We start from the raw sequence: 215,994 nt of genomic DNA on the forward strand, positions 1-215,994 counted from the left end.
TACGCCATCAGCAAGATGCTCGGCGAGGCGGCCGTGCTGCACACCGCCAGGGCCAAGGGCTTCACCGCGGTCATCGGGCGCTTCCACAACATCTACGGCCCCCGGATGGGCGCCGATCACGTCATCCCCGAGCTCGCGCTGCGGGCCGTACGGGGAGAGGATCCGTTCGCGCTGTACGGGTCGGAGCAGAGCAGGGCGTTCTGCTACGTCGACGACGCGGTCGAGGCGATGGTCCGGCTGATGGAGACGCCCGCCGCGGCGGGGCAGATCGTGCACATCGGCAACGACCGCGAGGAGACCAACATCGGCGACCTGGCAAAGCTCGTGCTCCGGGTGGCCGGGGTGAGCCCGGAGATCCGGCGGCTGCCCGCGCCGGCCGGGTCGGTGGCGCGGCGCTGCCCCGACCTGACGCGGCTGCGCGAGCTGACCGGCTTCGAGCCGCGCGTCGGGCTGGAGGAAGGGGTCCGCGCGACGTTCGAATGGTACCGGGAGTCGTGGTGAGCCAGCCGATCTGCTTCTACTACGGCGCGGGCTCGGTCGACCGGCTGGCGCGCTTCGACAAGGTGGTGCTGCAGGCGGACTTCTACACCCCGCTCGAGCTGGCCGCGCTGCGCCACCAGAGCGTCCAGACGCTCGGCTACCTCTCGCTGTCGGAGGACGTGGGCCCGACCGCCCCGTGGCACCGCGCGGAACGCAACCCCGACTGGGGCGGCGCGTTCGTGCACGTGGACCATCCCGGTTGGGTGGCGCACGTGGTGGGGCAGGCCGAGCGGGCGATCGAGGCCGGGTTCAGCGGGCTGTTCCTGGACACCCTCAACCTGGAGCAGACCTACCCGGAGGACCTGCCGCACCTGCTCACGCTCATCGCCGCGATCAGGGAGGAGGCGCGGCCCGCCTACCTGCTGGCCAACCGCGGGTTCGGGCTGCTGCCCGAGCTGGCGGGGCTGGTGGACGGGGTGCTGTTCGAGTCGTTCTCGGCCCGCTGGGTGGACACCGAGCGGTACGCCCCCTGGCCGGACGACGTGCTCGAGGTGCACGCGGGGGTGGCCGAGCGGCTGCTCGGCTACGACGTGGACCTGTTCGCGCTGGACTACGCCGACAGCGACGAGCTGACGGCCTTCGCGATCCGGCGGGCGCGGGAGTTCGGGATGCCGTGTTTCGTCAGCGACCGGGTGCTGTCGCGGATATGAAACCGCCACCCCGCTTCCTCGGGGTGGCGGTCATTTCGCCATATGTCAGCTGATGCGCCAGGTGTCGCCGCCCATGAGCAGCTCGCTCAGGTCCCCCTCGCCCTGGCGGCTCCTGGCCTCCTCGAGCTGCTCGGCCATGAGCACGTCGTAGGCCGGGCGGGCGATCTGGCGGAAGATGCCGATCGGCACGTGCTCGAAGGACGGCTCGTCGAGCCTGCTGAGCGCGAAGGCCACCGAAGGGTCAGGGTTGTGCGCGTCGTGGATGAGGATCTGGTCCTCGGCCACACTCGCCCTGTCGACCACCTCGATGCCGCCACCGGCTGCCCTGACGACGGCCTTGGTGTTGCTCACGATCGGCTGGTCGTGCTCGAGCCGCAGCGTGATGTCGTCGCGGATCTCGGGGTCCTTCAGCGGCTCGAAGGCGTTGTCGTTGAAGATGTTGCAGTTCTGGTAGATCTCCACCAGCGAGGTGCCGCGGTGTGCCGTGGCCTCGCGCAGCACCGACTGCAGGTGCTTGCGGTCGGAGTCGATCGTGCGCGCCACGAACGACGCCTCGGCGCCGAGCGCCAGCGAGATCGGGTTGAACGGCTTGTCCAGCGACCCCATCGGCGTCGACTTGGTGATCTTGCCGACCTCGGAGGTGGGCGAGTACTGGCCCTTGGTCAGCCCGTAGATCCTGTTGTTGAACAGCAGGATGTTCAGGTTGACGTTACGGCGCAGCGCGTGGATCAGGTGGTTGCCGCCGATCGACAGCGCGTCGCCGTCACCGGTGATCACCCACACGCTCAGGTCGGGCCTGCTGGCCGCGAGCCCGGTGGCGATCGCCGGCGCCCGCCCGTGGATGGAGTGGAAGCCGTAGGTGTTCAGGTAGTACGGGAAGCGGCTTGAGCACCCGATGCCGGAGACGAACACGATGTTCTCGCGCTTGAGCCCCAGCTCGGGCAGGAAGCTCTGCACCGCGGCGAGGATGGCGTAGTCACCGCAGCCCGGGCACCAGCGGACCTCCTGGTCGGACTTGAAGTCCTTGAGCGTCTGCTTGGCGTCGGTCTTCGGGACCAGCGCCAGACCCTTGCCGTTGACGAGTTCAGTCACTGTCGATCACGTCCTGGATGACTCCGGCCAGCTCCTCGGCCTTGAACGGCAGGCCGCGCACCCGGTTGTAGCCGATGATGTCGACGAGGAATTTCGCCCGCAGGAGCATGGCGAGCTGGCCGAGGTTGATCTCCGGCAACAGCACCTTGTCGTACTTTTTCAGTATCTCGCCGGTGTTGGCGGGCAGCGGGTTCAGGTGCCGCAGGTGCACCTGCGCCACCTTGCCGCCGGACTTCCTGATCCGGCGTACGGCTGCCGCGATCGGACCGTAGGTCGAGCCCCAGCCCACGACCAGGACCTCGGCGTCGCCGTCGGGGTCGTCGACCTCCAGGTCCGGCACGTCGACCCCGGCGATCTTGGCGGCCCGCAGGCGCACCATCAGATCGTGGTTGTTCGGGTCGTAGGAGATGTTGCCCGTGCCGTCGGCCTTCTCGATGCCGCCGATGCGGTGCTCCAGGCCCGCCGTACCGGGAATGGCCCAGGGGCGGGCCAGGGTGTCGGGGTCGCGCTTGTAGGGCAGGAACTCCTCGCCCTCGCCCTCGCTGGGCTGCTGGGCGAACTCGGTGGAGATGTCCGGCAGGTCCGACAGTTCGGGCAGGCGCCAGGGCTCGGAGCCGTTGGCCAGGTAGCCGTCGGACAGCAGGTAGACCGGCGTGCGGTACTTGACGGCGATGCGCGCGGCCTCGATGGCCGCGTCGAAGCAGTCGCTCGGCGTCGACGGCGCGATGATCGGCACCGGCGACTCGCCGTTGCGGCCGAACATGGCCATCAGCAGGTCGGTCTGCTCGGTCTTGGTCGGCATGCCGGTGCTCGGGCCCGCCCGCTGCACGTCCACCAGGATCAGCGGCAGTTCGGTCATCACCGCCAGGCCGATGGTCTCGCCCTTCAGCACCACGCCGGGGCCGGAGGTGGTGGTCACGCCGAGCGCGCCGCCGAAGGCCGCGCCGAGCGCCGCGCCCACGCCCGCGATCTCGTCCTCCGCCTGGAAGGTGCGGATGCCGAAGCGCTTGTGCTTGGACAGCTCGTGCAGGATGTCGCTGGCCGGGGTGATCGGGTAGGACCCCAGGAACAGCGGCAGCTTGGACTGCACGCTGGCGGCGACGAGGCCGTAGGCCAGCGCCTGGTTGCCGGAGATGTTGCGGTAGAGACCCGGCGCCAGCTTGGCGGGCTTGACCTCGTAGGAGACCGAGAACGACTCGGTGGTCTCGCCGTAGTTCCAGCCGGCCTGGAAGGCCGCGATGTTGGCCTTGGCGATCTCCGGCTTCTTGGCGAACTTGGCCTCGAGGAACTTGATCGTGTGCTCGGTCGGGCGGTGGTAGAGCCAGCTCAGCAGCCCGAGCGCGAACATGTTCTTGGAGCGCTCCGCGTCCTTCTTGGACAGGTCGAAGCCCTCGAGCGCCTTGACCGTCAGCGAGGTCAGCTGCACCGCGTGCACCCGCCACTCCGCCAGCGAGTCGTCCTCGACCGGGTTGGTCTCGTAACCGACCTTCTGCAGGTTGCGCTTGGTGAACTCGTCGGTGTTGACGATGATGTCCGCGCCCCGGGGAAGATCGCCCAGGTTGGCCTTGAGCGCGGCGGGATTCATCGCGACGAGCACGTTGGGAGCGTCACCCGGGGTCAGGATGTCGTGGTCGGCGAAGTGCAGCTGGAAACTCGACACGCCGGGCAGCGTGCCTGCGGGAGCGCGGATCTCGGCGGGGAAGTTGGGCAGCGTCGACAGGTCGTTGCCGAACTCGGCGGTGCCCGCGGTGAAGCGGTCGCCGGTCAACTGCATGCCGTCGCCGGAGTCGCCGGCGAATCTGATGATCACGCGATCGAGTTGCTGAACCTGCTTCGTCACAGCTCAGTCCTCCTCGAAGCGCCCGTGCGCGGTCGCGTCAGGCGCGTTCTCTGTTTCCATGCTAGATCCTCGGGAGGTCACGCGTTTCCATACGTAACAAAGTGGGTAAACGCGGTCGGATTCAGGGTGAGGCGGGAGAACAGTAAAGGTGACACAGACCGCTCGCGAGCCTGCAGAGGTCTACATGCAGGCGAGCGAAGAGGACGGTTCGGGTCACGAGCGCCAACTATACGTCCCCCCGTCAGGTATGCGGCGTCAGGGGGCGCTTACGGCCCCCGACGTGTAGACGTTCCCGGGCCGCATGCCGGCGGCCCCATACAACTCTGGAACGGTCACGAGCGCGTAACCCTTCCCCTTGAGCCTGTTGAGGATGTCCGGAACAGCGTCAACGGTCGTCCGCTCGATGTCGTGCAGCAGGATGATCGCGCCGTCGTGCGCGCCGCGGACCGCTCGCTGCGCGACCAGCCGGGGGTCCCTGTCGCGCAGGTCCAGCGTGTCGACGTCCCAGTTGACCAGCGATACGCCGAGCCTGCGGGCCACCGTACGGACGTCGATGTTGACCGCGCCGTAGGGCGGGCGGACCAGGGTGGGGGTCTGGCCGATCGCGCCGGCGATGGTGTCCTGGGTACGGCCGAGCGTGTCGGCGATCTTGCTGGACGACAGTTTCGCCAGGTCCCTGTGCGCCCAGCTGTGGTTGGCGACCAGGTGCCCCTCCTTGCTCATGCGCCGCAGGATCGCGGGGTCGGCGGAGGCGTTGGCGCCCAAGGTGAAGAACGTGGCCCTGGCGTCGGCCTGCTGGAGGAGGTCCAGTAGCCGCGCGGTGTAGGGGCCGGGGCCGTCGTCGAAGGTCAGCGCCACGCACTTGCGGACCTTGCAGTCGACGGAGCCCGCGTTCTGGCTGACCGCGTCAGGGCTGCGCGACACCATCACCTTGGGCGTGACCAGCGGCGCGACCATGGCCGTCTCGCGCACCAGGTCCTGCGCGCGCCGCCCTGCCGGAGACAGCAGCGGCTCGACCTGCCGCGCCGGTACGGCTACCGCCACCCTGCCCAGCGAGCACGGCCCGACCTGGCAGTCGTCGAACTCGGCCACGAGGTCGCCCGCGCGGTTGAAGGCCAGCGAGTCGAACAGGTTCGCCGAGGCCGTCACCTCGTTCTGGTCAATCTCGGGACCGCGCTTGACCAGCTGGTTCTTGACCAGCTCGGCCACGCCGTGCAGGCCACTGTCGCCGTCGAGCAGGCCGGGGGAGGTGAAGGCCTGGTCGCTCTGCTTGTCGTACCAGAGCGTGGTGGTGGAGTTGCCCCAGTTCGCGCCCAGGAACTCGCCCGTCCTCAGCCGCACCCCGATGAGGTCGTCGGTGGCGGCGTCGAGCGCCCAGTCCATGTTCAGCTCGGGGCGCGGCTCGAGGCCGCCGACCCTGGTGGAGCGGACGAAGTCGTGCAGGCGGCGTTCAGCCTCCTTGCTGACGGCCTCGTTGAGCTTGGGGGCGGCATCGAACTCGGGGTAGGAGACGTGCACCTGCCTGCCACCCGAGTCGCCTTCGGTCAGGGTCCTGGTGGCCAGTCCGCCGACCTTCGAGGGGTCGACGAAGTCGATCATCGTGGGGTCTGCGGGGACGGTGACGTCCCGCTCGGGGGAAGCGGTGGCCACGCCGCAGGCGGCGAGGGAAAAAGCCAACGTCGCGATTCCTCCGAAGAATCGCCGTTTGCGCATGAATGTCAGAGTATGTGAGCGATCTTGCACTTTGCCCCGATTTGGGGTTATGGGGGAGGATCTTTGACCGGGGTCTCCTGGGTTACCATCGCCACATGGACGGCTACTTCGGGTCCTACCTGCTCGTCGCCGCGCTCCTCGCGCTCGGCGTCGCGATCGTGGCCGGAGCCCTGCTCGCCAACCGCCTCCTGCGGCCGACCAGGCCCACCGCCGACAAGCTGACCACCTACGAGTGCGGCGTCGACCCCGTCGGTGAGGGGTGGGCCCAGTCGCAGGTCCGTTACTACGTCTTCACGTACCTGTACGTGGTGTTCGCGGTCGACGCCGTCTTTCTCTTCCCGTGGGCCACGGTCTTCGCCGCGCCGGGGTTCGGGATGACCACGCTGGTGGAGATGTTCGTCTTCCTGGGCTTCATCGCGCTGGGCATCCTGTACGCCTGGCGCAAACGGGTCCTGACGTGGACGTGACCCAGCTAGCCTGACGGGCCATGTCCGTCTTATGTCCGGAGTGCTCGGCCCCCCTCGACGCGGACGAGCGCTTCGTCGCCTGGTGCGCGTCCTGCGACTGGAATCTCCTGCCGCCGCCCGCCCCACCGCGACGGCTGATCCTGCCCCGCCTGCAGGAACGGCTCGTCCGCAACCTGCACGAAGGCGGCATCGACCGCTTCAGCCTGGCTCGCATGGCCTCCTACGCGCTTGCCCTCCTCGTCCACCTGCTGACGCTGGCCATCCTGATCACCGGGGTCTGGCTGGTGGTCGCTTTCACGTTCGTCAGCGTTCCGGTCGGGGTGGTACTGATCGGGCTCGCCTGGCTGATGCGCCCCCGCTTCGGCCGGCTGCCCGACGACGCCGAGGTACTGACCCGGCAGGACGCGCCGCGGCTCTACCAGCTCGTGGACGAGATCGGGGCACGCGCCGGTGCGCCCAGGACCGACGTCGTGGTGCTCAGCGGCGACATCAACGCCAGCTACGGGACGTACGGCTTGCGCCGCCGCCGGGTGCTGACGCTCGGTTACCCCCTGTGGCTGGTGCTCACGCCGCAGGAGCGGATCGCGCTGCTCGGCCACGAGCTGGCGCACTCCAGCAACGGCGACAGCAGGCACGGGGTCGTGGTGGGCACCGCGTTCGGGGCGCTGGCCGAGCTCCGCTCCGCCGCCAGGTCCGACAGGGAGGCGGTGCCTGAGCACGGGCTGTTCGTGCTGGTGGGCCACTGGGCCTCGCAGGTCGTCCTCTGGCTGCTCCGGCTGACCGTCGGCGGCTTCGACACCGTGCTCGAGCTGGTGAACCTGCGGTCGTCGCAGCGTGCCGAGTACCGGGCGGACGCGATGTCGGTCGAGATCGCCGGGACCGTGGCCGCCGCCTCCGCGCTGGACGCCCATGACACCCGGTGCGGCCTCGCCGCGTCGTTCCTGGAGACACGGACCATGGCCATCCCCCGCAATGAGGGTCTGTGGGAGGCGTTGCAGGCCTATATGTCGGGCATTCCGGAATCGGAGTTCGAGCGGCGGCGGCGCGGAGCACGGCTCGTCGCGTTGCGGGTGGACCGTACGCATCCGCCCTCCTACCTGCGCCACGAGCACGTCCTTGGCCTGCCGTACAGGGAACCGGCGGTGACAGCGGCAGGGATGGGGGAGATCGACCGGGAACTCGCGGTGCGGGCCGGGCGGGTGGAGCGGGAGTTGCGGGACAGCATCCGCGCCACGCTCTATCAATGACCCGCGCCTCTACACCTGGGGGCGATCACGCGTGAGAATGGAGCTATGGCAGCGACGGATCTCCCGATGCCCACAGTGGGGCCGATCTCCCGGTTGGCGCCCAAACCCATGCGGTTCGTGCTCAACTGGGGGCGGCGATATTCGCTGTGGGTGTTCAACTTCGGGCTGGCGTGCTGCGCGATCGAGTTCATCGCTACGTCGATGAGCAGGCACGACTTCATCCGCTTCGGCGTGATCCCGTTCGCCAACGGCCCGCGGCAGGCCGACCTGATGATCGTCTCCGGCACCGTGACCGACAAGATGGCTCCCGCCGTCAAGCGGCTCTACGAGCAGATGCCCGATCCGAAGTACGTGATCTCGTTCGGCGCCTGCTCCAACTCCGGCGGGCCCTACTGGGACTCCTACTGCGTGACCAACGGCGTCGACCAGATCGTCCCCGTCGATATCTACGTCCCCGGCTGCCCGCCGCGGCCCGAGGCGCTGCTTTACGGGATCATGAAGCTGCAGGAGAAGATCGCGGGGGAGAAGCTCAGCGATCGGTACGTCTGGTCACGCTCGCACGGGGAGGACGCGTGAGCATCGGTCTCGGCGAAACCTCCACCTTCCTGGGGGAGACCACCGTCTACGTGCAGCCGGGCGAGTGGATCGAGGCGCTGACCCGGGCCCGCGACTCCGGCTACGCCTTCTTCGACTGGCTGACCGCCGTCGACGACATGCCCGACGGCTTCTTCGTCGTGGTCCACCTGTACGACCCGACGGCCTGCGCCCGCATCCTGATCCGCACCCACATCCCGGCCGACGACCCTCGCCTGCCGTCGGCCGTGGGCGTCTTCCGCGGGGCGAACTGGCACGAGCGCGAGACGTTCGAGATGTTCGGCATCACCTTCGACGGCCATCCCTACCTGGTGCCGCTGCTGCTGCCCGACGGGTTCGAGGGTCACCCGCTGCGCAAGGACTTCGTGCTGGCCGCGCGCGTGGCCAAGCCCTGGCCGGGCGCCAAGGAGCCGGGCGAGTCGCACGCCGCGCCGAGCCGCCGCAAGACGCTCCCGCCCGGGGTGCCGGCCGACTGGGGCACCCAGACCGAGGACGACTGATCCGCCTGGAGGTGGCCGGATGCTGGACGTGGTGCTGCGGTTCGTCGTCATCCTGGCGGTGTTCCTCCTGCTGCCCCTGATCGTCGGGCAGACCGAGCACAAGGTCATGGCGCACATGCAGTCGCGCCTCGGCCCGATGTACGCAGGCCGCTTCCACGGCTGGGCCCAGCTGATCGCCGACGGCGTGAAGTTCGCCCAGAAGGAGGACGTCATCCCGGCCGCCGCCGACCGCCGCATCTTCATGATCGCGCCCGGCGTGGCCCTCGTCCCGTACCTCGTCGTGATGATCGCCATCCCCCTCGACCGCGGCGGCGCCGTCGGCGTCGACCTGGACCTGGGCCTGTTCTTCGTGCTGGCCGTCATGGGCGTCGGCGTGCTCGGCGCGATCATCGCCGGGTGGGCCTCGGCCAACAAGTACTCCGTCCTGGGCGGCATGCGCGCCGCCGCCCAGCTCATGTCGTACGAGCTGCCGCTCGTGCTGGCCGCCTCCTCCGTCGCGATGGCCGCGGGCACGCTGTCGATCCCCGGGATCCTGGAGGAGTGGCAGTGGTGGTGGCTGCCGTGGCAGGCCGTCGGCGCCGTCGTGTTCTTCGTGGCCGGGCTCGCCGAGCTGCGCCGACCGCCGTTCGACATGCCCGTCGCCGAGTCAGAGATCATCATGGGTCCGATGACCGAGTACACCGGCATGCGCTTCGCCCTGTTCATGCTCGCCGAGTACGTGGGCATCGTCGTGCTGTCCTTCCTGACCACGGTCCTGTTCCTCGGGGGCTGGCACGGGCCCTTCCTGCCAGGCTGGATCTGGACGCTGATCAAGGCGTTCGCGCTCGCCTTCGTCGTCATCTGGCTGCGGGTCAGCTATCCCCGGCTGCGCGAGGACCAGTTGCAGCGCCTGGCCTGGGTCGCCCTCGTTCCCCTGGCTCTGCTCCAGCTCGCGCTCACGGGTGTGGTGAAGGTCCTGCTGTGACCTTCCCGACAGCCCGGCTGGTCCCGCGCGGCGGCGCCACGATCGGCTCCGACGCCCCTGCCACCGCCCTGACCTGGGACGGCCGCACCCTCACCGCCACCGACCTCGCGACCGAGGAGTCCGTACGGCTGGCGCCCGCACGCCTGTACCACTACGGCTACGAACGCAAGCTCTACGAGGCCAACGGCAAGGAGCGCGTCGAACCCGTCTGGGGGCTGGCCGCGCTCGACGAGGACGGACTCGTCCTGGCGGACATCCCGGGTAACTGGTACGACGCCGACCTCGACCTCTTCGCCCGGCAGGCCGGGCTGCCGATCATCGACGGCCGCAGGCAGCCGACGGCCGTCGTCCGCGCGGTGCTCGCGGGCCGCGCACCGGGCTGGCGGCGCATTCGCGGGGAGCCTCCACGGCGGCCCGCCCGCTGGCACAAGCCGGTGGGGATCGGTGCCGGGGTGGTGGGCGGCGGGATCATGGTCTACCTCGTGGCCAATGGCATGGGTTCGGCTTGGCGGGGTCTGTCGATGTTCGGGCGGTTCATCGCGGACATCGCGGAGGTCAAGTGGCTGCTGCTGGCCTCCAGCCCGCTGGCTCTGGTGCTACGCCCGTTGACCGGGCGGTTCCACCGCCGTCGCGTCAAGAGCGGGGTCGTGCTCGGCTCGCCGGGCGGGACACAGCTCGTCGTCAAGAACCGCAGCCTGTGGGGGATCCGGGGGAAGGAGGCCGTGCTCCCGGTCGTCATCGGGCGGAGCCATGGGCTGGGCGCCCGGTTACTGCTGTACAGCTATGGCGATTTATCGGGACTTTTCGTGTTGGACGCCTCTGGGTGTCCTTTATTGCATTTGCCGGGGGTGTGGTCGCCTGAGTACGCGCACCGGTTCGCGGAGCGGTACGGGCTCGAGCTGGCCGTGCATCGGCTCTCCAAGCAGGAGTATCTCGGGCTTGTCAGAGGGACGTCGCAGGCAATGCCGTGACCCTGTGGGCGTGTGGGTTTCCTGTGGTTTTCGGACGCTCCGTTCCGCAGGGGCTTTGCTGTACGCCCGCAGCGGGGTTTGGACGCTCCATTGTGGCGGGTTTCTTACCCGAGGCAGTGGGTTTGGGCGCTCCGTTACGGTGGGGCGCCACCTTCGCCCGAGTGGCGTTGAGACGACAGAGCCCGGCCAAGGTCGGCGGGGAGCGGGTGGGGTGGTTTGCCGTACACGAGGGTTCGTTACGGCGAGATGCTGTCGCTGCGGCGAGAGGCGTCAGTGGACGATGGCGAGCATGACGTCGGAGGCCGTGGGGCGGTTTTCCGCGCGTTTGTTGAGGCAGGCGCCGACGATGGCGCGCATGCCGGGCGGCATGGGGGATAAGTCGGGGTGGAAGGTGAGCACCCTGTGGAAGACGGCGGGGACCGTGTCCTCGCCGAACGCGGGGCGGCCCGTGGCGGCGAACATCATCGTGACCGCCCAGCTGAAGACGTCGGAAGCCGGCCCGATCGGCTCGCCCGACAGCTGCTCCGGCGACATGTACGGCGGCGTGCCGACCATCTTGCCGCTGGTCATCGTGACCTGGTCGAGCGCGCGGGCGATGCCGAAGTCGATGACGCGCGGCCCGTCGGGGCCGATCAGGACGTTGCTCGGCTTGAAGTCGCGGTGGACCACGCCCGCCTTGTGGATGGCAGCCAGCGCACCGGCTGTGGACAACGCCAGGCGGGTCAGGCCGTCCTCGTCGCGCGGCCCGTGCTTGCGCACCAGCTGCTCGAGCGACGGACCAGCCACGTATTCGCTGACGATGTAGGCCAGGTGGCCAGAGGTGTTGACGTCGAGCAGCCTGGCCGTGGAGAACGTCGCCACCCTGCGGGCCGCGTCGACCTCCCTGGCGAACCTGGCGCGCGCGACGTCGTCGACCAGGTCGTTGAGCACCTTGACCGCGACCCGCACGCCGTCAGGGGCGACCGCCAGATACACCGAGCCCTGCCCGCCGCGCCCGAGTGACTCGAGCACCCGGTAGTGGCCGATCCATTCGGGCTCTCCCGCGCGGCGCATCGCGGTCGGCGTGGTCGTCCGCTGGTGGACGTTCGGCGGCGGTGGCGGCGGCGGGGCGTACGTCGGGTGCTGCCGCAGGACCGCCGACCTGGGCCTGGCCATGGCGGGCACCAGGAAGAGCGAGTGGATGAGGCCGCCGACCCAGCTGGCCACGAGAGCGATCGAGACCAGGGTGGACAGCGGCTCGGGGATGTCCTCGAAGGTGTCGTAGTACAGCACGGGGATGAGGAACGCGACCATGCACAGCGCGTAGACCGTGGCGGCGGCCGCCTGCCAGATGCTGGACAGCCGGTAGGCCGCGAACCCGATGGAGAACGGCGTCGCGAACCCGCACGTCATGAGCGGCAGGAGCGCCCACCCGACGGCGGCGGCCCACCTCCCGCTGCTGGGGCGGTTCGGCTGGCTGTGCAACATGGCACGAAGACTATCCATCGCGTACGGGACATTTTGCTTGTGGAGCAATGTTGTGGATAACCCTGTGCGGACCTGTGGATGGCTGTGGAAAACATGGGGACAACTGGGCCCGGATCATTCACCTCGGCGGCCAAGTGCGCCATGATGATGAATCATGGCAGGGATACCGGGAGTCGGACTCGCAAAGGGGCTTTCCATCACCCTTCGCCACATGCTGCGCAGATCCGTCACGCAGCAGTATCCCGAGGTCAGGCCCGCCCTCCCGCCCCGCAGCCGCGGCGTCATTGCCCTGGTCGAGGAGAACTGCACCTCCTGCATGCTGTGCGCCCGGGAATGCCCCGACTGGTGCATCTACATCGACTCGCACAAGGAGACGATCCCCGCCCCCGAGGGCGGCCGGGCCCGCCAACGCAACGTTCTCGATAGGTTCGCGATCGATTTCTCGTTGTGCATGTACTGCGGCATCTGCATAGAGGTGTGCCCGTTCGACGCGCTGTTCTGGTCTCCAGAGTTCGAGTACGCCGAGGGCGACATCCGCAACCTCCTGCACGAGAAGGACCAGCTCGCGGCCTGGGTGCCGACCGTGCCGCCGCCGCCCGCGCACGATCCGGGCGCCGAGCCGCCCAAGGAGCGCGCGGCTGCGGCCGCCCCCGCACGGCCGCCCAGGGATGTGCGGGGAATCCGGCCCCCTGGCGGGCTTCCGTCAGGCGCGGGCGAGACTCCGGCCCCGGCTTCATCCACAGGCGAGGCCGGGAGCGCGGAGTTGTCCACAGGTTCGGGCGCGCCGCCGCAAGAAGGCGAGGCGCAGGAGCAAGCTTCTGGCGCGAGCACGCGCAGGCGCAGGATGACCGATCCCCGGTCCATCCGGCCGCCTGGGCGGCTCGGTCCTGACGAGCCGAGGGAGTCCGAGGAGGAGTCGTGACCGAGGCGGTGCCCTCCTACCTGTCACCCACCGGGCAAGAGGTCGTGTTCTTGCTGCTGGGTGCGGTGGCGGTCGGATCGGCGCTGCTCGTCGTCACGACCAGGCAGCTGGTGCACGCCGCGCTGTGGCTGGTGGTCTCGTTCGGCGCGCTCGCGGGCGGCTATCTGGTGCTGACCGCCGAGTTCGTCGCCTGGGTGCAGGTCCTCATCTACGTCGGCGCCGTCGTCGTGCTGCTGCTGTTCGGCATCATGCTCACCCGCGCGCCGATCGGCCGCTCGCCCGACCTCGACAGCGGCAACCGGGTCGTCGCCGTGATCGTCGCGGTGGCCACGGCTGCGGTCCTGGTCACCGTCGTCATCGACGCCTTCCGCGCCGCCTACACCCCGCTGAGACCCGGGCCCGGCTCGGCCAAGCAGCTGGGCGCCAGCGTGTTCAGCACCTGGGTGCTGCCCTTCGAGGCGCTGTCCGTCCTGCTGCTCGCCGCGCTGATCGGCGCCATTGTCCTGTCCAGGACTGACATCCCTGGGGGCAAGCCACCCGAGCCAGAAGAGACCGGGGGTAAGTAGTGCACATCGTCTACCCGGTGGTTGTTTCCGCGCTGCTGTTCTCCATCGGCGTCTACGGCGTGCTGGCGCGCCGTAACACGATCCTGGTGCTGATGTCGGTCGAGCTGATGCTCAACGCGGTCAACCTCAACCTGGTCGCGTTCGACGTCTGGCTCGGCGACCGCCTTCACAGCGGGCAGGTGCTCACGCTGTTCGTCATCGTGATCGCCGCGGCAGAGGTGGGCCTGGGTCTGGCCATCGTGCTCGCGCTCTTCCGCAACCGCCGCACCGTCGACCTCGACACCCTGCGCGACCTGGCCGAGCCCGCGCCCGGCGAGGGCGGCGGCGCCGGGCCGACGGGCGCCGTCGAGTCGGGAGGCACGGGCAACGGCGGGCCCGTCCCCGGCGAGGCCGCCGGCCTGCGCGCGCCGATCCAGCGAGGGGGCAAGCGATGAACTCCTTCCCGCTGGTGGCCGTGCTGCTGCCCTTCGTCGCCGCGTTCGCGGGGCTGCTGCTGTCGCGCTGGCCGCACCGCCGTCCTGCCCACGACCTCGCGCAGGCCTCCGGCGAGCCGCCCGCCGACCGCTCCGCCGACCTGGCGGCCAACCGGCGGGCCGCCTGGATCGCGGTCCTGCCGACCGCGGCCTCCACGGTGCTGGCGATCTGGTTGGCGTGGAGCCAGGGGTTCGCGTTCTTCGGCAGGCTCGAGGGCGCGGCGCCGGCAGGGGCGGTCGGCCAGACCTACGGGTCCATCGGCACCGGATCGATCCCGATCTCCCTGACGCTCCAGGCCGACGACCTGTCGGCCATCGTCGGCGTGCTGGTCACGGTGGTGGCGCTGGCCGTACAGGTCTACTCGGTCGGCTATCTCAAGGGCGACCCGCGCTACCCCTCCTACAGCGCGTTCATCAGCCTGTTCACCAGCGCGATGCTGCTGGTCGTCTACGCGGGCGACCTCCTGGTCCTCTACGTGGGCTGGGAGATCATGGGCCTGTGCTCCTACCTGCTGATCGGGCACTGGTGGGAAGACCGGGCCAACTCGCGGGCCGCGGTCAAGGCCTTCCTCGTCACCCGGCTGGGCGACGTCGGGTTCCTGTTCGGCATCTTCGTGCTGGGGATGTCGGCGGGCAGCTTCCAGATCTCCACGGTGCTGGCCAAGGTGCCCCAGCTGCCCACGGGCACGCTGGTGGCGGCCACGATGCTGTTGCTGGCCGGGGTGGCGGGCAAGAGCGCCCAGGTCCCGCTGCACACCTGGCTGCCGGACGCGATGGCGGGCCCGACGCCGATCAGCGCCCTGATCCACGCCGCCACCATGGTCGCCGCGGGCATCTTCATCGTGGCCCGGCTCTACCCCGCCTTCCTGGCCGCGCGGCCCACGCTCGACGTGCTGGCAGTGATCGCCGCGCTCGGCATGCTGGGCGCCGCCCTGGCCGCCCTGGCGCAGGACGACCTCAAACGGGTCCTGGCCTACTCCACCGTCAGCCAGCTCGCCTACATGGCGGGCGCGCTCGCGGCGGGTTCCGACACGGCCGCCATCTTCCACCTGCTCACCCACGGGGCGTTCAAGGCGCTGCTGTTCCTGTGCGCGGGCGCGGTGATCCACCACGTGGGCGCCAACCTGATGAGCCAGATGGGCGGGCTGCGCAGGGAGCTTCCCGTCACGTTCGTGACGATGACGATCGGGTTCGCCGCGCTCATGGGCCTGCCGCCCACCAGCGGCTTCTTCAGCAAGGACGCCGTGCTGGCCGCCATGGACCGCGCCCTGTCCGGCAGCCTCACCGACGCGGCCGCGCTCCTGCTGTACGGCTGCGCGCTGGCGACCGTGGCCGTCACCGGGGCCTACGCGACCCGGGCGTGGCTGCGCACCTTCTTCGGCGAGACGCGGGCCGTGGCGCTGCCCGAGCCCGAGCCGGGCACCGCCCACGTGGTCGACACCCGTGAGGCGCCGCCCAGCATGCTCGTCCCCATCGTGGTGCTGTCGGTGCCGGCGCTGCTGCTCGGTTTCGCCGGCGGAGCCCACGTCGACTGGTCGATCGCGGCGATCAGCGTGCTCCTCGCGCTGCTCGGGGCCGGGGTGGTCTACGCGTACTGGCGCAGCGACCCCGTGGCCGATCCCGCGCGGCTGCTCGGGCCGTTCCGCGTGCCCTGCGAGCGGGCGTTCTACGTGGACACCGTCTACTCCGTGCTGTTCGTCCGGCCTGTCCTGGCGCTGTCCAGGCTCGTCGTCCAGACCGACGACGCGGTCGTCGACGGGGCGGTGCGCGGGTCCGGCCGTTCGGCGCGCGGGCTGTCGGGGCTGCTGCGGCTCGCCCAGAACGGCAACGTGCAGCTCTACGTGAGCGGCGTGCTGGCCGGTGTCCTCTTGATCGCGGTGGGGGCGGTGGTGTTCACATGATGGGCTGGGTCTCCGTCGCCCTACTGGCTGTGCCGCTGCTCGGGGCGCTCGGCCTGCTGGCCGCCCCGCGCGCGCTCCGGCCCGTCCTGCACGTGTACGGCCTGGTGGTGTCCGGGGTCACGCTGCTGCTGGCCGTACTGATGCTGGTGAGGTTCGACTACGGAGATTCCCGGCGGGCGCAGTTCGTGGTCGACGTGCCGTGGATCCGCGGGCTCGACCTTCGCTTCCACCTGGGGGTCGACGGGATCTCGCTACCGCTGGTCGCGCTGACCGCGCTGCTGACGTTCCTGTGCTTCGTCTACCTCGGCGCGGGCGGCGGGCGCGGGCCCGGGCAGCTCATGCGGCCGAAGAGCGGCGGCGGGCGGCCACGGGCGATGGTGTTCACGCTGCTCGTGCTCGAGGTGGGCATGATCGGCACGTTCCTGGCCCTCGACCTGCTGCTGTTCTTCGTGTTCTTCGAGGTCGTGCTGGTCCCGATGTACTTCCTGATCGCCATCTGGGGCGGCGCGGGCCGGCGCGCCGCGGCGGTCAAGTTCATCCTCTACACGGTGCTCGGCTCCGTCGTGATGCTGCTCGGCCTGCTGCTCGTCTGGGCGCAGACCGGCACGCTCGACGTCCTGGCCCTGGAGGCCGCACACGGGCGCGGGATGACCGCGGGCGTGCAGACGCTGGCGTTCGTCGCGATCGGGCTCGGGCTCGCGGTCAAGACACCGATGTGGCCGCTGCACACCTGGCTGCCCGACGCCCACACCGAAGCCCCCACCGTCGGCTCGGTGCTGCTGGCCGGGGTGCTGCTGAAGATGGGCACGTACGGCTTCGCCAGGATCGCGATCCCCGTCCTCCCGCACGGCGCCGCCACGGTGGCGCCGTGGCTCGGCGCGTTCGCCGTCGTCGGCATCGTCTACGGAGCCCTGGCCTGCCTGGCCCAGCGCGACCTGAAACGCATGATCGCCTACTCCTCCATCGGCCACATGGGCTTCGTGCTGCTCGGCTTCGCCACGCTCACCACCGTCGGCATCAACGGGGCGCTGTTCGCCAACGTCGCCCACGGGCTGATCACCGGCCTGCTGTTCTTCCTCGCCGGGGCGGTCAAGGAGCGGTACGGCACGGCCGACATGCCCTCGCTCGGCGGCGGGATGCTGGCCACGATGCCGCGCCTGGGCTCCGTGCTGACCTTCGCGGCCATCGCCTCCCTGGGGCTGCCGGGGCTCGCCGGGTTCTGGGGGGAGATGCTGGCCCTGTTCGGCGCCTACCAGCCGGCGGCCGGGCTGCCCCGCGGGCTGTTCCTGACATTCATGGTGATCGGCGGGCTCGGGGCGGTGCTCACGGCGGCCTACTTCCTGGTCATGCTGTCCCGGGTCACGCACGGGCCGCCCGCCGCTCCCGTCTCCGTCGTCCGGCTGGCGCCCGCCGGGGTGGCCGCGCTGGGGCGGACGGGGGATGCGCAGGGCGCCGACGGCGGATCTGCTCCGCCGCGCCGGGCGGGCCTCAGGCCGCGTGACATCCGGGGATACGAGCTGGCCTCCTGGGTTCCGCTGATCGTGCTGATCCTGCTGTTCGGGCTGTGGCCGAAGCTGTTGCTGTCGTTGACCACGCCCGCCGTACAGCTGCTGTTGGGGGTGGCGTCGTGATCCAGCAGATCGACTACGTCGCGATCGCCGCGCCCCTGCTTCTCGCCGTGGTGGCGGGGCTGGTGCTGCTGCTCGACGCGTTCCTGCCGCGGGCAGGGGCCGTGCCGGGGCTGGTGACGCTGGCCGGGGTTCTGGGCGCGCTCGCGATCGTGGTGTGGCAGGCCGCGAGCGGCGGGCCGCCCCGCTCGACGTTCTGCGTGCCGGGGGCCGGAGGGCTGTGCTCGTTCGTGGTCGACCGGTTCACGCTGGTGTTCGCCGGGGTCGTGCTGGTCGCGGGCGTGGTGGTCGTGCTGCTGTCGATGACCGAGCTGGCCGGCGGCGGGATCCCGGTGGGCGAGTGGTACTTCCTGCTGCTCTGCACGCTGGTGGGGGCCGTGACGCTGCCCGCCTCGCGGGATCTGATCATGCTGGTGGTGGCGCTCGAGCTGGTCTCGCTGCCGGTCTTCGCGCTGACGGCGCTTCGGCGGTACGACGGGCGGGGCTCCGAGGCCGCGGTCAAGCTGTTCCTGGTGTCGGTGGTGTCGACTGCCGTGATGCTGTTCGGGGTGTCCCTGCTGTACGGCGTGGGCGGGTCGGTCCACCTGGCCCGGCTGGCCGGGGTGTTGAGCGGGGCCGTGCCCGCGCCCGGGCTCGTCGGCGCTTCCGGGTCCGGGATGCCGGCCGTGGTCACGGTCGCGGTGGTGCTGGTCGTGGCCGGGTTCGGGTTCAAGATCGCGGCTGTGCCGTTCCATGCCTGGGCGGCCGACGTCTACCAGGGGGCGCCGATCCCGGTGGCGGCGCTGCTGTCCGTGATCTCCAAGGCCGCCGGGTTCGCCGGGCTGATCCTCATCCTGGTGACCGCGCTCGGCGGGCAGGCCTTCACCTGGTCCCCGGTGATCGCGATCGTGTCCGCGCTCACCATGAGCGTGGGCAACCTGCTGGCCATGCGGCAACGCTCCGCCGTACGGCTGCTCGCGTGGTCGTCGGTGGCCCAGTCGGGTTACATCCTGGCGCCGCTGGCACTCGGCGGACGTGCCGTGGGCGCCTCGGTGACGTATCTGGTGATCTACGCCGCGATGAACCTCGGGGCCTTCGCGGTGGTCATGCTGGTGTCCCGGTCGGCGCCGCGAAACGAGCTCGACGACTATCGCGGGCTCGCCTTCCGCGCTCCCGCGCAGGGACTGGCACTGGCGTTCTGCCTGGTCTGCCTGGCCGGTCTGCCACCAGGCCTGGCCGGTCTCTTCGCCAAGGTGGTCGTCTTCCGCATCCTGGTCGAGGGCGGCCTCGGCTGGCTGGCGGTCATCATGGCGATCAACACCGTGATCGGCCTCTACTACTACGCCACCTGGACCGCCCGCCTCTTCGCCCCCGCCCCCGCTATCGTCGCCCACCGCCCCTTCCCCGCCACCACTCTCGCCATGGCCCTCTCCCTGATCGCCGCCATCCTCTTCTCCGCCGCTCCCCAACTGGCCCTGACCATGGCCGGCCTGACCACCTGACCCCCCACCCCGCCTGCCCGGAGCCGCGGTAGCGGGGAGTGTTCTGTGGATCCAGCCTCCCGCCCGCCCCGACAGAAACCGCACGGCCTGCAGCAACCGGTCCCTGGTAGCGCACTTGACCGGGAGCGAAGGGTGTGGGCTTGTGCCGCCCGCGTCTCGCAAGGCCACGTGGGAGCATGAGGTCGTGTCAATCGACGATGGGTCCTTCGACGCAGCCAGTGCCGTCGCGTCGCGTGAGGATCTCGCTCGGTTCGTTGAAGCGCTACACGGCGAGCTGGTCAACGGCGCCGATTGGGAGAACGATCGGCTGGATCTGTTTCTGGAAGCGCTGGCTGCGTGGATCCGGGACTCTCCTGGGCTCCACGCCGGAAACCCCGCACCCGAGACCGCGAGGTGGTTCCTTCTTCGCCCAGGCGTTGGGGGCGGCGACGGTCTATGAGTGAGTCGGTGGGAGAGAAATCCGTCGACACGCTGACGTCCGGCGCTGATCCAACGGGTTCGCGAGGCCGAATGATCGTTCTCCTATGAGGCTCCCGGCGGAACCACATGGCTACCTGGTCTCGCTTCGAGGGGATCTTCTCCGCGGGCAGCTAGTCGGACGTGCCGAAGACGCGGGATGGATCGCTTGCGATCTGATCGGAGCCGGAATCGACACGCCCGGCATGCTCGAACTGGCCGGGCACGCCCTCTCCATCGGCTCGCTGTCGGAGATCGAGCCGCTGATCCGTCAGGTGCTCTCGGAATGCGGCATGCCACCGATCGACACCCAGCAGGAGCCATGGGACGTCGCGCTCGACATCTCGCTGGCCATCCAGGACGGCACACTGCCGATCTCAGCCGGTGCCGACTTCTTGATCATCCAGCTCGCGCCGAGGTGTGGTCACCCGCCAGAGATCATGCAGCTCATGATCCTCATCGACGACTGGGAGGCCATCCGGACCACACCGCCGACCGACGCCGAGCTCCGTACTCACGCAGGAAGGATCGCGAAAGCGGCGGAGAGGCACAGCACGTACATGCCCACCTCAGATTGAGGGTCCTATTGCTGGCCGTGGAGCAGCCACAGCATGTAGGCGGCGACGGAGGACGAATCGGCGACCGATCCCTCGCTGATCATCTGCTCGAATTCGGCCCGGCGCACCCAGCGCTGCCGCATGTCCTGCTCAGTGTGCTCGCGGCTGGCCGTACCCTCTGCGAGCCCGGTGGCCAGGAACACGTGAACGGCCTGATTGGTCATCCCGTGAGCGTTGTCCAAGCACCCCAGATGCCGCAGACGCGCAGCTCGGAGGCCGGTCTCCTCCGCGAGTTCCCTCCTGGCCTCGTCTTCCCGAGTGTCGGCCTCGGCGCTGCCCTGGGGGAAACTCCACGAGCGACGGCCGATCGGATAGCGGTACTCCTCCACCAGGTGGAACCCGCCGTCTTCTTCCGGCACGACCAGCACGAAGTCGGGTTTGACGACATATCCGTACAGGCCAGGCGAGCCGTCAGGACGCTCGATCGCGTCCTCGCGCACGGTCATCCACGGGTTGCGATAGACCTCCCGCGAGGAGACCTGCCGGATCACAGGCTGCACGTCAACCATGACATCGCATCGTATCCAGCCATCGGCAGGGCATCGGGGATCGCCACGTCGGCGCCTCCGGCCAGATCTCCCAGATCGCCATGTCGGAGCGTCCGGCCAGATCTCCCAGATCGGGCCGGGCGAGCGCACTCAGGCACAGGCCGACCTGGCTTGCTCGCGACCCGACGCTCCTTGCAGACGGTCACCCACACGGGCCTCGTGCACCCAGAACGGGCCGCGTCACGGTCTCCGTTGCATGATCTGGCTCAAATCTGGATCGGGCTGCTCGGCTATGTGGCGAAAGGGCGCGTCTGGCGGAAGGACGCGTCTATATGGCGCACAACGCGCCGGACGAACTGGCCGCGTCTATATAGCTGCGCACCGCGCTGGACGAACTGGCCGCGTTGCGCGGCCAACAACTCCTCGAGTGGCCCGAAACAGGGGACAGTGGCCATGTCCCGCGCGTGTACTCAATCGCCTGCGCCGTCCCGAGGGCTCACGAAGATCCAGTAACGCCGCGCCGGGCCGAGTCTGGTCTCGCGGATACCCTCGAGGACGCCGCCGTGCCGTTCGATGGTCTTCACCGAGGCGACGTTCTCGGCCGTGCAGACAAGCAGCACCCGGTCCATGCCGAGCTCCCGAGCCTTGTCGAGCATCCGACCCAACGCCCACGTAGCCACCCCGCGCTGACGCGCGGACGGCCGAATGCCATAACCGATATGTCCGGCCCACTGCACGAACTCGCCGAACCCGTGCCGCAACGCGATCCCGCCGAGCACCCGGCCACCATCCACGATCCACCGGTACGTGCACGCACCCGACTCGCCGTCCAGCCGCGCCACCCAGGCCACAAACCCGCCCGGCGAGTCGACCTCATCGATCGGCAGCAACCCGAACCCGTCCTCATGAAAACCGGGCCCCCACTCAGCATGCGCCTCAAGCCAAGCGGAGTGCAGACGCGCACTAGGCACGACCAGTTCAGGCATACCGCGACCCTACCCATCCAGACCCCGAGCGGGACGTCGACCGCCCTTCCAGATTCGCCCTACCCCGCGCCTCCTTCAGGCGGGCGCTCGGTCTGCCCGATCCACGCACAGAGCAAAGCCGTCAGCACGAAGCCCACCACAACAGGGGCCCCAAGAACGAACGTGAGGCCCTCGTCGGGCACCCAGGAGTCATATGCCGGCTGAAGGCAGAAAATCGCCAGCATGGCAAAGGGCGCCACCAGCCCAACAAGCGGCCAGTGCGGCAGGCGGGCAAGCAGCGCACCCAGCGCGCTGAGCGGGAAGGGCGCCAGCATCAACGCCATCACCAGGTCCAGCTCGCTATCCGAGTCGTGAGTCGGCCAGCGGAGGAGGAGCAACAGCGAGACTGCCACCGCAGCCCCCGCCAGAGCCGACCTGAAGAGGAGACGCACGGGATGATTGTCGCGAATCAAGAGGAACAGGTCGACGTTCAGAAGACCATCCCGACGATCAGACCCATGACCAGGCCAGGCCGATGGTTGACGGCCATGGGCTACACCTCGTGGGAGGGTGGCGCTATGTCGACCTCCCGAAAGGGTCATGCCGCGTAGCGCGTCCGCGCAGGTCCGCGCTGACACCCTGCACCGAAACCCGGCCACCGGTGAACCCGTTCGACTGATCCCCGGCTTGTCTCCGCAGGGTCGCGCTGCGGTCGCCCGTCTGGAGCGAACGCGCTTGTGGCCCAGTGCCGCCGCCGATGCCCTGCAGGCGTGGTCGCTGTTTCTTCGAGGTCCCGCGCACCGCTTGTTCGATCCGAAGCACGGCTGTGTGGAGACGATGTGTTGTCCCGATCCGCTGGAGCTGCGCGCCGTCCTCGCCATCCTGCCGCCCGAGGACGCCCGCAAGTTGCGTCGAAGTGTCGATGAGATCGACGAGCAGTGGTAGCAGGGACAGCGCTTGACGATCGTGAACCCCGCGCTACCGGGGCGAATGGAAAGAACCGCCATACTTCGGCTCCGGGCCCGCGACATCATCGCCTGTGCGAAGGTCAGGTGCTCTCATCGAGATAGGCGAAATACACCGTGATGCTTGGCCGCGAGCCCTCGGTCGTGATCTCGGTGTGCATGATCAGATCGTGCACCTCGACATCGCCCAGGGCCTCAATGCTGTCAGCCACTCTGCGGAGAAGTGACGGTACGTCGCCCTGGCCTGACCCTTCGGGATTCGCCTGGGCGAAGTGGCGCATGGTCCAATCGATCTTCTCGGGCAAGTTCTTGGCCTCCTTGATTGCCTGCTGTGTCGACCATGGACAGCTCTTTCTGATGATCATGACACTGCCTCAGTCGCCTACGCATCCCGGTGCCGGAGGTCTCGGGGCTGGGAAACTTGATCACTTCGTTTGGAGGTGGCTAGGTTCACGCTGTGGCTGAGGTGCTTCCCGAGTCAACGGCTCCATCTTCAGGGCCATGGCAGGCGGCCCCGTGGATTGTGGTGGCCGGGGTCCTCGCGTGCTTGGCCTGGTTGGGCACGGTTCCCGCCTTCGTCATAGGGCTTTGGGGAGGGAGTTGAAAGAGTGCGGCCTTGATCCGTACACGGAGTACGAATCTCCTGCCTGCGCCCCGGTGAGCCTGTGGGCGGTCATCACTGTGTGTATGTGGTTTGCCTCTCCCGTGATCGGCGTCCTCGCAGGAACCATTGCCGGACTGGCGCCGCGACAGTTCGTCCGGGTCAGGAAGACAGCTGTGTGGCTGATACCGGCCCTACCTGCTTTCGCCTTCTTCGTAAACGCGGTGACCATCGTGATCTACGGAGATGACTACTTATGAAGGGTGGCGTGATCGAGATCGACGGCCCCTTCTATCGTGTCAGCGAGCCCGGCTTCGAGATGCTGATCCCTCGCTGGCAAGGGCGGGAACCAGAGACCATTGGAGTTCGCGCCCCTTGACGCGCCCTGTTGGCATTTCAACGAGGCGGATGCAGGGCGGGTTCGATGGCGGCGAGCAGTTCGAGATTGGGCTCGTGTGGCTGCCTGGCGAAAGCTGCCTCCACAGCTGCGGCGGCGGGTCCGCCTGTGAGCCAGGTATGGACCTGCTGGTAGGCAGGGCTTTGGCGGTTCCAGAAGGCGTTGGTCATGCGGTTGCCCGACATGCCGGTCAGGACGAAGTCGTGCAGGTGCTGGATTGCCGGATCGGTGTCGAGATTGCTCCACGTGCTGAGGCAGGTTGCCAGATCCATGCCTGTGGCGGCCAGGGCGCACAGCACTGTGTCGATCGGCGGGCGGGCCGGGTAGTTGCGTAGGGTCTCGTGCCACCATTCGCGCAGGAACCCGGCTATGGCATCGCGCTCGTCAATCGGCCAGGTCTGCCAGTCGCCGGAGGCGAGCTTGCCGAAAACGATCTCGGGATCCGGATAGGTGAAGGCGTCTTCTGCCGCGCATTCGAGCAGGCGCGGCAGAAAGTAGCGGAACTCGGTGACACCACCCCACGTGGTCAGTGCCTTGGCGGCGTAGCGGGCCAGCGACTCAGCTTCCACGGACCTGACCGGCCCCGCCAGGATGCACAGCTCCTCGCCTGGATCGACGCAGTGCGGACAGCCGATCACGCGCTCAGGCCGGGCGACGTGTCCGAATGCCTCGTACAGTCGCCGCTTGGCCGCATCCCACCCCGACATCGATCCATTATCGGGCGCGGCACCCTCGCGGCATGATCCAAGCAAGCCCAATGCGGGACTGACGGTGCTCAAACGCTGAGGTGAATCAGCCGTCGGTTCAAGTGTCCCGTGATCAACCGTTCAGGAATCGGCGGCAGCCTGTAGAAGGTCGGTAGCCGGGGTGCAGCAGGTCGAGTCGGGTTCCTTGGTGAGGGTGTCGGCGTCGGACTTGACCACGTAGACCTCCCACGGTTCGGCTCCGGGGCCGTGTACCCAGACCTTGTCCTGGACGGCGTAGCAGCAGGTGGTGTTCTCCTCCACCTCGGTTTCCAGGCCCTGGCCCGCGAGGCGGGTGGTGGCCGCGGTGACCTCGTCGGTGGAGGCGACCTCGACGCCGAGGTGGTCCAGGCGGGTGTCGGCGCCTTCCTCGCCTTCGATGAGTACAAGCTTGAGCGGCGGCTCGGCGATGGCGAAGTTGGCGTATCCCGGGCGGAGCTTGGCCGGCTGGGTGCCGAAGAGCTTGGTGTAGAAGTCGATGGAGGCTTGCAGGTCGGCCACGCGAAGAGCGAGTTGGACGCGAGACATGGCGAGTCCTTGCTTCGATGGATATCTAAACAGTGTCGAGTTTGCGCTCTTGCTTAGAGGTCTGTCAAATTAGAGATATGTCGAAACGCTGCCGATCCTCGCCTCCGACTGCTGCACGCCGTTGGTCGCTGAGCCGATCGTCCAGGCGGAGGCGGGGGAGCTGGCGCGGGTGTTCAAGGCGCTGGGCGACCCGATCCGGTTGCGGCTGCTGTCGCTGATCGGCGCGCACGAAGGTGGCCGGCGGGTCGGCGAAGGGGTGTGCGTATGCGAGCTGACCGGCGCCTTCGACGTGACCGCGCCCACGATCTCGCACCACCTGAAGGTCCTGCGCGAGGCCGGCCTGGTCGACTCCGAGCGGCGCGGGACCTGGGTCTACTACTGGATCCTCCCGGCCACGCTCAAGCGGCTCACGGATGTCCTCGCGCTGCCCGAGCCGCAGGTCACGGACGCGCGATGAATCTCGTACGGCGGGCGCTGGCGGAATTCGTCGGCACGGGGGCGCTGGTGGCCGTGGTGGTCGGCTCCGGCATCATGGCGGCCGGTCTGTCGCGGGATGTCGGAGTGCAGTTGCTGGCCAACAGCCTGGCCACGGCTGCCGGGCTGGCCGTACTGATCCTGGTGCTCGGGCCTGTGTCCGGCGCCCACTTCAACCCGGTCGTCACCCTGGCGGCCTGGATGCTGGGTCGCGGGTCCGGCATCTCCGGCCGGGACCTGCTGGTCTACCTGCCCGCCCAGTTCTCCGGCGGCATCGCCGGAGCGATGCTGGCCAACCTCATGTTCGCGCTGCCTGCCGTACAGGAGTCCGCACATGACCGGTCGGGGATCAATCTGCTGCTCGGGGAGGTCGTGGCCACCGCCGGCCTCATCGTGGTCATCTTCGCCTTGACCCGCCAGGGCCGCGCGGCCCTGGCGCCAGTGGCGGTGGGCGGCTACATCGGTGCCGCTTACTGGTTCACCAGCAGTACGAGCTTCGCCAATCCGGCCGTCACCGTGGCGCGGGCCTTCACCGACACATTCGCCGGCATCTCGCCCGCCTCGGTGCCGGGCTTCATCGCCGCTCAACTGGTTGGGGCCTTCCTCGGCGCCCTGCTCCTGATCTCGCTCTACGGGCGCACGACCGATGGGGTGCCGGCTCATGATCCTGTACGGCAGGCAGCAGCCGCCGACCGGCCTCGATAGGGGGATTCCAGGTGCCTTCCGTGCTGTTCGTCTGTGTCCACAACGCCGGACGTTCCCAGATGGCCGCCGCGTTCCTGACCCACCTCGCGGGTGGGCGCATCGCCGTGCGCTCGGCGGGGTCCGCGCCGGCCGACGCCGTGAATCCTGCGGTGGTCGAGGCGATGCGTGAGGTGGGCATCGACATTTCCGCCGAGATCCCCAAGGTCCTCACCACGGACGCCGTGCAGACCAGCGACGTCGTCATCACGATGGGCTGCGGCGATGCCTGCCCGATCTTCCCGGGTAAGCGGTATGAGGATTGGGTGCTTGACGACCCTGCCGGACAAGGCGTGCAGGCCGTACGTCCCATCCGGGATGCGATCGAGGCCCGCGTCCGCGACCTGATCGCCGACCTCATGTGACCAGCCGCAGCGTGTACCGCCGCACGAAGGCGCGACGTGGTGATGATCGAAAGTCGGAGCCCCCTGATCACGTGACTTCCCTCGCGTCGATTCATCGTCTATCGTCGATTAACGATGAATGTTGAGAAGGGGCCGCTCGAACGGCCGGCCGCCGTCGAATACGCCTCGTGGTTCAAAGCGCTGGCCGATGCGACCCGAGTCCAGATCGTCTCGCTCCTGGCCCGTCGCGGCGTTCCGATGAGCGTGGGCGAGATCGTCGAGGCGGTCGACGTCGGCCAATCAACCGTCTCGGCCCATCTCAAGATCCTGTCCGAGGTGGGGTTCGTGCTCGTCGAGCGTCAGGGCACGTCCGCCTTGTACCGGATCAACGACGCCTGCGTGGAGTGCTTCCCCAGCGCTGCCGACCTGGTCATGGGTCGCCCAGCACCCGCCCCGCCTGCCTGCACGCCGACGCGAGGAGAACGTCGATGACCGAGCCCACGATCCGGCGCTACTCCGGGCTGGCCCGCCTCGCCCTGGCCGGGGGAACTCCGCTGGACTGCGAGGCCGATGGCTGCTTCGGCGCTGCCGCCTACACCGAAAACGACGTCCCCGAGGGCGCGTTGCGCGCCAGCCTGGGCTGCGGCAACCCCTTGGCCGTCGCCGACCTGCGCCAAGGCGAAACCGTGCTCGACCTCGGTTCCGGCGGCGGTCTGGACGTCCTGCTCTCGGCGCGCCGCGTGGGGCCTTCGGGCCACGCCTACGGCCTGGACGCCAGCCCCGACATGCTCGCCCTGGCCCGCGCCAACGCCGAGCAGGCGGGCGTGACCAACGTCGACTTCCTACAAGGCCGCATCGAAGACATCCCGCTCCCTTCGGACGCCGTGGACGTCGTGATCTCCAACTGCGTGATCAACCTTTCCCTCGACAAGCCCGCCGCCCTGGCGGAGGCATTCCGCGTACTGAAGCCAGGCGGCCGGTTCGGCATCAGCGACGTCATCGCCGATGACGGGATCGAGCCTGAGGCTCGCGCGGCCGCCGAACTGCGGGTCGGCTGCGCCAACGGGACCCTTACGGCCGGCGAGTACAGGCAGTCGCTGACCGGCATCGGATTCGTGGACGTCCAGATCACTCCGACCGCTGACGCGGGCAGTGGCCTGCACTCCGCCATCATCGAGGCTGCCAAGCCGGGAAGCCGCCGTACGGTCACCAGCAGGACACTCAGCTAGAGCTCAAGGTTCCCTGGTGGAAGTAGAGGCGCCAACCCCTGTCAGTGCGCCGCCACACCGAGCTCCGGCGCGCCCGCCGCCCACCGTCGTCGCTGACATAGGTCAGGTGGACCACGCCAGGAGCAAGCAGCACGCCCACCATGTCGCTCGCCTTGATCGGCTCGTCGGAGGCTCGGGAACGCTCGACGAGACTGGCGATGATCTCCGATCGGCTCCAGAGGCGCCCGGACGCGCCGATCTCCCTGAACTCCGGATCCAACAATTCATCCATGAGGTCCGCCGACGACCTCACCTCCGGATCGAGAAGCCGAAGCTCCCCAGCCACGGCAACTTCCACCTCGTCACCCATACCCAGGACCTTAGACGCCGCGAAGCAAGCGAGCCGCAGCACCGAAGTCCTGCTCCGCGTCCACGCCAAGCACACCGATGGACAGAGCCCCAGGCCGCTGGGCGGCCCAGGGCGCGGGGTGTCAGGTGAGTTGGACGATGGCGCGGGCCTTGGAGAGGACGCGGGCGTCGGCTGACTTTGCGGTCAGACCGATGACGACGCGTTTGTCCTCGAGTTTTTCCTCGATCAGCCCGGTGACCGTGATGGTGGCGCCCTGGTCGTCGTCCGGGACCACCACCATGGAGGAGAAGCGGACTCCGTAGTCCACGACGGCACCGGGGTCGCCTGCCCAGTCGGTGACGAAGCGGCCCGCCTGGGCCATCGTGTACATGCCGTGCGCGATGACGTCCGGCAGCCCGACCATCCTGGCGAAGCGCTCGTTCCAGTGGATCTGGTTGAAGTCGCCGGACGCCCCGGCGTACATCACCAGGTTGAGCCGCCGCACGCCGTACTCGACGGCCGGGATCTCCTGCCCGACGGTCACCTCGTCGTACTTCACCGTCGCCGCCATCAGGCCGCCCCTCCACGCTCGACGATCGTGTTGTACGTGGTGCACACCGGCTCGCCGGCGGCCGTGGTGATCTCGCTGCGGACCGTCAGCAGCTCGTTGCGGCCGGCGCTGCGGATGTCGGTGATGGTCGCGGTGGTGATCAGCTCGTCGCCGGCGTAGATCGGGCGGGTGTACTCGAAGCGCTGCTCGCCGTGGACGACCATGGCGATGTTGAGCCCGAGCTCCGGGTCGGTCAGCGCCTCGCCGCCGCTCTGCAGGCTGAACACGATCGGGAAGGTCGGTGGTGCGATCACGTCGGGATGCCCGGCCGCCTGGGCGGCCTCCTTGTCGCGGTAGATCGGATTGCCGTCGCCGATCGCGGTCGCGAACTCCCTGATCTTCACCCGGCTGACCTCGTAGGGGGCCGAGGACGGGTAGGTCCTGCCCACGAAATCACGGTTCAAGGCCATCAGTGCCCCTTCACGCGTCCCAGTCGTCTGAGCCGACGTTAACAGAACAAGGTTCGGCTGTCCCCTGTCGATCAGCCGCTGGACTCGGGACAGTACCCGGATGGGGCGGGCTCCGAAGGCCGATGGGGATTGCTTGACGAACGCCGACCAGCCCGACAGGCACCCAAGCGGGTTACGGCGAAGAGCCACGGCCGGGACCGCGGTGCCCGGGTCACGGAGCGCCGTTGCGGCGGGTGACTGTCACCGACTCGCCGGAAGCGCCGCTCGCGGGCCCTCGGCCCAGTACGGCGGGCGGCGGGTGGCGGCGGCTTGCCGTACCGGAAGGCCCAGAAAGCACGACAAACCGGCGCCCTGAGCAGGACGCCGGTTGTGGCTCTGTTGGCCCCTAGCGGGTTTCGCGGTGCGCGCGGTGCGTGCGGCAGTTGGGGCAGTACTTGTTCAGCTCAAGCCGATCCGGGTCGTTGCGCCGGTTCTTCCGCGTGATGTAGTTGCGGTGCTTGCACTCCTGGCAGGCCAGCGTGATCTTCGGCCTAACGTCGGTGGCAGCCACGTGGGAGTGCCTTTCTACGTTTGGGACTGGGACACGCCCATACCCAGGCCGATCGACCTGGGTGGGGGCAGTAGCGGAGGCCGGACTTGAACCGGCGACACAACGATTATGAGCCGTTTGCTCTGCCTGACTGAGCTACTCCGCCTTGCGGCCGGACGAAACACCCGGCCTGTAGAGGATACCCGACATGGAGAGCGCCTTCGCACTTCACCTGATCGGGTAGGTGACCCCTAGTATGCCTCAGGATCACCCGACATCTGAAATCCAACAGAAAAGCTCCATCCGCAGGGATGGAGCTCAGGTCTAGCTGGAGCCCCCAAACGGAATCGAACCGTTGACCTTCTCCTTACCATGGAGACGCTCTGCCGACTGAGCTATAGGGGCCTGTCCGTCGTCGCGGACAGGTGTAACCATACACGGCGCCCAGCCATGACGCGAACTCGTTCCGGGCAGTGTGATGATCTCGCACAGGTCGGCCAGGTCGACGTGTCGGGCCACGTCGGACACCGAAACGCAGTCGGCGACCAGCCACCCGTGCCGCCGCACCCGAAGGACCTGCCGACCGGCGCGAGTCGCGGGCACGACCTCGTAACCGCCGGTGCCGACCCATCGCCTGTCCATAGCGGCTCAGAGTAGACCTCGGGTCTCTCAATTTCCGGGACATGACACGCGTTACAGCCATAGCAAGTCGGTTCCAAGAAGGACCGAAGTCGCGCGTCGCACTCTGGGGACATCTCTCGAAAGGAGCCCTCAGATGTCCCCGAACCTCCTCGGAATACGCATCATGCACCGCGCCATGCGCGCCGACGCCCGCCGCCTGGCCCTGCTCGTGGAGGAGCTCGCCGCCGGCCGCCAGCAGGCCGACCAGGAGCGGCTGCGCGCCATCGCGGAGTTCGCCACCCGGCTCTGCGCGGGCATCCACCATCACCACCGCGCCGAGGATGAGGCGCTCTGGCCGGTGCTCGCCCGTTCCGCCGGCCCCGAGGTCGATCTGGACGGCCTGACGGAGGACCACGAGGCCCTCGACCCGCTGCTCGAGGAGATCACCGACGTCGCGGCCCGGCTGCAGTCCGACACGGGCGCGCCGGCGTCGCTGGCCAAGTCGTGCGCCGCGCTGGCGGACCTGCTCGACGAGCACATCGAGGAGGAGGAGCGGCTGCTCTTCCCGGTGATCCTGCGTTACGTGTCGGAGAGCGACTGGCAGCAGGTGGAGAACGCGGCGCGCAAGGGCGGCGACATCCGCTTCGACCTGCCCCGCATCGCCCAGTACGCGCACGAGGACGAGCTGGCCGAGCTGCGCCGCGCCGCGGGCCCCGTGCTGATGCTCCTGCTCCGCCTGCTGAACCGCGGCCACCTCCGCCGCCAGCGCCTCATCTTCGGCCAGGCCTGAAGCCCATCTCAGTAGCGGAAGAACCCGACGAGGTCCTTGCGTGGAGCGATGCCGTCGACGCGCACCTTGGCGCCCGTCTCAGGCGCGTTCATCATCATCCCGTTCCCGAGATAGATGCCCACGTGGTGCGTCCTGCCCGGCTTGCCGAAGAACACCAGATCCCCCGGCCTGGCCGGGCTCACCCGTCGCAGCCGCCGCAGGTGGTCGTCGGTGTTGCCGGGCCCGAGCACGTCGTTGCCGAGCGCCAGCGCGTACACCCACCGTGTGAACCCGGAGCAGTCGAGGCCGCGCGTGCGGGTGGCCGGGCAGGGCTTGATCTTGCCCTGGTAGCCGCGGCAGGTGCCGGTGGAGGGTCCGGGGCTGCCGGCGTGGCCGCCGCCCCAGGAGTAGTCCACGCCGCGCTGCTCGACCTGGTAGGCGGCCGCGATGATGCGTGACGGCAGATAGGACACCAAGGGCATGGAAGCGGTCGCAGTCAGAAGTAGCGCCCCGATCGCCACCCATGCCCCACGTCCGCGCAACACGGACCCATCCTGCCTCAACGGGCGGACAGCGTGAGCTCCACCGAGCCGACCGTGAAGCGCATCCCGACGGGACCCTTGGGCTTGGCCTTGGTGGTGAACGTGAACGTGGCCTTGCGGCCGCGGGCGAGCTCGGGGATGGTGCACCGCACCGCGGTGCCGCTGAAGGTGCATCCCGGTGCCCGGGTCACGTGCTGCCCGCCGTACGCCCGGCCGGAGATCTTGACGTTGGTGACGGGGTACGGGCCGGTGTTGGTCACGGTGACCGTGTAGTGGCGCCTGTCGCGGGCGGCGCCGGAGACGGTGACCTCGGCGGGCGGGTTGGCCAGCGTGCCGAGCTCGGCGTCCGTGCCGTTGAACGAGTCCTGTCCGCCGGCCAGCGGGCCCTTCTCGGCCGACTGCCAGAAGGTGTGCTGCTGCCAGCTCTTGGGCAGTTCGCCGGGTTCGTTGCCCCAGTGGGCCAGCCAGAGCGGGTTGGCCGCGAATTTGGCGGAGTCGCCGGTGCAGGTGCGCCACCAGCTGGTGGTCGTGTAGATGATGGTGCGGACGCCGGTGACCTGGCGGTACTTCGTGGTGAAGTCCTTGATCCAGGTGACCATGTCCTTGGGCGACAGGTCGTAGCAGGTGTTCTTGCCGTTCTTGTCGCGGTAGGGGTTGTCCTCCAGGTCCAGTACGCCAGGGAGGGTCTGCCCGCCTCCGGTCCAGCTGCCGCCGTTCTGGAGGAAGAAGTCGGCCTGGGTGGCTCCGTCGGATTCGTGCGGCTGCGCGAGATGGTAGGCGCCGCGGAGGAGCCCGGCGTTCGCGGCTCCGCCGTACTGGGCGTCGAAGCTGGGGTTGCGGTAGTTCGTCCCTTCGGTCGCCTGGACGAAGGCGAACTTCGCGCCGCCGGAGGAGACCGAGTCCCAGTCGACCTCGCCGGTCCAGTTGCTGACGTCGACGCCGGCGAGGCCGTCGGCCGCCTGCGCGCTCCCGGATAAGCCCACCAAAGCGGTCACTGCCGCTGCTAATAGACGTTTCACGCGCAGATCGTACGCGAATTTCTTCGACGATCAGCTAGAAACCGCAGGTCAAGGGGCTGAAATTCGCTGCCTCGCGGCGCCTGGCACGACGTCGTTTTCGCAGGTCAGAGGGGATATGTGAACGCGCCGTTCGCGTTTGCCAAAGACGATTCCTCCGACCCAGACTTGAGTCGATCCTCGAAAACGAGCCCCGACCAGGGGTTTCTTCGCCATGCCCGGAGGCGTCCACCATGATTCACGCCCGCGGACTGACCCGAGATTTCACCGTCAAACGACAGACCGTCGAAGCCGTGCGCGGCATCGACCTCGACGTCGAGAGGGGCCAGCTGGTCGCCTTCCTCGGCCCGAACGGAGCGGGCAAGTCGACCACACTTCGCATGCTCACCACCCTGCTCCCGCCCACGTCCGGCACCGCCATGGTCGCCGGTCACGACGTCGCCCGCGACCCGGCGGGCGTCCGCGCCCGCATCGGCTACGTCGGCCAGAAGAACAGCGCCGGAGAGAACTTCCTGGTCCGCGACGAGCTGGTCACCCAGGGCCGCTGTTACGGCCTGACCTCCGCCGACGCGGCCAGGCGCGCCGACGAGCTGCTCGACCTGCTCGAGCTGAAGAGCCTGGCCAAGCGCAAGCCGGGGACGCTGTCCGGCGGCCAGCGTCGTCGCCTGGACATCGCGCTCGGCCTCATCCACCGGCCCGACCTGCTCTTCCTCGACGAGCCCTCGACCGGCCTCGACCCCAAGAGCCGCGCCGACATCTGGGCGCACATCCTGCGCCTGCGCGAGGCCTACGGCACGACCCTGTTCCTGACCACGCACTACCTCGAAGAGGCCGACAGCATGGCCGAACGCGTGGTGATCATCGACAACGGCCGCATCATCGCCGACGGTACGGCCGGCGGCCTCAAGAACGACCTGGCCGGCGACCGCATCACGATCACCACCGAGACCGGGCAGGAGGCGGCGCGAGCCGTACAACTGCTGGGAGAGGCCACCGCGAACGGGACCGGCGCCGAGTTCCGGGTGCCGAACGCGGCCGCCGCCCTGCCCGAGTACCTGCGCGCGCTGGAGGCCGCGGGCATCAAGGTGACCGCCGCGGAGACCGCCCGTCCGACCCTCGACGACGTGTTCCTCAGCCTTACCGGGAGAAGCCTCACCGATGACGACGTTCTTTCGTGACACCCGTACCGTGTTCGTCCGCGAGTTCACGCCGGCGCTGCGCGAGCCGATGGGCCTGCTGTTCTCGATGGTGCAGCCGCTGCTGTTCCTGTTCCTGTTCGGGTCGCTGCTGGGCGGGGCCGTGCGGACCTCGTCCTGGCAGTGGTTCGTGCCCGGGATCCTGATCATGATGTGCCTGTCGGGGCCGCTGATGGCCGGGTACACGCTGCTGCTCGAGTTGGTCGGCGGCTCGCTGGAGCGGATGCTGGTCTCGCCGCTCAACCGCAGCGCGATGCTGGTCGGGCGGACCATGAAGGAGATGATGGTGCTGCTCTGCCAGGCGGTGCTGATCATCCTGCTGGCGCTTCCGCTCGGGTTCCGCCTCCATCCGGCCGGAGTGCTTGGCGGGCTGGCGCTGCTGACCGTGTTCGGGATCGGGCTGGGGACGCTGTCGTTCGTGCTCGCGATCAAGTCCGCGCCCAGCGGCACGCTCTTCTACGTGATCTCCCAGGCGGTCCTGTTCCCGCTGATGCTCCTGTCGGGCGTGCTGCTACCGATCGAGTCCGCGCCGGGATGGATGCGGGTGATCGCGGCCTTCAACCCGGTCTCCTACATCGTCGACGCCCAGCGCGCCCTCTTCTCCGGCCACCTCACCGACCCCTCCGTCCTGTACGGCACGGCCGCCTCGCTGGCCGTCGCCGCAATCGGCCTCCACCTCGGCAACCGGGCCCTGCGCCGCGGCATTTAGCCCTGGTAGAGGAAGACGCGGTTCCCGCTCGGATCCGCGACCACCGATCGGCGCGGCATCCCGGGATACAGGGTCGGCGGCTCGATCTCACGCGCCCCGGCCTCGACGGCTCGACGGTGGACGACCTCCAGGTCGTCCACCAGGTAGCCGGTTCCCTCGCCGGAGGTCGTCACCAGGAAGAACGATTCTGTGCCGTACGTGCCGAACTGGAAGCTGGAGATGCTCTCGTCGTACTTGACGCCGAACACCCGCTCGTAGAAGGCGGGATCCGCGGCCTGCAGCTTGACCTGCACCGGACGGCACCCCTTCAGCGCGGGCATCGGGAGCCCCTTCTCGAGGTACTCCTCGAGATCGGCGGTCATCCTGGCCACGGCCGCCGCCCGGTCGTCCAGGCGCCGCCTGTGCCTCTCCAGCGCCTGGTGGAGGAAGCGGTCGTCGTCGGCCTCCAGGACGTCGCGGATCTCGTCGACCGGTAGGTCGACCGCGCGCAGCGCGCAGATGAGCTTGGCCTGCCGTACCTGATCGGCCCGGTAGCGGCGGTAGCCGGTCGCCGGGTCGACGGCGGCCGGCTTGAGCACGTCCACGTCGTCGTAGTGGCGCAGCGCGGCGACCGTCAGGCTGGTCTCGAGCGCGAACGCGCCGATGGTCATCAAGTTGTCCATGCCGACCATCGTCGAGTCTTCGGTTACCCGAGGGTCAAGGGGTCACGGGCTGATGGCCAGGAACAGGAAGCCGGCGAAGATCACCAGGTGCACGCCGCTCTGCAGCAGCGTGGCGCGGCCGGGGACCACGGTGAGCGTCGAGACGACGAAGGTCAGGCCGAGCAGGACCAGATGCGTGGGGCCCAGCCCGAGCAGGAGCGGGCCGGTGAACCAGATCGACGCGACCGCGATCACCGGGATCGTCAGGCCGATGCTGGCCATCGCCGACCCGAGCGCCAGGTTGAGGCTGATCTGGAACTGGCCCCGCCTGGCCGCGCGGACCGCGGCGATCGTCTCGGGCAGCAGGACGAGCAGCGCGATGACCACGCCCACCACGGCCTGCGGCAGCCCGGCGAGGGCCACGGCGGCCTCGATGACCGGCGACTCGACCTTGGCCAGCCCGACCACCGCCACCAGGGCCACCAGCAGCAGCACCAGGCTGAGCAGCGTGGCCCTGCTCGAGGGGCGCGGCGCGTGCTCCTCCTGGCCCACACGTTCGACGGGCAGGAAGTAGTCGCGGTGCCGGACCGTCTGCGTCAGGACGAACAGCCCGTAGAGCGCGATCGACGCGACGGCCGCGAACCCCAGCTGGGCGGGCGTGAACGCCGCGCCCTCCTGGCTCGTGGTGAACGTCGGCAGCACCAGGCTGAGCGTCGAGAGCGTGGCCACCGTCGCCAGCGCGCCGCCGGTGCCCTCGGCGTTGAACACCGCCACGCGCCTGCGCAACGTGCTGCTGAGCAGCGACAACCCGACGATCCCGTTGCACGTGATCATCACGGCCGCGAACACCGTGTCACGTGCCAGCGACGCGGTCTTCTCCCCGCCGCTGATCATCAGGCTGACGATCAGCGCCACCTCGATGACCGTCACCGCCACGGCCAGCACCAGCGACCCGAACGGCTCGCCGACGCGATGCGCGATCACCTCAGCGTGATGCACGGCGGCGAGTACGGCTCCCGCCAGCAGCAGGGCCACCAGGAACACGACCACCGTGGGCAGTTCCCGTCCCCAGGACAGCACCAGGGCCACCAGCGCGAGCAGGGGAAGCGCGAAAGTCCACGATCTCATGTCTCGGTTATGCCCGATGATGGCCTGGTGTCCATTTCTCTCATCGCGACCACGACCGTGCCGTGGATCCCCGCGGCGCACACGCTGGAGCTGGCGCTCACCCGGCAGGCCCCCTCGTCCGGGCAGGTCACGTCGGCGTTCGCCTTCGTCCTCGACGCGTCGGACCGGATGCTGCTGACGTGCGTGGACCGCCCCGGCAGAGGCTGGGACATCCCGGGCGGCCACCTCGAACCCGGCGAGTCCCCCACACAGGCGGCGGCCCGCGAATTGGCGGAGGAAACGGGCTTCGCCCTGGACCCGTCCTCGCTCGAGCTCTTCGGCTGGCACCGCATCGAGATCACCGGGCCGGTGCCCTCGAACTACCCGTACGCCCTGCTGACCTACATGCTCAGCTTTACGGCCCGCCTGGCGATCCCCGGCCCGCCCACCGCCCCGCCCGCGGGCACGGAGAGCACCCATGCGGAGTGGCTGACCCGTGCCGAGATCGAATCCCGCTGCGCGCACCGCACCTGGCTCCCCCTCTACCAGGCGTTGGTCGCCTAGTAGTTGAGGTAGTCGTGGCGGGGGTCGGCCCGGGCGATGTGCAGGCGGCCGTCCCTGACCTGCCACTCCTGCTGGCCGTCGATCTCGTGGAAGGCGAGGAACAGGCCCGTGACGTGGTCGCCGTCCTCGTCCGGAGGCGGGAGGGCGGCGATCCTGCCGATCGTGTGCCGGATCTCGTCCAGCTCGGACTCCCTGACCGCGCGGGCGTAGCAGGCCGCCGTCAGCCAGCCGCCCTCGGGGAAGGTCCAGCCCGGCGCGTCGGCGAGCTCCGTCACCTCGGCTCGCTGGCTGTCCTGAAATTCCAGCCATCCGCGGATGTAAACCCATACGCCCATGCCCTCCATGATGGAGGGCATGACGATGATCCCCCTGCGCCGGTTCACGGCTCGCGCGCTGCCCATTGACGATCACGGGAGGGTGCTGCTGCTCCACGGGTTCGATCCGGCGCGCCCCGACAGGTCGTACTGGTTCACCGTCGGCGGCGCCGCCGAGGACGGCGAGACGCTGCAGCAGGCGGCCGCGCGCGAGCTGTATGAGGAGGTGGGGATCGCGGCCTCCGCCGACGACTTCACCGGCCCGTACGGCACCGGGACGATCGAGTTCACGTTCGCCGAATACGCGATCACGCAGGATCAGACGTTCTTCGCGATCCAGGTGGGGGACGCAGATGTCTCCTTCGACCACATGGACGAGATCGAGAAGGCCACCACGACCGAATACCGATGGTGGAGCGCGGAGGAACTCGACGACACCGAGGAAGCTGTCTTCCCGGAGGACCTGGCCGACATCGTGCGCAAGATAACCGCGGGCTAGCGGCGGTAGCCGGCCATGCGCTCGAGCCGCGCGACGCGCTCCGAGGTGGGCGGATGCGTGGAGAAGAGTCGGCCGAACCCGGACCCGGCGAACGGGTTCGCGATCATCATGTGCGAGGCGGACGTCAGGCGGCTGTTCTCCGGCAGCGGAAGCCGTCTGGCTCCCATCTCGATCTTGCGGAGCGCGGAGGCCAGCGCCAGCGGGTCACCGGTGAGCCGGGCGCCCGACTCGTCCGCCTGGAACTCCCTGGTGCGGGAGATCGCCATCTGCACCATGCCGGCCGCCACCGGGCCGAGCACCATCATGAGCAGCGCGCCGAGGAACCCCGGGCCCTCGTCGTCGTCGGACCCGCCGAAGAACACCGCGACGTAGCTGAGCCAGGTGATCATCGTGGCCAGCGCGCCGGCCACCGACGAGACGAGGATGTCGCGGTTGTAGACGTGTGACAGCTCGTGCCCGATCACGCCGCGGAGCTCCCGCTCGTCCAGGAGCTTGGTCAGGCCGTACGTCACGCAGACCGCGGCCTGGCGCGGGCTGCGGCCCGTGGCGAAGGCGTTCGGCTGGACCGTGGGCGACAGGTACAGGCGCGGCATCGGCTGGCGCGCCTGTGTCGACAGCTCACGGACGATCCGGTAGAGCGCGGGCTGCTCGACCTCGCTGACCGGCCGGGCGCGCATCGCCGACAGCGCGATCCGGTCGGAGAAGAAGTACGCGACAGCGTTGGTCACCAGGGCGAGCACGAACGCGATCTGCAGGCCGGTGCCGCCGCCCAACCACGCGCCCACCACGAGGATCGCCGCAGACAGGCTCCCGAGCAGGATGGCGGTCCGCAGACCGTTGTGGTGCAAGGTTCCCCCCTTCGTGCTTGGGTTCACCTGGTCCAACGTCCACGCCCCGCCTCAGCGTTCCCTTCGGGCGGCGGTAGCCGTACACCTACCGGTAATTGACGAACTGCAGAGCGATGTCGAGATCCTTGCCCTTCAGCAGGGTGATGACGTCCTGGAGGTCGTCCTTCTTCTTCGAGCTGACCCTCAGTTCCTCACCCTGGATCTGGGCCTTCACACCCTTCGGGCCCTCGTCGCGGATCAACTTGGAGATCTTCTTGGCGTTCTCCTGGTCGATCCCCTCCTTGAGGCTGACGACCATCCGGTACTCCTTGCCGGACAGCTTGGGCTCGCCGGCGTCCAGGATCTTCAGTGAGAGACCGCGCTTGACCACCTTCTCCTTGAACACGTCAAGCGCGGCCCCGGCACGCTCCTCGCTGTTCGCCTTGATCTCGATGTTGTCCTGCCCTGACCAGCTGATGGCGGCTCCGGTGCCCTTGAAATCGAAGCGGTGCCCGATCTCCTTCACCGTCTGGTTCAGCGCGTTGTCGACCTCCTGGCGGTCGATCTTGCTCACGATGTCGAACGATGAATCGGCCAAAACGCACTCCCTCTCGCAACTGCACTTACCCCAGCCCACGAGCCTATCCAGCATCGTCCGGCATTGCAGTGTTGCCATCTAGCGGACCCCGACAGACCATGGCGCTATTCGCAGTTGTCGATGGGATAAGTAGGGATTATGCGAGTAATCGGCGCAGGCTTCGGTCGTACCGGCACGCTGTCGATGAAGGTCGCGCTCGAGCAGCTCGGGTTCGGGCCGTGCCACCACATGATGGAGGTCGTCGAACAGCCCGGCCAGATCCGCCGCTGGCTCTCCCTCGCCGAGGGCGGCCCCGCGGACTGGTCCAAGCTGCTCGGCGGGTACGAATCCTGCGTCGACTGGCCGGCCGCGGCCTACTGGCGGGAACTCGCCGAGCACTTCCCCTCGGCTCCCGTCGTGCTCACGGTCCGCGACCCGTCACGGTGGCTGGCCAGCATGGAGTCCACGATCCTCAAGCAGCGCTCGTCCCTGGTCGCGAAGGTGGTCGGCGGGCTGTCGTCCCTCCTGGACACGGACCTCGCGGCCTTCGCCAAGATGAACACGCTCACGGTGTCGTCACGGGTCTTCGACGGCCGCCTCTCGGACCGGGAACACCTACTGAAGGCGTTCACCCGGCACGTCGAGGAGGTCAAGGCGACGATCCCGGCCTCACGGCTGCTCGTCTTCGAGGTCAGCCAGGGGTGGGAGCCGCTGTGCTCGTTCCTCGGAGTACCGGTGCCTTCCGAGCCGTTTCCCCGGGTCAACGACTCCGACCACTTCACCCGGTTTGCCCGCTCACGCGTCATGCCCCTGGCCTTCCGGCGCACCCTCCCGACGTGATCCCGCCGGAGCTCCAGGCGTTGATCCAGCCGGGACAAACCGGTGTCACGTGCACGCCGGAAGTCCGCTATTCTTCTGTCTGTCGCCGCGAGAGCGGATGACACGGCAGGTTGCCCGAGTGGCCAAAGGGAGCGGTCTGTAAAACCGTCGGCTCAGCCTACGCAAGTTCGAACCTTGCACCTGCCACACCAGCAGAAAGAGGCCCTTCACCAGCGGAAACGCGGTGAGGGGCCTCTCTCGTTGTGTCCGGCTGTTCATGGTCATCGACGGCGGGCTACGGCCATCCGCGGCTAATACGCGGCCAAGTTTTGAGGATGCTGCAGCGTCCCACACCTTGGGGTGTGTCACAGCGCGAACCATCCCCGCGTGCGCGGGGAGCACGTCTGCAACGCGGTGCGGGTGGTCCGGACGTAGGACCATCCCCGCGTGCGCGGGGAGCACTGGACGGGAGCATCCGCTTCCTGTGCCTCCCGGGGACCATCCCCGCGCGGGGATGGTCCAACATCGCGCCCAGCCGTACCGCGACCTCGGTCGTGCTCCCCGCGCACGCGGGGATGATCCCAAGGCCAGCAGGACCATGAACACGAGCGCGCTGCTCACTACATCTGCGGAGATGGTGCGGCAGGTTCGCGCCGACGGGAAAAGCAGTCGTCCAGCAGTCTCCACGGCCAATACGCGGCCAAATATGGGACGCGATCGAAGCTTCTGCAGGTCAGCGCGAGATTGCGACGGGTCTGTAAAACCGTCGGCTCAGCCTACGCAAGTTCGAACCTTGCACCTGCCACCCAGCAGAGATGCAGCTCAGAGGCCCTTTCGGGGGCCTCTTTGCATTTCCGGGGTATGCAGCCGTTTGCCACCCTGAGCGGCCGTTTGTCGGTGGTCCACCAATATATGTGCAATGATCTTGGCCGCGTTTCCGCAGGTGGGCTAGCCGTTCTGAACGTAGAAAGGCCCCGGAGAGCGTCCAGGGCCGTGGGTTGGTTGGATCACGCGGCGAGGGCATCGCCGATCCTGCGGTTGGCGATCTCTTCCTGTCCGTCCAAGCACTTGGCGTAGACGCGGAGCAGGACGTCAACGCTGTGCCCCGCTCGTTCCGCTACGTCGGGGGCCGAGACACCGGCGTTGAGCCAGAGAGACACAGCCGCGTGCCGGAGGTCGTAGGGTCTCTTCGCCAGCGGTGAGGCGACCTGGGCGGGCGTGAAGGCGAGGAGCCGGGCGGCTTGCCAGACCTCCGTGTACACCGTCGATTGCACGATGCCGTCCCGTTCGCTGCGGAAGAGGCGGCCGTCCTTGGCGGTGCCGTCCTCCTGGATGTGTTGCCGAAGGATCTTGACCAGTTCGGGAGGGACGGGCACGGGCCTGACGTCGTCGCGGCCTCTGTGCTTGAGCCCTCGGGCCTCGTGGGTCTCGCCGGAGTCCGTCCAGTGTGCGTTCACCTCTGGTCTGGATACGTCGATGGTCAGGCGCCCCCAGCCCTGCTTGGGGGGACGCAGTCATCGATGCGGAGGCCGACAGCTTCGGCCGGGCGCAGCGCCGCGTAGTGCATGCAGGCGAACAGCGCCATGAGTCGCCGTCCACGGCCCCGCCGGCCTACGTAGGTGACCGCTGTGAGCAGGTCCCGAGCCTGCCGAGGATTCACGGCCACACGCAGGTCTACGGTCTCTGTGACCTTCGGCGGCTTCCACTTGACCTTGTGCAGCGGATTTGCCGGAAGCTCCTCTAGCTCGACCGCGTACTCCAGTAGAGCGTGAAAGACGGCCCGCTTTCGAGCGATTGTGTTGGGTGCCGCCGCCTTGCCGTTGGGGCAGAGCGACAGTGCATCAAGAGGCGGCGGCGCTGCGCGCCGTCGCCCGGCCCTGCGCGCGCCGGGGGTGCGGCCTGGAGGCCGGTCCCGGCACGCGCGCAGGACTCCGGGCCGTCGCCGCACGCGCGCCACGCCGTACCTACGCCATCCGCTGACCTCTGGTCGCGCCGCCGCTCCCATGCAGCACGACGATCGCCACGGGTGGTCGATGTTTGTCCGTGGTCGGGGGCGATCGAAGATCCAGGGTTCGTTCCTCACCCTGGCTCACTGGGAAACGTGGCTGATCACTTCGCCGCCCGCTCTGGCATGCGTCGATTCACCGAGTCTGTAGGTCTAACGGCAGGGATCAGGCCGCACAATTACGCGTTGCGCCGGTGTTGCCGCATCGCGGCTGAGTCCTAGAACTCTTCGGTGCGGGTGCCATCTGGGTTGATTCGGTAGTAGTGGAGACGGCGTTCATCGGAGTGCTTGGCTTGTTCCTCGAGGTAGGAGGAGGTCAGACGCCGCCATACCGGAATCTCGGTTACCGCGGTGCGTCGCAACCAGTCAGTGAAGTGCTCATGGTTCGTGCTGGGAACATTCCCTGCACTAACGCCCTCGCAAAACGACCAAACTTCGGGATCGTCTCCCAGGCCACGCAGAAAATCAAACTGGTACCCCTGGTGCATGGAGATCACCCGATCAGTCTCCCGAAGACGAAACGGTGACGCATTCTCCTCCAGGAGCTCCTGCGCCGCGGACCGCAGGCCAAGGATGCGCGGATAGTAGACATCGGTTCCCCGCATGAAGCGGCCGGCACCGCCGCCGAGCAATAGAAGAAAACACCGATATGCTTCAGGCAACGGCGCCGACTGGTCTCGTTCTATCTCGTAGACCTGCTCAGTTGTCAGGCCTCGAACCTGATCAGCCGCAGCCGTAGTTCCCTCTGTAAGAGCTGCGACAACCGCATGCACTCGGTCTGCTGACGAGAGCGATGACCAACCGTCGGGCCAACGGCTCTGCCGGACTGACTGCCGATCGTCTCGCATAGCTCAAGGTCTCCTCGCGACGCCTCGCCGCACGGTATCAGGCGAAGATCGGCCCCTGGCCGGTACTGCGTGCGCGTCCATACAGGTCATGCGCCCGCTCAGGTTGCAGTCCACCGCCGTCCGCCTCCTGCGGCCGTGTGCGCTACCGTTCGCGCGCGCGGCGCGCGCCGTACTCGGCCCGCCGCCTGGGCGTGCGGCCTGGGGACCGGTCCCGGGCGGCGGCAGCTTGGGCCGCACCGCCGATCGCCCTAGCCGCCGTACCCAGCGAACCCGTCGGCCTCTGCGCCACGCCACCGAGCCGTGACATGCTGACCGCCATGGATGACCTCGAATTGCTCCGCAGGGAGTTTGATGCAGAGGACGGATCTTTCCTCATCCAACTGCGCTGCGATTTCCACTGGGACCGGGACGGGTTCAGTCGTCTGGAACAGGCCATGCGCCGGATCTGCGCTGCCCATGAAACCACGGAACAGCTCGATCGCTGGCTGGTCGAAGGCTACTGGTATCTAGCCGACTTCGTCCCAAGCCATACCAGCCATCCAAACTTCCCTCGCCCGGAGCCAGCCGACTACTACGGGGCCGCTCTCGAACGGCTCCACGACCTTCAGAACTGGTTCGTCACCGGCCGCTCCCCGTATCTCCCCACCTACATCTGGCCAGACCTCTAAGCGTCGACCAGCAAACCCAAGCCTCCGGCGGAGGGCTCGGGCTCCAGGATGATCAGGTAAGGCGCTGGGCCTACGCTTTCGAGTATGAATCTTCCTGATCTGCCCCCTGAGATAGCGCGAGTCCAGGACATTACAGGCTTCGCAGCGTTCCTTGAGTTCATGGCCCGTGACTTTGCCGAAGATCAGGCCGAATGCGAGCGCGAACGGGATGCAGGGAACAAGTACTACGAGGGCCGATGGAGCTCCACATATATCGGTGACTTCCTGGAGGCATGGGCAGCATGGCTGCGAGACGGATGCATCCGTGACGGAGCTCCGTTCAGGGGCGATGTTGAGCCGTTGACGTGGCAGGGCCTTGCGCTCCAGATCCGCGCTGGCAGCATGTACGAGTAACACGGCGGGCGATGTGAGCCGGGCGGCCAAAACAAGATCGTGCAATATACGCGCAATGATCTTGGTGGAATGCTTTGAGGGCAGCGTCGTCAGGGCAGGTCAGCCGCGTCATCGCCGCTCAATCGGCGATGCCCCGTAAAACCATCACTGTGGCGGTAGTTTGCGATCCCATGCCCCGTCCATACTGGCCTTCCGGCAGGCCTGGCCCACTACCTCACACCGCCGTTGGAGTATCCGCGGGCGCAGGCGAACCACAGGGGCTTCGGTCGAGCAACCGCGCGACGGCTTCGGTGTCTCTCCGCGGCTCCGAGCCGCCCGCCGATCAAGCTCCCACTCGTTGGTGAGCCCGGGCTCATCTGCGCGTGTCCAGCCATGCTCATGGATCGGTCGACGACAGCCTGAGGATCTTCATCATCTGACCACAATCACCACTGGCACCACGCTCCCCGCCACTGACTATCCCGGTGTCGGCCGCGATCATCCCGAAGCGAGGCCTCCGCCGGAGGCTCGCTTGAAGGGCAAGCCTCATAGGCAAGGAAGGGCGAGGAGGTGGAGCGGCTTGGTGCATAGAGACTGGCCTGGATAGGTGGCGGCGCGGTGCTTGGTCGGCGGGGGGGCGCTCCCACGCGCGAGAACGGCCCCGAGGCTGCACGCGCAGCGCGGGAGGGGCGGCGCGACCAGGACGTTCTTGGGCATGTGTCCGGACACGATCTCTCTGCGACAACTAGTCAAGATTTCTTGGAAGAATCGCATGTTTGCGGGCAAACAAGGGTGTGATCACTGCTCCTGACGTCTTCGAGGTCGTCTTCGAAGCCCATTACGAGGAGATCCGGCGCTACATCGGACGCAGGCTCGACCCCGACGTGGCCGAGGATCTCGCCGCGGAGACGTTCCTCATCGCCTTCAGGCAACGTGAACGCTTCGACTCGGCCGTGGGCGGGGTCAGGCCATGGCTGTACGGCATCGCGACCAACCTCATCGGCCGCCACCGGCGCGCCGAGGTGCGCAAGTACCGCGCCATGGCCAGGACGGGGCCGCCACCTGACGACGAAGGACACGACCAGCGGATCGTGGACAGGCTCAGCGCGAGCGTGACGGTCGACCGGCTGGCCGGGGCGCTGGCGCGGCTGTCAAAGGGAGAGCGCGACGTGGTGCTCCTCATCGCGTACGGCGGGCTGGGCTACGACGAGGTGGCGGCGGCGCTCAGGATCGCCTCGGGGACGGTCGCGTCCCGGTTGAGCAGGGCCAGGACCAAGCTGCGTGAGGTGTTGGGATGAACGAGTTCCAGGTCATCGACTCGGTGATGCCCGATGTGCCGCCCTCGTCGGCCGACCAACTGGCGACGGCGCGGGAGCGGGTATTCGCAGCTAGACAGGTATTCCCTGTGTCCATGGTGCGGGCGGGCAGAAGGTCGTGGACGGGGATGGCGCTCGTCGCGGCAGCCGTCGTGCTCATCGTCGGCGTGGTGGTGGCCCTCGTACCTCGACCTGCGGTGGAGCCGGTCGCGGTCACGCCCATGCAGAAACTGGAAGCTGCGGCCGCCAACCTGGCAGCGACACCGGAGGCGAAGGGCCGCTTCTGGCGACGAGACACCGAGCACGTCATGCGGACAAAGAACGGCTATAGCTACAAGGTCGAGGAACGGGCCATGGAGGTCCTCGCCTTCGGGCCCAACCGCGAGGTCTACGGCTGGCAGGAGCCGATATCGTCGAAGCCGTACACAGCCGAGGGCCTGAAAGCGTGGCGACGGGACGGCTCCCCCAAGCTGTGCCCCGCGCGGGGGTGCGACAAGAACATGCCCGCACACTCCTCCGCGGATCTGGATGTGGGGCTGGAACTCGCCGATGGGCTGAAGCCGACGCTGACGGAGCTGCGGAGCCTCCCTAAGGAGCCAGCGGCGCTCAGGGCACGGCTGCTGGAAAGTTACAACCCTCAAGTGGCCGCCGAGCGCGAGCCCTGGCTCGCGGAGGCCGCCTCGCAGCTCATCAACTCACCAGCGACGCCTGGCACCAGGGCTGCCGCCTACCTTCTCCTGGCGAATGCGCCGGGCACCAAGGTGGTCGACGACATTCCCGGGACGTTCGGGCTCGACGGGCTGGCCCTCCAATACAAGGCGGGGCAGATCGTAGGGCAGATCGTGATCGACCGCAGGACTGGCCAATTCCTCGGGAGGCAATGGCTGACTCCCAACGGCGTTGCCTGGAGCGCCGAGATCGTCAGGAAGGTGGGCTGGAGCGATGTGCGGCCGGTGCCGCCTGCCAAATGTGTCCGCTGTACGGCCCGGCTCTAGAACACGCGCACTGGATTGCGGCCCGGCAAGCATGGAAAGCGCGTCCGGGCCGTACTTCTGGGAGGCCGCCCTCGTAGGTGATCGAGCACGATGGGAGGGAAACTGGCCGACCCGAGGAAACCGAACGCTGGAACCGCTTGGTTCCTCGTTGATCACGGGCCGTCAAGAACGGTGACGACGCCGCAAGATCCGGGATATGCGTGGGATGATCTACGGCCGAGACGCAGTGCCACAGGAGTATGGCCCGGTCAAGGGCAGAGTTTCCGAGAATCCGTGATCCCCTGTAAAACCGTCGGCTCAGCCTACGCAAGTTCGAGCCTTGCACCTGCCACACCAGCGGATTGAGGCCCCTGACCAGCGTGAACGCGGTCAGGGGCCTCTCTCGTGCGACCACCGTGAAACCCCGCGGTTCCTTCAATCTCCGGCGGCATCTGGCACGCGATCAAGCTCTTGGGGCCGCGTGAACGCGCGCTACTTCGTTGCCTGAGACCGTGACCAGCTGACGCTTGTCGCGATCATCTCGGAGCCTGAGGCCCCCGCCGGTCGCCATGGAGTCCGAGGGCGTGTCTGACGCGAACCGCATATGGCGGTGAGCCTCACCTGGATAGGCATGCCTCCTGTGGCTGGGATAAGGCTTGCGTGTGAGCGTGCGAGCGAGGTGTCCGGGATCATGAGGGCGTACGTACCTGCGCAGCGGAGGGCAGGATGGGTTTCGTCAGTATTCTCGCGTGTGGTGGCTGAACTCGGGGTTGGCGAATGGAACTGGTGGCGTGCCTGCTGATCTTCGTTGTGCTCCTTGAGCGCCTGTGGAAGTGGGCGGCTGGGGTGAAGCGATCCGGCCGCGCGGTGACGGCGCCCGGGGTCGAGGAGTTGGCAGCCGCTTTCCAGGGCTCGAAACGGATCGAGCTGGAGCAGCGCGAGACTGAGTTGATGCTGCGCGACGATGAAACCGACGGCGCACCTCCGACCACCCGGATCGACCTCACCAGCGGAAGGGCTGTTATCCAGGTGAAGAGGAAGTAGCTGGCTTCACGGTGCTGGGGAGCGCCTGCGTGAGTGGAACGGCCGGCACCAATGCGATGCATCCGTAGGACCGCGTAGCGGTTGGGGCCGGGGTGGGTGACCGTGGTCAAGCCGGCCGGCAGGCGCTGTGCGATCGCGCCTCCGGCGGGGGCCTCAGGCTCCGAGATGATCGGGACAGGCGCCACGTAGTCACGGGCTGGTGAAGGTCGTTCTTCCAGTGGGTTGGATTCCCTCACCCTCGGAGGCCCGAAGCGTTCATTTCTCCTCGCCATCGTCAATAGGGTCGAGCGGGCCGCATGCTTCCTCGATGTCTCCAGACGAGATCAGATCACGAATCGCGGCCGCCATACCCTCGAACCCGGCGTCTCGAACGATGATCAAGTCCGACCACCAGAAGTACTTGCCGCCGAGGCACTCGCCGGTGCGTGCATCCTTGTCCATGTTGCGCTGGACCGCGTCCAGGGTCATGAAGGTCGCATATCGGCGTGAGCCATCGCGGAAAGTGATCGTCGCGTCTGCCTCGTAGGCAGTGTTCGGCTCGTATCCCTCCCATGCCGGGATCGTCATCTCGAACTCCGGATCCGTGATGCGATAGAAGGTCCCGTCGAAAGTGATCAGTTGTTGTCCCTTCTGTGGTCGACGGCGCTGTCTCGGTGGCGATGGTGGCGATCACTTGGGTACCTACTGATCACAAGGCTCATGCAGGGGTCAGCAGCCACCGGGCGAAACAGCCCTCTTCGTCTAGCTGGGTGTACCAGCGCACCTTGAACGCGAACGCTGTGTACGTCGTCGATATCAGAAGGCCTGGATCGTTCTCATGCGATGGTCGTCCGTGCACCGGCGGCACCGGTCCTGGTCGGGCAGGCACCAGGGGTTGCGAGTGTGGTCCGGTGCCGTCGCAGGCGGCGCTGAACAAGGCGATCTCGCCGCTGTGCACGATGAGCGGGGCGCCGTCTTCATCATCGGTGTCCGGGTAACGGAGGGCCTCAGTCAGCACACGCGGGTAGTCGGGACCGGATGCCTGCACGACGGCGATGCCGCCGTCTTCTGCTTGGAAGACCTCCATCCAGCTGTCATCGCGGACGACTCCGTCCGCGCCGACGAGGGCTGCCCGGCCGGCTCCGACCGGGATGCTGGTGTCCTCCGGGCCAAGATCCACAATGTCGTCGTATTGGTTGTCGCTGAACCCATGCCACGCGCCGCGCAGTGAAGCGTCGACAGCTAGAAACGGATCGCCGTTCGTCCAGAGTCGGCCAGCATGCACCCAGGGTCCTCGCACTGGTCCATTGTGGATGAAACCTCGGCGAAGGCCGCACGAGGATAACGCGGAGGGGCCGAGGGCTCGTGCGGGCGGCACCTGTCGCCTCAAGGGGTGCTGTTGTCGGTCATGCAAGCTCACTGTGGGGTAGAGCGGAGGCGTCGGCTGATCAGGACGATCAGTGCTATTTGGATGATGAGCACCGCCAGGGCGATCAGTCCTGATACCGCGGACATTTCTTCCTCTGAGAGGCCGCCGCCGCATTGCGTTATGTTGCCGCCGCCATGTAGTACGACGCAGTCGCGTCCTAGGATCGCGACGACGGTGAACCAGTTGGCGAGCAGAAGGGGGATCGCGCCGAGGACAAGGATCGGCGTGATGTACGGCGCCTTGCTGCCCGCCGGGTTCGTCTGCATCAGGACAGGTTCGGGACGCCCGGCCATATCCGAATCGGGGCTCACCCGGAATACGTAAGCATGGGCTAGTGATCACGACAAGGTCGGCGCCGTTGATCGTGGTGGTGACGGGCGATGCGCTTTTGATCCGGAGGTTCGTTCTCCTGGCTGGCTGAGTGTTCCGAGGTGCGGCCGCTGTCGCGTGCCCGTTGGAAGGGTGATCGCAGGGAGTCGCAGTCGCTCGGCTCGCTTCCTTGCAAGCCGGCGCTTCGCCGGTTCGGTGGCCAAGATCTTGATGGGCTTCCCAGGGTGACAGTCCGGTTCGTCGGCTTGGGGCGTTGGAGATGTTGAGATTGCGGTTCTTGATCATCTCGAGGGGGCTTGTGCGGCATGATGACGGCGATATCTCCCCCTATCGGAGGCCTCGATGGTACGAGACACCCATATCCAAACCCCTTGGGGCGTGAGTGCCTACGGCGCTGCCAGTGTGAAGGCGGCGCCCGATCTTGTGCGCGTTCGGCTGGTTGTGGAGCGGATCGAGCCCTCTCCTAAGGAGGCCTTCGAAGCCGGTCAGGCTAATGTGGCCGGGCTGCGGAGCGTGTTGCGTCGTCACGACATCGCGGACGCTGCTGTCTCGGCCTCGCGGTTGCGGTTGAGCAGCGCGTGGGAGGGTTACGGCAAGGAGCGGGAATTCCTCGGCTACAAGTGTGAGGCTTCGTTCACCATCGAGTCCGGGAACCTTGATGGTTTTCAGCAGTTGCTGATCGATGTGGTGGATGCTGGGGTCAACCGCGTCGATGAAGTCGACTTCGATGTTCGCGCCAAGGGTGAGCTGCGGGCGCAGGCTCGGCGGGCGGCTGTGCAGGCTGCTCGGGCCAAGGCGCTCCTGTACGCCGAGGCAGCCGGTGTCCAGCTGGGGGCGGTGCTGCATATCCAGGATGTCGATCCGGAATCGCTGGGTAACGAGCGCTACCGGGGCCACGGGACAGGTGGCGCCACCGCTGAAGAAGATCTCGCTCCTGGTCACGTGGTCGTCTCTGCCGCTGTGGTGCTCGGGTTCGCGCTCGCCGCTCAGTGAGGTTTCCCTGATCCGGACGCGCGCCATGGGTGGGCGCCGGGTCGGTGGGATCTGGCGCGGTGAAGTTGCGGCGGCCAAGCCGGGGCTCTGGGCGGTGGCTGGGGTCTGGGCGGTGGGGGAGTTGGGGCCGGGGGACGTGGGTTCCTGGGGGCGTGGCGGCGGGTGAGGGGGGTCGACTCGCCGGGAGCGCCGGGCGCGGGTCCTTGGCCGGAGTACGGCTGGCGGCCGGAGGCGGTGGCTTGCCGTGCAAGAGCAGGAGGCTTGTCGTGCAAGGGCAGGAGGCTTGTCGTGCATGGGCAAGGGGGCCGTCGTGCGAGGGCTTGAAGCCTTCACGGGCGAGGGCTTGGAGCTTTGCCGTTCGTGAGCAGGTGGCTTGTTGTGCGAGAGCTAAGAGGGCTGGCGTGCGCGGGGCGGAGATGGGGCCGCGTAGAAAGGGACGTGGGGGACATAAGCTTGGGGCCCATGGAGATGCTCGGGGCGTATACGACGCTGGGGTTGGGCGGGCCCGCACGGGAGTTCGTGGAGGCGCGGACGGCCGAGCAGCTGGTCTCGCTGGTGGCCGATGCCGACAGGAAGGCCATCCCGACGTTGATCCTGGGCGGTGGCAGCAACCTGGTCGTGGCCGATGAGGGCTTCGACGGGCTGGTGATCCGGGTCGCCACGCGCGGTGTGATGATCAAGCGCGACGGCGCGCAGGCGCTGGTGACCGTCCAGGCGGGCGAGGACTGGGATCCACTGGTGGCCAGGGCGGTCGAGGAGGGCTGGTCGGGCATCGAGTGCCTGTCGGGCATTCCCGGCCTGGTGGGTTCCACCCCGATCCAGAACGTCGGCGCGTACGGTCAGGACGTCTCCGAGACGATCCGGTGCGTGCGGGCCTACGACCGCAGGACCCGGCAGGTCGTCGACCTGGAGGCCCGCCAGTGCGGCTTCTCCTACCGCGACAGTGCGTTCAAGCGCGACCTGTCCAGGCACGTGGTCCTCGCCGTCACCTACGCGCTGGACCTATCCGAAATGTCGGGAACGGTTGCTTACAAGGAGCTCGCAGGCAGGCTCGGCGTCGAGCTCGGCGAGAGCGTCCCGGCCCAGCGGGCCCGTGAGGCCGTGCTGGAGCTGCGCAGGGGCAAGGGCATGGTGCTCGACCCGAGCGACCCCGACACCCGCAGCGCGGGCTCGTTCTTCACCAACCCGGTCCTGCAGCCCGAGGCGGCGGCCGAGCTGGAGGCCCGCGCCCCCGGCCACCCGCGCTGGGAGATGCCCGGCGGCGCGATCAAGGTGCCCGCCGCGTGGCTCATCGAGCAGGCCGGATTCCCCAAGGGCTACCAGCGCGGCCCCGTGCGCATCTCCTCCAAGCACACGCTCGCCCTGACCAACCCCGACGGCGCGGGCACCACCGCCGACCTGCTGGCTCTGGCCAGGGAAGTACGCGACGGGGTGCGCGAGAAGTTCGGCGTCACCCTGGTCAACGAGCCGGTTCTGGTCGGAATAGACCTTCCGTAACCGCTGTTAGAGTTGGCTGGAAACACCGAAGGGGAGTAGTCCCAATCGCGTGGTCGACACACTGGCGCCTCGTGCGCCCGGTCACGCGGGCCTCTGACGAGGCGGACGAGACCTTCGGCCTGGCAGTCATGGACACACGTCGCTGCCGGGCCGAAGCGCTGCTCCCCGGCGAGAGGCGAGACGGACCCGGCCGTAGGGAAGGGCACCGTTGGAAGCGTTCTGGATAAGCCTCGCCGTCATCTTCGTGGCCGAGCTCGGCGACAAGAGCCAGCTCATGGCGATGACCTTCGCCACCCGATTCAAGCCGTGGCCTGTGCTGGCCGGCATCACCATCGCGACCACCGCCGTCCATCTGGTCAGCGTGGCCGTGGGCGGGCTGATCGGTGACGCGCTGCCCACCACGGCGATCTCCATCGCGGCCGGGATCGCCTTCCTCGCCTTCGCCCTGTGGACTTTGCGCGGCGACGAGCTCACCGAGGAGGAGGCGGACAAGGCCCGCCGTACCACCCGCAACGCCCTGGTCGCGGTGACCGTGGCGTTCTTCCTCAGCGAGCTGGGGGACAAGACCATGCTGGCCACGATCACGCTGGCCACGCAGCACGGCTGGCTCGGCACCTGGCTCGGTTCGACCGTCGGCATGGTCGCCGCCGACGCCCTGGCGATCGTGGTCGGGCGCATGCTCGGCAAGCACCTGCCGGAGAAGGTCATCAAGTACGGCGCGGCCGCGGCGTTCGCCCTCTTCGGCGTGATCCTGCTCGTCCAGCCCCTGTTCGCCTGAGCCTGAGAGGTCAGGCGTCCAGGAGGGAGCGGCGATGGGCGGCGGCGGCCGCCTCGCCGCGGCTGGTGACGCCGAGCTTGGACAGGATGTTGGAGACGTGGACGCTGACTGTCTTGACCGAGATGAACAGCTCCGCCGCGATGTCCCGGTTGCTGCGCCCGAGCGCCACGAGCCGCAGCACCTCGAGCTCCCGCGGCGTGAGCAGCTCCGACGTCGTCTCCTGCGGCGAGCCGGCCCCGACGCGCCGCGACAGCGTCTCGATCTCCTCGATGAGCGGCGTGGCCCGCAGCGCCCGTGCCAGCGGGAGCGCGGTGCGCAGCCGGCCGCCCGCTCCCTCGCGGTCACCGGAGCGCGCGGCTACCGAGGCGGCCCGCATCAGCGCCTTGGCCTGGTTGTGCGGGCGGTTGATGCGCTCCCACGCGGCGGCCGCGGCGTCGAAGTCGCCCGAGTACGACAGCCGGTAGGCCTCCGCGACCGGCCCCTTGGCCTGCAGACCGGCGGCCACGGCCACGGCGTGCTCGCGCACGGCCCTGGCACGGTCGGGCTCCACGGCGTCGGCCGCGTCGCACACGGTGCGCAGCAGCGCCAGCAGGCGCCAGCCGAGCATGGCCTTGCTCGACTGAGAAGGCCGGCCCATGTAGCGCTCGGCGACGGCCAGCGCGCTGTCGGGCTCGCCCTTGAGCAGGTGCCAGCCGATGTGCAGCCGGGTGCTGTTGGTGATGTCCTGCAGGTAGTCCTCGGGGCGCTCCTTGAGCACGCCGAGTTCGGACAGAATGCCCTCGACCAGGTCGAACTCGCCCCTGGCCAGGGCGATGTCGGCGCGCGTGCGCAGCATGTGGTGCCGGGTGCGCAGCACGGGGCCGTAGCTGGCGGCCACGTCCAGGATCTCGATGGCCTCGTCCCAGCGGCCGATGGCCTCGAGCACCTCGGCCTTGTTGTTGAGGATGAACAGCCCGCTGGCACGCAGCCGGCCGTACTTCTTGGCGGCGCGCCAGCCCTCGTCGGCCAGCGCGAGCGCCTCTTCCCAGCGGCCCATGTCGGTGAGGGCGTCGATGTTGTTGCCGATCGCCCGGGTGATGAGCCGGCCCGAGTTCTCCAGCTTGCCGAGCTCCAGGGCACGCATGTTGGTGGCCAGCGTGGCCTCGTAGTCGCCGTCGATGGAGTGGCCGAGCGCCAGGTTCAGCAGCAGGTCGCCTTCCAGGCAGCGGTCGCCCAGCTCGCCCGCCAGGCGTAGGCCCTCCTCGATGAGCTGGGTGCCCTCGGCCACCTCGCCGCGCAGCATGAGGTCCTGGCTCAGCGGTGTGACCACGTCCGCTCGCTCCTGGCCAGGGGCGGGCACCAGCCGCAGGGCGTCACGTAGGTCCTCGACCACGCCCATCTTGCCCTTGGAGATCTTGAAGCTGGCCCAGCGCACCATGAGCTTGGCGACGCGGCCGGGATCCCGGTTCTCGTCCAGCTCGGAAAGCGCCGCCTTGATGAACTTCACGCCCCTGTCGACGTCGCCGCCCGCCCGCGCGGCCTCGGAGGCGCGCTCCAGCACGGCGGTGTGGTCGGCGTCGATCAGCTCCTCCGCGCCCGACACCCGGTCCCAGAGCATGAGGACGCGTTCGAGCAGCGGGATGGCCTCGGTGTAGGCGAACGCCCTGAACGACTTCTGCGCCGCCTCCCAGGCGGCCACCAGCGCCGCCTTGTCGTTGCGCGCGCCGTACCAGTGGTGCGCGAGCTCGACGGCGGCGCGGCCGGGCGGGACGAGCTTGCGGTCGAGGGAGATCTCCTCGGCGAAGCGGGCGTGCAGGCGCTGGTGCTCGCCGGGCAGCAGCTCGTCGTGTACGGCTTCGCGGATGAGCGCGTGGCGGAAGACGTAGGCGCGGTTGTCGGCGATCTGCAGCACGTTGCCGGCGATGGCCGGGCGCAGCGCGGCCTCGAGTTCCAGGTCGGACAGGCTGCTGACGGCGGCCAGCAGCGAGTGGCCGACGCGGATGCCACCGGCCGCGGCGATGCGCAGCACCCGCTGGGTCTCCTCGGGCAGGCGCTCGACGGAGCCGAGGATCAGGTCGGTCATCGACTCGGGGAACGAGCAGTCCTCGCCGCCGTCCAGCATCGCCTCGACGAACAGCGGGATGCCCTCGCTGCGCTCGTAGACCTTCTCGACCTTGGCGTAGTCGGGGGTGCTGCCGAGGATCCCGGCCATCTGCTGCGCCACCTCGTCGCGAGAGAGGCGGGGGAGGTCCAGGCGGAGCACGCCGTTGACGCGGCCGAGCTCGGCAAGCACGGGGCGGAGGGGGTGCTGGCGGTGCAGGTCGTCCGATCGGTACGTCATCACGATCAGGACCTGCGGGGCACGCAGGTTACGGCTGAGGAAGGCGATCAGGTCGCGGCTCGAGCGGTCCGCCCAGTGGATGTCCTCGATGATCAGGATCGTGGGCCGGCTGTCGGCCAGCCGTTCGAGCAGGGTGAGGAACTGTTCGAAGAGCCTGGCTCGGCCCGTCTCCGTCTCGCCGTCGCCGCTCGGCTCGCCGAACTCCGGCAGCAGCCTGGCCAGGTCGCGCCCGGCCCCTTCGGGCAGCAGCGCGGCGATCTGCGCGGTGCCCTGCTCCCTGACGAGCTGGCGCAGCGCGGCCGTGAACGGCGCGTAGGCCAGGCCCTCGGTGGAGAGCTCGACGCAGCCGCCGAACAGCACCCGGGCACCCACCTGGCGGGACTGATCGGCGAAGCGCTGGACGAGGCGTGTCTTGCCCACTCCCGCCTCACCGCCCAGAAGGACGGCGGTGGCATCTCCTTTTCTGGCCTCTTCAAAGGCCTCGGTGAGCGTGGCGAGCTCAGGCGCCCGCCCCACGAAGACGGGACTTACGGAACGTCCCAGCATGTCGTCCAGCATGTCACGCCTTATAGATAGCTATCGACGGGTTTAGGGCGGCTCTGAGGCCCGGCCGCGAGGGAGGTTGCGGCCGGGCTCTCGTGGCGTGATCATGACGAACGGCGCTTGCCGAAGACCGAGCGGCGCTCGGACTTGTTGGCCCGCTGGGCTTCACGTACCTGGCGGTGCCTGGCAGCCTCCTCACGGAGCTCGTTGGCGTGGTTCTTCATGAGCTGGAACTCGATCTCGGGATGCATGTCCGCTCCTTGGATTTGTTGTCTTTCTGACACCTTCAAGAGTCGTGCTAAGGCCCCGGGTGGGGCATCGGGTGGATGCCTTATCTCTGCCGAAGCTTCGGCTTACCCCTACCTAGGGCAGGGCCTCAGAGGGTCTTAGGGACGCCACGATGAGGGGTCGTGAGGAACCTAGTGATCGTCTTCTTCGTCGTGTCCGCCCTGGTCGCGGCGTGTTCCGAGAGTGCCTACGGCGAGCCGCCCGGATGGCGGGTGGCGGTGGAGCGCGCGGGCGGGTCGCTCGGCGGGTTCCGGGACGTGGGGGCCACGGGACCGGGCGACGCCTGGGTGGTCAGGGACGGCAGGCCGCTGCTGCGGTGGGACGGCCGCGGGTGGCGGGGCCAGGGTGGGGCGGCCGTGCCGTACCTGGTGACGGCGGCGGGGCCGCGTGAGGCGTGGCAGTTCGTCGAGCACGGCCGGCGACTGGACGCGCGGCGCTGGGACGGCAGGACCTGGCAGCCGCACCCGATCCCCACGGCGGGCGCGCACGCGACGGCGGCCGTGGCGGCGGGTCCGGGGGACTGCTGGGTGGCCGGGCTGCGGTTCGGGCCGCACGGCATGACGGACGTGGCGTGGCACTTCACGGACGGTAGGTGGCGGCAGGTGGACGTGCCGTCGCCGATCACCGACCTGGCCGCCGCGGGCAGGAACGACGTGTGGGCGCTGAGCAGCGCGGGCCGGTTGCCGTCGATCCTGCACTGGACGGGGCACGGCTGGCGGCGCACGCCGGTGCCCTCGATCGGGGTGCCCGAGCGCTCACGGGCCGGCGACGCCACCGTCGAGCTGGACGACGTCGCGGTGACGGGCAGGAACGAGGCGTACGCGGTGGGCGCGGTGGTGCTCCCGCTGAACGAGGGCCGCGTCATCCGCGAGGCTGTCGTGCTGCGCTGGAACGGATCCACCTGGCGGCGCCTGGCTCACCGGCCCGCCGAGACCGCCTACACCAGGGTCGCCCCGGACGGCGCGGGCGGGCTCTGGCTGGTCACCCAGCGCCAGGACCACCCGGACGTGCTCACTCACCACGCGGGCGGGCGCTGGACCCCCGTGGAGGTGCCCGCGGTCGCCGTCAAGGGCCTGGCCAACGTGCCGGGAACCAGGGACATGTGGGCGACGGCGGAGTCCAGGGAGTCTGGTGCGACACGTCAGCTGATCTTGTCTTATCGGTGAGTTTGGAATCACCGCACCCGGTCGGCGATGCTGTGGGGGTGTCAACCATGACTACCACGCTCGCGGACGTCGCCTCGTCCAACGCGACGCTGCGAGCATTCCTGCACGGGCTGCCCGGCGTCGACCGGGTCGGCGCGGACCAGCGGGCGGCGATGCTCGGCACCCGTTCCATCAAGACGACGGCCAAGGCGCAGGCCATCGACCTGGCCATCTCCATGATCGACCTCACCACGCTCGAGGGCGCCGACACCCACGGCAAGGTCCGTGCCATGTGCACGAAGGCCATGCACCCCGGCGAGGGCGCGCCCCGGGTCGCGGCCGTGTGCGTCTACCCCGACCTGGTGGCCGAGGCGGTCGCCACCGTCAGGGGCTCGGGCGTCAAGGTGGCCTCGGTGGCGACCGCGTTCCCCAGCGGCCGCTCGTCGCTCGAGGTCAAGGTGAGCGACACCAGCCTCGCGGTGGCGGCCGGCGCGGACGAGATCGACATGGTCATCGACCGCGGCGCCTTCCTCGAGGGCGACTACCTGAAGGTCTTCGAGGAGATCGTGGCCATCAAGGCCGCGTGCGGCGACGCGCACCTGAAGGTGATCCTGGAGACGGGCGAGCTGGCGACCTACGACAACGTACGGCGGGCCTCCTGGCTGGCCATGATCGCGGGTGCCGACTTCATCAAGACCTCGACGGGGAAGGTCGCCCCCGCGGCCACCCTGCCGGTCACGCTGATCATGCTGGAGGCGGTGCGCGACTTCCGCGACGCCACCGGGCGGCAGGTGGGCGTCAAGCCCGCGGGCGGCATCCGCACCACCAAGGACGCCATCAAGAACCTGGTCCTGGTCAACGAGACGGCCGGCGACGACTGGCTGACGCCGGACTGGTTCAGGCTCGGCGCCTCGTCGCTGCTGAACGATCTGCTGATGCAGCGCCAGAAGCTGGCCACCGGCCGCTACGCGGGTCCCGACTACTTCACGGTGGACTGACATGTTCGAGTACGCACCCGCCCCCGAGTCACGCGACGTCGTCGACATCAAGTCGTCGTACGGCCTGTTCATCAACGGCGAGTTCGTCGAAGGGTCAGGCAAGCCCTTCAAGACGATCAACCCGGCGTCGGAGGAGAAGCTCGCGGAGATCGCCACGGCGACCTCCGACGACGTGGACCGGGCCGTGCAGGCCGCCCGCAAGGCCTTCGGCGTGTGGAGCGCCCTGCCCGGCGCCGAACGGGCCAAGTACCTGTTCCGCATCGCCCGCATCATCCAGGAGCGCGCCCGCGAACTGGCCGTGCTGGAGTCGCTGGACAACGGCAAGCCGATCCGCGAATCGCGCGACGTGGACCTGCCGCTGGTGGCGGCCCACTTCTTCTACTACGCGGGCTGGGCCGACAAGCTGGAGTACGCCGGATTCGGCACCAAGCCCCTCGGCGTGGCCGGGCAGGTCATCCCGTGGAACTTCCCGCTGCTGATGCTGGCGTGGAAGATCGCCCCCGCGCTGGCCTGCGGTAACACCGTGGTGCTCAAGCCGGCCGAGACGACCCCGCTGACCGCGCTGCTGTTCGCCGAGATCTGTCAGCAGGCCGATCTGCCGCCGGGCGTGGTCAACATCGTCACCGGCGCCGGGCAGACGGGCGCCGCGGTCGTGGCGCACCCGGACGTCGACAAGGTGGCCTTCACCGGCTCCACCGAGGTGGGCCGCATCATCGCCCGCACGGTGGCGGGCACGGACAAGAAGGTGACGCTGGAGCTCGGCGGCAAGGCCGCGAACATCGTGTTCGAGGACGCCGCGCTCGACCAGGCCGTCGAGGGCATCGTCAACGGCATCTTCTTCAACCAGGGCCACGTGTGCTGCGCCGGGTCCAGGCTGCTGGTGCAGGAGTCGGTGCACGACGAGCTGATCGCCGCGCTGAAGCGTCGCCTGGGCACGCTGCGCCTGGGCGACCCGCTCGACAAGAACACCGACATCGGCGCGATCAACTCCGCCGATCAACTCTCGAAGATCCGTGAGCTGTCGGACATCGGGGAGCAGGAAGGCGCCGAGCGGTGGTCCCCGGCCTGCGAGATCCCCGGCAAGGGCTTCTGGTTCCCTCCGACGATCTTCACCGGGGTGGCGCAGTCGCACACGATCGCCCGCGAGGAGATCTTCGGCCCGGTGCTGTCGGTGCTGACGTTCCGTACCCCGGCCGAGGCCGTGGAGAAGGCCAACAACACGCCCTACGGGCTGTCGGCCGGCATCTGGACCGAGAAGGGCTCGCGCATCCTGTGGATGGCGGACAAGCTCAGGGCCGGAGTCGTGTGGGCCAACACGTTCAACCGGTTCGACCCGGCCTCGCCGTTCGGCGGCTTCAAGGAGTCCGGGTACGGCCGCGAGGGCGGGCGGCTCGGCTTGGAGGCCTACCTTGATGTGTGAGAACCGCCGCGCCAAGCGCCGCACCCGCCGCGCGCAGGCCTCCCGCGGCCACGCCTTCGCTCGCGCCGGACGCCCGGTCCGTGAGGGCTGGTACGCCCACCGCTGCGGCGTCAGCCGCTGCGGCCAGATCTTCGTGCCCGTGCACCTGACGCAGGAGCGGTGATGAGCAGGCTGTCCGTCCGCAAGACCTACAAGCTGTTCATCGGCGGGGCTTTCCCGCGTTCGGAGAGTGGAAGGTCCTACATCGTGACCTCCGGCAAGGGCGAGGTGAACGCGGCCAGGGCCTCACGCAAGGACGCCCGCGACGCCGTCTCCGCCGCGCGCAAGGCGTTCCCCGGCTGGTCGGCGGCCACGCCGTACAACAGGGGGCAGATCCTCTACCGGGTCGCCGAGATGCTGGAGGGCCGGCGGGCCCAGTTCGCCGAGGAGATCGGCGGCGGCAAGAAGGCGTCGCTCGAGGCCGTGGACGCCGCGGTCGACCGGCTGGTCTGGTACGCGGGCTGGTCCGACAAGATCGCCTCGGTGCACGGGTCGGCGAATCCGGTGGCGGGGCCGTACTTCAACCTGTCGACGCCCGAGCCCACCGGGGTGGTCGCGCTCGTGGCGCCCGCGGATGCGCTGCTCGGGCTGGTGTCGGTGATCGCGCCGGCCATCGTCACGGGCAACACCTGCGTGGTCGTGGCCTCGGAGAAGGCCCCACTGCCCGCGATCACGCTGGCCGAGGTGCTGGCCACCGCTGACCTGCCCGGCGGCGTCGTCAACATCCTGACGGGGCACCAGGCGGAGCTCGCGCCCTGGCTGGCGGCCCACATGGACGTCAACGCGCTCGACCTGACCGGCGTCACGGACCCGGACCTGGCCGTGCGGTGCGAGCAGTCCGCGGCCGAGAACCTCAAGCGGGTCCTCCGCCCCGCGAGCGAGGACTGGACCGCCGACCCGGGCCTGTCCCGCCTCACTGCCTTCCTCGAGACCAAGACGGTCTGGCACCCCGTCGGGATCTGATGCTGTACGGCGGGCCGCCCCACCGTACTTAGGCTGAGGGCCCGGTCCGGATCTGATGCTGTACGGCGGGCCGCCCCACCGGCCGCCCGCCGTACTTCGGCTGAGGGCCCGCTCGCGGCGCCGGCGGCGAGTCGGGAGTGGCGGGCCGCCGTCACGGCGCACGGGAACCGTCTGGACGGGATGGTGGCGTGCGTGCGCGTAGGCGGCTGGCTGTGACCGGCCGGCTGCTAGCGTGATCGGGTATGGAGCTTCGGCAGCTCGAGTACTTCGTGGCGGTCGCCGAGGAGGCGGGGTTCACCAAGGCGGCGGCCCGGCTGCACGTGGCCCAGCCCGGGGTGAGCGCGCAGATCCGGCAGCTCGAGCGGGAGCTCGGCCAGGAGCTGTTCGACCGCTCGGGCCGCTCGGTCAGGCTCACCCCGGTGGGCAAGGCGGTGCTCCCGTATGCCAGGGCGGCGCTTGCGGCCGTGGTGGGCGCGCGGGAGGTCGTGGACGAGATGTCCGGGCTGCTGCGCGGCCACGTGACGATGGGCGCCGTGACCGCCCCGTCCGTGCTCGACCTTCCCGGGCTGCTGGCCGGGTTCCACCGCGGGCATCCCGGGGTGGAGATCTCGCTGGTCGAGCTGGACCCGGTGAGCCTGGTCGAGGCCGTCGTCGCCGGCCGGGTCGACCTGGGGCTGGCGGGCCTGGGCGCGCCGCTGCCGCCGGGACTCGACACGCAGATCGTCATCGACCAGCCGCTCGTGGTGGTCGTGCCGCACGATGACGAGCTGGCCAAGCGCACGTCGGTCGAGCTGGCCGACCTGCGCGACAGGCCGCTGATCACACTGCCGATGGGCACGGGGCTCCGTTCAGTGCTTGAGAACGCCTGCGCCGCGGTCGGGTTCCGGCCCCGGGTGGCCTTTGAGGCCAGCGAGCCTTACGTGCTGGCCCAGTTCGCCGCCCGCGGGCTGGGCGTGGCGGTGCTCCCCGAGTCGGCCGCGGCCGATGCCGACATCCACGTCCTCACCCTGGCCGGGCCGCGCCTGCGTGGCCAGATGGCGCTGATCTGGCGTGCCGAGGGCCCCACGAGCCCGGCCGCCACCGCGTTGATCGCCCACGCCCGCCGCCTTCTCCCCACCCACTGACGCCAGACCCCGGCGGGCACGACGGCAGCACCGGCCACCGCGATCGAAGAATTTCTTCCAATGATGAATTCAACGTAGATGAATTCCGCGTGTTTGAATGGCCCCATGAAGGAGGAGCGCGGCAGGCGGCCGGGGAGCCCGCAGACGAGGGACGCGATCATGGACGCGGCGATCGGGTCGTTCACCGCGAAGGGCTACGCGCAGACCACCATCCGCGGCGTCGCGCGTACGGCGGGCGTCGACCCCGCCCTGGTGATGCACTTCTTCGGCAGCAAGGACGGCCTGTTCGCCTCGGCCATCAGGCAGAGCATGCCGGTCGAGCGGCTGACCGCCGCCTTCGAGGGCGACCTGGAGGACCTGGGCGTACGGCTGGCCACCCGATACCTGGCCCTGTGGGACGACCCGGAGCGCGGCGCGCGGATGGCGGCCATCGTGCACGCGGCCGCCGCCACGCCCGCCGCGGCGGACCTGCTCAAGGAGCTGATGCGCCAGGAACTGGTCCGCCCGCTTGCCAGGCTCCTGGACCGCGAGCACGCCGAGACCCGCGCGCTGCTCGCGGCCACGCAGCTGCTCGGGGTGGCCATGCTCCGCTACGTGCTGCGGATGGAGCCGCTGACCTCGATGCCCAGCGATCAGCTCGCCGCCGAGATAGCCCCGACGTTGCAGCGTTACCTGACGGGCTCGGGCTCCTTGGAGGCGACCGGCCGGTAGGTGATCAGCGTGAACACCAGGGCGAGCAGCGCGACGGCGGTCGACAGCACGATCACGCCGGTCCGTCCGAACGCGTCGAGCGCCACGCCGCCCGCGATCCCGGCCACGAACACCCCGACGTACTGAGCCGAGGACAGCAGGCCGAGCCCGATCGCCACGTTGCCGGGCACGGCGCCGACGGTGCGGTACTGCTGCGCCGGGGCGATCAGCCAGCCGAGCACACCCCAGGCCAGCCCCCACACCAGCGCGATGGGCAGGGACAGGTTCGCCACCGGGATCAGGGCGAGGATCACCGTGGCGGAGGTGAGCCCGAGCAGCACCATCCGCCGCGGCCCGAACGCGTCGGTCAGCCGCCCGCCGATCTGGTTGCCGATGACGCCGCCGATCCCCCACGCCCACAGCACGGCGGGCAGTGGCACGTCGAGCAGCGAGCCGATGTAGGTGTAGGCGGCGAACGCGGCGCAGAACATCAGCAGCTGGGTCGTCAGCACGGCCAGCACCCGGCGGTCGCCCAGCGGCGCGAACCGCTCGCGCAGCCGCCCAGGCGTCGCGATCGTGACGTCGGGCACCGCCGCCGCCACCCCGATCAACCCGATCACACCGAGCCCCACGACCAGCCACATCGTGGAACGCCACCCGGAGGCCGTGCCGAGCCATGTCCCCAGCGGCACCCCGATGGCCGACGACACCGTCAACCCGCCCATGACCAGCGCCAGCGCCCGCCCCCTACGTTCGGGCGTGCTCAACGCGGTGGCCACGCCCGAGGCGGTCGGCGTGAACATGGCCCCGCCCGCGGCGGCGACGACCCTGGTCAGCATGACGAGCGGGTACGTCGGCGCCAGCGCGGTCAGCGTGTTGCCCACGACGAAGAAGGCCAAGGCGATCAACAGCACACGCTTGCGCGACAGCCGCGCGGTCAACGCCGCGAGCAGCGGCGACAGGATGGCATACGAGATCGCGAACACGGTCATCAGCTGACCGGCCGCGGACAGCGAGACCCCGAGGTCCCGCGAGATGGGGGCGAGCAGTCCGGCGGTGACGAACATGCCGGTGCCGGTGGCGAAATTCCCGAGCGCCAGGGGATACAGCCGAGCAGTCATGCCCACAAAGTGGCAGGACAGTTGGATGGTTGTCAAACAATAAAACGGAGGTAGCCTTGGCCCATGCGACTCCTTCCGCACCCGGCGACCGCGGACATCCAGCTCACAGAGGTCCTGCGGGCCCTTTCCGACCCGGTGCGCCTGGAGATCGTCACCCAGCTCGCGGACTCCGTCGAGCTGACCTGCCACGGCGTGAGCGACAACCTCGAGGTGCACAAGTCGACCGCCTCGCACCACTACCGGACGCTGCGCGAGGCCGGGGTCATCTTCACCAGGCAGGAGGGGCGGATGAAGTACATCAGCCTGCGCCGCGACGACCTCGACGCCCGCTTCCCCGGCCTGCTCGACGCGATCCTCGCCGCCGCCCGTGTCCCCGCCTGACACGCTGCCCATCCGCGCGGCGCTGCCCGGCCTGCTGACGGCGCTGGGAGAGGACGGCGCGGCCGTGCTGACCGCGCCGCCCGGCACCGGCAAGACGACCGTGGTCCCGCTCGCCCTGGCCGAGGCGGGGATGCGGGTCGTGGTGGCCGAGCCGCGCCGCCTGGCCGTCAGGGCCGCCGCCCGCAGGATGGGCGTCTCCTACACGATCCGCGGCGAGCGGGTCACGGGCGCGAACCCGATGGTCGAGGTCGTGACCACGGGCGTGCTGCTGCAACGCCTCCAGCGCGATCCCGAGCTGCCCGGCGTGGACGCCGTGGTGCTCGACGAGTGCCACGAACGGCACCTGGACGCCGACACGGCCCTGGCGTTCCTGCTCGACGTGCGCGACACGCTCCGTCCCGACCTGCGCCTGCTGGCCACCTCCGCCACCGCCGAGGCCGAGCCGTGGTCGCGCCTGCTCGGCGGCGCGCCGATCGTGCGCGCGTCCGGCACGGCGCACCCGGTCGAGGTGCTGTGGACCCCGCCGCCGCGCCCCGTCGCGCCGCCGCACGGGCTGCGCGTCGACCCGGCCCTGCTCTCGCACGTCGCCACCGTCGTACGGCGGGCGCTGGCGGAACGCGCCGGGGACGTGCTCTGCTTCCTGCCCGGCGTGGGTGAGATCGCCAAGGTGGCCGGGATGCTCGACGGGATCCAGGTCCTCCAGGTGCACGGCCAGGCCCCCGCCCACGTCCAGGACGCGGTGCTCAACCCGGCCACCGAACGCCGGGTCGTGCTGGCCACCTCGGTGGCCGAGTCGAGCCTGACCGTGCCCGGCGTCCGGGTGGTGGTGGACGCGGGGCTGGCCAGGGAGCCGCGCACCGACCACGCGCGCGGGCTGGGCTCGCTGGCCACCGTCCGGGTCTCCAGGGCGGCGGCCGACCAGCGGGCCGGCCGCGCCGGGCGCGAGGCTCCCGGCGCGGTGTACCGGTGCTGGTCGCAGGCCGACCACGAACGGCTGGCCGAGCAGCCACGCCCGGAGATCGCCCTGGCGGACCTCACCGGGTTCGCGCTGCAGGTGGCCTGCTGGGGCGGCGCGGATCTGGCGCTGCTCGACGAGCCGCCGCGGGCCGCGATGCGGGCGGCGACCCGGGTGCTCGAAGGGCTGGGCGCGGTCGCGGACGGGCGGGTGACCGAGCGCGGGCGGGCGATGGCGCTGGCGGGGACCCAGCCGCGGCTCGCCCGGGCCCTCCTGGACGCCGGACCCGGGGCGGCCGAGGTGGTGGCCCTGCTGTCCGAACAACTGCCCAGGGACTCGGGTGACGACCTGATCGAGGTCTGGCGCGCGGCGCGGCGGGGTGGCACGCCGTACTCCTCGCGGTGGAAGCAGGAGGTCAGGCGGTTGGCCGCGGGCACTCCTGCGCGGACGGGCGTGGACGAGGCGGTGGCCGGAACGGCGGTCGCGCTGGCGTTCCCCGAGCGGGTGGCGCGCAGGCGGGGCGGCGGCTACCTGATGGCGTCGGGCACCCGGGCCGAGCTGGCCGAGGGTTCCCGGCTGGCGACCGCCGAGTGGCTGGCCATCGCGGTGGCCGACCGCCAGACGGGCAACGCGAGCGCCCGCATCCGGCAGGCCGTCGTGATCGACGAGGAGACCGCCAGGCGGGTCCTGCCCGTCACGGTCGAGCAGGAGGTGGCCTGGCGGCGCGGCGACGTCGTGGCCCGCAGGATCGAACGGCTGGGCGCGATCGAGCTGTCCGCCGCCCCGCTTGAGGACGCCGACGTCCGCGAGGCGCTGCTGTACGGCCTGCGCACCGAGAACGTGCTCACCTGGACCCCGGCCGCCGTGGCCCTACGCGACCGGCTGGCGTTCTGCCGTCGCGCGCTCGGCGAGCCGTGGCCCGCGATGGACGACCTGATCTCGCTGGCCGACCGGTGGCTGGAGCCCGAGCTGTCCAGGGCCCGCCGCCGCGCCGACCTGGAACGCATCGACGTGGCCGCCGCGCTGCGCCGCCTGATCCCCTGGTCACAGCGGCTCGAGGAGGTGGCGCCCGAGCGGATCGAGGTGCCCACCGGCTCCCAGGTCCGCCTCGACTACTCCGGTGAGCAGCCGGTGCTCGCGGTCAAGCTGCAGGAGCTGTTCGGCTGGACCGAGACGCCGGTGATCGCCGGGGTTCCGCTGCTGGTGCACCTGCTGTCACCGGCGGGACGCCCGGTCGCGGTCACGGCGGACCTGGCCTCGTTCTGGGGCGACGGCTACCGTGCCGTGCGGGCCGAGATGCGCGGCCGCTATCCCAAGCATCCCTGGCCGGAGAACCCTCTCGAGGCCACCCCGACCCGACGGACGAAACGCTCATGACGCACCCTGCCCGTAACAACGCCGAGTGGTGTGACCTGGTCTGCCGTACTCACGGCATCCAGGGCGCCTTCGGTGCCCGCGCGTGGACCAGCGCGCGCAGGACCCCGCTCTACTATCCCGACGCGGTCACGCTGTCGCCCGAGGCGACGCCGGCCGACGTCCTGGACGGGATCGACGCCGGGCCGGGCGCCTCCGTCAAGGACAGCTTCGCCACGCTCGACCTGCCCGGGTTCGAGATCCTCTTCGAGGCCCGGTGGATCGAGCGGGACCCGCCGGACGCGGCCGACCCGGCGGGCTGGCGGCTCGTCGAGACGGCCGATGACCTGCGGGCGTGGGAGAAGGACCTGTTCTCCGGCGACGACCACGGCGTCTTCCGCCCCGGGATCCTCACCGAGCCGGTGGAGATCCTGCGCGGCGAGGACGGCGGCGCGGTGCTCAACCGCACGGGCGACGTGGTGGGCGTCTCCAACGTCTTCGGCCCCGACCCCTGGCCCGGCGTCCTGGCCATGGCAGCGCGCCTGCATCCGGGCAGGCGCCTGGTCGGGTACGAGAGCGACCCCGCGCCGGCCGAGCGGCACGGCTTCACGCAGACCGGCTCGCTGCGAATATGGCTTCGAACGTAGGCTCGGACACCACCTCCACCTCGGCCGTGCCCACGCCGAGGTCCTTGAAGCCGCTCGAGGTGGCCACGCACACGACGGGCCCGTCGAAGGAGCGGCCCAGCTTGCGGCAGGCGGCCACCCCCGCCGCGCCGGACAGCTCGTACCAGAGCCCCTGATCGGCCAGCGCCCGCTGCGCGGCGCGCATCTCGTCGTCGGTGACGAGCAGCGCCTCGCCGCCGCTGTCGAGCACGGCGCGCACGGCCCGGTGCCCGCCCACGTCGCACGCCACCCCGTAGGCGTCGGTGCGGCCGAGCTCCACGATGGCCGCCGGTGCGCCGCTGCCCACCGCGCGGGCGGTCGGCCCGCCCGCGGCGGGCTCGCAGGAGAACATCCGCGGCGTCTCCCGCGTCACGCCCAGCCTGCGCAGCTCGGCGAAGCCCTTCCAGAGGCCGTACAGCAGCTCGCCGTACCCCGTCGGCGGGAACACCGCGGCCGGCACGGCGCCGAGCTGCAGGAACACCTCGTAGGCGATGGTCTTGTAGCCCTCGGGCCCGTACGGGTGCCCGGTGTGGGTGACCGTCTGGTTGCTGACCGGGTGGTAGCCGAGCCTGTCGACGATCTCGCGCAGCAGCGGCCACCTCTTTTCCGCGGGTACGGTCACCACCCGCGCGCCGTAGGCCCGCACGAACGACTGCACGGCCGGCGGCGCCTCGGCCGAGGCCAGCACGACCGCGTCCAGCCCGGCCCTGGCGGCGTAGGCGGCGGCCGACGCCCCGTGGTTGCCCGACGAGGCCGCCACCACCCCGGGCGCGCCCTCCCCGACCGCCGCGCTCACGGCCACCCGGTTCAGCCGGTCCTTGTGCGACCAGGTGGGGTTGCGGGATTCGTCCTTGATGTACACGCCGTCGAACTCCACCAAAGGCGTCCCGCCTTCGCCCAGCGTGGGCGCGTGCAGCATCGGCAGCAGCGGCTGCCAGCGCGCCAGGTCGGGCCCGGGCTCCTGCTCGAACAGCCCGGCGGGCACGCGCGCGTAGTCGTAGTCCACCTCCAGCGGGTAGGCGATCTCCGCGGTGCTCGTCCGGGGACAGCCTCTGGTCAGCGGCGGCGAGAGCGGAAAGGTCAGCGAGGGGTCGCCGAGCGAGCGCTGGGCGATGGCCAGAGTGTCCCGATTCATGCGATGCATCATTCCAGCCGGAAAAGAGCTATCGTGGTGATATCACTTCGATAGCAAGGAGTCGGGATGGAACGGCGGGCTTTCCGGGTCAACGGCTTTGTCGTACTGCTGGTCCTGCTGGTGCTGGCCGCGGTGGCGGCCGTCGTCTCGATCGAGGTCCTGGGCATCGCCTGGGTGGTGGTCTTCGTGCTCATGGCCACCGGCTTCACGGTGGTGAACCCGAACGAGGCCAAGGTCGTGCAGTTCCTCGGCCGCTACATCGGCACCGTCAACGACGCGGGCTTCCTGTGGGTGCTGCCGTTCACCTCCAAGCGCAAGGTCACGCTGCGCGTACGCAACTTCGAGACCCCCAAGCTCAAGGTCAACGACGCCAACGGCAACCCGGTCGAGATCGCCGCGGTCGTCGTCTACAAGGTGATCGACACCGCCAAGGCGGTCTTCGCGGTCGACGACTACGGGCGGTACATCGCGATCCAGTCCGAGGCGGCGGTGCGGCACCTGGCCACCGTGCACCCCTACGACTCGCACGAGTCGGACCGGACGAGCCTGCGCGACGGCACCGAGGTGGCCGGCGAGCTGACCACCGAGCTGAGCGAGCGCACCGGGCTGGCCGGGATCGAGATCCTCGAGGCGCGCATCACGCACCTGGCCTACGCGCCGGAGATCGCCCAGGCGATGCTGGTGCGCCAGCAGGCCGACCAGATCGTCGCCGCCCGCACCCGCATCGTGGAGGGCGCGGTGGGCATGGTGCAGCTCGCCCTCGACCGGCTGGCCGCCGAGCACGTCGTCGACCTCGACGAGGAGCGCAAGGCCCAGATGGTCTCCAACCTGCTGGTCGTGCTGTGCGGCGACCGCGCGACCCAGCCGGTGGTGAACACCGGCAGCCTGTATGCCTGACCGGAGCGGCGAGCAGGGCCCGGAGGCGGCAGCTCGCGTAACCACGGAGGGCCCGTCGGGAGCGCGACCAACAGCACGCAAGAAGCTCCTGCTGCGGCTTGATCCGGCCGTTTACGACGCGATCGCTAAGTGGGCGGCCGACGACCTCCGCAGCGTCAACGCGCAGATCGAGTACGCGTTGCGCCTGGCGCTGAAGGAGGCAGGGCGGGAGCCTCGCCACGAACGGTAGAAAGCTGCATGCTTGGACCATGCTGTGGGCAGGCAGGTCCGCCGTCGAGATCGCGGCAGCCGTACGGCAGGGCGACGTGACAGCCGCGACGGTGGTCGAGGAGCACCTGCACGCGATCGCCGAGCGCGACGCTCGCGTGGGCGCCTTCCGCGTGGTCAGGGAGCGCGCGATCGACGAGGCGCGGGCCGTGCAGAAACGCCGCGACCTGGCCGAGTTGCCGCTGGCGGGCGTGCCCGTCGCGGTCAAGGACAACCTGGAGGTGGCGGGCGAGACCCGGCGTTCCGGCTCGGCCGCCACCTCCGAGTCGATCTGCGACCACGACCACGACACGGTCGCCCGCCTGCGGGCCGCGGGCGCCGTGGTCGTCGGCCTGACCAACCTGCCCGAGCTGGGCCTGGTCGCCTTCGGCGACAGCCACTACGGCGTGGTCCGCAACCCGTGGAACCCCTCCCGTACGGCCGGCGGCTCGTCCTCGGGCAGCGCCGCGGCCGTGGCCGCGGGCATGGTGCCGATCGCGCTCGGCAACGACGGCATGGGCTCCCTGCGCATCCCGGGCGCCTGCTGCGGCGTCCTCGGGCTGAAGCCGGGTCCCGGGCTGGTACCCAGGCCGACGGAGGACTGGCAGGGCCTCGCCGAGAACGGCCCGCTCGCCACGACCGTGGAGGACCTGTCGGTGATGCTGTCGGTGCTGGCCGCCGATCCGGCGCTGGCGGAGTCCTGGCGCACGGGCACGCGGGTGGAGCCGGAGCCGCCGATGCTGCGCTCGGTGTGGGCCGACGACGACCAGGTGTGGGAGCAGGCGCCCGTGCAGCCCGCGGCGGAGCTGTTCGACCTGCGGGTGGCCTACGCGCCCCGCCCGCTCCCGCCGGGGCTCGGGGTGGACATGGAGTTCCAGAGCGCGGTCACGGCCGCCGCCGAGGCGCTGCGTGTCGCCGGGCACACCGTGGTCGAGCACGGCAGGCTGCCCGCGTGGCTGGGCCCGAGCACCGTCGCGACCTGGCTGGCCCGCGCCTCGGAGTCGGCCGCCACCTACGACCGTGCCCGGCTGCAGCGGCGGACGCGGTCGCTGGCCAGGGCGGGAGCCGTGCTGCGCAGGCTCAAGCTGGAGGGGGCCAAGGGGCGCGAGCGCTGGCAGGACTACGGCGCCGACCAGTGGTTCGGCGACGCCGACGTGCTGATCACGCCGACGCTGGCCGCGCCGCCGCCGGTCGCCGAGGGGTGGGGCGAGCGCGGCTTCCTGCGCAACGCGCTGGGCAACGTGCGCTACGCGCCCTGCACCGGTCCGTGGAACATGTGCGGGTGGCCGGCGATGACCGTGCCGTTCGCCACGCACTCGAGCGGGCTGCCGATCGGCGTCCAGCTCGTGGCGCCGCCCGGCGGCGAGCCGCACCTGCTCGGGCTGGCCGCGCAGCTGGAGTCCTCGCACCCCTGGCAGCGCCACGCCCGCGGCTTCTCCTACTGAGCCGTGCTCAGCCCTGAGCGGGGAGCCAGCCGATGGTCACGGCGAAGATGAGGAACAGGCCGAGGACGATGCGGTAGATCACGAAGATCGTGAAGCGGTGCCGGCTGATGTAGCGCAGGAACCAGGCGACCGCGGCGTAGCCGACGGCGAAGGAGATCGCGGTGGCCAGCAGGGTGGGACCCCAGGCGGGCGACTGCTCATCGCCGATCTTGGTGAGCTCCAGCAGGCCCGACGACAGCACCGCGGGCATCGCCAGCAGGAAGGAGTAGCGGGCGGCGTCCTCGCGGCGGTAGTCGAGCAGGAGCCCTGCCGTGATCGTGCCGCCCGACCTGGACACGCCGGGGATGAGGGCCAGCGACTGCGCGAAGCCGTAGACGATGGCATGGACGAAGTCGAGATGCCTCTCCAGCGTGATCGTGCTGCGCGCCGTCCTGTCGGCGAACCACAGGATGAGGGCGAAGACCACCAGCGTGGTGCCCACCAGGCGCAGGTCGCGGAAGACGGTCTCGATCTGGTCCTTGAACGCCACGCCGAGAATCGCGATCGGCAGCGTGCCGACGATGACGTACCAGCCCATCCTGGCCGCGAACTCGCCACGCAGCTCCGGGGTCCACAGCGAGCGCACCCAGGTGGAGACGATCTCCCAGATCTCCTTGCGGAAGTAGATCAGGACCGCGGCCTCGGTGCCGAGCTGGATGACCGCGGTGAACGCCGCTCCCGGGTCGGGCCAGTCCAGCAACGCGGGCACGACCCGGATGTGGGCGCTGGAGGAGATCGGCAGGAACTCTGTCAGCCCCTGCACCAGACCCAGCACCACTGCTTCGAACCAGCCGATCACCGGGACAGGCTAGCGGAAGGTCGCCGCGGGGTACTCTGCCCGGTATGAGGCCCCTGCTGCTCGTCGACGTCGACGGGGTGCTCAACCCGTTCGGTCGAGCGACCCCGGACTTCCGGCGTTACGAGTGCAAGATCGGCGACCAGGTCTACACCGTGCACCTGAACTGGCGGCACGGCGCCCGCCTGCTCGAGCTGGCTCTGCGCACCAGGGCCCAGCTGGTCTGGGCGACGACCTGGGAGGAGCACGCGAACGAGTGGATCGCGCCCCGGCTCGGCCTGCCTGAGCTCCCCGTGATCCCTCTGGCGCCGGGCCCCAAGTCGCCGAGCGTGGCCGCCTACGTGCGGGGCAGGCCATTCGTCTGGTTCGACGACCAGATCTGGGAGGCCGACGAGGAATACCTCAGGGGGCATCAGGGTGTCGGCGAATTCCTGCTCGTCCCCGTCGAGCCCCGACGCGGGCTGACCAGCCGACATCTGGAGACGGCCGCCGAGTGGCTGACCCTGTCGGGGTTTTCTCAGGGTCCGTGACGGGATACCTGACGCCCTGCCCGTCCGTTCTTCCTGGTGAGTAGCTCACCACGGGAGGAAACATCATGTACCGCTCACGAGAGCACCGGGTCCTGGCCGGAGTCTGCGGCGGCCTCGCCGACAAGTTCGGCCTGCCGCCGACGCTCGTGCGGGTGATCTGGCTGCTCCTGTCGCTGCTGCCCGGCCCGATGTGGGTCGTCTACGTCGTCATGTGGATCCTCATCCCCGAGGAGCCGCGGGGTTACCGAACCAGCGTGTGAGCGCGGCCTCGACGGGTTCGGCCGACTGGGGTTCCCAGGCGACGTACCCGTCGGGGCGGATCAGCCGGTCGCGCTGGCCGGGTGCCACGTTCACGCGGTCGGACCATCGTCTGCTCGTCGGTGCGGCCGAGCGCCACCTGCTGGAGCGTGTTCTCCAGCACCGCCGCCGCGACGGGGTGGCGCTCCCGCTCGTAGGTGTCGAGCACGTCGGCCCTGCCCTGTACGGCGAGCGCCAGCTTCCAGCCCAGGTTGGCCGCGTCCTGGAGCCCGGTGTTCATGCCCTGGCCGCCGAAGGGCATGTGGACGTGCGCGGCGTCCCCGGCCTGACGCGCTCCGGGCGTTCATCGCGGTCGGGCGCTTCGTGGTCGGGTCGGCCATCGACGAGCTCGACCACGCGGTCTGGGAGGACGCCGATGGCGACTTCGAGTTCGGGCTGCGGGCGCTGGTGTCCGGAATGCGCTCTATCCTCGAAGCATGAGGGCTAGGCCGCTGAGTCTCATCCAGGATGATCTCGTCGACTACGACAAGGCGATGGAGCGCATGGTGGAGCTGGTCGGGCAGCGCCAGCGCGACGAACGGCCCGACACTCTCTGGCTGCTCAGCCACCCGTCGGTCTACACCGTCGGCCGGCGGACGCCGGTCGAGCACCTGCCCGATCCCTCCCACGGCATCCCCGTCGCCGAGACGGGCCGCGGCGGGCAGCTCACCTACCACGGGCCGGGGCAGCTCGTCGGCTACCTCATCGTCAAGCTGGAGGAGTCCGAGGGCATCGTCGACTACGTGCGCGAGGTCGAGCTCCGCCTCGTCGACGCCCTCGGCGCGCTCGGCCTGCCCGCCGAGCGCCGCGACACGCCGCCCGGCTCGGAGCTTCTCACCGGGGTCTGGACGGCCGAGACGGGCCGCAAGATCGTCTCCATCGGCATGCGCCAGAGCCGCGGCGTCACCAGCCACGGCTTCGCCCTCAACGTCGACGGCAACCTCGAGCCCTGGCAGTGGGCCGTCGCCTGTGGGATGCCCGACGTCGACATGACCTCGCTCAAGCGCGAACTCGGCGCCGCCACCCTGGACCAGGTCCGCCCCGTCGTCGCCACCGCCTTCGAGGCCTCCTACGGGTACGGCGGGGCCCCGCCGTACCCGTAGGGCGGAGGGGCTAATCGACCGGGAGCTCGTCGACAGTGCGGCGGGGACCGGTGAACCAGTGCCGGGCGGACAGGGTCCACCAGAGCGCGATGGCGATCAGCACCGCGCCGACGGCTAGCGGGGCGTAGTTCACCGCGGTCCAGGTGAAGTCCTTGTTGCCGGGGACTCCCTTCGGGCTCAGCGGCATGATGAAGTAGATCGAGATGATCACGATCTCCACGCAGGCGATCCATCCCATGACGCGATACTTCTTGCCCAGCGTCCACGGACCTGGCCTGAACGAGTCGCCCATGCGCATCCGCAGCCAGATCGGGATGAGGAAGGCCAGGTAGAGCCCGATCACGGCGATGGAGACGACCGCGTAGAAGGCGATCGGCGTCGGCGTCGCCCCAGGAGGGGCGTAGAGCGCCGGCAGCGTGATCAGGGCGGCCACGGTGGAGCCGGCGAGGATGGCGTTGACCGGCGTCCGGTTCTTGTCGACCTTGGACCAGAGCCGCCAGCCGGGCACCGCGCCGTCACGCGAGAAGGCGTAGGTCATCCGCGACATCGACGTCACGCAGCTCATCCCGCAGAAGAACTGCCCGATCGTGGAGATCGCGAAGATGGTCGTGGCCAGCGGCGAGGAGAGCGCCGTGGTGAAGATGGCCCCGACGAACCCGCCCTCCTTGTTGATCTCGTCCACGTTCGTCGCGGCGAACAGGAACGCCAGCAGCAGGAGCCACCCGCCGATGGCCGAGTAGAAGATCGACTGCCACAGCCCGCGGGCCGCCGACGTGGCCGCGCCCTGCGTCTCCTCCGAGACGTGCGCGCAGGCGTCGAAGCCGGTGATCGTGTACTGCGTGAGCAGGAACCCCAGCGGCAGGACGTACAGCCAGAACGTGACACCGCTGGTGCCGTGGCCGAAGCCGGAGTTGTTGATCGTGTCGGTGAAGACGAAGCCGAGCGTCTGGTGCTTGGTCGGCGCGAAGATCAGGATGCCGATCACGGCCGCGGCGCCCACCACGTGCCACCAGACGGAGATGTTCTGCAGCAGCGAGATCAGCTTGTGGCTGTAGATGTTGATCAGCGCGTGCAGCACCAGGATGATCACGAACAGCAGGAACGCCTGCGTGAGCGTCCCCTCCCAGTCGAAGAGCCGGCTGAGCGTGATGTTGAGGAAGGTGGCGCAGCCGTAGTCGACCGAGGCCGTCACGGCCACCAGTCCGATCAGGTTGAGCCAGCCGGTGAACCAGCCGTGGATCGGCTTGCCCATCGTGGCGGCCCACCAGTAGATGCCGCCGGCGGTCGGGTAGGCGGAGACCAGCTCCGACATGCACAAGCCGATGATCAGGATGAACAGGGAGATCAGGGGCCAGCCCCACGAGATGGCGATGGGTCCGCCGTTGTTCCAGGCCTGGCCGAACGTGGTGAAGCAGCCCGCGAGGATCGAGATGATGGAGAACGAGATTGCGAAATTGGAGAAACCACTCCAGGTCCTCGCCAGCTCCTGCTTATAGCCGAGCTCTGCGAGTCGCCTGGAATCCTCTTCGGTTGTCATGAGGATCTCCCTGCGAGGCGGGACGGACGCGCTTTGGTCTACGTCTAGACCATTTCAATCCCAGGGGCAAGGCATAACAACCGAGTTTCGATCTGGTCAGAGTCAAATGTGATTTCAGTCAGTTCTCGGCAATGTCCAGAACGATCTTCCCCAGCAACCTCCTGGTCAGCAGTGATCGCGCCGCCTCGGCGATCTCGGTCCACGGCCCCTGCCAGCCGATCTGCGGGATCAGCCGGCCGTCCGCCACCAGCGCGAGAACCTCGGCCATGTCGGCGCCCGGACGGGTGGCGTCGCCGAACGTGCGCAGGGTCCGTGACGGCCCCAGGGAGATCGTCGAGTACGGCGGGAAGTTCGCCGGCTCGCCGCCGGCCCAGCCGATGCTGTGCAGCACGCCGCCGGGCAGGACCAGACCCCACGCCGCCACCAGCGCCGGGCCGCCGAGGTGCTCGAGCACCACGTCGACCGGCTCCACCTCGGCCTCCGATAGCTCGCCGACCACGGCATCCGCGCCGAGCTCCCGCAGCCCTTCACCGCGGCGCGCCGACGCGATCACGTGCGCGCCCGCCCGGTGCGCGAGCTGTACGGCGAGCCGCCCCACCCCACCGGACGCCCCGGTGATCAGCACCCGCCTGCCCGCCAGCGGTCCGGAGTCCCGCAGCGTACGCAACGCCGTGATCCCCACGGTCGGCAGCGAGGCGGCCGCCGCCAGCTCGACCGAATCGGGCACCACCGCCAGCGAGTCGGTCGCGAAGACCGCCCGCTCGGCCCACGCGCCCAGCCCGAGCCCGGCTACCCTCGCGCCCGCGGGCGGCCCCGAACCGTCGGACGCCGCCCGGACCACGATCCCCGCGGCGTCGAAGCCCATGACGGTGCCCGCGGGGAAGTAGCCGGTGTGCCGCAGTTCGCCGAAGTTGGCCCCCGCGTGGTGGACCTCGACCACCGCCTGGTCAGGCGTGGGGACGGGCTCGGGCACCTCCGCGAGCTCGATGGTGGCCTCTTCGGTCGCGACGAGTGCGCGCATGTTCGCCTCCAAATCGGACTGTCAGTCCGGTTAGTATGCGGACCGAGGGTCCGCTTTTGCAAGTACGCTGGGGAGCCTCAGCGGAGGAGGAGCCTGGTGCGATCGGATGCCGCGCGTAACCGGGACGCGATCCTGCGGGCGACCGAACGGCTGCTCGCGGACCACGGTGCCGAGCACGTCTCGCTCGATCGGGTCGCGGCGGCGGCGGGCGTGGGCAAGGGCACGGTCTTCCGCCGCTTCGGCAGCAGGACCGGGCTCTTCCAGGAGTTGCTGACCGAGCGCGCCGAGAGCCTGGCCGCGGCCATCGAGTCGGCGGACTCCCACCTCGGTCCCGGGCACCCTCCGGCGTCACGGTTGCTCGGGTTCCTCGATGAGCTGGCGGGCCTGGCCGAGCGGAACCTCGCGCTGTTCGCCGCGCATGAGCGGGCCTGCGCGGACGACAAGTACGCCGACCCGACCTACGTGCGCTGGCACGCTCACGTCACCGGTCTCGTCGCCGAGGCGAGACCCGACCTCGACGCCGGCTTCGTCGCCCACCTGCTCCTGGGCTGCTTCGACGCCGACCTGGTCGGGCGGATCCTGGCCGACGGCGGGCTGCCCAGGCTCAGATCGTCGATCCGCGGCGCTACCGCCGCCCTGCTCGGCCCGGCATAGCCGCCTGGCGGAAGGCCTTGAGGTTCCACATGGCGCGCCGAAGTCTATGCGGATTTTACCCCTAGGGGGTATAGTCATCGCCATGACTGTGACTACGTACCAGGTCGAGGGCATGACCTGCGGGCATTGCGTCAGCTCGGTTTCCGCCGAGGTGGGGAAGGTCTCGGGCGTCAGCGGCGTCGAGATCGACCTGGCCGCCAAGGCGATGACCGTGACCAGCCAGGGGCCGGTCGACGAGGCGCTGATCGACGCCGCCGTGGTGGAGGCGGGCTACCAGCTGGCCAAGGTCGAGCTGCTGCCGCAGGCCGGCGGATCCTGCTGCGGCTCGGGCGGCTGCCACTGACCACCCCGACCCGACCGGCGCGAGCCCGCTTCCCGATGCGGAGGCGGGCTCGACCTATTGGTCCAGGTGGGCGAGCAGCGTCCGGCTGATGTCGCCGAGCTGCCTGATCTGTTCGGGGGTGAGCAGGTCGATGAGGTTCGCCCGGACGCTCTCGAGGTGCCGCGGCGCCGCCAGCTCCAGCGCTGCCATCCCTTCATCGGTGAGTACGGCCAGCCAGCCGCGCCGATCTCCCGCGAAGTGCTCCCGCCGGACCCATCCGGCCTCCTCGAGCTTGTTGACCGCGTGCGAGATGCGGCTGGGTTTGGAGCGGGTCGCCCGGGCCAGTTCGCTCATCCGCAGCGTGCGTTCCGGCGCCTCCGACAACAGGACGAGCAGCTCGTAGTAGGTGGGCGGCATGCCCGCCTCGCTCAGCAGTTCACGCTCGATCCGGTCGTTGAACAGCCGGATCGCCATGCCGAAGGCGCGCCACGTGCGCTGCTCCTCCTCGTTGAGCCACTTCACCTGAGGGAAGGTATCACGCTGGATGGTTGCGCACTGAAATACTTTGTATGTACTGTCGTGCTCAATATTCCAGCGCTGAAGGAAATGGCCATGACGAACCTCGCAGTGATCTTCTACTCGTCCACCGGCACGATCACCCGGATCGCCAGGGAGATGGCGCGTGCCGCCCAAGCCGAGGGCGCCGAGGTACGGCTGCGCAAGGTCGCTGAGCTGGCTCCCCAGGAGGCGATCGACTCTGTGCCCGGATGGGCGGAGAACCTGGAGCGGACGGCCGACATCCCGCCGGCGACTCCGGACGACATGGTCTGGGCCGACGCCGTGATCTTCGGTACGCCGACCCGGTTCGGGAACGTGGCCTCGCAGCTCAAGCAGTTCATCGACACGCTGGGCGGGCTGCAGGCGCAGGGCTTGCTGGCGGGCAAGGTGTACAGCGGCTTCACCTCCACGGCCACCCCGCACGGCGGCCACGAGTCCACGCTGCTGGCGCTCGGCAACACCTTCCACCACTTCGGCGGCGTCATCGTGCCGCCCGGCTACACGGATGCCGCCCACGGCAACCCGTACGGCACCTCCCACTTCACCGGAAACGGCACGGTCCCCGTGGGCGAGCCCACGCTGGCCGCCGCCCGCGCCCAGGCCACGCGTGTCGCCCGCTTCGCTGCGGCGATCAGGAGCGTGCGGTTCGCCGCCTGAGGTACCAGGTGTGCAGGCACCAGGCCAGGGCCGCCCCCACGGCGTACCAGAGCAGGTCTGGCGCGTTGAACGTGCTGCCGAGCAGGGGCCGGAGCCAGGAGGGGATCTCGCCGAGCTGGGCGAACTCGATCGCCCAGCTCGTGGCCGTCGCGATGAGCGCGGCAAGCCAGGGCCGCAGCCGCGGCCCGATGAGGACGATCAGCCAGTAGATCAGCACCGTGTACAGCGCGTCGCCGGCGTACTTGGCGAACCAGCCGCCGAGGAAGGCCCGGACGGCGAGCCCGAGCGCGACGGTGACGGCGGCGGCCAGAGCGCTGAGGGTACGGGGCACCCGGCTACGGTAGTGCGGTGAGCGCGACCATGGTGACGAAGGACCTCGCGGCAGGCCACGGCGACAGGCTGCTGTTCTCCGGCCTGGACCTGGTGGTCGGGCCCGGTGACGTGATCGGGCTCGTCGGCGTCAACGGCGCGGGCAAGTCGACGCTGCTGCGCATGCTCGCCGGGCTGACACGGCCCGAGTCGGGCACGATCAGGCTCAACCCGGCCTCGGCGGTGGTCGGCTACCTGCCCCAGGAGCCCGACCGCAGACCGGGCGAGACCGTGGCCGCGTTCCTGGCCAGGCGTACGGGCGTGACCGGGGCGCAGCGCGACCTCGACGCCGCCACCCAGGCCATCGTCGACCAGGCGGAGGGCGCCGACGACGCCTACAGCCTGGCGCTCGAGCGCTGGCTCGCGCTCGGCGGCGCCGACCTGGAGGAGCGGGCGGCCGAGGTGAATCTGGGCTTCTCGCTCGACCTGCCGATGACGGCGCTGTCGGGCGGGCAGGCGGCCCGCGCGGGGCTGGCCTCGCTGCTGCTGAGCCGCTACGACCTGTTCCTGCTCGACGAGCCGACCAACGACCTGGACCTGGACGGGCTCGACAGGCTGGAGACGTTCGTCAAGGGGCTGCGCGCGGGCACCGTGCTGGTCAGCCACGACCGCGAGTTCCTGGCCAGGACCGTCACCGAGGTGCTGGAGCTGGACCTGGCTCAGCAGCAGGTCAACCTCTACGGCGGCGGCTATCAGGCCTACCTGGAGGAGCGCGACGTCGCCCGCAGGCACGCCCGCGAACGGTACGAGGAGTACGCCGACACCCGCTCCCAGCTCGAGGCGCGAGCCCGTACCCAGCGCGCCTGGATGGAGAAGGGCGTCAAGAACGCCCGCCGCAAGATGACCGACAACGACAAGATCGGGCGCAACGCCCGCGTCGAGACCACCGAGAAGCAGGCCGCCAAGGCCCGCCAGACCGAGCGCATGCTGGACCGCCTGGAGACCGTGGAGGAGCCGCGCAAGGAGTGGGAACTGCGCATGGAGATCGCCGCCGCGCCCCGCTCCGGCGCCGTGGTGGCCACCCTGCGCAACGCGGTGGTCAGGCGCGGCGACTTCCGGCTCGGGCCGATCGACCTGGAGATCGGCTGGGCCGAGCGGGTGGCGATCACCGGCGCGAACGGCGCGGGCAAGACCACGCTGCTGGGCGCGCTGCTCGGCCGGATCCCGCTGGAGGAGGGGCACGCCTCGCTGGGGCCCGGCGTCGTGGTGGGCGAGGTCGACCAGGCGCGCAGGCTCTTCGAGGGCGAGGCGCCGCTGGTGGACACCTTCGCCGACGACATGCCGCCGGGCGAGGTCCGCACGCTGCTGGCCAAGTTCGGGCTGAAGGCGGCGCACGTCCTGCGCCCCGCTAACACTCTGTCACCGGGGGAGCGTACCCGGGCGGCGCTGGCGCTGCTACAGGCGCGCGGGGTGAACCTGCTCGTGCTCGACGAGCCCACCAACCACCTCGACCTGCCCGCCATCGAGCAGCTTGAGTCGGCGCTCGCCACCTATCCAGGGACGATGCTGCTCGTCACGCACGACAGACGCATGCTGGAGGCGGTGTCCGTCGACAGAAGACTACGCGTCTCGGGCGGAATGCTTGAAAATTAACACCGCCCAAGGAAACGAGAATGAAACAATTTTCCGTCACTCGTTGACACGCGGTCTTCGTATGGTGTGCCTTTCTCTACACAGGACTACCCCCGCCTGAAGGTGAGGCACTCATGAGGAAATGGCTCGGGCGCGTGGCCGCGCTCGGCGTGGCGCTCTTAGTTGCAGGTCAGGGCGCCGTTGCCCATGCCGAGGACCCCTCGGCGGGGAAGAAGGTGGTCCGTGTGGGTGCCACCCAGGCGGTCGACTCGATGAACCCGTTCCTGGCCGTGCGCGTCGTCTCGACCGCAGTGCACCGGTGGATGTGGAGCTACCTGACCGTCCCCGACGCCAAGACGCTCCAGCCGAGCCCTGACCTGGCCGAATCCTGGTCCGTGGCTCCGGACAAGCTCACCTGGACGTTCAAGATCCGTAAGACGAACTGGTCGGATGGCCAGCCCGTCACGGCGGACGACGCGGCCTGGACGCTCAACAAGATCATGACGGACGACGCCGCGAAGACCGCGAACGGCCCGGCCGTGGAGAACTTCGAGAGCGTCACCGCCAACGGCCAGGACCTGGTCATCAAGACCAAGCAGCCGCAGGCGTCCATCCTCGACACGGCCATCCCGATCGTGCCCAAGCACGTCTGGGAGAAGGTCACGGACATGGCCAAGTACGAGCCGGACACGTTCCCGGTCGTCGGCGACGGTCCGTATATCGCGACCGAGTACAAGAAGGACCAGTACGTCAAGCTCAAGGCCAACCCCAACTACTGGCGGGGCAAGCCGAAGATCGACGAGCTGCAGGTCATCTTCTACGACAACCCCGCCGCCGCGATCGTGGGCCTGAAGAAGGGCGACATCGACCTCATCGGCCGGCTCCAGGGCCCGGACTTCGACGCCATCAAGGGCGACCCGAACATCGAGCAGTGGAACACCCAGGGCCGCCGCGCGACCTACCTCGAGGTCAACCCCGGTGCCTCCACGACCGACAACAAGCCCATCGGCGACGGTCACCCGGCGCTGAAGGACGTGAAGGTGCGCCAGGCGCTGCACTGGGCGATCAACAAGCAGGAGCTCGTCGAGAAGGTGCAGAACGGCTACGCCGTACCGGCCGACGGCTCGATCATCCCGCCGATGTTCAAGGACTACTTCTGGACCGCCGAGGGTGACCAGAAGGTCACCTACGACCCGGCCAAGGCCAACAAGATCCTGGACGACGCGGGCTACAAGAAGGGCCCCGACGGCGTCCGCACGATGCCCGACGGCAAGCGCAAGCTGGAGTTCCGCTTCAGCATCCACACCGACACGCCGGTCGAGGACAAGATCGCCGAGTACCTGACCGGCTACTTCAAGGCCATCGGCATCACGCTGACCACCAACCGGCTCGACTCCAGCAAGTTCGGCGAGGAGACCGGCGTCACCGGCCTCTACGACATCGCGATCAGCGGCTGGTCGGTCAACCCCGACCCCGAGGAGGTCCTGGCGACGCACCTGTGCAGCCGCAGGCCCACCCCGGCCGGCGAGGGCGGCGGCACCGAGTCGTTCTTCTGCGACCAGCCCTACGAGAAGCTCTACCAGCAGCAGCTCGCCGAGCTCGACCACCCCAAGCGGGCCGAGATCATCAAGCAGATGGAGGCGCGGCTCTACGACCAGGCGCCGATCATCGCGATCTACTACCCGAACGACCTGGAGGGCTACCGCAAGGACCGCATCACCAGCATCACCCCGATCCCCGAGGACAAGGGCCTCCTGTACGGCGGCAGCAGCTACATGCCGTTCTACTCGCTGGACGCCAAGCCCACCGCCGGCGCGAGCGCCGCGGGCGGCGGCTCCAGCACCGGCCTGATCATCGGGATCGTCGTGGCGGTGATCGTGATCGGCGGCGCGGTCTTCTTCGTGACCAGGCGGCGCAAGAGCGTCGCGGACGAGCGCGAATGACAACTCCGCTCCAGTCGGCCGAGCCCGCCGCCGAGCAGGCGGCGGGCTCGACCCGCGGTAGCACGCTGCGGTACGCGCTGTCCAAGGTGGGCGGCGCGCTGATCAGCATCGCCGTGGTGATCGTCAGCACGTTCTTCGTCTTCAGGCTGCTGCCCGGCGACCCGGTGCGCGCGCTCACCCAGGGCCGCAACATGACGCCGGAAGCGCTCACGCTCGAACGCCACCGGCTCGGCCTGGACAAGCCCCAGTGGCAGCAGTTCATCGACTTCATCGGCAACACGCTCCGCCTGGACTTCGGCAACTCCTACGAGTACAAGCGGCCCGTGCTCGACCTGATCGGCGAGCGCTTCGGCAACACGCTGCTGCTCACGGGCACCGCGCTGATCCTGGCGGTCAGCCTGGGCCTGTGGCAGGGCACCAAGGCCGGCTGGCGGATCGGCAGCCGCTTCGACCGCGTCTCCACGGCGATCTCGCTGGTGCTGTGGTCGGTGCCGACGTTCTGGCTCGGCCTGCTGCTGCTGATGGTCTTCGCCAACGGCATCGGCCCCATCCCCGGCCTGTTCCCGACACGCGGCATCGAGAGCGTGGACGCGCCCGACGGCTTCGGCTACGTCCTGGACGTCGGCTTGCACATGGTGCTGCCCGTCATCACGCTGGTCGGTGTCGTCTACGCGCAGTACCTGCTGGTGATGCGCTCCTCCCTGCAGGAGGAGGTCGCCCAGGACTACATCACCACGGCCCGCGCCAAGGGCCTGCGCGACGACGAGGTACGGCGGCGCCACGCCATCCCCAACGCGCTGCTGCCCACGGTGACCCTGGTCTTCATGCGGATCGGCTTCATCGTCGGCGGCGCGGTCACGGTGGAGTCCATCTACAGCTGGCCGGGGCTCGGCCAGTTGTTCGTGCGCGCCATCCACGTGCCCGACTTCACGCTGATGCAGGGCACGTTCATCATCATCAGCGTCTCGGTGATCATCATGAACACGCTGGCCGACGTGGTCTACCACGTCCTCGACCCGAGGGTGAGGTCGACGTGACGAGCCTGACCTGGACCCGCAGGCGGCGCTCGCTCGGACGGTTCTGGGCCGAGTTCCGCACGCACACGGCGGGCATGATCGGGCTGGGCATCCTGCTGTTCGCCGTGGTGATGGCCCTGATCGCGCCGCTGTTCATCGACGAGAGCGTGACCTCGGTCGTCGAGGGCACCGGCAGCAGGTGGGCGGCGCCCGGAGCGGGGCACGTGCTGGGCACCGACGAGTCGGGCCGGTCGATCCTGCTGCTGATCTGGTGGGGCTCGCGCACGTCGCTGCTCATCGGGTTCCTGGCCGCGCTGCTCACGGTGGTGATCGGCACGGTGGTCGGCATCGCCGCCGGGCACTTCCGCGGCTGGCCCAGCGCCGTGCTGATGCGCGTGACCGACTGGTTCCTGGTGCTGCCCTCGCTGGTCACAGCGCTGGTGCTGGCGGCCATGCTGGGCGGGAGCACCACGACGATCATCATCGCCATCGCGATCACCTCGTGGCCGTCCACGGCCCGGCTCATCAGGGCGCAGACGCTGGCCGTGGAGGCCAGGCCGTACATCGAGCGATCGAAGGCGCTGGGGGCGGGACACTGGCACATCACGACCCGGCACGTGCTGCCGAACGTGGGGCCGCTGCTGCTCGCCAGCACCACGCTGGAGGTCGCCAGCGCGATCGTCACCGAGTCGACCCTGGCCTTCCTCGGCGCCAGCTCCAACAAGACTTCGTGGGGCGCGATGCTGCGCGGGTCGTACGACTGGAACGCGGCGACCCAGGGTGCCTGGTGGTACATCCTCATCCCGGGTCTGTGCATCGTCGCGGTCGTCATGGCCTTCACCATGTTCGGCCGCGCGCTGGAGGCCGTGCTGAACCCGCGGCTGCGGAGGGCGGGCTGATGAGCATTCTTGAACTGGACGATCTGTCCGTCACCTACCGGATCACCTCGGGCGAGGTGCCCGCCGTGCGCGGGGTGTCGCTGAAGCTGGAGGCCGGCAGCGCGCTCGGGGTCGCGGGCGAGTCGGGGTCCGGCAAGTCGACGCTGGCCATGGCGCTCCTGCGGCTGCTGCCCAAGGACGCGCACGTCGGCGGCCGGATCCTGCTCGACGGCGAGGACGTGCTGACGATGAAGTGGGGCCGCCTGCGCGCCGTGCGCTGGGCCGAGGCCTCCATCGTGTTCCAGGGCGCGCAGCACGGGCTGAACCCGGTGCGCAGGATCGGCGACCAGATCGCCGAGCCGCTGATCGTGCACGGGCAGGCCAAGCCGGAAGGCGCCCGCAAGCGGGTGGCCGAGCTGCTCGAGCAGGTGGGCCTGCCCACCTGGCGGGCGCGCAGCTACCCGCACGAGCTGTCGGGCGGTCAGCGGCAGCGCGTGATGATCGCGATGGCGCTGGCCTGCTCGCCCCGGCTGATCATCGCCGACGAACCGACCACCGCGCTGGACGTGATGGTCCAGGCGCAGGTGCTGACCCTGATCAAGGAGCTGGTCGCCGAGCACGACATCTCCCTGATCATGATCTCGCACGACCTGTCGGTGCTGGCCGACGTCTGCGACCGGCTGGCCGTCATGTACGCCGGGCGGGTCGTGGAGAGCGGCCCCTCGCACGAGGTCTTCCACGACGCCAAGCACCCTTACAGCAAGGCGCTGGCCGCGGCGTTCCCCACGGTCGGCGACCCGGTCTCGCGGATGGCTCCCAAGGGACTGGGCGGCGACCCGCCCGACCCGATGGAGCTGCCGTCCGGCTGCTCGTTCCACCCGCGCTGCCCGGTGGCGGTGGAGGAGTGCTCGACCGCGGACGTCGAGCTCTGGCCCGCGGGCCAGAGCCGTACGGCGGCGTGTGTGCACGTGCGCGCGAAGGAGAAGGCATCATGACGCTGCTCGAGGCGAGCGACCTGCACGTGGAGTTCGCCTCAAGGGGACGGCGTGCCCGCGCGGTCGACGGGGTGAACCTGGCGATCGAGGCGGGCGAGATCGTGGCGCTGGTCGGCGAGTCCGGCTGCGGCAAGACCACCCTCGCCCGCACGCTGCTCGGCCTGGAGCGCCCTTCCTCCGGCTCGGTGACGTACGGCGGGGCCAAGCTCAGCTACCGCGGCAAGGCGCTCAAGGCCCACCGGCGCGAGGTGCAGCTCGTCCTGCAGGACCCGATGGGCTCGCTGAACCCGCGCCAGACCGTGTACGAGGCGGTCGCCGAGGGCCCGCGCATCCACGGGATGCCCGACGAGGAGAAGATCGTCGCCGACGCGCTCGCCAAGGCGGGGCTGCGGCCGCCGGAGCGGTTCTTCCTGCGCTACCCGCACGAGCTGTCCGGCGGGCAGCGCCAGCGCGTGGTCATCGCGGGGGCGCTGGCGCTCGACCCGAAGGTGCTCATCGCTGACGAGCCGGTGGCCTCGCTCGACGCCTCGGTCCGCGGCGAGATCCTGGCGCTGCTGCTCAAGCTGCGCCAGGACCTCGGGCTGTCGGCGCTGGTCGTCACCCACGACCTGGGCCTGGCCTGGAACATCGCCGACCGCGTGGCGGTGATGTACCTGGGCAGGATCGTCGAGTCGGGTCCCGTCGAGCAGGTGCTGACCGCGCCGCGGCATCCGTACACGCAGGCGCTGCTGAGCGTGCTGCCCGAGTCGCCGGAGCGGATCGTGCTGTCCGGCGAGCCGCCGGACCCGACCCGCATCCCCGGCGGGTGCCGCTTCCACGCCCGCTGCCAGGAGCTGGCCTCCGGCAAGGCCGCGGAGGCGGGTGTGGACGGCAGGTGCCGTTCGGAGCTGCTGAGCGTGCTGCCCGCCGTACCGCAGGCGCAGGCCGCCTGCCACTACGCGGCGCTGAGCGCGTGAGCCCGACGGCCCGCGGCGGAAGCCGCGGGCCGTCGATGGGGGCGAACTAGGCGGTGAAGGCGGCGGCGTGCTCGGCCGCCCACTGGGAGAAGGCGCGGGCGGGGCGGCCGGTGACGTCCTCGACCGTCGAGACGACCGTCTTGCCGATGTCGGGGGTGTTGCCGAGGGCCTGGATGAGGAAGCCGATCGTCTCCTCGCCCATGCCGTCGGCCCGCCACTTGGCCTTCGCCTGCTCCTCGGTGAGCTCCACGAAGGTGATCTCGCGGCCCAGCGCCTCGGCCAGCATGCGCACCTTGTCCCGGGTCGCGATGGCCTCGGGACCGGTGATCGTCAGAGTCTCGCCGTGGTGGCCGCCCTCGACCAGGACCGTCGCCGCGACCGCCGCGATGTCCGCCTCGTGGACCAGCGCGCTCAGCCGGCCGCCGAACGGCTCCCTGATCACGCCTTCGGCCTTGATCGACTCGGCCCACCACATCAGCGTGTTGGACATGAACTCCACCGGCTGCAGCAGCGTCCACTCCAGACTGCTCGCGGCCAGCGCCTGCTCCATCGGACCGTCGGCCCTGCCGCCCAGCACGGTGATGCGCCTGACGCCCGCCGCGGCGGCCACCTCGATGATCCGCTCGCCGTTCTTCAGCGGCTGGTAGTCGTCGCCCGCGAAGTTGATCAGGTGGGCCGCGGTGACGCCTTCGAAAGCCTCCTTGAGGCTGTCGGGGTCGGCCAGGTCGCCGCCCACGACCTCGACGCCCTCGGGGAGCTCGGCCTTGGCGGGGTTTCTCGTGAGTGCGCGGACCCGCTGCCCGGACTGGACGAGCTGCTCGACCAGCTGACGGCCGACGGTGCCGGTGGCTCCGGTGACGAGGATGGTCATGGCGGGCTCCTTAGGTTTGGAACGGAACGCTTGATTCCACTATAACAGAACGGAACGCTTCATTCCAATAGCTCAATCCGGTAACAGCCCGTCATGTCCGCCTTGCGTGTGGTTAGGTAGGACTTGACTGATCACGGCCGGAAGCGGAGTTAGGGATTGTCAAGTTTCGGGTGGCGCCATTCGCTGTTCGCGCCCGCGGTGGCCGTTGTGGTCTCGGCGTTGCTCATGCTGGCCGGCGCGGTGGGCGCGCTGCTGCGGGCCGTCGGAGCGACCACGGCGCCGACCGCTGCCGAGCTGGTGGTCACGTTGATCATCGCGGTCTTCCTCACGACGGTGCTGCGCATCGTGCGGGCCGTACCGGAGATCCAGCGCGAGAACGCCGCGATCAGGCGGGCGCGGGCGAACATCCAGGCGGCCGGCACGAACTCCGACACGCTCGTCGGCCGGCGGCTCGCGCTGTTCAAAGAGGCGGCCGAGGCGGGCACCGACCCCGAGGCGGTGCTGAGCGCCAGGTCGGCGCTGGACGAGGGCGAAATGGCCAACAAGCACCATCTCGACCACGCGCTGATCTGGGCGCTGCCGGTGTTCGGCTTCATCGGCACGGCGCTGACCATGGCCGCGATGGTCACCTCCTTCGCCGACGGTCTCGACGGCGACGGCAGCCCGGCCCGGCTGATGACCGCGCTGAAGGCGCAGGTGCTGCCCGAGCTGGCCTCCGCGTTCGGCGTCACGCTGATCGCGCTGTTCCTCAGCGTGCTGGCCTTCGGCCTGATGGCCTTCGTCGAGCGCGGCGAGCGGATGGCCGTCGGCGAGGCGGACGAGGTGTTCCTGACCTACGTGGCGCGCCTGCCCGCCAAGCAAGCCGGGCCAGCCATGCACGGGCTCGTGCAGGAGCTGGCGCTGACCAGGGGGCGGACCGAGGAGCTCACCAAGGGCCTGGACGCGCTGCGGACCGCGGTCGAGCAGCTGAGCGCGATCGAGGGCCGGCCGCACCGGTACACGCTGGTGAGGGAGCCGTGAGGCGGCGTACCGCCAGGGCCTTCGCACCGCCGCTCGACCTGCGCTTCATCGACCTGTTCATGGCGATCATCCTGGCGCTGTCGTTCATCGCGATCATGCTGACCGTGGTCGCCAGAATGCTGCCCACGGACGCCGCCACGCCGCCCGCGCCCACCGCGCGCAAGGAGACCGTGGCCGAGCTCAAGAGGCAGCTCGACGCCGCGATCGCCGCCAAGCAGCAGGCCGAGACGCAGCTGCGGGCCGTCAAGGGCCAGGCGGCCGAGCACGTCTCCTTCGGCCTGCCGTGGTGGCTCATCGGGCTGTGCGCGCTGCTCGGCGTGATCGCGCTGTTCCTGGCCTGGCGGGTCAGGCTGCACCGCGGCGGCGACCTGCCGCGGCTGTGGGCCTGGCTGGCGGGGACCGCGGTGGTGGCCGCGGTCACCTGGTGGACCCGCTCGAACGCCGACGTCGCGGGCAACCTGCGCCTGGCCGACCTGTCCTGGTGGGGGATCGACGCGCTCTGCCTCGGGTTGCTGCTGGTCGCCTACGTGCTGGTCAGCAGCATCCGCGAGAGCCGGACCACGATGGGCCAGATCCGCACGCGGTCAGGCCACGCGCGTGCCGCCCAGCCACGTGCCGAGGACCGGGACATGGCGCAGTTCTAGCGGCGCCACCTCGCGCGGGTCGCGTTCCAGCCACACCAGGTCGGCGTCCATGCCGGCGGCCAGCGTGCCCCGGCGGTCCTCGGCGAAGGCCTGGTAGGCCACGCCCCAGGTGTAGGCGCGCAGCGCGTCGTCCAGCCCGAGCCGCTCATCCGGCGTCCACGGCGGCGAGCCGTCGAGGGTCTGCCTGGTCGTGGCGATCTGGATGCCGAGCAGTGGCTCCTGCGAGCTGACCGGCCAGTCGCTCCCGAACGACAGCACCGCGCCGCCGGCCCGCAACGACTCCATCGGATACTGCAGGTCGGCCCGCGGCTGCCCGAGCCTGGGCACGCTCAGCTCCGTCTGCAGCGGATCGAGCTGCGCCCAGAGCGGCTCGAAGTTCGCGATCACCCCGAGCTCGGCGAAGCGCGCCAGATCGGCCGGATCCACCAGCTGCGTGTGCGCGATCACCGGCCGCCGGTCCCACCGCTCATTGGTCCGTACGGCCAGCGCCACGGCATCCAGCGCCGCCCGGATCCCGCCGTCGCCGATGGCGTGGATGTGCACCTGGAACCCGTCGGCGTCGAACGCCACCACGGCCTCGGCCAGTGCCTTCTGATCCCAGACGGGCATGCCGCAGGAGTGCGGGGCGTCCGCGTACGGTTCGAGCATGGCCGCGGTGCCGCCCTCGATGACCCCGTCGGCGAAGAACTTCACGGTGTTGGCCGTCACCAGCTCGCGCCCGTCCACCTGCTGCCGCAGGGCCGTGAACTCCGCGCGCTGGCCGCGCCAGCGGTCGGGGTCGGCACGGAACCCCAGGTTGGCGCGGAACCTCAGCTCGCCTCGGCGCTCGGCCTCCAGGTAGGCGGGCACCATGTACGGCTCGACCCAGGCGTCCTGCACCCAGGTGATGCCGGCGGCGGCCATCGCCCTGCCCGCCTCGGCCAGGCCCTCCACCAGTTCGTCCATGGACTTGGCGGGGACCAGGTCGAGGACGAGGTCGCAGGCGTGCCACTCGCGGAGGGTGCCCATCGGGGTTCCGTCGGCCCGCCGTACGATCCAGCCGAGCCGCGGGTCGGGGGTGTCCGGCTTTATCCCGGCGCGCTCGAGGGCGGGGGTGTTGCACCAGACGGTGTGGTAGTCGTAGGCCCGCAGCACCACGGGGCGGTCGGGCACCACCTCGTCCAGCCAGCGCGCGTCGAACTCGCCGCCGGGCACGATCGTCGGGTCGTAGCTGCCGCCCACGATCCACTCCAGCTCCGGGTGTCCGGCGGCGTACCGGCCGACCTCGGCGACGATCTCCGCCACCGTCGTGCACGGCTTGATCTGCGGGCCCTGCGCCTCGAGCCCGCCGAACAGGGGGTGCGCGTGCCCGTCGCCGAAGGCCGGCATCAGGAACCCGCCACCCAGGTCGATCACGGATCCACCCTGCCGTACCGCCTCGTCGCCCAGGGCGGACACCCTGCCGTCGCGCACGGACAGCGCGTGCGTGACGTCGTGGCCCGTCCAGATCGTGCCTCCGGTGAACAGCAGGTCAGACACTCGCGGTCTCCTCCACATCGACGGTCGTGAGCTGGGCGTAGCGTCCGGGGTCGCGGCGGCGGATGCGCATGCCGGTGCCGTTGGTCCAGGAAGATCACGCTGTACGGGTCGGACCCGGCCGGCGTGCCCAGCAGGATGATCACCAGCGACAGCACGATCTGCGTGACCCAAAACTAAATGCTTTAGTTTATTGGGAGGGGACAGTACCCCGCTCTGCCGGAGAATGGAAGACATGGGCAGACGGCCGATGCTGGATCGGGAGCGCCTCTTCGCCGAGGCGCTGCTTCTCGTGGACGAGGAGGGCGCGGAGGCGCTGACGGTGACGCGCCTGGCGCGCAGGCTCGGCGTGCGGGCCGCCTCGCTCTACAACCACGTGTCGGGGCGCGAGGAGATCATCGAGGGCATCCGCGACCTGGTGGTCACCGAGATGGACCTGGAGGCGCTCGACGCCGGCCACTGGCCGACGGCGCTGACGCTCTGGGCCAGGTCGTACGTGGCGGCCTTCGCCCGGCATCCGAACACGATCCGGCTGCTGGCCAACACGACGATCAGGTCGTCGCTCACTCTTGAGATGTACGAGCGGGCCGTGTCGCTCCTGGAGGGCGCCGGCTGGCCCAAGGACCGGGTGGTCGCCGTGTTCACGGCGGTCGAGTCGTTCGCGATCGGGTCGGCGCTCGACCTCGTCGCGCCCAGCGTCATGATCGATCCCGCCGGGCGCGAGGTGCCGCTGCTGTCGTCGGCTCTTGCGGGTGAGCATCCCGAGCGCGCCATGGAGGCCTTCGACCTAGGCCTGAGTGCGCTGGTGGCCGGCCTGGTAGTCCTTCAGCGTGATGGCGACGGCCGCCTCGCGGATGGGACCGGCGATCCGCTCGATCATCTTGTCGCGGCCAGGCATGTGCGGCATCAGCTTGATCGCCCGGAGCTGGACCCAGATCGCGAACTTTGACGGGATGACCATGCCCTTGACGTTGGCCGGGCCGAGCTTCTGGTTCTTCTCCACGAACGGCCGCATCTCGCGCTCGTAGGCCGCGAAGGCGTCCTCGATCCTGGCGTGTGACGCGAGCTCGCCCGCCAGGACGTAGGCGCCCACGAGCGCCAGGCTGGTGCCCTGCCCCGAGGCGGGGGAGGCGCAGTAGGCCGCGTCGCCGAGCAGCACGACCCGCCCGCGCGACCAGCGGTCCATGTGGATCTGGCTGATCGAGTCGAAGTAGAAGTCCCTGGCCTGGCCGACGGCCGTGAGCAGCTCGGGCACCTTCCAGCCGACGCCGGCCATGGCCTCGGTCAGCTGCCTCTTCTGCTGCGCCACGTCGCGGTAGTCGTAGGGCTCGGTGGACGACCACATGAACAGCGCCTTCGCGCTGGTGTCGTGCCGGGTGCTGTAGACGTTGGCGGTACGGCCGGGCGCCGCGTGCACCGCTTCCTCGCGGTCGAGGCCGAGCGTGTTGGGCACGGTCGAGATCGAGACGCGGTAGCCCAGGTCGCGGATGAACTGCGACTCGTCGCCGAAGACGATCCTGCGGGTGTTGGAGTGCACGCCGTCGGCGCCGATGACCAGGTCGAAGCGGCGGGCGGGGGAACGCTCGAAGGTGACCAGGCCGTCCTCGGAGATGCTCGTGATCGAGTCGCCGAAGATGTACTCGACCTCGCTGCGGGTCAGGTCGTAGAGGATCTCGTTGAGGTCGCCCCGCATGATCTCCTCGTCGGCGCCCTCGCGCCCGCCGAACAGGTCCGCGTCCATCGCGGCGACCTTGCGGCCCTTGGCGTCGTAGTGGGTGGCGACGCGCATCTCCGTGCTCCTGGCGCGGACCCGGTCCATGATGCCCATCCGCTCGACCACGTCGAGCGCCTTGCCGCGGATGTCGACCTTGTAGCCGCCCTCGCGGATCGACGGAGCCCGCTCCACGACCGTCGGGGTGAAGCCGTGACGCCGCAGCCAGTAGGCGATGGAGGTGCCCGCGATGCTCGCGCCGGAGATCAGAATGTTCGTCATGGCGAGAACGGTACAGAAGTCTGAGACGCTTGTCTAGGACGATGTTTTGAGACGTACGTGTTAGACTCTGGAGGCATGGGTAACCGCGAAGATCTTCTGGAAGCCGCGAAGAAGTGCCTGCGGGACAAGGGCTTCTCGCGCACCACCGCGCGCGACATCGCCAACGCCTCAGGGGTGAGCCTGGCCGGGATCGGCTATCACTTCAGGTCCAAGGACGCCCTGATGAACGAGGCGTTGTTCGAGGTCATGCGCGAGTGGGGCGACGAGATGGAGGCCGCGCTGGCCGCCGACATCAGCCCCGACGCCACGCCCGCGGAACGCTTCGAGGCGGCGTGGGACCGGATCATCGCCTCCTTCGACCGGCTGCGGCCGCTCTGGATCACGCAGTTCGAGCTGCTCAGCCAGCTCGACCATCTGCCGGAGGTGCGCAAACAGCTCGCCCAGAACATCCTCGAGGCCCGGTACGGTCTGGCCCAGCTCTTCGAGGGCATCGACCCGGCGGCCGAGCCCGAGCGGGCCCGCCTGGTCGGCACGTTCTACCAGGCGATGCTCACGGGCCTGGTGGGCCAGTGGCTGATAGACCCCGCGACGGCTCTCAAGGGCGCCGAGGTCTCCGCGGCCCTTCGCATGCTCAATCTTTGACGCCGAGCCCCGCCGCCCGCCTGCTGCTTCGCGCCACGTTCTGGCGCGTTCCAAGTTGGTCGGCCGCGTCGCACGCTGTCGTAAGTGGGGGTGATCGTGGTGCATGGGGGGTGTCAGAAGGCGCTGATGGTGGCGGGAGCGCGTTCGGCTCGGCTGAGGGTTCTGATGACGGCTGTGGCGCCATGCCTGTGTACGGCGAGCCGAGCGAGCAGATCCACCACCGGGTCGATCACGGTGGAAGGCAGGGCGGGAGTCTCGAGGCCGACGCTGGAGGCCAGGTCGTCGGCGTGGACGACGAGCTCCATCACGCGGGTGAGCAGGAAGTCGTCCAGCCGCAGCGACCATCCTGACGAGGCGATGTGGACGATCCGGTCGTCTGGCTGGGCGGGCAGCGCGGTCCGCTGGGCGGCCAGCAGCGTTTCGGTCCTGGCCGCCACCGCGGCGGGTCCTTCCTTGGCCGCCGCCTCGCCGGCCTGGCGGATGCCGACGTTGCTCTCGTGATCGAGACCCGCCTGGACCCAGGCGGAGCGGGCGTAGTGCTCGAGCAGCGGGATCGGGTCGACGTCCTGCTCGGTGCCGGGTAGGAGGGCCTCCACGCGGACCAGTTGGTGTGCCAGGTGTCCCGCCAGCCCCGCGACGCTGAACTCCAGCAGCGCGCTGGGCTTGTCCCACGCCGCGGCGACGGCCGGGTCGCGCAGGAGCGCGACAGCCGAGGACGCAGCGACGAGATAGGACTCCCGAATCTCACCCATTCGCGGCCCTTCCTCCGGTTTCAGGTGGTTACTCGCGCCAAGACTATCCCCCCGACAATCAGCGCGAGAGCCGCCATCCTTCCCACGGAAACGGGGTCGTCGTTGAGCAGGATCCCCAGCGTGATCGCGCCGACGGCGCCGATTCCCGTGAACACCGCGTAGGACGTGCCGACGGGGAGCGTGTTCATCGCGTAGGACAGCAGCAGTACCGCGGCCGCCATCAGGACGAGCGAGATGATGGTCGGGACGGGCTTGGTGAAGTTCTGGGTGGGCTTGATGCTCTGCGACCAGGCCACCTCCACCAGGCCCGCGAGGAACAGGACGAGCCAGTTCACCGGGTCACCTCCGCAAGTGCCGCCTGGCGCGAGTGCTCGTGCTTGTCCCGCAGGTGCGCGATGGCCGGGTCGAGCAGGGAGTTGGTCAGCTCGGTGTGGATGAACGTGACGTCCTCCACCGCGAAGTGGCCCTTGAAGAAGTCGCGCAGGTAGCGCTCCTCGTGGTCGACGGGCTCGCGCGGCGTGCCAGGTCCGTAGGCGCCGCCCCGCGCGCCGGTCACCACGAACGAGCGGCCCTTCAGCGACATCTTGGGGAAGGTGATCTGGTCCAGCCAGGCCTTCAGCGACGACGGGATCGAGAAGTTGTACATCGGGGTCCCGATGAGCACCACGTCGGCGGCCACCACCTCGTCGAGCATCGGCTTCAGCGTCGTCCACGCCTCCTCCTGGGCGGGGGTGCGGACGGCCTCGCCGTACCGGGAGATGTCGGTGATCTCGTGGGCGAGCACGTAGTCGCACAGCTCGGTCCAGGCCTCGGTGATGTGGGGCACAGGGTCGGCGGCCAGGTCGCGGTAGACGTAGCCGGCGTCGGGGTGGGCGGCGCGCCAGGTGGTGGCGTAGGCCTTCGACAGCTCGCGCGAGAACGACTTACGGCGGGCGCTGGCGTCGAGGTGCAAGAGGTTGCTCATGATCTCTCCTTATGTGGACACTGTGTCCGGTTGAGAGCATAAGCGATAAGCGGACATGGTGTCCACATATACTCGGATGCATGGAAAGAGCAGACGCCGCGCGCAACCGCGCACGGATCCTGGAGGCCGCCGCGGAGCTGTTCGCGGCCAGGTCGCCGCAGGACGTGACGATGGACGACATCGCCAAGGCGGCCGGAGTGGGGCGCGGGACCCTGTACCGCCGCTACCCGGACCGGGCCTCGATCGCGGTGGCGCTGCTCGACGCGCACGAGAGCGCGCTACAGGAAAAGCTCCTACGCGGGGATCCTCCACTCGGTCCCGGCGCGCCCCCGGCCGAACGCCTGGCCGCCTTCTACGCGGCCATGGTGGAGCTCCTGGAGAACCACGCCCACCTGGTCCTGGGTGCGGAGGTGGGGCGCACGCGCTTCGAGACGGGCGCGTACGGCTTCTGGCGCGTCCACGTCCGCTCGCTCCTGGTCGCCGCGGGCACCCCCGACCCCGACGCGCTGGTGGACACCCTCCTCGCGCCCCTGGCCCCCGACGTCTACCGCTACCAGCGCACCGACCGCGCCCTCACCCCCGACCAGATCACCGGGGCACTGACCCGCCTGACGCGGGTGCTCGACGTCAGGACGTGCTGAACAGGGAGCTGACGGATTCGCCGTCGTGGATGCGGCGCATGGCCTCGGCCAGGGCCGGGGCGATCGACAGGATCGTGAGCTTGTCGCTGGGCTTGGGCGGCGGGACCGTGTTGGTGGCGACGATCTCCAGGACCTCCGGGTGGTTGCCGAGGCGCTCGACGGCGCCGCCGGCGAACAGGCCGTGCGTGCAGGCGACCCGCACCGACCTGGCGCCCCGCTCCCGCAGGCGGCCGAGGAGCTCGATGACCGTGCTGCCCTTGGCGATCTCGTCGTCGAGGATGATCACGTCCTTGCCCGTCACGTCGCCGATCACCGAGCTGATCACCACGCGGTCGTCGGGGAAGCGCTGCTTGGCGCCCACGGCCACGTCGGCGCCGAGCATGCGGGCGAAGGCCGCCGCCTCCTTGGCGTTGCCCAGGTCGGGCGAGACGACCACGGTGTTGGACAGGTCGTACTGGCGGAAGTGGGCGGCCAGCTCGCGCAGCGCGTGCAGGTGGTCGACGGGGACGCTGAAGAAGCCGTGCACCTGCGGGGAGTGCAGCGTCATGGTCAGCACCCTGCTCGCGCCCGCCGCCACCAGCAGGTCGGCCACCAGCCTGGCCCCGATCGAGATGCGCGGCGCGTCCTTCTTGTCCGACCGGGCGTAGGCGTAGTGCGGCATCACCACGGTGGTGCGGGCGGCCGAGGCGCCCCTGGCGGCGTCCAGCATCAGCAGCAGCTCGACCAGGTGCTCCTGCACCGGCGGCACCAGCGGCTGGATCAGGAAGACGTCCCGCTCACGGCAGTTGGCCTGCAACTGCACCTCGAGCACGTCGTTGGCGAACCGGTCGATCTTGACAGAGTGGAGCGGAGTGTCCAGCTGGGCGCAGATCTCCTCTGCCAGCTCGGGGTGTGCACTGCCGCTGAATACCGTGATGTCCCGCACGATTCACAAAGGATAGCTTCACGGGCTCGCATAGTGATGCACCAGGGCGGGTAACCCCGCACTGTCGAGCCACCGTGCCCTTGTGCTGCACACCCGGCGCCACCCTGCCCGTTCGTAGAACGCGATGGCGGCCGTGCCCTCGTGCGACACCTCCAGCGTCAGCCGCTCCCCGCTTTCCGACGCGGTGTCGAGCAGCCGGGCGGCGAGCCCGGTGCCGCGGGCGGCCGGGGTGACGAACAGCCGCGTCAGCGCCTTCCCCGTGGACGAGCCGAGCGCCTCCGCCACGGCCGGTTCGAGGGTTTCCGCACGGGCGATCCCGACGTGCCCGACCACGGCGCCGGAGACCGCCACCCAGGCCTGGATCAGATCACCGGGCGTGAGCCAGCGGCGCGGGTCGTCGGGCCAGTCGACCGGGTAGCGGTCGGCGGCCTGGACCTGGCGCAGGGCGCTGACGCAGGCCTCGAGGTCGTGAGCGGTGCGCGGGCGGATCACAGCAGCTCGGGCGTCAGGGCGTCGAGGCCGGGCAGGACGCGCCAGGCCATCGCCAGGGCGTCGGGGGCAGGAGGGTAGGCGGGGTGCGGGATGGCGATCACGCGCATGCCGGCGGCGTGGGCCGAGCGGAGGCCGTTGCTCGAGTCCTCCACGGCCAGGCACCTGTCAGGGGCGACGCCGAGATGGGAGGCGGCTTCCAGGTAACCGTCGGGGGCGGGCTTGCCGCGGGCCACCTCCTCCGTCGAGACGGTGGCCGCGAAGTACTCGCCGAGGCCGGTCACCGACAGCACCACGTCGATCAGCCGCCGCGGCGAGGAACTGGCCAGGCCGACGGGTACCGCGGCGGCCATGCGCTTGACGGCCTCGACCGCGCCGGGAAGCAGCGGGACCCCGGCGGCGTAGCGGGCGGCCATCTCGTCGACCACCCCGCGCGCGATCTCGGGCGGCGACTGCCGTACCCCCAGAGAGTGCAGGTAGGAGGCCCACTCCGAGGTGCTCATGCCCATCAGGCGCGACTGGGTGTCGGGCTGCCAGGTGCCGCCGTGGTCGGCCACGTAGGCCCGGCGCACCGACTCCCAGACGGGCTCGGAGTCGACGAGGACGCCGTCGAGGTCGAAAACACACGCTTCCACCCGATCAGCTAATCACACCGCCTCGGCGGGCTAGCGAGACCTGCCTCTGGCTGCTGCGGAGAGTCTGAACGCCAGGTAGCCCAGCAGCCCGAGCCCGCCCGCCGCGGCGGCGAGGGTGAGGCGCTGGCGGCTGATGCGCCGCTTGATGTCGGAGTAGGGGACCGTGGAGAAGGAGACCAGCTCGTAGCGCGACACGTAGCGGCCGGGCAGCAGCCGTTCGAGCGCGTGCTCGAACCGCTTGCCCGCCAGGAAGGCGCGGGAGGCGACCCGGTCGCGCATCTCGACGAAGTTGTCCAGCGCCAGGTCGGCGATCGTGTCGGCGTTGGGCTTGCGCCGCCGCTCGTACAGCTCCAGCGCGGCAGGGAAGTCGTCGCCCGTCTCGTCCAGGCAGCGGTCCAGCTCGACGCAGTCCTCGAACCCGCAGTTGGCCCCCTGGCCGTAGAAGGGCACGATGGCGTGCGCCGCGTCGCCCACCAGGCCGATCGTCACCTCGTCAGCGGTCAGCTGCCACGGCGAGCAGCGTACGGTGACCAGATGCCCGACCGGGTTGGCGGCGAAGTCGGCGGCCAGGTCAGGCATGACGGCGTCGGGGTAGTGGCGGGTGAAGTACGACAGCGGATCGGGCAGGTCGAAGTCCGCGGACGGCCAGAACAGCGTGCAGGTGAACGAGTCGTCCGGGTTCGGCAGCGCGATCATCATGGACGAGCCGCGCGGCCAGATGTGCAGCGCGCCAGGATCCAGGCCCGACCCCGGCGGGATGGTCAACTCCTTGTAGCCGTAGTCCAGGTAGTCCTGGCTGTAGTTCACGCCGGGCAGCCCGCGCAGCCGCTCGCGCACCGCGCTGTAGGCGCCGTCGGCGCCGAGCACGACCTGCGCCTTCTCCTTGATGGAGCCGTTGAACTCGAGCTCGCCGCCGGAGATCCCCGTCAGGCGGTGGTCGAAGCGGACCGTGACGCCCGGCAGTTCCAGCGCCGCCTCCAGCAGGAGCCGGTTGAGCGCGCCGCGGCCGATCGAGTTGATCGCCTGCCGGCCGTCGGCGCTGTAGTGCTGGAACGTCAGCGTGCCGTCCACGGCGTGCATCATCCTGCCGCGCATCGGCAGCGCCTCGGCCAGCACGCGGTCGGCCAGCCCGACCCGGCGCAGCGCGTCCAGGCCGCGCTCGGAGATGGCCAGGTTGATCGACCGGCCCTTGTCCTCCTGGCCGGTGCGCGGGTCGGGGCGGCGCTCGTAGAGCGTGACCTCGTGGCCGCGGCGGGCCAGGAAGCAGGTCAGCAGGCAGCCGACCAGGCCGGCGCCGATGACGGTGACCTCCATGGGGGGCTCCTCACAGGTGGGTGCGGGCGGACCACAGCTCGGGGAAGACGTCGCGCCTGGCGCTCTGCTCCAGGAAGCGCACACCGTTGGAGCCGCCTGTGCCGGGCTTGCCGCCCATCGAGCGGCGTACGGCCAGCACGTGCCGGTAGCGCCAGTCGGAGAACTGCACGGCCAGCTCGACCAGGGTCTCGGCCAGCTCGCGCAGGTCCGTGGCGGTGCCGCGGTAGATCGCCAGCCAGGCCGCCTCGACCCGGGGATCCGGCTCGGCGTCCTCGGCGCGGATCTCGGCGGGCACGTCGAATCCCCGCCTGGCCAGCAGCGCCAGCACCGAGTCGTACAGGCTGGGGGCCTGCATGGCGGCGTGCAGCTCGCCGTACACCTCGGGGACGCGCTTGTAGGGGCGCAGCAGCGCGGAGCTCTTGTTGCCGAGCAGGAACTCCACGTGCCGGTACATGGCCGACTGGAATCCCGAGGCCTCGCCGAGCGCCGGGCGGAAGCGGTTGAACTGGTCGGGCGTGAGCCAGCTGAGCGAGGCCCAGGTGGCGTTGAGCGCCTCGAAGTGCCGCACGCTGCGGCGCAGCGAGAGCGTGGCCGCCTCGGCGTCGTCGGCGTCGAGCTGGCGCTGAGCAAGGCGCCACTCGGTGCGGAGCAGTCCGAAGTACAGCTCCATGACCTGGGTGGTCACCAGGAAGGCTGGCTCCTCGGGGGCGTCGGTGAGCGGGTGCTGCAGGCTGTGCAGCGTCGCTGTGCCCACATAGTCGTCGTAGGGCGTGACCATGCCCACATCGTCGCTGGTTATCGCCGGTCACCACAGGTGCGTTCGATGGTGCATGGCGCGTTCTGGTTTACGATCTGAAGCCATTGAGCGGCTTCGGCTTTGAGAGTCACAAGGAGTGACAATGGATGCGATGGATTGGGCCCTTATGGCCGAATTGCAGGCCGATGCCCGGCTTTCTTACAGCGAGCTGTCGCGCAGGGTGCACCTGTCGGCACCGGCGGTGGCCGAGCGGGTCAGGCGCATGGAGGAATCCGGAATCATCACCGGGTATCACGCGAAGGTGGATCCGGAGCTGGCCGGGCGGCACGTCCAGGCTGTGATCCGGATGTCGTGCTACGGGCCGCTGTGCGTGCTGCGGGATGAGAATGTGCTGAGCTGGCCGGAGATCCTCCAGGTGGACCGGCTCACCGGCGACACCTGCTGCCTGCTGCGCGTGACCACCACCTCGATGGTGGAGTTCGAGGCGCTGATCGACCAGCTGGCCCAGCACGGCCAGCCGTCGAGCAGCATGATCCTGTCCAGCCCCGTCGCCTGGCGCGCGGTCACCGCCTAGCGGCCCGCGGACGGCTGAAATCTACAAGACCGTAGCCGCAGGTCAGACCTAGCGTGGGTGACATGGATACGAACAAGGCGAAGTCCTTCATGGCAACCCACGCCCGCATCCTCGACCGGCACCGCTTCAGGGTGCTCATGGGTGAGGGCGACCCGGCCGCCACACTGGCGGCGCTGGAGGCCTACCGCAATCCTGACGGCGGGTACGGCTGGGGGCTCGAGCCCGACCTGCGCGCGGGGGAGAGCCAGCCGGGCGGCGCGCTGCACGCCTTCGAGGTGTTCGAGGACGTTCCCTCGCCGCGGGCGCTCGAGCTGTGCGACTGGCTGGCGTCGGTCACGCTGCCCGACGGCGGGCTGCCGTTCGCGCTGCCGGTCAGCGATCCCGCCGGCTGCGCGCCCTGGTGGGCGAGCGCCGACCCCACCGTGTCCTCGCTGCAGATCACCTCGATCGTCGCGGCGACCGCGCACCGTGTGCCGGCTGTGGCCGGGCATCCGTGGCTGGCCCGCGCCACCGAGTACTGCAGGTCGGCCATCGCCGCGCTGGACGAGATGCCGCACTCGCTGGTGCTGTCCTTCGCGGTCCGCTTCCTCGACACCGTGGGCGACGCCGACCTGCTGGCCAAGCTGGGCAGGTTCATCCCCGCCGACGGGCGGGTGCACGTGGCGGGCGGCACCGAGGAGGAGTACGTCCGGCCGCTCGACTTCGCCCCCTACCCCGACGGCCCCGCCCGCGCTCTGCTCGACCCGGCCGTGGTACGGGCCGATCTGGACCGGCTGGCCGGCCTGCAGCAGGACGACGGTGGCTGGCCGGTGGAGTACGCCGGCTTCTCCGCTCAGTCGCCGCTGGAGTGGCGCGGCATGCTGACGATCAACGCGATCAAGATCCTGCGTCGGAATCGGTGAGCCGCTTACGCCGCTTGCCCTCGTGCATGGCCTGGACGCGGGCGACGGGGATCGTGTGGCCCTCCTCGACGAGGTCCGCGGGCAGGGGCTGCGGCTCCGGCATCAGCTCCGCCCACGGATCGCGGTCGCCGAGCAGCCCCACCGCGGTCTTGATGGTGAAGTCCGCGGGCGTGACCCGGTCGAGGTCGTCCCAGGCCACGGGGAAGGACACCGGCGCGCACGGGCGCACCCGCGGGCTGTAGGCGGCCGCGATCGTCGCCCCGCCCGCCCGGGTGGAGTCCAGGAACACCTTGCCCTCCCGGTCCTCGCGGATGAACGCCGTCGTCCCCAGCTCGGGGTCGATCCGCTCGGCCCGCGCGGCCAGCGCCCTGGTCGCCGCCGCCAGGTCGTCCATCGAGCTCCCCGGCTCCAGCGGGAAGAACACGTGCAAGCCCTTGGCGCCGCTGGTCTTCACCGCGCCGCTCAGCCCGGCCGCCGCCCCTGCCTGCCGTACGAGCTGCGCGGCCCGTACGGCGAGCGTGAACGGTTCGCCGGCAGGCGGGTCGAGGTCGAGCACCAGGTGGTCGCCGCGCAGCAGCGCGGGATGGTACTCCACGGCGCGCTGGTTGGCGAACCACAGCAGGGTCCTGCGGTCGTTGCACAGCGCGTAGGACACCTGGCGGCGGGACGTCTCCGCCCAGACCGACACGGTCCGCACCCACGACGGCGCGTACTTGGGCACGTTCTTCTGCATGAACGCCGGCTGGCCTGGGCGCACCCGGATCACCGACAGCGGCAGGTCCCGCAGGACCGGGATGATCCGGTCGCGGACGGCGTCGAGGTAGTCGACCAGGTCCCGCTTCGTCGCGTCCGCGCCGTCGAACAGCGGCTGATCGAGATTGGTGAGCGGCACCCCGTCTCGCGTCTCATCGCTGGTCACCAGGCCAAGTCAACACGATCAGGAATGGAGAAGCCAGGCGAACACCCCCACTCCTACCGTTGTTCGCAGATGCCGAACCAATCGGAAGGAAGCCCGACATGCAGGCGAGAATGAAGAATCCGGCCATGCTCCTGCCAGGCGCGATGGAGTCCATCCAGTCGCTGTTCAAGGCCGCCAAGGAAGGCGGCGTGCCCCAGACCACGATGGAGCTGGTGCACCTGCGCGTCAGCCAGGTCAACGGCTGCAGCGCCTGCGTCGACGCCGGCGCCAAGACCGCCAAGAAGGCCGGTGAGACCGACGAGCGGCTGTTCGCGGTGGCCGCCTGGCGTGAGACGTCCTACTTCACCGATGCCGAGCGTGCGGCGCTGAACCTGGCCGAGCACGCGACCCGGCTGGCCGACCGCGGCGACGCGGTGCCCGACGACGTCTGGGACGAGGTGGCCGACCACTACGACGAGAAGGGGCTGGCCGCGATCGTGCTGATGATCGGCGTGACCAACCTGTTCAACAGGCTCAACGCCACGACCAGGCAGGTGGCCGGAGCCTGGTGACCATCCTGCCGAGCTGGCCGGCGGACCTGGTCGCGGTGCTGGTCACCGAGGGGCTGCGGGCCGTGCCGGTGTCGGGGGCGGTCCGGGCCGACGACCGGACGATCCTGCTGAGCGTGCGACGGGGTGTGCTGTGGGAGACCGCCCGGGTCGCGGTGGTCTTCGACGGGTTCGTCGCCGTCGGCACCGCCAGGATCGCGGCGGAGCGGATGGCCAGGGCGCCCGGCTTCACCGCGGTCGAGGTGACCGTGAGCGAGGTGAACCGCCACCAGGGCGACCAGGAGGCCCTGCCCGAGCGGGTGGCGGCGCTCGGACGGCTGGCCTTCGTCCGCCTGCGCTGCCGGGCGGCTCACCCGGCGATGGGCTTGGACAGGTCGTCCTCGGAGACGACTTCGTAGACCGCGTTCAGCGTCGGCTCGCTGACCAGGTCTTTGATGCGCTCGTAGCGGCGGGCCTCGATCGGGGTCAGACGCTCCATCCAGGCGGGGATCTCGGATGCCTCGGCGTTCTCGATCAGCGCGATGGTGAGCAGCTCCCGGGGATCCTCGACGTTCAGCGCGCTGAGGACGCGGGTGCGCGGGTCGCCGGGGACGATCTCGTCCGGGATCCAGGCCTTGCGGAAGGTGGCGTAGTCGACGCCCTCGTTGAGCCTGCGGGACATGGCGGCGATCAGCATGGGAAGCTCCCCCTTCGGTTATTCTTGCACTGCAAGAGAAAGTGTTTCTTACGGTGCAAGATAAGTCAAGGGGTGTGCTTTCCATGGCCGACCGCAGGTCCAGGCCCCGAGCCGGGTTGAGCAGGGAGAAGATCCTCGACGCGGCGATCGACTTCGTCGACGAGCACGGCCTGGCCGCCCTGTCCACCCGCAAACTGGGCACCGCGATGGGCGTGGAGGGGATGACGCTCTACTACTACGTCGCCAGCAAGGCCGAGCTGCTGGACGGCATGGTGGAGCGGATGCTCGAGCGGTCGATGGCCCGCCTCACGCCCGACCCGGAGACGCCGTGGCAGCAGGCCGTGGCCGACATCGCCCACGGCTTGCGCGCCACGCTGCTCGAGCACCCCGCCATGCTCGGCGTGCTGGCCACCCGGCCGGTCAACTCGCCCGGCGCCTTCCGCATCCTGGAGTCGGGGCTGGCCGTGCTCTGTTCCCAGGGTGTGGGCCTCGGGCGGGCCATGGACACGCTGAACGCGGTCACGATGTTCGTCATCGGGCACACGCTCGCCGAGGCGGGCGCCACGCCGGGCCACGAGGACGCGATGGGGGAGCAGTTGCCCGCCGACGACTTCCCGCTGCTGGCCGAGTCGTTCGCCACCGGTGCCGGGCTCGACTTCGACAGCCGCTTCTCCGCAACCATCGACATCCTGATCCGGGGTTTCGCGTCTCGGAAGGACTAACCCGGCAATACACTCTGCGCGTGAGCGCGATCGACATCGGCCAGGCCATCGTCCTCGGCGTGGTGGAGGGGTTGACGGAGTTCCTGCCCGTCTCCTCCACCGGCCACCTCAAGATCGCCGAGGGCCTCATGGGCATCCCGGTGACCGACCACGCGGTGGTGGGCTTCACCGCCGTGATCCAGGTCGGGGCGATCGCCGCGGTCCTGGTGTACTTCTTCCGCGACATCGTGCGTTTCGTCGTCGCCTGGGGGCGCGGGCTGACCAACGCGGAGGCCAGGAAGGATCACGACTACAAGTTCGCCTGGTGGGTGGTCTTCGCCACCATCCCGATCGTGGTCGCGGGCCTGCTGTTCAAGCCGCTCATCGAGGGGCCGCTCGCCTCGCTGTGGGTGGTGGCCGGCTCGCTGATCGTCGGCAGCGGGATCATGTACGCCGCCGACAGGATGGCCACCCTCAAGCGCGGCGAGGAGCACACCACCCTGGCCGACGCCATGATCGTGGGCTCCTCGCAGATCCTCGCGCTGCTGTTCCCCGGCTTCAGCCGCTCCGGCGCGACGATCTCCACCGGCCTGATCCGCGGGCTGAACCGGGTCGCGGCGACCAGGCTGTCGTTCTTCCTGTCGATCCCCGCGCTGACCGGTGCCGGCCTCTACGAGCTCAAGGACGCCACGGGCGGCGGCGTGGGCGTGCTCCCGCTCGTCGTGGGCACCGCGGTCTCCTTCGTGGTGGCCTACCTGTCGATCGACTGGCTGCTGAAGTTCGTCGCCCGCCACTCGCTCAACGCCTTCGTGATCTACCGCGTCATCGTCGGCGTCGCCCTGCTCGGCCTGCTGACCAGCGGCGTCCTCACCGCCTAGCCGCGCGTCAGGCCTCCAGGAAGACGGGGGCCGAGGTGAGATCGACCAGCACCCGGCCACCGGCGACGCGGGCGGAGACCGCCTCGCCGTGCGCGTTCACGGCCGCCACGGCCGGGTGCGGCCACGGCCACTCGAACGGCGTGGGCGGCAGGTCCTCGCCCGTGAGCTCGTCGCGACGCTCCCAGGCCACCACCAGCGGCGGCCGCGACCCGCGGTCCACCTCGAACACGTACAGCTCAGGGCTGCCCGGCACCTCCCGCCTGACCACCTCGCCCGCCCCGCGCAGCATCCGGTTGGTCAGCGCCAGCGCCTCGCCCGACGGGTAGCGCCGGCCCAGCGCGTCGCCGTCATAGTCCATCAGCTTGAGCTTGTCGAACATGAAGGTCATCACCTGGTACGGGATGCTCACCCGCGGCATCTCGGGGGCGAGGTTCCAGCACAGCGTGAGCCGGATGCCTGCCGACAGGGCGAGCAGGTTGCGGATCACGATGTCGCGGGCGTTCCACCGGTGCCGCAGGCGCTCGGCCTCGGGCGGGCATCCCTCCATGAACATCTGCACCTCGGTGGGCAGCTCGGCCATCCGCTCGTAGAGCGCCACCATCGCGTCGTGCTCGGGGGCCTTGCGCCCCAGGTCGCTTGAGCTGTAGCCCTGCTCGGCGTTGGCCGGCTTCATCACCTCCTCCATCACGTGGCCCAGGTAGGGGAAGACCTCCGGAATCTGGAAGGGGACCGGGCCGCTGTACTCGCCGGCCACGACGGGCTTCTGGTAGCCGTGCGCGGCCATCAGCGCCCTGCACTCCTCGATCCGCTCGGGGATCCGGTACGCGTCGCCGTACAGGTGGATGTCGAAGACGTCGAAGTGGTCGCGGCTGTGCTCGGCCAGGTAGGCGAAGACGCCGTGCTCGTCGTTGGGCGGCATCCCGGCCAGCACGATCGTCGCGGCGGAGTCCGCCTCGCGGACGGCGCTGGCGAAGGCGGCGAGCTGGGCGGCGTACTGCTCGCGGGTGCCCGCCCACAGGATGGGGACCGACGGCTCGTTGTCGCACTGCCAGTACTTCACCCGCCCGGCGCAGTGCGCGACCAGTTCGCGGACGAAGGCCTTGTAGGCGTCCAGGTCGCGGGCGGGGGAGGGCGGCAGGAAGTCGGTGGCCTTCTCGGTCGCCCACAGCGAGCTGGAGCAGACGGTGACCCAGGCCTCCTCCTCGCCGTCGAGCTGGGCGAGCAGCGAGTCGACCGTGTCCCAGGTGAAGCGGCCCGGCTCGGGCTCGACCTGCTGCCAGTACAGGTAGGCGCGGACCGCGCCGGCGCCGAGCTCTCGGGCCGCCGGCACGAACTTCTCGGGCGGGGCGAAGTGGCCGTAGGTGATCCCTCTGACCACGCCCAGGCGGAGCTCTTCCATGACGATGCCTCCTAAACAGTGTTGAGTCACTGTACCTCAACACTGTTTAGGAGGCTAGGATCGGCGGCGATGGCCCTCGACCGTGACCTCATCGTGCGCACCGCGCTGCGCCTGCTCGACGACGTCGGGCTGGAGAAGCTGTCGCTGCGGCGGCTGGCCAAGGAGCTGGACGCGCACGCCACGGCGCTCTACTGGCATTTCGCGAGCAAGCAGGAATTGCTGGACGCGATGGGCCGCGCCATGGTCCAGGAGGCGGTCGCCAGGGGGCCGCTGCCGGAGACGTGGCAGGACTGGCTGGCCGAGCTGGCACGCGCGCAGCGCAAGGCCGTCCGCTCGCATCGCGACGGCGCGCTGCTGCTGCTGACGGCCAGACCCACCGCGGACTATCAGGTCGATTACCTCGACGAGCTGGTCGGACGCCTGATGGAGGCGGGATTCACGGCCGAGTCGGCGGCGGCCGCGTTCGTCACCGTGAGCAACTACGCGGTCGGGGCCGCCTTCGCCGAGCAGCAGGGCGGCGAGCTCGGCGAGGAGGCCCTGGACGATCTCATTCTCAGGTCCGGCGAGCGTCCCGGCGTGGCCGGGATCGTCGCCGCCGCCCAGGACCTCGACGCCGTCTTCGAGCGCGGCCTGGCCTGGCTGCTGGCCGGGATGCGGGCCGAGCTCGGCTAGCGGACCGCGACCGGCAGGCGGCCGGGGCCGCGCAGGTTGATCCGGCCGTTCCACTCCACGTCGCCGTCCAGCTTCAGGCCGGGAAAACGGGCGACGAGCAGGTCGAAGGCCACGGCGGCCTCCAGCCTGGCCAGTGAGGCACCCAGGCAGTGGTGATGGCCTGCGCCGAAGGACAGGTGCTGGCGCGCGTTGGCCCGCCGTACCTGGAACCGGTCGGCGTCGTCGCCCCAGAAGCCCTCGTCGCGGTTGGCCGAGGCCAGGCTGACCAGGACGAACTGGCCGGCGGGGATCTCGACGCCACCCACCTCGGTCGGCTCGAGCGTGATCCGGCGGCTCTGCTGGACCGGGCTGTCGTAACGCAGCATCTCCTCGACCGCGTTCTCCACCAGCCCAGGGTCCTCGCGCAGCAGCGCCAGCTGGTCGGGGTTGCGCAGCAGGTGGAGGGCTCCGCCGGCGATGAGGTTCACCGTGGTCTCGTGGCCGGCGATGTAGAGCAGCAGGGTCTGGGCCACCAGCTCGTCGTCGTCGAGGACGTCCCCGTCGTCCTCGGCCTGGATGAGCGCGGTGAGCAGGTCGTCGGCGGGGTTGGCGCGCTTCCACGCGATCATCTCGCGTGCCATCTCCGACAGTTCGTGGTCGGCGTCCATGATCGCCTTGGCCGTGTCGGGGTCGGCCACCGGCTCGAGGGAGCGCACCACGATCCCGGTCAGCTTCCTGAGCCGCTCGTGGTCGGCCGGCGGCGTGCCCAGCATCTCGGCGATCACCGCGAACGGCAGCGGGAAGGCCAGCGAGCTGACCAGGTCCACCTGCCCCGCCCGCTCGATGTCGTCGAGCAGACCGTTGGTGAGCTCGACGATGCGCGGCCGCAGCGCCTGCACGGCCCGCGGGGTGAACGCCTTGGACACCAGCCTGCGCAGCCTGGTGTGGTCGGGCGGGTCCCTGTCGAGCATGGACAGGCCGGTCATGCGCTGCGTCTCGCCGCCGAAGGTGTCCTGGCGGATCTGCTCGAAGACCCCCTCGGAGACCACGTGCCGCTCCTCGACCGAATGGCCGGAGCGCAGCAGCGACGACACGTCCTCGTAGCGGGTCAGCAGCCAGAACCCGAACGGGTTCTCGTGCACCGGCTCATGCTCACGCAGGGCGGCGTACTGGACATAGGGATCTTCGGTAAAACCTGGTGCGAACGGGTCGAACATCGGACGTTCCCTTCTCGTACGGCACGCCCGGGTCGATCCCCGTGACGGCCAGCACGGAACGGCGGAATCGGTCGTGCCCCTCGGTGAGCGCGGGATGGCCGGCGTAGGCGCCCAGTAGCCGGTGCATCTCCGGATAGGCCGCTGCCACCTCGGCGAACGCGGAACCGTTCTCGAGCCGGGCCTCGATCCCGCGGAAGTACCGGACCTGCACGTCGCGGAGGAAGGCGTCGAAGTCGCCGTACTCGGCTTCGATCTCGGGCAGCCAGGGCTCGAGCGAACCACTGGCGGTGAAGCCCTCCGCGGCCGCGTGGACCAGCCGGTATCTCCGGTGGGCCCGATCCCAGTTCCCCACGTGCGATCACCTACTCACAGAAGGACACATACACAGAGTATGTCGATAAACTCAGCGTATGTCATCGGCCCGCTCCCGGCGCGAAATGTATTCAGAAGCCACCAAGGCGGCCCTCCTCGACGAGGCCACCGCCCTGTTCGCCGAGCGCGGATACGCCAGGACCGCCCTGGAGGACGTCGCCGCCGCCAGCCAGGTGACCAGGGGCGCCGTCTACCACCACTTCGCCAGCAAGCAGGCGCTCTTCGAGGCCGTGCTCGACCGGATGGAGCAGGTCGTCATGCGGGAGATCGCCGAGAAGGCGACCTCCTCCGACCCGTGGGAGGCCGCCATGCAGGCGCTCGACGCCTTCCTCGACAAGTGCTGCGACCCGCTGTACGGCAGGCTCGTCTGGCTCGAGGGCCCCGCGGCACTGGGCTGGAGCCGCTGGCGCACGTGCGAGGAGAAGTACGCCTACCCGATGGTCGAGACCATGATCATGGCGCTGGTCCAGGCCGGGTACGTGGCCGACAAGGCGCTCCAGAGCCTGATCAAGTTCTCCTTCTGGATGCTGGGCGGTGCCGGGCTCGCACTGGCCGAGGCGCCGGATGACGAGCGGCGCCGGATCCGCGACGAGTGGGGCTACCTGATCCGCAAGTCGATCAGCGGATTCCAGGTGCGGCCCGCCGTACCCCGCGATAGACAGGGACGTGCCGATCCCTGAAGGAGGACGCATGCCCCGCTGGTCAGGTCCCTTGGCGGCAGCCCTCGGCCTCGTGTGGCTCGCGGTCTACTACGTCAGTCCCACGGTCCTCGGGGTGTTCGGCACCTGGAACGTGCTGATCGGGTTTCTGCTGATCTTTCTGGGGATTGTGCTCCTCATCCTGTCAGCGGTGAGACGCTGACCGGCTTGCCCAGGGCGCTGCCCGCCAGCCACTGCTCCCAGGACTTGGCCCACGGTGTCGGGCCGTTGCCGAACCGGAGCTTCCTCGAGGTGCCGGTGACGATGACGATGTCGCCGCGCTGGGTGAACTCGTAGAACCACTTGGCGTTGGCCGGGCTGACGTTCACGCAGCCGTGGCTGACGTTGGAGTTGCCCTGCGCGCCGGTCGACCAGGGGGCGGCGTGGACGAACGTGCCGCTGTAGGTCAGCCGGACGTTCCACTTGGTCGGGATGCGGTACTCGCCCGGATGGCCGGTGGTGGCCGAGTCCATGATGATGTCGGCGGCCTTCTCCTGGGCGATCATCGTGCCCGAATAGCTGTCGTCGCCCGGCTTGCCGAGGCTGACCGGGATCGTCTTGACGACCTTGTCGTCGTCTGTCACGACGGCCTGGTGGGTCTTGGCGTTGACCTTGGTGATGTGCCTGGCGCCGACGGTGAAGGAGGTGCTGCGGTCCTTGGCGCCCCACAGGTCGTCGCCGGCCTTGACGCCCGCCAGGTGCGCGACGACCTTCACCCGCTCGCCGGCCGGCCAGTACTCGTGCGGGCGGAACTGCACCTCGCGGTCGCTCACCCAGCTCCACGCGCCCTCGACCGGCTGCGACATCTGCACGGTCAGCGACCGCTCGACCGCCTTCCTGTCGGTGACGGAGTGCGACAGCAGGAGCTGGACGGGCATGCCCACGCCCACCTTCTCGCCGTCGAGCGGGGCCATGCCGCTCTGCAGGACGCGCCTGGGCTTCAGTGTGGTGAACTTCGCCTCGCCCTGCACCGCCTTGCCGTCCGCGCCGGTCGCCTCCGCCCTGACGGTGTAGGTCTCGGACGGATGGAACGGCCAGCGAGGAAGCCACCTGCCATCGGCGGCCACGCCCCCGGCGACCTCGCGGCCCTTGCCGTCGGCCACGCTGATCCGGGTCACCTTGCCTGCCGCGAGCTTCACGCTCACGGCCGCGTCGGGGGGCACCTTCGTGGCGCCGTCCGCCGGGGTGATCTCCAGTTTCGCCTGCTGTTGTTCCGGTTGCTGTTGCTGACCGGTGAGTGGATTGCGGTCTCCGCCGCTGTTGGATGTGCATCCCGCTGTGAGGAGCAGCGCGAGAGCCAGCGCGCCAGCCACCGTCCGCATCAGCGACCCCTCTCGTGCCCGACAAGTGGTCAAATATCCACTTTAGCCACGATTTTGCATGCTCTCTCAAGAACGCTTACTACCCACCGTCGCCGTGATTACCACCGCCGGCTGATTTCATGGAGTCATGTCTCGATCACTTCGTGTGGCCGTCCAGGCAGTGCTGCTGGTCGCGGTGGTGGCGGGCGGGCTGGGGCTCTACCTGAGCGAGCGCGACAGCCGCGAGGCCACCTGGACCGTGGGCGACACCCGCTCGCCGAACCGCGTCGATCTGATCGCCGACGTGCAGAAGCTCGACCCCGGTTCGCGGACGCTCAACGTGAGTGTCTTCCCCGAGGCGCAGGGCGACCTGGCATCGGGGGCCACGCTGAGCAAGGAGCTGACGCTGCAGACCACCTCGCTGGAGCGCAACGGCGAGGTGATCTACCCCGCCCACCAGCGCGTCTCTTTCAGCCGCCTGCGCATGCCCGCCGAGGGGATCGTGACGGACTACCCCTTCGACCGCTACAGCTCGACCATCGGGTTCTCCGTGCTGTCCGCCGGCAAGCCGGTTCCCGTCTCGTTGTCGCTGCGCGACACGGACCCGTTCTTTCATGTCAAGGTCCAGAAGCGCGAGGCGGGCCCCGGATACGCGTCCTTCGAGGTCCTGGTCACCCGCTCGCGCGGCAGCCTCATCCTGTGCTGGCTCATGATGATCATCATGTGGGCGCTGGCGCTGGCCGTCCTCGCGGCCACCTGGATCCTGGTCGGGCAGCGCCGCGGCCTGGTCTGGCCGGCCATGGCCTGGATGGCCGCCACCCTGTTCGCCCTGGTCAGCTTCCGCAACGCCGCCCCGGGCAGCCCGCCCATCGGCTCGGTCTTCGACTACGGCGCCTTCCTCTGGGCCGAACTCATCGTCGCCGCCAGCCTCGTCATCGTCACCGCCGCCGGCGTCACCACCGAGAAGAACGCCTAGGCGGTCTGTCGGTCCCGTCCTAGCCGTGTTCCTCGAGTCGACGAATGGTGGTCCTGGGCTGGGCTGGTTCGAACCGGCTACCGTGACGTCGGGCGGGCCGTAAGGAGCAGGGCGGTCAGCGGTAGGGGTCGGTGATGTCGCGGAGGTTGGTGAGGATGCGGCGGAGGGTTTCCGTGTCGCGTTTGCCTAGGTGGGCGGTCCATTCGGCTTCGACTTCCGCTTCGATCTGGCGGGCCATGGCGACCGCCTCCCGGCCGCGGGGGGCAATGCGCACGAGGCGGGCGCGGGCGTCCGTGGGGTCGGGGACGCGTTCGACGTAGCCGGCGCGCTCGAGCTGGTCCACCAGGAACGTGGTCGTCTGCTTGCTGACCCTGGCCTGCTCGGCGAGGTCCGTCAGACGAGTGCCGTCGGGCCCGACGCGCTGGAAGACACGGGCCTGCGCCAGCGTGACGTCGTCGAAGCCCGCCGCCGCCAGTGCGTCCATGACCCTGGCCTCCATCGCACGGTGAGGGAAGAAGCACAGCAGGCCGAGGTTCACCGCCAACTCCTTGACATTAGACAGATTATCGAATCAATATAGTTCCATAATCGTATCATCCTGAGCGGAGCCGCGATGAACCGCGACGAGCTGTGGCAGGCCATCGACCAGGAGCGATCCAGCCTCGCCGACCTGTTCGACGGCCTGTCGGACCAGGAGTGGGAGACCCCGTCCCTGTGCCAGGGCTGGCGGGTCCGCGACGTGGCCGCGCACCTGACGCTGGCCCAGATGGGCTGGCGTTTCGGGCTGACCGAGTTCCTCAAAGCACGCGGCGGCTTCGACCGCATGGTCCACGATTCCGCGGTACGGCAGGCCGCCCTCCCCGTGCGCCAGTACGGGATCCTCCTGCGGGCCATGGTCGGCTCCCGCAGGAAGGCGCCCGTGATCAGCGACCTGGAGCCGCTGATCGACGCCATCGTGCACGGCCAGGACATCGCCGTCCCGCTCGGCAGGGAGCGCCCCGTGCCACCCGCGGCGGGGGCCGTGGCGGCGCAGCGCGTGTGGGAGATGTCCTGGCCCTTCTTCGCCCGCCGCCGGATGCGCGGCATCCGGCTCGCGGCCACCGACTGCGACTGGTCCGCGGGTGAAGGGTCCCTGGTCGAGGGGCCGATCGGCGCCATCCTGCTGGTGCTGACAGGCCGCCCCGCGGGGGCCTCCATGCTGTCGGGGGAGGGTCTCGTGACGCTCCGCCGTACAGGCTGACTCCCTCAGGCGACCTTCGGGATGGCCGCGTTCGGGTCCTGCCCGGCGAAGGCCATCCCGATCACGAATCCGGCCACCTCCTCCAGCTGACGCGCACGCTCGAGCCCTCCCACCACGGCGGGCACCCCGCCCGCGTCCCGCACCAGCTCGCCGGTCACGCGCAGCGCCTCCGGATCGTCGCCGCACATCGCCACCGTGACGGGCGCCGCGCCCCGCGCCCACTGCTCGGTCGGGAACAGGTGGAACGCCTTGACCACGTGCGCGCCCGGCGCCAGCTCGGCGACGCGTCCCGCCATGGATCCCTCGGTGAGCAGCACGCCGACGCCGTGCTCGACGGCGTTCGTCGGATCGATCAGCGGCGTGCCCGCCAGGTCGCCGGCCTCGCGCAGGATGTCGGCCACTCCGTCCCATGCCACGGCGAGCAGTACGGCGTCGCGCCCCGCCACCGCCTCGCGGGGTGTCACCACCGTGGCGCCCAGCTCCTTGGCCAGCCGTACCGCCTTGTCCTGTGAACGGCCGGCGACCAGCAGCTCGTGGCCCGCGCGCGACCACATCGCGCCGAGCGCTCGGGCCAGCGTTCCCGTGCCCAGAATTCCGATTCGCATGACGGTACGGTAGGTGGCCCGATGTGCACCGATCGGTGCGTATCGGATGGGTCAGGATGGGGGCGACATGAGGGAGCTCGTCGCGGACTGCCAGTTGCGCGCCGCCACCGACCTGTTCACCCACACCTGGGACCCGGTCGTCCTGGCCGCGCTTTCCCAGCGGCCGCACCGGCGGCGCGAGTTGCGGGACGCGATCGGCGGCATCAGCGACAAGGCACTGACCGAGGCGCTGCGCCGGCTGACGGGCAACGGACTCGTGGCGCGCCATGCCTACGCCGAGGCGCCGCCGCGGGTCGAGTACGAGCTGACGCCCCTGGGGCGCAGCCTCGTCGACGGCCCGATGCGGGCGCTCGGGCGATGGGCGCACGAACACGGCGAGGAACTGCTCGACGCGCAGGGATAGTGGGTAGCGATCTAGGAGTGATTATCCAGTTGCTCCTCCCGCTGGCCGTACTCCCCGCCGACAAGCCCGAGCCGACCGCCCTGCGCTACCTGAACGACCTGGTCGTGGCCAGGCCGCACTCCCTGCGCGGCTACAGCCACGGTCGGTTCCTGCCGAGATGGGCGCATCACAAGGGCACCTGCGATTCACGCGAGACCGTGCTGGCCCGCGACGGTCACCGGGTGCGCAGGAACAAGGCCTGCCACCCGATCCGCGGCATCTGGTACAGCCCCTACGACGGCAAACGGCTGACCCGCCTGTCCCAGGTCGACGTCGACCACGTGGTGCCGCTGGCCAACGCCTGGATCTCCGGGGCGTGGAAGTGGAGCCAGGCCAGGCGGCGCGCCTTCGCCAACGATCTGACCAGGCCCGAGCTCATCACCGTCAGCCATTCGGCCAACATCGCCAAGGGCGGCAAGGGGCCCGCCTCGTGGCGGCCTCAGCGCCGTTCGTACTGGTGCCGGTACGCCAAGGCCTGGATCGCGGTCAAGCACCACTACCGGCTGCACGTCACCTACCGGGAGAAGATCGCGCTGGCGAACATGCTGCGGACCTGCTCGCGGAGCTAGCCGGGCTTTGCCCGATCATGGCCCGTCCCTGGTGTGGCTACCTGACGTATTCGGGCATTTACCCTATGTACCGATATGTCGCCCTTTTGTGGGCGGACGAAGGGAGCTGTGCCGTGCGTCATGCGATGGGGATCATCCTGGCGGGGGCGATCGCGACGACGGGCCTGAGTGCGACGGTCGCGCGCGCGGACGCCTACTGCGACGCCGTGGCCAAGGCCGATCAGATGGGCCAGCAGATGAGCCAGGAACTCAAGACCAACGACCCGGCCAAGATAGGCGAGATGCTGGACAAGGCGAGAGCGGAGGTCCAGAAGGTCGCCGAAGTGGCGCCCGAGAGCGTGAAGGGCGACTGGCAGGAGCAGGCCCAGGCCATCGACGAAATCAAGACCGCCATCAAGGACACCGTCAAGGCCTCGGCAGACCCGGCCAAGCTGCAGGAAATCCAGACGAAGGTCAAGGACGCCCAAGCGAAGATCAAGGAATCCTCCGCCAAGATCTCCGCCGACGCCAAGACCCGCTGCCAATAGCCTCCCGCCCCGGAAGCCAGGCCTACCCGGCCTGGCTTCCGCACTGCTCATCGCTGGGGGTAGGCGTACCAGGGGCCGGTCAGGTGGTCGGTGTTCGGCGGCTGGGCGTGGGGGCTCCAGAGATAGCCGTAAGTGTCGTCCGTGAAGGCGTTTCGGCCCTGCTGGAAGTAGACCTGGTTGTGCTTACGGAAGATTCTTTCGAAGGGGAGGCCTCCGAGGCTTCGAGCCGGTAGTTCGCCGCCTTCGGTGAGGGTGCGGGCGAGCGCTTCCATGGCGGCCGCCGAGCGTGTGAAGCGGTCGTGCTGCGTCGGTGCCAGGGACACGACTGCCACCAGAAGGAGCACGACGATCAGCAGGGCCGCCCCCAGGTAGGCGACTCGGCGTAAGACGGACTGCTCGACCACGGTCATGGACTCAGGCTAGACAAACCATCGGCTTCGGATGCGTGGACGGCGGCGCCCAGATCCCCAGCCGCAAGGGACGACCGGACGCGGCCGCGGAGGGCGATGGTCAGTTCGTAGGGCTCCTTGAGGGCGCGAAGGCGGATCACGGCATCGACCCGGTGCCGCCAGCCCCCGCGGCACCGGCCACCATCGGCCACGGCTCGACCTTCACCGCGTCCGCTTCCGGCATCCCCTCGATCGCCAAAATCGTCAATCTGTCCCGACTCCCTGCTCAAGATCTCGTTCTGTCAGACCCGTGCCCTACGGTGTGCGATCACGGTGCTTCGCGATGATCGGAGTGACAGCGCATGGGACTGACGACACCAGTCGCACCAGTGGACGTGGCCGCCCTCTTCCCCGAATTGGCCGGCCAGAGCAGGACCACCGTCCGGCTGCATCCACGCCGCGGCGCGCCGACCGCCGCGGACAGTTCCATGGGCGGACCACTGCTCTGGCCCGCCGACGAGCCATGGCCCCACTGCGAAGCACGCCAGCACGACGACCCCTCGGGTCTAGGGGGACGGGTAGCGATGGTGCCCATCCTGCAGATCTACCAGCGCGACATCCCGGAACTGCCGTTTCCCACCGGGACGGATCTATGCCAGGTGCTGTGGTGCCCGGTGCCCCATGAACCGGACTACGTCCCCCCGCTGCACGTGACCTGGCGAGACTCACGGCTGGTCACGGATGTGCTAGTCGACGCTCCCGCACCGATCGAGAGCGACACGGACTTCCTCCCCTCGCCGTGCAGCCTGTCCCCGGAACGCGTGGAGGAGTACCAATCCGTGTGGGAGCTTCCGGCAAGGCTGACCAAGAAGATCTGGGAGTGGGAATCCTCTCCGGACAACCCCGAAGGGTGGGAATACCAGTCACACCTGTCCACGGCTTCAGGCACCAAGGTCGGAGGGTGGGTCGACTGGATCCAGGACCCATATCCGATGGAATGCGACCACGGCCACGAGATGCAGCACCTGCTCACGATCGCGAGCTGGGAGCACGACGCCGGATCATGCAGGCGATGGACCCCCCTGGAAGAACAACACTTACTGGGTCCCTACCAGGTCCCCGAACTCTTGGAACCCGCCGACATCATGATCGGCGATGCAGGATCCATGTACCTGTTCACCTGTCTGGAATGCCCCGATCGCCCCGTGGAATCGATCAGCCAATGCTCATGACCCCCGCCGCGGCTGAGATCGCCGAAGAGTACCTGGCCAGTTGGCGTCGTGTCGCGGTCTACTCCGAGCTGGCTCTGATGGCGGAGAACGACGACAAGGACTGGGATAATGTCATCGGACGCGACGGCGAAGAGTACAAGGTGCTCCTGTACGTGCTCCCGGACACCGGCGGTGGCCTCCGCATGATCGTGGCCGTGAACAACAGGCGTCGGGGTCCGTCCACCCCTTCGACAACACGAGAATCGGTCATGCAACCGGACGGCACATTCACCAAGTAGCCCATCGTCATGCGCGGCTCCTGGAGAGCCTTTCGACGCTTTACTGGCGCTGTGGGCGCCGGTGAAGAAACGTCATCGGAACGCAAGACAACGTGGTCGTTGCAACCAGCAGCATGAAGGGCAGCGCGTCGACGCGGATGTTCATCTGCGGTTGGAAGGTGCTCATGTACCACTCGTCCAGTGCGGCCAGGAGCCAGGCGACGGCCGGCCACAGAAGGTAGTGGGAGCTCCACCGCGTGCGCCGCAGCGCGAAATACAAGACCAAGAAACCGACTCCACCCACCGTTAAAGGCACGGTCTGGTACAACAGTCCAATCATTTCGTACACGTGAACAACTCTCGGGTCCGTAAGGCTTTGATCTCAGGGCCAATCCACTGGCGGGATCGGCTGGTCGGTGCCGCGCTCGATGACCGTGTCCAGGTAGGTTGGAATTCGACATCGAGAGCGGGAAACGATGGGCTCCCGTCGAAGGCCGTCCCCCTGCTCACTCCTCACGCCCCTCCGGAAATACAGAACCCACCGATCTCGTGATCCACGATACTGGGTGGCTCTACCTATTCGTTTGCCTGGAGTGCCCGGAAAATCCGGTAGATGTTCGCAGCCAAGGCTCATGAACATGGCCCGCCGCCCACCTCCGGCGCCATCTGGCAGAACCTTCACCTGGAGCGAAGCGCCGCCTACCGCTTCATGGCTCGGTAGCGCTTGAGGAGGGCCGTGACCTTGTCGAAGTCCCGCGCGCCGTTCAATTCGACGAGCAAGTCGTCACTACACAACTCATAGACATCGCCCCACCAGCGACGCACCTTGTTATCCCAGATCCGGTAGCCACCGGGAACACCTCTGGCGACGTAGCGCCTCCTGCTCATGATCCGTACCCTGCAATCCATCAGTCCAGGGGTCAAGCCCGGCCGTCAGCCAGGGTGAGAACGACCTTGGACCGTCGATCGGCGACCGACCACGCCATGGCGATCGCAGGGTTTGCACCTGTACGGCGGCGCGGCAACCCCAGCCGACGTGTTCGGCGTACGGCACCCGAGGCGCACGGCGTCCGAACCGTCGTCGTGCACCTTCCGAACCGGCCTCAGGGCCACAAGCTCGGGTGGGGGCGATCTGTATCCAGCAGGGGATCATTCCCGCGCTTTCGCGAACACCTCGAGACGTACGTAAAGCCGGAACCCGCTGCCCCCGTCAACCCAGAAAGCGGCTGATGCGTCGGAGTGAATACAACGGGCTGGGCAGCAGCTCCAAGCAGCGCATCGCCGCCGTGATAGGCATCGGGCTGATTCGGCAGTACAGGCCGTACAGCCGTGGACCATCACTCGTGCATGACTCGTGTCTGGTCTCCAGGCGGGGCCTTGACGACCGCGCTGTCCCATTCGGAAAAGGTGACTTCTAGCGACTCTACGTGCGGATCGGTAATGCTGATGCTTGGATCATGGGCTCGCGTGATGTATCTGACTGGACGGCCTTGCCGGTCTGTCCACAGCTCATAGGTCATGGACGGACCGAACTGTGTAGATAGCTTGCTGCGGAACCCGGAGACGGCTGCGGGGTCTCCCGCTATCACCTTTTCGACTCTGTCCGTGTCTTTCTGCATCATGATGGTGTGGGAGTAGAAGTTGACATACGCCTTCAGATCAAGCTTCTTGATTGCGGCATCTGTGTCGATCTTTATCGTGTAGTGGGTTAGATTTCCTTCCATCGAAGTAGCAGCGAGTCGTCCTGTGGCGGCGAACATCTCGTTGACCTTGTAACTGTCCGTAAGAGTGTTTGCCAGAACGGCGAGAGTGTGTATCCCGAACAGGTTGTAGGGCTCGAAATAGTCCGTGATCTTGTCCCAGGCGAATCCCGGCGCCACCTCCTTGCCGAGCGGCATTTGCATATACGAGGCATCCATGGTCTTGATCAAACGGCCATTGAATCCAGATCCAAAGTCGGCTGTGAGATCGGTCCCGTTATTGTCGGTGATGAGGGTGACGGAAGTATCCCCCTGTTTCGCCTCCTGTTTGACCACCTTGTGTCCCGCCAGGTAGGTGCCGACGAGCTGGGCCACGTCCGCCGCAGACAATTTGGGGGGCATGGGGCGAGTCGCAGCCGAAGAGCAGCATGCATAAGGCGATGATCATGACCTGTGGGCGCATGGACAGATCTTGTCGGACAAATGTGCAGAAATATGAGGGGCTTAGGCGCAAGATCGATGTAGTTGCTCAGAGGAGCTTCCGAAACTCTGCGACGAAGTCAGGGGACGACGCCAAGGGGCGATCCAGATCTTCACACCTAGCGGCTGTCATCTGCGTAGATCGCTGAGGAGGCAAGCCTGACGCGCAGGTGCATCCGCCAGGTTCGCCACAATGGCCCGGCCCCTGAGGAGCGTTCCTCGGCACGATCACCCTGGCCGCCCCTCCATAGCCGGAGGCCGGCAACGCCTCGCCAAGGGTGGCCCTGGAGGACGTGAGGACGTCACGGGGGCCAAGCGTCTGGAGGACCTGGCGCGCGGCTTCGACCTGGCGATGAGTGGAACACGTGCCCCTGGGCGGAGAGATCGACATCTGTGATCTGAAGTCGTCGCCGGTCATGGGTGCCCTGTACGGGTCCGATCCGGTCCTTGAATGGATCGAGGACGACGTGTTGGTGCTGCGCGACAGCCGTACTGGCCAGACCTACAGATCGGGCCGCGGCGGGGTCTCGCGCCCTGTGAATCGCTTCGGGAAGGCATTGGATGTCCTTGCTCACGAGGGTCCCGACGAACTGACTCGCGTGGTACGGCAGGCAAAGGACTTGGACCCGCACGGCTCTCGCTGGCCACGAAGGAATGCGAAGGCCGTCTACGTGTCAGTCGCTGCGGCGGAACAGGCACGTGATGTTCTCGTAGCCGAAGCCCATGCCGAAGACTGCGTTGGCCATCATGTCGACGCGCCAGCCTTCGGCCTCAATGGCTTCGATCGTCTCGGCGACCACGGGCAGAGCCGTACCCTTCGACGCTCTACTCAGATCTGCGCTCAGCCGTGCGACGAAGATCTTGCGCCCCTGCTGATAGGCCACCCGCGCATCCTCGATGATCTGCGCGGGTCCGGGCTCCCGGCCGGTTAACACCATGGGCTACTCATCCTCTCAGCACCTCGGGCGGCAAGCTCGAACACTACGCGCCTTTCGCCAGCACAGCATGATCGATTGAGCGTCCGCGAAGTACTCCAGGAACCGATTCCGGCGGCCCCAAGCCCAAGCAGGGCGAAGGGCGTGGCAGGCGGGCGGGAGCTCTCGAATCGGACGGCCAACTGATCTGGCGCGATGGCAAAAGCACGCTCTGGGCTCGAGGGTTATTGCTTGTTGAGAGCGGGTGACTGGAATCGAACCCCGACAACCAGAGGTATGACGGTGGAGACTCATGATTGTTACGCTGATCGTCATGGAAACCGGTGAGGCATCTCTGCGGCTGGAGGACGTGACGTCGGCGTTAGAGACGACACTCACCGCCCTGACGGCTGTAGGGGCCGCCGACCTGATGTACCGCGTGGGTGGCACCGGTGCCGCTCTGCTGCAAGGTGTTCAGCTTCCTGTCGGAGATGTTGACGTCTTGCTGGCTCGGCGGGAGGACGTGGACACGGTCGCCGCCGCTCTCTCGTCCTTCCCCTGTCTGTATGCGGCATCTTGGCTCCCCGAGAGTTCGCAGTATTTCGCCAGGTACGAGGTGAACGGGGTTGATTTAGAGATCAGCACGGTTGAGCAGGAGGATGACTCCGATGGGATGGAGTGCGTTGGTCACGGCCCGTGGCAGCACTTCGTCTTGATCACGTGTGGCTCGCATCGTGTTCCTGTGGTTCGCCTGGAACTGCGATTGGCCACAGAGCTCTTGCGCGATCGGTCGGATCGATATGAACCCCTCCTCGACCACATGGCGGCCCATGGATTCGACGCTGATCTTCTGGATAGGGCCATGACTGCTCGCGGTCTTTCGGCCGAACGCCAGCGCTTGGTCAACGACCGCCTCGCCCGCTCCCGATAGCCACCAAGAACCGGCGCCTCACGCCCGTGGTCCTGCCGAGGGCGGCGCCCCGAAGGTGCCCTTGACAGTTCCGGGCGGCGACGGGTCGTCGGCATCCCACCGGCGATCATCTCGGCTCTCGACAAGCATTTGGCGATCTTCGCCGAGAACGAACCCGGGGCCCTGCTTTTCCAGCTCCAAAGGGCGGACCGCTTCGCCGCAGCGGGTTCAGCAGGCTCGCGGCCGGCCACAGCCGCTTGGTCAACAGATCGATCTGGAGCTGGACCTTTCGGTGTGCGATCATCAACGCTATGACATCGACCAGAAAGGGCCATGCCGCGTAGGCGCCCCGCCGAGGTCCGCTCGCAAAGGTTACGGTGCGGAACCCACAGACCCTCGATCCATCAGGTCCCCGGTCTCACCTCCCGGCCAATGGCCGCAGTGATCGCTCTGGAGCACACCCTTCTGCGGCCGGGCGAGGTGGCCGCGGCGCTTCTTGCCTGGACGCAGGACGTCGTCCCCGGCACGGCCACCCAGCTTCCACCTATCTGCTCATGTCCTGGATGCTCATGGGAAATAGATCCGCGTGGTGACATTGAACAGATACTCCGAGCGCTGCCTAGCTGGGCCAGGCCCCATTTCTATGGCCTGGTGCTTCCCATCGACAGAAGCTTTCTCGCCCGGACGTCACAAGATCCCCGTGCGTCGCCTGACTGGCCGTGGTGGCGGCAACGGCGCCGTCCGTATTTCGGGGACGGAACCGGCTGACCGAGCGGCGGTGCGGACGAATCTGACCACTCCGCTGATGCAGGCCCTAACGAGATCAAGCCCAGCTCGGGAACTCACCCCGACCTGGGCTCTCGCGATGTGAGCGGGCGACGGGAATCGAATTCATGCTGTCAGCCTGGGAACTCTTCAAGATCATGCTTACTGGGCAGAGAGACGCCGACCTGGCCATATGTCAGCCGAGTCTCCGTGATAGATCGCTATGCGAACGAGCACGTCGGCCACCTTTGTCCAGGCCGACATCTGGCGCGTAGAGGCCTGGTGTCGGCTCCTGACATCATCGCCAGATGTCGGACTTCGGGGTCAACGGCTATGAGCCCACCTGGTTGAGGGGAATCTCGGCGGTCGCCGCCGCTCATGGTCGGAGGCTGTCGATGCTGGAAGGGCGAACACTGACTCGCGCCCTACTGGTGTGGGACCTCAACGAGGATGCCTGGTTCCCCGATGGACTGGTCCTGCTTGATTTCGAGGGCGAGCAGGTCGAGATCGTCCACCAGAAGTTCGATGAAATCTCGATTACCTGGAACACGGTCGATCCGGCTCAGCCGTTGGATTGGCCAGGCGGAGGATTCCAGCTGGTATGGCGAGAGGGCGCGCCTGTCGAACTGGCGAGATTGAGGGGGCAGAGGTTGCAGGGCGTGGAGCTGCTCGTGTGGACGGGCGAGGACATGGCGCAAGGAATGGTGGCTGTCGGATTCGTTTTCCCGCACGGCCGTGTGACCCTCTACAACGCTCTCGACGAGAACGGCATGGAGTTCAGGTCTCCGGATCCGCGTTATGCGCGCCACAACCTCGGTGAGTAGTACGCATGATCTCTCGCTCATGGAGATGGGAGCGGGTGACGGGAGTCCAACCCGCACTGTCAGCTGGGAACAGCAAATGATCCAGCCTCGTCAGGGCCCTGAGCTGGGCAGGAAGTCGGTCCTGAGTGACCGTGGTTGATCCCTCGTTACCCCACACGACGATCAGCCTGCAACCTGGTGTTCCTTGCGCATGGCGCGCACCTGGCCCGCTCGGCCTGTCCCGAGTGATGATGGGCGGGAGGATCAGGCTTCCACCTCAGCCAGTGACCAACCCTGGCTCGCGTGTGGCGATCATCTCGGAGCCGGTGCGCCCCGGCGGTGGCTCTTTCGGCTGACATGATCCATGCCAAAGCGGGGAGGGTTAGTGTGACCCGCGTGAGCTTACGTGAGGTGGCCACCGGCCGGTTATCGCGCCTGGTCACACGTGCCCGCTCAGCCGTACTTGTCGGGAGGATGGGTGGGCGCCCCGCTCCTCTCGTCGAAGTGGCAGTTCTGCTGCTCGTGATCCTGCTCTTCTTACGGCTTCATGCCGCCGTCGGGAAGGACGTCGCCACCGCCACCGCCAACGCTCTGGCCCTGCAATCCATAGAGCGGGCGCTCCACCAGGACATCGAACTGAGGGCGAACCAGTGGCTGACCGAGCATCCGGCCCTCATCCAGCCGGCGGTCTACTACTACCGCCTGTACTACCTCGTGATCATCGGTGTGCTGGTGTGGGTCTTCGTACGGCACGCCGATGTCTACATCAAGGTCCGCCGAACCCTCGTCGCGATGGTCGTCCTCGTGCTGCCCGTCTATTGGGCGCTGCCCATGTCGCCCCCACGGTTCGCTCTACCGGGTGTCGTCGACATCATTGCCGAGCACGACCTCCTTGGCAGCCATGCCTCACGAGAGATCGCGAACGGCCAGAACTTGTCGGCGATGCCCAGCATGCATGTGGGGTGGTCGTTGTGGTGCGCCTATGCCGTGTGGTGCGCGCTGCGGGCCTCCCATCCGCGATGGGCGTTGCTGCCGTGGATCTTTCCGCTGGGTATGACGGCAGTCGTGCTCATCACGGGGAACCACTATGTCCTCGACATCGCCGGAAGCGTCGTGCTGCTGGCCGTCTCCATCGCTGTCGTGTCAGCGTGGGGCCACCTCGCCGAACGCCGGCGTACTGGGGATTGAGCGCCTGCTGACAACTGCGGGGGAACCGGCACCGCCCGGATGCTTGCTCACCTCGCGATCGTCCTCATAGCTACCCGTTGCGCGGCCCGAACGAGAACGGCCCCCAGACCGTACGCGCCGCGTATGGCCGCGTGGCGGCGCGGTGCGCCGCCCTTGATCTCAAGGCCGGGGCTCCTGGACCTTCACGTCCATGATCGTCGCCCAGTGGGACGGCCATACACGACAAGAGCAATCGGACGACCAATGGCGGTGGCCGGGGCATCCAAGGAGCTGCCGGCACTGGCGCCCCGTTGAAACCGGTTGCTTCGCTGGGAAGATCATGCGCAGTGTGACTGGTAGGGGAGCGTAGGCAGGTAGAGGTCCCATTCCTGCTGGGTTAGGGGGTGGTGGCAGAGGGGGGTGAGTGCGGCGGTGGGGGCCAGCGACCAGCGGGTGATCTTGCCGTCTTCTCCTCCGGAGAGCAGGGTGGTGCTGGTGAGGAAGGCCAGCCCGCTCACGGTGCCGGTGTGGCCGGTGAGGGTCGCGGTCTGGGTGCGCGTGGCGGCGTTCCAGATCATGATCGTGTGGTCGTTTCCTGCGGACGCGAGCGTCTTCCCGTCGGGGCTGAAGGCCAGGGTCTGGATGGGGGCGGTGTGCCCGCGTAGTGTGCCGAGCTCGCGGTGGGTGCGGGTGTCCCAGAGTTTGACGGTACGGCTGTCGCCTGCGGTGGCCAGGGTCGCCCCGTCGGGGCTGAGCGCGAGGTCCTGGATGGCCCCCTGACCGGTGGGGTAGACGCCGAGGAATTCGCCGGTGGGTACCGCGGCCACGATGATGTTGCCGCCGGGGGTGGTCATCGTGAGGGTGTGTCCGTCGGGGCTGAAGGTGAGCGCGGTGGCGAGCCGCGGGGGGTAGCGGGCGGTCACCTCAGTAGGCGGATCGGTGAGTTCCCAGACGAAGGGGCCGAATGTGGCGGCGGCTATGAGCCGTCCGGTGGGGTCGAAGGCGATATCGCTGGCGGTACCGGTGCTGGGGATCTGGATGGTGTCGCCGATCGGGCGTCTGTCAGTGAGGTTCCAAAGGGTGAGGGCGCGGGTGCGGGTGGCGGTGGCGAGCAGCCGTCCGTCCGGGCTGAAGGCGATGGCCTGGACCTTGCCGGGTGCGGGCCCGAGGGTGCCGAACATTCTGCCGTCGGGGTCGTAGAGATGGACGAGCCCGTCGCTGGTGGCGGCCGCGATGATCCGCCGATCGGGGCTGATCTTGAGGTCATTGACGGGGGCGTTGATCCCGGTAAAGGGGGTTGTGTCCAGGTCGTGGAGCACGATGGAGCCGTTGAATCCGCTGGAGGCGAGCATGCGCCCATCGGGGCTGAGGGTAACGGTGAAGGTCTCGTTGCGGCCGCGGTCCTGGAAGACGTTCAGCCGGGTGCGGGTCGCCCAGTCCCATACGGAGATGGTGCCCATCTCGTCGGCGACGGCGATCCTGCCGTTCACCGGGGGTGAGATGGCCCAGCCGTAGGCGCGGTCCAGGTCGGGCCCGGGTATGCGGACGGGTTCGTCGTGGTCGAGGTTCCACAGATACAGGCCGCGGTCGTCGGCGGAGGCCGCGAGGGTACGGCCTGACGGCCCGAAGTGCACCCCGTCGACGTGATCGGCCGCGAGCTCCGATGGTGCCTGTCCGGTGGTGAGGTTCCAGACGGCGGGCCGGGAAGTGCCGTCGGCGGACACTAGCAGCTCGCCGTCGGGGCTGAAGGTGAGCGACACCACCGGTTGACGGTGGTGATGGAGGATCCGCCGGCCGTGGTCGGGCAGGTTGACGAGCTCGATGTCGCCCGAGCGCAGGCCGACCGCGACCTGCTGGCCATCTCCGCTGAAGGCCAGCGCGGCCGACGCCTGCCGTACCTCGAGCCGCTCCTTCTGGCGGTAGGCAGCCACGTCCCAGAGGATGACCGTGCCTACCTCCCCGTCGGCCGACAGGGAGGCAAGGGTGTTGCCGTTGGAGGTGAACGCCACCGCCTTGGCGGGGCCGGACTTGCCGTCGAGGGTGGTGAGCCGGGCTCCGGAGCCGGTGTCCCACAGCCCGATCGTGCCGTCCCCGCCGGCGGTGGCCAGCAGGGCATGGTCGGGGCTGAACGCGATGCCGGGCGCCGGTGCGCCGCCCACGTTGAGCTCGCGGGGCGCTGGTACGGCTGCCGCGCTGAGCAGCCCGCCCAAGGTTTCCGCGTCAGGGTTGAGCTGGTACGCGCGGGCCGCCAGCCGTCCGGCCAGTGCAGGATCGGTGGCGATCAGGCCGCGCGCCTGCAGAGATACCTGCCGGGCCACGGCGACAAGGTTCTGCTGCCTTAGGTCGCCGCTCTGGCGCAGGGCAAGGCCGCCGGCCGTACCGGCAAGCACGACGAGCGCCGCCATCGCGGCCAGCAGCCGCTTGAGCAGTCGTGCACGGCGTGCGGCGGTGTGCTGCTCAGCGTCCGCCCGGGCGGTGCTGGCCTGCAGGAACGCGGTCTCGAGGTGGTTGGTTTCGTCAGGGTGGTCCTGCCACCAGGCGGTCGCGGTGCCCAGCTGGGCGCCCCGGTACAGAGCGCCGTCGTCGCGGGCCAGCCGCTCCCAGATGTGGGCGGCCTCGGTGAGCCGCCGGTGTACGGCCAGGTTGTCGCGGTCGTCGGTCAGCCAGCGGTGCAACCGCGGCCAGGCGGTGATCAACGCCGCATGGGCGATCTGGACCCGGTCCTCGTCGACGACGACCAGGCGGGCGCGGGCCAGGCGCGTCACGACATCGGCCGTATCGTCCAGCTCGGCCGTGGTCGCGGGCCTTCGGGTGCCGTCCAGGGTGGTGAGCCGCAGGAAGATCCTCCGAGCTGTGGCGTGCTGGGCGGGATCCAAGCTCCGGTACACCCGTTCGGCCGTCTCGGCGATGGCCCGTCGTACGCCCCCGGCTTCCTGGTAGCCGGCCAGGGTGAGCGTGGTTCCGGTGCGCCGGTGCCACGTCTCCAGAAGGGCGTGCGAAAGCAGCGGTAACGCGCCCGGTTCGCCCGCGCAGTCCGCCAGCGCCGTGGCGACAAGTTCGGGCGGTACGGTCAGGCCCGCCCGGGCCGCAGGCCGTACGATGATCTCTCTCAGCTCGTCGGCGTTCGGCGGGCCTACCAGGACTGGCGCGTCCACCGCCGACGCGAGTCCGGGATGCTCGGTCAGCCGGGCCAGGAAGTCGGCGCGGACGCCCAGCACAACGGTGGTGCGCCGTTCCGGGCCGACGGCGGCGTCGAGCAGGGCAGCGACGAACCTCGCGCGTTCTTCCTCGTCGCCGCAGACGGTGAAGGCCTCCTCGAACTGGTCGACGACCAGCAGAGTCCGGCCCGTGACGGCATCACGAAGGGCGATGTCCAGCGCCGCGGGATCAGACCACAGTTCTTTGACCACCTCGTTCGCGTCGGCGCCGGACAACTTCGCCACCAGGCCGGACAACTCCTCAAGAGGGTGCTCGCCGGGCGTCATCAGCAGGGACTGCCAGCGGTCGTCTGCCTTGACGGCGCCGAGCAGGCCGGCACGCAGGAGTGAGGACTTGCCGCTGCCCGACGCGCCGATCACCGCCACCAACGGCCGTTCCTCCACCGCGGCGAGGAGTCTGTCCACAAGCTGTGCGCGGCCGAAGAACCATTCGGCCTGCTCGCACTGGAACGCCATCAAACCCTGGTAGGGGGATGACGACACAGGTTCGGGCTCGACCGGTTGATGTGCCGCGGCGTTCCAGCGCGCCTGCCATTCCTCGGGGTCGCCGCCGCAGGCCCGCGCATAGGCGAGCGTCACCTCCAGCGAGGGAAGCCGTTCCCCCTTGGCCGCGTCGGCCAGCGTGCTCGCCGAGTACAGGGCCCGCTTGGCGAGCTGGCGATAGCTGGGCCTGCCCGCTGCCTCCCGCAACTGCCGCAACTGCCAGGCCAGCAGTGCTACCGGACCCTCTGCAGGGTCGATCGGCCGCTCCGGACGCCCCATCCCTTTACCCCCGTTGACCGTTGTTGATTGTCCGGCGACACGCTCACCTGCCGGACAACCCCTCGGAAGTTAGACATAGATCGTCATATGCGTCCAGCCCCCGTGATCCGGGGCGGATCATTACTCCTTCCACCAAGGAGACTCCTATGTCAACGCTGCGCATGCACTTCGCCTTGGTACTCGCCGGCTTCGTCAATGCGGACTGGGATGGCCCTGGCTTCGTCAGCGCCAACGACGTCACCGGCAACAGGTAATCGAAGTGCACCTGATGAGACACCGATTTCGTCACATACTCATCGCGCTCGCTCTGCCGGTCGCCTTGTTGCAGGCAGGGCCGGCTGTGGCCGCGGGTGAGGACATGACGCCCTTACCCGTCAAGAGCGAACGGTCGGTGCCGGTGCGCACGTTCACCGGCAGACTGCCGGGACCGACGGAAGTATCGAAGCACGCGCGCACCGGCCAGCGAACCCAGTCGAGGCCATCGCCTTTCCGGGCGTCCGCAGGCAAAAGAGTGTTCGATTACTCCCCGTTCCGTGACGCCTACGGCGGCGGCTGGGCGGAGCGACTGCGGCTGGTCAGGTTGCCCGACTGCGCCTTGACGACGCCTGATTTGCCGAAATGTCAGGGAACGCCGGTCCCGACGCGTAACGACCCGAAGACCGGCACGCTGACCGCCAACCTCAGCGAAGGGCTGTACGCGGCGCAGGCCACGCCCACGGGTCCCAGCGGCAGCTTCGCCGTCACGCCCCTGTCCGCGTCCTCCACGTGGAGCGGCGGAGGATCATCCGGCGACTTCGACTGGAACTATCCGCTCAACGCGCCCGCTGTGCCAGGTGGCCTGACACCCAACCTCGGCTTTTCGTACTCCTCGCAGAGCGTCGACGGCCGGACCGCGGCGACGAACAATCAGCCGTCCTGGATCGGCGAGGGCTTTGCGCTGGAGCCTGGTGCTATCGAGCGCAGATACAAGTCCTGTGGAGACGACCTCGGCGGCAACAACGGCCAGACCAAGTACGGCGATCAGTGCTGGGGCACTGACAACGCCACGCTGTCGCTCAACGGCTCCGGCGGCGAGCTGATCCCGGTGGACGCGGCCGGGACGAGCTGGCGCCTCAAGAACGACAACGGTACCCAGGTCAAGCGGCTGACCGGCGCGGCCAACGGCGACGACAACGGTGAGCACTGGCTGGTCACCTCGCCTGACGGCACCCGCTACTACTTCGGCGCCAAGCCCGCCGCCAAGTCGGTCTACACCGTCCCCGTGTACGGCAACAACGCCGGCGAACCCTGCAACAAGGCGGCGTTCGCCGATTCCTGGTGCACTCAGGCGTACCGCTGGAACCTCGACTACGTGGCCGACCGGCACGGCAACGCCATGGCGTACTTCTACGACCCGGAGACCAACTACTACGCGCGCGGCGGCCTGACCAGCGCCGGCACCCAGTACGTCCGGGGCGGCCAGCTCAACCGGATCGAGTACGGCCTGCGAGACGGCGCCACGGGGACGGCGCCCGCGAAGGTGACCTTCGAGACGGCAGACCGCTGCCGCCCCGGCGCCACCTGCTGGGGGAGCGACGGCAAGGCGGTCGCGTCGAACTGGGACGACACGCCGTGGGACCAGTCGTGTGCCGCAGGGGCGTGCACCCTGACCTCACCGTCGTTCTGGACCGCGCGCAGGCTCGCCCGGGTGGTCACCCAGGTGCGGAACGGCACGGCCTACGACCCGGTGGATTCCTGGACCCTGCGCCAGTCCTACCCGGACAACGGGGACACCACCCGGGCGGGGCTCTGGCTCGACGGCATCACTCACACCGGCCATGTCGGCGGCACTCTGTCCATGCCCGAGGTGGTGTTCGAGGGCCAGCAACTGGCCAACCGGGCGGACACCTCGAACGGCCCGGCGATGAACTGGTGGCGGATCAAGGCGATCCGCTCCGAGTTCGGCGGGACCACCACGATCACGTACTCCGACAGGGATTGCGGACCGGGCAACATGCCCTCCGCGCCCGAGACCAACACCAAACGCTGCCAGCCGTCGCTCTATGAGCGGGACGGCACGATGAAGCTGGAGTACTTCCACAAGTACGTCGTCGCCAAGGTCGTCCAGAACGCGAACCTGCCCGGTGACCCGTCCACGCCGGTCGTCACCTCCTACGAGTACGTCGGAGCTCCGGCCTGGCACTATGACGTCGAAGATGGCCTGATCCCGGCCTCGCGCAAGACCTGGGGGCAGTGGCGCGGATACGGCAAGGTGCGCGCCATAGGCGGCGATCCGGCCGAGGGCGCGCAGTCTCTGACCGAGACCGTCTACTTCCGCGGCATGGACGGCGACAAGCTTCCGTCGGGCAAACGCGTCGTCACCGTGACCGACTCCGCGGGCACCGCCGTACCGGACCAGCCGCACCTCGCCGGCCAGGTACGCGAGACCATCACCTACAACGGTGTCGGCGGTCCGGCCATCTCCGGGACGATCAACGACATGTGGGTGTCCGCGCCCACGGCCACGCGTGTCCGGGACTGGGGCACCGACGAGGCCCGCATGACCGGGGTCGCCGCAACCAAGGTCCGGACGGCCAAGGCCGACGGGACATGGCGGCGCACGACCACGGAAACCACCTATGACGCGTACGGCCTGCCGGCCCAGGTCAACGACCTGGGTGACGCCTCCCTGAACGACGATGACCGCTGCACCCGCACGACGTATGCCCGCAATCTGGACGCCTGGATCGTAAATCTGCCAAGCCGGTCGGAGACCGTATCGGTCGCCTGTGCGGAGGCGCCCAGCCGTCCCGCTGACCTGCTGTCGGACGTGAAGACGACGTATGACGACGGTCTCGTGCACGGCGACGTCACCAAGGTGGAGCAGCTGTCCGGCACGGGCGCCTATGTCACCGCGTCCAGGGCCATCTACGATTCCTACGGCCGCCCCACTACGACCTGGGACATCAAGGGCAACGCCACTACCCTGGAGTACGTGACCGGCGCGTCCGGCCTGGTCACCGCGCTCAAGACCACGAACCCGCTCAAGCAGACGACGGTCGGCGAGTTCGACTCCCGCGGCGACACGAGCGCCCAGATCGATGTGAACGGCAAGCGCACCGATCTGGAGAACGACCCGCTTGGACGCCACCGCAAGGTATGGGCCCCTGGCCGAACCAAGGGAGTGGACGGGCCGAACGCGGAGTTCACATATCTGCTGCGGACCGGCAGCCCGAACGCGGTGACGACGCGGGAACTGCAGGCCGACGGGTCCTACCTGGCCGGCTACGCCCTGTTCGATGGCCTCGGCCGCTCCCGGCAGGCCCAGAAGGCTTCACCGGCGGGCGGGCGTACCATCACCGACACCGTCTTTGACTCCCGTGGGCAGATCGTCAAGAACAATCAGCCCTACTGGAACTCGGCCCCGCCCGGGACCGAACTGACGGTCGCCGCCGATGCCAACGTGCCCGGCCAGACCCGGACCACCTTCGACGGCGCCGGACGCGCGGTCGCCGAGGCGTTCTACAAGCTGGGCGTCAACCAGTGGGCGAAGCTGACCACTCCGAGCGCCGACAAGGTGAGCGTTGACCCGCCCACCGGCTCCACCGCGACCACCACCGTCACCAACGCACGCGGCTGGGTGACCGAGCTGGACCAGTACCAGGGCGGCGCGCCGACCGGGCCGGCCGACGTCACGCGGTACGGCTACGACAAGGCCGGGAACCTCACCTCGGTGACGGACCCGTCGGGCAACGTCTGGCGGTACACCTACGATCTGGCGGGCCGGAAGACCGGCTCGGCGGACCCGGACCGGGGAACCACCACCTACGCCTACAACGATGCGAACGAACTGGTCTCCAGCAAGGACGCCGAAGGGCGCGAACTCTTCTACGCCTATGACGAGCTGGGCCGCAAGACCGCACTCCGGGACGGCTCCGCGACGGGGACGTTGCGGGCGAGCTGGACGTTCGACACCGTCGCCAAGGGCCAGCCCGCCTCGGCCACCCGCTACGTCAACGGTGCCGCCTACACAACGGCGATCACCGGGTACGACGACGGTTACCGCGCGACGGGCAGCACGCTGACGATCCCCCCAACCGAGGGCAAGCTGGCCGGAACCTACCCGGTTTCCTCCACGTACGCCCTGACGGGCCGACTGGCCACGACTACCCTTCCGGCCGCAGGAGGGCTGCCCGAGGAGACGCTCACCTACGGTTACGACGCCCTGGACAACCAGGTGACGTTGACCGCAAACGGCACCAACTATGTCGGTAACACCAAGTACACCGCTTACGGCGAGATCGGGCAGATCACGCTCGGCACCCCCGGCAAGCAGGTGTGGCTGACCAACGAGTACGAGGACGGGACCCGGCGGCTCATCCGCGCGGTGACCGACCGGGAGATGTCCGGCAAGCGCCAGGCCGACGTCACCTACGGCTACGACGAGACCGGGAACATCACCCGGGTAGCCGACCAACCCAGCTCGTACACCGGGGTGCCCGCCGACTACCAGTGCTTCACCACCGACTACCTACGGCGGATCACCGAAGCCTGGACCCCATCGGGAGGTACCTGCGGAACGCCGGCCAACTCCGGCATCGGCGGGCCGGCCCCGTACTGGTCGTCGTACACCTTCGACAAGTCGGGCAACCGGACGGCCGAGACCAGGCACGCGACCACGGGCGACACCGTGCTCACCCTGGCCTACCCGGCCTCGGCCGGATCCGGACCCCACCGGGTCTCCTCGGTCAGCACCAAGAAGCCTGACGGCTCGACGGCGCTCGACTCCTACGCCTATGACAAGGCGGGTAACACCATCAGCCGCGGCGCCCAGTCGCTGGCCTGGGACCCGGAAAGCAGGCTCGCCGCTGTCACGGAAGGCGGCAAGAAGACCGAGTTCGTGTACAGCGCGGACGGCGAACGCCTCCTCCGCAGGGACCCTGCCGGGACCACGCTCTACGTCGCGGGCATGGAATTCCGCCTGTCCGGCGACACGGTCACCGGCACCCGGTACTACACCCACGCGGGCATCACCGTCGCCGGCCGGACCGGAGCGTCGGTGACCTGGATCTCCAGCGACCACCACGGCACCGGCCAACTGGCGATCAAGGCCGACACCCTCGATGTCGTACGGCGCCGCGCCACACCGTTCGGCGTGGAACGCGGCGGCCCCGCGGCCTGGCCGGACGAGCGCGGTTTCCTCGGCGGCGACCGCGACCCCTCCACTGGTCTCACCCACCTCGGCGCCCGCGAATACGAGCCCACAACCGGCCGCTTCATCTCCGCCGACCCGGTCATCAACACCCGGGACCCGCAACAGATGAACGGCTACGCGTACGCCGGCAACAACCCCCTCGTCTGGAGCGACCCCTCGGGCCTGGTCCCCCTCGACCCCGACACCGGCCGCCCCATCAACGAACACCACGACGGCCAGAAGGGCACCCCCTGGACCGGAGTCCAGCCCCGCAAGCCCATCTGCTCGGGCGGCTACTGCATCGGCAGCCCAAGGGTTCCGAAGCTGAAGTCGATGGATGACGATTTTCCGCGCGATCCCAAGCAGCGCCCGACCAAGGACGACCGCTTCCTTTCCAGCAAGTTTCATTTCATGCTCGCGGGCTGCACTTTCCTCAACGGGGCCGGCGCCAGCTACGATGGAAAATGCGGCGACTGGGATGACGGTATCGCCGGATTCAGCCACTACTTGAACGGAAACGGCGAGGACTTCGCATTCGACCTCGAAGAGGCTTATCGCGAGGACGAAAAAATCCGTGCGGGGATTGACGCGGAGATCGAGAGGGTCGTGGCCAACGCGGGAATTCTGGCCGCGCTCAGTGGCAGCGACTCGTTCGAAATCACCGGCGAGAACCACCGTCAGGCCGGCGCGTCAACGAAGAACTGGGTCGCGGCGCTGAACTCCTACAACTTGTGGAGCAGCGCCGAAGTGCAGGCCGTCGACGGCAAGATCACGATGATGACGATCACGCTGCATGGCGTCGACCGCTACAACTTCAACCACAACATGGGATTCGAGGGAATTCCTGACGAAAAAGGCGGCAGGCTGTCGACGGTCGGGCTCGCGCACAACTTCACCCAGACCGGCACGATGACCAGGACGATCACGTGGGTCCCGGCTCCGGGAGCCGGTGCCCGGTAATTGTCGAGGGCGGGTGGCAGGAATCCCCCACTCGCCCCTCTGCCTCGCATCACAAGGAGCTGAACAATTGTTATCGGCATTTGGAAAATGTTCGAAGGCCGCCGCTCTGGTAGCGGTGGCTGTTGTGGGGGCGATGTTGCCGCTGGCAGCCGTACAGTCCGCGGATGCGGCGACGGAGGCGAATGAGCGGTCGGCCATGACGGTAGCGACGAAGTCGGGGCACCGGGTGGAGGTGCTGGATCAGCGGGCACCGGGAACACGGGTGTTCGCCAACGCGAACGGCACGCTGACCGCCGAATTCACCGCGAGCGGCACCTCCACCAGTACCGGGATGTGGAACTGGAACAAGATCCGGAGCCAGTACCCCGACGACAACTATTGGGGTGCGCAGGGAACGGTCGGGGAGGTCGGATACGAGGACTCCACACACAACAGAGAATGGCGGCTGCTCTTCCAGTTCCCGCTGAACTCCGTTCTCTCCGGGGCGACCATCCTCAGCGCCGGCGCGAAGGTCAACGTCGTGTCCGCGAACGCCTGCGCGAACACCGCGCTCAACTTGCACCGGGTGGAGCTCAACGACCTCAGCAAGACCACATGGAACAATTCTGCGGGCCTGTGGGCGAACGGCTGGATGTCGAGCGCGTTCGGCTGCGGTGACGCCAACGGGCTCTGGTTCGGGTCGAACGACACCTTCAAGAACTACATTCAGGGGAAGGTGAACGGCGGGGCGGGCACGGTCGCCTTCGGGATCAACTCCGCGACCGACGGGGTGCTCAAGAAGGTCGCGCCGAAAGACACCTCTCTGGTGATCACCTACAACCACGCGCCGAACGCGCCGAGCGGGCTCGCCGTGGTCGGGGCATCGTCGTGCGGGTATGGCACCGGACGCGCCTTCCTCGGCACCGACCAGCCGCAGTTCTCCGCGACACTGTCAGATCGGAACGGCGACACGGTCGGCGGGCGGCTTCAGGTGGTGCGCAAGAGCGACGGCGCGGTGGTCTACGAGGATCCGCCCGCGGGCCAGAGCCCCGCTCTCGCGGTTCCCAACGGCACCAGCCGCACCTGGCCGGCCACGTCCGCGCTGGCTCCCGGCGTGGCCTACACCTTCCGGGTGCAGACCTGGGACGGGCTCGCGGCAAGCGACTGGAGCACGGGCTGCGACTTCGAGGTCGACACCACCAGCCCGAACAGTCCGCAGGCGGTCGCGCTGTGCTCGGCTCCATGCGATCCGGAACTTGGCATGCCCGTCGGGGCGATCAGGGATGTCCGCTTCAAGCCCGGCGGCGGCGACACCGATGTCATGAAATATCGGTACGGCTTCTCAGTCGAGGCGCTCAGCATGACAGCCGCGGCCGGTGCCGACGGCACCGTGACCGTGCCGATCACCATGTGGAACACCGATACGACGTTCCTGTACGTCAAGGCCATCGACAAGGCGGGCCGGGAAAGCTCGCAGGCGACCAGGGTGGAGGTGACGGCCAGGTCCAGCGGTGCCGCCCCGCGCGCCAGACGCGGCGATCTCAATGGCGACGGGCTCGCCGACATCGGTGCCATGACCTCCGACAACGGCCACCAGAACACCGTCTGGAGCTGGTTGAACACGGCGAACGGCGCGTTCTCCCCAGTTGGCGTCGAGCTGAACAACTCTTACGCGTCCACGGCCATCCGCACCCTCCAAAGCGACTTCGACGGGGACAAACTGGCCGACGTGGCGATGCTCCGGCAGGAGCCGAACGACCGGATCACCATGTGGGTCTACCGATCCGACGGCAGCAGGTACCTGCCACCGTCGAACGCCTGGTTCGACACCGCGTCCGCCGGTGGCTGGAAGCTCGACTCCACCAATCCGGTCGCCGGGGACTTCGACGGAGACGGCAGGAGCGATGTCGGCCTGTTCTTCAACTACGGTGGTTGCCGCACCAAGCTGTGGGTCTTCTACTCCACCGGCACGACGTTCACCGGATCCACCGACACCCCTGTCTGGGACAGCGGCGACAACGGCCACTGCCTCGACCGGTCCAAGCCGGTGACCGGCGACTTCGACGGCGACGGCCGGACCGAGATCGCGTCCTTCTACCGTACGGATGACGCCTGTGTCTGGAAGCTCATCACCTTCGAGCTGCCCGGCGCCAGAGGGGCGTTCACGCTGAACACCGGCGCGGGACAGAGCTCGAGCTGCTCGGACTGGAACCAGCTCAAGCCCATCGCCGGTGACTTCGACGGGGACGGCAAGGCCGACGTCGGCCACTTCTACAACTATGCCAACGGCCGTACGAAACTCTGGTTCCTCACCAGCAACGGCACCGGCTTCGGCGCGGAGACGCTCCGCTGGGACAGCGGCGACAACGCCTGGGACTGGGACAAGATCGAGGCTTCGACCGCCGACGTCAACAACGACGGCTATGACGAGCCGGTCGTGGTCTACCGCTGCTGCGGCCCCAACCAGGCGAACGTCTGGTCGTTCCACCGGGCATCCGGCGGCTCCACGCACGCTCCGCGGCTGCGCTGGGACGGGCGGATCACCAGCGCCACGGGTGGATCCAAGGTTCTCGAGACCAAGAAGTACGAGATCGTGGCCTACCACAGCGGGAAGTGCCTGACCGTCTCCGGCGGCGGCACGGCCGACGGAACCGCACTCGTGCAGCGGACGTGCGACGGCACGAGCCAGCAGCGCTTCACCTTCGCCCGCCTGGGCGCCGCGCAGTACCAGGTCAGCCCTACCCACACGACGGGTAAGTGTCTCGACATCCTCGGATCCAGCGGGGACAACGGCGGGCGGCTCGGCCAGTACACCTGCAACGGCGCGGCCAACCAGCGCTTCTCCGTTGATTACCGTTACGACGGCGTCACCGGCTATCTGATCGTCTCGGTGCAGGCCAGGCATAGCGGCAAATGCTGGGACGTGTACGGCTTCAGCCAGGCGGACGACGCTCCGGTCTATCAATGGGACTGCTGGGGAGGGGCCAACCAGCAGTGGATTCTCAGACCCGTAGCTTAGTTCTGGCCTAAGAGTTGTGGATGTCCCGGATCGCGCGAGCCGGGACATCCATATGTCCCAAATAGGGCGACTTTTGCCTGGTCCTCGTGCGCGCAGGCGCGGAGGAGGGCCAATTCGTTAGCAGGCGCTCTCACCTTCGTCTTCTTGTCGCACCACGCCACCTTCGGTACCTGATGGAACTACGACGCGGCCTCCCCGATCCAGAGCACCTCCGGTTACCGCAACCTCGACGTCATCACCAGGATCGGCGCTACCCTGCACCCATTACTGGCGCGACTCCAAGCTGAAGTGCTCCGGGCTCACCCGGGGCCGGTACGGCTCAGGCGGGCCGCCTACCAGGTGGAGGGTCGGTCAGCCGGCCTTCACGGCGGAGGCGAAGTCCGGTTGCACGCCGAGTTGGGCGAGCATCACGCTGATGCCGACGTAGCAGTTGAACTCCTTGATCTTGCCGTTCTCGATGTACCAGAAGTCGGCGGTAGGGATGTCGAGCTTGGCGCCGGTCGGCTGGATGGCGCCGGCCGGAGTCTCGAACGGCCCGGTGAAGGTGCCGCGGATCGACAGCTCGACGGCCACGAGGTCGCCCATGACATGGAACCGGTGGAGTTCGCGGTGGATGTCAGGAGCCAGCTTGCCCAACCAGGTCGCCCAGGTGCTCGCCGCGGTAGCTGTCTCCGGCGACGACGTTGTTGAACACGCCGTCCTCGGCGAACAGGTCGATGAATCCCTGGACGTCCAGGACGCTGCCCTCGGCCGCGTGGTACGCCTGCCGGACCACGGTCTCCGCGTCGGTCGCCATCACAGTTCCCCTTCCACGAGATAAATCAAATGCTTGCTTAACATTATGGCTGAGATTGAAGTTGGTCAAGCAAGCATTTGAATGACTAAGGGCGGCCGTGGAAGGCGCCCGCCACCACCGGGACCACGAGTCGCTCGATCCGCTCCGCGGACATCGCCGCCAGCTCCGCGCCGATGGGCGCCAGCGCCAGCCAGTTCAGCATCCCGGCCGCCGCCCGGATGCGGAAGACCAGCTCCGCCTCCTCCACCTCGGGCAGGTCCGCCGTCAGCACGCGCAGCGCGTCGGTACGGGTCTGGGAGAACTTGGCGGCCAGCCGTTCCCACCCCTGTGGCGGGTCGATCCCTACGCGCGCCACCGTCCGCATGACCGCCAGCTCCTGCCCCCCGGCCGCCAGCGCGCGCACCATCGGCCGGGCGAAGGCCGCGGCCAGCTCGTCGAGCGTCGCGGCGGACTCCAGGGACCCGAGAGCCTCGATCTGCGCGTCGAGATACCGCTCCAGCGCGTGCTCGATCGCCGCGTCACACAGCGTCCTCAGCGAGCCGAAGTGGTAGCTCACCGCGGCGACGTTGGCCCCGGCCTTCTCGGTGATCTCGCGGAGGGTCACGCCTTCCTGGCCTCGCTGCGCGAGCGCGTCCAGCGCGGCCGTCAGCAGGCTGTCGCGCGTGCGCTGGCCGGCCTCCCGGCGCAGGTCCACCTTCTCCGCCCCCACGGCCAGAACTCAAGCAGCCGCTTGAGTTCTTTGTCAAGCAGCTGCTTGAACAGCCACTGAGCCGGGGCGAACAGCCGGTAGATGGCGACGATCTCGAAGGGCCGCCCTGCAGCAGGGCGACGTCGAGCCCGCGCTCGTGCCCCGCGGCGATGAGCGACGATGCCGTGGCGGCGGTGGTCCTCCACCGTGGCGACGACGGAGACGCCCGCGATCCCGTATCGGTCGAACAGCGCCGAGGTGCCCACCAGGCACCCCTCCGACGGAAGCTGCCCGGCTCGCCCGGCCGTTCCCGCTCGGCGGCGAGGACCCGTTCGCGTGGGCCGTGGGGGACGCCGAAGGAGGGCCCGTAGCAGCGGCGGCCGTCGACAGCGTCGATCCGCAACTCGCTCGGGCGGAGTGTCCACGGCGGTCCAGGCGGAAGGCGATCACGATGCCGCCGGTCGCGAGAAGGCGGCGCGCCAGTTCGGGGCGGCCGTCCGGCCCAACCCACCAGAGGTACGGCAAGCCGCCGAGGCGCTCGCCGGCGTCCTCCGGCGAGGCGTGCGGGGCGACTCAGAGCACGCCGTTGAGCTACGGGTGCAGCACTCCGCCGCTGGCCGTGTTCGGAGCGGTCCTCGACCATGACTGGCCGCTCGCTCGTGGTCGTGGAGATCTTGCTCCCGATAGGCAGACATGAGCTGGAGACGTCTATCCCATCAGCTTCCGACCTGGCTTGAACACGTGGAGCGGGTACCGGGAATCGGACCCGCGCTGCCAGCTTGGGGATCTCGGCTCGTAGCGGCATTGACCTGTGGCTGAGGCCGTTCGTGAGCGACCGTTGTTGACCCCTCGCTGTCCCTCTTAATGGCACGACGATCAGCCCGCGACCTGGTGTTACTCGCGACGCGCGCACCCCCGCCCGCCTGAGATCACCTTGTGTCCCTGGTCTGCTCGGCTTGTCCCGGGTCGATGGCGGGCGGGATGATCAGGCTTCCACCTCAGCCACTTACGGCGCTGGCACTCAGCACAGCCACATCCCGGAGGCGAAGCGCCCCCCGCCGGAGGCATGAAAGGGATTGTCTATGCGCGTGTTGAGGCTCCTTGCGGACTTGTTCTGGCGAGTAGATGCGTTCTTGGGTGGCGATGTAAAGCCGCATCGCGGTCAGCGGTTCGCTGCGGCCCATCCTCTGCGCCTCGGGTTGATCGTAGGTTCCGCCTTCGGTGGGCTCTTTGGCGTCATCGTGTTGATCAGTGCCGCGCTCGGAGCGGAATACGCCTTCACGCTGTCTTCCTTGCTCGTTTGCCTCGGCGGTGCGGTCTTCATGGGGGTCTTCTTCGTGGGCGTGGGCTACTTCGGGCGCTGGCAGCAACGGCACTACGGGTATTACCCGGCTCAGGATGAGCATGCCGGCAATTCATAGCATGAGCCGGTGGCCTTGCTCAGCGAGCGGTTGTCCTACCTGTAGAGCCATCCTTGAAAGGTTCCGCCTGCCCCAGACAATCGGGCGGTGGCAGGGGGATGACCGATGAGGGGGAGTGGTCGGCGGCATAGACGGCAGCGGCCAAGATCCGGCAGGCTTGGCGAGATGCGAGGAGAATTAATCATTCTGCTGGGGTGGGTGCTCTCTGCCCTGCTGCTGTTTCTGCTCATCTACAGCGCTATCCGCTTGGCGCTCAAACACGACCGTCGAAGCCGGATGCGCGAAGCTGCCCAACAGGCTCGCATGGATCGGCTGAACGAACAGCGCGCCGCGAGGCCGTGGATGGACCGAGACGGCGGGTAACGGCGGCGAGTTTGGATGGGTGCGGCGGTAGGTCGCGCACGAGCCGCACGGATCTACCTGCACACCACGGAAAAGCGGGACTAGATCATCGCTGATGCCCTCGGGAAGATCGCGGAAGCCGCGCTCAGTGAGGACGAGGAGCAAGATCAAGAGGTTATGGATACGTAGCGGGCACGGAAGATCCGAAAGGCGCTGGAAACGATCAAGGCCCAGGTCTGGGATTTGCTCCCCGACCTGAGCCTGAGGTCGTTGGAGCCCGCGCTGTCAGCTTGGTGGCAAGATGCTGATCTTGGTGCCCTGAGCTGGGAAAATGATTCAGAGCGGCTCGGTTGACCATGAGTCCCTGTGAGACGCACCTGCTGCCCGCCTGTTCTGCCACGTGATAGATGTCTCCGTGGTGCGGCTTTGTCAGCCGAGCCTGGCACCATGCAGCCTCATGGACGTTGACGAGTTCTGGCTCTTCCTCCAGAGGTCCCGGGAGGTGACCGGTGATCCTGATGAACGCCTGCGGTGGCTCACCCTCCATCTTGCGCGGAGTCCGCTGGCCCGGATCGTCGACTTCCAGATCCTTCTCAACGAGGTACGACGACGATCCGACACGTATGACATGTGGGAAGCAGCCAACCTGATCTTCGGCGGCTACTGTTCCACCGACAGCTTCTGGTACTTCCAGGCCTGGCTGATCGGACTTGGCCGCGACACGTTTGACCTCGTAGTAGCCGACCCCGACAACCTGGCCGACGTGCCTGAGGTGCGACGGTTGGCGGAGCGCCCCATGTGTTAGTGGGGCGATGAACGGCCGTGGTGGGAGGCGTTGAGCTATGTGGCCGCCGGAGCCTATGAAGAGTCCACCGGCGAAGAGGACGGCGTCTACGACGCGATGGCAGCACACGGGCACACGAACCAGAGCGATCCCGATCCGAGAGGTCCTTCGTGGAATTCCCGGAATCAGGTAGAGGCGGCTCGGAGATTGCCTCGGCTAAGCCGCATGTTCCCGCAGGATGCGTCAAAGCTTTGATTTTTGAAGTGCATTCAATCCCCCGCTGTCATGTCGATTCCCCGTCAGATCCGCTCGCGCTGATCAAGCAGATCGATTGGGCCTCGCTCGAACACGCCTTGGGACCGGCCGTGGATACCCCGGCCGCGCTGGCCGATCTCCTCAATGGCGCCCCAGAGGCCCAAGCCGGAGCTGTCGATCACCTCAACGACCCAGTGCACCATCAGAACTCTCTCTACTCGGCAACTGCCCCGGCAGCCCTGTACGTCGCCGTGATCCTCAGCGATCCGCGCACCGACACCTTGGTACCAGGCGGCGAGGAGGTCCAGTGGCATCCGTTACGCCAGGCGTTGCTGGACTGGCTGGGATCAATAGCCGATGAAGTCGGTATCGATGCTGAAGCGACGTGGCTGCGCTCTGGTTTCTCACCGGAGGAGAGCCCGGAATTCACAGCGGTCCGAGTCATCCGTCCAGCACTCTTCCAGACCGTGTCCGCATTCTTTCAAGACGCCAACCCCATCGTCCGGGAAGCCGCCATCGCCGCTGCCATCCCGCTCTTGGACGCCCCAGAACTCACCGGCCATCAAGCTGACCTTGCCCCATTCGTGCGCAGCGTCCTAGCCACCACTTCGAACCGGGTCTATCGGCACATCGCGGTACGTGGCCTCGGTGCATGGGGCCAAGAGACAGCTTCGCTGGTAGACCGGACAGAGTACTTCAGTGATGAGCCGCCCTTTTGATCTGTAACCGCGCCCCCACGAGTCCGGCGGCGTTGATCAGCGACACTTCCCGGTGAGCCAGGGTGAGGAACGAACCGTGAATCGTCGATCGTCCCCAAGCACGTGTGGCGTGCCGGCGGTGAAGGCGTTGTCGGCACTTGAATGATGTGCAATATTGATCACTCCTCAAGAGAGGTGATCTTCTGGGTACTTCCGTCAGACCTTTCGCATACGCGATCGCGCTGCTTCTGCTGGTTGCCGTGGTCGCGATCGGCGTGATCTTACTGCCGCGCGTGATCTACCCGCCTTTGACCAACGAGCAGTTGCAGTACATCGGTGACCCGATGATGAGATTGCAGCTCAAAGGCACGCGGTCAGCGCTGGAAATCCAGTTTCGCTGGCAACTGATCGCCATGGTAGGCATCTTCTTAGCAGCCGGAGTCCTCAGCCTCAGGATGTGGCCCAGAAAGTGACCATGTCTCGCTCCTGCGTGGAGCGGGTGACAGGAATCGAACCCGCGCTGTCAGCTTGGGAACTGCAACGATCACCCGACGTCGGGGCGCTGAGCTGGGCAGGAGGCCGGTCGTGAGTGACCGTGATTTACCCCTCGTTCCCCTGACTAATTGCGCGACGATCACGTGCTGACCTCTTGCTCTGCGGGTCTGGTCATGGTGGGCTCAGGCCCGTGTACGAGGATCGGTACCCCGGCCAGCTCGCGCTTCCGTTGTCCTTCCCGAACCGTCGCTTCCGGGTCTGGAGCTACGTCCCTGCACACAGCGAACTCGTTCTCCGGACGGAGTACGTGCCGGATGCTCCTCATGTTGAGTTGCTCTTCAAGCCCGTGGAGGCGATCTCCCTTCCAGTCAGGATGGAGGGGCTCGTGGTCATGGCCGACGATCAGGATGACGGCGTGACCTTCCATGTCAGGTCAGACGGCTGCTCGGGCTATGTTGTCGCGAGCTATCTGTTCTTCCGCCAGGAGGAACGATCAAGGTATAGCCCGTATTCGCTGTTTCACGGCATCTTGAGCAGTGATTTCACGCGATAGCGTCGCGCGTGCCCTGCCTGATCATCCCGTCTGCCGTCGACCCGCACGCAGAAGAAGCGGGCCAGGGGCATGGGTATCAGATGGAGCACCCCGCCGGATGAACGATCTGGTGCCCGTGGCCCTGGTCTGGTCGGCTTGCCCCGGGTCGATGGCGGCGGGATGATCAGGCTTCCACCTCGGCCACCTGTGGACCGCAGGCCCGTCCAGCAGTAATCGCGGAGCTGGAGCGCGCCCGCCGAAGGAGGAGCTGTGAGAGAAGCCCAGCACTTCGGGTTTTCCTGGAGCGGATTTAGCGCCTTGCATTCAGATGCCGAATTGCTTATGACCGCAACCTCCGGAAAGATCACACACCATGAACGAGCCGGCCGCCGCCGTCCTGTTGTTAACCTTCATTGCCATTGTCTGGGTTCTGCTGACCGCTCTTGTTCGAAACGCGCGCGAGAACACCCAAGATGGCAAGCCGCTGGACACATTGACCATGGTGGCTGTTGCCGGAGCCCTTCTCGGTGTTGGCCTGCTCATGCTCACGGTGATGGGCGTCATGAAGGGTATCGTCGAGGCCCTGCAGCACGCTCTGTAGCGCGCCGGAGCAACCCGCGCTGTCAGCCTTTGAAGTCTTTCGAGATCATGCTCCCTGGGCTGCGAAAGCGCTGACCTGGGCGTATGCAGATCCAGCCCCCCGTGGCTCCCCGGTGACCGCCGACCGTACGGGCACGCAACGGGCACGCACCTTCTGATCCGTAGGTCCCCAAATGATCTCCCGGGCCGTTCAAACCTGTTCGCCGCGCTGGTCGCTAGACCCTCGGCTATCCGGGCCCGTCCATCGCAGTTCATGATCGTCCGTTCGGGTGGCTCCCAAAAGCCTGATTGCCGCCCGGTGCACCGGCATGTTTGATCACAGACTCCTGCTGTGCCACGGCCTGTCAATCCTTCCGGCGCCAGCCCCTACACACCCTGCTACGGTTGCGAGGCAATCTGATCACGGTCCACGGCAACGATGTCGGCTTCGCTTTACGTGCGCATATGCGGCGCTTATGCGGGATCGTGCTGGTAATCATCGGGATCATGAGCCTTACGAGTTGCTCGCCTCCCATAGCGGGGTCCACCGGAGTCAGCGTCGACGCAGAGGGGCATCCGATCATCGTCCTGGCATGGTGCGGGGGAGCGACTCCTGAGGGTGTAGACATCTCTCACCACGAGGACGCCTCAGGCCCGTGGGGTACCATGCCCGGCCCTTCGTCAGCAGCAACGGTCGTAGACGACGTGGACTTCATCGCACCGTCTCTGGACGGGCAGATCGCGTCCGTCCGGCTGGACGCTCCGGATGATGGTTGGACGGTAGAGCCGAAACCGTTCGTGCTGCGCCAGGGGGTGCTCTATCACGCGTTCGGCTACCAGGGGCGAGGCTCCAACCAAGTTAACACCGACTACGTCAGCTTCTCCGCCGAGAGCGTAGCGAAGCTCAAGCCGGGGTCGGCGCTGGTCCAGCGGTACGACGAGAGACGGTCTCCGCCCGATTGGGTCGACGTCACGATCACGCGGGAAGAGTTCGGCCGCCAAGGCCAGGATCCAGCCAACTCTCAATGATCACTCGTCTACCTGGAGTGGAGCGTCGCCTATCGCTTCATGGCTCTGTTGCGCTTGAGGAGGGCCGTGATCTTGTCGTAGTCACGCGCGCCGTTCAGCTCGTCGAGGTACAACTCGTAGAGGTCACCCCACCAGTGGCGCGTTGTTGTCCCAGATTCGGTAGCCGCCGCGAACGCCTCTGGCGACGTAGCGTCTCCGGCCCATGGTTCGTCACTCCGCAATCCGCCGGTCCGAGAGTCAAGCTCGGCGATCAGCCACGTTGCTCGGTGAGCCAGGGTGAGGAACGAACCCTGGATCGTCGATCGTTCCAAGCACATACGGCGGTCAGCCATGCCGTGGCGCTCGTAGGGCTGTATCTGTGGGGGTGGCGTGGCAACCCCGGCCGGGCCGTTCGGTCGGTGCGGCGCGATAGACGCGCGGCGGCCGGCCCGGTGTCCCGCTGCCGTCCGTGGGCTAATTGAACCGAGAGATCAACTGGCCCTCTACAAGATCAAAGCCCAGGTCCGGGAAACCAATCGCGACCTGGGCTCTTGCATGTGGAGCGGGTGACGGGAATCGAACCCGCGCTGTCAGCTTGGGAACTGCATCGATCATGGCCCGATAGGGCGCTGAGCTGGGCAGAGCGCCGGTCCTGAGTGACCGTGGCTGACCCCTCGTCACCCCTCTTAGACCGTGACTCATTTGGATCTTGGTCGTTAGTTCGCTCGTGGATGTGTTCCTTCGGCGACTGGTGCCCGATGAGTTGTGGGAGTTGTTCCAGCGGGTGGTCCCGCCCGCACCGACGAGGCCGCAGGGCGGTGGGCGACGGCGGGTCGATGACCGGGTGATCCTGGCGGCGATCGTGTACGTCGCTACGACCGGCTGCTCCTGGCGGCAACTGCCACCGGTGTTCGGCGCCTCCTGGCAGACGGTGCATCGCCGCTTCGCCGAATGGAGCGCCGTTCGGGTGTGGGCCAAGCTGTACCGGATCCTGCTGGATGAGCTTGGCGCCCGAGGCGAGCTGGACTGGTCGCGGTGCGCGATCGACTCGGTCAGCGTGCGCGCGGTCAAAGGGGGGAGCTGACAGGTCCGAATCGGCTCGATCGCGGCAAGAAAGGGTCGAAGATCCACCTCGTCACCGAGCGGACCGGTCTGCCGCTCGCTGTCGCGATCAGCGCGGCCAACACCCACGACAGCCTGGCGCTGGAACCGCTGGTGCGGAGCATTCCACCGATCCGCTCGCGTCGCGGACCGCGCCGCCGCAAGCCCGCCAAGCTTCACGGTGACAAGGCCTACGACTACTCCCACCTGAGGGTCTTCCTGCGCGGGTGCGGCATTACCCCGCGCCTCGCCCGCCGCGGGATTGAGTCCAGCCAGCGGCTTGGCCGCCATCGCTGGGTGGTGGAACGGACGGTCTCGTGGCTGGCCGGCTGTCGCCGCCTACACCGCCGCTACGAACGCCGAGCCGACCACTTCGCGTCCTTCGTCGCCATCGCCGCAGCCCTCATCTGCTACCGCCGACTCACCAAATGAGTCACCGTCTTAATGGCCTGCTAATGGCCCGGCGATCAGGGCGCTCCACTAGTCACGGTCTGTCCATCCAGCGTGAACCGGTAGACGATCGACTCGCGTCGTTGGAACCCCACGCGCTCATACAGGCGATTGGCCACCTCCCTAGACGGCCGCGACGTGAGGTCGACCGTGCGAGCTCCTGACTCTCTCGCCAGCGTGAGGGCCTTATCAGCTAGCGCCGCCGCAATGCCTCGTCCACGAGCAGCCTCGTCCACCACAACATCCTCGACACGCGCACGAAGCCCAGAAGGCAGCGGAAAGATCACGAGCGTCAGAGTTCCTACGATCCGCCCTTGCACGCGAGCCGCCAGTACCGTGTTCGATTCGAAGGCCAGCAATCGGCTCACAGCCTCACGGTCGAGTGCTTTCGCAGTCGTCGACAACTGTGGCAACAGTCGACTGAGCGCGGCCACAACATCGTCATCCGCCTCGCGCACGATCTCAATCTCGACGCTCATGCGCATGACCTTATCGATCGGCCCGGCAACCTGGTCTCATTCGCGCGACGCGACGCACCCCGCCTGATCATCCCGTCTGCCGTCGACCCGCCCGGAGGGGAAGTGGCCCTGGTCTGCTCGGCTTGTCCGGGGTCGATGGTGGGCGGGATGATCAGGCTTCCACCTCAGCCACTTACGAACCTCAGGCCCGCGCGGTGATCATCCCGGAGCCGGAGCGCCCCCGCCGGAGGCATGAAAGAGAGTTGTCTATGCGACTGCTGAGACTCCTTGCGGGGTGGTTCTGGCGAGTAGATGCGTTCTTGGGCGGCAATGCTAGGCCGGATGCCAGTCGGCGGTTTGTTGCTGCTCATTTTGTGCGCGGCGCGCTGATCGTCGGCCCTGTCTATGGCGGGCTATTCGCCGTCCTACTGTTGATATTGGGTGTGCCGTTCACGCCGCCTGCCTTGCTCTCTTGCCTCGGCATTGCGGTCGGCGGTGGGATGTGGTTCATGGGCCTGGACTACTTCGAGCGCCTGCGTCAACGGCACTATGGGTGCCACCCGCATGAGGCTCAGGATGAGCCTGGCGGCAATGATTAGCGGGCCGCGCGGGTCGCGCGCGAGAACGGCCCCCAGCCCGCACGCGCAGCGTGCGGGCGTGCGCGGGCCGCGTGGCGACGCTTGCGCCGCCCTTGATCTCTCATAAGAACAATTCGGCAGTGATCGGCGTGGTCGGGTGGTAGAACGCTCGGTGTGGAGGATCGGCGGGATCGGCTTCGGGCGTTGGGCGAGTTGCTGCGGCGGCTGCGCAAGGATGCGGGGTTGACGGGTAAGGACCTGGCGCTGCGGGCTCAGGTGGCGCAGCCGACGATCTCTCGGATTGAGACTGGTCAGCTTCTTCCGACACCCGAGACGGTTGAGCGTCTGTCTGCGGCTCTTGGTCTAGGTGATGCAGGGCGCGCGGAGCTGGATGCGTTGCTGGCGCGGCTGCGCACGAGGTTTCTCGTCTGAGGGGTGGGCTTGCTGGCCGAGAGGCGGCGAACGCGGCTCGGATGAGGGCGGCTCGTCGGGTGATGTCATTTCAGGCGGGGATATCAAGGCCCAGGGTCCGGGGATTCCGTCCTACCTGGGCCTTGAAGCATGAGAGCGGGTGACGGGAATCGAACCCGCGCTGTCAGCTTGGGAATCGGATCCTGATCTGGTCATGTGAGCTGGGGATACATCGTGCAGCTCAGGACGGACCGAGTGACTGTGAGTATCCGTGTGTGACCCCGACTGCCCGCCTGTTCTGGCACGTATCTGGCACGGAATCTCGATGTCGAGCATCACTGATGCGTGGGTACGGCTGGGGTAAGCGAGGGCGCTTACGTACACTTCGAGCTATGACTGCTGGGCACGCGCACGAGTACGAGGAGCTCCACCACCTGGTGGATCGGCTTTCGCCGGACCAGGCGCGTCGTCTGCTGCGTCTGGTGAAGACGGATCCGGATTTGGCAGTAGATAAAGAGACCAATGAGCCCGTCCGGCGTCGAAGGCTGTCGATCGCGGGGATCGGTGCCTCTGGTGAAGGAGATCTGTCGGAACGGGTCGAAGATCTGTTGGCCGAGCGGTTCAATCGGTCAGTGTGACCGCCACCCTCCTTGATACTGGCCCCTTGATCGCTGTCGTCGATCGGGACGATAAGCACCATGCCTCGTGCGTACGGCTGCTGGAGGAGTTGGAAGGTCCTTTGCTGCTGCCGTCGACGATCCTGATCGAAGCTGGCTGGACGATCAATAGGCACATGGGGCCTGCGGTACATGCGCAGTTTCTTGACCTCGTGACCGAAGAGTTCGAGCTGGTCGACCTTCTGCCCGCCGACGTGCGACGCATGGCCGAACTCGTACGGTTCTACAAGGATGCCCGCCTCGACCCAGCCGATGTATCCCTGGTCGCCATCGCTGAGCGTCTGGGCGTCACGCAGATCGCCACGATAGACCGCCGTGACTTCACACTCATCCGGCCACAACATGTGTCCGCGTTCACGCTACTGCCCGAGGTACTCACCTGAGGCGCTGTTGGAGCGGGTGACGGGAATCGAACCCGCGCTGTCAGCGTGGGAACTGCATCGATCACGGCCCGCTGGGGCACTGAGCTGGGCAGGGGGCCGGTCGTGACCATGGTTGCCCTCTCGTCACTTCTCTTTATGGCCCGCTAATGGCCCGGCGATCAGGGCGCTCCAGCGTTGACGCTCTGCTCATCAAGCACGAACCGGTAGACGATCGACTCCCGTCGTTGGAACCCCGTGCGCTCATACAGGCGGTTCGCCGCCTCCCTAGAGGGCCGCGATGTGAGGTCGACCGTGCGAGCGCCTGACTCTCTCGCCAGCACGAGAGCTTTGTCCGTCAGCGCCGCCGCGACGCCTTGCCCGCGAGCAACCTCGTCCACCACGACATCCTCGACACGCGCACGCAGCCCCGAAGGCAGGGGAAAGATCACAAGCGTCAAGGTTCCGACGATCCGCCCTTGCGCGCGGGCCACCAGTACCGTGTTCCCTGGGAAGGCCAGCAGCCGGCCCACGGCTTCGTGATCGAGCTCTTTCGCGGTTGTCGACAGTTGCGGCAACAGTTGGCTGAGCGCGGCCACAACATCGTCACTTGCCTGGCGCACGATCTCAATCTCGACGCTCATGGACTCGACCCTATCGATCGGCCCGCGCCCCGGTCTCACTCGTCGCGACGCGACACACGCCGTCTGCCTGATCATCCCGTCTGCAGTCGACCCGCCCGAAGGGGAAGCGGGCCAGGGCCACGGGCAGCAGATGGAGCGCCCCACTGGACGAACGATCTGGTGTCCGTGGCCCTGGTCTGCTCGGCTTGTCCCGGGCTGATGGCGGACGGGATGATCAGGCTTCCGCCTCAGCCACTGACCAACCCCAGGCCCCGAGTGTGGCGATCATCCCGGAGCCGGAGCGCCCTCGCCGGAGGCAATTGGGTTGAAGGACGGAGGTTGTTGCTCTGCCGGTACGTTTTGCCCATGCAGATCATCTATCGTCCGCGCTGGTCACTCGCCTTCTTCTCCGGTGGAGTCAGCGCCGCTGTGCTCGCTCTTGTCTATTGCCTCCTGGCCGTCGCGCTTGGCTTGCCTGCAGGCCTGACGGTTGCGGTTGCTGTGATCGTGAGTGCGGTGTATCTGCTTCTTGTCGTGGTGAAGGTTCGGCGGCGAAGCCTGACGGTCACCGAGGAGGGGATGATCGCTCAGCGAGATGCCTTCAGGGTCGCGGTGAAGTGGGTGGACTTCGTTGACGTGCAGTCCAAGCGCCTCGGCGGCCTGTATCCGGTCGACATTATGACCTTCAGCGTTGGAGCCGTAGAGCCGGTGGATGGGAGAGGTCGTCGACGTAAGAGGATTCCCCCGAAGGTCCACACAATCGGTGCCGATCGACGGATTCAGGTAGGCGTCTATGCCCCCGATTGGCGAACGGGGCCGATTGGTGAGCTGATCGCGCGCCACTCCTCAGGCTGACCAGGCGGCGTGCCGCTGGGGTCGGCGCGTTGGTTGGGTACGGCGGGCGCGCGGTGCAGCGGACGGCCCGGGTCGCCTCCTGGCCTTAAAGGACCTGGCGACCAGGATGGGTCACGACAACGTCAGAGCCGCGATGATCTACCAGCACGCTGTCAGAGGCGCCGACAAGGTGATCACGGAGGCGATCGACAAGCATCTCATCGGGCAGGAACGGGTACGCGATGACGACGACAAGGGCACGGCGGGCGCACTGGTCCCCGCAGGGTGATCAAGAGTTAATGGCCCGCGAAGATCGAACAAGTCCGGAAACAATCAAGGCCCAGGGTCCGGGGATTCCGTCCTACCTGGGCCTTGAAGCATGAGAGCGGGTGACGGGAATCGAACCCGCGCTGTCAGCTTGGGAAGCTGATGTTCTGCCATTGAACTACACCCGCGTTGCGGCCGAAGTCGCGACCACCACTGTAGCGGAAACTCCGCCCGCAACAGCAAGTCCAACCACGCGCACAAGGTAGGTTGCTCTGCGTGCTGCTATCCGATCGTGACATCCTCGCCGAGATCGACGCTGGGCGGCTGGCTCTTGACCCCTTCGACAGGGACATGATTCAGCCCTCGAGCATCGACGTCAGGCTCGACCGATTCTTCCGCGTGTTCGAGAACCACAGGTACCCGCACATCGATCCGTCGATCGAGCAGCCCGATCTTACGCGCATGGTGGAGCCCGAGGCAGACGAACCGTTCATCCTGCATCCGGGAGAGTTCGTGCTGGCCTCCACCTACGAGGTGGTGAGCCTGCCCGACGATCTGGCGTCGCGGCTGGAGGGGAAGAGCTCGCTCGGGCGGCTGGGGTTGCTGACGCATTCGACGGCGGGGTTCATCGACCCGGGGTTCTCCGGGCACGTGACGCTGGAGCTGTCCAACGTGGCGACGCTGCCGATCAAGCTGTGGCCGGGGATGAAGATCGGGCAGCTGTGCGTGTTCAAGCTGAGCTCGCCCGCCGAGCATCCCTACGGCTCTGAGAAGTACGGCTCGCGGTACCAGGGCCAGCGCGGTCCGACCCCGTCGCGTTCCTTCCGCAACTTCCACCGGACCAAGGTCTAAAAAGGGTCTCAAAGTAGCGAACCCCCGGGTTCACAAAGCATACGGAGGGTAGCCACAAGGAGAAGAGGACATGAAGTTCGCATTTCGCCTGGTAAGCCGTACCCTCTACCACGGACCATCCCCGCACATCTGGAGAACGACGTGCGCCTGCGTCTCACGCCACGTGAGGACAGCTACTACGACCTGTTCGCAGACTCCGCGAACAACCTGGTCACGGCATCCCGTCTGCTGGTAGAGATCATCAGTGACGGCTCGGACAGGGAAAGCCTGGCCGAGAAGATGCGCGCCTGCGAGCATGCCGGCGACGAACGCACCCATGCGATCATGAACCGGCTCAATGAGAGCTTCATCACGCCGTTCGACCGCGAGGACATCTACCGGCTCGCCTCGAACCTGGACGACGTGATGGATGCCATGGAGGCCGCCTCCGACCTCATCGTCCTCTACCAGATCGACCACCTGCCCAAGGACGTGGTCAGGCAGGTCGAGGTGCTCGAGCGCGCCGCCGAGCTGACGGCCGAGGCGATGCCCCGGCTACGGTCGATGAAGAACCTCAACGAGTACTGGATCGAGGTCAACCGCCTGGAGAACCAGGGTGACCAGGTCTACCGCAGGCTCCTGGCCAAGCTCTTCAGCGGTGAGTACGACGCCCTCACGGTCATGAAGATGAAGGAGGTCGTGGACGCCCTCGAGGAGGCCGCCGACGCCTTCGAGCACGTGGCCAACACCGTCGAGTCGATCGCGGTCAAGGAAAGCTAAGTGGAACTCGCGCTCGCCATTGGCGTGGTCGTCATCGCCCTGGCGTTCGACTACACCAACGGCTTCCACGATGCCGCCAACGCCATCGCCACCTCGGTCTCCACCAGAGCGCTGACCCCCAGGGCCGCGCTGTTCATGGCCGCCGCGATGAACTTCATCGGCGCGCACCTCGGCACCCAGGTCGCGCAGACGGTCGGCAAGGGCATCATCGAGGCCCCCAGCGGCACGCATGGCCTGGTGGTGGTGGCCTCCGCGCTGATCGGGGCCATCGCCTGGAACCTGATCACCTGGTACTTCGGTCTGCCCTCCTCCTCCAGCCATGCCCTCATCGGCGGTCTGGTCGGCTCCGCGCTCGCCTCGGCCAGCGTGGTCCACTGGAACGGCGTCGTGGACAAGGTCGTCATCCCGATGGTGCTCTCGCCGCTGATCGGGTTCACGCTCGCCGCGGCGATCATGATCGCAATTTATTGGATCTTTCGCAACGCGCAACCTGGAAAGACCACCCGCGGCTTCCGCTACTCGCAGACCGTCTCGGCCGCCGCGATGGCGCTCGGCCACGGCCTGCAGGACGCGCAGAAGACGATGGGTGTGATCTTCCTGGCGCTCACTGTCGGTGGTTTCGTCGCCCCGACCGACGAGATCCCGCAGTGGGTCATCCTGGCCTCGGCCGGGGCGATCTCGCTCGGCACGTACGCCGGCGGGTGGCGCATCATGCGCACGCTGGGCCGCCGCATCATCGCCCTCGACCCGCCGCAGGGCTTCGCCGCCGAGTCCGCCGCCGCGGCTGTGCTGTACACCGCGGCCATCGGGTTCGGGGCTCCCATCTCGACCACGCACACGATCACCTCGGCGATCATGGGTGTGGGCGCCACCAAGCGGCTGTCGGCCGTGCGGTGGGGGGTCGCGGGCAACATCGTGACCGCGTGGGTCCTCACGATTCCCGCTGCTGCCCTGGTGGCGGCTCTGGTGTACTTCGGCCTTCACTGGTTCGTGGAGTAGCCGCGTACATCACGTCCACGTCCCACCGGCTGAAGCCGAGCGACTCGTAGAGCCGGATCGCCGCCGTGTTGGCCTCGTCCACGTACAGCATCGCCTGGGCGAGGCCACGCGAGCGCAGATGCGACAGCCCGGCCAGCGTCAGCGCCTTGCCGAGCCCGCTTCCCTGGGCCGAGGGGTCGATGCCCACCACGTAGACCTCGCCGAGCGGTTCGTGCCCGTGCGCCGACGATCCGTGAATCTTCGTCCAGTGGAACCCGACGAGCTTTCTGTCGCGAAAAGCCAGGAAGAATCCGGCGGGATCGAACCACGACTCCCGCTCCCGCCTGAGAAGGTCGTCAAGCGTCCAGGCCCCCTGCTCGGGATGATGCGCGAAGGCCGCGGAATTCACCTTCAACCAGGCTTCCTCATCCGCCCCGGGCACGAAGGTGCGCAGCTCCACCCCCTCCGGCAGCGCATAGGCCTCAAGCGGGGCGAACAGCGAACGTCGCATCTGCCACAGCGAGCGGACCCGCGCCAGCCCCAGTGACTCCGCCAGGGCGCCGGCCCCGGGATGATCCCCGTGGGCCCACAGCCGCAGCCGCCCTTCCGTCAGGCCGAGGACCTCGGTCAGCAGGCGCTTGCCGTACCCCTCGGAGCGGTAGGAAGGGTGGATCACCAGCTCGCCGCTGGGGCCCTCGACCTCGTCGGTGGGATCGACGTGGGCGTATCCCGCGAGCCGGTCCTCGACGTAGACGAGCACCGATCGCGCCCGTGGATCGCCGCCGTAGCGCAGGTGGAGCATCACGTGCTCGTTGAGCGGTCTGACGCCGTCGGCGTCGGTGGCCGCCTCAACGACACCGAGAACGTCGGCGATTTCCTGTTCATCGAGCCGTTGCCGGATCTCCACGCGCGTTGTCACAAGGCGAACTCTAGGCGTATCACTGGCAAATAACGCCATGCCACCCTCCGGCGAATCGTTACCTTTGCGACATTGGCTGCAAAGCTTTCGGGCTTAGCGTCTTGGTCCATGACGTCACGTACCCTCCTCCGGCTCGCCATGGCCGGAGCCGTCGTCGCGGGCTCCCTGACCGCCTTATCGGTCCCGGCGCAGGCCGGTAATGCCCCCAAGACGGTGCCCGTGCGGCTCCTCGCGCTGAACGACTTTCACGGCAACCTCGAGCCGCCGACCGGTTCGTCCGGCCGGATGGTCGACGAGAACGGCAACACCGTCAACGCCGGTGGCGCGGTCTACGTGGCCGCGCACATGAAGGCGCTGCGGGACGCGAACACGATCGAGGTGGCCCAGGGCGACCTGATCGGCGCCTCGCCGCTGATCTCAGCCGCCTTCCACGACGAACCGTCCGTCGACTTCCTGGGCAAGATCGGCGTGCAGGTCTCCGCGGTCGGCAACCACGAGTTCGACGAGGGCTACGCCGAACTGCGCCGGATCATGTTCGGCGGCTGCCACCCGGTCGACGGCTGCTCGCCCGCGGGGCCGTGGAAGGGCGCCAAGTACGACTACGTCGGGGCGAACGTGCTGTTCAAGAACCCGGGCGAGAAGACGGACGTGACCCAGAGTCTGTCCGCCAACCCCCAGGTCAAGACGCTGCTGTCGGACTGGGGCGTGCCCGCGCTCCCGCCGGTGAGCATCAAGTGGATGAACGGCGTGCCGATCGGCTTCATCGGCCTGGTCACCCAGACCACGCCGAACATCGTCACCGCCGAGGGCATCAAGGACCTGAAGTTCGTCGACGAGGTCAAGGCGGCCAACGTCGCCTCGAAGATCCTCAAGCTGTTCGGGGTGCGGGCACAGGTCGTGCTCGTGCACGAGGGCGACCAGGTCACCCCCAACCAGTCGCCCGACGCGTGCAGCGCCATCCCCGGCGCGGGCAACCGCATCGCCACCCAGGTCGACCCCGAGATCGACATGGTGCTCAGCGGACACTCGCACCAGGCCTACCTGTGCAGGGTCAAGGACCCCGCGGGCCAGGACCGCCTCTACTCGCAGGGCGGCTCGTTCGGCCGCGTCATCACGCAGGTGGACATGCAGGTCGACACGAAGACGCGCGACATCGTCAGGTCGAGCGTCGTGGCGGACAACCACGTCGTCACCCGCGACGTCGACCCGGATTCCGACACTGTGACGTTCATGGACTTCTGGCGGGACAAGATCTCAGCCGTCGCCAACAAGCCCGTCGGCAGGATCAGCGCCGACATCACCAACGTGGGCACCGCCACGGGCGAGTCCCCGCTCGGCGACCTGATCGCCGACGGCCAGCTCGCGGCCACCAAGACCGGCGGCAACGCCCAGATCGCGCTGATGAACCCGGGCGGCGTCCGCGCCCCCCTGACGTACCTCACCTCTCCGGCCAGTGAGGGCGACGGCGTCGTCACCTACGGCGAGGCGTTCACCGTCCAGCCGTTCAACAACCTCATGCAGGCCGTCACGCTCACGGGCGCGCAGCTCAAGACGCTGCTCGAGCAGCAGTTCCCCGGCGGCCCCAACAACCAGCCGTTCGCCAAGATCCTGCAGCCCTCGGCGAACCTCTCCTACACCTACAGCAGGAGCGCCGCCTGGGGCTCCAAGATCTCGAACATCAAGATCGACGGCGTGCCCGTGACGGACACCCAGTCGATCCGCGTCGCGGCCAACAACTTCCTGGTCGGCGGCGGCGACGCCTTCGCCGCCTTCAAGGAAGGCACCGACGTCTGGAGCGGCCCGCTGGACATCGACGCGTTCGTGGCCTACCTCGGCCAGAACAACCCGATCGCTCCGCCGGCCACCACGCGCATCACCGCCGTCGACTGACGCGGAAGCTGCGGCTTGCCGTACAGGCTCCTTCCGTACGGCAAGCCGCCCAACCCCCCACCCGCCGACCCGAGCACAGGTCCCGCTGAGAGCGACACGCAAGGGTGGGGTGGTCGCCCGCCGTCACGGTCACGGAACCCAGGACACGAGGAGCCGATGACTCATACCGCCTACGAGTTGGAGTTCGAGGACCGTTTCGACGGAGATCGGCTGGACGAGGCGCGGTGGGTCCCGTACTACCTGCCGCAGTGGAGCGGCCGCGAGGCGGCGGCCGCTCGCTACGAACTCTCGGGCGGCCACCTGCACCTGCTGATCGAGCAGGACCAGCCCCCGTGGTCACCCGACCTGGAGGGCGAGATGCGGGCCAGGGCGAGCGCCGATCCGGACTGCATGGTCGCGCTCTGGATGATCGGCTACGAGGACGAACCCGAGCGCTCCGCCGAGATCTGCGTGTGCGAGATCTTCGGCAGGGACGTCGGCCCCGGCGAAGCGCGGATCGGGATGGGAGTCCACCCGTTCGGCGATCCGCGGATCATCGACGACTTCTCCGCCGAGACCGTGCCCGTCGACGTCACCCGGTTCCACGTCTACGCCGCCGAGTGGAGCAGGGACCAGGTCTCCTTCTACGTCGACGGGCGGCGGGTCAGGACGGTCGACCAGGCGCCGGACTACCCGATGCAGCTCATGGTCAACATCTACGAGTTCCCGCGCGGCGAGCGGCCCGCCCAGGCCTACCCGAAGCGGTTCACGATCGACTACATCCGGGGCTACCGGGCTCTTCAGGACTCAGACGTGCGTGTCCGTGCGGTCAGGGACGAAGCGGTAGCCCACGTTGCGCACGGTGCCGATCAGCGACTCGTACTCGGTGCCGAGCTTGGCACGCAGGCGGCGCACGTGCACGTCGACCGTGCGGGTGCCGCCGAAGTAGTCGTAGCCCCAGACCTCCTGCAGCAGCTGCGCGCGCGTGAAGACCCGCCCGGGGTGCTGGGCGAGGTACTTCAGCAGCTCGAACTCCTTGAACGTCAGGTCGAGCACGCGGCCGCGCAGGCGGGCGGTGTAGGTGGCCTCGTCGATCGACAGGTCGCCGCTGCGGATCTCGTCGGGCACGTCCTCGCCGGCGGCCTGCGAGATGCGGCCGGTCGACATGCGCAGGCGGGCCTCGACCTCGGCCGGGCCGGCGCTGTCGAGCAGGACGTCGTCCACGCCCCACTCGGCCGACATCGCGGCCAGCCCGCCCTCGGTGACGATCACCAGCAGCGGGCAGTCGATGCCGGTCGTGCGGATCAGCCGGCACAGGCTCTTGGCGTGGACCAGCTCCTTGCGGGCGTCGACCAGCACCGCGTCGGCAGGGCCCGCGTCGAGCAGCGCGGAGGCCTCCGCGGGGGCGACGCGGATGGAGTGGAGGAGCAGGCCGAGCGCCGGAAGCACCTCGGCGGAGGGCTCGAGGGCGTTCGTCAGTAGGAGCAGGTTGCTCACAGGCACTCCTTCGTCGCGCCCGTGAGCGTGTTCACAGTGTTCAACGGCTCGCTCACGGTGCCTCCTCAAACACGTAAGGACCCGGGGGCTACGTCGCCCAGGTCCCGTAGGCGAGGATATCCCAGATGAATGTGGCGACCATTGTGCGTCCAACAGGTGAACACGAATCATCGGTGTTAACAGGGTCGCACAATGGATGAGAAGCGATTGTGAGGTACCCATGGCCAGGGGAAAGGTACGTTACTGGGCCGCGGCCAAGGAGGCCGCGGGCGTTGCCGAAGAGGCGTTCGAGGCAACAAATCTTGACGAACTCATGACGAAAATCACAGAAAATCGCGCCGAGCTCGCCCGGGTCGTGAAGCGTTCCTCGTTCCTCGTGAACGGGTCGCCCGTGGGCAGGCGGGCGCACGGAGACGTGGTCCTGGAGGACGGCGTGACCGTGGAGGTGCTTCCTCCCTTCGCAGGTGGGTAGTCGGTAGGCTCGAGATCCCCGGCCCAGACAGGGAGCCCGATGCGCAAGCTGATCATTTTCCTGATCGTGCTGGCAGTTCTCCTGGTCGCGGTCGACCGGGTGGCCGTCGCGGGAGTGCAGCGTGACCTGGCGAACCGGATCGCGGCGGCGTCCGACCTCAGCGGTACACCCACGGTGACAATTGAGGGCATCCCATTTCTGACTCAGGCCATCTCCGGGCACTATCCAGAGGTACGGTTCAATCTCGGCACCCTGACGTACGGCGGTGTGCCGGTGCGAAATCTTCAGGGGGCGGCCTACGACGTGACTGCCCCGCTGACCGATGTGCTGCAGAACAGGGCTGACATCCGGGCCGGGCGCGTGACCGTTCGCGGGACCCTCACCAGGGAGACGATCGACAAGTACGCTCCCAAGGGAGTGAAGATCACCGGAAACGGGCAGCACCTGGTGGCCTCGGGTGAGGTGACCGTGGGGGTCCAGAAGGTGAGGTTCACCGCGGAGATGCGAGTCGAACTGGCCGACGGCGGCATCAAGCTGCGGGCCGAGAAGATCCAGGGCGTGCCCGACGCGCTCGCGCAACTCGTCGGATACACGATCCCGTTCAAGGGAAAGCTGCCGTTCGACGTGAAGATCACCGGCGTGCGCAGCGTGGCCGACGGACTCCAGTTCTCGGCCGAGGCGACGGACGTGCCGCTCCGTGGATGAGTTTGAACCGCTCAGGCCGGATTTCCGTCTTGAGGGTGTGAGTCCAGCCGCTGGCACCGCCGACGAGGAGCTCGTGCGCACACTTTTTGACGAGCACGCTGGGCCGCTCTATGGCTACGTGTTGCGACTAACCGGTGATTCGGGGCGAGCGGAGGATGTGGTGCAGGAAACGCTGCTGCGAGCGTGGCGGCATCCTGACGCGCTCACCGGACGCCCCATCCGCGCCTGGTTGTTCACCGTCGCCCGCAACCTGGTCGTCGACCAGCACCGCGCCCGCAAGGCACGGCCGCAGGAGACCGGCGACGAGGCACTCGCGGTGATTCCGGCGGAGGACGAACTCGAGCGGGCCGTCGAGTCGTGGGCTGTGGCCGAGGCATTGGCCGCGCTGCGGCCCGAGCACCGCGAGGTGCTCATGGAGGTCTACTACCGGGGGCGATCGGTGAAGGAGGCGTCGGCGGCGCTGGGCATCCCACCCGGCACCGTCAAGTCGCGCACCTACTACGCACTGCGGGCGCTCAAGCTCGCCCTCGAAGAACGGGGGTTGGCGCCATGACGTGCGAGGAGGTCAGGCTCTCGCTGGGCGCTCACGCGTTGGGCGCGCTGGAGCCCGACGAGGCGCTGGAGATCGACATGCACCTGGCGACCTGCGAGGTGTGCGGCGCGGAGCTGATGGAGCTGGCGGGCGTCACCGCCTTCCTCGGCAAGGTGACGGAGCGCGACATCGACCTGGTGTCCAGCCCGCCCAAGGAGGTGCTCGACCGGCTGCTGAACGCGCGGGTCAAGCGGACCAGGCGCAGCCGCGTGCTGCTCGCCGTGGCCGCCTCCGCCGCCGCCATCGCGGTCGGCGGCACCACCTGGGGCGTCGTCCAGCACGACAACGCGCAGAAGGCCCAGATCAGCAGTGCGCAGGCACAGCAGGATCGCGTGGGGGCGGCGCCCACACCCGCCCCGTACAACGCGGAGGTGGCGCCCCCGCAGGCCAAGAGCGTGCCGGGTCGTGCGTTCGTGGCGGAGAACGAGGACATGGGCTACTACGCCACCGTCGTGGCCTTCCCCGAGAGGAAGGGCACCTCGTTCGACGTGGCGGTCCAGGGCATCCCGCCCGGCACGACCTGCCGTCTGGTGGTCTACGGCAAGAACGGCCAGCGCGACACCACCGAGCCGTGGACCGTCAGCCGCCAGACCTACACCAACAAGACCGTCTTCCGCCGCGAGAGCCGGCTCCCGATGGACTCCATCAAGCGCTTCGCGATCGTCGACACCCACGGCAACACCTTGGTGAAGATCGAGCGGACCTGACGGGAAGAATCCTGGTCATCTCCCGGTTGCACGGGGAGATGACCGGCTTGTGGGTAGTCCTGGCGACGCTGGCGCTGGGCTCGCTGATCGGGGTGGTACGGCTGCGCCGCGACGGCACCATGCGCGCTTCCACGCGCGGAGACCTCAACGCCGACGACCTCGGCGCACCCTTGGGCGAGCGGGCCACACTGGTCCAGTTCTCCACCGCCTTCTGCCAGCCGTGCCGCGCGACCAGGCGCATCCTGGGCGAGGTGACCGCCATGGTGGACGGCGTCGCGCACGTCGAGATCGACGCGGAATCCCGCCTCGACCTGGTGCGACGGCTCGACATCCTGCGGACGCCGACCGTGCTCATCCTGGACAAGTCCGGAAATGTCGTGAAGAAGGCGTCAGGCCTGCCCAGGAAGGCCGATGTCATCGCGGCTCTGGGCGAAGCCGTCTCATGAGACGGACCAGATGTGACAGATGGCGAGACGACGAGTAGTCTCATCGGCATGTACCCATCGACAGAGCTGCTGACGAAGCGGCGCGCGGTTGATTTCTGCCGCGTGGCCACCGCGCTCTGTCGCGCTGCCTGAGGACGGTCTCGCGGACTTCGATCCGCCCCAAACCCGACCTTTCAGGAGCATCCCACGATGCGTGCCGACCCTAGAGCGCTGCGTTTTTCCGCCGCCATCACGACTGTGGTCCTCGCTCTCGTCCTGGTGACGGGAAGCGGGTGGCTGCTCGCCGCCCAGGCGGTGGTGTTCGTGCTCGGGGTGGCGAACCGCTCGCCGTACGGGATGCTCTTCAAGGCGCTCGTCAAGAGCGCTCCCAAGGAGACCGAGGACGCCCGCCCGCCGCGCTTCGCGCAGGGAGTGGGCCTGGTCTTCGCGGTCGCGGGGCTGATCGGATACTTCGCAGGGATCACGCCGCTGGCCCTGGTGGCCACGGCCGCGGCTCTCCTCGCCGCCTTCCTCAACGCAGCCTTCGGGTTCTGCCTCGGCTGCGAAATGTATCTGCTTGTTCGCCGTCTACTGCCCGCCGCCAAAATGGAGGTTTCCCAATGAGCCGCTCCGCCGTCCTGGTGGATGCCGACTGGGTCGAGTCCAACCTGGACACCCCGGGTGTCGTCGTCGTCGAGGTCGACGAGGACACCAGCGCCTACGACAAGGGCCACATCCGTGGCGCCGTGAAGATCGACTGGAAGTCCGACCTGCAGGACCCTGTCCGCCGCGACTTCGTGGACAAGACGGGCTTCGAGACGCTGCTGTCCGAGCGCGGCATCTCCAACGACGACACCGTGGTTCTTTACGGTGGCAACAACAACTGGTTCGCCGCCTACGCCTACTGGTACTTCAAGCTCTACGGCCACCAGGACGTCAAGCTGCTCGACGGCGGCCGCAAGAAGTGGGAGCTCGACTCCCGCGAGCTGGTCAAGGACGTGCAGGAGCGCGCCAAGACCTCCTACGCCGCCCAGGACCAGGACTCGGCGATCCGCGCCTACCGCGACGACGTGGTCGCCGCGATCGGCAAGCTCAACCTGGTCGACGTGCGCTCGCCCGACGAGTTCACCGGCAAGCTGCTCGCGCCGGCCCACCTTCCGCAGGAGCAGGCGCAGCGCGCGGGCCACGTGCCCACCGCCCGCAACATCCCGTGGTCCAAGGCGGCCAACGACGACGGCACGTTCAAGGCCGACGACGACCTGCGCACGCTCTACGGCGAGGCGGGCGTCGACTTCGGCAAGGACACCATCGCCTACTGCCGCATCGGCGAGCGTTCCGCGCACACGTGGTTCGTGCTGCACGAGCTGCTCGACCAGGCCAACGTCAAGAACTACGACGGATCGTGGACCGAATACGGCTCGCTCGTGGGCGTGCCGATCGAGCTTGGGGAGGCCCGATGACCATCGACGCTCAGGGTTGCGGAGCACCGGAGCAGACCATCGCGCTGCCCGCCGGGATCGACCTCGCGACGCAGGCCGTCATCCAGGGCGTGGTGACCGGCACCGGCACCGCCTACGCCAGGCTGCTCGACCACTCCGGCGAGTTCACCGGCGAGGTCGTGGTGTCCGACGAGGGAGTCTTCCGCTTCTTCGCCGCTCCCGGTGACTGGACCGTCCGCATCATCGCCGGCGGCGGCGTCACCCGCGACGTGCACGTCTCCGCCAGGCTCGGCGAGGTGTCCAGCCTCGCAGTGGCTGTCTGACCCCTCCGATGGGAAGGACCCGCGCCCTCCGGCGCGGGTCCTTTTCTCTTGTACGGCAAGCCACCCCACCCTCCGCCCGCCGCACTCCGGCTGAGGGCCCGCGACCGGCGCTCGCGGCGAGTCGAGGAAACTCACCCGCCGCCACGGCGCAACGAATGCGGGCGAGGCGGTGTTCTATCCAGCGTGAGTGACAACGACGAGCCCGTCAGGAAGGCGCTGCTCGAGGACCTGGACACAGGCTTCGGGGAGCTGTACGGCGCCTACCGGGGCCTGGTGTTCTCGACCGCGCTGCGGTTGAGCGGGCGATGGGCCGACGCCGAGGATCTCACGGCGGAGGCGTTCCTGCGGGCCTTCAAGGCGCTGGCCGGCTACGACCCCGACCGGATCGCCACCCTGCAGCCGCGGGCCTGGCTGATGACGATCCTGATGAACATCTGGCGCAACTGCGCCAGGGCCAAGTCCCGCAGACCGCCCACCGACCTGGTGGACGAGCCGGTCGAGACCGTCGACCCGCGCGAGGGTGTCGAGGACACGGCCGCCCGCCACGAGACCGGCGACGAGCTGGCCGAGCTGCTCGGGCAGCTGCCGGAGGAACAGCGGGCCGCCGTCGTGCTCAGGCACGTGGTGGACCTGCCGGTGAGCGAGATCGCCACGGTGCTCAAGATCCCGCAAGGTACCGTCAAATCGCATGTTTCGCGGGGACTGCACCGACTGCGCACGCTAGGAGGTGTCCGATGACAGAGGACTCACTGCTGACAGGGCTCGCGGCGCTGGCGACGGATGCGCCCGACGGTCTGCTCGACCGGATCGCGGCCCGCTGGGTCTCGGTGCCGAGCCCGATCGGGGAGCTCAACGTGGCCTACACCGACCAGGGCGTCGCCTACGTCAGGCAGGGCCCGTTCCGCGAGGACTTCAGGAAGCGGTTCGGCCGCCCGCTGCTGCCCGCCGACAGGCCGCCCGCCGGTCTGCTGACGGCGCTGCGCACCGGCAGGCGCGCGGGGCTGCGGCTCGACCTGCGGGGCGCCAGCGACTTCCAGCGGGACGTGCTCACCGCCGCCGCCGCCATCCCGCGGGGCGAGGTCCGCCCCTACTCCTGGATCGCCGAGCACATCGGCAGGCCCAGGGCCGTCAGGGCGGTCGGTACGGCGCTGGCCACCAACCCGGTGCCGCTGCTCGTGCCGTGTCACCGGGTGATCCGCTCCGACGCGGCCACCGGCGAGTACGTCTTCGGAGCCGAGGCCAAGCAGGAGCTGCTGCGGTCCGAGGGCGCTGACCTGGACGGCCTGCGCGAGCTGGCCGGGCAGCACGTGTTCTACCTGGCCTCCGACACCACGGGCGTGGTCTGCTTCCCGACCTGCCACAACGCCCGGCGGATCACGCCCAGGCACCGCCACGGGTTCCGCAGCCTGGCCCAGGCGCGGGCGGCCGGCTACCGGCCGTGCCGTACCTGCAAGCCCGCTCAGGTGGGGTAGCGGATCAGCAGCGTGGCCCGCACCGCGTCGGGCCCGAGCGAGCGGTAGGTGTGCGGCACGTCCGACACCCACGACAGGTGGTCACCCGGCCCGGCGGTCTTCTGCTCGCCGACCGGGCCCGCCTCGAGCGTGCCGCTGAAGATCGTGAGGTGCTCGCTCACGCCCGCGTGGTGCGCGGGCGAGCTCTGCGAGGTCCCCGGCGGCGCGTACAGCCGGTAGAGCTCGTAGGTGACGTGCTCGTCCTCGAACACCTCGAGCAGCGTGGCCTCGATGGCGGTGCCGCGCATCACCCGCGGCTCGGGTGGCGGGTCGAGGATCGCCCCGATGGGCACGCCGAGCTGCGCGGTGATCGCCCACAGCGTCTCGAGCGTGGGGTTGCGCTGCCCGTTCTCCAGGCCCGACAGCGTCGCCTTGCCCACGCCTGCCCGCCGCGCGAGCTCCGACAGCGAAACCCCGCGCGCCTCTCGCATCCGCCGTATCCGCTGCCCCACGATCCGCGGATCGACATCCAGCGCCGGAGTCTCCATCACTCCATCGTCTCGCATTCTCCTGTGAGGTAGGGCATGCCGTACGAGATGGGGAGTTGCGGCTGCGACATGTGGGACAGACCGATACGATTCCACAGATGTCCGGTTCGTCTGGTGTGATGGCGCCTCCCCGGCCTGGGCCCGCGCCGGCTCAGAAGGTGCCGTCGCCGTTCTCGCTTCCCCTGCACGCGCTTCGCCTCGCGGGCCGATGCCTGCTGCCCTTGGTCCTGTGGTTCTCCGCGGGACAGCTGATCCGCTGGGGCCTGCTCTACGTGATGGCCGAGACGTCCCACGGCAGCGTGCGGCAGCTGCGCCTGGTCGGGACGAACCTGCTGATGACGCTCATCGTCATGGTCACGATGACGATGATCACCGGCATGTTCCTGTCGCTGCGCAAGGCGCTGACGGAGACCAGGGCGCGGCGCGCCGACGGCACGCAGGACGAGCGGTTCTGGGGCTCGATGAACCGGGTGGCCCCGGCCTTCGCGCTGATCTACCTGGCGTGGGAGCTGTATCTGGAGGACTACCGGGACTTCCTCCAGATGGACTACTTCCACAACCTGGACGACAACTTCTACGTGACGATCTTCAACAACATCGCGCACGGCACGAAGGAGGAGGCCACCCTCGGTCGCGGCATGATCGACCTGGACTGGCGCATCTCCGCCGTGGCGATGGTGGTCGTGTTCGGGCTGCGCTTCCTGTTCGAGAAAATGGTCGAGCGCGGGTCGGGCAAGTACTCAGGGCTGGCGCTGGCCTACTCCGAGTTCGCGTTCATGTTCTGCGGCCTGAGCGCCGTCTTCACCTTCACCAAGGCGCGTTCCGACTGGGCCTCGCACCGGGCCGTCGTGGAGAGCACCAACGACCTGTGGGCCAAGGCCAAGGAGAGCGTGCCCGGCTGGGAGGCCTTCTGGGGCTTCGTCCACGACGTCTGGCCGTACGTGATCGACGCCGTGGCCGTGCCGCTGACCTGGCTGGCCATCGCGGTGCTCGTCTTCGGCGGCTCGGTGGACGACACCCGCAAGGCGCTGACCGGCACCAAGGCCGTGCGCGGCGTGGACAGGCTCGAGGAGAGCCACACGATCACGCAGAAGGCGGTCGACCGGGTCATCGGCGGGTTCCAGGAGCGCTGGGTCCCGGTGGTGAACGCCTTCCGCATCACGATCAAGGGCGGCGCCGTCGCGTTCGGCGTGATGTGCGTGCTCTACGTCGGCCTGCACGTGGGCGCCGACTACCTCGACCGCGGAGTCAGGACGCTGATCGGCTCCGACGTGCCCTACATGTGGCTGGTGGTGAGCTGGCCGGTGAAGTTCGTCAAGGACATGCTGCTGACGATCCTCACCTTCGCGGTGCTGGCCGCGACCTTCGACATCGCGGCCATCCGCGCCCGGGCCAAGGGCGAGGACATCACCGCCTGAAGACCAGCACGTCCTTGTGCTTGCTCTTCTCCTCGTCCTCCGGCTTGATCTCCAGCAGCTTGTCCACCGGGGTGTCGTTGCGGTAGGTGGTGTCGGGCCGGAGATGGACCTGAACCGTGGCGGCCACCTCCTTGGGCACGGCCGCCTGCATGACGTAGCTGAACTCCTGGCCCACCGGGTTCTTCTCCGGCGGCACGTTGTCCTCCAGGCTGTCGGCCTTCCAGGTGCGCCCCGAGGCGTCCTGCAGCGACACCTCGGGCTTGGCCGTGAGCACCGAGCCGTCGGCATCCTTGGCCGACCTGGTGATCGTGATCCTCAGGTACTGCTTCTTGTCCGGCATGACGTTCGGCGTCCCCGGCGCGGGCGTCGTCGGCGCCACGCTCACCTTCCACGACACGTGCTCGAACGCGAACGCCTGGCCCGCCTGCACCACGTGCTCGATGTCGTCCGGCTGGCCGCCCTTGTAGAACAGGTAGCGGTCGAACGTCGGCACGCCCACCGCGGCCACGAACGCCGCCACCGCGGCCACGCCGAGCAGCACCGTCCGCGACCGCCGCGGCGCCTGCTCCTGCTGCTGAGGTACGGCGGGCGGCGGCATGACCGGAGGCGCGGGCGGAGGCGCGGGCGGCGTCATCGGCAGCGGGCCCGCGCTGGGCACCGCGGGGATGGGCTGCGTGGAGGTGATGGCGGGCTCGGAACGGGCGGGCGGCCACACCTGCTGGTCCGGCCTGACCGACGGCTTGGCCCGCCGCGGCTTCGGGAACTCGGGCAGCTGATGGTGGCCCGTCTGACCGCCGTGCGGCTCGTAAGGGGGCTGGCCGCCCTGCGGGGGCTGGCCTCCGTGGTGGGGCTGGTACGGGGGTGCGGGCTGGCCACCGTACGGGATGGTGTCCTCGAACGGCGAGAGGCCCTGCTGCGGCGGCTGGGCGGGGCGCGCCTGCCTGCGCTGGGAACGGCGGGTGCGCGGCCGGCGGGGCGGCTGCGGCGCGCCCTGGCCGGGCTGCGGAGCAGGACCGGGCTGCGGGGCTTGGCCAGGGGCCGGGGGCTGGGCAGGGGGCGGGGTCTGGCCCGCGGGGGGCTCCTGCTCGGGCTGGCCGGGTGGCGGCGCGAACCAGTCGCGGTTCGGATCGTTGGAGGTCATGGCCCTACTTCTTCTCGCCCGGGGTGTAGACCTCCGCCGGCGCGGAGGCGAGCCGCTTGGCGGTGGCGTCGTCGATGCCCAGGTCCACCTGGGCCTCCGGCATCAGAGGCTCGCCGTACAGCGCGCTGCCCTGCGGGCTGATCACCGCCTTGGCGCCGGCGAGCGCGTCGACGGGCACCTCGAAGATGAAGACGCCGGGCGTCCACCAGCCCGGCTGGATCGGAACCCCGGACAGCGTGCTGTTGACCTTGTCGCTGCCGGCGAAGCGCCGCCCGTCGGCGGTGAGCAGCACGGGGGCGGCCAGGTTGAGCGGCGTCTTGGGCACGGTGGCCTCCGCGTCGACCACCAGGAAGATCTGGTCGGTGGGCACGGTCTTGTCGAACGTGCGGATCTGCTTGGCGGAGGAGACGCCCTTGACCTTCACCGCGAAGCGACCGGCGTTCACCTCCTGGCCCTTGGCCCCGGAGTAGGTCAGCCGGCTGTCCATGTCGTCGGCGGACATCGCGAGCGTCTGGAGGCTCACCGCGCCGGCCGCGAGCGCCAGGCCGAGCACGGTGTTGAGCACCACGCTGCCCGCGCTCCTGCGCCCGCCCTTGCGCTGGCCGCGGCCGGGCGCCGTCACCTGCTGCTGTACGGCCGTCATGAGGCAGGTCCCTGCTTGACGGGGAGCGTCACCGTGGCCGCGACGGTGTCGGTGGCCTTCTCGTCCTGGAAGCCGGACTCGGAGGCGAGCATCCAGTTGGTCGACCCGTCGACCGCGCTCTCGAGCTCCTCGAACTTGCCGACCTCCAGCGACACCTGCTGCGGCGGCTTGACGCCCGGCCCCAGCTCGTAGCGGAAGACGACGGTCGACGGCACGCCCGGCTGGAGGATCCGGCTCGTCGCGCCCTTGGACTGGATGAACGTCTCGGGCCCGAACTGGGTCTTGATCTCCGGGGTCATCTTCAGCACCGAGCCGCCGAACCCTCCGCCGCCGCCGTTCGCGTTGGGCGGGGAGCCCACGAACGACGGGTCGTCGGTCTTGTTCGTCACCTTGAAGACCAGGTCGAGGAAGCGCTTGTCCTTGGCGAACTCGTTCTCCGCCTTCTTCTCCGAATACCTGGACTCCACGAACTGCGTCTCGAACTGGCCCTGGTCGAGCGTCTGCCCGGCGCCGAGTTTGGGTGGCGCGGGGTCCGGCCTCTCTTCAAGACCACCGAGGAGAGCGGTGATGCCGAGTCCTGTGGCCGCCACCAGGGCCACTGCGGGCACCACTACCGGGCGACTGGGCTTCGTGCTGCTCCCGCCGGAGGGTTCCGTCATGGTTAAGGATGGTAGTAGGTCACGGTTGCACCATCTGCCGCATTAGTCCCATCGGGCTGGGCGAATTGCCGAGAACCCTGCCGCTGCAGGGGTTCGAGCTCATACGCTGTCACGTACTAATGACATATGGCTGCCGGAGGGTCACGTGGCGGACGTGCATCCCGAGCATGCTCAGCTCCAGGCTGACCTCATCTACCTGGGCTGGCAGTACATCCTGCTGCATCCCGATCCCGGGCCTCCGCCCAAGCGGCCCTCGCCGGTCGAGGAGAGCGAGCCGCCGCCCGCCGAGCCCGATCCCGAGCTGGTGCGCCGTGAGCGCCTGCAGGAGGACCTGCTCAACCGGCCGGTCCGCATCTTCCGCTGGTTCATGGTGATCCTCACCGCGATCATCCTGGCCGCGGCCGTGGCCGGATACCTCAACTGGTCCTTCGCCCTGATCGGCCTGGCCGCGGCCGGCGGCGTGGCGGGCATCTGCAGCTACGCGCTCCTCCAGGGCGACAGGGCTGTCAAGTACCGGGTGCACGAGCAGCAGGCCAGGGACGACAGGCAGCGCCAGGAACGTGACAAGGAGCTGTTCCACGCCCAGGAGGAGCACGCCCAGCGTTACCGCGAGTGGCAGGAGCTCAAGGACCGCCACGACCGCCAGCTCACCTGGTACGCGGTGGCCGTGCCCGACGAGATCGACAGGATCGACGTGGCGGGCGGCACGCTGCCCGGCTGGTCGGCGCTGATCACGCTGCTCGGCGCGACCCGCCTGTACACCGGCGGCCACCTGACCGTGCTCGACCTGTCGGAGGGGGCGATCGCCAAGGACCTCATCGAGCTGGCCGGCCGCGGCGGCGACGAGCCGCTGGTCTGGGTGCTCCCGGTCGACCTGCCCAAGCTGGACCTGGGCGCCACGCTCAAGCCCGAGGCCTTCGCCGACGTGCTCGCGCACGTGGTCAGCGTCAGCGAGGAGAGCCGCACCACCCGCGACCTGAGCTTCGACAACGCGATCCTGGAGCGGGTGCTCGAGGTGCTCGGCGAGAACGCCACGATCAACCAGGTCACCGCCGCCCTGCGCGCGCTGGCCCAGGTCGGCGACCCCCGCGACGACCTGCGCTTCGGGCTGATCACCGCGACGCAGCTCGAGCGGATCGGCACGCTGTTCGGTCGCGGCGTCAGCGACCGGGTGGTCATCGAACGGGCCTGGGCGCTGGAGTCGCAGCTGCGCAAGCTGGAGACGCTCGGCACCCAGGCGGTACGGCTGCCGCCCGCCAGGCTCCGCGTGGTCAGCATGGACCGGCAGGCGGGCGTGTTCGGCAACCGGGTGCTCGGCACCTACGTGGCCACCGCGCTCACGCACATCCTGCGCCAGTCGCCCGCCTCCGACCGGCCCTGGTACCACACGATCATCGTGGCCGGGGCGGACAAGCTCCGCGGCGACGTGCTCGACCGGCTGATGGACGCCTGCGAGACCTCCAGGACCGGGCTCGTCCTCACCTACCGCTCGCTCACCCCGACCGTGCGGGAGCGGCTGGGCAGGGGACACGCGGCCGTGGCGTTCATGCGCCTGGGCAACGCCGAGGACGCCCGGGTGGCCAGCGAGCACGTCGGCACCGAGCACCGGCTCGAGCTGGCCCAGCTCACCGAGACGATCAGCGCCTCCATCGCCGGGCTCGACGGCGGCTACACCTCCACGATCTCCCAGGCGGAGGACGCCACGGAGGAGCGTGGCGAGAGCCGTACCGACCTGGCGGAGGACATCACCGAGTCGACCGAGTGGGGGAGGACCGCCACCAAGATCGGCGAGAAGGAGCGGGTGCTGCAGCGCTCGCGCGAGTTCCTGGTCGAGCCGCACCAGCTCCAGCAGCTGCCCACCACCTCGGTGATCGTCACCGACGCCACCGCCGAGGGCCGCCGCGTACGGCTGGCGGACGCCAACCCGGCCATCCTCACCTTCCCCAGGACCACCCTCGGTGAGCTGGACGAAGTCCGTGAAGCGGTGCTCGCTTCGACCGGTTCGCCCGGCGACGACGACGAGCCGCCGCCCAACCTGGGGCCACCCCCGCAGCGCCTCGACTGGCGCAAGGACAGGTAATGACCTCGTCAATGTCAAGGTGACGGGCTGACGATCGGCGGGACTTTACTGAAGAACCGTCTGGGGGGATGGAATGCTTAGTGGGCCCTGGTACAGAATCCAGTCGATCGCCGCTCCATCGCGAAGCTCGTCGGCCGAATGGGACTTCGTCACGGTACTCCCGGCCGTCCTGTCGGCAGCCCAGTGCGCCAAGCCGTTCGTCATCGGCTGGCTGTCGCGCGGGTCGGGAGCCCCGCTGGAACTCATCACGAACGCGGGACCGCTGTCGCCGCCGCGCCAGCCGCGCCGCGCGCCCGGCCCGCCGGGCGGCCCGAGCGGGCCGCAGCCGCTGCTGTTCCCCGGCGGCGCGCGCGGCGTGCCGCTGGGCGAGGAATACCTGGCCGACCTCGCCGACCTGGTGTGGGCGCCGTGCCCGGGACGCCAGGCGCCGCCGCTGGGCGGGCGCAGGGAGTTCGATCCCGACGAGCTGAAGCGGCCGACGCTGTTCGAGTCGACGCTGGTGACGCTGATGTCGCGGCCGTTCGCCTGGCTGGTGGTGGCCGAGCCGACCGACCTGCTCGACGCCGAGGTCGCTCACCTGCGCACCCAGCTCAACGTGCTGCGACAGTACGGCGACGCCTCCGAGCGCTCCCGCTTCGACGCGGAACGGGCCGAGCGGCGCATGCAGGAGCTGGACGCCTTCCGCGAGGCGGGGCTGTGGAACGTGCGGGTGCTCGCGGGGGCGGCGACCGCCGAGGAGCTGCGGCAGATCGCGCCGGTGCTGGTGGGCTCGGTGGAGATGAGCCACCACCCCTACCGGCTGCGCAGCCAGCTGTCCGGCCACGGTTACGCGCTGCCGGAGGCGCTCGCCGCGACCCTTCAGGATCCGGGGGACGGGGCCGCCGCGCCGTTCGCGGCCACGGCCGGGGCGCTGGCCGCGCTGGCGGGGCTGCCGCGCAGGGAGGTGCCAGGGGTCCGGGTGCTCGACGCCGGGTTCTTCGACGTCACCTCGGAGGCGGACGCGGGCGAGCTCGACCTGGGGGAGATCATGGACGGGCAGGAGCGGGCCGTGGGCTCGTTCCGCGTGCCGCTGGCCACGCTCAACCGGCACGCCTTCGTCACCGGCGCCACCGGCTCGGGCAAGTCGCAGACCGTCAGGCACCTGCTCGAGCAGCTCAGCAGGGCCAAGATCCCGTGGCTGGCCATCGAGCCCGCCAAGTCCGAGTACGCCGCGATGGGCGGGCGCGTCGACGAGCCCGTCACGGTGATCAACCCGTCGGCTCCCGGCGGCGTGCCCTTCAGCATCAACCCGCTCGAACCCGAGCCCGGCTACCCGGTGCAGGCGCACATCGACATGGTGCGCGCGCTGTTCATGGCCGCCTTCGACGCCGAGGAGCCATTCCCGCAGATCATGTCGCTGGCCCTGCAACGGGTCTACGAGGCGACCGGCTGGGACGTGGTGACCGGCGGGGCCGTGCCGGGGGCGAAGGTGCCCCCCAGCGTGCCCACGCTGGAACAGCTGCAGCAGCACGCCATGGACGTCATCCAGGAGATCGGCTACGGGCGCGAGGTCCAGGCCGACGTGGAGGGCTTCATCTCGCTGCGGCTGCGGTCGTTGCGGGTGGGCTCGGCCGGGCGCTTCTTCGAGGGCGGCCATCCGGCCGACATCGGCGGGCTGCTCGAGCGCGACGTCGTGCTGGCCATCGAGGACGTGGCCAACGACGAGGACAAGGCCTTCCTGATGGGCACGCTCATCATCAGGATCGTCGAACACCTGCGCATGCGGGCACGTCAGGAAAAGTCCGGGAATCTCCGGCATGTGATCGTGATCGAGGAGGCGCACCGGCTGCTGCGCGACCGCGGCGCGGGCCGGGCCTCCACCCACGCCGTGGAGCTGCTGGCCGGGATGCTGGCCGAGATCCGCGCCTACGGCACCGGCATCGTGGTAGCCGAGCAGATCCCGACCAAGCTCGTGCCCGACGTGGTGAAGAACACCGCGCTGAAGGTCGTCCACCGGCTGCCCGCCGAGGACGACCGGCAGCTCGTCGGCGCCGCCATGAACCTCAGCGAGGAACAGTCGCGCCAGGTCGTCTCGCTCCAGCCCGGCTCGGCGGCGGTGTTCGCCGACGGGATGGACCGGCCGCTGCGCGTGCGGGTGCCGCTCGGGGAGTCCAGGGAGAAGCCGCTGCCCAGCCCCGCCCCGCCGATCAGGGGCCGCAGGTCGGCCGCCTGCGGCACGCAGTGCACGAACGGGCAGGCATGCACCCTCGTCGAGCTGCGCGAGGCCGACGTGCTCGCCGACTCGCCCGAGTGGGCGTGGCTGCGGATCTGGTGCGACACCGTCGTGCTCGCCTTCGTCAGCAACCGGCCGCTGCCCGGCGTGCCGCGCGCGCTGGCGGCCGCCTGGGCCGACCTGCCCGCCAGGCGGCGCGAGTGCCTGCTCGCCACGCTGGTCGAGCGCGCGGTACGGCGGCGCGACTGGGCCCTGCGCAGCTGGTTCGACCCCGCGCTGCTGACCGAGAGGGCCGCCGAGACCGCGACGCGGCTGCTCGGCTCGGCCGAGGGCGGCGGCGAGCGGCCAGGCGCGACCTGGGTCATCCCGCAGGTGCGCTGGCTGCACGAGGTGGAGCGGCTCTTCCCGTTCGGCCGGCCCGCGCCCGACCTGCGCAGCCCCGCGCCGCCCATGGAGTACGCGCTGTTCGCGGCCAACGGCTCCGCAGAGCCGGTTCGCAACGAGCTGCTCGGGCACCGGGCCAAGGCGCTGCGCCACCACCCGCTGTCGATGGAGGTCGAGCGCAACAGGGAGCTGGCCTGGCGGGCCATCCTCGGCGACGACGAGAACGCGACCCTGCAGCACGACATCCTGAGCGTGGCCATCGGCCTGGACGCCGCGGTCCGGCTGCGGCACATCGGCCAGACCATGGGGGCCGGCTGGCTGGAGTCGGTGCTGTCGTGGCCGCGCCGGTTCGTCCTGCCGTTCGACGGTGACGACGCCCCGCAGCTCGAGTTCGCCGGCTAGCGGTCCCTGTGGCGCTCGATGCGCTTGCGCCTGGCCACCTCCCGCCGGTGCTCGGCCTGCTCCTGCCTGGTGGCCTTCCGGTCGGCGGCGGCCGCCTGCTTGCGGCTCTCCAGCTCGAGCCGCATCGCCTCCTGCGAGGCGGTGCTGCGGGTGGTGAGCCGGGCGGCCGCCCTGGCCGCCAGCTTGGCGGCCCGCTTCGGGTTCACCCTGCGGGGCTCGCGGGTGTCCGCCGGGACCGCGGGGGCGCGGGAGGCGGATTCCAGCAGGGCCGTGCCGTACCTCATGAGGAAGGCGTACAGTTCGGGATCCGTCGGCTCCGAGCCGAGGGTGAAACGGGTGACGCGCAGCCTGCCGTCCTCGACGATCTCCAGGACGCCGACCCAGAACGGGCCGTCCAGGTAGACGGAAAGGGTGACCATGTATCCCTCCAGTAGGCATGCCGAAATCGGCACACCGGACATCCCTGGAAGGGCGGATACATGGATCTTTCACCCGGGCTACCAACCGGGCCGCGTTTTCGTGTGCCCCTTCATGGTAAGGCGCGGATAGGATCCCTTCATATGACCCAGCTTCCTCTGCGGGCTGCGCTCGCCAGTGCCCTGGGCCGGAGCGCCGCCACGCTGTCCAGGATGACCGGGCGCGGCGACGGATCGGTGATCGGCGGGCGCGTGGGCCTGATGCTCGAACCCGATCTGCTCCGCAAGCTGGCACGCGACCGCAGGCTGGCCCTGGTGAGCGCCACCAACGGCAAGACCACCACCACGCGGCTGATCGCCTCGGCGCTGCTCGAGCTGGGTGACGTGGCCACCAACGCGTTCGGCGCGAACATGCCGGCGGGTCACGTCTCGGCCCTGTCGCAGCAGAAGGACGCCCCCTACGGCGTGCTCGAGGTGGACGAGAAGTACCTGCCCGAGGTGCTCGACACGACCGGCGCGGGCGTGGTCTGCCTGATGAACCTCAGCCGCGACCAGATGGACCGCGCCGCGGAGATCTGGCTGCTGGCGCAGAAGTGGCGCCGCGCGCTGTCGGGCAAGCCCACCCACGTGGTCGCCAACTGCGACGACCCGCTGGTCACCTGGGGCGCCTCGACGGCCGCCAAGGTCACCTGGGTCGCCGGCGGTCAGCGCTGGAAGGAAGACTCCTGGTGCTGCCCCGAGTGCGGCGGGCCGCTCGACCGCAAGGACGCCAGCTGGGCCTGCCGCGAGTGCACCTTCCACCGGCCGGAGCCGCAGTGGGTGCTCGACGACGACGCGGCCATCGATCCGCGCGGACACCGCTGGGTGCTCGACATCCAGCTGCCCGGGCTGGCCAACCGCTCCAACGCGGTCATGGCGCTGGCCGTGGCCGAGGCGTTCGGGATGCCCGCGGAGCGGGCGCTGCCACGGCTGCGCGACGTCACCTCGGTCGCCGGCCGCTACACCACGGTCTCCCGCGAGGGGCGTGACGCCCGGCTGCTGCTCGCCAAGAACCCGGCCGGCTGGCTGGAGGCCTTCGACGTGGCGGACTCCAGCCTGCCGATCATCCTGTCGGTCAACGCGCAGGGGCCCGACGGGCGCGACACGTCCTGGCTGTGGGACGTCGACTACCGCGTGCTGCGCGGCCGGCCCGTGTTCGTCACCGGCCAGCGGCGGCTCGACCTGGCGCTGCGGCTGGAGGTGGCCGAGGTGCCGTTCACGCTGTGCGGCACGTTCTCCGAGGCACTGGCGATGCAGCCGCCCGGGCGCGTCGACGTGATCGCCAACTACACCGCCTTCCAGCAGATCCGATCGGAGTTCGGCCGTGCCGTCTGACAGCGCCCTGCGCATCGTCTGGATCTACCCCGACCTGCTGAGCACCTACGGCGACCAGGGCAACGCGCTCGTACTCGAGTCGCGGGCGCGGCTGCGCGGCATCAACGCGGAGGTCGTGCACGTCCGCTCCGCCGACCCCGTCCCTGAAACGGGCGACATCTACCTCATCGGCGGCGGTGAGGACCGGCCGCAGATCCTCGCCGCCGAACGCCTGCGCCGCGACGGCGGCCTCCACCGGGCCATCGCCCGCGGCGCGGCCATGCTCGCGGTCTGCGCCGGCTACCAGATCATGGGCAGCACCTTCGGCGGTGAGGAGGGCCAGCCGGTCGACGGCATCGGCCTGCTCGACATCGCCAGCTCCCGCGGGCCTTCCCGCGCGGTCGGCGAGCTCGCGGCCGAGGTCGACGCCGGGCTCAACCTGCCCACGCTGACCGGTTTCGAGAACCACATGGGCATCACCCACCTCGGTCCCGGCGTCAAGCCGCTGGCCAAGGTCCTGTCGGGCATAGGCAACGGCAACGGCTTCGAGGGCTGCTACGCCGGCCACGTCGTCGGCACCTACCTGCACGGCCCCGCCCTGGCCCGCAACCCCGCCCTCGCCGACCTCCTCCTCACCTGGGCGGCCGGCGACCTCGCCCCCCTCGACGACACCCGCTACAACCAACTCCGCCAGGAGCGCCTGGACGCAGTCCTCTCCCACTGACCGTCTCCACGGGCCTGCCGTACAGGAGGAGAGGTTTTCAGCAGGGCGTCAATAGACGAGTGCCTGGGCGCCCTCGGTGAGGGCCTCTTCGACGAAGGAGGGGGCGCCGGCGATGCGGACGCCTTCGATGAGGTCGTCGACCGTGATGTCTCTGCGGGCCGCGCACTGCGTGCAGACCGTCACGCGGCCGCCCGCCAGCACGGCGTCGAGCAGGTCGGGCAGCGGGGCCGCGTGCGGCAGGCTGAACTCCTTCGCCCTGCCGGGCAGCGCGAACCAGGACGCCTCGCCGGTCAGCCACAGAGAGACGGGCACACCGCTGGCGAGCGCCGCGGCCGCGACCGTGAACGCCTGGTTGCATCGCTCGGGAGCGTCGGCCCCTGCGGTCACCTTGATGACCAAAGATCGTGCCATGTCCGCCACCCTAATCCCTCGCACAGAAACCGTTCCGCACCGAGACTAGGCTTGGCCGCATGGAAGAAGAGGTGCATCCGGATCTGGAGCCGATCGCGTTCCTGCTGGGCAGGTGGGAGGGCGCCGGGGTCGGCGGATACCCGACGATCGAGAGCTTCAACTTCGGGCAGGAGATCGAGTTCGGGCACAACGGCAAGCCGTTCCTGAGCTACGTGAGCCGCACCTGGCTGCTGAACGACGCCGGTGACCGGGTCAAGCCGCTGGCCACCGAGACCGGCTACTGGCGGCCGCAGCCCGAGCGGCAGATCGAGGTCCTGCTCGCCCACCCGACGGGCATCGTGGAGATCTACGTCGGCGAGGTCGTCTTCCACAAGATCGAGCTGCGCACCGACGTGGTGGCCAGGACGGCCGGCGCCAAGGAGTACACCGCGGGCCACCGCCTCTACGGGCTGGTCAACGGCAACCTGATGTGGGCCTACGACATGGCGGCGGTGGGCCATCCGCTGACCTCCCACATGTCGGCCGAGCTGAAGAAGGTGGCATGAGCTCGCCGTTCACCGACGACGTCGTCGAGGCGATCAAGCGGCACATGAACGACGACCACGCCGGAGACGCGCTGATCATCGTGCGCGGGCTGGGCGGGCGTCCGGACGCGAGCACGGCCTCCACCAGCCACGTCGACGCCGAGGCGATCGAGTTCACGATCGACGGCGGCGAGCGGGTCAGGGTGCCGTGGGGGGAGACGCTGACCGAGCGGCCGCAGGTCCGCATGGCGGTGGTGCGGCTGTATCGCGACGCCTGCCTGAAGCTGGGCCTCCAGCCGCGCGGCGAGCACTAGGCGGCTCGGCGGACCAGGCCGGCGGCTCTCAGGTAGTGGGCCCAGTAGCCCTGCCAGGGGCCGTAGGTCGCGGCGAGCTCGCGCGCCTTGTCCTCCGACAGCGGGCCGTACACCGCGGAGGCGGACCTGAGCAGCTCGCGGTCGACGGGAGCCTCGTCCATCCGGCCCAGGCCGCGGATCAGGATGAAGCTCGCCGACCACGGGCCGATGCCGGGCAGGCTCTGCAGGAACTCCTTGACCTCGCCGTAGGGCGCGGTGCGCAGGTGCCGCTCGTCCGTCTCGGCCCACCGGCGCAGGGCGGCGTGCAGGCGCGCGCCCTTGGTGGTGTTGCCGATGAGCGCGGTCAGCTCGTCCTGGTCGAGCGACAGCAGCTGGTCGAGATCGGGGAAGGCGTCCCTGTCGTTGCCGACGTGGGCGACGAGGGCCTGCTTGGCCTTGGTCGCCACCGGCATCGGGACCCGCTGGCACAGGATCGCCCACACCAGGTTCTCCAGCGGGGAGGGGAACTTGACCTGGTGGTAGCCGTACAGCGCCTCGACCACGGGCGCGAAGGCCGCGTCGGACCGCCCGAGCGCGTAGAACTCGGCCAGGTCGTCCTCGAGCCCCAGGTAGAAGCTCAGCCGGTCGGCCGCCTCCGCCTCGGCGGCGGGCGTGGGCGCCGCGGCGTAGGAGACCTCCAGGCCGCCCTCGGCCGCCTTCAGCGTGGCCACGAGGGTCTGGCCGCCAGCCCGCAGCGCCTTGGTCAGGCTGTCGCGGTCCACCCGCTGCTCGCCGGAGGTGGGCGGGAACCCGCGCAGGAAGCGCAGCGTGGCGTCGAAGTCGAAGGGTGCCTTGGCGGCGAGCATCGTCACTGGACCGTCCTCCGGAGTGCGGTGATCATGGAGGTGCCGTCGGGGATCGAGGCGAAGAAGCCCGCGTCGGCCTTCTCGACCGTGGCCACGGCCCGCTCGGCGAGCTGCTGCCCGCGCTCGGTGAGGCGCAGCAGCCTGGCGCGCGTGTCGGCGGGGTCCACCTCGCGCACGAGCAGCCCCTTCTCCTCCAGCTTGCGCAGCACCTGAGAGGTCATCTTCACGTCGGTCTCCGCGTGCCTGGCCACGCTGAGCTGGTTGGGCCGCTGCCCCTGCCCGTTCAGCCACCAGGTGCTGGCCAGCAGCACGAACTGCACGTGCGTCAGGTCGAGCGGGGTCAACACCGCGGTGATCGCACGCTGCCAGCGCAGCGTGAGCCGCCACAGCAGGAATCCGGGACTCTCGTCAGGGCTCATAGACACGCAGATTATCTGCGCGAAGACTAAATGTCCAGAACCAGCGTGATCGGGCCGTCGTTCAGCAGCGACACCTTCATGTCCGCGCCGAAGACGCCCGTCTCGACGTGCGCGCCCAGCGCCCGCAGCTCCTCCACCACGGCCTCGACCAGCGGCTCGGCCACCGGCCCAGGAGCCGCGGCCTGCCAGGTCGGGCGCCTGCCCTTGCGCGTGTCGCCGTACAGGGTGAACTGACTGATCACCAGCAGCGGGGCGGAGATGTCCGAGCAGGACTTCTCGCCGTGCAGGATGCGCAGGCCCCAGAGTTTGGCGGCCAGCTTCGTCGCCTCCGCCCTGGTGTCGGTGTGGGTGACGCCGACCAGGACGAGCAACCCCGGCTCGTCGATCGCGCCCACGATCTGACCTTCGACCTCCACGGATGCGGAACTGACCCGCTGCACCACTGCTCGCACGGCTCCCTAGAATAGGTCAAATGCCGCTGGTCGTAGAGGTTGTCCGTTCCGGGTTCGTGGAGTCCGTCCACCAGGCCCGCATGCTCACCGTGGACGCCGCGGGCATCCCGGTGGAAGCTCACGGCGCGGTCCACGTGCCCGCCTCGCCGCGGTCGGCGATGAAGCCGCTGCAGGTGCTCGCCATGCTCCGCAACGGGCTCGACCTGGAGGGCGAGCTGCTCGCGCTGGCCTGCGCCTCACACTCCGGCGAGCCCTTCCACGTCGAGGGCGCCAGGAAGATCCTGGCGAGCGCGGGGCTGGAGGAGTCCGCACTGCTCTGCCCCGACGACTACCCCTTCGACCGGGCCGTCGCCGAGCACGGGCGCGCGTACATGAACTGCTCGGGCAAACACGCGGCCATGCTCGCCACCTGCGTGCTGAACGGCTGGCCCACCGGCACCTACCTGGACCCCGCGCACCCGCTGCAGCGCGCGATCCGGCAGACGGTCGAGGACCTGACCGGCGAGCGCGTGGCGGCCTCCGGCGTCGACGGGTGCGGCGCGCCGCTGTTCTTCGTCTCGATGCTGGGCGTGACCAGGGCCTTCAGGCAACTGGCCATGATGGAGGACCGGCGGGTGTTCGACGCGATGCGCACCCACCCCGAGTGGACCTCCGGCACCGACCGCTCCGAGGCGGAGATGATGCGGGCCATCCCCGGGCTGATGGTGAAGGTGGGCGCCGAGGGCTTCGAGGCGTTCGCCTTCGAGGACGGCCGCGCCGGCACCGTCAAGGTCGAGGACGGCTCGATGCGGGCGCGGACCCCCGTCACCGTCGCGGCCCTGCGCTCGGTCGGCCTGGACGCGCCCGCCCTCGACGCCCTCGCCACGCCGCCGCTCCACGGCGGCGGCCGGCCCGTCGGCGAGATCCGCCTGCGCCGCACCTAGCTCAGCAGCGCCGCGATCTGTCTCTGCCCCTTGCGTACGGCATGCTCGCGCGCCGTGACCCCCTCGCGGTCGGCCAGCTCGGGGTCGGCGCCGGCCTCCAGCAGGAGCCGGACGATCCTCTGGTAGGGCTCGGAGCCGTCGCCCAGGATGACGGCCTCGAGCAGGCCGGTCCAGCCCAGGTCGTTGACGTGGTTGACGTCGATGCCGGTCTTGAGCACCTCGCGCACGTAGTCGACGTGGCCGCGCTCGCACGCGGGGATGAGCGACACGCCGCCGTAGCGGTTCCTGATGGTCAGGTCGGGGTTGGCGGGCAGCAGCGCCCTGAGCATCGCCACGCTGCCGGTCACGCCGGTCACCAGCCACGGGGTGTCGTGCTGGGCGTCCAGCGCGTTCGGGTCGGCTCCGGCCGAGACCAGGACCTGGGCGGCCTCCACATGGTCCTCGGCGGCGGCCAGCAGCAGCGGCGTCCGCTGCCTGGAATCCCTGGCCTCGAGGTCGGCGCCTTCGGCTATCGCGTCCCGCACGGCGACGGCGTCACCGGCCGCGGCGGCTTGCAGCAGTTGTTGATCCAGCACCCTTGATCCTCTCACGCCGTCCCCCACACCACCCGAACACCCCACCACCAGCCCAAACACCACCAGCCACCGCCACATTTCCCCTCCACCCCCGAACATCGATCCTCTACGGCGAGCCCTGTGCATCGCCCTTGATCCTCGTACGGCGAGCCGCCGCCCCCGGCCGCCCGCCGTACTCCGGTTGCGGGCCCGCACCCGGCGCTTCCGGCGAGTCGTCGCCACTTGCCCGCCGTCACGGCGCTCAGTTGTCGTGGCAACCCCGGCCACAGCTCCCCGCCGCACAGGGCGCCGAGCTCCGCCGTACCTCTTCCCGCCGCTCCGGCGCCTGGGGGTGCCGTGGGGTCGGTGCCTCGTCGTGGCGCCCCGGCTACGGCTTCGCGGCGTACAGGGCGCCGAGCTTCGCCGTACCCCTTCTCGCCGCCCCGGCGCCTGGGCGTGCGCGTGGAGGTTCGGTGCCTGGGAGGCGTGCCTGTGGGGCGAACCTTCCTGCGTCGGGGTGGGGGCGAGGCGTACGGCGCCGGGGGCGGTGGCTCGCCGTGCAGGGTCAGGACAGGGAGCCGAGGGCGCGGAGGCCGGCCTGGGCGAGGGACTCGTCGATGTCGCCGCTGGGGGCGCCGCCGACGCCGATGCCGGCGATGGGGGAGCCGTCCGAGGTCACCGGGACGCCGCCGCCCAGCAGCAGCGTGCCGGGGATCGCCGCGAGGGCCTGGTTCTTGGACAGTTCGCTCGTCGCCTTGCCGAACGAGACCGCGGTGAAGGCCTTGCGCCTGGCCGACTCCTCCGTCTGCGGCCCGGCGCCGTCGCCCTTGAGGATGAGGCGCGTGGCGCCCGAGCGGTCCACGATCGCCACGGTGACGCGCTGCTTCTGCTTGGCGGCCTCCTTCTGGACCGCGTCCGCGACCTTCAGCGCGGCGTCGGCGGAGAGCTGGCTGGTCTGGACGACCGCGGGCTCGGAGGGAGCGGCCTGGGCGACCTGCGTGGCCCCGCCAAGGATGGTCAGGCCGGCGAGAGCGGCAGCGGTGGCCGCGATGCGAATCTTCATGTCTCCCAGGTTGCCGCTGGTCAGCGGCCGGGCCATCGGGTGTGCGGTCGAGTCGTGGGCGACAATCGAGTGACGGCGAAGTCAACCGATCGGTTGATGCGCCGAGTCCCCGAGGAGGGCAGCTTTACGTCAATGGAACGCGTCTGGCTGAACCGGGCCATGCACGCCGGGTTCTTCCTGCTGCTCGCCGCCTCGGCCTCGCGGCTGGTGGTCCGCCATCCGATGGACACCCAGACCGTGGCCGCGCTGACGGACGCCGGGCTGCTGGCCGTCCTCTACGCCGCGGGGGTGGCGATGTGGGAGCGGCTGGGGCACCGGGGCAGGCTGGCCTGGCTGGCGGCGGTGCTGGTGTGCTGGCTGGTGCTGGTCGAGCTGGCGCCGTCGTTCGCCTGGTGCGCGATCCCGCTGCTGTACGTGTGCCTGCGGCTGCTGCCGATCAGGGCCACGATCGCCGCGGCGGCCGTGCTGACGCTGGCGGTGATCATCGCGCAGATCAGCCTGGCCGACAGGTTCGACCCGAGCCTGGTGCTGGCGCCGATCGCGGTGGCGGCGATGACAGTGGTGATCTTCTGGGAGTTGCGGAGGGCGGGGATCATGCAGGAGCGCGAGCGGCTGTCCAGGGAGATCCACGACACGCTCGCCCAGGGCCTGACGAGCCAGCGGATGCTGCTGCAGGCGGCTGAGCGGGTGTGGGAGTCCGACCCGGCCAGCGCGCGCGAGTACCTCAGGACGGCCATCGAGGCGACCGGAGACAACCTGGAGGAGGCCCGCCGCTTCGTGCGCGACCTCGGGCCCGCCGCGCTGGCGCGGGGCTCTCTGGCCGACGCCATCAAGGCGATGAGCCCGGAGTTCCGCCTGGAGGGGCAGGAATACCCGATCGATCCCAGGACGCAGGCCGTCCTGCTGAGAGTGGCGCAGGGCGCGCTGGCCAACGCGCGCGAGCACGCCCACGCCAGCAGGGTGATCGTCACCCTGTCCTACCTGCCGGGCGAGGTGACGCTCGACGTGTACGACGACGGGGTCGGCATCACCGGCGAGCACCGGCCCGGGCGCGGGTACGGCTTGCGCGGCATGCGTGACCGGCTCGCGGAGGTGGGCGGGACGCTGGTGGTGGAGAGCGTGCCGGGCGAGGGCACGGCCGTGGCGGCGAGGATTCCGGTATGAAGCTGTTCCTGGTGGACGACCATCCCGTGGTCAGGGCGGGGCTCAAGGCGCTGCTGGCGGGCGAGCCCGACCTGGAGATCGTCGGTGAGGCGGAGAACGCCGAGGACGCGGTCCGGCTGATCGCGCTGCGCGGGCCCGACGTGGTGCTGATGGACCTGCAGCTCGGCGACGGCCCCGACGGCGTGGAGGCCACCAGACGGGTGCGCGCGCTGGCGAGCGCGCCGCAGGTGCTGGTGCTGACCACGTACGAGACCGACGCCGACATCGTGCGCGCGATCGACGCCGGCGCCACCGGCTACGTGCTCAAGGCCTGCCCGCCGGACGAGCTCTTCCAGGCCATCAGGGCCGCCGCCAGGGGCGAGACCGCGCTCTCGCCCAAGGTGGCGACCCGGATGATGCGCCGCATGCGCGACCCGGGGCCCGCGCTGACCGCCAGGGAGATCGAGATCCTGGAGCTGCTGGCCAGGGGCGCGGGCAACAAGGAGATCGCCAAGGCCCTGTTCATCACCGAGGCCACGGTCAAGACCCACCTCAACCACGTGTACGGCAAGCTGGGCGTGGACACGCGGACCGCGGCGGTCAGCAAGGCCATCGAGTCCGGATATATCCGGATCTAGAGGGTTCGGAACTGCCGGGTGGTCGAGATGGCGCCCGAGGTCGTCGTGGTGAAGGTCCGCATCGACCCGGCGAACTTGGACAGGTCCCACTCGGCCGGGCCGTGGTACCAGTACAGGTTGTCGGCCTGGTGCCCGTTCCCCGTGACCGAGGCCACCACCCGCGACCAGTGCTCCACTCCGTCGAAGATCACCGCGTAGGGCAGGTAGCGGGAGAACAGCTCCACCCGGTGCTGCTCCGGCACCTCGCCCAGGTCGCCGGAGAACAGGTAGTCGCGGAAGCCCAGCGTGTGGGCCAGCGCCGCCGAGCCCTTGGCGGTCTTGGCCGGCATGTACTGCCCGCCCACGGCCAGCGCGGCGCCCGCGATGACCACGGCCAGCCCGAGCAGGCCGTACGTGGTGAACCAGGCCAGCGCGACGGTGGCGAGCAGGCCGACGGCGATCAGGATCACGCCGATCGTCGTCCACCGGGTGCGCTCGGTGTCGGGGCGCCGGGCGAACCAGCCCTGGGTGACCACGTCGGCGTACAGCGCGTCGCGGACCTTGCCCAGGTGACCGCCGAAGGAGCCGGACAGCTGCGACAGCAGCACCGCGTCCCGTCCTTCGAAGATGGCGTCGTAGAGCGCCTTCTCGTACGGCAGCAGCGCCAGGATCGACGCGTTCGGCAGGCGGACCAGCAGCCAGTCGGGCGCGTCGTAGGCCTGCCTGGGCTGCTCGTCGATGCGCAGGTAGCCGCGCACGGCCAGGTCCACGATCGTCGCCGTCACGTCGACCACGTCGGCCTGCTCGTCCACGAGCGTGCCGATCTGCCCGGGACGTACCCCGTCGGGCGGGGTGAAGTGACCGTTCTGCACCGGGTTGATCGCGCCGCGCTCGCCCCCTGCCACACGGGCGTCGCGTCCACGGGTCCAGTACAGGATGAGCAGCCCGCCGAGCAGCAGCACCAGCAGCCCGGCAAGCGCCCCGCCGGTGATCGTGTTGAGCGTGAACGCCGTCGTCAGGGAGAAGCGGCGTTCCAGGATCGGGGCGCCCGCTCCGACGGAGCCCTTCGGGAAGCCGACGATCACGGTCAGCGCGTGGTCGGGCGCCAGGTAGTTCTGCTCGAAGTCTGCCTCGGTGGCCTCGTGGTCCATGCTGGCCGTGGTGCACCCCGTCACGGAGCCGAGGTCGCCGGCGAAGCACGACAGGTTCTGCACCTGGCCGGGCCCCGTCACCTTGACGGTGGCCTTGGTGACGGGCACCTTCCAGCCGCCCACCGCGTACCAGCGCAGTTCCTCGGTCCCGCCGGCGGGCGCGACGGCGCCCTTGACGTCGTACTCGACCGTGGCGGGCGCGGTGACGGTCAGCAGGTCGCCCTCGAGCTTGCCGCCCTTGACGCCGGAGACCTGGAAGACCCGGTCGTTGCCCTCGTCGTACCGGATCCGGGTGGTCAGGGTTCGCTGGAGCTGGCCGGTGCCCCCGACCTTCTCGATGACGTGCAGCGTGCCGCCCTTGCCGAGCTGCAGGGTCACCTCGTCGGTGATACCGGCTCCGGCCATGGCGGGGGTGGCGCTCAGCGCCAGGGCGGCGGCGCCCAAAACGGCCATCGTTAGCCTGGTTACCGTCATGGCCGCAAAGCGTATCGGGTCGGACCCCGCCGGCGGCGGGGTATCTCCGACCTGGGGTTTCAGAGCGTGATGGCGTTGGCGGCCCGGGCGATGCTCTCCTCCGAGGCGCCCTGGCCGGGGTTCTCCTTGGCCAGGGCCTGGTTGAGCGCGACGAAGGGGCGCATCCGCCGCTCGTACCGCTCGAAGGCCCCCTCCTCCTGCCCGGCCAGCTCCTCGGCCAGCACGTAGGCGCCCACCAGCGCCAGGCTCGTGCCCTGGCCCGACAGCAGGGAGGCGCAGTAGCCCGCATCGCCGAGCAGCGCCACCCGGCCGCGCGACCAGGTGTCGAGGTGGACCTGGGCGGCCGCGTCGAAGTAGAAGTCGTCGGCCTCCCACATCGCCTTGATCAGGCGCGGACCCTCCCACCGCATGCCCGCGCACCGCTCGGCCACCAGCCGCCTCTGCGCGGCGAGGTCGCGGTGGTCGTACTCGACCCTGGTCTCGGAGCCGAAGCCGAGGTTGACCCGCATCTGGGCGTTGCCGGGCACGCTGTACAGGCCGCATCCGGCATCGCCCTCCCGGTACCACATCTGCCAGCGGTCCAGGCCGAGGAAGTTGTCGGCCGTGTAGATGGCGACGTACATCCCGAGGTGCTCGAGGGGCTGCTCGCCGAACACCAGGCGGCGGGTGTTGGAGTGCAGCCCGTCGGCGCCGATCACGTAGTCGTAGTCGCCGGTCCTGCCGCTGTCGAAGCGCACCCTGACCCCGTGCTCGTCCTGGTCGATCGCCGCGATGGAGTCGCCGAAGAGGTAGTCGACGCCCGTGGTGGCCTCCATGACGATCCTGGTCAGGTCGTCGCGCATGAGCTCGATGTCGTCGTTGTCGATGCGGCCGCCGCTGATCGTCGACTCGGTGGTGCGCATGATCTCCTGGCCGTCGCCGTCGACCATGGACATCCCCTGCATGTCGGTCTTGTGGGCGCGGGCCTGCTCCAGGATGCCCATCCTGCGGGCCACCTCCAGCGCGGCGCCCCTGATGTCGACGGCCTGGCCGCCGGCGCGCGGGGCGGCGGCCCGCTCGACGACGGTCGCTTCGTGACCGTGCCCGTGCAGCAGGTGGGCCAGTGCCGGTCCACCGATGCCTGCTCCGGAAACGAGAACGCGCATGTCTGACTCCCCATCTGTATGTACGCTGTGCTCGTGCTGAATGTACAGCGTACATACAGGGCTCGCAACAGGGACTTCGCGCTAAGCTGTACTAGTGCAGAAGTATGCGGAGATCGTCGCCGAGCTGAAGAGGCGCATCGCCGAGGGCGAGCTCCAGGCCGGAGACCGGGTGCCCTCGACCAGGCAGCTGGCGCGCGAGTGGGGCGTGGCGCTGGCCACGGCCACCAAGGCGCTCAACGCGCTCAGCCAGGAGGGCGTGGTCAGGGCCGAGCCGCGGGTGGGCACCGTGGTGAGCACCGGGCGCCGTCCGCGGCGCGAAGGCGGGGAGGTGACCAGGGATCGCATCATCAGGGCGGCCATCGAGATCGCCGACGCCGAGGGGCTCGAAGCGCTCGGCATGCGCGGGCTGGCGGCCAAGCTCGGCATCGCCACGATGACGCTCTACCGGCACGTGCCCGGCAAGGAGGAGCTGGTCGTGCTCATGGTCGACGCCGTGATGGAGGAGTTCCCGCTGCCCGACCCCGCGCCGGAGGGGTGGCGGGCGCGGCTCGAGGCCTCGGCCAGGGTGCAGTGGGCCGGATACCGGGCCCATCCGTGGATGGCCGGGATCACCTCGCTGACCAGGCCGCTGCCGTCACCGAGCCTGCTGAAGCACGCCGAGTGGCAGCTGGCCGCTCTCGACGGCCACGGCCTGTCCCCCGAGACCATGCTGTACGTGCACATCCTGCACTACAGCTACGTGCAGGGCATCGCCGCCAACCTCGAGCTGGAGGCCGAGGCCGAGGCGGCCACCGGACTGACCGACGAGGAATGGATGGAGACGCAGGAGGCGCACATCTCCGCGATCGTGAGCTCGGGCTCCTACCCGACCTTCGCCAGGACCATCGCCGACATGGGCGGCGACTTCGACCTGAACCTCGACGAACTCTTCGAGATCGGCCTCGGCCCGATGCTGGACGGCCTGGCCTCGATCGTCGAACGACGGTCCCGCTGAAGGCCGGTGAGCGGGTCAGCGGATGCGGCGGCGCAGGGTGGGGTCGATCTGGACGTTGCGGCCCGCGTCCGGCGGCACGATGACCTCCTGGGCCGCGGCCACGCCACCGGCGAGCAGCGTCGCGTCGACCGGGACCGTCCGCTTGACCACGGCCAGCGCGACAGGCCCGAGCTCGTGGTGACGCGCCGACGAGCCGACCGTGCCGACCTCCTGGCTCTCGAAGATGACCGGCGCCCCGTGCGGCGGCAGGGTGTCGACGCTGCCGTCGAGGTGCAGGAAGACCAGGCGGCGCGGCGGGTGGCCCAGGTTGTGCACGCGGGCGACCGTCTCCTGGCCCCGGTAGCACCCCTTGCTCAGGTGTACGGCGGAGCCGATCCACCCCACCTCGTGCGGGATCGTCTTGTGGTCGGTGTCGAAGCCCAGGCGCGGCCGGTGCTGTTCGATCCTGAGCGCCTCATAGGCCCAGATGCCGGCCAGCGGCTTGCCCTGGTGGTCGCCCCTGGGCACGTAGAAGTCCTCGGTCGCGGTCGAGAGCACCGCCAGGTCGTCCACCCTGGACACCTCGACCCGCAGCATGAACCGCATCCTGTCGAGGTAGTCGACGAGGGCGTCGGAGGTGCCGGGCTCGACGTGGGCCAGCACGGCCTCGCCGTCGTCGACCAGCGTCAGGTGGTGCTCTACCCGCCCCTGCAGGTCGAGGATGAGCGTCTGCGTCCACTCACCGGGCCGCAGCGTGTCGAGTTTCTGCGAGGTCAGGTCGTTGAGCCATTTCAGCCGGTCGGCGCCGGCGATCCTGACGATCTCGCGGTTGCTCCTGTCGACCACGGCTTCGCCCTTGAGCAGGGCGCGTTGCTCGCCGTACAGGTCACCGTAATGAGCCGCCACGTCGGCGTCCACGCCGTCGGCCGCGACGGCGCCGGGGAGATCGAGCAGAGGGCTACGCATGCCTTCCAGGTTATCGGCAGTTCTTGCAGCGCCCGAAGACGGTCAGGTGTCGCACGTCGGTCACGAAACCCAGCTCCTCGTCCAGCGCCTTGACCAGCCCTTCCGCCATCTGGGGCCGTACCTCGATGACCTCGCCGCAGCCCCGGCAGACCAGGTGGACATGGTCGGCCTCGGCCGCCAGGTGGTAGGTGGGCGCGCCGTGACCGAGGTGGGTGTGGGTGACCATGCCGAGCTCTTCGAGCAGCTCCAGGGTGCGGTAGACGGTGGAGATGTTGACGCCGCGGGCCGTCTCGCGGACCTTGGCGCAGATCTCCTCCGGCGTGGCGTGCTCCAGCTCCTTGACCGCCTCGAGGACCAGCTGGCGCTGCGGCGTCACCCGGTATCCCTTGGCGCGGAGTTCCTCGTGCCACTGCGTCTCCGTCATGTCCTGAGAATAATCGCTTGCCCGGGTTGCGGGGCCTCGCATAGCGTCGTGAGCACGCGGAAAGGAGGTGGTCCAAACAATGGATAGTCATAGTTGGACTAGCGAGGTGGTTGTCCGCTAGCAACGCGGACCCATGTCTCGCGCCTGCTGGCGAATACGAGGCAATCACCGGGGCCCCCGACCGCCGGAGGGCGGGATCTGCGCGATCCCGTCCATGGTCCATCCGGCCCGCCTGACCCCAGGCGGAGGCGGTCTGGGGCCCTTTTGCATGCCTTCACCAGATCTCACCCTGTACGGCAGGCCGCTCTCACGGCCGCCCGCCGTACTTCGGCCAAGGGCCCGCGACCGGCGCTTGCGGCGAGTCGGTGCCGGTTACCCGCCGCTACGGCGCTTCGTTCTCGTGGCCTCCCGGATACCGCCGACAGGCGACGTACCCCTCAGCGTCTCTAGTCGGAGATCGCGATGCGGAGGCGGCGGAAGCCGCGGCCCTTGCTCTCGATCTTGGCGACCTTGATGTGCCCGATCTGCCGGGTGGAGGCCACGTGCGTGCCGCCGTCGGCCTGGGTGTCCAGGCCCACGATGTCCACGATGCGCACGTCCTCCACCTCCTCGGGGACCAGGTTGGTGGCCGTGCGGATGATGTCGGGGATCTCGAAGGCCTCCTTGCGGGGCAGCACGCGCACGTCGATCCGCCGGTCGGCGAGGATCTCGGCGTTGCAGGCGTCCTCCACCGCCTCCTTGAAGCCCGGCGGCACCTCCGGCATGTTGAAGTCCATGCGCGCCGACAGCGGCTCCATGTTGCCGCCGGTGACCAGCGAGCCGTAGTCGCGGAAGACGACCCCGCACAGCACGTGCAGCCCCGAGTGGGTGCGCATCAGGGCCGAGCGCCGCTCGTCCGCGACGGCCGCCTGGACGACGGTTCCGGCGGGCGGCACCGGGTCGCCTTCTGCCGGAATCAGGTGGAGTTCGTCGCCTTTGCGCACGCCGACGATCCGGGTCTCGACCCCGAGCCAGAGGAGAACTCCGTGATCCGCGGGCTGACCGCCCCCGCCTGGGTAGAATGCCGACCTGCTCAAGACGATCCCCTCGGGCGTCGAGTCCAGGACGACCGCCTCGAAGGAGCGCAGGTTCTGGTCGGCGAGTTCGAGCCGTTGCGTTCGCCCGTGGAGATCGGTGCTCATACCGGCAGCTTAGAGCCATGAGGTAGCCATGCGCGGCTTGACGCATCGACCCCTGATGGCACGGGCCGCGGCAATGCTGGCGATTTGTTTGCTTTGTTCGCTGCTTTCCGCCTGTGACGGCGCGGCGGGGGAGTCGGAGCCGCCCCGCCGTACTCCCGTCATCCAGAAGGTGACGCCGGTGGTGATGGTCGTCGGCGACAGCTTCACGGTCGGTTCAGGCCCCGTGCCGGCCTGGCGGACCTACGCCGCGCAGACTGCCAGGATGCTCGGCTGGCAGCCGGTCATCGCCGGCGCGGGCGGCACCGGCTACCTCAACCGCGGACGCGTCGGCCGCACCTTCCAGCAGTCCTTCGACGCCGAGCTGTCCTGGCGCCCCGCTCCCGACGTGCTGATCCTTTCGGGCGGCCACAACGACCACCGCCTGCCCACGCTGCTGGTACGGCGGGCCGCGGCCAGGCTCGTCTGGGAGGTCAAGGGCCGCTGGCCGAAGACCAGGATCGTGATGGTCGGGCCCATCTGGCTGGAGAACGCACCGCCGGAGGTCTACCAGGTGCGCGACGCGCTCAAGGAGGTGGCGGCGCGGGAGGGCGTGCCGTTCCTCGACCCGCTGGCGCGCCGCTGGGTCACCGGCAGGCCGGCGGAGACCGTGCTCCCCGACGGCGTGCATCCCACGGCGGCCGGCCACTTCCGCATCGCCCGCTGGCTCGCGCAGGCATTCCGAAGAATCTCTTGACATTCAAGTCTCTTGGCATTCAAGATAAAAGTGTCTTGAAAGCCAAGAGAACTGGATGTCCCCATGAACGTCATCATCATCGGCGCAGGCACCGGCGGCATGTGCCTGGCCCACGGGCTGAAGAGGGCCGGCGTGTCGGTGAAGGTCTACGAGCGCGACCACACCCGCACCGACGGCCTGTACGGCTACCGCGTCGGCATCGACCCCACCGGTAACCGGGCGCTGAAGGAGTGCCTGCCGCCCGAGCTGTTCGACACCTTCGTGGCGACCTGCGCGCGGGCGCCGAAGTACCTCAACGTGCTGACCGAGCGCGGCAGGTTCACCGCCTCGTTCCCGCTCAGGGACGACCACGACCCGGTCAACAGCGAGCGCTCGGTCTCCCGGATGACGCTGCGCCAGGTGCTGCTCACGGGCATGGAGGACGTGGTGGAGTTCGGCAAGGAGTTCACCCGCTACGAGCGCAACGCCGACGGCACGGTCACCGCGTACTTCGCCGACGGCACCTCCGCCACCGGTGACGTGGTGGTCGCCGCCGACGGCACCAACTCCAGGGTCCGGAGGCAGTACCTGCCGCACGCCCAGGTCAAGGACTCCGGCGTGATCGCCATGTCGGCCAAGGTCGCGGTGACCGACGAGACCAGGGCGCTGCTGCCCCGCGAGATGTTCGAGGGCCTGTCCATGGTCCTCGCGCCGCGCGGCAAGTTCTGCATCTGGCACGTGATGGAGTTCAAGTGGGACCGCGACGGCGCGGTCAAGGACGGCATCGGCGGCAACGAGGCCGAACTGGTCGAGAAGTGGCCCGGCCTGCTCTACGACAACACCCGTGACTACATCAACTGGGGCTTCTCCGCCTCGGTCGACAAGTATCCGGCCAACGTCATGGACCTGCGCGGCGAGAAGCTCATGGAGGTGGCCCTGGACATGACCCGCGACTGGGCGCCGAACATGCGGCGGCTCATCACGCTGTCGGACCCGGGTAGCTGCTTCCCGATCAACATCCGCACCTCGGTGCCGATCGACCCCTGGACCTCGACCAACATCACGCTGCTCGGCGACGCCATCCACACGATGACGCCGGGCCGCGGGGTCGGCGCCAACACCGCGCTGCGCGACGCCATGCTGCTGTGCCGCGAGCTGACCAGCGGCAAGCCCGTGGTCGAGGCGATCGCCGCCTACGAGCGGGAGATGATCCCCTACGGCTTCGCCAGGGTCAAGGACTCGCTCGCCCAGAACGGCATGAACGGCGACGACGCCCTGCACAAGCCCGTGATCGGCCGCCTGATGCTGGCCGTCAGCCGCGCCTTCTTCTCCGTCACCGACCGGATCCCGGCGCTGAAGCGCAAGTTCATCGCCGCGCAGTACGCCTACCGGGGAGCCGAGTGATCACCACGGGCCGTAGGGGCCGTTGTTGCCCCCGCGGCCCGTCCCCGTCACAGCGGGCTTGACGTCGACGATGTAGACGGCGGCTGCGATGATCGCGGCGATGGAGAAGATGCCGCCGGAGAACAGCACGCTGAGCCCGATGAAGGCCATGCCGCCCACGGCCATGAAGGAGCCTAGGTAGCCCCAGGCCACCGCCGTCGAGATCAGCGTGGCTACGGCCAGGATGATCAGCCAGAGGTTCTTGTTGAGCTTGCCCGCCGCGGTGAAGGCATTGGCAGGGATCCGAAGCGCATGAATCAGCGCGTAAAGCGACATGCCCAGGATGCCCAGCGCGAGCAGCAGGAACAGCAGGTTCAGTCCACTATTGATGACGCTCATGCTCGCTCCCAACGCCTCGCTGACGGCCCCAGCCTAGTGGGGAACCCCGGTGAACGCGGAAGGCCCGCCTCGATCGAGGCGGGCCTTCGCGTGTGCGCTCAGGCCTTCGTGGCGGCCTTGGGCGCGGTGCGCTTCTTGGGAGCGGGGGCGGGCTCGGTGGTCTCGGAGATCTGCTCCAGCTCGTGCGCGGCCTCGCCGCTGGCCTTGCTGACGACCTTGCGGCCGCGGGTGGCGAACTCCTCGTAGACCTCGGTCGCCTTGTGGGTCAGCTGGTCGGCGTACTCGCGGGCCTTCTCGGGGAACTCCCTGGCCAGCCCCTCGGCCTTGTCGGCGTACGCGCGGGCCTTGCCGGGCAGGTCCTTGGCCAGCTCGGCGCGGCGCGACTGCAGCTCCTGCAGCCGGTTCGGCAGCTCGCGCAGCTTCTCCACGGCGTAGTCGCCGGCGCCGGCCACGGCGAAGAACGGCTTGGACTCGGTGAGCTTCTTGACCTCGGTGGCGAGCGTCATGGGTTAACCTTCCTTGGTTTCCTGGTTGGCGGTGCCGTTGCTCGAGGTCGCCGAAAAGGGCTCAAGAGCGGCGAGATAGTCCTCTGGCAGCGGTTGCTCGTCATCCGGACCGGAGTCACGCACGGGGTCGGCATTCTGGGAGGTCTGCCCGGCCCCGGCGTGGCTCTCCTTGCGGAATGACTCGTAGATGTCGATCAGCACCTGGCGTTGCCGCCCGGTGAGATGCTTGTCGGCTCTGATCGCCGTGATGACGTCGCTGGGCGGCTCACGGTCCTCGATGAGGCCCGCTTGCACGTACAGCGCCTGCGCGGAGATGTGCAGCCCCTTGGCGATCTGGTTGAGGATCTCCGCGCTCGGCTTGCGCAGGCCACGCTCGATCTGGCTCAGGTAGGGGTTGGAGACCCCGGCCGCGGCGGCGAGCTGGCGCAGCGAGATCTTCGCCTGCTGCCGCTGCTCGCGGATGTACTCGCCGATCGAGCCGACCTTGGGTAGTGCCATGCCTCATAGTCTGCCCGAGAGTGCTTGCAATTGCAAACGGGCAGCTAGCAAGTGCAAGCGCTACAGCGGGACCACCCAGAGCAGGGGAGCCGAGACCACCAGCGCCACGACGAGCGTCACCAGCGCGTAGCGCGAGGCCGTGGCCAGGTCGGCGCCGGGCTTGACCAGGCGGTCCACCCTGGCCATGACGTGCTGGGCGTGGACGCCGAGCATGCCCTGCGGGGTGGGCATGGCGCCTGCCGTCCCGAACCTCAGCAGCGCGGTGGCCAGGCGGCGGGGCGAGCAGTAGCGGCGGGCGCGGTCGTCGGCGGCCATCTCGATCAGCAGCTCGACCTGCGAGTGGGCGTCCCTGACGACCTTCGACCAGGGCAGCGCGCGGCGCAGCGCGGCGAAGGGGAGCAGGACCAGGTCGTGGCGCTCGCGCACGTGCGCGGCCTCGTGCGCCAGGACGGCCGACAGCTCGTCCTCCGACAGCAGCTTGAGCGCGCCCTCGCTCACCACCACCTGCGAACGCAGGCCCGGCACGCAGTAGGCGGCGGCGAGCGGGTGGTCGAGCACGCGTACGCCGGGAACGACCGGGTTGTCGTGCGAGATCAGCCGCAGCAGCATCCGGTGGCGCCGCCGCGCGCGCAGCGTCTGGACGCCGGCCGCGAGCGTCACGACGACCAGCACCGACAGCGCGGTGAGGCCGGCGATCATGGCGAGGATGTGCGGCAGGTCCCAGGCGGCCTGCGGCGGGCGGCCGTCGGCGAAGAAGATCAGGCCGTGCAGGAGCCCCACGTCGTAGGGCTGCACGGCGTAGGCGAGCAGCGTGCCGGTGGTGGCCAGTCCCCAGGCCACGCCGAGTGCCTGCCACAACGTGATGGCCAGGCGGGGTGCCCGGGAGGTCCAGCGGGCGGTGGTGAAACGCCAGGAGCCGATCGCGCACGCGGTGGCGAGCGCGGCCAGCGCCACAGCCGTGATCACTCTTCCTCCAGCTCCGTCAGGGCTTTACGCAGGATCTCCGCCTCCGAGCCTGAAACGGCCTGGGCGAAGCGGGTCAGGGCGGCCGACCGGTCGCCCGTCATGTCCAGAGCTTCCAGCATAAGCTCGGCGATGTAGGAATCGCGGGTTTCCGCCGGTTCGTAACGCCATGCCCGGCCGTCACGCGTGCGACGGAGGAAGCCCTTGCGGGTCAGGCGGTCCAGGACGGTCATGACCGTGGTGGGTGCCAGGTCGCGGTCTTCGATGAGTCGTCCGACTTCGCGGGCGGTCAGTGGGGTGCTGTCCGCCCAGAGGATGTCCATGATGCTGCGCTCGAGCTCGCCAAGACCCTTCACACGCTCCAGCGTAGTACTACAACCCGTCGAGCTGGCACGCGGGCGGTTCACAGGAAATCGTGACATTCCAATGGCTTGTCCCCCAGAGCGCCTGTGTAGACGATCTGCGGGTGCGTTACTTCCTTGCTCTAACAGCCGCTATCGCCACGATCGGTGCGGCTTCCCCCTCGGGCACCACGGCCACCGCCACCGTCTTCTACCCCAACCCCGTCCAGCAGCTGGGTGACCAGAATCTCACCGACGCCAAGGACGCAGACCTGCCGGCCTTCGCTCCCGCCTACACCGGTGTGACCCTCACCGACCTGGACGGCTCCGGCACGCTGACCGGCCGCTACGTCAGGGTCAAGAGCACCACCGGCAAGGCCGCCCAGGCCGTCGGCGGCGCCTTCCCCGCCTACCACCGCGATGCCGACCAGTTCGAGCAGGTCATGGGCTACTACTGGGTCACCACGGCGCAGCGCTACCTGCAGTCGCTCGGATTCGGCTCGCGGTTCCGCCCGGTCAACCAGCGCCAGATCGAGCTGCGCATCGACCAGTACGGCGGCGACAACTCCTTCTTCCGCGACGACAAGGCCAACATCACGCTCGGCAAGGGCGGCGTGGACGACGCCGAGGACGCCGAGGTGATCGTGCACGAGTACGGCCACAGCGTCCAGGACGGCCAGGTCACCGGCTTCGGCACGAACCTGGAGTCCGGCTCGATCGGTGAGGCGTTCGGCGACTACCTGGCCGTCGCGGTGTCCAGCTGGGCCACCGGCGTGCCCACCAGGACCGACGAGGCCTGCGTCGCCGACTGGGACTCCACCTCCTACTCCGCCGCGCCGCACTGCCTGCGCAGGCTCGACGGCACCAAGCACTACCCCGAGGACGTCGTGGGCGAGGTGCACGCCGACGGCGAGATCTGGTCCAGGGCGCTGTGGGACATCCGCACGGCCCTGGGCGACACCAAGGCCACCACGCTGATCGTGGAGGCCCAGTTCGGCTTCGCCAAGGACACCTCCTTCCGCGCCGCCGCGCAGCAGACCGTCGCCACGGCCCAGAGCCTGTACGGCAACGCCGCCGCGACCGCGGTCACGAAGGCGTTCACCGATCGGGGCCTGCTATAGCCGACCAGGGAATGGTCAGCTCACCGAGCCGCCACCTGGCCCTGCCTCCCGTGGGCGCGTGCTGAGGGATGGGCCAGGTGGCTCCAAGCAGTTCCACGGCCGCCAGCCATCGCGCGCGGCGGCCGTGGACGCCGTAGGGCGCGCTGACGGCCCAGGCGTGGTCGAAGTCCTTCAGGAAGGCGTGGATCGGCTCGCCGGGCACGTTGCGGTGGATGAGCGTCTTGGGCAGCCGGTCGGCCAGGTCCGACGGCTTGTCGAAGGCGTCGAAGCGGGCCGAGAACGTCAGCGTCCGCGGCCCGCCGCGGTCCAGGCCCACCCAGACCGCGCGGTTCCCGATCTCCGAGCAGGTGCCCTCGACGATCACGCCGCCCGGTGCCAGCTTGCCGCGCAGCACGTCCCAGTAGTGCCAGGCCTCGGCCTCGCCGTACTGCCTGAGCACGTTGAAGGCCCGGATGAGCAGGGGCGGGCGGGGCGTGGGCAGCTCGAAGCCGCCGAGCGCGAAGCTCAGGCCCGCTCTGGCGTAGGGCAGGGCGGCGGCGACCCGTTCCGGATCGATCTCCAGGCCGAGCACCTCGACACCGGAGGGGAGCCGGGTGAACAGCTCCACGGTGGTGACGGGGGAGGCGCCGTAGCCCAGGTCGACCACCAGGGGCCGGCCGGCCGCACGCAGCACGCGGCCGTGCATGGCCAGGATCCACCGGTCCGCCCTGCGCAGGCGGTTGACCCCGGTGGTGCCCCTGGTGATCGCGCCGAGCGGCTTCACGAGACGCGGTGGACCTTGTGCTGTGCCGCCTGCGCGCGCGGGCGCATGACGATGCGGTCGATGTTCACGTGCGCGGGCCTGGTCACGCACCAGGCGATCGCGTCGGCCACGTCGTCCGAGCTCAGCGGGTCGGGCACGCCCTGGTAGACGCGCTCGGCCGCCTCGGCGTCGCCGCGGAACCTGGTGACCGCGAAGCCCTCGCTCTTGACCATCCCCGGCGCGATCTCCACGATACGGACCGGCTGCCCCACCAGTTCCAGGCGCAGCGTCTCGGTCATCGCGGTCTGGGCGTGCTTGGCGGCGACGTAACCGCCGCCGCCCTCGTAGGACACCAGCCCGGCGGTGGAGGTGAGCATCACCAGCACCCCGTCGCCCGACTCGACGAGCAGGGGCACCAGGGCCTGGGTCACCCGCAGCGCGCCGAGCACGTTCGTGTCGTACATCCGCTGCCAGTCCTCCAGGTGGCCCTCGGCCACGCTCTCCATGCCGAGCGCGCCTCCGGCGTTGTTCACGAGGACGTCACAGCGCGTCAAAGAAGCCTTGAGCGAGTCAACGGACTCCTGGGAGGTGACGTCCAGCGTGACCGGGGTGATGCCGGGCACCTCCGCGGCCAGTTCGTCCAGCCGCTCGCGCCGCCTGGCGCCCGCAACGACCTGGTAACCCTCGGCCGCCAGCCTACGGGCCGTGGCCTCGCCGATTCCGCTGCTGGCACCCGTGACAACCGCCGTTTTCTTCATGTTCACATCCTGTCGGACTCTGAGTCGTGGTCTCATGTCGGGAATGTCGGACCGATCTGGACAGTTGTATCTCGCTTGGAGGTGATGTCGGGTGAGGCGTGGACGGGTAGACCGGGTCGCGACGATCAGCATGCACACGTCCCCGCTGGACCAGCCTGGCACGGGCGACGCCGGCGGGATGAACGTCTACATCGTCGAAACGGCAAAAAGGCTCGCCCAGCTCGGCGTCGAGGTGGAGATCTTCACCCGCCAGACGGCCCGCGACCTGCCTCCCGTCGCGGAACTCGCCCCCGGCGTGCTGGTCAGGCACCTCACCGCCGGGCCGTACGAGGAGCTCGACCGCGCCGACATGCCCGGGCAGCTGTGCGCGTTCCTGTCGGGCGTGCTGCGCACCGAGGCCATGTACGACCCGGGCCGCTACGACGTCATCCACTCCCACTACTGGCTGTCCGGCCAGGTCGGCTGGCTGGCCAAGGAACGCTGGGGCGTGCCCCTAGTGCACAGCATGCACACCATGGCCAAGGTCAAGAACCAGCTGCTCGCCGCGGGCGACAACCCCGAGCCGCAGATGCGCGTGATCGGCGAGGAACAGGTCGTGGAGATCGCCGACCGCCTGATCGCCAACACCGACGACGAGGCGGCCGAGCTCATCCAGCTCTACGGCGCGCCGGAGGAGCGCGTCGCCGTGGTCAACCCGGGCGTCAACCTCACCGTCTTCCAGCCCGCCTCCCGCGGCTCCGCGCGCCGCAGGCTCGGCCTGCCGCAGGACGCCCACGTGCTGCTGTTCGTGGGCAGGATCCAGCCGCTCAAGGCCCCCGACGTGCTGCTGCGCGCCGCCTCCAGGATGCTCATCGAGGACCCTGAGCTGCGTTCCCGGCTGGTCGTGGCCTGCGTCGGCGGCCCCTCGGGCAACGGCCTGGCCCGGCCCTCCATGCTCACCGACCTGGCCGCCGAGCTGGGCATCTCCGACGTGGTACGGCTGGTGCCGCCCGCGCCGCAGCACGAGCTGGCCGACTGGTACCGCGCCGCCGACGTGACCGTGGTGCCCTCCTACAGCGAATCGTTCGGCCTGGTCGCGCTCGAGTCCCAGGCCTGCGGCACCCCGGTCGCCGCGGCCGCCGTGGGCGGGCTGCGCACGGCCGTGGCCGACGGCGTGTCCGGCGTGCTCGTGGACGGCCACGACCCCTACGACTGGGCCGCCGTGCTGCGCCGCTTCGTCGTCTCGCCCCGCTGGCGCGACGGCCTGTCCGCCGGCGCGCGCACGCACGCCGCCGCCTTCGGCTGGCAGGCCACCGCCGCCCGCCTGGTCGAGGTCTACACGGGCGCCAAGGACAACCTCCACCCGCTGCCCGTGGCCCTCAGCTCCTAGGCTGTACGGCATGCGCGACATGGTCGAGGAGGCGCTCAAGGCGTCGGAGATCCCCTATGAGGAAGCACGGCCAGGCGCATACGTGGTGACGCTGCCGGGACAGCGCAAGCTGGCCACCGTCGCCTGGCTCGTCCTCGGCGACCAGGCCATGCTCGTCGAGGCCTTCTTCTGCAGGCAGCCGGAGGAGAACCACGCCGAGTTCTACCGGTTCCTGCTGTCCAAGAACGGCGGCATGTACGGCGTGCACTTCTGCCTCGACGACGTGGGCGACGTCTACCTGCTCGGCCGCGTCCCGCTGGCGGCGGTCACGGCCGAGGAGATCGACCGGCTGCTCGGCTGCGTGCTGACCTACTCGGACGACTGGTTCAACCGGGCCCTTGAGCTGGGCTTCGCCTCCAGCATCAGGCGCGAGTGGGAGTGGCGGGCCAGCAGGGGCGAGTCGCTGAAGAACCTCCAGGCCTTCGCCCACTTCGCAGACCCCGAGCGCCCCTAGGATTGTCCGCATGGCGACTTTGGTACTGCTGCGGCACGGCGAGAGTGACTGGAACGCCAAGGGGCTGTTCACCGGATGGGTGGACGTCAGCCTCTCGGCCAAGGGCGAGGAGGAGGCCCGCCGCGGCGGCAGGCTTCTGGTCGAGGCCGGGGTCCGGCCCGACGTGGTGCACACCAGCCTGCTGACCAGGGCGATCCAGACGGCCCAGCTGGCGCTGGCGGAGGCCGACCTGCTGTGGCTGCCCGTGATCCGCTCATGGCGGCTCAACGAGCGCCACTACGGGGCCCTGCAGGGCAAGAACAAGGCGCAGACCCGCGAGGAGTTCGGCGACGACCAGTTCATGCTGTGGCGCCGCTCCTACGACGTGCCGCCGCCGCCCATCGCAGACTCCGACGAGTTCTCCCAGGCCGGCGACCCCCGGTACGCGCTGCTGCCGCCCGAGCTGATGCCGCGCACGGAGTGCCTGAAGGACGTCGTGGAGCGCATGCTGCCGTACTGGTACGACGCCATCGTGCCCGACCTGGCGGCCGGCCGTACCGTGCTGGTGGCGGCGCACGGCAACTCGCTGCGCGCGCTGGTCAAGCACCTGGACGGCATCTCCGACGAGGACATCGCGGGGCTGAACATCCCCACCGGCATCCCGCTGCGCTACGAGCTCGACGAGGCCTTCAGGCCGCTGTCGAGCGAGTACCTCGACCCCGAGGCGGCCAAGGCCGCCATCGAGGCCGTCGCCAACCAGGGCCGCTAGCCGGGGCGCGAGCCCGTCACCAGGTAGACCACATCGCCGGCCACGCGGACCGCGTGGTCGGCGTACCGCTCGTAGTAGCGGCCGATCAGCGTGATGTCGATGGCCGGCTCCACGCCGTGCTCCCATTCCTTGGACAGGATGTTCCTGAACAGCCGCCGGTGCAGCCTGTCCATGGCGTCGTCGTCCTGCTCGAGCTCGAGCGCCGACTCCACGTCCCGCGAGGCGATGCAGCTGCCCGCCTTGGTGACCAGGTTCTCGGCGATCTGACCCATCTCCAGGATCGTGGAGCGCACGTCGGCGGGGATCGCCGACTCCGGGTGGCGCAGCCGCGCGACCTTGGCCACGTGCACCGCCAGGTCGCCCATGCGCTCCAGGTCCGTGCCCATGCGCAGCGCGGTGATCACCATCCGCAGGTCGACGGCGACCGGCTGCTGGCGCGCCATCAGTTCGAAGATCGACGTCTCGATCTGCTCGAAATTGACGTTCACCTCCACGTCGCGCGAGATCACGCTCTCGGCGAGCTGCAGGTCGGCATCGAGCAGGGCGGTGGTCGCCCGGGAGATGGCCGACCGGACAAGCCTGGTCATCTCTACCAGCTTGTCAGTAAGGGAATCGAGTTCTTCATGGTACGCGTCGCGCATGCCGTCACCGTACGTGCCTCTCAATGAACGAACCTCTACAGCTAGATGAACTTTCCGGGAAAGGGCCGTTCATCCCCTGGTGAGAGGTCTGTGCCTTGTGGGTTGGCCACCTACCATCGAAGACATGAGTGAGATGGCCATGAGCTTTGCTGCCCTGGCCGGATTCGTCGTGGGGGCCCTGGCGATCCTGTTCTACAGGAACCAGATCGAGACTCCCAGCCGCACCGCATCCGCCACCGACCCGGAGACGGGCGCTCTCCCGCAGGGCGTCGCCTCCGTGCTGGCCGTACTGCCGTCGAGCGCCGTCGTGCTCGACGCGCACGACAGGGTGCTGCGGGCCAGCTCGGCCGCTCGGGCGTTCGGGCTGGTGAAGGGCGACCGGCTGATGGCCGCCGAGCTGCTGGCGCTTGCCAGGCAGGTGCGCAGGGACGGAGAGATCAGGGAGAGCGAGATCGACGTGGCCGGGCACAAGTTCGGCCAGGAGACCACCAACTTCGCCGTCCGCGTGGCCCCGCTGGGCTCTCATGGACAGGTGCTCGTGCTCGCGGAGGACCAGACCGAGCGGCGCAGGGTCGAGGCCGTGCGCAGGGACTTCGTGGCCAACGTCAGTCACGAGCTGAAGACCCCGGTGGGCGCGCTCAGCCTGCTGGCGGAGACCATCCAGGACGCCGCCGACGACCCCGAGGCGGTCACCCGCTTCGCCGGCCGCATGCAGCACGAGGCGGCCCGGCTCAACTACCTGGTCCAGGACCTGATCACGCTGAGCAGGATCCAGGGCGCCGAACCCATCCCCACCCCCGGCCAGGTCCCCATCGACGAGGCCGTCAACGACGCCATCGACCACTGCAACACCAAGGCCGCGGCCAAGGACATCGCCCTCGTCACCGGCGGCACCGAGGGGCTGCGCATCTGGGGCGACGACGAGCTGCTCGTCACCGCCCTGCGCAACCTCATCGACAACGCCGTCGCCTACAGCCCCGAGCACACCCGCGTGGTCGTCAGCGTCCGCCCGGCCGGAGACTCGGTCGAGATCAGCGTCAGCGACCAGGGCATCGGCATCCCCGAGGAGTCGCTCGAGCGCATCTTCGAGCGCTTCTTCCGCGTCGACGCCGCCCGCTCGCGCGCGACCGGCGGCACCGGACTCGGCCTGGCCATCGTCAAACACGTGGCCGTCGCGCACGCCGGAGAGGTGTCCGTCTGGAGCAAGGAAGGATCCGGCTCCACCTTCACGCTTCGCCTGCCCGCCTTCGGCGGTACGGCGATCGCAGTACCACCCTCGATCCCCCTGGAGACAGCCCCATGACCCGAGTACTCGTCGTCGAGGACGAGGAGTCGTTCTCCGACGCCCTGTCCTACATGCTGCGCAAGGAGGGCTTCGAGGTGTCGGTCGCGGCGACCGGACCCGAGGCGCTCGACACCTTCGACCGCAGCGGCGCCGACCTGGTGCTGCTCGACCTGATGCTGCCCGGCCTGCCCGGCACCGAGGTGTGCCGCTCGCTCCGCCAGCGCTCCAAGGTCCCCGTCATCATGCTGACGGCCAAGGACAGCGAGATCGACAAGGTCGTCGGGCTCGAGCTGGGCGCCGACGACTACGTGACCAAGCCCTTCTCCTCCCGCGAGCTGGTCGCCCGCATCCGCGCCGTGCTGCGCCGCCAGGGCGACGCGCCCGAGGAGCTCGAGACCTCGGTGCTGACGGTCGGTCCCGTCCGGATGGACGTCGACAGGCACGTCGTGGCGGTCCGCGGGGACCACGTGCAGCTGCCGCTGAAGGAGTTCGAGCTGCTCGAGGTGCTGCTGCGCAACGCCGGCCGGGTGCTGACCCGCGGCCAGCTCATCGACCGCGTCTGGGGCGCCGACTACGTGGGCGACACCAAGACGCTCGACGTGCACGTCAAGCGGCTCCGGGCGAAGATCGAGGCCGACCCCTCCAACCCGCGCTGCATCCTCACGGTGCGCGGGCTGGGCTACAAGTTCGACGCCACCGAGGAATGACCGACGACGAAGGGTCCGGTACGGCATGCCGTACCGGACCCTTTTGGCGTGTCTTTGCGTGATCGTGGCCGGGCTGCCACGCTCACGTGCGCCGTGACGGCGGGCGAGTGTCACCGACTCGCCGCAGGCGCCGGTCGCGGGCCCTCAGCCGGAGTACGGCGGGCGGCCGGTGGCGGCGGCTTCGCCGTACCTCAGTTGGCTTCCTCGGTCGGGGAAGCGGACGGGGTGGCGCTGGGCGTGGGGGCCGCGGTGGCGTTGGGAGCCGGCGGGTAGTCCTTGAACTCGCGGCTGCGCGTGACCACGGGCACGTTCAGGCTGATCGTGCCGGCGTTGGCGAACTGGAGGTCCAGCTTGATGCTCTCGCCGCCCCGCAGGCCCTTCGGGATGCCCTCGAGCAGCAGCAGGGGCGTGGGCTTGCCGGTGTTGACGAGCTGGTTGCTCGGCAGCTGGATCGGGGTCGAGACCTTGACCGTGCCGAGGTCACCCGCGTTGACCGCCTGGAGGGTGTCGGCGGCCGCGGCCGTGTTGAGGATGTTCAGGTAGATCGGAACGGAACCGCGGTAGGCGATCTGGGCACCCGAGTCGGGACCGAGGATGAACGCCTGCGGGATGTCAATGCCGCGCTGACCGTATTTGCCCTGATCGATGAGGACCGCTGCCTCGTTGGGGGCGTACGGCTTGTTGGTGTTGGCATCGGCCCCGGCCGCACAGCCCGCGAGCACGGGGGCTGCCATGAAAACGGCGGCGGCGGCGATCCAGCGACGGCTGGTCACGGGAGGGTTCTCCTTGGGGTGGCACTGTGCAAGATGGGCAGCGCCTACCATATCCGCCCCAATCCATGGTCATATCCGCACCCCCGCAGGTCATTAGCTATGTCAGCTATTGCGATTCATAGAGTTGAAGGGTTGTCAAGTCCTAATGTGCGGCTTTGACCTGCAGTTATGGTGATTTCACTGTTCCGGGAGGCTGTGGATGCGTGGTACTCTTGAGTACAGCGGAAGGGGTACTTGTCACATGACTTTCCAGGTCGGCGACACTGTCGTCTACCCCCACCATGGGGCTGCTCGGATCGAAGCAATCACCAAGCGATCCATCAAGGGTGAGGAAAAGACCTACCTGGTGCTCAAGGTCGACAAGGGCGACCTTACCGTCCAGGTGCCAGCAGAAAACGCAGAACTCGTCGGCGTGCGCGATGTTGTCGGCCAGGAAGGCCTGGAGCGGGTTTTCGACGTCCTACGCATGCCGCACACGGAAGAGCCCACGAACTGGTCTCGCCGTTACAAGGCAAATCTGGAGAAGCTCGCGTCGGGTGACGTGAACAAGGTCGCCGAAGTCGTTCGGGACCTGTGGCGGAGGGACCGCGAGCGCGGTCTGTCCGCGGGTGAGAAGCGCATGCTCGCCAAGGCCCGGCAGATCCTCGTGAGCGAGCTGGCACTGGCCGAGAAGACCAATGAGGACAAGGCGGAAGCCCTTCTCGACGAGGTGCTCAACTCCTGAAGACGAAGCTTCCAAGGGTGGGCGTCGGTGTCGACGTCCACCCTTTCGCATCCGGTCGCGAGCTGTACCTCGCGGGCCTGCACTGGCCCGGCGAGACGGGGCTCGACGGACACTCCGACGCCGACGCCGTGGCTCACGCCGCCTGTAACGCGCTGCTGTCGGCCTGCGGGCTCGGAGACCTGGGCGGGGTGTTCGGCACCTCCGACCCGCGCTGGGCCGGCGCCTCGGGGGTGAGCCTGCTCCAGGAGACCGCCAGGCGGGCGCGCGAAGCCGGCTACGAGATCGGCAACGTGGCGGTCCAGGTGGTCGGCTCACGGCCCAAACTGGCGCCCCGCAGGGCTGAGGCCGAGAAGGTGCTCAGCGAGGCCGTAGGGGCCCCTGTGAGCGTTTCTGCGGCCACTACGGACGGGCTGGGCTTCGTAGGGCGCGGCGAGGGTGTCGCGGCGATCGCCACGGCGCTCGTCGTCAACCATTCCGAGGACTAGAGCGTCACCTATCGGGATGTACTCCGGCGGGCGATGCCTAGCCCGTCGAGTCACTGAGGGCGGCGGTTCGTCACTGGCGCGGTACGAGCCGCCGCTTTCCCATGTCCCCGCTGGGCGGGCGTGGCCAGCGGTACGAAGGTGTATGTCGGGGTAAGTCCCTCTATAGACATGTCAACGTCTCGGGGGGAGCAAAAGACATGATCGGCGCAATCGTCTCGGCGATCGTCATCGGAGCCATCGTGGGCGCACTCGCCCGCCTGATCGTGCCGGGCAAGCAGAACATGTCCATGGGCCTGACTCTCATCGTCGGCATCGTGGCCGCGCTGCTGGGCACGCTCATCGCGCAGATGTTCGGCTTCGCCGACACCAGGGGCATCGACTGGTGGGAGCACATCCTGCAACTGGTGCTGGCGATCGTCGGCGTGCTGATCGTGGTACGGGTTCAGGCCGGCAAATCACACACCTGACCTGCCGATTCAGGACATGCATGCATATTTGCCCGCTGTCGGGTAGCGATCTCCCCGTGGGAGTGAACGGCTCACACCCACGGGGAGGTTTGTTGCGATGACAATCCAGTCCATCCTCGGCGCCATCGTGATCGGCGCCGTCATCGGTGCCATCGGCCGCCTGCTGCTTCCCGGCCGGCAGCCCATCGGGTGGATCCTGACCATCGTCGTCGGCATCGTCGCCGCGCTCATCGGTACGGCCATCGCGCAGGTGATGGGCGTCGCCACGACCCCGGGCATCGACTGGATCGAACTGGTCATGCAGGTGGTGCTGGCGGTGGTCGGTGTCGGCATCGTGGCGGGTCTACGCCGCGGCACACGCGTCTAGCTTTTCCACCCGGCCTCGGCGGGCGCTTCCATCCCCCCTTGGGAACGCCCGCCGAGGCCTCTACTCGTCCGGGCTGTCCGGGGGCAGCGGGGTGCTGCGCAGCCGGCCCGACGGGGCGTCGCCGAGCTGCTCGCGCCGGGCCGCCTCCTGGGCGTCGGCCGCCTCTGGGCCGTGCTCGGGGTCGGGGTTCTGCCTCGTCTCGCTCGTGACGACGCGCAGTGGCTGGGTGTCCTTGTCGCGCTCGGGGACGCGCGGGTGGACCAGGACGTCGGCCGGCTTCTTCCTGTCGCCCCAGCGCACGGGCCTGGGCTCCTTCGCTGCCGTCTCCGCCTGCTGCTCCTGTACGGCCGGCTCAGGCTCACCGAGGGGCTCTGGCTCGACGTGGGCAGCCTGCGCGCTTTCGGCGGGGGCCTCCTCGTAGGGGGTCTGCGCTCCTTCGTCGGCGGCCTGTGCTTCTTCGTCGGCGGCCTGGGGCTCGTCCAGGGGCGCCTGATCCGGCTCGTGGGGCGTTCGGCCGGGCTGTGGTGCTTCGGGCTGGGCCTGCCAGGGCTGGGTCGCTCCGGGGCGTTCGTCGTCGGCCTGGGCCGCGTCATGTGCCGGATCGGGCGCTTCGGGGTCCGACTGGGCCGGGTCGGGCGCTTCGGGATCGGCCTGGGCCGTGCCGTGAGCGGGGTCGGACACTTCGGGGTCGGCCTGGGCCGTGCCGTGAGCCGGGTCGGGGTCGGCCTGGGCCGCGTCGTGAGCAAGGTCGGCTTGGGCCGCGCGGGCGTCGTCGGGCTGCCACGGCTGGCCGCCCGCCTGCCAGGTGTGGACGGCCTCGGAGACCTCGTGGCGCGTGTGCGCGGGCTCGTCCAGGACGGGGCGGGGGACCTCGACGGTGTCGGCCACCGCCTCGGCGGGCTCCGGCTCTCTGGGCGCGGGCACCGGCTCCTGGCTCGCGGGGGCCGCCCAGCGGGTCACGCCCTCCGAGACGGCGTGGGGCTCCAGGGTGACCGGGGGAGGCGGGGGCGGGGTGGGGCGGCCGGTGAAGGGGACCAGGTCCTGCTCCGCCGTACCGTCGTCGATCTCCTCGGGGGTGCGGCGGGCCTGGACGTGCTTGATCAGCAGGAGCCACAGCCACAGGCCGAGCGCCAGCATCACCCAGGGCGCCACGGCCACGCCGAGCGCGGCCTGCCGTACGTCGACGGCGAGGCGCGCGGTCGTCACGACGTTGACCGCGGCGGCGGCCAGGATGAGCACGATCAGCACCAGCGCGGCCTGCAGCCGCACCAGCAGCCGCGCGGGGCGCAGCAGTAACACGCCGATGAGCGCCACCACCAGCAGCGCGTCGAAACCGGCCGGGTAGAGGAAGGCGAGATCGGGCCGGGCCTCGCCGTGAATGGCCAGCGCGCGCAGGTCGTCGAAGGACAGTGCGCACGCGGCGCCGGTCAGGGCGGCTACCGCCACGCCTGCGAGGGCGATGCCCAGGCGGCGTAGCACGGTGGGGGGAGTCACGTCCATGGCTCATCGAGCCTACAGAAGAATGCGGCTCGGATTATTCGACCTGTGAGGGCGGTTGAGGCGTTAGCCTTTCCTTCGTGAGCCTGCACCTCTACGACACCAGCACGCGCGACACCCGTGAATTCGTTCCGGTCGAAGCCGGCCGGGCGTCGATTTACCTGTGTGGGGCTACCGTGCAGGCTCCTCCGCACATCGGCCACATCCGGTCCGGTGTGAATTTCGACGTGCTCCGGCGATGGATGACCCGTTCCGGGTATGACGTCACGTTCTGCCGGAATGTCACCGACATCGACGACAAGATCATCAGGGTCGCGGCCGAATACGGCGTGCCGTGGTTCGTCATCGCCGAGCGCAACCAGCGGGCCTTCACCTGGGCCTACGACACGCTCGGCTGCCTTCCGCCGACCGTCGAGCCGCGCGCGACCGGCCACGTGCCCGAGATGGTCACGCTGATGGAGCGGCTGATCGAGCGCGGCCACGCCTACGCCGCCGGCGGCGACGTCTATTTCAGCGTCCAGTCCTGGGCCGATGAGTACGGCAAGCTGTCCAACCAGAAGCTGGACAACATGCGGGCGGCCGGCGACACCGACGACGAGTCGTGCAAGCGCGACCCGCGTGACTTCGCGCTCTGGAAGGGCGAGAAGCCGGGCGAGCCCACCTGGCCCACGCCGTTCGGTCCCGGGCGGCCCGGCTGGCACCTGGAGTGCTCGGCGATGGCCACCAAGTACCTGGGGTCGACGTTCGACATCCACGGCGGCGGGCTCGACCTGATCTTCCCGCACCACGAGAACGAGATCGCCCAGTCCCAGGCCGCCGGTGACGGGTTCGCCCGCTACTGGATGCACAACGGGCTGGTGAGGATCGGCGCCGAGAAGATGGCCAAGTCGCTCGGCAACTCCCTGCTGATTCCCGACGTCACCAAGAAGGTCAGGCCCGTCGAGCTGCGCTACTACCTGGCGGCGCCGCACTACCGGTCCTCGATCGACTACTCGGAGGCGTCCCTGCTCGAGGCGGCCGCCGCCTACCAGCGCATCGAGGGGTTCGTGACGCGGGCCGCCGAGGTCATCCACGACGTGGACGCCGACGCGCCGCTGCCGCAGGCCTTCGCCGACGCGCTCGACGACGACCTCGGCACGCCGCAGGCGCTAGCCGTCGTGCACGAGGTGGTGCGCGAGGGCAACGTGGCGCTGTCCAGGGGCGACAAGGAGGCCGTGGCCCGGCTGCTGGCCGAGACCCAGAACATGCTCGACGTCCTGGGCCTCGACCCGCGCTCGCCGCAGTGGCGTACCGCCGGCTCCGACCTCAAGCCGGTCGTGGACGCGCTGGTGGCGGTTGCGCTGGAGCAGCGCAAGGCGGCCAGGGAGCGCAAGGACTATGCCGCCGCGGACGCCATCCGCGACCAGCTCACCGCCGCCGGCATCACCGTCGAAGACACCCCTCAGGGCGCTCGCTGGGAACTCGCCCGCTAGGCGGGTGAAACACGTTCTACTAGCCTCGGCGTTCATGCGATTCACCTACGCCGAGACCATGACCGATCCGTCGTACTACCTGCCGCTGGCGCGGGCCTCCGAGGCGGCGGGATTTGCCGGTTTCAGCGTGGCGGACTCCCTGGTCTATCCCCGGGAGTCCGCCACGAGCTATCCGTACGCCGCCGGCGGTGATCGGGAGTTCCTTGAGGACAAGAGCTTCGTCGAGCCGTTCGTCCTGATCGCCGCGATGGGCGCGGTGACCTCGACGATCCGGTTCACCTCGTTCGTGCTCAAACTGCCGCTCCGCCCGCCCGCGCTGGTCGCCAAGCAGGCGAGTTCCGTCGCCTGCCTGACGGGCGACCGGCTCAATCTCGGTGTCGGGCTCAGCCCGTGGCCGGAGGACTACGCGGTCATGGGGGTTCCGTGGTCGCGGCGCGGCGCGCGGATGGACGAGGCCATCGCCGTGGTCCGCGGCCTGACCGGCGGTGACTACTTCGAGTACCACGGCGAGTTCTACGACCTGCCGCCGGTGAAGATGTCCCCGGCCGCTCGGGTTCCCATCCTGGTGGGCGGGCACAGCGATGCGGCGCTGCGCAGGGCCGTCCGCCTCGGCGACGGCTGGATCCACGGCGGCGGCGACGCGGAGGAACTGGACGCGCTGCTGGCGCGGCTTGCCGTGATGCGTGAGGACGACCGGCCCTTCCAGATCCACGCGATCTCCATGGACGCCTACACGGTCGACGGCGTGCGGCGGCTGGCCGACAAGGGTGTGACCGATCTGATTGTGGGATTTCGGGATCCGTACACCCGAGGGCCCGACACGGAGCCACTCGCCAGGAAGATCGAGCACCTCGAGCGCTTCGCCGACTCGGTGATCTCCAGGGTCGCCTGACGAGAACAGGTTATAAATCCGTGGCCTTTTCATCGAGAGCTGACCGACTGAGTAGTCAGTATGCTTGCCTGACTCGAGGGAAGGGGAAACCGATGTCCTTACTCAGCGGTCGCACAGCGGTGGTCACCGGTGGAGCCGGCGGCATCGGGGCCGCACTCTCCGCCGAGCTGGGTTCGCGCGGAATGTCGGTCGTCGTGGCCGACATCGACGGCGCCGGGGCGCGAAGCGTCGCCGATGACCTGTCCGCACGCGGGATCCCCGCGATCGGCGTGCCGGTCGACGTGTCCGACCCGGAGTCGGTGGAGGTCCTCGCGCAGGCCGCCCATGCCAGGTTCGGCTCGGTGGAACTGCTCTGCAACAACGCGGGCGTGCTCCTGTTCGGCACGGTGGCCGATTCGTCCATGGGCGACTGGCGGTGGCTGTCGTCGGTGAACCTCGAAGGGCTGCTCAACTGCCTGCACGCGTTCCTGCCCCGGATGCGCGCGGGCAGCGGCTGGCGGCACGTGCTGAACACCGCCTCGACCCACGCCTTCCTGCCCGATCCGCAGGGCACGACCCTCTACAGCGCGACCAAGCACGCCATCGTCGGCCTCTCCCTGGGGCTCCGAGGAGAGCTGGCGTCCGACGGCATCGGGGTCACGATCCTCTGCCCGGGGCAGGTCGCGACCCGCATTCTCGACTCGCAGCGCCACCGCCCCGCCGGGTACGGCCGCCGGGCGGCCGAGCCGTTCGGCACGGGCATCGTTCCGCTGGCGATCGAGCCCGGCGAGGTCGCCCGCGACGCGGTCGATGGCGTCCTGCGCGGTGACGCCATCGTGTTCTCGCTTCCCGCCGAGGGGCGAGAGGAGTTCCGCGCGCAGGTCGAGGAGTCGAGGCGGCTCGCGGACGCGGCATGGCGAGCCTGACGCGGCTGCTGGTCACCACGCCGTTCGTCAGCGCCGCCGCGCCCCTGGCCTACTCCGCCGCGGGCTACTTCGTCGCCCTGCAGATCCAGGCGATCGACAACGCGGACAAGGTGCGGAACCTGACCGTCGTGAACGTGATGGGCGCCGTCGCGGCAATGATCGCGCAACCCCTCGTCGGCGTGCTGTCCGACCGCACCCGCACGCGCCTGGGCTCACGGACGCCGTGGATGGCGGCGGGCGCGCTGGTCGGTTCCCTCGCACTGGCGCTGGCCGGGCTGGCCACGACGACCGCCCTGCTCGTCGTGGCCGTGATGGCGGTGCAGTTCGGCTTCAACGCCTTTCAGGGGCCGTTGTCGGCGATCCTTCCCGACCGGGTGCCTTCCCGGCTGCGCGGCAGGTTCTCCACGCTCTTCGGGCTCGGGGCCGTCCTCGCCGCGATCCTCGGGCCCGTCGTCGCCTCCGCGTTCGCCACGCGTATCCCGCTCGGCTACGCCTGCGTCGCCGGGGCCGCTCTGCTGATCATCGTGGTCTTCGTCGTGCTCAATCCCGAGCCCGACAACCGCGGTGAGGCCTTCTCCGCACGGGCCCTCGGGGTCAATCCGCTGCGGCATCCCGATTTCCGCTGGGCGTTCGTCGGACGGATCCTGCTGTTCACCGGCTTCTCCATGGTCAACTCCCTCACGCTCTACATCGCCCAGGACTACGTCGGGCTGACCGTCGCGGAGGCCGCGCGGATCGTTCCCCTGATCGGGGTGGCGGGGCTGCCCGGGTTCCTGCTGGCCATCGCCGTGTCAGGGCCGCTGTCCGACCGCCTGGGCAGGCGCAAGGCGCCCGTGCTGATCGGCGGGCTGGTCATCGCGGCCTCGGCGGCCTTCCCGCTGATCTGGCCGACGGTCGCGGGCCTGGTGGTCTCCGCGATCGTCCTCACGATCGGCTTCGGGATCTTCGTCGCGGTCGACGTGGCCCTCGTGTCGGAGGTCCTGCCGAGCGAGCACGACTTCGCCAAGGACCTCGGCGTGATCAACATCGCCGCGACGCTCCCGAACACCATCGCCCCCGTCGCGGCGGCCGTCATCGTCACGATCTCCGGAGGTTACGGCGCGCTCTACCCCGCGCTGGCCGTCATCGCCGGAGCCGGAGCGCTGGCCGTCCTGCCCATCAAGGGCGTGCGGTGACCTAGGCTCGCCTCCGATGGCCAAGACACATGACGCCGAACGGGCCGGCATCGAACGGCGCGCCAAGATCGTCAACGCTGCTCTGACGTTGTTCGCGACCCAGGGCTATCGGGGCACCTCGCTCATGGCCGTGGCCGAGGCCGCCGGGATCACGCAGTCCGGCCTGCTGCACCACTTCTCCACCAAGCAGGCTCTGCTGGCCGAGGTCCTCGCGGAACGCGACCGCCAGACGTTCGACGCGGTCGAGATCGGCCGTGACTACTCGGGGCCCGCCGTGCTGCGGGCGCTGGAGATCGTGCACGACATCGTCGAACGCAGCCGGGGCAACCGCGAGCTCACCCGGCTGGGGCATCTGGGGGCCTTCGGCTCGAACGAGATCCCGGAGATCGCGCTGGCGTGGGCACGGGAGCGTACCCGGACGTTCCACGCGAACCTGTCGGCGCTGGTGGCGGAGGGCATCGCGGTCGGGGACGTGCGGGCCGACGCCGATCCGGACGCCGTGGCGTCCCTGGTCATCGCGACGATCTCGGGGCTGGAGGAGCAGTGGCTGCTCGACGAGTCCTTCGACATGCTCGGTGCGGTGCGCGCGTTCGTCCGCCTGCTGCGCCACGACCTCCTCGTCACGCCCTAGCCTTCCGTGCCCCCCGGGGAGGTGGGTCCGGTGCGTCGTGGCGGCGGCCTGCCCCACATCACCGGAGGAGCGTCTCCCTGGACAGAGCCCGGCCGAAGTGCGGCGACTGGCGGTGGGGGCGGCCTTGCCGTACGGCATGATCTTGGTGTGATGGCCGGAAACGGCCCAGTACCCTTGACATATGGCAGCAGGCGGCAGGGCGGGCAGGCCCGCGAAGAAGAAGGGGCCCTCGAAGGGCACCGGCGGGCAGAAGCGTCGGAGCCTGGAGGGCAAGGGCGCGACCCCGCCGGCCGAAATGCGGCATTGGTACAAGGACAAGGCGCGCACCGAGCGGATCGCGCGCGAGGAACGTGGCGGCGTCGGGCGTCCGGCGGCCGCGCGGCCGCGGCGGGCCGAGGACGCGCCCGAGCACATCGGCGGCCGCAACCCTGTGCTCGAGGCGCTGCTCGCCGGGGTGCCCGCGAGCGCGCTGTACGTGGCCCAGCGCATCGACAACGACGACCGCGTCCGCGACTCCATCAAGATCGCGGCGGAGCGTGGGATCGCGCTGCTCGAGGTCACCCGCGACAAGCTCGACCGCCTCACCGACGGCGCGGTCCACCAGGGGGTGGCCCTGCAGATCCCCGCCTACGACTACGCCCACCCGGCCGATCTGGTGGAGCTGGCGCGCGACGCGGGCGAGGTGCCGCTGATCGTGGCGCTCGACAGCGTCACCGATCCCCGCAACCTGGGTGCCATCGCCCGTTCGGCCACCGCTTTCGGCGCTCACGGCCTGCTCATCCCGGCCCGCCGTTCCGCCGGGGTCACGGGCGGGGCCTGGAAGACCTCGGCCGGTAGCCTCGCCAACCTCCGCGTCGCCCGCGCCGCCAACCTGACGGCGGCCCTGCGGGAGTACCGCGAGGAGGGCCTGTTCGTCATCGGCCTCGACGGCGAGGCCAAGGTGAACCTCGATGACGCCACCCTCCTGTCGGAGCCCCTCGTCGTCGTGGTCGGCTCGGAGGGCAAGGGCCTCTCCCGCCTGGTACGCGAACAATGCGACACCCTGGTCCGCATCCCCATGCAAGCGGCCGCCGAGTCCCTGAACGCCGGCGTGGCCGCAGGGGTGGCCTTGTACGAGGTCGCTCGTCATCGACGCCACTGACCGTCTACACTGATAGGCCGCGCCGACGTAGCTCAATCGGCAGAGCATCTGTCTTGTAAACAGAAGGTCAGGGGTTCGATTCCCCTCGTCGGCTCTGCAGCTGAAAGGCCCTTTCCCATGATCGGGAGAGGGCCTTTTCGATCTTGTACAGCACGGTTTTACAGCAACCGCCGCTACTCGAAGATGTCCTGACCCTCGCGGCCTGAGGGGTCCATGGTGAGTAGGTCCTCGTGCAAGCTTTGTACGGCTCTGCCGGTGAGTTCGCCTGAGGGGGCGGTCTCCATGAGCCGCCAGCCGGGGGTGTTCGCGGGTGCCTTGTCGTCGCGCCCGTAGGCGGTGAGGGTGTAGAGGAGGCTGAACACCGCCTCGTAGGCAGCGACCTGAGCCACGCGGGCGAGGTCGACCGGGTTTACGTCGCGGGCAAGCAACCGGGAAGCGGCGGGGATGCCTTCCAACGCGCCCGGAGCAGCCCAGGAACTGATCAAATCCGGCCAGATGTGCCGCAGCGCCAGGAAACGAGCGAGCTGCGGTATGTCCTCGGAGATCTCCGAATGAGCCCACGCTTGGGGATCGTCAGCACCCAGCGAGGCGAACAGGTCCTGTAAGTCTTGGTTCACCCGCTCTATGGTCGCTCCTCTTCTTCGTATCGATCCAGGATCTCGTCGAGGACCTTCAGCCACACTGATCGCTGGGGAGCGGGGAAGTGGTACCGGCACTCACGACATTTCCAGCTCATCTCCAGGGCGTCGTCCCACAAGATGCATCCGGCCAAGAGCAGTTCTCCAGATTCCGCCGCCGCCCTCGCGGCGGGAGTCGGTAGGCCGAACAGCACAAGCAGGGTGTCACCGGAACAGCGTGGGCATCGCGGAGACGGCATCCACACAGCATGCGGAGACCCCGGGGTGGTGTCCACCTCCCGGGGTCTCGTGACGATGTTCAGCCGAGTTCGAGGCTCTTGGCGAGGCGGTCAAGGGCCTTGTATGTTTCTGGGCTTGGGATCTGGGTGTAGACGTTCATCGTCACCGAGATCTGGGAGTGCCGGAGGATCTGCATGGCCACCCGCGGGTGGGCGTCGAGGGCGGCCAGGAGTGAGGCGCAGGTGTGGCGGGTGTCGTGGACGCGGATCACGAGGACCTCGGCCTTGCGGCAGTGAGCGGCGAATGCACAGTTGAAGTTGCAGGGTTCGATCGGCGATTGCTCCGCCTGAAAAGCGGAAGGCTGGCAGAGTGGGTTCGCCCTTGCCCCTGATCACCTCCATTGAACAGCTAAAACGCCCCGAGCGATGCCGCGAGAAACAGGTTGTCCCTCGCGAGCGCGTAGGTCTGCTGCGGGTGGCCCGTGCATCCCCGCACACCCCGTAAGGGCCTGAGTATCCGCGCCGCCGCCCGCCATGCCCATAAGCCGTCGCCCCCGGCCCATACTGCCTGCAGGGTCGCCGCCTACGTTCGCGCGGGCACCGCGTACAGGACGGCGACGAGCGACTCGCCCTCGAATCCGATGCGCACGCTGTCCGGATCCTGACGGATGGCGGCGGGAGCAGCGGCTTCCGGCACCGCGGACGGGGGCACCGGCATCGGGTGGAACCCGGCCTCACGCAGCCGGGCGAGCCAGGTGGCGGTCGGCTCGTGACGTTCGTAGCGCTCCTCGTCGTCGGCTGTGCCGACGATGTCGGCGACCTCGCGGCGGAAGAACAGCTTCATCGCGTTGCGGTCGGCGGCCGCCACTTCCAGCGCGTCTATCAGCCGGAAGACGGTGTGGAAGTGCTCCCACGAGTTGTGGAACCGCTCGGGGAGCGCCACCCGATGATGGTCGGAGTCCGGCTCGCACAGCACCACGACGTCCGGCTCGGCCGCGCGCAATCTCTCGAAGAACGTGTTCCGCTCGTCCACGCCGGACGGACTGTCCCGGAGGTGGTGCAGCGCGAACGCGGCGTTCATGACCAGCGGACGTGGCGCACGGCGTACCAGGTCCCAGTCCTCGCCGGTCATGTGTTCGGCGAGTCGGGGCACCCCGTGGAAGTCCAGCGTGACACCGGTGTCGCGGATGGCTCGTTCGGCCTGGCGGAGGCTGGCCGCCGCGGGGTCCACTCCGATGACCGTCAGCCGTCCGGGTGCCTGATCGCGGTCCGCGAGGGTGCGCAGCACCGCCGCCTCCTGGCTGCCGGAGCCGATCCCCACCGACAGCAGGGTGGCCTCGTCCTGACCGGCGAGGTGTCCGGCGAGGAGCGCGCCGCCGATGCGACCGGCCAGATTCACGATCGGCAGGTGTGCGGCCACCAGGTCGAACAGCTGGATCTGCGGACGCTCGAAGCTGCGGAGGTAGAGATTGTCCCGCTCGTCTTGGCGCGTTCCATGTCGGGCGGCCAAAGCGTCGTGATAGAGCAGATAGAGGAAGTCGTCGCCGCCTGCTTTCTCGGGGTTGATCACACTGCGGAGCTTTTCCAGCCAGCGCCCCGCCGTGTCGGCTCGGCCCGCGTCCGTCTCCTCCACGGCACGGCACAGCAGGTCGAATGCATGGGAATTCACGTTCAAGCCTTCCTTCGACGTCGGTCATGATCGAGGATGCCGCGACGCCCTTGTAACCAACTTGGGACGGGCTTGGCGGTCAGGAATGGACGAGGGCGCGCCCGCGCGACGACGTCGGCGCGGCTGCCGGGCAGCAGCGGCCCGCGCCGCCCCATCGGCGAGTGAGCCAGGCGGCGAGGCGGTGAGCGCCTCCAGGTCTGTCAGCGGGACCCGCGCACCGAGCTCGCGGGCGAGAGCGGCAGCGCGATCGCGTACGCCTTCTTGGTGTTGGCCTTGTCGATCGTGGCCAGGAATTGCTCCACCGCGGCGCCGAGTTCGGGCACGCAGTCGCGGGTTTGGCCGACGGACGGTCCACGTCAAGAGAATCTGAGCGGATTTGCGGCTCTCCATAGCTGCACAGATCCGGGAGCCAGTTGAGTGCGTTCTGTAGTGATCGGCGGTTGCGTTCTGTGACCGTCAGGCCAACTCGGTGGGAATCGAAACGCGCCCGCCGTCCGAAATCATGTTTGTCGACCAAGGCAAACGATCACGAGACGGGCGCGAATACGGTGTCGGCGGAGTTTTTAGGTCTAGCGGGTGTGCGGGTTGAGTTCGTGGAGCGGGAGGGTCGCCAGGGGAGTGGCCCTTGCCCGCGTAGGTCCATTCGCTTGTCCAGGTCGACGTCGCGCCGGCGATGCGGAGAGAACCGAGGACGCCGGAGGCGATGAGTTCGTGGAGCTTGTTGCGGGAGATGGCGAGCCCACAGCAGGGGAGCGGTGGCGTTGAACGGGACCGGACTGAGTGGGTGACCGAGGCATCCCCCTTTGTCCTTGTGTCGTGTGGTGCAGGACAAGGCGTGGCCGTGCGGGCAGGTGGGCGTGGCAGGGGAGGATGCGGTCGTTTCGTTCGCGGCGGGTGTGGACGGGGCCGAAGGTCAGGGTGACGAACAGGCATGGATGGGTGCTGACACCTTGTCGCGGCGGCGGATTCGGGCGGGCCAACCGCTCACGCTCGGGGGCCGGCGCCGTGGACGAGGCCTGTGACGAGTCCCGTGTTTCTTTCCCTCCCGGGGCGGTCAACCTGGAGCGGGGTTCAAGGAGTGTCAGGGGGTGGCTTGTCGCCGATGAGAGGAGACGGGGTGGATGCTGAGTTCGCGGAGTTCGTACGACATCGAGGCGAACACCATCTGAAAACGGCGGTCCTGTTAACCGGGGACTGGCACTTGGCCGAGGACCTGGTCCAGACCAGCCTCGGCAAGCTGTACAAGGTCTGGCACCGCCTGGATACCAGCAGCGGGCCGGACGCCTACCTGCGCCGCATCCTGGTGAACACCCATCGATCCTGGTGGCGGGCCCGCTGGCGGCGCGAGGTCCCGCGCGCCGACCTGCCCGACGGGGCGGGCGCCGCCGACATGGGCGAGGCGGGAGCGCTGGCCGAGGACGTACGTCAGGCGCTGGCGAAGCTCCCGGCCAAGCAGCGTACGGCGCTGGTACTGAGATTCTTCGTGGACCTCCCGGAGGCGGAAGTCGCCGAGCTGATGGGCTGCTCGGTCGGCACGGTCAAGACCCACACGCACCGGGGACTGCGCGCCATGCGGCAGTTGATCCCGCCTGACGTGCTGGTCAACCAAATCGAGCAGAAGGGGCGTGGCATCCAGTGACGAACCAACACGAGGAGCCATTCATGAAGGAACAAGAACTCCGCGTACTGCTCTCCAGGGCCACTGAGGACGTGCCGGCGAGTGTGCGGCTAATGCCGGCTGTGCGGGCGCCCCGACGGAGGCGGGCGCGCGTGCTGGTCCCAGCCATCGCCGGCCTGGGCGTGGCCGCGGTGGTCGGCACGGCCGTGCTGAGCCTGCCGGCGAGTCAGCCTTTCGCGCAGGCCGCGGTGATCGCTGCGGTCGACACCACCTCCCAGTCCAGCTTCCGCTTCCACGAAACCATCGGGAACAGGAAGTGGGAGGGTGCCATCGATCCCGTACGCCAAGTGGGCGTCATCACCAACGCGGCGGAGGGGGACGAGACCCGCTTCGTCGGCGACAAGATGTACGGCCGTAACCCCGAGACCGGGACCTGGGCCGCCTATCCGCGCCCCGAGGTGGAGTTGGCCAACGCGTCGCCGACTGTCGCCCTGATCAAGCTGGGCGCGCTGAACCCCGACCAGGCCCTGGAGCGACTGCGCTCGGCCACGGACGTCAAGGAGAGCGGCACCGCCTCCGGCACGGGGTGGACCGGAAAGCGGTTCACCTTCTCGCTCAAGGATTCGGGCTCGGCGGCCCCGGAGAGCAAGAATGCCGATCTGGAAGGCGTCGTGGACGTGGACGATCAGAACCGGGTCCGCAGGCTGGAAGTCATCTTCGAAGACGGACACCGTATCGTCACGGAATTCAGCGACTACGGCACCCCGGTCGAGATTGAAGCCCCGCCAGCTGACCAGATCCGGCAGGAACCGTCCGTCAAGGTGGACAAGGGGTTCGCGGGCAAGTCCAAGGAGGGAGACTCCTCGGCCGAGGTCACCAAGTAAGCGTCCTGACGACCGGCACCCTCCCGGAGCCCCAGGCCCGTTCCCGCCGGGGAGCGGGCCTGGGGCCCTGCGCTCCGGATCGGCTTACCGTCGATCAGCGTTGTACAGCTTCACGATGGTTACTGTGCAGCATGGACGTTCAGCTGCCGCCTCACACGAGCACGCGCCGTCCAGGCCCAGCCAACCGACGGGTCGGGTGCCAGCAAGCTTGGCGTCAGTAGCCTGCACTCTTATCTGGCGTGCACCGTCACCTCTGCTAACCATCATGAGCCTGGAATGGTCCAGCCGCTACCACTCCTTCGACGCGGGCTGGAGCCCTGGAGAGGAGATGGGCTCGATGCGCAACGGCTCGGGAGACGAATACTCCGTCGTCTTCTCCGCGGCGGGTACGTACATCCGTGGCTTCGCCCACGAGTCAGCGATGAGCCCGTACGTCAATGACGGGCCGTGGCCGGGCGTGCTCGACTCCGTCTCCGAGGTCTTCCATCATTGTGTGGAGGAGCCGGCGTTCTGCGACGAGGACGGCATGCCGGTCGTGACCGCCTGCCTGTGGCGTGAGGTCGGCGATGATCGTTGGCAAGTGGGTGAGATTGACTACCCGGACGGCGTGAGCGACCCCGATGGGGCGTTGTACCTGTTCGCACGACTCGTCGACCCGTCTCCGGAGGCGTTCCGGCGGTTCGCGGAGGACTACTACGAGGTACCCGTGGATCTCGATGCGGTGCGGTACGTCTATGCCCTCCGTCCGCTGACGCAGGCGGTGGTCACCACGCTGAACGCTGATCTTGCCTTGAGGGACCTCGCCGACGACCTTGCGGCAGCCCGGTATCCGTCCGTTACCAGCTGACACACCGGAAGGACGTTCTGTTTGTCAGGACAAAGAAGCGATCTTGCTAACAGGGGTGGGAGCATGTGCGCTGTGTCCTCCAGCGAGCTCG

At 68.9% G+C, this 215,994-nt stretch carries 248 protein-coding genes, 6 tRNA genes and 3 pseudogenes (2 of these 257 cut by a window edge); 153 read left to right on the plus strand and 104 right to left on the minus strand.

Translation table 11 applies throughout. The annotated features are described in order from the left end of the window. Both KIK09_RS42310 and KIK09_RS42315 read left to right on the plus strand, forming a co-directional pair. Positions 1-501 carry the 3' portion of an NAD-dependent epimerase/dehydratase family protein gene (locus tag KIK09_RS42310; RefSeq protein WP_214325161.1) on the plus strand. 444 nt of this gene lie to the left of the window's left edge, so only the last 501 of its 945 coding nucleotides appear in the window; its start codon lies off the left edge, out of view; its stop codon occupies positions 499-501. Next, a complete protein-coding gene (locus KIK09_RS42315) occupies positions 498-1,190 on the plus strand; it encodes a putative glycoside hydrolase (protein ID WP_214325162.1) in 693 nt (230 codons plus the stop codon). Before KIK09_RS42310 ends, KIK09_RS42315 begins: the two co-directional genes overlap by 4 nt. A gap of 45 nt (positions 1,191-1,235) precedes the next feature. Here KIK09_RS42315 and KIK09_RS42320 read toward each other — a convergent pair whose 3' ends face one another. The 4 genes from KIK09_RS42320 to KIK09_RS42330 all read right to left on the minus strand — a co-directional run bounded on the left by KIK09_RS42320 (position 1,236) and on the right by KIK09_RS42330 (position 5,799). Next, positions 1,236-2,282 carry a 2-oxoacid:ferredoxin oxidoreductase subunit beta gene (locus KIK09_RS42320; protein WP_214325163.1) on the minus strand — a complete coding sequence of 349 codons (1,047 nt, stop codon included), beginning with the start codon at positions 2,280-2,282 and terminating at the stop codon, positions 1,236-1,238. Then, the gene (locus KIK09_RS42325; RefSeq protein WP_214325164.1) at positions 2,275-4,122 is read right to left on the minus strand and encodes a 2-oxoacid:acceptor oxidoreductase subunit alpha; all 1,848 of its coding nucleotides are present in this window, start codon (positions 4,120-4,122) and stop codon (positions 2,275-2,277) included. Before KIK09_RS42325 ends, KIK09_RS42320 begins: the two co-directional genes overlap by 8 nt. Before the next feature lie 121 nt (positions 4,123-4,243). Beyond that, on the minus strand, positions 4,244-4,339 hold the full coding sequence (locus KIK09_RS60790; protein WP_372455758.1) for a putative leader peptide: 96 nt from the start codon (positions 4,337-4,339) through the stop codon (positions 4,244-4,246). A gap of 38 nt (positions 4,340-4,377) precedes the next feature. Further along, a complete protein-coding gene (locus KIK09_RS42330) occupies positions 4,378-5,799 on the minus strand; it encodes a polysaccharide deacetylase family protein (protein WP_214325165.1) in 1,422 nt (473 codons plus the stop codon). 131 nt (positions 5,800-5,930) lie between these two features. Between KIK09_RS42330 and KIK09_RS42335 the strand changes: the two genes are divergently transcribed. From KIK09_RS42335 to KIK09_RS42360, 6 genes are read left to right on the plus strand one after another with little or no spacing between them, the layout of a single operon-like run. Continuing rightward, positions 5,931-6,302: an NADH-quinone oxidoreductase subunit A gene (locus KIK09_RS42335; RefSeq protein WP_214325166.1), complete on the plus strand. Its 372-nt coding sequence runs from the start codon at positions 5,931-5,933 to the stop codon at positions 6,300-6,302. A 20-nt stretch (positions 6,303-6,322) separates the two neighbouring features. Then, positions 6,323-7,549, plus strand: a complete 1,227-nt coding sequence (locus KIK09_RS42340; RefSeq protein ID WP_214325167.1) for a M48 family metallopeptidase — start codon at positions 6,323-6,325, stop codon at positions 7,547-7,549. A gap of 45 nt (positions 7,550-7,594) precedes the next feature. Then, positions 7,595-8,125 carry an NADH-quinone oxidoreductase subunit B gene (locus KIK09_RS42345; RefSeq protein ID WP_443678887.1) on the plus strand — a complete coding sequence of 177 codons (531 nt, stop codon included), beginning with the start codon at positions 7,595-7,597 and terminating at the stop codon, positions 8,123-8,125. Next, positions 8,122-8,643, plus strand: a complete 522-nt coding sequence (locus KIK09_RS42350) for an NADH-quinone oxidoreductase subunit C (protein WP_308164658.1) — start codon at positions 8,122-8,124, stop codon at positions 8,641-8,643. Before KIK09_RS42345 ends, KIK09_RS42350 begins: the two co-directional genes overlap by 4 nt. A 19-nt stretch (positions 8,644-8,662) precedes the next feature. Continuing rightward, on the plus strand, positions 8,663-9,607 hold the full coding sequence (gene nuoH / locus KIK09_RS42355; RefSeq protein ID WP_214325168.1) for an NADH-quinone oxidoreductase subunit NuoH: 945 nt from the start codon (positions 8,663-8,665) through the stop codon (positions 9,605-9,607). Next, positions 9,604-10,578, plus strand: a complete 975-nt coding sequence (locus tag KIK09_RS42360; protein WP_214325169.1) for a hypothetical protein — start codon at positions 9,604-9,606, stop codon at positions 10,576-10,578. Before nuoH ends, KIK09_RS42360 begins: the two co-directional genes overlap by 4 nt. A 270-nt stretch (positions 10,579-10,848) precedes the next feature. Here KIK09_RS42360 and KIK09_RS42365 read toward each other — a convergent pair whose 3' ends face one another. Further along, positions 10,849-12,045 carry a serine/threonine-protein kinase gene (locus KIK09_RS42365; RefSeq protein ID WP_214325170.1) on the minus strand — a complete coding sequence of 399 codons (1,197 nt, stop codon included), beginning with the start codon at positions 12,043-12,045 and terminating at the stop codon, positions 10,849-10,851. A 211-nt stretch (positions 12,046-12,256) separates the two neighbouring features. Here KIK09_RS42365 and KIK09_RS42370 point away from each other — a divergent pair, with 211 nt between their 5' ends. The 8 genes from KIK09_RS42370 to KIK09_RS42405 all read left to right on the plus strand — a co-directional run bounded on the left by KIK09_RS42370 (position 12,257) and on the right by KIK09_RS42405 (position 20,050). Beyond that, positions 12,257-12,967, plus strand: a complete 711-nt coding sequence (locus KIK09_RS42370; RefSeq protein WP_250574679.1) for a NuoI/complex I 23 kDa subunit family protein — start codon at positions 12,257-12,259, stop codon at positions 12,965-12,967. Then, positions 12,964-13,533 carry an NADH-quinone oxidoreductase subunit J family protein gene (locus KIK09_RS42375; RefSeq protein ID WP_214325172.1) on the plus strand — a complete coding sequence of 190 codons (570 nt, stop codon included), beginning with the start codon at positions 12,964-12,966 and terminating at the stop codon, positions 13,531-13,533. The genes KIK09_RS42370 and KIK09_RS42375 overlap by 4 nt, the downstream gene beginning before the upstream one ends. Positions 13,534-13,550: 17 nt before the next feature. Then, a complete protein-coding gene (nuoK, locus tag KIK09_RS58480; protein ID WP_308164659.1) occupies positions 13,551-13,967 on the plus strand; it encodes an NADH-quinone oxidoreductase subunit NuoK in 417 nt (138 codons plus the stop codon). Further along, complete coding sequence (locus KIK09_RS42385) at positions 13,964-15,907, plus strand: NADH-quinone oxidoreductase subunit 5 family protein (RefSeq protein ID WP_214325173.1); 1,944 nt, start codon at positions 13,964-13,966, stop codon at positions 15,905-15,907. Before nuoK ends, KIK09_RS42385 begins: the two co-directional genes overlap by 4 nt. Continuing rightward, entirely contained in the window at positions 15,904-17,538 is a 1,635-nt protein-coding gene (locus KIK09_RS42390; protein ID WP_308164660.1) for a complex I subunit 4 family protein, read from the plus strand. The genes KIK09_RS42385 and KIK09_RS42390 overlap by 4 nt, the downstream gene beginning before the upstream one ends. Beyond that, positions 17,535-19,016 carry an NADH-quinone oxidoreductase subunit N gene (locus KIK09_RS42395; RefSeq protein ID WP_214325174.1) on the plus strand — a complete coding sequence of 494 codons (1,482 nt, stop codon included), beginning with the start codon at positions 17,535-17,537 and terminating at the stop codon, positions 19,014-19,016. The genes KIK09_RS42390 and KIK09_RS42395 overlap by 4 nt, the downstream gene beginning before the upstream one ends. A 184-nt stretch (positions 19,017-19,200) precedes the next feature. Then, positions 19,201-19,455, plus strand: a complete 255-nt coding sequence (locus KIK09_RS42400; protein ID WP_214325175.1) for a DUF7660 family protein — start codon at positions 19,201-19,203, stop codon at positions 19,453-19,455. Positions 19,456-19,678: 223 nt separating this feature from the next. After that, positions 19,679-20,050, plus strand: a complete 372-nt coding sequence (locus KIK09_RS42405; protein ID WP_214325176.1) for a hypothetical protein — start codon at positions 19,679-19,681, stop codon at positions 20,048-20,050. Positions 20,051-20,055: 5 nt separating this feature from the next. Here KIK09_RS42405 and KIK09_RS42410 read toward each other — a convergent pair whose 3' ends face one another. The 3 genes from KIK09_RS42410 to KIK09_RS42420 all read right to left on the minus strand — a co-directional run bounded on the left by KIK09_RS42410 (position 20,056) and on the right by KIK09_RS42420 (position 21,994). Beyond that, a complete protein-coding gene (locus KIK09_RS42410) occupies positions 20,056-20,598 on the minus strand; it encodes an NUDIX domain-containing protein (protein ID WP_214325177.1) in 543 nt (180 codons plus the stop codon). Between the two features lie 449 nt (positions 20,599-21,047). Continuing rightward, positions 21,048-21,563 (minus strand): GNAT family N-acetyltransferase, encoded by a 516-nt coding sequence (locus KIK09_RS42415; RefSeq protein WP_214325178.1) that lies wholly within the window; start codon positions 21,561-21,563, stop codon positions 21,048-21,050. Positions 21,564-21,622: 59 nt separating this feature from the next. Next, entirely contained in the window at positions 21,623-21,994 is a 372-nt protein-coding gene (locus KIK09_RS42420; RefSeq protein ID WP_214325179.1) for a hypothetical protein, read from the minus strand. 148 nt (positions 21,995-22,142) lie between these two features. Here KIK09_RS42420 and KIK09_RS42425 point away from each other — a divergent pair, with 148 nt between their 5' ends. Then, on the plus strand, positions 22,143-22,487 hold the full coding sequence (locus KIK09_RS42425; protein WP_214325180.1) for a hypothetical protein: 345 nt from the start codon (positions 22,143-22,145) through the stop codon (positions 22,485-22,487). 103 nt (positions 22,488-22,590) lie between these two features. On the opposite strand, the gene KIK09_RS42430 is transcribed toward KIK09_RS42425, so the two are convergent. The 3 genes from KIK09_RS42430 to KIK09_RS42440 all read right to left on the minus strand — a co-directional run bounded on the left by KIK09_RS42430 (position 22,591) and on the right by KIK09_RS42440 (position 24,776). Beyond that, positions 22,591-22,872 (minus strand): hypothetical protein, encoded by a 282-nt coding sequence (locus KIK09_RS42430; RefSeq protein ID WP_214325181.1) that lies wholly within the window; start codon positions 22,870-22,872, stop codon positions 22,591-22,593. A 632-nt stretch (positions 22,873-23,504) separates the two neighbouring features. Continuing rightward, the gene (locus tag KIK09_RS42435; RefSeq protein ID WP_214325182.1) at positions 23,505-24,212 is read right to left on the minus strand and encodes a hypothetical protein; all 708 of its coding nucleotides are present in this window, start codon (positions 24,210-24,212) and stop codon (positions 23,505-23,507) included. A 120-nt stretch (positions 24,213-24,332) separates the two neighbouring features. Further along, positions 24,333-24,776: an ArsI/CadI family heavy metal resistance metalloenzyme gene (locus tag KIK09_RS42440; protein WP_214325183.1), complete on the minus strand. Its 444-nt coding sequence runs from the start codon at positions 24,774-24,776 to the stop codon at positions 24,333-24,335. A gap of 121 nt (positions 24,777-24,897) precedes the next feature. Here KIK09_RS42440 and KIK09_RS42445 point away from each other — a divergent pair, with 121 nt between their 5' ends. The 5 genes from KIK09_RS42445 to KIK09_RS42465 all read left to right on the plus strand — a co-directional run bounded on the left by KIK09_RS42445 (position 24,898) and on the right by KIK09_RS42465 (position 27,564). Continuing rightward, positions 24,898-25,233, plus strand: coding sequence for an ArsR/SmtB family transcription factor (locus KIK09_RS42445; protein WP_250574680.1), 336 nt, complete (start codon positions 24,898-24,900; stop codon positions 25,231-25,233). Then, a complete protein-coding gene (locus tag KIK09_RS42450; RefSeq protein WP_214325184.1) occupies positions 25,230-25,955 on the plus strand; it encodes an MIP/aquaporin family protein in 726 nt (241 codons plus the stop codon). Before KIK09_RS42445 ends, KIK09_RS42450 begins: the two co-directional genes overlap by 4 nt. Before the next feature lie 11 nt (positions 25,956-25,966). Continuing rightward, the gene (locus KIK09_RS42455) at positions 25,967-26,356 is read left to right on the plus strand and encodes an arsenate reductase ArsC (protein ID WP_308164661.1); all 390 of its coding nucleotides are present in this window, start codon (positions 25,967-25,969) and stop codon (positions 26,354-26,356) included. Positions 26,357-26,470: 114 nt separating this feature from the next. Further along, entirely contained in the window at positions 26,471-26,827 is a 357-nt protein-coding gene (locus KIK09_RS42460; RefSeq protein ID WP_214325185.1) for an ArsR/SmtB family transcription factor, read from the plus strand. Next, positions 26,824-27,564, plus strand: a complete 741-nt coding sequence (locus tag KIK09_RS42465) for a methyltransferase domain-containing protein (RefSeq protein WP_214325186.1) — start codon at positions 26,824-26,826, stop codon at positions 27,562-27,564. Before KIK09_RS42460 ends, KIK09_RS42465 begins: the two co-directional genes overlap by 4 nt. Here the strand turns inward: KIK09_RS42465 and KIK09_RS42470 are convergent. The 6 genes from KIK09_RS42470 to KIK09_RS42495 all read right to left on the minus strand — a co-directional run bounded on the left by KIK09_RS42470 (position 27,557) and on the right by KIK09_RS42495 (position 29,846). Further along, the gene (locus tag KIK09_RS42470; protein ID WP_214325187.1) at positions 27,557-27,913 is read right to left on the minus strand and encodes a nuclear transport factor 2 family protein; all 357 of its coding nucleotides are present in this window, start codon (positions 27,911-27,913) and stop codon (positions 27,557-27,559) included. The two genes, KIK09_RS42465 and KIK09_RS42470, sit on opposite strands and share 8 nt — an antisense overlap. A 121-nt stretch (positions 27,914-28,034) precedes the next feature. Continuing rightward, entirely contained in the window at positions 28,035-28,463 is a 429-nt protein-coding gene (locus KIK09_RS42475; protein ID WP_214325188.1) for a MaoC family dehydratase, read from the minus strand. Then, complete coding sequence (locus KIK09_RS42480; protein ID WP_214325189.1) at positions 28,463-28,912, minus strand: MaoC family dehydratase N-terminal domain-containing protein; 450 nt, start codon at positions 28,910-28,912, stop codon at positions 28,463-28,465. The genes KIK09_RS42475 and KIK09_RS42480 overlap by 1 nt, the downstream gene beginning before the upstream one ends. A 385-nt stretch (positions 28,913-29,297) precedes the next feature. After that, a complete protein-coding gene (gene rpmG / locus KIK09_RS42485) occupies positions 29,298-29,462 on the minus strand; it encodes a 50S ribosomal protein L33 (protein ID WP_214325190.1) in 165 nt (54 codons plus the stop codon). Positions 29,463-29,533: 71 nt separating this feature from the next. Beyond that, positions 29,534-29,607 (minus strand) — tRNA-Met (locus KIK09_RS42490). A gap of 163 nt (positions 29,608-29,770) precedes the next feature. Continuing rightward, positions 29,771-29,846, minus strand: a tRNA-Thr gene (locus tag KIK09_RS42495). Positions 29,847-30,216: 370 nt separating this feature from the next. Here KIK09_RS42495 and KIK09_RS42500 point away from each other — a divergent pair. Then, entirely contained in the window at positions 30,217-30,852 is a 636-nt protein-coding gene (locus KIK09_RS42500) for a hemerythrin domain-containing protein (protein ID WP_214325191.1), read from the plus strand. Between the two features lie 8 nt (positions 30,853-30,860). Here the strand turns inward: KIK09_RS42500 and KIK09_RS42505 are convergent, their stop codons facing one another. Both KIK09_RS42505 and KIK09_RS42510 read right to left on the minus strand, forming a co-directional pair. Next, complete coding sequence (locus KIK09_RS42505) at positions 30,861-31,313, minus strand: C40 family peptidase (RefSeq protein WP_214325192.1); 453 nt, start codon at positions 31,311-31,313, stop codon at positions 30,861-30,863. Positions 31,314-31,390: 77 nt separating this feature from the next. Then, positions 31,391-32,368 (minus strand): GH25 family lysozyme, encoded by a 978-nt coding sequence (locus KIK09_RS42510; protein WP_308164662.1) that lies wholly within the window; start codon positions 32,366-32,368, stop codon positions 31,391-31,393. 254 nt (positions 32,369-32,622) lie between these two features. On the opposite strand from KIK09_RS42510, the gene KIK09_RS42515 reads away from it, so the two are divergent. Both KIK09_RS42515 and KIK09_RS42520 read left to right on the plus strand, forming a co-directional pair. Then, positions 32,623-33,567, plus strand: a complete 945-nt coding sequence (locus KIK09_RS42515) for an ATP-binding cassette domain-containing protein (RefSeq protein WP_214325194.1) — start codon at positions 32,623-32,625, stop codon at positions 33,565-33,567. Continuing rightward, the gene (locus tag KIK09_RS42520) at positions 33,548-34,294 is read left to right on the plus strand and encodes an ABC transporter permease (RefSeq protein WP_214325195.1); all 747 of its coding nucleotides are present in this window, start codon (positions 33,548-33,550) and stop codon (positions 34,292-34,294) included. Before KIK09_RS42515 ends, KIK09_RS42520 begins: the two co-directional genes overlap by 20 nt. On the opposite strand, the gene KIK09_RS42525 is transcribed toward KIK09_RS42520, so the two are convergent. Both KIK09_RS42525 and KIK09_RS42530 read right to left on the minus strand, forming a co-directional pair. Then, positions 34,291-34,956: a MerR family transcriptional regulator gene (locus tag KIK09_RS42525; protein ID WP_214325196.1), complete on the minus strand. Its 666-nt coding sequence runs from the start codon at positions 34,954-34,956 to the stop codon at positions 34,291-34,293. The two genes, KIK09_RS42520 and KIK09_RS42525, sit on opposite strands and share 4 nt — an antisense overlap. Before the next feature lie 42 nt (positions 34,957-34,998). Beyond that, complete coding sequence (locus KIK09_RS42530; protein ID WP_214325197.1) at positions 34,999-36,063, minus strand: calcium:cation antiporter; 1,065 nt, start codon at positions 36,061-36,063, stop codon at positions 34,999-35,001. Between the two features lie 27 nt (positions 36,064-36,090). On the opposite strand from KIK09_RS42530, the gene KIK09_RS42535 reads away from it, so the two are divergent. Beyond that, positions 36,091-36,606, plus strand: coding sequence for an NUDIX hydrolase (locus tag KIK09_RS42535; protein ID WP_214325198.1), 516 nt, complete (start codon positions 36,091-36,093; stop codon positions 36,604-36,606). On the opposite strand, the gene KIK09_RS42540 is transcribed toward KIK09_RS42535, so the two are convergent. Next, positions 36,603-36,941 carry a hypothetical protein gene (locus KIK09_RS42540; protein WP_214325199.1) on the minus strand — a complete coding sequence of 113 codons (339 nt, stop codon included), beginning with the start codon at positions 36,939-36,941 and terminating at the stop codon, positions 36,603-36,605. The two genes, KIK09_RS42535 and KIK09_RS42540, sit on opposite strands and share 4 nt — an antisense overlap. A gap of 19 nt (positions 36,942-36,960) precedes the next feature. On the opposite strand from KIK09_RS42540, the gene KIK09_RS42545 reads away from it, so the two are divergent. Next, a complete protein-coding gene (locus KIK09_RS42545) occupies positions 36,961-37,419 on the plus strand; it encodes an NUDIX hydrolase (RefSeq protein WP_214325200.1) in 459 nt (152 codons plus the stop codon). Here the strand turns inward: KIK09_RS42545 and htpX are convergent. Then, a complete protein-coding gene (gene htpX / locus KIK09_RS42550; RefSeq protein ID WP_214325201.1) occupies positions 37,416-38,267 on the minus strand; it encodes a zinc metalloprotease HtpX in 852 nt (283 codons plus the stop codon). The genes KIK09_RS42545 and htpX overlap by 4 nt on opposite strands. An 85-nt stretch (positions 38,268-38,352) precedes the next feature. Beyond that, positions 38,353-38,898 (minus strand): YajQ family cyclic di-GMP-binding protein, encoded by a 546-nt coding sequence (locus KIK09_RS42555; RefSeq protein WP_214325202.1) that lies wholly within the window; start codon positions 38,896-38,898, stop codon positions 38,353-38,355. A gap of 84 nt (positions 38,899-38,982) precedes the next feature. Between KIK09_RS42555 and KIK09_RS42560 the strand changes: the two genes are divergently transcribed. From KIK09_RS42560 to KIK09_RS42570, 3 genes are all read left to right on the plus strand, one after another. Beyond that, positions 38,983-39,663, plus strand: a complete 681-nt coding sequence (locus tag KIK09_RS42560) for a sulfotransferase family protein (RefSeq protein WP_214325203.1) — start codon at positions 38,983-38,985, stop codon at positions 39,661-39,663. 104 nt (positions 39,664-39,767) lie between these two features. Beyond that, positions 39,768-39,849 (plus strand) — tRNA-Tyr (locus tag KIK09_RS42565). A gap of 519 nt (positions 39,850-40,368) precedes the next feature. Next, positions 40,369-40,451: transfer RNA gene (locus tag KIK09_RS42570), tRNA-Tyr, on the plus strand. A gap of 198 nt (positions 40,452-40,649) precedes the next feature. Here the strand turns inward: KIK09_RS42570 and KIK09_RS59645 are convergent. Both KIK09_RS59645 and KIK09_RS42580 read right to left on the minus strand, forming a co-directional pair. Beyond that, positions 40,650-41,099, minus strand: a complete 450-nt coding sequence (locus KIK09_RS59645; RefSeq protein ID WP_275956477.1) for a site-specific integrase — start codon at positions 41,097-41,099, stop codon at positions 40,650-40,652. 766 nt (positions 41,100-41,865) lie between these two features. Then, complete coding sequence (locus tag KIK09_RS42580) at positions 41,866-42,420, minus strand: SMI1/KNR4 family protein (RefSeq protein ID WP_214325204.1); 555 nt, start codon at positions 42,418-42,420, stop codon at positions 41,866-41,868. 392 nt (positions 42,421-42,812) lie between these two features. Between KIK09_RS42580 and KIK09_RS42585 the strand changes: the two genes are divergently transcribed. The 5 genes from KIK09_RS42585 (at position 42,813) to KIK09_RS42605 (ending at position 46,869) form a co-directional block, all read left to right on the plus strand. Next, positions 42,813-43,163, plus strand: a complete 351-nt coding sequence (locus KIK09_RS42585) for a hypothetical protein (protein ID WP_250574681.1) — start codon at positions 42,813-42,815, stop codon at positions 43,161-43,163. Between the two features lie 84 nt (positions 43,164-43,247). After that, positions 43,248-43,556, plus strand: a complete 309-nt coding sequence (locus tag KIK09_RS42590) for a hypothetical protein (RefSeq protein WP_214325206.1) — start codon at positions 43,248-43,250, stop codon at positions 43,554-43,556. Between the two features lie 755 nt (positions 43,557-44,311). Continuing rightward, positions 44,312-44,833 (plus strand): RNA polymerase sigma factor, encoded by a 522-nt coding sequence (locus KIK09_RS42595; RefSeq protein ID WP_214325207.1) that lies wholly within the window; start codon positions 44,312-44,314, stop codon positions 44,831-44,833. Continuing rightward, on the plus strand, positions 44,830-45,846 hold the full coding sequence (locus KIK09_RS42600) for a hypothetical protein (protein ID WP_214325208.1): 1,017 nt from the start codon (positions 44,830-44,832) through the stop codon (positions 45,844-45,846). Before KIK09_RS42595 ends, KIK09_RS42600 begins: the two co-directional genes overlap by 4 nt. 756 nt (positions 45,847-46,602) lie before the next feature. Further along, positions 46,603-46,869, plus strand: coding sequence for a DUF6191 domain-containing protein (locus KIK09_RS42605; protein WP_214325209.1), 267 nt, complete (start codon positions 46,603-46,605; stop codon positions 46,867-46,869). 255 nt (positions 46,870-47,124) lie between these two features. Here KIK09_RS42605 and KIK09_RS42610 read toward each other — a convergent pair whose 3' ends face one another. The 3 genes from KIK09_RS42610 to KIK09_RS42620 all read right to left on the minus strand — a co-directional run bounded on the left by KIK09_RS42610 (position 47,125) and on the right by KIK09_RS42620 (position 48,543). Beyond that, positions 47,125-47,436 carry a hypothetical protein gene (locus KIK09_RS42610; protein WP_214325210.1) on the minus strand — a complete coding sequence of 104 codons (312 nt, stop codon included), beginning with the start codon at positions 47,434-47,436 and terminating at the stop codon, positions 47,125-47,127. A gap of 130 nt (positions 47,437-47,566) precedes the next feature. Further along, on the minus strand, positions 47,567-48,133 hold the full coding sequence (locus tag KIK09_RS42615; protein WP_214325211.1) for a hypothetical protein: 567 nt from the start codon (positions 48,131-48,133) through the stop codon (positions 47,567-47,569). A 131-nt stretch (positions 48,134-48,264) separates the two neighbouring features. Continuing rightward, positions 48,265-48,543, minus strand: coding sequence for a hypothetical protein (locus KIK09_RS42620; RefSeq protein WP_214325212.1), 279 nt, complete (start codon positions 48,541-48,543; stop codon positions 48,265-48,267). 442 nt (positions 48,544-48,985) lie between these two features. Between KIK09_RS42620 and KIK09_RS42625 the strand changes: the two genes are divergently transcribed. The 3 genes from KIK09_RS42625 (at position 48,986) to KIK09_RS42635 (ending at position 51,875) form a co-directional block, all read left to right on the plus strand. Next, on the plus strand, positions 48,986-49,600 hold the full coding sequence (locus KIK09_RS42625; protein WP_214325213.1) for an SIMPL domain-containing protein: 615 nt from the start codon (positions 48,986-48,988) through the stop codon (positions 49,598-49,600). 462 nt (positions 49,601-50,062) lie between these two features. Further along, positions 50,063-51,097, plus strand: coding sequence for a UDP-N-acetylmuramate dehydrogenase (locus KIK09_RS42630; RefSeq protein ID WP_372455759.1), 1,035 nt, complete (start codon positions 50,063-50,065; stop codon positions 51,095-51,097). Positions 51,098-51,305: 208 nt separating this feature from the next. Then, positions 51,306-51,875, plus strand: a complete 570-nt coding sequence (locus KIK09_RS42635) for a TMEM165/GDT1 family protein (protein WP_214325214.1) — start codon at positions 51,306-51,308, stop codon at positions 51,873-51,875. A gap of 10 nt (positions 51,876-51,885) precedes the next feature. On the opposite strand, the gene KIK09_RS59650 is transcribed toward KIK09_RS42635, so the two are convergent. Both KIK09_RS59650 and KIK09_RS42645 read right to left on the minus strand, forming a co-directional pair. Beyond that, positions 51,886-54,753, minus strand: coding sequence for an ATP-binding protein (locus KIK09_RS59650; RefSeq protein ID WP_214325215.1), 2,868 nt, complete (start codon positions 54,751-54,753; stop codon positions 51,886-51,888). A gap of 89 nt (positions 54,754-54,842) precedes the next feature. Continuing rightward, positions 54,843-54,989: a hypothetical protein gene (locus KIK09_RS42645; RefSeq protein ID WP_214325216.1), complete on the minus strand. Its 147-nt coding sequence runs from the start codon at positions 54,987-54,989 to the stop codon at positions 54,843-54,845. A gap of 159 nt (positions 54,990-55,148) precedes the next feature. Here KIK09_RS42645 and KIK09_RS42650 point away from each other — a divergent pair, with 159 nt between their 5' ends. From KIK09_RS42650 to KIK09_RS42680, 7 genes are all read left to right on the plus strand, one after another. Next, complete coding sequence (locus KIK09_RS42650; RefSeq protein WP_214325217.1) at positions 55,149-56,192, plus strand: hypothetical protein; 1,044 nt, start codon at positions 55,149-55,151, stop codon at positions 56,190-56,192. 47 nt (positions 56,193-56,239) lie between these two features. Further along, positions 56,240-57,169, plus strand: a complete 930-nt coding sequence (gene deoC, locus KIK09_RS42655) for a deoxyribose-phosphate aldolase (protein WP_214325218.1) — start codon at positions 56,240-56,242, stop codon at positions 57,167-57,169. Between the two features lies 1 nt (position 57,170). Beyond that, entirely contained in the window at positions 57,171-58,589 is a 1,419-nt protein-coding gene (locus tag KIK09_RS42660) for an aldehyde dehydrogenase family protein (RefSeq protein WP_214325219.1), read from the plus strand. Further along, the gene (locus KIK09_RS42665) at positions 58,582-58,752 is read left to right on the plus strand and encodes a hypothetical protein (protein WP_214325220.1); all 171 of its coding nucleotides are present in this window, start codon (positions 58,582-58,584) and stop codon (positions 58,750-58,752) included. The genes KIK09_RS42660 and KIK09_RS42665 overlap by 8 nt, the downstream gene beginning before the upstream one ends. Next, the gene (locus KIK09_RS42670; RefSeq protein WP_214325221.1) at positions 58,752-59,591 is read left to right on the plus strand and encodes an aldehyde dehydrogenase family protein; all 840 of its coding nucleotides are present in this window, start codon (positions 58,752-58,754) and stop codon (positions 59,589-59,591) included. The genes KIK09_RS42665 and KIK09_RS42670 overlap by 1 nt, the downstream gene beginning before the upstream one ends. 242 nt (positions 59,592-59,833) lie before the next feature. Continuing rightward, positions 59,834-60,715, plus strand: a complete 882-nt coding sequence (locus tag KIK09_RS42675) for a LysR family transcriptional regulator (protein WP_214325222.1) — start codon at positions 59,834-59,836, stop codon at positions 60,713-60,715. A 105-nt stretch (positions 60,716-60,820) separates the two neighbouring features. After that, positions 60,821-61,426, plus strand: coding sequence for a TetR/AcrR family transcriptional regulator (locus KIK09_RS42680; protein ID WP_214325223.1), 606 nt, complete (start codon positions 60,821-60,823; stop codon positions 61,424-61,426). Here the strand turns inward: KIK09_RS42680 and KIK09_RS42685 are convergent. Continuing rightward, on the minus strand, positions 61,384-62,526 hold the full coding sequence (locus KIK09_RS42685) for an MFS transporter (RefSeq protein ID WP_214325224.1): 1,143 nt from the start codon (positions 62,524-62,526) through the stop codon (positions 61,384-61,386). The genes KIK09_RS42680 and KIK09_RS42685 overlap by 43 nt on opposite strands. A 63-nt stretch (positions 62,527-62,589) precedes the next feature. Between KIK09_RS42685 and KIK09_RS42690 the strand changes: the two genes are divergently transcribed. Genes KIK09_RS42690 through KIK09_RS42700 form a run of 3 tightly spaced genes read left to right on the plus strand, consistent with a single transcriptional unit; the run spans position 62,590 to position 65,862 of the window. Beyond that, a complete protein-coding gene (locus KIK09_RS42690) occupies positions 62,590-62,907 on the plus strand; it encodes an ArsR/SmtB family transcription factor (protein WP_214325225.1) in 318 nt (105 codons plus the stop codon). Then, on the plus strand, positions 62,894-65,239 hold the full coding sequence (gene hrpB, locus KIK09_RS42695) for an ATP-dependent helicase HrpB (protein ID WP_214325226.1): 2,346 nt from the start codon (positions 62,894-62,896) through the stop codon (positions 65,237-65,239). The genes KIK09_RS42690 and hrpB overlap by 14 nt, the downstream gene beginning before the upstream one ends. After that, positions 65,236-65,862: a hypothetical protein gene (locus tag KIK09_RS42700; RefSeq protein ID WP_214325227.1), complete on the plus strand. Its 627-nt coding sequence runs from the start codon at positions 65,236-65,238 to the stop codon at positions 65,860-65,862. Before hrpB ends, KIK09_RS42700 begins: the two co-directional genes overlap by 4 nt. Here the strand turns inward: KIK09_RS42700 and KIK09_RS42705 are convergent. Continuing rightward, positions 65,822-67,015 carry a threonine synthase gene (locus KIK09_RS42705; protein WP_214325228.1) on the minus strand — a complete coding sequence of 398 codons (1,194 nt, stop codon included), beginning with the start codon at positions 67,013-67,015 and terminating at the stop codon, positions 65,822-65,824. The genes KIK09_RS42700 and KIK09_RS42705 overlap by 41 nt on opposite strands. Positions 67,016-67,081: 66 nt before the next feature. On the opposite strand from KIK09_RS42705, the gene KIK09_RS42710 reads away from it, so the two are divergent. Genes KIK09_RS42710 through KIK09_RS42720 form a run of 3 tightly spaced genes read left to right on the plus strand, consistent with a single transcriptional unit; the run spans position 67,082 to position 69,603 of the window. After that, a complete protein-coding gene (locus KIK09_RS42710; protein WP_214325229.1) occupies positions 67,082-67,912 on the plus strand; it encodes an SPFH domain-containing protein in 831 nt (276 codons plus the stop codon). Next, positions 67,905-68,141 carry a type II toxin-antitoxin system antitoxin gene (locus KIK09_RS42715; RefSeq protein ID WP_214325503.1) on the plus strand — a complete coding sequence of 79 codons (237 nt, stop codon included), beginning with the start codon at positions 67,905-67,907 and terminating at the stop codon, positions 68,139-68,141. Before KIK09_RS42710 ends, KIK09_RS42715 begins: the two co-directional genes overlap by 8 nt. A gap of 19 nt (positions 68,142-68,160) precedes the next feature. Continuing rightward, positions 68,161-69,603, plus strand: coding sequence for an amidase (locus tag KIK09_RS42720; RefSeq protein ID WP_214325230.1), 1,443 nt, complete (start codon positions 68,161-68,163; stop codon positions 69,601-69,603). A gap of 7 nt (positions 69,604-69,610) precedes the next feature. On the opposite strand, the gene KIK09_RS42725 is transcribed toward KIK09_RS42720, so the two are convergent. Then, positions 69,611-70,441: an undecaprenyl-diphosphate phosphatase gene (locus KIK09_RS42725; protein ID WP_214325231.1), complete on the minus strand. Its 831-nt coding sequence runs from the start codon at positions 70,439-70,441 to the stop codon at positions 69,611-69,613. Positions 70,442-70,485: 44 nt separating this feature from the next. Between KIK09_RS42725 and KIK09_RS42730 the strand changes: the two genes are divergently transcribed. Beyond that, positions 70,486-70,968: an HAD domain-containing protein gene (locus KIK09_RS42730; protein ID WP_250574683.1), complete on the plus strand. Its 483-nt coding sequence runs from the start codon at positions 70,486-70,488 to the stop codon at positions 70,966-70,968. Positions 70,969-71,033: 65 nt separating this feature from the next. Continuing rightward, positions 71,034-71,228 (plus strand): PspC domain-containing protein, encoded by a 195-nt coding sequence (locus KIK09_RS42735; RefSeq protein ID WP_214325232.1) that lies wholly within the window; start codon positions 71,034-71,036, stop codon positions 71,226-71,228. Here the strand turns inward: KIK09_RS42735 and KIK09_RS60795 are convergent. Together KIK09_RS60795 and KIK09_RS60975 are read right to left on the minus strand one after the other, a co-directional pair. Continuing rightward, positions 71,188-71,322 (minus strand): aromatic-ring hydroxylase C-terminal domain-containing protein, encoded by a 135-nt coding sequence (locus KIK09_RS60795; RefSeq protein WP_372455760.1) that lies wholly within the window; start codon positions 71,320-71,322, stop codon positions 71,188-71,190. The two genes, KIK09_RS42735 and KIK09_RS60795, sit on opposite strands and share 41 nt — an antisense overlap. A gap of 22 nt (positions 71,323-71,344) precedes the next feature. Next, a pseudogene (locus KIK09_RS60975) lies at positions 71,345-71,551 on the minus strand (FAD-dependent monooxygenase); the annotation flags it as partial. Positions 71,552-71,702: 151 nt separating this feature from the next. Here KIK09_RS60975 and lipB point away from each other — a divergent pair. Then, positions 71,703-72,368, plus strand: a complete 666-nt coding sequence (gene lipB, locus KIK09_RS42745; protein WP_214325234.1) for a lipoyl(octanoyl) transferase LipB — start codon at positions 71,703-71,705, stop codon at positions 72,366-72,368. Positions 72,369-72,378: 10 nt separating this feature from the next. On the opposite strand, the gene KIK09_RS42750 is transcribed toward lipB, so the two are convergent. Together KIK09_RS42750 and KIK09_RS42755 are read right to left on the minus strand one after the other, a co-directional pair. Then, positions 72,379-73,905 (minus strand): amino acid permease, encoded by a 1,527-nt coding sequence (locus tag KIK09_RS42750; protein ID WP_214325235.1) that lies wholly within the window; start codon positions 73,903-73,905, stop codon positions 72,379-72,381. 118 nt (positions 73,906-74,023) lie between these two features. Continuing rightward, positions 74,024-74,926 carry a zinc-binding dehydrogenase gene (locus KIK09_RS42755; protein WP_214325236.1) on the minus strand — a complete coding sequence of 301 codons (903 nt, stop codon included), beginning with the start codon at positions 74,924-74,926 and terminating at the stop codon, positions 74,024-74,026. A gap of 96 nt (positions 74,927-75,022) precedes the next feature. On the opposite strand from KIK09_RS42755, the gene KIK09_RS42760 reads away from it, so the two are divergent. Together KIK09_RS42760 and KIK09_RS42765 are read left to right on the plus strand one after the other, a co-directional pair. Continuing rightward, positions 75,023-75,580, plus strand: coding sequence for a TetR/AcrR family transcriptional regulator (locus KIK09_RS42760; RefSeq protein ID WP_308164663.1), 558 nt, complete (start codon positions 75,023-75,025; stop codon positions 75,578-75,580). Positions 75,581-75,662: 82 nt separating this feature from the next. Then, positions 75,663-75,923 (plus strand): heavy-metal-associated domain-containing protein, encoded by a 261-nt coding sequence (locus KIK09_RS42765; protein ID WP_214325237.1) that lies wholly within the window; start codon positions 75,663-75,665, stop codon positions 75,921-75,923. Between the two features lie 54 nt (positions 75,924-75,977). On the opposite strand, the gene KIK09_RS42770 is transcribed toward KIK09_RS42765, so the two are convergent. Then, positions 75,978-76,424, minus strand: coding sequence for a MarR family winged helix-turn-helix transcriptional regulator (locus KIK09_RS42770; RefSeq protein ID WP_308164664.1), 447 nt, complete (start codon positions 76,422-76,424; stop codon positions 75,978-75,980). Between the two features lie 84 nt (positions 76,425-76,508). On the opposite strand from KIK09_RS42770, the gene wrbA reads away from it, so the two are divergent. Beyond that, positions 76,509-77,117: an NAD(P)H:quinone oxidoreductase gene (gene wrbA / locus KIK09_RS42775; protein WP_214325481.1), complete on the plus strand. Its 609-nt coding sequence runs from the start codon at positions 76,509-76,511 to the stop codon at positions 77,115-77,117. Here wrbA and KIK09_RS58500 read toward each other — a convergent pair. Further along, the gene (locus KIK09_RS58500; protein ID WP_214325238.1) at positions 77,092-77,448 is read right to left on the minus strand and encodes a ribosomal maturation YjgA family protein; all 357 of its coding nucleotides are present in this window, start codon (positions 77,446-77,448) and stop codon (positions 77,092-77,094) included. The two genes, wrbA and KIK09_RS58500, sit on opposite strands and share 26 nt — an antisense overlap. A 17-nt stretch (positions 77,449-77,465) precedes the next feature. Here KIK09_RS58500 and KIK09_RS42785 point away from each other — a divergent pair, with 17 nt between their 5' ends. The 6 genes from KIK09_RS42785 (at position 77,466) to KIK09_RS42810 (ending at position 84,846) form a co-directional block, all read left to right on the plus strand. After that, complete coding sequence (locus KIK09_RS42785; protein WP_214325239.1) at positions 77,466-79,079, plus strand: ABC-F family ATP-binding cassette domain-containing protein; 1,614 nt, start codon at positions 77,466-77,468, stop codon at positions 79,077-79,079. Between the two features lie 113 nt (positions 79,080-79,192). Beyond that, positions 79,193-81,001: an ABC transporter substrate-binding protein gene (locus tag KIK09_RS42790; RefSeq protein WP_214325240.1), complete on the plus strand. Its 1,809-nt coding sequence runs from the start codon at positions 79,193-79,195 to the stop codon at positions 80,999-81,001. Then, positions 80,998-82,038 (plus strand): ABC transporter permease, encoded by a 1,041-nt coding sequence (locus KIK09_RS42795; protein ID WP_214325241.1) that lies wholly within the window; start codon positions 80,998-81,000, stop codon positions 82,036-82,038. Before KIK09_RS42790 ends, KIK09_RS42795 begins: the two co-directional genes overlap by 4 nt. Further along, positions 82,035-82,916 (plus strand): ABC transporter permease, encoded by an 882-nt coding sequence (locus KIK09_RS42800; protein ID WP_214325242.1) that lies wholly within the window; start codon positions 82,035-82,037, stop codon positions 82,914-82,916. Before KIK09_RS42795 ends, KIK09_RS42800 begins: the two co-directional genes overlap by 4 nt. Beyond that, a complete protein-coding gene (locus tag KIK09_RS42805) occupies positions 82,916-83,890 on the plus strand; it encodes an ABC transporter ATP-binding protein (RefSeq protein WP_214325243.1) in 975 nt (324 codons plus the stop codon). The genes KIK09_RS42800 and KIK09_RS42805 overlap by 1 nt, the downstream gene beginning before the upstream one ends. Further along, positions 83,887-84,846, plus strand: a complete 960-nt coding sequence (locus KIK09_RS42810; protein ID WP_214325244.1) for an ABC transporter ATP-binding protein — start codon at positions 83,887-83,889, stop codon at positions 84,844-84,846. Before KIK09_RS42805 ends, KIK09_RS42810 begins: the two co-directional genes overlap by 4 nt. 46 nt (positions 84,847-84,892) lie before the next feature. Here the strand turns inward: KIK09_RS42810 and KIK09_RS42815 are convergent, their stop codons facing one another. Continuing rightward, positions 84,893-85,717, minus strand: coding sequence for an NAD(P)H-binding protein (locus KIK09_RS42815; protein ID WP_214325245.1), 825 nt, complete (start codon positions 85,715-85,717; stop codon positions 84,893-84,895). A gap of 156 nt (positions 85,718-85,873) precedes the next feature. Here KIK09_RS42815 and KIK09_RS42820 point away from each other — a divergent pair, with 156 nt between their 5' ends. Continuing rightward, positions 85,874-86,737 (plus strand): hypothetical protein, encoded by an 864-nt coding sequence (locus KIK09_RS42820; protein WP_214325246.1) that lies wholly within the window; start codon positions 85,874-85,876, stop codon positions 86,735-86,737. Beyond that, the gene (locus KIK09_RS42825) at positions 86,734-87,381 is read left to right on the plus strand and encodes a TgpA N-terminal domain-containing protein (protein ID WP_214325247.1); all 648 of its coding nucleotides are present in this window, start codon (positions 86,734-86,736) and stop codon (positions 87,379-87,381) included. The genes KIK09_RS42820 and KIK09_RS42825 overlap by 4 nt, the downstream gene beginning before the upstream one ends. Here KIK09_RS42825 and KIK09_RS42830 read toward each other — a convergent pair. Further along, the gene (locus KIK09_RS42830; RefSeq protein ID WP_308164665.1) at positions 87,322-88,899 is read right to left on the minus strand and encodes an amidohydrolase; all 1,578 of its coding nucleotides are present in this window, start codon (positions 88,897-88,899) and stop codon (positions 87,322-87,324) included. The genes KIK09_RS42825 and KIK09_RS42830 overlap by 60 nt on opposite strands. A gap of 247 nt (positions 88,900-89,146) precedes the next feature. Here KIK09_RS42830 and KIK09_RS42835 point away from each other — a divergent pair. Further along, a pseudogene (locus KIK09_RS42835) lies at positions 89,147-89,653 on the plus strand (TetR/AcrR family transcriptional regulator); the annotation flags it as partial. 30 nt (positions 89,654-89,683) lie between these two features. Here KIK09_RS42835 and KIK09_RS58505 read toward each other — a convergent pair. Beyond that, positions 89,684-90,889, minus strand: a complete 1,206-nt coding sequence (locus KIK09_RS58505; protein ID WP_250574684.1) for an FAD-dependent monooxygenase — start codon at positions 90,887-90,889, stop codon at positions 89,684-89,686. Positions 90,890-90,964: 75 nt separating this feature from the next. Between KIK09_RS58505 and KIK09_RS42840 the strand changes: the two genes are divergently transcribed. Next, positions 90,965-91,531, plus strand: coding sequence for a TetR/AcrR family transcriptional regulator (locus KIK09_RS42840; RefSeq protein ID WP_214325250.1), 567 nt, complete (start codon positions 90,965-90,967; stop codon positions 91,529-91,531). 113 nt (positions 91,532-91,644) lie between these two features. Here the strand turns inward: KIK09_RS42840 and KIK09_RS42845 are convergent, their stop codons facing one another. Genes KIK09_RS42845 through KIK09_RS42855 form a run of 3 tightly spaced genes read right to left on the minus strand, consistent with a single transcriptional unit; the run spans position 91,645 to position 93,247 of the window. Next, the gene (locus KIK09_RS42845; RefSeq protein WP_214325251.1) at positions 91,645-92,283 is read right to left on the minus strand and encodes a maleylpyruvate isomerase N-terminal domain-containing protein; all 639 of its coding nucleotides are present in this window, start codon (positions 92,281-92,283) and stop codon (positions 91,645-91,647) included. A 20-nt stretch (positions 92,284-92,303) separates the two neighbouring features. Further along, positions 92,304-92,618: a DMT family transporter gene (locus tag KIK09_RS42850; RefSeq protein WP_214325252.1), complete on the minus strand. Its 315-nt coding sequence runs from the start codon at positions 92,616-92,618 to the stop codon at positions 92,304-92,306. Beyond that, positions 92,615-93,247: an FMN-dependent NADH-azoreductase gene (locus KIK09_RS42855; protein WP_214325253.1), complete on the minus strand. Its 633-nt coding sequence runs from the start codon at positions 93,245-93,247 to the stop codon at positions 92,615-92,617. Before KIK09_RS42855 ends, KIK09_RS42850 begins: the two co-directional genes overlap by 4 nt. A gap of 80 nt (positions 93,248-93,327) precedes the next feature. Between KIK09_RS42855 and KIK09_RS42860 the strand changes: the two genes are divergently transcribed. Next, entirely contained in the window at positions 93,328-93,888 is a 561-nt protein-coding gene (locus KIK09_RS42860; RefSeq protein WP_214325254.1) for a TetR/AcrR family transcriptional regulator, read from the plus strand. Here the strand turns inward: KIK09_RS42860 and KIK09_RS42865 are convergent. Genes KIK09_RS42865 through KIK09_RS42885 form a run of 5 tightly spaced genes read right to left on the minus strand, consistent with a single transcriptional unit; the run spans position 93,875 to position 98,029 of the window. Then, on the minus strand, positions 93,875-94,813 hold the full coding sequence (locus KIK09_RS42865) for a ribose-phosphate diphosphokinase (protein WP_214325255.1): 939 nt from the start codon (positions 94,811-94,813) through the stop codon (positions 93,875-93,877). The genes KIK09_RS42860 and KIK09_RS42865 overlap by 14 nt on opposite strands. A gap of 18 nt (positions 94,814-94,831) precedes the next feature. Then, a complete protein-coding gene (locus KIK09_RS42870; RefSeq protein WP_214325256.1) occupies positions 94,832-95,305 on the minus strand; it encodes a GNAT family N-acetyltransferase in 474 nt (157 codons plus the stop codon). After that, on the minus strand, positions 95,302-95,937 hold the full coding sequence (locus tag KIK09_RS42875) for an HAD family hydrolase (RefSeq protein WP_214325257.1): 636 nt from the start codon (positions 95,935-95,937) through the stop codon (positions 95,302-95,304). The genes KIK09_RS42870 and KIK09_RS42875 overlap by 4 nt, the downstream gene beginning before the upstream one ends. Before the next feature lie 30 nt (positions 95,938-95,967). Then, positions 95,968-97,251, minus strand: coding sequence for an FAD-dependent oxidoreductase (locus tag KIK09_RS42880; RefSeq protein ID WP_214325258.1), 1,284 nt, complete (start codon positions 97,249-97,251; stop codon positions 95,968-95,970). A gap of 10 nt (positions 97,252-97,261) precedes the next feature. Beyond that, positions 97,262-98,029: a tryptophan 2,3-dioxygenase gene (locus KIK09_RS42885; RefSeq protein ID WP_214325259.1), complete on the minus strand. Its 768-nt coding sequence runs from the start codon at positions 98,027-98,029 to the stop codon at positions 97,262-97,264. Positions 98,030-98,150: 121 nt separating this feature from the next. Here KIK09_RS42885 and KIK09_RS42890 point away from each other — a divergent pair, with 121 nt between their 5' ends. Further along, the gene (locus tag KIK09_RS42890) at positions 98,151-98,582 is read left to right on the plus strand and encodes an Lrp/AsnC family transcriptional regulator (protein WP_214325260.1); all 432 of its coding nucleotides are present in this window, start codon (positions 98,151-98,153) and stop codon (positions 98,580-98,582) included. A 62-nt stretch (positions 98,583-98,644) separates the two neighbouring features. After that, positions 98,645-99,484: a prenyltransferase/squalene oxidase repeat-containing protein gene (locus KIK09_RS42895; protein ID WP_214325261.1), complete on the plus strand. Its 840-nt coding sequence runs from the start codon at positions 98,645-98,647 to the stop codon at positions 99,482-99,484. On the opposite strand, the gene KIK09_RS42900 is transcribed toward KIK09_RS42895, so the two are convergent. Further along, positions 99,459-100,403 (minus strand): DNA polymerase domain-containing protein, encoded by a 945-nt coding sequence (locus KIK09_RS42900; RefSeq protein WP_308164666.1) that lies wholly within the window; start codon positions 100,401-100,403, stop codon positions 99,459-99,461. The genes KIK09_RS42895 and KIK09_RS42900 overlap by 26 nt on opposite strands. A gap of 98 nt (positions 100,404-100,501) precedes the next feature. On the opposite strand from KIK09_RS42900, the gene KIK09_RS42905 reads away from it, so the two are divergent. Both KIK09_RS42905 and KIK09_RS42910 read left to right on the plus strand, forming a co-directional pair. Next, on the plus strand, positions 100,502-100,954 hold the full coding sequence (locus KIK09_RS42905) for a carboxymuconolactone decarboxylase family protein (protein ID WP_214325262.1): 453 nt from the start codon (positions 100,502-100,504) through the stop codon (positions 100,952-100,954). Further along, complete coding sequence (locus KIK09_RS42910; RefSeq protein WP_214325263.1) at positions 100,951-101,349, plus strand: hypothetical protein; 399 nt, start codon at positions 100,951-100,953, stop codon at positions 101,347-101,349. The genes KIK09_RS42905 and KIK09_RS42910 overlap by 4 nt, the downstream gene beginning before the upstream one ends. Here KIK09_RS42910 and KIK09_RS42915 read toward each other — a convergent pair. Beyond that, positions 101,301-101,627: a hypothetical protein gene (locus tag KIK09_RS42915; protein WP_214325264.1), complete on the minus strand. Its 327-nt coding sequence runs from the start codon at positions 101,625-101,627 to the stop codon at positions 101,301-101,303. The two genes, KIK09_RS42910 and KIK09_RS42915, sit on opposite strands and share 49 nt — an antisense overlap. Positions 101,628-101,710: 83 nt before the next feature. On the opposite strand from KIK09_RS42915, the gene KIK09_RS42920 reads away from it, so the two are divergent. Then, positions 101,711-102,349 carry a TetR/AcrR family transcriptional regulator C-terminal domain-containing protein gene (locus KIK09_RS42920; protein ID WP_214325265.1) on the plus strand — a complete coding sequence of 213 codons (639 nt, stop codon included), beginning with the start codon at positions 101,711-101,713 and terminating at the stop codon, positions 102,347-102,349. A gap of 20 nt (positions 102,350-102,369) precedes the next feature. Beyond that, positions 102,370-103,206, plus strand: a complete 837-nt coding sequence (locus tag KIK09_RS42925; RefSeq protein WP_214325266.1) for an undecaprenyl-diphosphate phosphatase — start codon at positions 102,370-102,372, stop codon at positions 103,204-103,206. Positions 103,207-103,213: 7 nt separating this feature from the next. On the opposite strand, the gene KIK09_RS42930 is transcribed toward KIK09_RS42925, so the two are convergent. After that, a complete protein-coding gene (locus KIK09_RS42930) occupies positions 103,214-104,605 on the minus strand; it encodes a glycoside hydrolase family protein (RefSeq protein ID WP_214325267.1) in 1,392 nt (463 codons plus the stop codon). Positions 104,606-104,674: 69 nt separating this feature from the next. Here KIK09_RS42930 and KIK09_RS42935 point away from each other — a divergent pair, with 69 nt between their 5' ends. Further along, positions 104,675-105,277 (plus strand): TetR/AcrR family transcriptional regulator C-terminal domain-containing protein, encoded by a 603-nt coding sequence (locus KIK09_RS42935; protein WP_214325268.1) that lies wholly within the window; start codon positions 104,675-104,677, stop codon positions 105,275-105,277. Here KIK09_RS42935 and KIK09_RS42940 read toward each other — a convergent pair. Together KIK09_RS42940 and KIK09_RS42945 are read right to left on the minus strand one after the other, a co-directional pair. Continuing rightward, on the minus strand, positions 105,274-106,398 hold the full coding sequence (locus tag KIK09_RS42940) for a cytochrome P450 (protein WP_308164667.1): 1,125 nt from the start codon (positions 106,396-106,398) through the stop codon (positions 105,274-105,276). The two genes, KIK09_RS42935 and KIK09_RS42940, sit on opposite strands and share 4 nt — an antisense overlap. 10 nt (positions 106,399-106,408) lie before the next feature. Next, the gene (locus tag KIK09_RS42945) at positions 106,409-106,825 is read right to left on the minus strand and encodes a hypothetical protein (protein WP_214325270.1); all 417 of its coding nucleotides are present in this window, start codon (positions 106,823-106,825) and stop codon (positions 106,409-106,411) included. A gap of 85 nt (positions 106,826-106,910) precedes the next feature. Here KIK09_RS42945 and KIK09_RS42950 point away from each other — a divergent pair, with 85 nt between their 5' ends. Further along, entirely contained in the window at positions 106,911-107,525 is a 615-nt protein-coding gene (locus KIK09_RS42950; protein WP_214325271.1) for a TetR/AcrR family transcriptional regulator, read from the plus strand. Between the two features lie 10 nt (positions 107,526-107,535). Further along, the gene (locus tag KIK09_RS42955; RefSeq protein WP_214325272.1) at positions 107,536-107,706 is read left to right on the plus strand and encodes a cell division protein CrgA; all 171 of its coding nucleotides are present in this window, start codon (positions 107,536-107,538) and stop codon (positions 107,704-107,706) included. On the opposite strand, the gene KIK09_RS42960 is transcribed toward KIK09_RS42955, so the two are convergent. Continuing rightward, positions 107,681-108,865, minus strand: coding sequence for a L,D-transpeptidase (locus KIK09_RS42960; RefSeq protein ID WP_214325273.1), 1,185 nt, complete (start codon positions 108,863-108,865; stop codon positions 107,681-107,683). The two genes, KIK09_RS42955 and KIK09_RS42960, sit on opposite strands and share 26 nt — an antisense overlap. Positions 108,866-108,992: 127 nt before the next feature. On the opposite strand from KIK09_RS42960, the gene KIK09_RS42965 reads away from it, so the two are divergent. Further along, positions 108,993-109,820: a DUF4436 family protein gene (locus KIK09_RS42965; protein WP_214325274.1), complete on the plus strand. Its 828-nt coding sequence runs from the start codon at positions 108,993-108,995 to the stop codon at positions 109,818-109,820. Positions 109,821-109,935: 115 nt separating this feature from the next. Here the strand turns inward: KIK09_RS42965 and KIK09_RS42970 are convergent, their stop codons facing one another. Then, positions 109,936-110,358 carry a MarR family winged helix-turn-helix transcriptional regulator gene (locus tag KIK09_RS42970; RefSeq protein WP_308164668.1) on the minus strand — a complete coding sequence of 141 codons (423 nt, stop codon included), beginning with the start codon at positions 110,356-110,358 and terminating at the stop codon, positions 109,936-109,938. A gap of 75 nt (positions 110,359-110,433) precedes the next feature. On the opposite strand from KIK09_RS42970, the gene KIK09_RS42975 reads away from it, so the two are divergent. Beyond that, on the plus strand, positions 110,434-111,060 hold the full coding sequence (locus tag KIK09_RS42975; RefSeq protein WP_214325275.1) for a maleylpyruvate isomerase family mycothiol-dependent enzyme: 627 nt from the start codon (positions 110,434-110,436) through the stop codon (positions 111,058-111,060). A 5-nt stretch (positions 111,061-111,065) separates the two neighbouring features. On the opposite strand, the gene KIK09_RS42980 is transcribed toward KIK09_RS42975, so the two are convergent. After that, positions 111,066-111,665: an NADPH-dependent F420 reductase gene (locus KIK09_RS42980; protein ID WP_214325276.1), complete on the minus strand. Its 600-nt coding sequence runs from the start codon at positions 111,663-111,665 to the stop codon at positions 111,066-111,068. A 67-nt stretch (positions 111,666-111,732) separates the two neighbouring features. On the opposite strand from KIK09_RS42980, the gene KIK09_RS42985 reads away from it, so the two are divergent. The 3 genes from KIK09_RS42985 (at position 111,733) to KIK09_RS42995 (ending at position 113,203) form a co-directional block, all read left to right on the plus strand. Next, on the plus strand, positions 111,733-112,068 hold the full coding sequence (locus KIK09_RS42985) for a winged helix-turn-helix transcriptional regulator (protein ID WP_250574685.1): 336 nt from the start codon (positions 111,733-111,735) through the stop codon (positions 112,066-112,068). 17 nt (positions 112,069-112,085) lie between these two features. Further along, positions 112,086-112,676, plus strand: a complete 591-nt coding sequence (locus KIK09_RS42990) for an HNH endonuclease family protein (RefSeq protein ID WP_308164669.1) — start codon at positions 112,086-112,088, stop codon at positions 112,674-112,676. Between the two features lie 113 nt (positions 112,677-112,789). Further along, positions 112,790-113,203, plus strand: a complete 414-nt coding sequence (locus KIK09_RS42995; protein WP_214325279.1) for a hypothetical protein — start codon at positions 112,790-112,792, stop codon at positions 113,201-113,203. A 47-nt stretch (positions 113,204-113,250) separates the two neighbouring features. Here KIK09_RS42995 and KIK09_RS43000 read toward each other — a convergent pair whose 3' ends face one another. Then, positions 113,251-113,613 (minus strand): hypothetical protein, encoded by a 363-nt coding sequence (locus tag KIK09_RS43000; protein ID WP_214325280.1) that lies wholly within the window; start codon positions 113,611-113,613, stop codon positions 113,251-113,253. A 368-nt stretch (positions 113,614-113,981) separates the two neighbouring features. On the opposite strand from KIK09_RS43000, the gene KIK09_RS43005 reads away from it, so the two are divergent. Then, complete coding sequence (locus KIK09_RS43005) at positions 113,982-114,824, plus strand: DUF1963 domain-containing protein (protein ID WP_214325281.1); 843 nt, start codon at positions 113,982-113,984, stop codon at positions 114,822-114,824. Beyond that, the gene (locus tag KIK09_RS43010; RefSeq protein ID WP_214325282.1) at positions 114,821-115,102 is read left to right on the plus strand and encodes a hypothetical protein; all 282 of its coding nucleotides are present in this window, start codon (positions 114,821-114,823) and stop codon (positions 115,100-115,102) included. The genes KIK09_RS43005 and KIK09_RS43010 overlap by 4 nt, the downstream gene beginning before the upstream one ends. A 40-nt stretch (positions 115,103-115,142) precedes the next feature. Here KIK09_RS43010 and KIK09_RS43015 read toward each other — a convergent pair whose 3' ends face one another. The 4 genes from KIK09_RS43015 to KIK09_RS43030 form a co-directional block, all read right to left on the minus strand. Next, entirely contained in the window at positions 115,143-115,430 is a 288-nt protein-coding gene (locus tag KIK09_RS43015; RefSeq protein WP_214325283.1) for a hypothetical protein, read from the minus strand. A gap of 350 nt (positions 115,431-115,780) precedes the next feature. Next, positions 115,781-115,969 carry a hypothetical protein gene (locus tag KIK09_RS43020; RefSeq protein ID WP_214325284.1) on the minus strand — a complete coding sequence of 63 codons (189 nt, stop codon included), beginning with the start codon at positions 115,967-115,969 and terminating at the stop codon, positions 115,781-115,783. Positions 115,970-116,418: 449 nt separating this feature from the next. Further along, positions 116,419-117,156: a hypothetical protein gene (locus KIK09_RS43025; RefSeq protein ID WP_214325285.1), complete on the minus strand. Its 738-nt coding sequence runs from the start codon at positions 117,154-117,156 to the stop codon at positions 116,419-116,421. Positions 117,157-117,935: 779 nt separating this feature from the next. Further along, the gene (locus tag KIK09_RS43030; RefSeq protein WP_214325286.1) at positions 117,936-118,199 is read right to left on the minus strand and encodes a hypothetical protein; all 264 of its coding nucleotides are present in this window, start codon (positions 118,197-118,199) and stop codon (positions 117,936-117,938) included. Positions 118,200-118,488: 289 nt separating this feature from the next. On the opposite strand from KIK09_RS43030, the gene KIK09_RS43035 reads away from it, so the two are divergent. From KIK09_RS43035 to KIK09_RS43045, 3 genes are all read left to right on the plus strand, one after another. After that, positions 118,489-119,106 (plus strand): hypothetical protein, encoded by a 618-nt coding sequence (locus tag KIK09_RS43035; RefSeq protein WP_214325287.1) that lies wholly within the window; start codon positions 118,489-118,491, stop codon positions 119,104-119,106. Between the two features lie 1,052 nt (positions 119,107-120,158). Next, the gene (locus KIK09_RS43040) at positions 120,159-120,674 is read left to right on the plus strand and encodes a hypothetical protein (RefSeq protein ID WP_214325288.1); all 516 of its coding nucleotides are present in this window, start codon (positions 120,159-120,161) and stop codon (positions 120,672-120,674) included. Between the two features lie 483 nt (positions 120,675-121,157). Continuing rightward, the gene (locus tag KIK09_RS43045; RefSeq protein WP_214325289.1) at positions 121,158-121,841 is read left to right on the plus strand and encodes a phosphatase PAP2 family protein; all 684 of its coding nucleotides are present in this window, start codon (positions 121,158-121,160) and stop codon (positions 121,839-121,841) included. A gap of 317 nt (positions 121,842-122,158) precedes the next feature. Here the strand turns inward: KIK09_RS43045 and KIK09_RS43050 are convergent, their stop codons facing one another. Then, positions 122,159-125,800 (minus strand): nSTAND1 domain-containing NTPase, encoded by a 3,642-nt coding sequence (locus KIK09_RS43050; protein ID WP_214325290.1) that lies wholly within the window; start codon positions 125,798-125,800, stop codon positions 122,159-122,161. A gap of 511 nt (positions 125,801-126,311) precedes the next feature. Here KIK09_RS43050 and KIK09_RS60315 point away from each other — a divergent pair. Both KIK09_RS60315 and KIK09_RS43060 read left to right on the plus strand, forming a co-directional pair. Beyond that, positions 126,312-131,933 carry an RHS repeat domain-containing protein gene (locus KIK09_RS60315; protein WP_214325291.1) on the plus strand — a complete coding sequence of 1,874 codons (5,622 nt, stop codon included), beginning with the start codon at positions 126,312-126,314 and terminating at the stop codon, positions 131,931-131,933. A 196-nt stretch (positions 131,934-132,129) separates the two neighbouring features. Further along, on the plus strand, positions 132,130-134,931 hold the full coding sequence (locus tag KIK09_RS43060) for an RICIN domain-containing protein (RefSeq protein WP_214325292.1): 2,802 nt from the start codon (positions 132,130-132,132) through the stop codon (positions 134,929-134,931). A 351-nt stretch (positions 134,932-135,282) separates the two neighbouring features. Here the strand turns inward: KIK09_RS43060 and KIK09_RS43065 are convergent, their stop codons facing one another. The 3 genes from KIK09_RS43065 to KIK09_RS43075 form a co-directional block, all read right to left on the minus strand. After that, complete coding sequence (locus KIK09_RS43065) at positions 135,283-135,567, minus strand: ester cyclase (RefSeq protein WP_214325293.1); 285 nt, start codon at positions 135,565-135,567, stop codon at positions 135,283-135,285. Further along, positions 135,548-135,727 (minus strand): hypothetical protein, encoded by a 180-nt coding sequence (locus KIK09_RS43070; RefSeq protein WP_214325294.1) that lies wholly within the window; start codon positions 135,725-135,727, stop codon positions 135,548-135,550. Before KIK09_RS43070 ends, KIK09_RS43065 begins: the two co-directional genes overlap by 20 nt. 85 nt (positions 135,728-135,812) lie before the next feature. Next, positions 135,813-136,436: a TetR/AcrR family transcriptional regulator gene (locus KIK09_RS43075; RefSeq protein WP_214325295.1), complete on the minus strand. Its 624-nt coding sequence runs from the start codon at positions 136,434-136,436 to the stop codon at positions 135,813-135,815. Positions 136,437-137,497: 1,061 nt separating this feature from the next. On the opposite strand from KIK09_RS43075, the gene KIK09_RS43080 reads away from it, so the two are divergent. Beyond that, positions 137,498-137,836 carry a hypothetical protein gene (locus KIK09_RS43080; RefSeq protein ID WP_214325296.1) on the plus strand — a complete coding sequence of 113 codons (339 nt, stop codon included), beginning with the start codon at positions 137,498-137,500 and terminating at the stop codon, positions 137,834-137,836. Between the two features lie 177 nt (positions 137,837-138,013). On the opposite strand, the gene KIK09_RS43085 is transcribed toward KIK09_RS43080, so the two are convergent. Further along, positions 138,014-138,343, minus strand: a complete 330-nt coding sequence (locus KIK09_RS43085) for a hypothetical protein (RefSeq protein WP_214325297.1) — start codon at positions 138,341-138,343, stop codon at positions 138,014-138,016. Positions 138,344-138,635: 292 nt separating this feature from the next. Between KIK09_RS43085 and KIK09_RS43090 the strand changes: the two genes are divergently transcribed. The 7 genes from KIK09_RS43090 to KIK09_RS43120 all read left to right on the plus strand — a co-directional run bounded on the left by KIK09_RS43090 (position 138,636) and on the right by KIK09_RS43120 (position 144,062). Continuing rightward, positions 138,636-138,983: a DUF4240 domain-containing protein gene (locus KIK09_RS43090; RefSeq protein ID WP_214325298.1), complete on the plus strand. Its 348-nt coding sequence runs from the start codon at positions 138,636-138,638 to the stop codon at positions 138,981-138,983. A 149-nt stretch (positions 138,984-139,132) separates the two neighbouring features. Then, positions 139,133-139,936 (plus strand): hypothetical protein, encoded by an 804-nt coding sequence (locus KIK09_RS43095; protein ID WP_214325299.1) that lies wholly within the window; start codon positions 139,133-139,135, stop codon positions 139,934-139,936. Between the two features lie 239 nt (positions 139,937-140,175). Beyond that, positions 140,176-140,388, plus strand: a complete 213-nt coding sequence (locus KIK09_RS43100; protein WP_214325300.1) for a hypothetical protein — start codon at positions 140,176-140,178, stop codon at positions 140,386-140,388. Positions 140,389-140,600: 212 nt separating this feature from the next. After that, positions 140,601-140,963 carry a hypothetical protein gene (locus KIK09_RS43105; RefSeq protein ID WP_214325301.1) on the plus strand — a complete coding sequence of 121 codons (363 nt, stop codon included), beginning with the start codon at positions 140,601-140,603 and terminating at the stop codon, positions 140,961-140,963. 352 nt (positions 140,964-141,315) lie between these two features. Beyond that, positions 141,316-141,543, plus strand: a complete 228-nt coding sequence (locus KIK09_RS43110) for a hypothetical protein (protein WP_214325302.1) — start codon at positions 141,316-141,318, stop codon at positions 141,541-141,543. A gap of 683 nt (positions 141,544-142,226) precedes the next feature. Further along, on the plus strand, positions 142,227-142,550 hold the full coding sequence (locus KIK09_RS43115) for a hypothetical protein (RefSeq protein WP_214325303.1): 324 nt from the start codon (positions 142,227-142,229) through the stop codon (positions 142,548-142,550). Positions 142,551-143,262: 712 nt separating this feature from the next. Then, positions 143,263-144,062, plus strand: a protein-coding gene (locus KIK09_RS43120; RefSeq protein ID WP_308164681.1) for an IS5 family transposase whose coding sequence is annotated in 2 segments (ribosomal slippage) — positions 143,263-143,608 and positions 143,608-144,062 — 801 coding nt in all. Because the reading frame shifts where the segments join, the coding sequence is not laid out codon by codon here. A 35-nt stretch (positions 144,063-144,097) separates the two neighbouring features. Here KIK09_RS43120 and KIK09_RS43125 read toward each other — a convergent pair. Further along, complete coding sequence (locus KIK09_RS43125) at positions 144,098-144,559, minus strand: GNAT family N-acetyltransferase (RefSeq protein WP_214325304.1); 462 nt, start codon at positions 144,557-144,559, stop codon at positions 144,098-144,100. Positions 144,560-144,807: 248 nt separating this feature from the next. Between KIK09_RS43125 and KIK09_RS43130 the strand changes: the two genes are divergently transcribed. The 4 genes from KIK09_RS43130 to KIK09_RS43145 all read left to right on the plus strand — a co-directional run bounded on the left by KIK09_RS43130 (position 144,808) and on the right by KIK09_RS43145 (position 146,587). Next, positions 144,808-145,137, plus strand: coding sequence for a hypothetical protein (locus tag KIK09_RS43130; RefSeq protein WP_214325305.1), 330 nt, complete (start codon positions 144,808-144,810; stop codon positions 145,135-145,137). A gap of 183 nt (positions 145,138-145,320) precedes the next feature. Further along, positions 145,321-145,548, plus strand: coding sequence for a helix-turn-helix domain-containing protein (locus KIK09_RS43135; protein ID WP_214325306.1), 228 nt, complete (start codon positions 145,321-145,323; stop codon positions 145,546-145,548). A gap of 371 nt (positions 145,549-145,919) precedes the next feature. Next, on the plus strand, positions 145,920-146,165 hold the full coding sequence (locus KIK09_RS43140) for a hypothetical protein (RefSeq protein WP_214325307.1): 246 nt from the start codon (positions 145,920-145,922) through the stop codon (positions 146,163-146,165). Then, positions 146,162-146,587, plus strand: coding sequence for a type II toxin-antitoxin system VapC family toxin (locus tag KIK09_RS43145; protein WP_214325308.1), 426 nt, complete (start codon positions 146,162-146,164; stop codon positions 146,585-146,587). Before KIK09_RS43140 ends, KIK09_RS43145 begins: the two co-directional genes overlap by 4 nt. Positions 146,588-146,745: 158 nt before the next feature. Here the strand turns inward: KIK09_RS43145 and KIK09_RS43150 are convergent, their stop codons facing one another. Beyond that, positions 146,746-147,207 carry a GNAT family N-acetyltransferase gene (locus tag KIK09_RS43150; RefSeq protein WP_214325309.1) on the minus strand — a complete coding sequence of 154 codons (462 nt, stop codon included), beginning with the start codon at positions 147,205-147,207 and terminating at the stop codon, positions 146,746-146,748. A 345-nt stretch (positions 147,208-147,552) separates the two neighbouring features. Between KIK09_RS43150 and KIK09_RS43155 the strand changes: the two genes are divergently transcribed. Together KIK09_RS43155 and KIK09_RS43160 are read left to right on the plus strand one after the other, a co-directional pair. After that, positions 147,553-148,041: a hypothetical protein gene (locus KIK09_RS43155; RefSeq protein ID WP_214325310.1), complete on the plus strand. Its 489-nt coding sequence runs from the start codon at positions 147,553-147,555 to the stop codon at positions 148,039-148,041. A 106-nt stretch (positions 148,042-148,147) separates the two neighbouring features. Further along, the gene (locus KIK09_RS43160; protein WP_214325311.1) at positions 148,148-148,309 is read left to right on the plus strand and encodes a hypothetical protein; all 162 of its coding nucleotides are present in this window, start codon (positions 148,148-148,150) and stop codon (positions 148,307-148,309) included. A 95-nt stretch (positions 148,310-148,404) separates the two neighbouring features. On the opposite strand, the gene KIK09_RS43165 is transcribed toward KIK09_RS43160, so the two are convergent. Then, positions 148,405-148,475 (minus strand) — tRNA-Gly (locus KIK09_RS43165). Positions 148,476-148,563: 88 nt separating this feature from the next. Here KIK09_RS43165 and dcd point away from each other — a divergent pair. The 3 genes from dcd (at position 148,564) to KIK09_RS43180 (ending at position 150,897) form a co-directional block, all read left to right on the plus strand. After that, positions 148,564-149,139 carry a dCTP deaminase gene (gene dcd / locus KIK09_RS43170; RefSeq protein WP_214325312.1) on the plus strand — a complete coding sequence of 192 codons (576 nt, stop codon included), beginning with the start codon at positions 148,564-148,566 and terminating at the stop codon, positions 149,137-149,139. A gap of 141 nt (positions 149,140-149,280) precedes the next feature. Continuing rightward, on the plus strand, positions 149,281-149,898 hold the full coding sequence (locus KIK09_RS43175) for a DUF47 domain-containing protein (RefSeq protein ID WP_214325313.1): 618 nt from the start codon (positions 149,281-149,283) through the stop codon (positions 149,896-149,898). Beyond that, on the plus strand, positions 149,899-150,897 hold the full coding sequence (locus KIK09_RS43180) for an inorganic phosphate transporter (protein ID WP_214325314.1): 999 nt from the start codon (positions 149,899-149,901) through the stop codon (positions 150,895-150,897). On the opposite strand, the gene mshD is transcribed toward KIK09_RS43180, so the two are convergent. Beyond that, complete coding sequence (gene mshD, locus KIK09_RS43185; protein ID WP_214325315.1) at positions 150,830-151,834, minus strand: mycothiol synthase; 1,005 nt, start codon at positions 151,832-151,834, stop codon at positions 150,830-150,832. The two genes, KIK09_RS43180 and mshD, sit on opposite strands and share 68 nt — an antisense overlap. A gap of 69 nt (positions 151,835-151,903) precedes the next feature. Here mshD and KIK09_RS43190 point away from each other — a divergent pair, with 69 nt between their 5' ends. Next, positions 151,904-153,685, plus strand: a complete 1,782-nt coding sequence (locus KIK09_RS43190) for a bifunctional metallophosphatase/5'-nucleotidase (protein WP_214325316.1) — start codon at positions 151,904-151,906, stop codon at positions 153,683-153,685. Between the two features lie 357 nt (positions 153,686-154,042). Further along, positions 154,043-154,435, plus strand: a pseudogene (locus KIK09_RS58515) (glycoside hydrolase family 16 protein); the annotation flags it as partial. Between the two features lie 36 nt (positions 154,436-154,471). Here KIK09_RS58515 and KIK09_RS43200 read toward each other — a convergent pair. Beyond that, a complete protein-coding gene (locus tag KIK09_RS43200) occupies positions 154,472-155,161 on the minus strand; it encodes a response regulator transcription factor (RefSeq protein ID WP_214325317.1) in 690 nt (229 codons plus the stop codon). Between the two features lie 220 nt (positions 155,162-155,381). On the opposite strand from KIK09_RS43200, the gene KIK09_RS43205 reads away from it, so the two are divergent. From KIK09_RS43205 to KIK09_RS43250, 11 genes are all read left to right on the plus strand, one after another. Then, positions 155,382-155,633, plus strand: coding sequence for a MoaD/ThiS family protein (locus KIK09_RS43205; protein WP_214325318.1), 252 nt, complete (start codon positions 155,382-155,384; stop codon positions 155,631-155,633). Positions 155,634-155,672: 39 nt separating this feature from the next. Then, positions 155,673-156,338, plus strand: a complete 666-nt coding sequence (locus KIK09_RS43210; protein ID WP_214325319.1) for an LmeA family phospholipid-binding protein — start codon at positions 155,673-155,675, stop codon at positions 156,336-156,338. Continuing rightward, complete coding sequence (locus KIK09_RS43215) at positions 156,331-156,891, plus strand: sigma-70 family RNA polymerase sigma factor (protein WP_443678888.1); 561 nt, start codon at positions 156,331-156,333, stop codon at positions 156,889-156,891. The genes KIK09_RS43210 and KIK09_RS43215 overlap by 8 nt, the downstream gene beginning before the upstream one ends. Continuing rightward, a complete protein-coding gene (locus tag KIK09_RS43220) occupies positions 156,888-157,637 on the plus strand; it encodes an anti-sigma factor family protein (protein ID WP_214325320.1) in 750 nt (249 codons plus the stop codon). Before KIK09_RS43215 ends, KIK09_RS43220 begins: the two co-directional genes overlap by 4 nt. Positions 157,638-157,756: 119 nt before the next feature. Beyond that, positions 157,757-158,083 carry a TlpA family protein disulfide reductase gene (locus KIK09_RS43225; RefSeq protein WP_250574738.1) on the plus strand — a complete coding sequence of 109 codons (327 nt, stop codon included), beginning with the start codon at positions 157,757-157,759 and terminating at the stop codon, positions 158,081-158,083. A 48-nt stretch (positions 158,084-158,131) separates the two neighbouring features. Further along, the gene (locus KIK09_RS60805) at positions 158,132-158,215 is read left to right on the plus strand and encodes a putative leader peptide (protein WP_372455768.1); all 84 of its coding nucleotides are present in this window, start codon (positions 158,132-158,134) and stop codon (positions 158,213-158,215) included. Positions 158,216-158,272: 57 nt separating this feature from the next. After that, positions 158,273-158,686: a DUF4395 domain-containing protein gene (locus KIK09_RS43230; protein ID WP_214325322.1), complete on the plus strand. Its 414-nt coding sequence runs from the start codon at positions 158,273-158,275 to the stop codon at positions 158,684-158,686. Continuing rightward, positions 158,683-159,522 carry a sulfurtransferase gene (locus tag KIK09_RS43235; protein WP_214325323.1) on the plus strand — a complete coding sequence of 280 codons (840 nt, stop codon included), beginning with the start codon at positions 158,683-158,685 and terminating at the stop codon, positions 159,520-159,522. Before KIK09_RS43230 ends, KIK09_RS43235 begins: the two co-directional genes overlap by 4 nt. Continuing rightward, positions 159,519-159,824, plus strand: coding sequence for a DUF1416 domain-containing protein (locus KIK09_RS43240; RefSeq protein WP_214325324.1), 306 nt, complete (start codon positions 159,519-159,521; stop codon positions 159,822-159,824). Before KIK09_RS43235 ends, KIK09_RS43240 begins: the two co-directional genes overlap by 4 nt. Before the next feature lie 183 nt (positions 159,825-160,007). After that, on the plus strand, positions 160,008-160,562 hold the full coding sequence (locus KIK09_RS43245) for an RNA polymerase sigma factor (RefSeq protein WP_308164670.1): 555 nt from the start codon (positions 160,008-160,010) through the stop codon (positions 160,560-160,562). Beyond that, complete coding sequence (locus KIK09_RS43250; protein WP_214325325.1) at positions 160,559-161,296, plus strand: methylated-DNA--[protein]-cysteine S-methyltransferase; 738 nt, start codon at positions 160,559-160,561, stop codon at positions 161,294-161,296. Before KIK09_RS43245 ends, KIK09_RS43250 begins: the two co-directional genes overlap by 4 nt. Here KIK09_RS43250 and KIK09_RS43255 read toward each other — a convergent pair. Further along, positions 161,284-161,823, minus strand: coding sequence for a helix-turn-helix domain-containing protein (locus tag KIK09_RS43255; protein WP_214325326.1), 540 nt, complete (start codon positions 161,821-161,823; stop codon positions 161,284-161,286). The genes KIK09_RS43250 and KIK09_RS43255 overlap by 13 nt on opposite strands. 98 nt (positions 161,824-161,921) lie before the next feature. Here KIK09_RS43255 and KIK09_RS43260 point away from each other — a divergent pair, with 98 nt between their 5' ends. Further along, positions 161,922-163,241, plus strand: a complete 1,320-nt coding sequence (locus tag KIK09_RS43260; protein ID WP_214325327.1) for a hypothetical protein — start codon at positions 161,922-161,924, stop codon at positions 163,239-163,241. On the opposite strand, the gene KIK09_RS43265 is transcribed toward KIK09_RS43260, so the two are convergent. From KIK09_RS43265 to KIK09_RS43275, 3 genes are read right to left on the minus strand one after another with little or no spacing between them, the layout of a single operon-like run. Further along, positions 163,231-164,382: a hypothetical protein gene (locus tag KIK09_RS43265; RefSeq protein WP_214325328.1), complete on the minus strand. Its 1,152-nt coding sequence runs from the start codon at positions 164,380-164,382 to the stop codon at positions 163,231-163,233. The genes KIK09_RS43260 and KIK09_RS43265 overlap by 11 nt on opposite strands. A 4-nt stretch (positions 164,383-164,386) precedes the next feature. After that, positions 164,387-165,025, minus strand: coding sequence for a hypothetical protein (locus tag KIK09_RS43270; protein ID WP_214325329.1), 639 nt, complete (start codon positions 165,023-165,025; stop codon positions 164,387-164,389). Next, the gene (locus tag KIK09_RS43275; protein WP_214325330.1) at positions 165,022-165,684 is read right to left on the minus strand and encodes a hypothetical protein; all 663 of its coding nucleotides are present in this window, start codon (positions 165,682-165,684) and stop codon (positions 165,022-165,024) included. Before KIK09_RS43275 ends, KIK09_RS43270 begins: the two co-directional genes overlap by 4 nt. A gap of 145 nt (positions 165,685-165,829) precedes the next feature. Here KIK09_RS43275 and KIK09_RS43280 point away from each other — a divergent pair, with 145 nt between their 5' ends. Together KIK09_RS43280 and KIK09_RS43285 are read left to right on the plus strand one after the other, a co-directional pair. Continuing rightward, positions 165,830-167,764, plus strand: a complete 1,935-nt coding sequence (locus tag KIK09_RS43280) for a hypothetical protein (protein ID WP_214325331.1) — start codon at positions 165,830-165,832, stop codon at positions 167,762-167,764. Between the two features lie 73 nt (positions 167,765-167,837). Beyond that, entirely contained in the window at positions 167,838-170,762 is a 2,925-nt protein-coding gene (locus tag KIK09_RS43285) for an ATP-binding protein (RefSeq protein WP_214325332.1), read from the plus strand. Here KIK09_RS43285 and KIK09_RS43290 read toward each other — a convergent pair. Next, entirely contained in the window at positions 170,759-171,181 is a 423-nt protein-coding gene (locus tag KIK09_RS43290) for a YjdF family protein (RefSeq protein ID WP_214325333.1), read from the minus strand. The two genes, KIK09_RS43285 and KIK09_RS43290, sit on opposite strands and share 4 nt — an antisense overlap. Before the next feature lie 141 nt (positions 171,182-171,322). Here KIK09_RS43290 and KIK09_RS43295 point away from each other — a divergent pair, with 141 nt between their 5' ends. Both KIK09_RS43295 and KIK09_RS43300 read left to right on the plus strand, forming a co-directional pair. Continuing rightward, positions 171,323-172,552 carry a Mur ligase family protein gene (locus KIK09_RS43295; protein ID WP_214325334.1) on the plus strand — a complete coding sequence of 410 codons (1,230 nt, stop codon included), beginning with the start codon at positions 171,323-171,325 and terminating at the stop codon, positions 172,550-172,552. After that, positions 172,542-173,255, plus strand: a complete 714-nt coding sequence (locus KIK09_RS43300; protein WP_214325335.1) for a type 1 glutamine amidotransferase — start codon at positions 172,542-172,544, stop codon at positions 173,253-173,255. Before KIK09_RS43295 ends, KIK09_RS43300 begins: the two co-directional genes overlap by 11 nt. Before the next feature lie 48 nt (positions 173,256-173,303). Here the strand turns inward: KIK09_RS43300 and KIK09_RS43305 are convergent, their stop codons facing one another. Continuing rightward, positions 173,304-173,666 carry a DsrE family protein gene (locus KIK09_RS43305; protein WP_214325336.1) on the minus strand — a complete coding sequence of 121 codons (363 nt, stop codon included), beginning with the start codon at positions 173,664-173,666 and terminating at the stop codon, positions 173,304-173,306. 59 nt (positions 173,667-173,725) lie between these two features. On the opposite strand from KIK09_RS43305, the gene KIK09_RS43310 reads away from it, so the two are divergent. Then, a complete protein-coding gene (locus KIK09_RS43310; protein ID WP_214325337.1) occupies positions 173,726-174,211 on the plus strand; it encodes a heme-binding beta-barrel domain-containing protein in 486 nt (161 codons plus the stop codon). After that, entirely contained in the window at positions 174,208-174,504 is a 297-nt protein-coding gene (locus KIK09_RS43315) for a DUF2470 domain-containing protein (RefSeq protein WP_214325338.1), read from the plus strand. The genes KIK09_RS43310 and KIK09_RS43315 overlap by 4 nt, the downstream gene beginning before the upstream one ends. On the opposite strand, the gene KIK09_RS43320 is transcribed toward KIK09_RS43315, so the two are convergent. The 3 genes from KIK09_RS43320 to dtd are packed head-to-tail and all read right to left on the minus strand — an operon-like array spanning position 174,501 to position 176,220. Next, positions 174,501-175,355 carry a DNA-3-methyladenine glycosylase family protein gene (locus tag KIK09_RS43320; protein ID WP_214325339.1) on the minus strand — a complete coding sequence of 285 codons (855 nt, stop codon included), beginning with the start codon at positions 175,353-175,355 and terminating at the stop codon, positions 174,501-174,503. The genes KIK09_RS43315 and KIK09_RS43320 overlap by 4 nt on opposite strands. Beyond that, positions 175,352-175,768 carry a MarR family winged helix-turn-helix transcriptional regulator gene (locus tag KIK09_RS43325; protein ID WP_214325340.1) on the minus strand — a complete coding sequence of 139 codons (417 nt, stop codon included), beginning with the start codon at positions 175,766-175,768 and terminating at the stop codon, positions 175,352-175,354. Before KIK09_RS43325 ends, KIK09_RS43320 begins: the two co-directional genes overlap by 4 nt. A 26-nt stretch (positions 175,769-175,794) precedes the next feature. Further along, entirely contained in the window at positions 175,795-176,220 is a 426-nt protein-coding gene (gene dtd / locus KIK09_RS43330) for a D-aminoacyl-tRNA deacylase (RefSeq protein WP_214325341.1), read from the minus strand. A gap of 20 nt (positions 176,221-176,240) precedes the next feature. On the opposite strand from dtd, the gene KIK09_RS43335 reads away from it, so the two are divergent. Then, positions 176,241-177,143, plus strand: coding sequence for an asparaginase (locus tag KIK09_RS43335; RefSeq protein WP_214325342.1), 903 nt, complete (start codon positions 176,241-176,243; stop codon positions 177,141-177,143). On the opposite strand, the gene KIK09_RS43340 is transcribed toward KIK09_RS43335, so the two are convergent. Both KIK09_RS43340 and KIK09_RS43345 read right to left on the minus strand, forming a co-directional pair. After that, entirely contained in the window at positions 177,140-177,718 is a 579-nt protein-coding gene (locus tag KIK09_RS43340) for an ankyrin repeat domain-containing protein (RefSeq protein WP_308164671.1), read from the minus strand. The two genes, KIK09_RS43335 and KIK09_RS43340, sit on opposite strands and share 4 nt — an antisense overlap. 544 nt (positions 177,719-178,262) lie before the next feature. After that, positions 178,263-178,760: a GlcG/HbpS family heme-binding protein gene (locus KIK09_RS43345; RefSeq protein WP_214325344.1), complete on the minus strand. Its 498-nt coding sequence runs from the start codon at positions 178,758-178,760 to the stop codon at positions 178,263-178,265. 132 nt (positions 178,761-178,892) lie between these two features. Here KIK09_RS43345 and KIK09_RS43350 point away from each other — a divergent pair, with 132 nt between their 5' ends. Together KIK09_RS43350 and KIK09_RS43355 are read left to right on the plus strand one after the other, a co-directional pair. Further along, positions 178,893-179,924: a sensor histidine kinase gene (locus tag KIK09_RS43350; RefSeq protein WP_250574688.1), complete on the plus strand. Its 1,032-nt coding sequence runs from the start codon at positions 178,893-178,895 to the stop codon at positions 179,922-179,924. Continuing rightward, on the plus strand, positions 179,921-180,541 hold the full coding sequence (locus KIK09_RS43355) for a response regulator (RefSeq protein WP_214325345.1): 621 nt from the start codon (positions 179,921-179,923) through the stop codon (positions 180,539-180,541). The genes KIK09_RS43350 and KIK09_RS43355 overlap by 4 nt, the downstream gene beginning before the upstream one ends. Here the strand turns inward: KIK09_RS43355 and KIK09_RS43360 are convergent. After that, positions 180,538-182,124, minus strand: a complete 1,587-nt coding sequence (locus KIK09_RS43360; RefSeq protein WP_250574689.1) for a DUF2207 domain-containing protein — start codon at positions 182,122-182,124, stop codon at positions 180,538-180,540. The genes KIK09_RS43355 and KIK09_RS43360 overlap by 4 nt on opposite strands. 80 nt (positions 182,125-182,204) lie before the next feature. Then, positions 182,205-183,290 (minus strand): FAD-dependent monooxygenase, encoded by a 1,086-nt coding sequence (locus tag KIK09_RS43365; RefSeq protein WP_214325347.1) that lies wholly within the window; start codon positions 183,288-183,290, stop codon positions 182,205-182,207. A gap of 94 nt (positions 183,291-183,384) precedes the next feature. Between KIK09_RS43365 and KIK09_RS60320 the strand changes: the two genes are divergently transcribed. After that, positions 183,385-184,284: a TetR/AcrR family transcriptional regulator C-terminal domain-containing protein gene (locus KIK09_RS60320; RefSeq protein ID WP_214325348.1), complete on the plus strand. Its 900-nt coding sequence runs from the start codon at positions 183,385-183,387 to the stop codon at positions 184,282-184,284. Between the two features lie 15 nt (positions 184,285-184,299). Here KIK09_RS60320 and ygfZ read toward each other — a convergent pair whose 3' ends face one another. The 3 genes from ygfZ to KIK09_RS43385 form a co-directional block, all read right to left on the minus strand. Continuing rightward, positions 184,300-185,229, minus strand: coding sequence for a CAF17-like 4Fe-4S cluster assembly/insertion protein YgfZ (gene ygfZ / locus KIK09_RS43375; protein WP_214325349.1), 930 nt, complete (start codon positions 185,227-185,229; stop codon positions 184,300-184,302). Between the two features lie 10 nt (positions 185,230-185,239). Further along, a complete protein-coding gene (locus KIK09_RS43380; protein ID WP_214325350.1) occupies positions 185,240-185,653 on the minus strand; it encodes a Fur family transcriptional regulator in 414 nt (137 codons plus the stop codon). A 446-nt stretch (positions 185,654-186,099) separates the two neighbouring features. Continuing rightward, complete coding sequence (locus KIK09_RS43385) at positions 186,100-186,834, minus strand: alanyl-tRNA editing protein (RefSeq protein ID WP_214325351.1); 735 nt, start codon at positions 186,832-186,834, stop codon at positions 186,100-186,102. Positions 186,835-187,018: 184 nt separating this feature from the next. Between KIK09_RS43385 and KIK09_RS43390 the strand changes: the two genes are divergently transcribed. Then, a complete protein-coding gene (locus KIK09_RS43390; RefSeq protein WP_250574744.1) occupies positions 187,019-187,567 on the plus strand; it encodes an SGNH/GDSL hydrolase family protein in 549 nt (182 codons plus the stop codon). A gap of 63 nt (positions 187,568-187,630) precedes the next feature. Continuing rightward, entirely contained in the window at positions 187,631-188,950 is a 1,320-nt protein-coding gene (locus KIK09_RS43395) for an FAD-dependent oxidoreductase (RefSeq protein WP_214325353.1), read from the plus strand. Here KIK09_RS43395 and KIK09_RS43400 read toward each other — a convergent pair whose 3' ends face one another. The 5 genes from KIK09_RS43400 to KIK09_RS43420 all read right to left on the minus strand — a co-directional run bounded on the left by KIK09_RS43400 (position 188,951) and on the right by KIK09_RS43420 (position 191,651). Then, a complete protein-coding gene (locus tag KIK09_RS43400) occupies positions 188,951-189,328 on the minus strand; it encodes a DUF2516 family protein (protein ID WP_214325354.1) in 378 nt (125 codons plus the stop codon). A 98-nt stretch (positions 189,329-189,426) separates the two neighbouring features. Then, complete coding sequence (locus KIK09_RS43405; RefSeq protein ID WP_214325355.1) at positions 189,427-189,834, minus strand: hypothetical protein; 408 nt, start codon at positions 189,832-189,834, stop codon at positions 189,427-189,429. A 3-nt stretch (positions 189,835-189,837) separates the two neighbouring features. Next, positions 189,838-190,332: a helix-turn-helix domain-containing protein gene (locus KIK09_RS43410; RefSeq protein WP_214325356.1), complete on the minus strand. Its 495-nt coding sequence runs from the start codon at positions 190,330-190,332 to the stop codon at positions 189,838-189,840. A gap of 60 nt (positions 190,333-190,392) precedes the next feature. After that, positions 190,393-191,298, minus strand: a complete 906-nt coding sequence (locus KIK09_RS43415; protein ID WP_214325357.1) for a M56 family metallopeptidase — start codon at positions 191,296-191,298, stop codon at positions 190,393-190,395. Further along, a complete protein-coding gene (locus KIK09_RS43420; RefSeq protein ID WP_214325358.1) occupies positions 191,295-191,651 on the minus strand; it encodes a BlaI/MecI/CopY family transcriptional regulator in 357 nt (118 codons plus the stop codon). The genes KIK09_RS43415 and KIK09_RS43420 overlap by 4 nt, the downstream gene beginning before the upstream one ends. Positions 191,652-191,761: 110 nt before the next feature. Between KIK09_RS43420 and KIK09_RS43425 the strand changes: the two genes are divergently transcribed. Continuing rightward, positions 191,762-192,757 carry a M36 family metallopeptidase gene (locus KIK09_RS43425; RefSeq protein WP_214325359.1) on the plus strand — a complete coding sequence of 332 codons (996 nt, stop codon included), beginning with the start codon at positions 191,762-191,764 and terminating at the stop codon, positions 192,755-192,757. Here the strand turns inward: KIK09_RS43425 and KIK09_RS43430 are convergent. Together KIK09_RS43430 and KIK09_RS43435 are read right to left on the minus strand one after the other, a co-directional pair. Next, the gene (locus KIK09_RS43430) at positions 192,735-193,520 is read right to left on the minus strand and encodes a class I SAM-dependent methyltransferase (RefSeq protein ID WP_308164672.1); all 786 of its coding nucleotides are present in this window, start codon (positions 193,518-193,520) and stop codon (positions 192,735-192,737) included. The genes KIK09_RS43425 and KIK09_RS43430 overlap by 23 nt on opposite strands. Then, on the minus strand, positions 193,517-194,257 hold the full coding sequence (locus KIK09_RS43435) for an SDR family NAD(P)-dependent oxidoreductase (protein ID WP_214325360.1): 741 nt from the start codon (positions 194,255-194,257) through the stop codon (positions 193,517-193,519). Before KIK09_RS43435 ends, KIK09_RS43430 begins: the two co-directional genes overlap by 4 nt. Positions 194,258-194,348: 91 nt before the next feature. Between KIK09_RS43435 and mshA the strand changes: the two genes are divergently transcribed. Genes mshA through KIK09_RS43450 form a run of 3 tightly spaced genes read left to right on the plus strand, consistent with a single transcriptional unit; the run spans position 194,349 to position 196,867 of the window. Then, the gene (mshA, locus tag KIK09_RS43440; RefSeq protein WP_443678889.1) at positions 194,349-195,626 is read left to right on the plus strand and encodes a D-inositol-3-phosphate glycosyltransferase; all 1,278 of its coding nucleotides are present in this window, start codon (positions 194,349-194,351) and stop codon (positions 195,624-195,626) included. 10 nt (positions 195,627-195,636) lie between these two features. Next, a complete protein-coding gene (locus KIK09_RS43445) occupies positions 195,637-196,119 on the plus strand; it encodes a type III secretion system chaperone family protein (RefSeq protein WP_214325361.1) in 483 nt (160 codons plus the stop codon). Positions 196,120-196,129: 10 nt separating this feature from the next. Beyond that, positions 196,130-196,867, plus strand: a complete 738-nt coding sequence (locus tag KIK09_RS43450; RefSeq protein WP_214325362.1) for a phosphoglyceromutase — start codon at positions 196,130-196,132, stop codon at positions 196,865-196,867. Here the strand turns inward: KIK09_RS43450 and phoU are convergent. Then, positions 196,864-197,508, minus strand: coding sequence for a phosphate signaling complex protein PhoU (gene phoU / locus KIK09_RS43455; protein ID WP_214325363.1), 645 nt, complete (start codon positions 197,506-197,508; stop codon positions 196,864-196,866). The genes KIK09_RS43450 and phoU overlap by 4 nt on opposite strands. Positions 197,509-197,641: 133 nt before the next feature. On the opposite strand from phoU, the gene KIK09_RS43460 reads away from it, so the two are divergent. Beyond that, positions 197,642-198,811: a sensor histidine kinase gene (locus tag KIK09_RS43460; RefSeq protein ID WP_214325490.1), complete on the plus strand. Its 1,170-nt coding sequence runs from the start codon at positions 197,642-197,644 to the stop codon at positions 198,809-198,811. Then, positions 198,808-199,500: a winged helix-turn-helix domain-containing protein gene (locus tag KIK09_RS43465; protein ID WP_214325364.1), complete on the plus strand. Its 693-nt coding sequence runs from the start codon at positions 198,808-198,810 to the stop codon at positions 199,498-199,500. The genes KIK09_RS43460 and KIK09_RS43465 overlap by 4 nt, the downstream gene beginning before the upstream one ends. Positions 199,501-199,691: 191 nt before the next feature. Here the strand turns inward: KIK09_RS43465 and KIK09_RS43470 are convergent, their stop codons facing one another. After that, the gene (locus KIK09_RS43470; protein ID WP_308164673.1) at positions 199,692-200,273 is read right to left on the minus strand and encodes a copper chaperone PCu(A)C; all 582 of its coding nucleotides are present in this window, start codon (positions 200,271-200,273) and stop codon (positions 199,692-199,694) included. 241 nt (positions 200,274-200,514) lie between these two features. Here KIK09_RS43470 and KIK09_RS43475 point away from each other — a divergent pair, with 241 nt between their 5' ends. From KIK09_RS43475 to KIK09_RS43490, 4 genes are all read left to right on the plus strand, one after another. Continuing rightward, a complete protein-coding gene (locus tag KIK09_RS43475) occupies positions 200,515-200,997 on the plus strand; it encodes a CarD family transcriptional regulator (protein ID WP_043624891.1) in 483 nt (160 codons plus the stop codon). 17 nt (positions 200,998-201,014) lie between these two features. After that, positions 201,015-201,482 (plus strand): 2-C-methyl-D-erythritol 2,4-cyclodiphosphate synthase, encoded by a 468-nt coding sequence (ispF, locus tag KIK09_RS43480; RefSeq protein ID WP_214325365.1) that lies wholly within the window; start codon positions 201,015-201,017, stop codon positions 201,480-201,482. A 197-nt stretch (positions 201,483-201,679) separates the two neighbouring features. After that, positions 201,680-201,949, plus strand: coding sequence for a GlsB/YeaQ/YmgE family stress response membrane protein (locus KIK09_RS43485; RefSeq protein WP_214325366.1), 270 nt, complete (start codon positions 201,680-201,682; stop codon positions 201,947-201,949). 97 nt (positions 201,950-202,046) lie between these two features. After that, entirely contained in the window at positions 202,047-202,316 is a 270-nt protein-coding gene (locus KIK09_RS43490) for a GlsB/YeaQ/YmgE family stress response membrane protein (RefSeq protein WP_214325367.1), read from the plus strand. 60 nt (positions 202,317-202,376) lie between these two features. Here the strand turns inward: KIK09_RS43490 and KIK09_RS43495 are convergent, their stop codons facing one another. Then, positions 202,377-203,816, minus strand: a complete 1,440-nt coding sequence (locus KIK09_RS43495; protein WP_214325368.1) for a DUF2637 domain-containing protein — start codon at positions 203,814-203,816, stop codon at positions 202,377-202,379. Between the two features lie 77 nt (positions 203,817-203,893). Between KIK09_RS43495 and cysS the strand changes: the two genes are divergently transcribed. From cysS to KIK09_RS43530, 7 genes are all read left to right on the plus strand, one after another. After that, complete coding sequence (gene cysS, locus KIK09_RS43500) at positions 203,894-205,285, plus strand: cysteine--tRNA ligase (protein WP_214325369.1); 1,392 nt, start codon at positions 203,894-203,896, stop codon at positions 205,283-205,285. 34 nt (positions 205,286-205,319) lie between these two features. After that, positions 205,320-206,177, plus strand: a complete 858-nt coding sequence (locus tag KIK09_RS43505; protein ID WP_214325370.1) for a TIGR03619 family F420-dependent LLM class oxidoreductase — start codon at positions 205,320-205,322, stop codon at positions 206,175-206,177. 92 nt (positions 206,178-206,269) lie between these two features. Then, positions 206,270-207,082, plus strand: a complete 813-nt coding sequence (locus KIK09_RS43510; RefSeq protein ID WP_214325371.1) for an SDR family NAD(P)-dependent oxidoreductase — start codon at positions 206,270-206,272, stop codon at positions 207,080-207,082. After that, a complete protein-coding gene (locus KIK09_RS43515) occupies positions 207,070-208,257 on the plus strand; it encodes an MFS transporter (RefSeq protein ID WP_214325372.1) in 1,188 nt (395 codons plus the stop codon). The genes KIK09_RS43510 and KIK09_RS43515 overlap by 13 nt, the downstream gene beginning before the upstream one ends. A 16-nt stretch (positions 208,258-208,273) precedes the next feature. Further along, positions 208,274-208,888 carry a TetR/AcrR family transcriptional regulator gene (locus KIK09_RS43520; protein WP_214325373.1) on the plus strand — a complete coding sequence of 205 codons (615 nt, stop codon included), beginning with the start codon at positions 208,274-208,276 and terminating at the stop codon, positions 208,886-208,888. Between the two features lie 181 nt (positions 208,889-209,069). Then, the gene (gene rlmB, locus KIK09_RS43525; protein ID WP_214325374.1) at positions 209,070-210,029 is read left to right on the plus strand and encodes a 23S rRNA (guanosine(2251)-2'-O)-methyltransferase RlmB; all 960 of its coding nucleotides are present in this window, start codon (positions 209,070-209,072) and stop codon (positions 210,027-210,029) included. Positions 210,030-210,050: 21 nt separating this feature from the next. Beyond that, a tRNA-Thr gene (locus KIK09_RS43530) sits at positions 210,051-210,123 on the plus strand. 79 nt (positions 210,124-210,202) lie between these two features. Here KIK09_RS43530 and KIK09_RS43535 read toward each other — a convergent pair. The 4 genes from KIK09_RS43535 to KIK09_RS59665 all read right to left on the minus strand — a co-directional run bounded on the left by KIK09_RS43535 (position 210,203) and on the right by KIK09_RS59665 (position 212,877). Continuing rightward, entirely contained in the window at positions 210,203-210,646 is a 444-nt protein-coding gene (locus KIK09_RS43535) for a hypothetical protein (protein WP_214325375.1), read from the minus strand. A 319-nt stretch (positions 210,647-210,965) separates the two neighbouring features. Beyond that, entirely contained in the window at positions 210,966-211,217 is a 252-nt protein-coding gene (locus tag KIK09_RS43540) for a tyrosine-type recombinase/integrase (RefSeq protein WP_214325492.1), read from the minus strand. A 251-nt stretch (positions 211,218-211,468) separates the two neighbouring features. Further along, positions 211,469-212,554, minus strand: coding sequence for a GRAS family protein (locus tag KIK09_RS43545; protein ID WP_214325376.1), 1,086 nt, complete (start codon positions 212,552-212,554; stop codon positions 211,469-211,471). Between the two features lie 200 nt (positions 212,555-212,754). Beyond that, positions 212,755-212,877, minus strand: a complete 123-nt coding sequence (locus KIK09_RS59665; RefSeq protein ID WP_275956478.1) for a hypothetical protein — start codon at positions 212,875-212,877, stop codon at positions 212,755-212,757. Between the two features lie 779 nt (positions 212,878-213,656). On the opposite strand from KIK09_RS59665, the gene KIK09_RS43550 reads away from it, so the two are divergent. From KIK09_RS43550 to KIK09_RS43565, 4 genes are all read left to right on the plus strand, one after another. Next, positions 213,657-214,193: a SigE family RNA polymerase sigma factor gene (locus KIK09_RS43550; RefSeq protein ID WP_250574692.1), complete on the plus strand. Its 537-nt coding sequence runs from the start codon at positions 213,657-213,659 to the stop codon at positions 214,191-214,193. Positions 214,194-214,354: 161 nt separating this feature from the next. Then, positions 214,355-215,056 carry a hypothetical protein gene (locus KIK09_RS43555; RefSeq protein WP_214325378.1) on the plus strand — a complete coding sequence of 234 codons (702 nt, stop codon included), beginning with the start codon at positions 214,355-214,357 and terminating at the stop codon, positions 215,054-215,056. Between the two features lie 265 nt (positions 215,057-215,321). Next, complete coding sequence (locus KIK09_RS43560; protein WP_250574693.1) at positions 215,322-215,903, plus strand: hypothetical protein; 582 nt, start codon at positions 215,322-215,324, stop codon at positions 215,901-215,903. Between the two features lie 72 nt (positions 215,904-215,975). Further along, a protein-coding gene (locus tag KIK09_RS43565; RefSeq protein WP_214325380.1) for a hypothetical protein crosses the window boundary here: on the plus strand, positions 215,976-215,994 show its 5' portion. 560 nt of this gene lie beyond the right edge of the window; only the first 19 of its 579 coding nucleotides appear in the window; its start codon is at positions 215,976-215,978; its stop codon lies off the right edge, out of view.

Source organism: Nonomuraea sediminis (assembly GCF_018531495.1).
Taxonomy (GTDB): Bacteria; Actinomycetota; Actinomycetes; order Streptosporangiales; family Streptosporangiaceae; genus Nonomuraea; species Nonomuraea sediminis.

What these genes read in the sequence shown, in the direction of transcription:
- rlmB (WP_214325374.1), top strand. Translation starts at nt 209,070, where the DNA reads ATGGCAGCAGGCGGCAGGGCGGGCAGGCCCGCGAAGAAGAAGGGGCCC.
- KIK09_RS42955 (WP_214325272.1), top strand. Translation starts at nt 107,536, where the DNA reads ATGCCCCGCTGGTCAGGTCCCTTGGCGGCAGCCCTCGGCCTCGTGTGG.
- KIK09_RS43050 (WP_214325290.1), bottom strand. Translation starts at nt 125,800, where the DNA reads ATGGGGCGTCCGGAGCGGCCGATCGACCCTGCAGAGGGTCCGGTAGCA.
- KIK09_RS59650 (WP_214325215.1), bottom strand. Translation starts at nt 54,753, where the DNA reads ATGCTGGACGACATGCTGGGACGTTCCGTAAGTCCCGTCTTCGTGGGG.
- KIK09_RS43315 (WP_214325338.1), top strand. Translation starts at nt 174,208, where the DNA reads ATGAGCTCGCCGTTCACCGACGACGTCGTCGAGGCGATCAAGCGGCAC.
- KIK09_RS43355 (WP_214325345.1), top strand. Translation starts at nt 179,921, where the DNA reads ATGAAGCTGTTCCTGGTGGACGACCATCCCGTGGTCAGGGCGGGGCTC.
- KIK09_RS43410 (WP_214325356.1), bottom strand. Translation starts at nt 190,332, where the DNA reads ATGGCACTACCCAAGGTCGGCTCGATCGGCGAGTACATCCGCGAGCAG.
- KIK09_RS42555 (WP_214325202.1), bottom strand. Translation starts at nt 38,898, where the DNA reads ATGCTGGATAGGCTCGTGGGCTGGGGTAAGTGCAGTTGCGAGAGGGAG.
- KIK09_RS43520 (WP_214325373.1), top strand. Translation starts at nt 208,274, where the DNA reads ATGGCCAAGACACATGACGCCGAACGGGCCGGCATCGAACGGCGCGCC.
- KIK09_RS42765 (WP_214325237.1), top strand. Translation starts at nt 75,663, where the DNA reads ATGACTGTGACTACGTACCAGGTCGAGGGCATGACCTGCGGGCATTGC.
- KIK09_RS42975 (WP_214325275.1), top strand. Translation starts at nt 110,434, where the DNA reads ATGAACCGCGACGAGCTGTGGCAGGCCATCGACCAGGAGCGATCCAGC.
- KIK09_RS43560 (WP_250574693.1), top strand. Translation starts at nt 215,322, where the DNA reads ATGAGCCTGGAATGGTCCAGCCGCTACCACTCCTTCGACGCGGGCTGG.
- KIK09_RS42905 (WP_214325262.1), top strand. Translation starts at nt 100,502, where the DNA reads ATGCAGGCGAGAATGAAGAATCCGGCCATGCTCCTGCCAGGCGCGATG.
- KIK09_RS43395 (WP_214325353.1), top strand. Translation starts at nt 187,631, where the DNA reads ATGAACGTCATCATCATCGGCGCAGGCACCGGCGGCATGTGCCTGGCC.
- KIK09_RS42860 (WP_214325254.1), top strand. Translation starts at nt 93,328, where the DNA reads ATGGAAAGAGCAGACGCCGCGCGCAACCGCGCACGGATCCTGGAGGCC.
- ygfZ (WP_214325349.1), bottom strand. Translation starts at nt 185,229, where the DNA reads ATGCGTAGCCCTCTGCTCGATCTCCCCGGCGCCGTCGCGGCCGACGGC.
- KIK09_RS42920 (WP_214325265.1), top strand. Translation starts at nt 101,711, where the DNA reads ATGGCCGACCGCAGGTCCAGGCCCCGAGCCGGGTTGAGCAGGGAGAAG.
- KIK09_RS42980 (WP_214325276.1), bottom strand. Translation starts at nt 111,665, where the DNA reads ATGCGAATCGGAATTCTGGGCACGGGAACGCTGGCCCGAGCGCTCGGC.
- KIK09_RS43360 (WP_250574689.1), bottom strand. Translation starts at nt 182,124, where the DNA reads ATGGCCGTTTTGGGCGCCGCCGCCCTGGCGCTGAGCGCCACCCCCGCC.
- KIK09_RS43020 (WP_214325284.1), bottom strand. Translation starts at nt 115,969, where the DNA reads ATGAGCAGGAGGCGCTACGTCGCCAGAGGTGTTCCCGGTGGCTACCGG.
- KIK09_RS43275 (WP_214325330.1), bottom strand. Translation starts at nt 165,684, where the DNA reads ATGACGGAACCCTCCGGCGGGAGCAGCACGAAGCCCAGTCGCCCGGTA.
- KIK09_RS42390 (WP_308164660.1), top strand. Translation starts at nt 15,904, where the DNA reads ATGATGGGCTGGGTCTCCGTCGCCCTACTGGCTGTGCCGCTGCTCGGG.
- KIK09_RS43385 (WP_214325351.1), bottom strand. Translation starts at nt 186,834, where the DNA reads ATGAGCACCGATCTCCACGGGCGAACGCAACGGCTCGAACTCGCCGAC.
- KIK09_RS42880 (WP_214325258.1), bottom strand. Translation starts at nt 97,251, where the DNA reads ATGGAGGTCACCGTCATCGGCGCCGGCCTGGTCGGCTGCCTGCTGACC.
- KIK09_RS43390 (WP_250574744.1), top strand. Translation starts at nt 187,019, where the DNA reads ATGGTCGTCGGCGACAGCTTCACGGTCGGTTCAGGCCCCGTGCCGGCC.
- KIK09_RS42680 (WP_214325223.1), top strand. Translation starts at nt 60,821, where the DNA reads ATGAAGGAGGAGCGCGGCAGGCGGCCGGGGAGCCCGCAGACGAGGGAC.
- KIK09_RS42435 (WP_214325182.1), bottom strand. Translation starts at nt 24,212, where the DNA reads ATGTCGGGGTGGGATGCGGCCAAGCGGCGACTGTACGAGGCATTCGGA.
- KIK09_RS42710 (WP_214325229.1), top strand. Translation starts at nt 67,082, where the DNA reads ATGGAACGGCGGGCTTTCCGGGTCAACGGCTTTGTCGTACTGCTGGTC.
- KIK09_RS42665 (WP_214325220.1), top strand. Translation starts at nt 58,582, where the DNA reads ATGTGTGAGAACCGCCGCGCCAAGCGCCGCACCCGCCGCGCGCAGGCC.
- KIK09_RS42610 (WP_214325210.1), bottom strand. Translation starts at nt 47,436, where the DNA reads ATGACGATCCCGGCATGGGAGGGATACGAGCCGAACACTGCCTACGAG.
- KIK09_RS42600 (WP_214325208.1), top strand. Translation starts at nt 44,830, where the DNA reads ATGAACGAGTTCCAGGTCATCGACTCGGTGATGCCCGATGTGCCGCCC.
- KIK09_RS42335 (WP_214325166.1), top strand. Translation starts at nt 5,931, where the DNA reads ATGGACGGCTACTTCGGGTCCTACCTGCTCGTCGCCGCGCTCCTCGCG.
- KIK09_RS43400 (WP_214325354.1), bottom strand. Translation starts at nt 189,328, where the DNA reads ATGAGCGTCATCAATAGTGGACTGAACCTGCTGTTCCTGCTGCTCGCG.
- KIK09_RS42805 (WP_214325243.1), top strand. Translation starts at nt 82,916, where the DNA reads ATGAGCATTCTTGAACTGGACGATCTGTCCGTCACCTACCGGATCACC.
- KIK09_RS58505 (WP_250574684.1), bottom strand. Translation starts at nt 90,889, where the DNA reads ATGACGAACATTCTGATCTCCGGCGCGAGCATCGCGGGCACCTCCATC.
- KIK09_RS43285 (WP_214325332.1), top strand. Translation starts at nt 167,838, where the DNA reads ATGCTTAGTGGGCCCTGGTACAGAATCCAGTCGATCGCCGCTCCATCG.
- KIK09_RS43255 (WP_214325326.1), bottom strand. Translation starts at nt 161,823, where the DNA reads ATGGAGACTCCGGCGCTGGATGTCGATCCGCGGATCGTGGGGCAGCGG.
- KIK09_RS42560 (WP_214325203.1), top strand. Translation starts at nt 38,983, where the DNA reads ATGCGAGTAATCGGCGCAGGCTTCGGTCGTACCGGCACGCTGTCGATG.
- KIK09_RS43040 (WP_214325288.1), top strand. Translation starts at nt 120,159, where the DNA reads ATGTCGGACTTCGGGGTCAACGGCTATGAGCCCACCTGGTTGAGGGGA.
- KIK09_RS43160 (WP_214325311.1), top strand. Translation starts at nt 148,148, where the DNA reads ATGGGTCACGACAACGTCAGAGCCGCGATGATCTACCAGCACGCTGTC.
- KIK09_RS43270 (WP_214325329.1), bottom strand. Translation starts at nt 165,025, where the DNA reads ATGACGGCCGTACAGCAGCAGGTGACGGCGCCCGGCCGCGGCCAGCGC.
- KIK09_RS42590 (WP_214325206.1), top strand. Translation starts at nt 43,248, where the DNA reads ATGAATCTTCCTGATCTGCCCCCTGAGATAGCGCGAGTCCAGGACATT.
- KIK09_RS43475 (WP_043624891.1), top strand. Translation starts at nt 200,515, where the DNA reads ATGACTTTCCAGGTCGGCGACACTGTCGTCTACCCCCACCATGGGGCT.
- KIK09_RS43225 (WP_250574738.1), top strand. Translation starts at nt 157,757, where the DNA reads ATGCGCGCTTCCACGCGCGGAGACCTCAACGCCGACGACCTCGGCGCA.
- KIK09_RS42930 (WP_214325267.1), bottom strand. Translation starts at nt 104,605, where the DNA reads ATGGAAGAGCTCCGCCTGGGCGTGGTCAGAGGGATCACCTACGGCCAC.
- KIK09_RS43345 (WP_214325344.1), bottom strand. Translation starts at nt 178,760, where the DNA reads ATGAAGATTCGCATCGCGGCCACCGCTGCCGCTCTCGCCGGCCTGACC.
- KIK09_RS42720 (WP_214325230.1), top strand. Translation starts at nt 68,161, where the DNA reads ATGCTGTGGGCAGGCAGGTCCGCCGTCGAGATCGCGGCAGCCGTACGG.
- KIK09_RS42755 (WP_214325236.1), bottom strand. Translation starts at nt 74,926, where the DNA reads ATGCGCGCACTCGTCGCGACCGAAGAGGCCACCATCGAGCTCGCGGAG.
- KIK09_RS42520 (WP_214325195.1), top strand. Translation starts at nt 33,548, where the DNA reads ATGACGACGTTCTTTCGTGACACCCGTACCGTGTTCGTCCGCGAGTTC.
- KIK09_RS42460 (WP_214325185.1), top strand. Translation starts at nt 26,471, where the DNA reads ATGAATGTTGAGAAGGGGCCGCTCGAACGGCCGGCCGCCGTCGAATAC.
- KIK09_RS43240 (WP_214325324.1), top strand. Translation starts at nt 159,519, where the DNA reads ATGACCATCGACGCTCAGGGTTGCGGAGCACCGGAGCAGACCATCGCG.
- KIK09_RS42465 (WP_214325186.1), top strand. Translation starts at nt 26,824, where the DNA reads ATGACCGAGCCCACGATCCGGCGCTACTCCGGGCTGGCCCGCCTCGCC.
- KIK09_RS43450 (WP_214325362.1), top strand. Translation starts at nt 196,130, where the DNA reads ATGGCGACTTTGGTACTGCTGCGGCACGGCGAGAGTGACTGGAACGCC.
- KIK09_RS42790 (WP_214325240.1), top strand. Translation starts at nt 79,193, where the DNA reads ATGAGGAAATGGCTCGGGCGCGTGGCCGCGCTCGGCGTGGCGCTCTTA.
- KIK09_RS43230 (WP_214325322.1), top strand. Translation starts at nt 158,273, where the DNA reads ATGCGTGCCGACCCTAGAGCGCTGCGTTTTTCCGCCGCCATCACGACT.
- KIK09_RS43505 (WP_214325370.1), top strand. Translation starts at nt 205,320, where the DNA reads ATGCGATTCACCTACGCCGAGACCATGACCGATCCGTCGTACTACCTG.
- KIK09_RS43235 (WP_214325323.1), top strand. Translation starts at nt 158,683, where the DNA reads ATGAGCCGCTCCGCCGTCCTGGTGGATGCCGACTGGGTCGAGTCCAAC.
- KIK09_RS42530 (WP_214325197.1), bottom strand. Translation starts at nt 36,063, where the DNA reads ATGAGATCGTGGACTTTCGCGCTTCCCCTGCTCGCGCTGGTGGCCCTG.
- KIK09_RS42855 (WP_214325253.1), bottom strand. Translation starts at nt 93,247, where the DNA reads ATGAGCAACCTCTTGCACCTCGACGCCAGCGCCCGCCGTAAGTCGTTC.
- KIK09_RS43000 (WP_214325280.1), bottom strand. Translation starts at nt 113,613, where the DNA reads ATGACCGTGGTCGAGCAGTCCGTCTTACGCCGAGTCGCCTACCTGGGG.
- KIK09_RS43060 (WP_214325292.1), top strand. Translation starts at nt 132,130, where the DNA reads ATGACGGTAGCGACGAAGTCGGGGCACCGGGTGGAGGTGCTGGATCAG.
- KIK09_RS43125 (WP_214325304.1), bottom strand. Translation starts at nt 144,559, where the DNA reads ATGAGCGTCGAGATTGAGATCGTGCGCGAGGCGGATGACGATGTTGTG.
- KIK09_RS43150 (WP_214325309.1), bottom strand. Translation starts at nt 147,207, where the DNA reads ATGAGCGTCGAGATTGAGATCGTGCGCCAGGCAAGTGACGATGTTGTG.
- KIK09_RS43510 (WP_214325371.1), top strand. Translation starts at nt 206,270, where the DNA reads ATGTCCTTACTCAGCGGTCGCACAGCGGTGGTCACCGGTGGAGCCGGC.
- KIK09_RS42630 (WP_372455759.1), top strand. Translation starts at nt 50,063, where the DNA reads ATGGAGATGCTCGGGGCGTATACGACGCTGGGGTTGGGCGGGCCCGCA.
- KIK09_RS42960 (WP_214325273.1), bottom strand. Translation starts at nt 108,865, where the DNA reads ATGCGGACGGTGGCTGGCGCGCTGGCTCTCGCGCTGCTCCTCACAGCG.
- KIK09_RS43310 (WP_214325337.1), top strand. Translation starts at nt 173,726, where the DNA reads ATGGAAGAAGAGGTGCATCCGGATCTGGAGCCGATCGCGTTCCTGCTG.
- KIK09_RS42480 (WP_214325189.1), bottom strand. Translation starts at nt 28,912, where the DNA reads ATGGCCTTGAACCGTGATTTCGTGGGCAGGACCTACCCGTCCTCGGCC.
- KIK09_RS42845 (WP_214325251.1), bottom strand. Translation starts at nt 92,283, where the DNA reads ATGGGTGAGATTCGGGAGTCCTATCTCGTCGCTGCGTCCTCGGCTGTC.
- KIK09_RS42370 (WP_250574679.1), top strand. Translation starts at nt 12,257, where the DNA reads ATGCTGCGCAGATCCGTCACGCAGCAGTATCCCGAGGTCAGGCCCGCC.
- KIK09_RS42685 (WP_214325224.1), bottom strand. Translation starts at nt 62,526, where the DNA reads ATGACTGCTCGGCTGTATCCCCTGGCGCTCGGGAATTTCGCCACCGGC.
- KIK09_RS42700 (WP_214325227.1), top strand. Translation starts at nt 65,236, where the DNA reads ATGACGCACCCTGCCCGTAACAACGCCGAGTGGTGTGACCTGGTCTGC.
- KIK09_RS43460 (WP_214325490.1), top strand. Translation starts at nt 197,642, where the DNA reads ATGGCCATGAGCTTTGCTGCCCTGGCCGGATTCGTCGTGGGGGCCCTG.
- KIK09_RS43010 (WP_214325282.1), top strand. Translation starts at nt 114,821, where the DNA reads ATGACCCCCGCCGCGGCTGAGATCGCCGAAGAGTACCTGGCCAGTTGG.
- KIK09_RS42735 (WP_214325232.1), top strand. Translation starts at nt 71,034, where the DNA reads ATGTACCGCTCACGAGAGCACCGGGTCCTGGCCGGAGTCTGCGGCGGC.
- wrbA (WP_214325481.1), top strand. Translation starts at nt 76,509, where the DNA reads ATGGCCATGACGAACCTCGCAGTGATCTTCTACTCGTCCACCGGCACG.
- KIK09_RS42660 (WP_214325219.1), top strand. Translation starts at nt 57,171, where the DNA reads ATGTTCGAGTACGCACCCGCCCCCGAGTCACGCGACGTCGTCGACATC.
- KIK09_RS43250 (WP_214325325.1), top strand. Translation starts at nt 160,559, where the DNA reads ATGACAGAGGACTCACTGCTGACAGGGCTCGCGGCGCTGGCGACGGAT.
- KIK09_RS42605 (WP_214325209.1), top strand. Translation starts at nt 46,603, where the DNA reads ATGGAACTGGTGGCGTGCCTGCTGATCTTCGTTGTGCTCCTTGAGCGC.
- KIK09_RS42815 (WP_214325245.1), bottom strand. Translation starts at nt 85,717, where the DNA reads ATGACCATCCTCGTCACCGGAGCCACCGGCACCGTCGGCCGTCAGCTG.
- KIK09_RS43295 (WP_214325334.1), top strand. Translation starts at nt 171,323, where the DNA reads ATGACCCAGCTTCCTCTGCGGGCTGCGCTCGCCAGTGCCCTGGGCCGG.
- KIK09_RS42645 (WP_214325216.1), bottom strand. Translation starts at nt 54,989, where the DNA reads ATGCATCCCGAGATCGAGTTCCAGCTCATGAAGAACCACGCCAACGAG.
- KIK09_RS42950 (WP_214325271.1), top strand. Translation starts at nt 106,911, where the DNA reads ATGTATTCAGAAGCCACCAAGGCGGCCCTCCTCGACGAGGCCACCGCC.
- deoC (WP_214325218.1), top strand. Translation starts at nt 56,240, where the DNA reads ATGACTACCACGCTCGCGGACGTCGCCTCGTCCAACGCGACGCTGCGA.
- KIK09_RS43260 (WP_214325327.1), top strand. Translation starts at nt 161,922, where the DNA reads ATGTCCGGTTCGTCTGGTGTGATGGCGCCTCCCCGGCCTGGGCCCGCG.
- KIK09_RS42810 (WP_214325244.1), top strand. Translation starts at nt 83,887, where the DNA reads ATGACGCTGCTCGAGGCGAGCGACCTGCACGTGGAGTTCGCCTCAAGG.
- phoU (WP_214325363.1), bottom strand. Translation starts at nt 197,508, where the DNA reads ATGCGCGACGCGTACCATGAAGAACTCGATTCCCTTACTGACAAGCTG.
- KIK09_RS42450 (WP_214325184.1), top strand. Translation starts at nt 25,230, where the DNA reads ATGAATCTCGTACGGCGGGCGCTGGCGGAATTCGTCGGCACGGGGGCG.
- KIK09_RS43485 (WP_214325366.1), top strand. Translation starts at nt 201,680, where the DNA reads ATGATCGGCGCAATCGTCTCGGCGATCGTCATCGGAGCCATCGTGGGC.
- KIK09_RS43495 (WP_214325368.1), bottom strand. Translation starts at nt 203,816, where the DNA reads ATGGACGTGACTCCCCCCACCGTGCTACGCCGCCTGGGCATCGCCCTC.
- KIK09_RS43515 (WP_214325372.1), top strand. Translation starts at nt 207,070, where the DNA reads ATGGCGAGCCTGACGCGGCTGCTGGTCACCACGCCGTTCGTCAGCGCC.
- KIK09_RS43380 (WP_214325350.1), bottom strand. Translation starts at nt 185,653, where the DNA reads ATGACGGAGACGCAGTGGCACGAGGAACTCCGCGCCAAGGGATACCGG.
- KIK09_RS42885 (WP_214325259.1), bottom strand. Translation starts at nt 98,029, where the DNA reads ATGGTCACGCCCTACGACGACTATGTGGGCACAGCGACGCTGCACAGC.
- KIK09_RS42985 (WP_250574685.1), top strand. Translation starts at nt 111,733, where the DNA reads ATGAGGGAGCTCGTCGCGGACTGCCAGTTGCGCGCCGCCACCGACCTG.
- KIK09_RS42340 (WP_214325167.1), top strand. Translation starts at nt 6,323, where the DNA reads ATGTCCGTCTTATGTCCGGAGTGCTCGGCCCCCCTCGACGCGGACGAG.
- KIK09_RS42690 (WP_214325225.1), top strand. Translation starts at nt 62,590, where the DNA reads ATGCGACTCCTTCCGCACCCGGCGACCGCGGACATCCAGCTCACAGAG.
- KIK09_RS42405 (WP_214325176.1), top strand. Translation starts at nt 19,679, where the DNA reads ATGCTCGAACTGGCCGGGCACGCCCTCTCCATCGGCTCGCTGTCGGAG.
- KIK09_RS43550 (WP_250574692.1), top strand. Translation starts at nt 213,657, where the DNA reads ATGAGAGGAGACGGGGTGGATGCTGAGTTCGCGGAGTTCGTACGACAT.
- KIK09_RS43490 (WP_214325367.1), top strand. Translation starts at nt 202,047, where the DNA reads ATGACAATCCAGTCCATCCTCGGCGCCATCGTGATCGGCGCCGTCATC.
- KIK09_RS43290 (WP_214325333.1), bottom strand. Translation starts at nt 171,181, where the DNA reads ATGGTCACCCTTTCCGTCTACCTGGACGGCCCGTTCTGGGTCGGCGTC.
- nuoH (WP_214325168.1), top strand. Translation starts at nt 8,663, where the DNA reads ATGCTGGACGTGGTGCTGCGGTTCGTCGTCATCCTGGCGGTGTTCCTC.
- KIK09_RS43140 (WP_214325307.1), top strand. Translation starts at nt 145,920, where the DNA reads ATGACTGCTGGGCACGCGCACGAGTACGAGGAGCTCCACCACCTGGTG.
- KIK09_RS43035 (WP_214325287.1), top strand. Translation starts at nt 118,489, where the DNA reads ATGATTGTTACGCTGATCGTCATGGAAACCGGTGAGGCATCTCTGCGG.
- KIK09_RS42470 (WP_214325187.1), bottom strand. Translation starts at nt 27,913, where the DNA reads ATGGGTGACGAGGTGGAAGTTGCCGTGGCTGGGGAGCTTCGGCTTCTC.
- lipB (WP_214325234.1), top strand. Translation starts at nt 71,703, where the DNA reads ATGAGGGCTAGGCCGCTGAGTCTCATCCAGGATGATCTCGTCGACTAC.
- KIK09_RS43110 (WP_214325302.1), top strand. Translation starts at nt 141,316, where the DNA reads ATGAACGAGCCGGCCGCCGCCGTCCTGTTGTTAACCTTCATTGCCATT.
- KIK09_RS42365 (WP_214325170.1), bottom strand. Translation starts at nt 12,045, where the DNA reads ATGTTGCACAGCCAGCCGAACCGCCCCAGCAGCGGGAGGTGGGCCGCC.
- KIK09_RS43405 (WP_214325355.1), bottom strand. Translation starts at nt 189,834, where the DNA reads ATGACGCTCGCCACCGAGGTCAAGAAGCTCACCGAGTCCAAGCCGTTC.
- KIK09_RS43155 (WP_214325310.1), top strand. Translation starts at nt 147,553, where the DNA reads ATGCAGATCATCTATCGTCCGCGCTGGTCACTCGCCTTCTTCTCCGGT.
- KIK09_RS60805 (WP_372455768.1), top strand. Translation starts at nt 158,132, where the DNA reads ATGTACCCATCGACAGAGCTGCTGACGAAGCGGCGCGCGGTTGATTTC.
- KIK09_RS42585 (WP_250574681.1), top strand. Translation starts at nt 42,813, where the DNA reads ATGGATGACCTCGAATTGCTCCGCAGGGAGTTTGATGCAGAGGACGGA.
- KIK09_RS42515 (WP_214325194.1), top strand. Translation starts at nt 32,623, where the DNA reads ATGATTCACGCCCGCGGACTGACCCGAGATTTCACCGTCAAACGACAG.
- KIK09_RS43220 (WP_214325320.1), top strand. Translation starts at nt 156,888, where the DNA reads ATGACGTGCGAGGAGGTCAGGCTCTCGCTGGGCGCTCACGCGTTGGGC.
- KIK09_RS42840 (WP_214325250.1), top strand. Translation starts at nt 90,965, where the DNA reads ATGGGTAACCGCGAAGATCTTCTGGAAGCCGCGAAGAAGTGCCTGCGG.
- KIK09_RS42500 (WP_214325191.1), top strand. Translation starts at nt 30,217, where the DNA reads ATGTCCCCGAACCTCCTCGGAATACGCATCATGCACCGCGCCATGCGC.
- KIK09_RS42915 (WP_214325264.1), bottom strand. Translation starts at nt 101,627, where the DNA reads ATGCTGATCGCCGCCATGTCCCGCAGGCTCAACGAGGGCGTCGACTAC.
- KIK09_RS43030 (WP_214325286.1), bottom strand. Translation starts at nt 118,199, where the DNA reads ATGGTGTTAACCGGCCGGGAGCCCGGACCCGCGCAGATCATCGAGGAT.
- KIK09_RS43090 (WP_214325298.1), top strand. Translation starts at nt 138,636, where the DNA reads ATGGACGTTGACGAGTTCTGGCTCTTCCTCCAGAGGTCCCGGGAGGTG.
- KIK09_RS43335 (WP_214325342.1), top strand. Translation starts at nt 176,241, where the DNA reads ATGCCGCTGGTCGTAGAGGTTGTCCGTTCCGGGTTCGTGGAGTCCGTC.
- KIK09_RS42620 (WP_214325212.1), bottom strand. Translation starts at nt 48,543, where the DNA reads ATGCAGACGAACCCGGCGGGCAGCAAGGCGCCGTACATCACGCCGATC.
- KIK09_RS42675 (WP_214325222.1), top strand. Translation starts at nt 59,834, where the DNA reads ATGGAGCTTCGGCAGCTCGAGTACTTCGTGGCGGTCGCCGAGGAGGCG.
- KIK09_RS42545 (WP_214325200.1), top strand. Translation starts at nt 36,961, where the DNA reads ATGACGATGATCCCCCTGCGCCGGTTCACGGCTCGCGCGCTGCCCATT.
- KIK09_RS42540 (WP_214325199.1), bottom strand. Translation starts at nt 36,941, where the DNA reads ATGGGCGTATGGGTTTACATCCGCGGATGGCTGGAATTTCAGGACAGC.
- KIK09_RS42345 (WP_443678887.1), top strand. Translation starts at nt 7,595, where the DNA reads ATGGCAGCGACGGATCTCCCGATGCCCACAGTGGGGCCGATCTCCCGG.
- KIK09_RS43210 (WP_214325319.1), top strand. Translation starts at nt 155,673, where the DNA reads ATGCGCAAGCTGATCATTTTCCTGATCGTGCTGGCAGTTCTCCTGGTC.
- KIK09_RS42440 (WP_214325183.1), bottom strand. Translation starts at nt 24,776, where the DNA reads ATGTCTCGCGTCCAACTCGCTCTTCGCGTGGCCGACCTGCAAGCCTCC.
- KIK09_RS42730 (WP_250574683.1), top strand. Translation starts at nt 70,486, where the DNA reads ATGAGGCCCCTGCTGCTCGTCGACGTCGACGGGGTGCTCAACCCGTTC.
- KIK09_RS43465 (WP_214325364.1), top strand. Translation starts at nt 198,808, where the DNA reads ATGACCCGAGTACTCGTCGTCGAGGACGAGGAGTCGTTCTCCGACGCC.
- KIK09_RS43205 (WP_214325318.1), top strand. Translation starts at nt 155,382, where the DNA reads ATGGCCAGGGGAAAGGTACGTTACTGGGCCGCGGCCAAGGAGGCCGCG.
- KIK09_RS43325 (WP_214325340.1), bottom strand. Translation starts at nt 175,768, where the DNA reads ATGAGCCCTGACGAGAGTCCCGGATTCCTGCTGTGGCGGCTCACGCTG.
- KIK09_RS42895 (WP_214325261.1), top strand. Translation starts at nt 98,645, where the DNA reads ATGGATACGAACAAGGCGAAGTCCTTCATGGCAACCCACGCCCGCATC.
- KIK09_RS42890 (WP_214325260.1), top strand. Translation starts at nt 98,151, where the DNA reads ATGGATGCGATGGATTGGGCCCTTATGGCCGAATTGCAGGCCGATGCC.
- KIK09_RS42505 (WP_214325192.1), bottom strand. Translation starts at nt 31,313, where the DNA reads ATGCCCTTGGTGTCCTATCTGCCGTCACGCATCATCGCGGCCGCCTAC.
- KIK09_RS42935 (WP_214325268.1), top strand. Translation starts at nt 104,675, where the DNA reads ATGGCCCTCGACCGTGACCTCATCGTGCGCACCGCGCTGCGCCTGCTC.
- KIK09_RS43190 (WP_214325316.1), top strand. Translation starts at nt 151,904, where the DNA reads ATGACGTCACGTACCCTCCTCCGGCTCGCCATGGCCGGAGCCGTCGTC.
- KIK09_RS42965 (WP_214325274.1), top strand. Translation starts at nt 108,993, where the DNA reads ATGTCTCGATCACTTCGTGTGGCCGTCCAGGCAGTGCTGCTGGTCGCG.
- KIK09_RS42425 (WP_214325180.1), top strand. Translation starts at nt 22,143, where the DNA reads ATGCCGCGTAGCGCGTCCGCGCAGGTCCGCGCTGACACCCTGCACCGA.
- KIK09_RS42475 (WP_214325188.1), bottom strand. Translation starts at nt 28,463, where the DNA reads ATGGCGGCGACGGTGAAGTACGACGAGGTGACCGTCGGGCAGGAGATC.
- KIK09_RS42385 (WP_214325173.1), top strand. Translation starts at nt 13,964, where the DNA reads ATGAACTCCTTCCCGCTGGTGGCCGTGCTGCTGCCCTTCGTCGCCGCG.
- KIK09_RS43080 (WP_214325296.1), top strand. Translation starts at nt 137,498, where the DNA reads ATGCGCGTGTTGAGGCTCCTTGCGGACTTGTTCTGGCGAGTAGATGCG.
- KIK09_RS42705 (WP_214325228.1), bottom strand. Translation starts at nt 67,015, where the DNA reads ATGAATCGGGACACTCTGGCCATCGCCCAGCGCTCGCTCGGCGACCCC.
- KIK09_RS42415 (WP_214325178.1), bottom strand. Translation starts at nt 21,563, where the DNA reads ATGCCTGAACTGGTCGTGCCTAGTGCGCGTCTGCACTCCGCTTGGCTT.
- KIK09_RS43435 (WP_214325360.1), bottom strand. Translation starts at nt 194,257, where the DNA reads ATGAAGAAAACGGCGGTTGTCACGGGTGCCAGCAGCGGAATCGGCGAG.
- KIK09_RS42410 (WP_214325177.1), bottom strand. Translation starts at nt 20,598, where the DNA reads ATGGTTGACGTGCAGCCTGTGATCCGGCAGGTCTCCTCGCGGGAGGTC.
- mshD (WP_214325315.1), bottom strand. Translation starts at nt 151,834, where the DNA reads ATGGCGTTATTTGCCAGTGATACGCCTAGAGTTCGCCTTGTGACAACG.
- KIK09_RS43305 (WP_214325336.1), bottom strand. Translation starts at nt 173,666, where the DNA reads ATGGCACGATCTTTGGTCATCAAGGTGACCGCAGGGGCCGACGCTCCC.
- KIK09_RS42795 (WP_214325241.1), top strand. Translation starts at nt 80,998, where the DNA reads ATGACAACTCCGCTCCAGTCGGCCGAGCCCGCCGCCGAGCAGGCGGCG.
- KIK09_RS42750 (WP_214325235.1), bottom strand. Translation starts at nt 73,905, where the DNA reads ATGACAACCGAAGAGGATTCCAGGCGACTCGCAGAGCTCGGCTATAAG.
- KIK09_RS43365 (WP_214325347.1), bottom strand. Translation starts at nt 183,290, where the DNA reads ATGCGCGTTCTCGTTTCCGGAGCAGGCATCGGTGGACCGGCACTGGCC.
- KIK09_RS43350 (WP_250574688.1), top strand. Translation starts at nt 178,893, where the DNA reads ATGGAACGCGTCTGGCTGAACCGGGCCATGCACGCCGGGTTCTTCCTG.
- KIK09_RS43070 (WP_214325294.1), bottom strand. Translation starts at nt 135,727, where the DNA reads ATGGCGACCGACGCGGAGACCGTGGTCCGGCAGGCGTACCACGCGGCC.
- KIK09_RS43130 (WP_214325305.1), top strand. Translation starts at nt 144,808, where the DNA reads ATGCGACTGCTGAGACTCCTTGCGGGGTGGTTCTGGCGAGTAGATGCG.
- KIK09_RS42430 (WP_214325181.1), bottom strand. Translation starts at nt 22,872, where the DNA reads ATGATCATCAGAAAGAGCTGTCCATGGTCGACACAGCAGGCAATCAAG.
- KIK09_RS43265 (WP_214325328.1), bottom strand. Translation starts at nt 164,382, where the DNA reads ATGACCTCCAACGATCCGAACCGCGACTGGTTCGCGCCGCCACCCGGC.
- KIK09_RS43445 (WP_214325361.1), top strand. Translation starts at nt 195,637, where the DNA reads ATGCGCGACATGGTCGAGGAGGCGCTCAAGGCGTCGGAGATCCCCTAT.
- KIK09_RS42525 (WP_214325196.1), bottom strand. Translation starts at nt 34,956, where the DNA reads ATGGACAACTTGATGACCATCGGCGCGTTCGCGCTCGAGACCAGCCTG.
- KIK09_RS42670 (WP_214325221.1), top strand. Translation starts at nt 58,752, where the DNA reads ATGAGCAGGCTGTCCGTCCGCAAGACCTACAAGCTGTTCATCGGCGGG.
- KIK09_RS42715 (WP_214325503.1), top strand. Translation starts at nt 67,905, where the DNA reads ATGCCTGACCGGAGCGGCGAGCAGGGCCCGGAGGCGGCAGCTCGCGTA.